This window comes from Variovorax sp. N23 (assembly GCF_025486315.1).
In the GTDB taxonomy this organism is placed as follows: Bacteria; Pseudomonadota; Gammaproteobacteria; order Burkholderiales; family Burkholderiaceae_C; genus Variovorax.
Window position 1 is genome coordinate 1 of the sequence record NZ_JAOOPY010000012.1, and the last position, 173,666, is coordinate 173,666.

Annotated in this window: 162 protein-coding genes, 4 tRNA genes and 2 pseudogenes; 80 read left to right on the forward strand and 88 right to left on the reverse strand. The window is 67.5% G+C overall.

Annotation, left to right across the window (positions count from 1 at the left end; all coding sequences use genetic code 11):
- Positions 1 to 117: 117 nt before the first annotated feature.
- Complete coding sequence (rpoH, locus tag N8A90_RS17510) at positions 118 to 1,062, reverse strand: RNA polymerase sigma factor RpoH (protein ID WP_262076261.1); 945 nt, start codon at positions 1,060 to 1,062, stop codon at positions 118 to 120.
- Positions 1,063 to 1,285: 223 nt separating this feature from the next.
- Here rpoH and N8A90_RS17515 point away from each other — a divergent pair, with 223 nt between their 5' ends.
- A complete protein-coding gene (locus tag N8A90_RS17515) occupies positions 1,286 to 1,675 on the forward strand; it encodes an FHA domain-containing protein (RefSeq protein WP_262076262.1) in 390 nt (129 codons plus the stop codon).
- Here the strand turns inward: N8A90_RS17515 and ftsY are convergent, their stop codons facing one another.
- Positions 1,676 to 2,905, reverse strand: coding sequence for a signal recognition particle-docking protein FtsY (gene ftsY / locus N8A90_RS17520; protein ID WP_262076263.1), 1,230 nt, complete (start codon positions 2,903 to 2,905; stop codon positions 1,676 to 1,678). It lies immediately after the preceding gene.
- Between the two features lie 29 nt (positions 2,906 to 2,934).
- On the opposite strand from ftsY, the gene N8A90_RS17525 reads away from it, so the two are divergent.
- From N8A90_RS17525 to N8A90_RS17560, 8 genes are all read left to right on the forward strand, one after another.
- The gene (locus N8A90_RS17525; protein ID WP_262076264.1) at positions 2,935 to 4,398 is read left to right on the forward strand and encodes a M16 family metallopeptidase; all 1,464 of its coding nucleotides are present in this window, start codon (positions 2,935 to 2,937) and stop codon (positions 4,396 to 4,398) included.
- 11 nt (positions 4,399 to 4,409) lie between these two features.
- Positions 4,410 to 5,756 (forward strand): M16 family metallopeptidase, encoded by a 1,347-nt coding sequence (locus tag N8A90_RS17530; RefSeq protein ID WP_262076266.1) that lies wholly within the window; start codon positions 4,410 to 4,412, stop codon positions 5,754 to 5,756.
- 37 nt (positions 5,757 to 5,793) lie between these two features.
- Positions 5,794 to 6,435, forward strand: coding sequence for an RsmD family RNA methyltransferase (locus tag N8A90_RS17535; RefSeq protein ID WP_262076267.1), 642 nt, complete (start codon positions 5,794 to 5,796; stop codon positions 6,433 to 6,435).
- A 39-nt stretch (positions 6,436 to 6,474) separates the two neighbouring features.
- Entirely contained in the window at positions 6,475 to 6,975 is a 501-nt protein-coding gene (coaD, locus tag N8A90_RS17540) for a pantetheine-phosphate adenylyltransferase (protein WP_262076268.1), read from the forward strand.
- Positions 6,972 to 7,625, forward strand: a complete 654-nt coding sequence (pxpB, locus tag N8A90_RS17545; RefSeq protein ID WP_262076269.1) for a 5-oxoprolinase subunit PxpB — start codon at positions 6,972 to 6,974, stop codon at positions 7,623 to 7,625. Before coaD ends, pxpB begins: the two co-directional genes overlap by 4 nt.
- Positions 7,626 to 7,769: 144 nt before the next feature.
- On the forward strand, positions 7,770 to 8,804 hold the full coding sequence (locus tag N8A90_RS17550; protein ID WP_262076270.1) for a biotin-dependent carboxyltransferase family protein: 1,035 nt from the start codon (positions 7,770 to 7,772) through the stop codon (positions 8,802 to 8,804).
- 50 nt (positions 8,805 to 8,854) lie between these two features.
- Positions 8,855 to 9,595, forward strand: coding sequence for a 5-oxoprolinase subunit PxpA (gene pxpA, locus N8A90_RS17555; RefSeq protein ID WP_262076271.1), 741 nt, complete (start codon positions 8,855 to 8,857; stop codon positions 9,593 to 9,595).
- Positions 9,596 to 9,757: 162 nt separating this feature from the next.
- Positions 9,758 to 10,003: a hypothetical protein gene (locus N8A90_RS17560; protein WP_262076272.1), complete on the forward strand. Its 246-nt coding sequence runs from the start codon at positions 9,758 to 9,760 to the stop codon at positions 10,001 to 10,003.
- 2 nt (positions 10,004 to 10,005) lie between these two features.
- Here N8A90_RS17560 and N8A90_RS17565 read toward each other — a convergent pair whose 3' ends face one another.
- A complete protein-coding gene (locus tag N8A90_RS17565; RefSeq protein ID WP_262076273.1) occupies positions 10,006 to 10,713 on the reverse strand; it encodes an alpha/beta fold hydrolase in 708 nt (235 codons plus the stop codon).
- Between the two features lie 59 nt (positions 10,714 to 10,772).
- Between N8A90_RS17565 and N8A90_RS17570 the strand changes: the two genes are divergently transcribed.
- On the forward strand, positions 10,773 to 11,462 hold the full coding sequence (locus tag N8A90_RS17570) for a histidine phosphatase family protein (RefSeq protein ID WP_262076275.1): 690 nt from the start codon (positions 10,773 to 10,775) through the stop codon (positions 11,460 to 11,462).
- Between the two features lie 20 nt (positions 11,463 to 11,482).
- On the opposite strand, the gene N8A90_RS17575 is transcribed toward N8A90_RS17570, so the two are convergent.
- The 8 genes from N8A90_RS17575 to N8A90_RS17610 form a co-directional block, all read right to left on the reverse strand.
- The gene (locus N8A90_RS17575) at positions 11,483 to 12,217 is read right to left on the reverse strand and encodes a GntR family transcriptional regulator (RefSeq protein WP_262076276.1); all 735 of its coding nucleotides are present in this window, start codon (positions 12,215 to 12,217) and stop codon (positions 11,483 to 11,485) included.
- Positions 12,189 to 13,028 carry an ABC transporter ATP-binding protein gene (locus tag N8A90_RS17580; RefSeq protein ID WP_262076277.1) on the reverse strand — a complete coding sequence of 280 codons (840 nt, stop codon included), beginning with the start codon at positions 13,026 to 13,028 and terminating at the stop codon, positions 12,189 to 12,191. Before N8A90_RS17580 ends, N8A90_RS17575 begins: the two co-directional genes overlap by 29 nt.
- A gap of 5 nt (positions 13,029 to 13,033) precedes the next feature.
- On the reverse strand, positions 13,034 to 13,798 hold the full coding sequence (locus N8A90_RS17585) for an ABC transporter permease (RefSeq protein WP_262076278.1): 765 nt from the start codon (positions 13,796 to 13,798) through the stop codon (positions 13,034 to 13,036).
- Positions 13,795 to 14,475, reverse strand: a complete 681-nt coding sequence (locus N8A90_RS17590; protein ID WP_262076279.1) for an isochorismatase family protein — start codon at positions 14,473 to 14,475, stop codon at positions 13,795 to 13,797. Before N8A90_RS17590 ends, N8A90_RS17585 begins: the two co-directional genes overlap by 4 nt.
- Positions 14,475 to 15,593, reverse strand: coding sequence for an ABC transporter substrate-binding protein (locus N8A90_RS17595; RefSeq protein ID WP_262076280.1), 1,119 nt, complete (start codon positions 15,591 to 15,593; stop codon positions 14,475 to 14,477). Before N8A90_RS17595 ends, N8A90_RS17590 begins: the two co-directional genes overlap by 1 nt.
- A 144-nt stretch (positions 15,594 to 15,737) precedes the next feature.
- Positions 15,738 to 16,433: a phosphoribosyltransferase gene (locus tag N8A90_RS17600; protein WP_262076282.1), complete on the reverse strand. Its 696-nt coding sequence runs from the start codon at positions 16,431 to 16,433 to the stop codon at positions 15,738 to 15,740.
- A 48-nt stretch (positions 16,434 to 16,481) separates the two neighbouring features.
- The gene (locus N8A90_RS17605; RefSeq protein WP_410087701.1) at positions 16,482 to 17,864 is read right to left on the reverse strand and encodes a tetratricopeptide repeat protein; all 1,383 of its coding nucleotides are present in this window, start codon (positions 17,862 to 17,864) and stop codon (positions 16,482 to 16,484) included.
- A gap of 21 nt (positions 17,865 to 17,885) precedes the next feature.
- Complete coding sequence (locus N8A90_RS17610; protein WP_262076284.1) at positions 17,886 to 18,284, reverse strand: tautomerase family protein; 399 nt, start codon at positions 18,282 to 18,284, stop codon at positions 17,886 to 17,888.
- Positions 18,285 to 18,389: 105 nt separating this feature from the next.
- Here N8A90_RS17610 and N8A90_RS17615 point away from each other — a divergent pair, with 105 nt between their 5' ends.
- Entirely contained in the window at positions 18,390 to 19,250 is an 861-nt protein-coding gene (locus N8A90_RS17615) for a LysR family transcriptional regulator (RefSeq protein ID WP_262076286.1), read from the forward strand.
- Between the two features lie 27 nt (positions 19,251 to 19,277).
- On the opposite strand, the gene N8A90_RS17620 is transcribed toward N8A90_RS17615, so the two are convergent.
- The 5 genes from N8A90_RS17620 to N8A90_RS17640 form a co-directional block, all read right to left on the reverse strand.
- A complete protein-coding gene (locus N8A90_RS17620) occupies positions 19,278 to 20,768 on the reverse strand; it encodes an ABC transporter substrate-binding protein (protein WP_262076287.1) in 1,491 nt (496 codons plus the stop codon).
- Positions 20,769 to 20,813: 45 nt separating this feature from the next.
- Complete coding sequence (locus N8A90_RS17625; protein WP_262076288.1) at positions 20,814 to 21,635, reverse strand: ATP-binding cassette domain-containing protein; 822 nt, start codon at positions 21,633 to 21,635, stop codon at positions 20,814 to 20,816.
- Complete coding sequence (locus N8A90_RS17630; protein ID WP_262076289.1) at positions 21,632 to 22,621, reverse strand: ABC transporter ATP-binding protein; 990 nt, start codon at positions 22,619 to 22,621, stop codon at positions 21,632 to 21,634. The genes N8A90_RS17625 and N8A90_RS17630 overlap by 4 nt, the downstream gene beginning before the upstream one ends.
- A gap of 149 nt (positions 22,622 to 22,770) precedes the next feature.
- On the reverse strand, positions 22,771 to 23,649 hold the full coding sequence (locus N8A90_RS17635) for an ABC transporter permease (RefSeq protein ID WP_262076290.1): 879 nt from the start codon (positions 23,647 to 23,649) through the stop codon (positions 22,771 to 22,773).
- The gene (locus N8A90_RS17640; protein ID WP_262076291.1) at positions 23,646 to 24,596 is read right to left on the reverse strand and encodes an ABC transporter permease; all 951 of its coding nucleotides are present in this window, start codon (positions 24,594 to 24,596) and stop codon (positions 23,646 to 23,648) included. The genes N8A90_RS17635 and N8A90_RS17640 overlap by 4 nt, the downstream gene beginning before the upstream one ends.
- Positions 24,597 to 24,658: 62 nt before the next feature.
- Here N8A90_RS17640 and N8A90_RS17645 point away from each other — a divergent pair, with 62 nt between their 5' ends.
- The gene (locus N8A90_RS17645) at positions 24,659 to 24,976 is read left to right on the forward strand and encodes a YfhL family 4Fe-4S dicluster ferredoxin (protein ID WP_262076292.1); all 318 of its coding nucleotides are present in this window, start codon (positions 24,659 to 24,661) and stop codon (positions 24,974 to 24,976) included.
- Here N8A90_RS17645 and N8A90_RS17650 read toward each other — a convergent pair.
- The 8 genes from N8A90_RS17650 to N8A90_RS17685 all read right to left on the reverse strand — a co-directional run bounded on the left by N8A90_RS17650 (position 24,973) and on the right by N8A90_RS17685 (position 31,429).
- Positions 24,973 to 25,410 (reverse strand): hypothetical protein, encoded by a 438-nt coding sequence (locus N8A90_RS17650; RefSeq protein WP_262076293.1) that lies wholly within the window; start codon positions 25,408 to 25,410, stop codon positions 24,973 to 24,975. The genes N8A90_RS17645 and N8A90_RS17650 overlap by 4 nt on opposite strands.
- 35 nt (positions 25,411 to 25,445) lie before the next feature.
- Positions 25,446 to 26,081, reverse strand: a complete 636-nt coding sequence (gene pth, locus N8A90_RS17655) for an aminoacyl-tRNA hydrolase (protein WP_262076295.1) — start codon at positions 26,079 to 26,081, stop codon at positions 25,446 to 25,448.
- 78 nt (positions 26,082 to 26,159) lie between these two features.
- Positions 26,160 to 26,837 (reverse strand): 50S ribosomal protein L25/general stress protein Ctc, encoded by a 678-nt coding sequence (locus N8A90_RS17660; RefSeq protein ID WP_262076296.1) that lies wholly within the window; start codon positions 26,835 to 26,837, stop codon positions 26,160 to 26,162.
- A gap of 112 nt (positions 26,838 to 26,949) precedes the next feature.
- Positions 26,950 to 27,924: a ribose-phosphate pyrophosphokinase gene (locus N8A90_RS17665; protein WP_262076298.1), complete on the reverse strand. Its 975-nt coding sequence runs from the start codon at positions 27,922 to 27,924 to the stop codon at positions 26,950 to 26,952.
- Between the two features lie 173 nt (positions 27,925 to 28,097).
- Positions 28,098 to 28,174, reverse strand: a tRNA-Gln gene (locus N8A90_RS17670).
- A gap of 74 nt (positions 28,175 to 28,248) precedes the next feature.
- The gene (ispE, locus tag N8A90_RS17675; RefSeq protein ID WP_262076300.1) at positions 28,249 to 29,097 is read right to left on the reverse strand and encodes a 4-(cytidine 5'-diphospho)-2-C-methyl-D-erythritol kinase; all 849 of its coding nucleotides are present in this window, start codon (positions 29,095 to 29,097) and stop codon (positions 28,249 to 28,251) included.
- Positions 29,094 to 29,594: a lipoprotein insertase outer membrane protein LolB gene (locus tag N8A90_RS17680; protein ID WP_262076301.1), complete on the reverse strand. Its 501-nt coding sequence runs from the start codon at positions 29,592 to 29,594 to the stop codon at positions 29,094 to 29,096. The genes ispE and N8A90_RS17680 overlap by 4 nt, the downstream gene beginning before the upstream one ends.
- Entirely contained in the window at positions 29,591 to 31,429 is a 1,839-nt protein-coding gene (locus N8A90_RS17685) for a tetratricopeptide repeat protein (protein ID WP_262076302.1), read from the reverse strand. Before N8A90_RS17685 ends, N8A90_RS17680 begins: the two co-directional genes overlap by 4 nt.
- Positions 31,430 to 31,516: 87 nt before the next feature.
- Between N8A90_RS17685 and mutM the strand changes: the two genes are divergently transcribed.
- From mutM to mutY, 3 genes are all read left to right on the forward strand, one after another.
- Positions 31,517 to 32,332 carry a bifunctional DNA-formamidopyrimidine glycosylase/DNA-(apurinic or apyrimidinic site) lyase gene (gene mutM, locus N8A90_RS17690; RefSeq protein WP_262076303.1) on the forward strand — a complete coding sequence of 272 codons (816 nt, stop codon included), beginning with the start codon at positions 31,517 to 31,519 and terminating at the stop codon, positions 32,330 to 32,332.
- Between the two features lie 78 nt (positions 32,333 to 32,410).
- Entirely contained in the window at positions 32,411 to 34,363 is a 1,953-nt protein-coding gene (locus tag N8A90_RS17695; RefSeq protein ID WP_262076305.1) for a dynamin family protein, read from the forward strand.
- Positions 34,353 to 35,453, forward strand: coding sequence for an A/G-specific adenine glycosylase (mutY, locus tag N8A90_RS17700; protein WP_262076307.1), 1,101 nt, complete (start codon positions 34,353 to 34,355; stop codon positions 35,451 to 35,453). The genes N8A90_RS17695 and mutY overlap by 11 nt, the downstream gene beginning before the upstream one ends.
- On the opposite strand, the gene rapZ is transcribed toward mutY, so the two are convergent.
- The 3 genes from rapZ to N8A90_RS17715 are packed head-to-tail and all read right to left on the reverse strand — an operon-like array spanning position 35,422 to position 38,917.
- Positions 35,422 to 36,342 (reverse strand): RNase adapter RapZ, encoded by a 921-nt coding sequence (rapZ, locus tag N8A90_RS17705; RefSeq protein WP_262076308.1) that lies wholly within the window; start codon positions 36,340 to 36,342, stop codon positions 35,422 to 35,424. The two genes, mutY and rapZ, sit on opposite strands and share 32 nt — an antisense overlap.
- The gene (gene recN / locus N8A90_RS17710) at positions 36,339 to 38,018 is read right to left on the reverse strand and encodes a DNA repair protein RecN (protein ID WP_262076309.1); all 1,680 of its coding nucleotides are present in this window, start codon (positions 38,016 to 38,018) and stop codon (positions 36,339 to 36,341) included. The genes rapZ and recN overlap by 4 nt, the downstream gene beginning before the upstream one ends.
- The gene (locus N8A90_RS17715) at positions 38,018 to 38,917 is read right to left on the reverse strand and encodes an NAD kinase (RefSeq protein ID WP_262076310.1); all 900 of its coding nucleotides are present in this window, start codon (positions 38,915 to 38,917) and stop codon (positions 38,018 to 38,020) included. Before N8A90_RS17715 ends, recN begins: the two co-directional genes overlap by 1 nt.
- Before the next feature lie 28 nt (positions 38,918 to 38,945).
- Between N8A90_RS17715 and hrcA the strand changes: the two genes are divergently transcribed.
- From hrcA to greB, 4 genes are all read left to right on the forward strand, one after another.
- Positions 38,946 to 39,953, forward strand: coding sequence for a heat-inducible transcriptional repressor HrcA (hrcA, locus tag N8A90_RS17720; RefSeq protein WP_262076311.1), 1,008 nt, complete (start codon positions 38,946 to 38,948; stop codon positions 39,951 to 39,953).
- A 40-nt stretch (positions 39,954 to 39,993) separates the two neighbouring features.
- Positions 39,994 to 40,070, forward strand: a tRNA-Ile gene (locus N8A90_RS17725).
- A 59-nt stretch (positions 40,071 to 40,129) separates the two neighbouring features.
- Positions 40,130 to 40,206 (forward strand) — tRNA-Arg (locus tag N8A90_RS17730).
- A gap of 70 nt (positions 40,207 to 40,276) precedes the next feature.
- A complete protein-coding gene (gene greB, locus N8A90_RS17735) occupies positions 40,277 to 40,843 on the forward strand; it encodes a transcription elongation factor GreB (protein WP_262076312.1) in 567 nt (188 codons plus the stop codon).
- Here greB and N8A90_RS17740 read toward each other — a convergent pair whose 3' ends face one another.
- The 4 genes from N8A90_RS17740 to N8A90_RS17755 all read right to left on the reverse strand — a co-directional run bounded on the left by N8A90_RS17740 (position 40,844) and on the right by N8A90_RS17755 (position 44,968).
- Entirely contained in the window at positions 40,844 to 43,099 is a 2,256-nt protein-coding gene (locus N8A90_RS17740) for a RelA/SpoT family protein (protein WP_262076313.1), read from the reverse strand.
- A 92-nt stretch (positions 43,100 to 43,191) separates the two neighbouring features.
- Positions 43,192 to 43,395 (reverse strand): DNA-directed RNA polymerase subunit omega, encoded by a 204-nt coding sequence (rpoZ, locus tag N8A90_RS17745; protein WP_021009011.1) that lies wholly within the window; start codon positions 43,393 to 43,395, stop codon positions 43,192 to 43,194.
- 30 nt (positions 43,396 to 43,425) lie between these two features.
- Entirely contained in the window at positions 43,426 to 44,046 is a 621-nt protein-coding gene (gene gmk, locus N8A90_RS17750) for a guanylate kinase (protein ID WP_262076314.1), read from the reverse strand.
- 7 nt (positions 44,047 to 44,053) lie between these two features.
- Positions 44,054 to 44,968 carry a YicC/YloC family endoribonuclease gene (locus N8A90_RS17755; protein WP_262076315.1) on the reverse strand — a complete coding sequence of 305 codons (915 nt, stop codon included), beginning with the start codon at positions 44,966 to 44,968 and terminating at the stop codon, positions 44,054 to 44,056.
- Positions 44,969 to 45,057: 89 nt separating this feature from the next.
- Between N8A90_RS17755 and N8A90_RS17760 the strand changes: the two genes are divergently transcribed.
- The 6 genes from N8A90_RS17760 (at position 45,058) to N8A90_RS17785 (ending at position 49,753) form a co-directional block, all read left to right on the forward strand.
- Entirely contained in the window at positions 45,058 to 46,065 is a 1,008-nt protein-coding gene (locus tag N8A90_RS17760; protein WP_262076316.1) for a serine/threonine protein kinase, read from the forward strand.
- Entirely contained in the window at positions 46,062 to 46,967 is a 906-nt protein-coding gene (locus tag N8A90_RS17765) for a PP2C family protein-serine/threonine phosphatase (RefSeq protein WP_262076317.1), read from the forward strand. The genes N8A90_RS17760 and N8A90_RS17765 overlap by 4 nt, the downstream gene beginning before the upstream one ends.
- 28 nt (positions 46,968 to 46,995) lie before the next feature.
- Positions 46,996 to 47,724: a ribonuclease PH gene (gene rph, locus N8A90_RS17770; protein ID WP_262076319.1), complete on the forward strand. Its 729-nt coding sequence runs from the start codon at positions 46,996 to 46,998 to the stop codon at positions 47,722 to 47,724.
- A gap of 20 nt (positions 47,725 to 47,744) precedes the next feature.
- Positions 47,745 to 48,344 (forward strand): RdgB/HAM1 family non-canonical purine NTP pyrophosphatase, encoded by a 600-nt coding sequence (gene rdgB, locus N8A90_RS17775; protein WP_262076320.1) that lies wholly within the window; start codon positions 47,745 to 47,747, stop codon positions 48,342 to 48,344.
- On the forward strand, positions 48,341 to 49,588 hold the full coding sequence (hemW, locus tag N8A90_RS17780) for a radical SAM family heme chaperone HemW (protein WP_410087702.1): 1,248 nt from the start codon (positions 48,341 to 48,343) through the stop codon (positions 49,586 to 49,588). The genes rdgB and hemW overlap by 4 nt, the downstream gene beginning before the upstream one ends.
- 77 nt (positions 49,589 to 49,665) lie before the next feature.
- Positions 49,666 to 49,753 (forward strand) — tRNA-Ser (locus tag N8A90_RS17785).
- Between the two features lie 173 nt (positions 49,754 to 49,926).
- Here N8A90_RS17785 and N8A90_RS17790 read toward each other — a convergent pair.
- Positions 49,927 to 50,946, reverse strand: coding sequence for a hypothetical protein (locus tag N8A90_RS17790; RefSeq protein WP_262076322.1), 1,020 nt, complete (start codon positions 50,944 to 50,946; stop codon positions 49,927 to 49,929).
- Positions 50,947 to 51,391: 445 nt separating this feature from the next.
- On the opposite strand from N8A90_RS17790, the gene N8A90_RS17795 reads away from it, so the two are divergent.
- Positions 51,392 to 51,730 carry a hypothetical protein gene (locus N8A90_RS17795; protein WP_262076323.1) on the forward strand — a complete coding sequence of 113 codons (339 nt, stop codon included), beginning with the start codon at positions 51,392 to 51,394 and terminating at the stop codon, positions 51,728 to 51,730.
- A 17-nt stretch (positions 51,731 to 51,747) separates the two neighbouring features.
- Here N8A90_RS17795 and N8A90_RS17800 read toward each other — a convergent pair whose 3' ends face one another.
- The 3 genes from N8A90_RS17800 to N8A90_RS17810 all read right to left on the reverse strand — a co-directional run bounded on the left by N8A90_RS17800 (position 51,748) and on the right by N8A90_RS17810 (position 54,254).
- Positions 51,748 to 52,164: a DUF2513 domain-containing protein gene (locus tag N8A90_RS17800; protein WP_262076325.1), complete on the reverse strand. Its 417-nt coding sequence runs from the start codon at positions 52,162 to 52,164 to the stop codon at positions 51,748 to 51,750.
- 17 nt (positions 52,165 to 52,181) lie between these two features.
- Entirely contained in the window at positions 52,182 to 52,991 is an 810-nt protein-coding gene (locus tag N8A90_RS17805; protein ID WP_262076326.1) for a hypothetical protein, read from the reverse strand.
- Positions 52,992 to 53,804: 813 nt separating this feature from the next.
- Positions 53,805 to 54,254: a hypothetical protein gene (locus N8A90_RS17810; RefSeq protein ID WP_262076327.1), complete on the reverse strand. Its 450-nt coding sequence runs from the start codon at positions 54,252 to 54,254 to the stop codon at positions 53,805 to 53,807.
- Positions 54,255 to 55,014: 760 nt separating this feature from the next.
- On the opposite strand from N8A90_RS17810, the gene N8A90_RS17815 reads away from it, so the two are divergent.
- Together N8A90_RS17815 and N8A90_RS17820 are read left to right on the forward strand one after the other, a co-directional pair.
- Positions 55,015 to 56,103 (forward strand): tartrate dehydrogenase, encoded by a 1,089-nt coding sequence (locus N8A90_RS17815; protein WP_262076328.1) that lies wholly within the window; start codon positions 55,015 to 55,017, stop codon positions 56,101 to 56,103.
- Between the two features lie 102 nt (positions 56,104 to 56,205).
- Entirely contained in the window at positions 56,206 to 57,201 is a 996-nt protein-coding gene (locus tag N8A90_RS17820; protein ID WP_262076329.1) for a Bug family tripartite tricarboxylate transporter substrate binding protein, read from the forward strand.
- 159 nt (positions 57,202 to 57,360) lie between these two features.
- Here N8A90_RS17820 and N8A90_RS17825 read toward each other — a convergent pair whose 3' ends face one another.
- Positions 57,361 to 58,290, reverse strand: a complete 930-nt coding sequence (locus N8A90_RS17825; protein ID WP_262076330.1) for a LysR substrate-binding domain-containing protein — start codon at positions 58,288 to 58,290, stop codon at positions 57,361 to 57,363.
- Between the two features lie 118 nt (positions 58,291 to 58,408).
- Here N8A90_RS17825 and N8A90_RS17830 point away from each other — a divergent pair, with 118 nt between their 5' ends.
- From N8A90_RS17830 to N8A90_RS17840, 3 genes are all read left to right on the forward strand, one after another.
- Positions 58,409 to 60,076, forward strand: coding sequence for a tannase/feruloyl esterase family alpha/beta hydrolase (locus tag N8A90_RS17830; protein WP_262076331.1), 1,668 nt, complete (start codon positions 58,409 to 58,411; stop codon positions 60,074 to 60,076).
- A gap of 147 nt (positions 60,077 to 60,223) precedes the next feature.
- Positions 60,224 to 61,135 carry a DUF3883 domain-containing protein gene (locus N8A90_RS17835; protein WP_262076332.1) on the forward strand — a complete coding sequence of 304 codons (912 nt, stop codon included), beginning with the start codon at positions 60,224 to 60,226 and terminating at the stop codon, positions 61,133 to 61,135.
- A 111-nt stretch (positions 61,136 to 61,246) separates the two neighbouring features.
- On the forward strand, positions 61,247 to 61,447 hold the full coding sequence (locus N8A90_RS17840) for a hypothetical protein (RefSeq protein WP_262076333.1): 201 nt from the start codon (positions 61,247 to 61,249) through the stop codon (positions 61,445 to 61,447).
- A gap of 27 nt (positions 61,448 to 61,474) precedes the next feature.
- Here N8A90_RS17840 and N8A90_RS17845 read toward each other — a convergent pair whose 3' ends face one another.
- The 3 genes from N8A90_RS17845 to cphA (N8A90_RS17855) form a co-directional block, all read right to left on the reverse strand.
- Complete coding sequence (locus N8A90_RS17845; protein ID WP_262076334.1) at positions 61,475 to 61,861, reverse strand: hypothetical protein; 387 nt, start codon at positions 61,859 to 61,861, stop codon at positions 61,475 to 61,477.
- Between the two features lie 217 nt (positions 61,862 to 62,078).
- Positions 62,079 to 64,646 carry a cyanophycin synthetase gene (gene cphA, locus N8A90_RS17850; RefSeq protein WP_262076335.1) on the reverse strand — a complete coding sequence of 856 codons (2,568 nt, stop codon included), beginning with the start codon at positions 64,644 to 64,646 and terminating at the stop codon, positions 62,079 to 62,081.
- A 117-nt stretch (positions 64,647 to 64,763) separates the two neighbouring features.
- Positions 64,764 to 67,019, reverse strand: a complete 2,256-nt coding sequence (cphA, locus tag N8A90_RS17855; protein WP_262076337.1) for a cyanophycin synthetase — start codon at positions 67,017 to 67,019, stop codon at positions 64,764 to 64,766.
- Positions 67,020 to 67,146: 127 nt separating this feature from the next.
- Here cphA (N8A90_RS17855) and N8A90_RS17860 point away from each other — a divergent pair, with 127 nt between their 5' ends.
- From N8A90_RS17860 to queC, 3 genes are read left to right on the forward strand one after another with little or no spacing between them, the layout of a single operon-like run.
- Entirely contained in the window at positions 67,147 to 69,420 is a 2,274-nt protein-coding gene (locus tag N8A90_RS17860) for an ABC transporter ATP-binding protein (protein WP_262076339.1), read from the forward strand.
- Positions 69,420 to 69,887, forward strand: coding sequence for a DUF1854 domain-containing protein (locus N8A90_RS17865; protein WP_262076340.1), 468 nt, complete (start codon positions 69,420 to 69,422; stop codon positions 69,885 to 69,887). The genes N8A90_RS17860 and N8A90_RS17865 overlap by 1 nt, the downstream gene beginning before the upstream one ends.
- A gap of 37 nt (positions 69,888 to 69,924) precedes the next feature.
- A complete protein-coding gene (gene queC / locus N8A90_RS17870; RefSeq protein ID WP_262076342.1) occupies positions 69,925 to 70,626 on the forward strand; it encodes a 7-cyano-7-deazaguanine synthase QueC in 702 nt (233 codons plus the stop codon).
- On the opposite strand, the gene N8A90_RS17875 is transcribed toward queC, so the two are convergent.
- From N8A90_RS17875 to gspG, 16 genes are all read right to left on the reverse strand, one after another.
- Positions 70,605 to 72,374: an ABC transporter ATP-binding protein/permease gene (locus N8A90_RS17875; protein WP_262076343.1), complete on the reverse strand. Its 1,770-nt coding sequence runs from the start codon at positions 72,372 to 72,374 to the stop codon at positions 70,605 to 70,607. The genes queC and N8A90_RS17875 overlap by 22 nt on opposite strands.
- 92 nt (positions 72,375 to 72,466) lie before the next feature.
- On the reverse strand, positions 72,467 to 74,713 hold the full coding sequence (locus N8A90_RS17880; protein WP_262076344.1) for a phosphocholine-specific phospholipase C: 2,247 nt from the start codon (positions 74,711 to 74,713) through the stop codon (positions 72,467 to 72,469).
- Between the two features lie 25 nt (positions 74,714 to 74,738).
- Entirely contained in the window at positions 74,739 to 74,876 is a 138-nt protein-coding gene (locus N8A90_RS17885) for a hypothetical protein (protein WP_262076345.1), read from the reverse strand.
- A 74-nt stretch (positions 74,877 to 74,950) separates the two neighbouring features.
- Positions 74,951 to 76,945 (reverse strand): LamG-like jellyroll fold domain-containing protein, encoded by a 1,995-nt coding sequence (locus N8A90_RS17890; protein ID WP_262076346.1) that lies wholly within the window; start codon positions 76,943 to 76,945, stop codon positions 74,951 to 74,953.
- 256 nt (positions 76,946 to 77,201) lie between these two features.
- The gene (locus tag N8A90_RS17895) at positions 77,202 to 78,098 is read right to left on the reverse strand and encodes a 5'-nucleotidase (RefSeq protein WP_262076347.1); all 897 of its coding nucleotides are present in this window, start codon (positions 78,096 to 78,098) and stop codon (positions 77,202 to 77,204) included.
- Positions 78,099 to 78,100: 2 nt separating this feature from the next.
- Entirely contained in the window at positions 78,101 to 79,333 is a 1,233-nt protein-coding gene (gspF, locus tag N8A90_RS17900; protein WP_262076349.1) for a type II secretion system inner membrane protein GspF, read from the reverse strand.
- A 1-nt stretch (position 79,334) separates the two neighbouring features.
- Positions 79,335 to 80,753 (reverse strand): type II secretion system ATPase GspE, encoded by a 1,419-nt coding sequence (gene gspE / locus N8A90_RS17905; RefSeq protein WP_262076351.1) that lies wholly within the window; start codon positions 80,751 to 80,753, stop codon positions 79,335 to 79,337.
- A gap of 26 nt (positions 80,754 to 80,779) precedes the next feature.
- Positions 80,780 to 83,041 carry a type II secretion system secretin GspD gene (gene gspD / locus N8A90_RS17910; protein ID WP_262076353.1) on the reverse strand — a complete coding sequence of 754 codons (2,262 nt, stop codon included), beginning with the start codon at positions 83,039 to 83,041 and terminating at the stop codon, positions 80,780 to 80,782.
- Between the two features lie 2 nt (positions 83,042 to 83,043).
- Entirely contained in the window at positions 83,044 to 83,841 is a 798-nt protein-coding gene (gspN, locus tag N8A90_RS17915) for a type II secretion system protein N (protein ID WP_262076354.1), read from the reverse strand.
- 7 nt (positions 83,842 to 83,848) lie between these two features.
- Complete coding sequence (locus tag N8A90_RS17920) at positions 83,849 to 84,454, reverse strand: type II secretion system protein M (RefSeq protein ID WP_262076355.1); 606 nt, start codon at positions 84,452 to 84,454, stop codon at positions 83,849 to 83,851.
- Positions 84,451 to 85,656, reverse strand: coding sequence for a type II secretion system protein GspL (gene gspL, locus N8A90_RS17925; protein WP_262076357.1), 1,206 nt, complete (start codon positions 85,654 to 85,656; stop codon positions 84,451 to 84,453). Before gspL ends, N8A90_RS17920 begins: the two co-directional genes overlap by 4 nt.
- Before the next feature lie 137 nt (positions 85,657 to 85,793).
- Entirely contained in the window at positions 85,794 to 86,801 is a 1,008-nt protein-coding gene (gene gspK / locus N8A90_RS17930; protein ID WP_262076358.1) for a type II secretion system minor pseudopilin GspK, read from the reverse strand.
- Positions 86,798 to 87,445, reverse strand: a complete 648-nt coding sequence (locus N8A90_RS17935; protein WP_262076359.1) for a type II secretion system protein J — start codon at positions 87,443 to 87,445, stop codon at positions 86,798 to 86,800. The genes gspK and N8A90_RS17935 overlap by 4 nt, the downstream gene beginning before the upstream one ends.
- A 1-nt stretch (position 87,446) precedes the next feature.
- Complete coding sequence (gene gspI / locus N8A90_RS17940) at positions 87,447 to 87,809, reverse strand: type II secretion system minor pseudopilin GspI (RefSeq protein WP_262076361.1); 363 nt, start codon at positions 87,807 to 87,809, stop codon at positions 87,447 to 87,449.
- Complete coding sequence (locus N8A90_RS17945; RefSeq protein WP_262076363.1) at positions 87,806 to 88,318, reverse strand: prepilin-type N-terminal cleavage/methylation domain-containing protein; 513 nt, start codon at positions 88,316 to 88,318, stop codon at positions 87,806 to 87,808. Before N8A90_RS17945 ends, gspI begins: the two co-directional genes overlap by 4 nt.
- Positions 88,293 to 88,745, reverse strand: a complete 453-nt coding sequence (gene gspG / locus N8A90_RS17950) for a type II secretion system major pseudopilin GspG (RefSeq protein WP_262076446.1) — start codon at positions 88,743 to 88,745, stop codon at positions 88,293 to 88,295. The genes N8A90_RS17945 and gspG overlap by 26 nt, the downstream gene beginning before the upstream one ends.
- Before the next feature lie 76 nt (positions 88,746 to 88,821).
- On the opposite strand from gspG, the gene N8A90_RS17955 reads away from it, so the two are divergent.
- Positions 88,822 to 89,313, forward strand: coding sequence for a type II secretion system protein N (locus tag N8A90_RS17955; RefSeq protein ID WP_262076364.1), 492 nt, complete (start codon positions 88,822 to 88,824; stop codon positions 89,311 to 89,313).
- A 26-nt stretch (positions 89,314 to 89,339) separates the two neighbouring features.
- Here N8A90_RS17955 and ilvA read toward each other — a convergent pair whose 3' ends face one another.
- On the reverse strand, positions 89,340 to 90,893 hold the full coding sequence (ilvA, locus tag N8A90_RS17960) for a threonine ammonia-lyase, biosynthetic (RefSeq protein WP_262076365.1): 1,554 nt from the start codon (positions 90,891 to 90,893) through the stop codon (positions 89,340 to 89,342).
- Positions 90,894 to 91,191: 298 nt separating this feature from the next.
- Between ilvA and N8A90_RS17965 the strand changes: the two genes are divergently transcribed.
- Positions 91,192 to 91,641 carry an OsmC family protein gene (locus N8A90_RS17965; protein ID WP_262076366.1) on the forward strand — a complete coding sequence of 150 codons (450 nt, stop codon included), beginning with the start codon at positions 91,192 to 91,194 and terminating at the stop codon, positions 91,639 to 91,641.
- A gap of 9 nt (positions 91,642 to 91,650) precedes the next feature.
- Here the strand turns inward: N8A90_RS17965 and coq7 are convergent, their stop codons facing one another.
- Positions 91,651 to 92,280 carry a 2-polyprenyl-3-methyl-6-methoxy-1,4-benzoquinone monooxygenase gene (coq7, locus tag N8A90_RS17970; RefSeq protein WP_262076367.1) on the reverse strand — a complete coding sequence of 210 codons (630 nt, stop codon included), beginning with the start codon at positions 92,278 to 92,280 and terminating at the stop codon, positions 91,651 to 91,653.
- A gap of 272 nt (positions 92,281 to 92,552) precedes the next feature.
- Here coq7 and N8A90_RS17975 point away from each other — a divergent pair, with 272 nt between their 5' ends.
- The 7 genes from N8A90_RS17975 to N8A90_RS18005 all read left to right on the forward strand — a co-directional run bounded on the left by N8A90_RS17975 (position 92,553) and on the right by N8A90_RS18005 (position 100,961).
- Entirely contained in the window at positions 92,553 to 93,764 is a 1,212-nt protein-coding gene (locus N8A90_RS17975) for a porin (protein WP_262076368.1), read from the forward strand.
- Between the two features lie 216 nt (positions 93,765 to 93,980).
- Positions 93,981 to 94,961 carry an ABC transporter permease gene (locus N8A90_RS17980; protein ID WP_262076369.1) on the forward strand — a complete coding sequence of 327 codons (981 nt, stop codon included), beginning with the start codon at positions 93,981 to 93,983 and terminating at the stop codon, positions 94,959 to 94,961.
- Positions 94,961 to 96,184, forward strand: coding sequence for a M20 aminoacylase family protein (locus N8A90_RS17985; protein ID WP_262076370.1), 1,224 nt, complete (start codon positions 94,961 to 94,963; stop codon positions 96,182 to 96,184). Before N8A90_RS17980 ends, N8A90_RS17985 begins: the two co-directional genes overlap by 1 nt.
- Before the next feature lie 35 nt (positions 96,185 to 96,219).
- Positions 96,220 to 97,803 (forward strand): ABC transporter substrate-binding protein, encoded by a 1,584-nt coding sequence (locus N8A90_RS17990; protein ID WP_262076371.1) that lies wholly within the window; start codon positions 96,220 to 96,222, stop codon positions 97,801 to 97,803.
- Between the two features lie 149 nt (positions 97,804 to 97,952).
- Positions 97,953 to 98,864 (forward strand): ABC transporter permease, encoded by a 912-nt coding sequence (locus N8A90_RS17995; protein ID WP_262076372.1) that lies wholly within the window; start codon positions 97,953 to 97,955, stop codon positions 98,862 to 98,864.
- Positions 98,864 to 99,871 carry an ABC transporter ATP-binding protein gene (locus tag N8A90_RS18000; protein ID WP_262076373.1) on the forward strand — a complete coding sequence of 336 codons (1,008 nt, stop codon included), beginning with the start codon at positions 98,864 to 98,866 and terminating at the stop codon, positions 99,869 to 99,871. The genes N8A90_RS17995 and N8A90_RS18000 overlap by 1 nt, the downstream gene beginning before the upstream one ends.
- 61 nt (positions 99,872 to 99,932) lie before the next feature.
- Positions 99,933 to 100,961, forward strand: a complete 1,029-nt coding sequence (locus N8A90_RS18005; protein WP_262076374.1) for an ABC transporter ATP-binding protein — start codon at positions 99,933 to 99,935, stop codon at positions 100,959 to 100,961.
- 22 nt (positions 100,962 to 100,983) lie between these two features.
- Here the strand turns inward: N8A90_RS18005 and zwf are convergent, their stop codons facing one another.
- A complete protein-coding gene (gene zwf / locus N8A90_RS18010; RefSeq protein WP_262076376.1) occupies positions 100,984 to 102,450 on the reverse strand; it encodes a glucose-6-phosphate dehydrogenase in 1,467 nt (488 codons plus the stop codon).
- Positions 102,451 to 102,575: 125 nt separating this feature from the next.
- Between zwf and N8A90_RS18015 the strand changes: the two genes are divergently transcribed.
- On the forward strand, positions 102,576 to 103,217 hold the full coding sequence (locus N8A90_RS18015; protein WP_262076377.1) for an HAD family hydrolase: 642 nt from the start codon (positions 102,576 to 102,578) through the stop codon (positions 103,215 to 103,217).
- Here N8A90_RS18015 and N8A90_RS18020 read toward each other — a convergent pair.
- On the reverse strand, positions 103,209 to 103,883 hold the full coding sequence (locus N8A90_RS18020; RefSeq protein WP_262076378.1) for a lipocalin family protein: 675 nt from the start codon (positions 103,881 to 103,883) through the stop codon (positions 103,209 to 103,211). The genes N8A90_RS18015 and N8A90_RS18020 overlap by 9 nt on opposite strands.
- 104 nt (positions 103,884 to 103,987) lie before the next feature.
- Here N8A90_RS18020 and tal point away from each other — a divergent pair, with 104 nt between their 5' ends.
- From tal to N8A90_RS18035, 3 genes are all read left to right on the forward strand, one after another.
- A complete protein-coding gene (gene tal / locus N8A90_RS18025) occupies positions 103,988 to 104,941 on the forward strand; it encodes a transaldolase (protein ID WP_262076379.1) in 954 nt (317 codons plus the stop codon).
- A gap of 58 nt (positions 104,942 to 104,999) precedes the next feature.
- Entirely contained in the window at positions 105,000 to 106,559 is a 1,560-nt protein-coding gene (pgi, locus tag N8A90_RS18030; RefSeq protein WP_262076381.1) for a glucose-6-phosphate isomerase, read from the forward strand.
- Between the two features lie 100 nt (positions 106,560 to 106,659).
- The gene (locus N8A90_RS18035; protein WP_262076382.1) at positions 106,660 to 106,992 is read left to right on the forward strand and encodes a DUF805 domain-containing protein; all 333 of its coding nucleotides are present in this window, start codon (positions 106,660 to 106,662) and stop codon (positions 106,990 to 106,992) included.
- A 141-nt stretch (positions 106,993 to 107,133) separates the two neighbouring features.
- Here the strand turns inward: N8A90_RS18035 and groL are convergent, their stop codons facing one another.
- On the reverse strand, positions 107,134 to 108,786 hold the full coding sequence (groL, locus tag N8A90_RS18040; RefSeq protein ID WP_262076383.1) for a chaperonin GroEL: 1,653 nt from the start codon (positions 108,784 to 108,786) through the stop codon (positions 107,134 to 107,136).
- A 50-nt stretch (positions 108,787 to 108,836) separates the two neighbouring features.
- Positions 108,837 to 109,127: a co-chaperone GroES gene (locus N8A90_RS18045; protein ID WP_056572926.1), complete on the reverse strand. Its 291-nt coding sequence runs from the start codon at positions 109,125 to 109,127 to the stop codon at positions 108,837 to 108,839.
- 449 nt (positions 109,128 to 109,576) lie between these two features.
- Between N8A90_RS18045 and N8A90_RS18050 the strand changes: the two genes are divergently transcribed.
- From N8A90_RS18050 to N8A90_RS18095, 10 genes are all read left to right on the forward strand, one after another.
- Positions 109,577 to 112,189 (forward strand): AAA family ATPase, encoded by a 2,613-nt coding sequence (locus N8A90_RS18050; RefSeq protein WP_262076385.1) that lies wholly within the window; start codon positions 109,577 to 109,579, stop codon positions 112,187 to 112,189.
- Between the two features lie 72 nt (positions 112,190 to 112,261).
- Entirely contained in the window at positions 112,262 to 113,665 is a 1,404-nt protein-coding gene (locus N8A90_RS18055) for an N-acetyltransferase (RefSeq protein WP_262076386.1), read from the forward strand.
- Entirely contained in the window at positions 113,625 to 114,092 is a 468-nt protein-coding gene (locus N8A90_RS18060) for an ASCH domain-containing protein (RefSeq protein ID WP_262076387.1), read from the forward strand. The genes N8A90_RS18055 and N8A90_RS18060 overlap by 41 nt, the downstream gene beginning before the upstream one ends.
- Positions 114,089 to 114,631 (forward strand): ATP-binding protein, encoded by a 543-nt coding sequence (locus N8A90_RS18065; RefSeq protein WP_262076388.1) that lies wholly within the window; start codon positions 114,089 to 114,091, stop codon positions 114,629 to 114,631. Before N8A90_RS18060 ends, N8A90_RS18065 begins: the two co-directional genes overlap by 4 nt.
- A gap of 1,905 nt (positions 114,632 to 116,536) precedes the next feature.
- Positions 116,537 to 117,211 carry a Tn7 transposase TnsA N-terminal domain-containing protein gene (locus N8A90_RS18070; protein ID WP_262076389.1) on the forward strand — a complete coding sequence of 225 codons (675 nt, stop codon included), beginning with the start codon at positions 116,537 to 116,539 and terminating at the stop codon, positions 117,209 to 117,211.
- A complete protein-coding gene (locus N8A90_RS18075; protein WP_262076390.1) occupies positions 117,171 to 119,150 on the forward strand; it encodes a transposase family protein in 1,980 nt (659 codons plus the stop codon). The genes N8A90_RS18070 and N8A90_RS18075 overlap by 41 nt, the downstream gene beginning before the upstream one ends.
- A 2-nt stretch (positions 119,151 to 119,152) precedes the next feature.
- Positions 119,153 to 120,040 (forward strand): ATP-binding protein, encoded by an 888-nt coding sequence (locus N8A90_RS18080; protein ID WP_262076391.1) that lies wholly within the window; start codon positions 119,153 to 119,155, stop codon positions 120,038 to 120,040.
- Complete coding sequence (locus tag N8A90_RS18085; RefSeq protein ID WP_262076392.1) at positions 120,037 to 121,050, forward strand: TniQ family protein; 1,014 nt, start codon at positions 120,037 to 120,039, stop codon at positions 121,048 to 121,050. Before N8A90_RS18080 ends, N8A90_RS18085 begins: the two co-directional genes overlap by 4 nt.
- Positions 121,047 to 122,066: a TniQ family protein gene (locus N8A90_RS18090; RefSeq protein WP_262076393.1), complete on the forward strand. Its 1,020-nt coding sequence runs from the start codon at positions 121,047 to 121,049 to the stop codon at positions 122,064 to 122,066. Before N8A90_RS18085 ends, N8A90_RS18090 begins: the two co-directional genes overlap by 4 nt.
- A 75-nt stretch (positions 122,067 to 122,141) precedes the next feature.
- Positions 122,142 to 122,774 (forward strand): HAD family hydrolase, encoded by a 633-nt coding sequence (locus N8A90_RS18095; protein ID WP_262076394.1) that lies wholly within the window; start codon positions 122,142 to 122,144, stop codon positions 122,772 to 122,774.
- Positions 122,775 to 122,787: 13 nt separating this feature from the next.
- Here N8A90_RS18095 and N8A90_RS18100 read toward each other — a convergent pair whose 3' ends face one another.
- From N8A90_RS18100 to N8A90_RS18140, 9 genes and pseudogenes are all read right to left on the reverse strand, one after another.
- A complete protein-coding gene (locus N8A90_RS18100; RefSeq protein WP_262076395.1) occupies positions 122,788 to 123,669 on the reverse strand; it encodes a plasmid partitioning protein RepB C-terminal domain-containing protein in 882 nt (293 codons plus the stop codon).
- A 2-nt stretch (positions 123,670 to 123,671) separates the two neighbouring features.
- Positions 123,672 to 124,076 (reverse strand): annotated as a pseudogene (locus N8A90_RS18105) (chromosome partitioning protein ParB); the annotation flags it as partial.
- A gap of 151 nt (positions 124,077 to 124,227) precedes the next feature.
- Positions 124,228 to 124,722, reverse strand: a pseudogene (locus N8A90_RS18110) (ParB/RepB/Spo0J family partition protein); the annotation flags it as partial.
- Positions 124,719 to 126,284: a recombinase family protein gene (locus N8A90_RS18115; RefSeq protein WP_262076396.1), complete on the reverse strand. Its 1,566-nt coding sequence runs from the start codon at positions 126,282 to 126,284 to the stop codon at positions 124,719 to 124,721. The gene N8A90_RS18115 and the pseudogene N8A90_RS18110, both read right to left, overlap by 4 nt.
- Before the next feature lie 694 nt (positions 126,285 to 126,978).
- Entirely contained in the window at positions 126,979 to 127,224 is a 246-nt protein-coding gene (locus N8A90_RS18120) for a hypothetical protein (RefSeq protein ID WP_262076397.1), read from the reverse strand.
- Positions 127,225 to 128,113: 889 nt separating this feature from the next.
- Positions 128,114 to 129,919 (reverse strand): SulP family inorganic anion transporter, encoded by a 1,806-nt coding sequence (locus tag N8A90_RS18125; protein WP_262076398.1) that lies wholly within the window; start codon positions 129,917 to 129,919, stop codon positions 128,114 to 128,116.
- Positions 129,919 to 131,586 carry a bifunctional protein tyrosine phosphatase family protein/NAD(P)/FAD-dependent oxidoreductase gene (locus tag N8A90_RS18130; protein WP_262076399.1) on the reverse strand — a complete coding sequence of 556 codons (1,668 nt, stop codon included), beginning with the start codon at positions 131,584 to 131,586 and terminating at the stop codon, positions 129,919 to 129,921. Before N8A90_RS18130 ends, N8A90_RS18125 begins: the two co-directional genes overlap by 1 nt.
- A gap of 79 nt (positions 131,587 to 131,665) precedes the next feature.
- Positions 131,666 to 132,550 carry an MBL fold metallo-hydrolase gene (locus N8A90_RS18135; RefSeq protein ID WP_262076400.1) on the reverse strand — a complete coding sequence of 295 codons (885 nt, stop codon included), beginning with the start codon at positions 132,548 to 132,550 and terminating at the stop codon, positions 131,666 to 131,668.
- A gap of 23 nt (positions 132,551 to 132,573) precedes the next feature.
- Complete coding sequence (locus N8A90_RS18140) at positions 132,574 to 132,765, reverse strand: DUF2892 domain-containing protein (RefSeq protein ID WP_262076401.1); 192 nt, start codon at positions 132,763 to 132,765, stop codon at positions 132,574 to 132,576.
- A gap of 326 nt (positions 132,766 to 133,091) precedes the next feature.
- Between N8A90_RS18140 and N8A90_RS18145 the strand changes: the two genes are divergently transcribed.
- Positions 133,092 to 134,402 (forward strand): sigma-54 interaction domain-containing protein, encoded by a 1,311-nt coding sequence (locus N8A90_RS18145; protein WP_262076447.1) that lies wholly within the window; start codon positions 133,092 to 133,094, stop codon positions 134,400 to 134,402.
- A 150-nt stretch (positions 134,403 to 134,552) separates the two neighbouring features.
- Positions 134,553 to 136,403 (forward strand): EAL domain-containing protein, encoded by a 1,851-nt coding sequence (locus tag N8A90_RS18150; protein ID WP_262076403.1) that lies wholly within the window; start codon positions 134,553 to 134,555, stop codon positions 136,401 to 136,403.
- Between the two features lie 83 nt (positions 136,404 to 136,486).
- Here the strand turns inward: N8A90_RS18150 and N8A90_RS18155 are convergent, their stop codons facing one another.
- Positions 136,487 to 137,386, reverse strand: coding sequence for a LysR family transcriptional regulator (locus tag N8A90_RS18155; RefSeq protein WP_262076404.1), 900 nt, complete (start codon positions 137,384 to 137,386; stop codon positions 136,487 to 136,489).
- Between the two features lie 128 nt (positions 137,387 to 137,514).
- Between N8A90_RS18155 and N8A90_RS18160 the strand changes: the two genes are divergently transcribed.
- Positions 137,515 to 138,498, forward strand: coding sequence for a zinc-dependent alcohol dehydrogenase family protein (locus N8A90_RS18160; protein ID WP_262076405.1), 984 nt, complete (start codon positions 137,515 to 137,517; stop codon positions 138,496 to 138,498).
- Positions 138,499 to 138,521: 23 nt separating this feature from the next.
- Here the strand turns inward: N8A90_RS18160 and N8A90_RS18165 are convergent, their stop codons facing one another.
- The gene (locus N8A90_RS18165) at positions 138,522 to 138,710 is read right to left on the reverse strand and encodes a hypothetical protein (protein ID WP_262076406.1); all 189 of its coding nucleotides are present in this window, start codon (positions 138,708 to 138,710) and stop codon (positions 138,522 to 138,524) included.
- Positions 138,711 to 139,221: 511 nt separating this feature from the next.
- On the opposite strand from N8A90_RS18165, the gene N8A90_RS18170 reads away from it, so the two are divergent.
- Positions 139,222 to 139,347: a hypothetical protein gene (locus N8A90_RS18170; RefSeq protein WP_262076407.1), complete on the forward strand. Its 126-nt coding sequence runs from the start codon at positions 139,222 to 139,224 to the stop codon at positions 139,345 to 139,347.
- Between the two features lie 60 nt (positions 139,348 to 139,407).
- Here the strand turns inward: N8A90_RS18170 and flhD are convergent, their stop codons facing one another.
- On the reverse strand, positions 139,408 to 139,761 hold the full coding sequence (gene flhD, locus N8A90_RS18175) for a flagellar transcriptional regulator FlhD (protein WP_262076408.1): 354 nt from the start codon (positions 139,759 to 139,761) through the stop codon (positions 139,408 to 139,410).
- A gap of 315 nt (positions 139,762 to 140,076) precedes the next feature.
- Here flhD and N8A90_RS18180 point away from each other — a divergent pair, with 315 nt between their 5' ends.
- Complete coding sequence (locus N8A90_RS18180) at positions 140,077 to 140,724, forward strand: hypothetical protein (protein ID WP_262076409.1); 648 nt, start codon at positions 140,077 to 140,079, stop codon at positions 140,722 to 140,724.
- Between the two features lie 2 nt (positions 140,725 to 140,726).
- Here N8A90_RS18180 and N8A90_RS18185 read toward each other — a convergent pair whose 3' ends face one another.
- The gene (locus N8A90_RS18185) at positions 140,727 to 141,425 is read right to left on the reverse strand and encodes a hypothetical protein (protein WP_262076410.1); all 699 of its coding nucleotides are present in this window, start codon (positions 141,423 to 141,425) and stop codon (positions 140,727 to 140,729) included.
- A 367-nt stretch (positions 141,426 to 141,792) separates the two neighbouring features.
- Here N8A90_RS18185 and N8A90_RS18190 point away from each other — a divergent pair, with 367 nt between their 5' ends.
- The 3 genes from N8A90_RS18190 (at position 141,793) to N8A90_RS18200 (ending at position 144,533) form a co-directional block, all read left to right on the forward strand.
- Positions 141,793 to 142,155, forward strand: coding sequence for an HU family DNA-binding protein (locus tag N8A90_RS18190; RefSeq protein WP_262076411.1), 363 nt, complete (start codon positions 141,793 to 141,795; stop codon positions 142,153 to 142,155).
- A 169-nt stretch (positions 142,156 to 142,324) separates the two neighbouring features.
- Positions 142,325 to 143,482 (forward strand): acyl-CoA dehydrogenase family protein, encoded by a 1,158-nt coding sequence (locus tag N8A90_RS18195; RefSeq protein WP_262076412.1) that lies wholly within the window; start codon positions 142,325 to 142,327, stop codon positions 143,480 to 143,482.
- 31 nt (positions 143,483 to 143,513) lie between these two features.
- Positions 143,514 to 144,533, forward strand: a complete 1,020-nt coding sequence (locus tag N8A90_RS18200; protein ID WP_262076413.1) for a phosphotransferase family protein — start codon at positions 143,514 to 143,516, stop codon at positions 144,531 to 144,533.
- Here N8A90_RS18200 and N8A90_RS18205 read toward each other — a convergent pair.
- Positions 144,530 to 145,294: a CDP-alcohol phosphatidyltransferase family protein gene (locus tag N8A90_RS18205; RefSeq protein ID WP_262076414.1), complete on the reverse strand. Its 765-nt coding sequence runs from the start codon at positions 145,292 to 145,294 to the stop codon at positions 144,530 to 144,532. The genes N8A90_RS18200 and N8A90_RS18205 overlap by 4 nt on opposite strands.
- 96 nt (positions 145,295 to 145,390) lie before the next feature.
- Here N8A90_RS18205 and N8A90_RS18210 point away from each other — a divergent pair, with 96 nt between their 5' ends.
- From N8A90_RS18210 to N8A90_RS18225, 4 genes are read left to right on the forward strand one after another with little or no spacing between them, the layout of a single operon-like run.
- The gene (locus tag N8A90_RS18210) at positions 145,391 to 146,365 is read left to right on the forward strand and encodes a zinc-dependent alcohol dehydrogenase (protein WP_262076415.1); all 975 of its coding nucleotides are present in this window, start codon (positions 145,391 to 145,393) and stop codon (positions 146,363 to 146,365) included.
- Between the two features lie 27 nt (positions 146,366 to 146,392).
- Positions 146,393 to 146,812, forward strand: a complete 420-nt coding sequence (locus tag N8A90_RS18215) for a 6-pyruvoyl trahydropterin synthase family protein (RefSeq protein ID WP_262076416.1) — start codon at positions 146,393 to 146,395, stop codon at positions 146,810 to 146,812.
- Positions 146,813 to 146,828: 16 nt separating this feature from the next.
- Positions 146,829 to 147,887 (forward strand): glycosyltransferase family 4 protein, encoded by a 1,059-nt coding sequence (locus N8A90_RS18220; RefSeq protein WP_262076417.1) that lies wholly within the window; start codon positions 146,829 to 146,831, stop codon positions 147,885 to 147,887.
- A complete protein-coding gene (locus tag N8A90_RS18225; RefSeq protein WP_262076418.1) occupies positions 147,884 to 148,810 on the forward strand; it encodes a class I SAM-dependent methyltransferase in 927 nt (308 codons plus the stop codon). Before N8A90_RS18220 ends, N8A90_RS18225 begins: the two co-directional genes overlap by 4 nt.
- Positions 148,811 to 148,813: 3 nt before the next feature.
- On the opposite strand, the gene N8A90_RS18230 is transcribed toward N8A90_RS18225, so the two are convergent.
- Positions 148,814 to 149,314 (reverse strand): C40 family peptidase, encoded by a 501-nt coding sequence (locus tag N8A90_RS18230; protein WP_262076419.1) that lies wholly within the window; start codon positions 149,312 to 149,314, stop codon positions 148,814 to 148,816.
- Positions 149,315 to 149,351: 37 nt separating this feature from the next.
- Positions 149,352 to 150,248 carry a transcriptional activator NhaR gene (nhaR, locus tag N8A90_RS18235; protein ID WP_262076420.1) on the reverse strand — a complete coding sequence of 299 codons (897 nt, stop codon included), beginning with the start codon at positions 150,246 to 150,248 and terminating at the stop codon, positions 149,352 to 149,354.
- 120 nt (positions 150,249 to 150,368) lie between these two features.
- Between nhaR and N8A90_RS18240 the strand changes: the two genes are divergently transcribed.
- Together N8A90_RS18240 and N8A90_RS18245 are read left to right on the forward strand one after the other, a co-directional pair.
- On the forward strand, positions 150,369 to 151,061 hold the full coding sequence (locus N8A90_RS18240) for a Bax inhibitor-1/YccA family protein (protein WP_262076421.1): 693 nt from the start codon (positions 150,369 to 150,371) through the stop codon (positions 151,059 to 151,061).
- Positions 151,062 to 151,107: 46 nt separating this feature from the next.
- The gene (locus N8A90_RS18245; RefSeq protein WP_262076423.1) at positions 151,108 to 151,650 is read left to right on the forward strand and encodes an Rrf2 family transcriptional regulator; all 543 of its coding nucleotides are present in this window, start codon (positions 151,108 to 151,110) and stop codon (positions 151,648 to 151,650) included.
- Here the strand turns inward: N8A90_RS18245 and N8A90_RS18250 are convergent.
- Positions 151,647 to 152,486, reverse strand: coding sequence for an IclR family transcriptional regulator (locus N8A90_RS18250; RefSeq protein ID WP_262076425.1), 840 nt, complete (start codon positions 152,484 to 152,486; stop codon positions 151,647 to 151,649). The two genes, N8A90_RS18245 and N8A90_RS18250, sit on opposite strands and share 4 nt — an antisense overlap.
- Positions 152,487 to 152,598: 112 nt before the next feature.
- On the opposite strand from N8A90_RS18250, the gene N8A90_RS18255 reads away from it, so the two are divergent.
- The 3 genes from N8A90_RS18255 (at position 152,599) to N8A90_RS18265 (ending at position 156,526) form a co-directional block, all read left to right on the forward strand.
- Positions 152,599 to 153,573, forward strand: coding sequence for a Bug family tripartite tricarboxylate transporter substrate binding protein (locus N8A90_RS18255; RefSeq protein ID WP_262076427.1), 975 nt, complete (start codon positions 152,599 to 152,601; stop codon positions 153,571 to 153,573).
- Between the two features lie 13 nt (positions 153,574 to 153,586).
- Positions 153,587 to 155,947 (forward strand): cytochrome P450/oxidoreductase, encoded by a 2,361-nt coding sequence (locus N8A90_RS18260; RefSeq protein ID WP_262076428.1) that lies wholly within the window; start codon positions 153,587 to 153,589, stop codon positions 155,945 to 155,947.
- A gap of 171 nt (positions 155,948 to 156,118) precedes the next feature.
- Positions 156,119 to 156,526, forward strand: a complete 408-nt coding sequence (locus tag N8A90_RS18265) for a hypothetical protein (protein ID WP_262076429.1) — start codon at positions 156,119 to 156,121, stop codon at positions 156,524 to 156,526.
- A 29-nt stretch (positions 156,527 to 156,555) separates the two neighbouring features.
- Here the strand turns inward: N8A90_RS18265 and ureG are convergent, their stop codons facing one another.
- The 8 genes from ureG to N8A90_RS18305 all read right to left on the reverse strand — a co-directional run bounded on the left by ureG (position 156,556) and on the right by N8A90_RS18305 (position 162,096).
- On the reverse strand, positions 156,556 to 157,206 hold the full coding sequence (gene ureG / locus N8A90_RS18270; RefSeq protein ID WP_262076430.1) for an urease accessory protein UreG: 651 nt from the start codon (positions 157,204 to 157,206) through the stop codon (positions 156,556 to 156,558).
- A 22-nt stretch (positions 157,207 to 157,228) separates the two neighbouring features.
- Positions 157,229 to 157,924 carry an urease accessory protein UreF gene (locus N8A90_RS18275; RefSeq protein WP_262076431.1) on the reverse strand — a complete coding sequence of 232 codons (696 nt, stop codon included), beginning with the start codon at positions 157,922 to 157,924 and terminating at the stop codon, positions 157,229 to 157,231.
- Positions 157,921 to 158,544 (reverse strand): urease accessory protein UreE, encoded by a 624-nt coding sequence (gene ureE / locus N8A90_RS18280; protein ID WP_262076432.1) that lies wholly within the window; start codon positions 158,542 to 158,544, stop codon positions 157,921 to 157,923. The genes N8A90_RS18275 and ureE overlap by 4 nt, the downstream gene beginning before the upstream one ends.
- Positions 158,545 to 158,617: 73 nt before the next feature.
- The gene (locus tag N8A90_RS18285) at positions 158,618 to 159,097 is read right to left on the reverse strand and encodes a GNAT family N-acetyltransferase (RefSeq protein ID WP_262076433.1); all 480 of its coding nucleotides are present in this window, start codon (positions 159,095 to 159,097) and stop codon (positions 158,618 to 158,620) included.
- A 4-nt stretch (positions 159,098 to 159,101) separates the two neighbouring features.
- Complete coding sequence (ureC, locus tag N8A90_RS18290; protein WP_262076434.1) at positions 159,102 to 160,820, reverse strand: urease subunit alpha; 1,719 nt, start codon at positions 160,818 to 160,820, stop codon at positions 159,102 to 159,104.
- Positions 160,820 to 161,125: an urease subunit beta gene (locus N8A90_RS18295; protein ID WP_262076435.1), complete on the reverse strand. Its 306-nt coding sequence runs from the start codon at positions 161,123 to 161,125 to the stop codon at positions 160,820 to 160,822. The genes ureC and N8A90_RS18295 overlap by 1 nt, the downstream gene beginning before the upstream one ends.
- Before the next feature lie 10 nt (positions 161,126 to 161,135).
- Positions 161,136 to 161,759, reverse strand: coding sequence for a HupE/UreJ family protein (locus N8A90_RS18300; RefSeq protein WP_262076436.1), 624 nt, complete (start codon positions 161,757 to 161,759; stop codon positions 161,136 to 161,138).
- A 34-nt stretch (positions 161,760 to 161,793) separates the two neighbouring features.
- Positions 161,794 to 162,096 (reverse strand): urease subunit gamma, encoded by a 303-nt coding sequence (locus N8A90_RS18305; protein ID WP_262076437.1) that lies wholly within the window; start codon positions 162,094 to 162,096, stop codon positions 161,794 to 161,796.
- Positions 162,097 to 162,218: 122 nt separating this feature from the next.
- Here N8A90_RS18305 and N8A90_RS18310 point away from each other — a divergent pair, with 122 nt between their 5' ends.
- The 4 genes from N8A90_RS18310 (at position 162,219) to N8A90_RS18325 (ending at position 168,626) form a co-directional block, all read left to right on the forward strand.
- Positions 162,219 to 165,860 carry an ATP-binding protein gene (locus N8A90_RS18310; protein ID WP_262076438.1) on the forward strand — a complete coding sequence of 1,214 codons (3,642 nt, stop codon included), beginning with the start codon at positions 162,219 to 162,221 and terminating at the stop codon, positions 165,858 to 165,860.
- Complete coding sequence (locus N8A90_RS18315) at positions 165,857 to 166,858, forward strand: response regulator transcription factor (protein WP_262076439.1); 1,002 nt, start codon at positions 165,857 to 165,859, stop codon at positions 166,856 to 166,858. The genes N8A90_RS18310 and N8A90_RS18315 overlap by 4 nt, the downstream gene beginning before the upstream one ends.
- Before the next feature lie 78 nt (positions 166,859 to 166,936).
- A complete protein-coding gene (locus N8A90_RS18320) occupies positions 166,937 to 167,638 on the forward strand; it encodes a hypothetical protein (protein WP_262076440.1) in 702 nt (233 codons plus the stop codon).
- Between the two features lie 103 nt (positions 167,639 to 167,741).
- The gene (locus tag N8A90_RS18325) at positions 167,742 to 168,626 is read left to right on the forward strand and encodes an NAD(P)-dependent oxidoreductase (RefSeq protein WP_262076441.1); all 885 of its coding nucleotides are present in this window, start codon (positions 167,742 to 167,744) and stop codon (positions 168,624 to 168,626) included.
- Positions 168,627 to 168,639: 13 nt separating this feature from the next.
- Here N8A90_RS18325 and recJ read toward each other — a convergent pair whose 3' ends face one another.
- Positions 168,640 to 170,364, reverse strand: coding sequence for a single-stranded-DNA-specific exonuclease RecJ (gene recJ, locus N8A90_RS18330; protein WP_262076442.1), 1,725 nt, complete (start codon positions 170,362 to 170,364; stop codon positions 168,640 to 168,642).
- Positions 170,361 to 171,329: a hypothetical protein gene (locus N8A90_RS18335; RefSeq protein ID WP_262076443.1), complete on the reverse strand. Its 969-nt coding sequence runs from the start codon at positions 171,327 to 171,329 to the stop codon at positions 170,361 to 170,363. The genes recJ and N8A90_RS18335 overlap by 4 nt, the downstream gene beginning before the upstream one ends.
- Positions 171,330 to 171,476: 147 nt before the next feature.
- On the opposite strand from N8A90_RS18335, the gene N8A90_RS18340 reads away from it, so the two are divergent.
- The gene (locus N8A90_RS18340) at positions 171,477 to 172,733 is read left to right on the forward strand and encodes a lipoprotein-releasing ABC transporter permease subunit (protein ID WP_262076444.1); all 1,257 of its coding nucleotides are present in this window, start codon (positions 171,477 to 171,479) and stop codon (positions 172,731 to 172,733) included.
- Complete coding sequence (lolD, locus tag N8A90_RS18345) at positions 172,726 to 173,418, forward strand: lipoprotein-releasing ABC transporter ATP-binding protein LolD (protein ID WP_262076445.1); 693 nt, start codon at positions 172,726 to 172,728, stop codon at positions 173,416 to 173,418. Before N8A90_RS18340 ends, lolD begins: the two co-directional genes overlap by 8 nt.
- Positions 173,419 to 173,666: the final 248 nt, after the last annotated feature.

The following is a 173,666-nucleotide window of genomic DNA, read 5'->3' on the forward strand; positions in this document are numbered from 1 at the left end:
CCATGACACCTGCCCTTTCTGCAAGGTCGAGGTGTCAACGCTGGGTAGGACGGGTCAGCGCCATGAAAAAAGCCCGGTGCGTGCACCGGGCTTTTTTCGTTGGGAGGAAGACCGGGCTCAGGCGTATTCCGCCAGCGCCTTCTTCATCTTCTTCATCGCGGCGACTTCGATCTGGCGGATGCGCTCGGCCGAGACGCCGTAGTCGGCGGCCAGTTCGTGCAGCGTCATGCCACCCGAGCCGTCGTCGTTGACCTTGAGCCAGCGCTCTTCCACGATGCGGCGGCTGCGCTCGTCCAGCGCCTCGAGCGCGGTCGAGATGCCGTCGCTCGACATCCGGTCGCGCTGGCGCGACTCCAGCTGTGCCGTCGGCTCCTGTGTGGCATCGGCCAGGTAGGCGATCGGGCCGAAGGCCTCGTCGCCGTCGTCGGACGGGCTCGGGTCGAGCAGCACGTCGCCGCCCGAGAGCCGCATTTCCATCTCGAGCACTTCCTCCCGCTTGACGTTCAGCTTCTCGGCCATCTGCGTGACCTGGCTGTCGGTCAGCGTCGCGCGGTGCGTATCGCCATCGGCGGCGGCATCGTCGGCCTTGAAACCCTGCTTCATCGAGCGCAGGTTGAAGAACAGCTTGCGCTGGGCCTTGGTCGTCGCGACCTTGACCATGCGCCAGTTCTTCAGGATGTACTCGTGGATCTCCGCCTTGATCCAGTGCATGGCGTAGCTCACCAGCCGCACGCCCTGGTCGGGGTCGAAGCGCTTCACCGCCTTCATCAGGCCGATGTTGCCCTCCTGGATCAGGTCGCCGTGCGGCAGCCCGTAGCCCAGGTACTGGCGCGAGATCGAGACGACCAGGCGCAGGTGCGACAGCACCAGCGCACCGGCGGATTCGAGGTCGTTGTGGTCGCGCAGACGGCGAGCGAAGCCCTGCTCTTCTTCGAGCGTGAGCATCGGCAGGCGGTTGGCGGCCGAAATGTAGGCATCCAGGTTGCCCAGCGGCGGCACCATCGACCAGGGGTTGGCGACGGCGAGTTGATGGGTCGTAGAGGCTCCAGACAGACTTGTCATTGGGGGAACTCCTTTGTTGATCGACATATTAGCACTCGGTTAGAGAGAGTGCTAAGCCAAGGGTTCCCGAGAAACGGCGGCCGAGGCGGGCGTCGAATTGTTCACGAAAGTATTCATTTTGAAGCCGGGAAATGGTTTGACAGGCTTTGTGGATCGATTGTTCCGGAAGAATGCGGCCAGCGCTCGCAGAGGCGTTTTCAGCAGCCAAGGGAGCCAGCGAGCCATGCCATATCTCATCATCATGACCAAGGCCGGGACCCCCCGGCAGATCAGCCTGGCCGAGGGCCGGACGACCCTCGGGCGGACCGACCGGAACACCCTGGTGTTCGACAGCCCCCTGGTCAGCCGCGCCCACGCGGCGATCGACATCGTCGGCACCTCCGTCACGGTCACCGACCTGCACAGCAGTAACGGCACGCTGGTGAACGGCCGCAAGATCGGCGTCCATCAACTGAAGAACCGCGACGTGCTGGAGATCGGCGACGTGCAACTGCGCTTCCTCTCGGTGGCGAATCCTGCGCCACGCGCCGCGCCGCTCAGCCTGGCGCCGCGGACGGATTTCTCGCCCTTCGACGAAACCGCCTACCCGCGCACCATCTTCCCGCGCCGCTGATCAGCCGAGCAGGGCCTGCGCGAATTCGCGCGCGTCGAAGGTCTCGAGGTCTTCCAGCTTCTCGCCCACGCCGATGAAGTAGACCGGGATCGGCCGCTCGCGGGCGATGGCGCACAGCACGCCGCCCTTGGCCGTGCCGTCGAGCTTGGTGACGATCAGCCCGGTCAGACCCAGCGTCTCGTCGAAGGCCTTGACCTGCGCCAGCGCGTTCTGGCCGGTGTTGCCGTCGATCACCAGCAGCACCTCGTGCGGCGCGGTGGCGTCGGCCTTGGCGACCACGCGCTTGATCTTCTTGAGCTCGTCCATCAGGTGCAGCTGCGTCGGCAGCCGGCCGGCGGTGTCGACCAGCACGACATCCTTGCCGCGCGCCTTGCCGGCGTTGACCGCGTCGAAGCTCACCGACGCCGGGTCGCCGCCTTCGTTGCTAACGATCTCGACCGTGTTGCGGTCGGCCCAGACCAGCAGTTGCTCGCGCGCCGCCGCCCGGAAGGTGTCGGCCGCGGCCAGCAACACCGATGCGCCTTCGTTCGCCAGATGCCTGGTGAGCTTGCCGATCGAGGTGGTCTTGCCGGCGCCGTTGACGCCGGCCACCATGATCACGGTCGGTGTGTACCGGCCGATCACCAGTGGCTTCTCCAGCGGCCGGAGCAGGTCGGCGATGGCTTCGGCGAGCAGGCGTCGCACCTGCTGCGCATCGGTCGCCATTTGCCGTTTGACACGGCCGCGCAGGTCATCGAGCAGGAACTCGGTCGCCTTCACGCCGGTGTCGGCCATCAGCAGGGCGGCCTCGAGTTCTTCATACAGCGCTTCGTCGATCTGCGCATTGACGAACACCGCCTGGATGCCGGTGCCGGTCTTGCGCAGGCCGGTCTTGAGCTTGTCGAGCCAGCCGGTGCGCGAGGGGGCGGCGGGGGCGATGTCGGGGGCGGGAAGCGGCGCGGGCGCCGGCACCGCCACGGGCGCAGCGACGGGTGGCGTGGGCGGCGCGACCGGCGCCGGTGGCGGCGAAGCCACGGGCACAGGCACAGGCGCCGGCGGCAGGGCGGGGGGCGGCGCAGACGGGGGCGGTGCGGGCGGCGGCGCCTCGCTCCGGAACCAGCTCGACGGCGAGAACATCGACTTGGGCAGAGGCGGCGCCACGGGCGCTTCGACGGCTGGCGCAGGCGCGCTGGGTGCTTCGACCGGTGGGGGGGCGGCCTCGGCCGGCTTTTTCTTGAAGAAACTGAACATCAGGTGGTTTTTACAATCCGACCCATTCTATGAAACACCCCTCGCCACGCCGCACAGCGTCTGGTGCGGTGCTGGCCCTGGCGCTCGTCGCGCCATGGACGCTCCCCGCCCTGGCCCAAACGCTCCAGACGCCAACCCCACCCACCACCGACGCCCGGGCGCCCGTCCCCGGCGCCACCACGCAGGCGCGCCAGTTCACGCTCTCCAACGGCATGACGCTGATCGTCCAGCCCGACCGGCGCTCGCCCACCGCGGTCCACATGCTGTGGGTGCGGGTCGGCTCGATGGACGAGGTCGACGGCACCTCCGGCGTGGCGCATGCCCTGGAACACATGATGTTCAAGGGCACGAAGCACATCAAGCCGGGCGAGTTCTCGCGCCGGGTCGCGGCCCTGGGCGGGCAGGAGAACGCCTTCACCACGCGCGACTACACGGGCTTCTATCAGCAGATCCCGAACGGCAAGCTGGAAGACGTGATGAAGCTCGAGGCCGACCGCTTCGCCGACAACCAGTGGCCCGACGTCGAGTTTCAGCGCGAGATCGAGGTGGTCAAGGAAGAGCGCCGCATGCGCACCGAAGACCAGCCGCGCGCGCTGCTGGGCGAGCAGCAGAACGCCGCCGTCTTCGTCGCGTCGCCGTATCACCGCCCGGTGGTCGGCTGGATGAGCGACCTCGACGCCATGACGGCCGACGACGTGCGCAACTTCCATCGCCAGTGGTACGTGCCGGCCAATGCGGCGATCGTGGTGGCGGGCGATGTGGACGTCGAGCGCGTGCGCGCCCTGGCCGAAAAATATTACGGCCGCATCCCGGCCCGCGCCGTTCCGACGCGCAAGCCGCGGACCGAGCCGGTGCAGCGCGGCATCCGCCGCATCGAGTTCAAGGCGCCGGCCGAGCAGTCCTATGTGTCGCTCGCCTTCCGCGCGCCGCGGCTGGAAAGCCTCGACGGTGGCAGCGACGTCTGGGCGCTGGTGGTGCTGTCGGCCCTGCTCGACGGCTACCCCGGCGCGCGGCTCGACCGTGCGCTGACGCAGGGGCCGGATCGCGTCGCCGACGAAGCGGGTTCCTACGCCGGCCTCACCGGCCGCGGGCCGCAGCTCTTCGAGCTCGATGGCGTGCCGGCCGCCGGCAAGACGCCCGAGGCGGTCGAGGCCGCGCTGCGCGCCGAAGTCGCCCGCGTGGCCCGCGACGGCGTCGGCGCGGCCGAGCTGGCCCGCGTGAAGACGCAATGGGTCGCCAGCCAGACCTACAAGCTCGACTCGGTGATGGCGCAGGGCCGCGAACTCGGCGCCAACTGGGTGCAGGGCCTGCCGCTGGACGCCAGCGCCCGCATCGTCGCGCAACTGCAGAAGGTCACGGCCGAGCAGGTGCAGGCCGTCGCCGCGAAGTACTTCGGCGACGACCAGCTCACGGTCGCGACGCTGCGTCCGCTGCCCCCCGAGAAGAACCCGCGCCCGCGCGGCTTCGCCACGCCCGCCGGACCGCTGCGCTGAAAGACCGCCCCATGCTGACACTGAAGAAGATCGCCGGCGGTGCGCTCATCGCGAGCACCGCCCTGCTGGCCGCGCTGAGCGCGCAGGCTGCCATCCCCATCCAGCACTGGACGCTCGCCAACGGCGCCAAGGTGTACCTCGCCGCCACCGACGCGCTGCCGATCGTCGACGTGCAGATCGACGTCGACGCCGGCAGCCGGCGCGACCCGGCGGCACAGGCCGGCCTGGCCAGCGCCAGCGCGGGCATGGTCGAGAAGGGCGTGCGCGCGAGCGACGCCGGCCCGGCGCTCGACGAGAACGCGCTCGGCGAAGCCTGGGCCGACCTGGGCGCGAGCTTCGGCGCGGGCGCCGGTGCCGAGCGCACCAGCTTTTCGTTGCGCACCCTGTCCGACCCGGCGCTGCTCGACCGCGCCGTGGCCCTGGCCGCGCGCGAGATCGGCGAGCCCTCGTTCCCGGCCGACGTGTGGCAGCGCGAGCGCGAGCAGATCGATGCCGCGCTGAAGGAGGCGAACACCAAGCCCGGCACCATCAGCGCCCGCACCTTCTCGCAAGCGGTCTACGGCACGCATCCCTACGGCCAGGAAACGACCGAGGAGACGCTCGCGAAGATCGACGTCGAGACGATGCGCACGCGTTATGCGCAGCTGATCCTGCCGTGCCGCGCCAAGGTCAGCATCGTCGGCGCCGTCACGCGCGCGCAGGCCGATGCCATCGCCACGCGGCTGCTGGCGCGCCTGCCCGCGCAGGACGGCCGCTGCGAGCCGCTGCCGGCCGTGCCCGCCATCGCCGCCCTCACGGCACCGAAGGAAGAGCGCGTGCCCTTCGCGTCGGCCCAGGCGCACGTCATCATCGGGCAGCCGGGCTACCTGCGCACGGACCCGGACCACTTCGCGCTCACCCTGGGCAACTACATCCTCGGCGGCGGCGGCTTCGTCTCGCGCCTGATGAACGAGGTGCGCGAGAAGCGCGGCCTGGTCTACGGCATCTACAGCGGCTTCTCGCCCGGCCTGCACGCGGGCGCCTTCCGCATCGGCTTCCAGACGCGGCCCGACCAGGCCGACGAGGCGGTCAAGGTGTCGCGCGAGGTGCTGGCCAAGTTCGTCGCCGACGGCCCGACCGAGGCCGAACTCAAGGCCGCCAAGGACAACCTGATCGGCGGCTTCCCGCTGCTGCTCGACAGCAACCGCAAGCTGCTGGGCAACGTTTCGAACATCGCCTGGAACGACCTGCCGCTGGACTACCTCGACACCTGGACCGCGCGCATGAACGCGGTCACCGTGGCCGACATCAAGGCCGCCTTCGCGCGCAAGCTGCAGCCCGAGCGCATGGTGACCGTCGTGGTCGGCGCGAAGCCTTGACGGCGACGAGGGCACGCCCGCACGCTAAGCTCGGCGCATGAAGAAGGTCCCCACCAAAGCGCCGGCCAAGACGCCGCAACACGACAAGCGCCCGCACGAAGTCCGCATCATCGGCGGCCAATGGAAGCGCACCCGCCTTCCCGTGGCCGACAAGCCGGGCCTGCGCCCCACGCCCGACCGCGTGCGCGAGACGCTGTTCAACTGGCTCGCCAGCCTGGCCGGCGCGGGCGGCGGCGAGCTGCCGGGCTGGCACTGCCTCGACGCCTTCGCCGGCACCGGCGCGCTGGGGCTCGAGGCCGCCTCGCGCGGCGCCGCCGCGGTGCTGCTCTGCGAGCAGGACGCCGACCTGATCGCGCAGCTGCAGAAGGCCAAGGCCAAGCTGTCGGCCGACGCCGTGCGCATCGAGCGCGGCAACGGCGTGACCGCACTGGAGCGCGTGCCGGCGGGCAGCCTGCACCTGGTGCTGCTCGACCCGCCCTTCGAGAACCCGGCGCTCTACGAGCCCGCGCTGCGCGCCGCGGCCCGCGCGCTGCACCCCGACGGCGCGGTCTACCTCGAGGCGCCGCGCCTCTGGACCGATGACGAACTCGCCGCCTTCGGGCTCGCCGGCTTGCGCCACCTGAAGGCCGGTGCCGTGCATGCCCACCTGCTTCGACCCCTCGTCCATGCCCCTGCATAATCCGCCGACCCCGGCCGCTGCGGCCGGAAAGGAGCTCCTATGTCCAGCGTGATCGCGGTCTATCCCGGCACATTCGATCCCATGACGCTGGGCCACGAAGACGTGGTTCGGCGCGCCACCCAGCTTTTCTCCAAGGTCGTCGTCGCGGTCGCGGCGGGCCACCACAAGAAGACACTGTTTTCGCTGCAGGAGCGCATCGACATGGCGCGCGAAGCCGTCGCGCCCTACAGCGACCAGGTGGTGGTCGAGAGCTTCTCCGGCCTGCTGCGCGACTTCGTCGTGGCGCGCGGCGGCAAGGCGATGGTGCGCGGCCTGCGCGCCGTGACCGACTTCGACTACGAGTTCCAGCTCGCCGGCATGAACCGCTCGCTGATGCCCGATGTCGAGACGGTGTTCCTCACGCCCAGCGACAAATACCAGTTCATCTCCAGCACCTTCGTCCGCGAGATCGCCATGCTCGGTGGCGAGGTCGACAAGTTCGTCTCGCCCTTCGTGCAGGAAAAGCTCGTCGCCAAGGTGCGCAGCCTCGGCCGCGAATGATTGCACCCAGACTCCATTCCCTGGGCGACGCCGCGCTGCTGTGCGAACTGCCGCCGCCCGCAACGCTCGCACAGCAGCAGCAGATCTGGGCCCTGGCCAACGAGGCCCTGCAGTGGCCCGCCGTGCAGGAAGCCCTGCCGGGCATGAACAACCTCACGCTGATGTTCGACCCGGCCCGCATCGACGCGGCCGAGCTCGAGATGCAGGTGCTCGCGGCCTGGCCGCAGCTGGCGGCCGCGGCCATCGAAGGCCGCACCATCGAGATCCCCGTGGCCTATGGCGGCGAGCATGGCCCCGACCTGGCCGATGTCGCCGCGCACACCGGCTTCACGCCCGCCGAGGTGGTGCGCCGCCACGCCGCCGGCGAATACGTCGTCTACCTGCTCGGCTTCCTGCCCGGCTTCGCCTTCATGGGCGGGCTGGCGCCTGAACTCGCGACGCCGCGCCGTGCCGAGCCGCGCGTGGCGGTGCCGGCCCGTTCGGTCGGCATCGGCGGCGCGCAGACCGGCGTCTACCCGCTGGTCTCGCCCGGCGGCTGGCAGCTGATCGGCCGGACCTCGCTCGAGATGTTCGACCCCGCCGCCGCGGAGCCGACCCTGCTGCGGCCGGGCGACCGCGTGCGCTTCGTTGTCGAAAGCGTGCACGCATGAAACCACCCCCGATGCGCCTGCGGCGCCTCCCCCTCAAGGGGGCGATACCAGCGGCCCGGCGAAGCCGGTTCCGCGGTATCTCTGGCCTCTGGCCGCGCCAGCTTCATCGGCTGCGGACGGCGCTCAGCGCTATGCATAACTGACATGATCGTCGTCCTCAAGCCTGGCATGCTCGCCTCGGTCCAGGACCTGGGCCGCCACGGCCACCGCCAGCGCGGCATCTGCCCCGGCGGCGCCCTCGACACGCTCGCGCTCACCATGGCCAACCGCCTGGTGGGCAACCCGGACGAAGCGGCCGGCCTCGAACTCACCATGGGCGGCTGCGAACTGCGTTTCGACACCGCCACGCGCATCGCGCTGGCGGGCGACGACTTCGGTGCCCAACTCGACGGCATGCCGATCTGGCCCTGCTGGAGCGTGCCGGTGCAGGCCGGCCAGACCCTGAAGCTGGTCGGCGCCAACGTGGCGGCGGGCAAGAAGGGTATGCGCACCTGGCTGGCCGTGGCAGGTGGCATCGACGTGCCGCCGGTGCTCGGCTCGCGCAGCACCGACCTGAAGGCCGGCTTCGGCGGTCTGGCCGGCCGGGCCTTGAAGAAGGGCGATCGACTGCCGCTCGGCGCGCCGGCGCTCAACAGCGCGCAATTGGCACGGCGCCGCTTCGGCGTGCGCCCGCCCGAATGGGCGATCGACGTCCGCGACTTCGGCGAGGCGATCCCGTTGCGCGTGATGCTGGGCCCCGAGTCCGGCCTCTTCACCCCGGCCTCGCTGGCCGCGATGTCGCGTGAGCCCTGGCGCATCACGCCGCAGAGCAACCGCATGGGCAGCCGGCTCGAAGGCCTGGTGCTCGAGCGCAAGCGCGCCGGCGACATGCTGTCGTCGGGCGTCATCCCGGGCACGATCCAGGTGCCGCCGTCCGGCCAGCCGATCATCCTGATGGGCGACGCGCAGACCACCGGCGGCTACCCGCGCATTGCCGTGGTGATCCGGGCCGATCTCTGGAAGCTGGCGCAGGCGCCGCTCGGCGGCATGCTGCGGCTGGTGCAGGTCGACGCGGCCGAGGCGCTGCAGGCCTGGGCCTTGCAACAGCGCCACCTGCTGCAGATGACGCAGGGCCTGGCCGTCAGCGGCTGGCCCGTGCCGCCCACGGCGGCGCCGCAGCCCGCGGTGTCGTCCGACTGAGCTTCAGACCCCTCGGCCGCATCGCAGAATCCCCACGAAGGAGTGACCCCATGCAGATCGACTTGAACGCCGACCTCGGCGAAGGCGCCGGCAGCGACGAAGAATTGCTCAGGCTGGTGAGCTCGGCCAACATCGCCTGCGGCTGGCACGCCGGCGACGCCAGCACCATGCGCCAGTGCGTGCGCTGGGCCATCGACAACCACGTCGCCATCGGCGCGCACCCGAGCTTCCCCGACCGTGCGAACTTCGGCCGCAGCACCATGCACCTGCCGCCCGAAGAGATCGTGGCCGGCGTGCTCTACCAGATCGGCGCGCTGGCCGCGATCGTCAAGGCCGAGGGCGGCACGCTGGCGCACGTCAAGCCGCACGGCGCGCTCTACAACCAGGCCGTGAAGGAACCCGAACTGGCCGCCGCCATCGTCGATGCGGTGCGCCGCTTCGATCCCGGCCTGCGCTTCTTCGGTCTGGCCGGCAGCGGCATGATCAGCGCCGCCGAACGCGCCGGCCTCAAGCCGGTCGAAGAGGTGTTCGCCGACCGCGGCTACATGCCCGACGGCAGCCTGGTGCCGCGCAGCCAGCCCGGCGCGCTGATCGAGGACGAGGCGCAGTCGCTGGCGCAGACGCTGTCGCTGGTGCGCGACCACCAGGTCACGGCCATCGACGGCAGCGTCGTCGCGGTCAACGCGCAGTCCGTGTGCCTGCACGGCGACGGCGCGCATGCGTTGGCCTTCGCAAGGCGCATCCGCTCGACGCTCGAGCGCGAAGGCATCGCCGTCATGGCAACGGCCTAAGTTCGAAGCCGCATCCGCGGTTTTCTTCTCGCCCGCGCAGCCCGCGGGCCTACCTGCTTCCGACCCTGGAAAAGCGCCGCGCGCGAGCGTGACCTTTGCCCTTGGTGGCCCCGCCCCCAGCGGCTAAAAGTGCGCCATAAAAATCGGACAGGGAGTCGTCACATGGGTCATCTCGAATTGCGAGACCTCGCGCTGAGCGTGCGCGAGCGGCCGGACCGCAGCTTCGGCTGGGTCATCCTCGAAGGCACCGGCGAGCGGAGCGTCTTCGCCAACTACACCGTGATGCAGAGCGCCGAGCGCGGCTATGCGAGCTACGCCGATGCACTGCTGGCGGGCTTCGCGGCCATGCGCGCGCTGGGCGGACGCAACGGGCCGCGCGGCGTCGGCCGGCTGCACCACGACGAGTGAATTCAGGCGGGCTGCAGCTCGCGCAGCCAGTCGACCAGGGCCGCGTTCACCGCGGCGGGCTGCTCCATCGTGAGCATGTGGCCGGCGCGTTCGATCCACAGCAGCCTGGCGTGCGGCACCAGCGCCGCGATCTCGCTGCTGCAGTCGGGCGGCGTCAGGCGGTCGGCATCGCCGCACAGCACCAGCACCGGGCAGCGGATGTCCGGCAGGTGCTTGCGTGCGTCGGGCCGCTGCATCACCGCGCGGTTCTGGCGAATGAGCTGCGCGGCGCCGCCGTGCAGCACCATCTCGACATAGCGCCGCATCAGTGCCTTGTCGGCCGCCTGTGCCGGGTGGAAGGCGAAGCCGGCGTTGAACTCGATCACGTCGCGCGCCTCGCCGCGCTCGAAGAGTTCGACGGCCGATTCGCGCAGCTGGAACATCTCGGGCGTTTCGGGACGCGCATTGGTGCCCAGCAGCGCGAGGCCGACGATGCGTTCCGGCGCCTGGCGCGTGGCCTCCATGGCGATCATCCCGCCCAGCGACGCGCCGCAGAGGATCAGCGGCCCCTCGTTCTCGGCGAGCACCGCCGCGGCCATGCTCTCGATGCGGTCGTGCCGCGCATGGACGTCGGCCACGCGGACGTCGAGGTGGGGTGGAAGGGCAGGGCGCTGGGCCTGCCAGAGGCGCTCGTCGCAGGCGAGGCCGGGCAAGAGTACGAGTCGGGGCATGGCGCCATTGTCTTGCATGGGCCGCAGAGCGGCCGATGCGGGGACAATAAGCGCCAGCCATGACCACACCCCCCTGCGCTCCCACCGAACTCATCCTGATCCGCCACGGTGAAACCGACTGGAACCGCGAGCTGCGCTTCCAGGGCCACGTCGACATCCCGCTCAACGACACCGGCCACGAGCAGGCACGTCGGCTCGGCCTGCGGCTGGCGGGCGAAGCGGTCGACCAGGTCTTCAGCAGCGACCTGATGCGCGCGCAGCAGACGGCCACGCCCGCGGCGCAGCAGCTCGCTCTGCCCATCGTCACGCAGGCGGCGCTGCGCGAGCAGCACTTCGGCGTGGTGGAGGGCATGAAGGCCGAGGAGATCCGCGAGCTGCATCCGCGCGCCTGGGAGCAGTGGCTGGAGTTCCGCGAAGACCACGCCATGCCCGAGGGCGAGTCGCCCCTGCAGTTCCACGCGCGCATCCTCGCCGCGCTCGGCGCGCTGGCCACAGCGCACGCGGGTCAGCGCCTGTTGGTGGTGACGCACGGCGGCGTGCTCGACATGGTGTGGCGCACCGCGCGCGGGCTCGGCCTCAACGGGCCGCGGCAGAGCGACATCCCCAACGCGGGCATCAATCGCATCCGCATCGCCGACGCCGCCGACCCGGCACGCATCGAGGTGATCGACTGGGCCGACGCACGGCACCTGGTCGACCTGCCGGCGCAGCCGAACTACGATCAGCGCCGGCATCTGAAGAAGGACTGACGCGCCTTCCGCCCTGCGTTTCAGCCGTGCGCGTGGTGCCGCGCGTACAGGTCGAGCACGATGTCCTTCACGCCTTCGACATGCGCTGCCACGGCCTGCGCGGCCGCCTCCGGATCGCCGCGCCGGCAGGCCGCGACGATCGCCCGGTGGTCCTCGTTCGAGCTGCGGTTGAAGCCGGCCAGCGACAGCTGCATGAAGGACATGCGCTGGATGTGGCCCTGCAGCATCGCGAGGATCTGTTTCGACAGCGGCTTGTCGGCCGCGCGGTAGAGCAGGTCGTGGAAGCGGCCGTTGAGTTCGCTGAAGGCCCAGGCGTGGCCGGCGTCGTCCATCGCGGCGATCAGCCGGTCGGCCTCGTTGAGGTCGTCGTCGGTGAGCAGTGGCGCCGCGGTGCGCATCAGGTGCGGCTCGACCATCATGCGCAGCTCGAAGGCATCGCGCAGCTGGCCCAGCGTCAGCGCCTTGACCAGCGCGCCGCGGTTGAGCAGCAGCTCGACGAAGCCGTTGGCCTCCAGCGTGCGCAGCGCTTCGCGCACCGGGATCTTGCTGACGTGGAACAGCGTCGCCAGCTCGTCCTGCCGCAGCGCCTGGCCCGGCGCGAAGAGGCCGCGCACGATGGCCTGCTGCAGCAGGTGGACGATGTCGTCGGTGGACAGCCGCCCGCCTGCCTCGCCGAGGCGCGCACGCACCATCGACTGCAGCGGCGATTCGGCCGCGGGCGGGGCTTCAGATGGCGGCGTCTTGACGGCTGCCATGGCCTTCGTGGATCTTGTCGCGCACGAACCCGCAGATCTCGTTGAACAGCGGGTCTTCCTGCATCTCGGCGCGGCGCGGTCGCGCAAAGGGCACGCGGATGTCGGCCACGATGCGCGAGGGCCGTGCGTTCATCACCAGCACCCGGTCCGACAGGTACACCGCCTCGCGGATGCTGTGCGTGATGAAGACCGCCGTCTTGTGCACTTGGTCCCACAGCTGCGCGAGCATCAGGTTCATGTCGTCGCGCGTGATCGCGTCGAGCGCGGAGAAGGGCTCGTCCATCATCAAGAGGCGAGGGTCGTTGATGAGCCCGCGGCAGATTGCCACGCGCTGGCGCATGCCGCCCGACAGCTCGGCCGGCCGCTTGTCGCGGAAGGCCCAGAGGTCGGTCAGCCTCAGCAGCCGCTCGGCCTCGCCGAGGTAGTCGGCCACCGGGCGCTTCTGCGTGCGGATGGGGAACAGCACGTTGTCGAACACCGTCTTCCACGGCAGCAGCGTCGCGTCCTGGAAGACGTAGCCGAAGTCGCGCCGCGGCGCGGTGATGGGCGTGCCGCCGACGGTGATGCGGCCGGCGGTGGGCGTTTCGAGCCCGCCGATCATCGACATCAGCGTGCTCTTGCCGCAGCCGCTCGGGCCGACCAGGCTGACGAAGTCGCCGGCGTCGATGTCGAAGTCGGCGCGCTCCACGGCGTGCACGTCGCCGTTGCGCGTGGTGTAGGTCTTGCGGGCGGCCTGCACCGAGATGTAGCTCGCGTCCCGGTCGGCGGCGATGCTCGTCGGCTGCAGCCAGCCGCGGGGTGTGTCGGTCATCGCGTTCATTCGCCGAAGGCCTTCTGCGTCCAGCGTTCGAGCAGCGCGACCGCGCCGTAGAACAGCAGCCCGAAGCCGCACAGCACCACGATGGCCGCGAGGATGAGCGAGGTGTCGGCCTGCGAAGACGCGAAGAGGATCAGGTAGCCGAGCCCGGCCTGCGAGGTGATGAACTCGCCCACGATCACGCCGATGATGGCGAAGGTGGTCGCGATCTTCATGCCGCTGAAGACGTAGGGCAGCGCATGCGGCAGCCGTACCGACGCGAACACCTGCCAGCTCGACGCGGTGAGCGCACGGCACAGGCGCAGCAGCGACTTGTCGACGTTGTCGAGGCCGGCCAGCGCGGCGATGACGACGGGGAAGAAGCTGATGAAGACCGAGAAGGTCAGCCGCGACTGGAAGCCGATGCCCAGCCACACGATGAAGAGCGGCGCCAGCGCGATCTTCGGGATGAGCTGAAACAGCACCACGTTCGGGTACAGCATCTGCCGCATCAGGCCCGAGGCGCTCAGCAGCGCGGCCAGCGCCACGCCGAGCAGCGACGCGATGGCGAAGCCGGCGACGCTTTCCCACACGGTGGGCCAGGCGTGCTGCATCAGCAGCGGAAAGGTCTCGATCAGGCGCAGGCCGATGGCGCTGGGCGTGGGCAGCAGCACCTCGCGGATGCCGAAGGCGCGCACGACCGCTTCCCACAGCGCCAAGGTGCCGAGGGCGAAGGCGAATGGAAGGCCGATGCGGCGGACGGCGCCGTCTTGCGCGAAGCTCATGGGGGCGCCAGTCCGTCGAGCAGCCCGACCATCTCGTCCGTCGTGCTGGTCCAGCCGAAGAACTTCTGGATGTTGAACACGCTCACGTCGAACACGGCCTGCGAGCCGGCCTGCAGCGTGGCGTCGGCCACCATCACGGCGAAGAACTCGTGGTGGAAGGCGTCGCGCACGGCGGTCTCGACGCACACGTTGGTGTTGACGCCCACGAACACGAGCGTCGTGATGCCGTGCGCGCGCAGCAGCATCTCGAGGTTGGTGCCGGCGAAGGCGCTGTAGCGCGGTTTGTGCACGACGGGCTCGTGCGGCAGCGGCTTCAGTTCGTCGACGATGGCGTGGTCCCAGGTGCCGCGGATGAGCAGCTGGCTGCCCGGGTTGGCGCGCATGTACTTCAGCGGGTTCGACTTGTGCCACATCGGCGAGGTCGGCGGGCCGGCCTCGGCCAGGCTCTCGCTCCAGCCGTTCTGCGCGTGCACGACGAACAGGCCGGCACGGCGCGCCGCCTGCAGCACGCGCGCGGCGCGCTCGACGACCGGCGGCGAGCCCGACACGTCGAAGCCCGCCAGGTCGAGGTAGCCGCCCTTCGACAGGTAGCCGTTCTGCATGTCGATGACCACCAGGGCGGTCTGCGCCCGCTCGGCCTTCAGGGGCTCGGGCTGCGCCGGGATCACGAAGGGCATCAGGCGATTCCGAGCATCTTGTTGTAGGGCGCGACGTTCTTGCGGATCGCGTCCCACTCGGCGGTGCTCAGCTTGATCTTGCCGACGAAGCGGTTGGTCGCCAGGTCTTCGGGGCGCAGCGGCTTGGCGTCGGCCGTCAGGGCGCCGGCCTTGGCGGCGAGCGCGATCATGCCGGCCAGCGTCGGGATGCTGCTGTAGCCCATGCCGTTCTGGATCGCTTCGGGCGCGACCATGGTGGCCTGCGCCAGGCCTTGCGAGATGGCGGCGTTTTCCTTGCCGCCCTTGGCCAGCGCGATCTCGGGCTGGGCCTTGTAGAGGATCTCGAGCGAGGCCTGCGGGTTCTTCAGCGTGTAGACCACCGATTCGAGGATGCCGTCGACCATCGCCTGGCACAGGCCGGCGTCGGCATCGATGGTCTCGCGGCGCGCGATGACCTGTGCGGCGTACAGCTGCACGCCCGCGCTGGCCCAGGGGATGAAGCGTGTCTTCACGCCCAGCGAGTCGAGCACAGGGATGCTCGACGAGCCGATGGCGGTGATCGCGTCGACCTGCTTGTCCATCAGCGCGCGTTCGATCAGGCGGGCGTCGAGCTGCTGGCGCGTGACCTTCGTCAGGTCGATGCCGGTCTTGGCGGCGTAGGCGGTCCAGTAGGGCGACTCGGCCGAGGTGGCGACGGTGCCGACGCGCTTGCCTTCGAAGTCCTTCGGGCCGCGGATCGGCGAATCGGCCAGCACCAGGTTGCCCATCAGCGCGTCGTAGCCGACGGTGGCCAGCGCCTGCAGCGGCAGGCCGCGCGCCATGTTCACCAGCGTTCCGCCGAAGAAGACCACGCCCAGGTCGAACTGCTTGTTGGCCACGGCCTGCGCCGCCGCGACCGAGCCGTTGCCGCGCGAGACAGTGAGGTCGATGCCGCGCTTCTTGAAGTAGCCCAGCTCCTTGCCCACCATCGGCCAGTAGTTGGAGCCGTTCACCACCCAGGGCAGCGTGAGGCTGATGGCGCGCGTCTGCGCGAAGGCCGGGGCGGCGATCAGGCTGCCGGCGGCGGTGGCACCGGCCGCCTGGAGCAGGCGACGGCGCGACAGCGTGGCGGGCAGGGCGGACGAACGGATGGGGTGCATGAAAACTCCAGGATGCGGCGGCCCATCGCGCGCAGGCCCCGCGATGCACCAAAAACGTATACGAAACCAGATACGCCGGCGTGATGCCCTGCCGTAAGCAGGTTGCGTACCAAGCGACGCACCGCCGGCCGTGGCGCGCGCAGGTCAGTTGCGCTCGACCCAGCCGTCGGGCACCGCCTGCAGCAGCGGGCTGTCGAACACCCCGACCAGGCGCGCGGCGCGCTCGGCACCCAGCGTCTGCTGCCAGCGCTGGCCCTGCAGCATCGCGACGCCGCAGGCCAGCACCTCGGCGCCGAGCGATTCGATCAGCGTCCACGGCGCCTTCAGCGTGCTGCCGCTGCTGACCGCGTCGTCGACCAGCACCACGCGCTTGCCCTGCACGAGCGGCAGCAGGTTCGGATCGAGGTAGACGCGCTTGCCGGCCGTGGGCGTGGTGATGGACTGCACCGCGCCCGACAGCGCCTCGTCGTACCAGAACTTGCGCGAATAGCCCATCGGCACGTAGCGCGTGTGGCCCAGGTGGCGCGCGACCACGGGCGCGAAGGTCAGGCCCAGCGTGGGGATGCCGATGACCACGTCCGGCTTCAGCGGTGCCAGCTTGTCGGCCAGCATGCGGCCCAGCGTCTCGATGACCTCGAGCGAGGCCTGGTTGCAGATCAGCGAGGCGACTGCCTGCGTCGGCTCGCTCGCGAGCTGGCGGATCGGCAGCATCAGCACGCGGCCGTCTGGCAGGCGGGCGGGGTAGCCGTGGCGCCACGGCGCCTCGGGGTGGGCGACCTGGTCGGCGTCGAGGAGTTGCTGCCAGTAGGCGGTGGTCGCTTCGGTGAAGTGCGGGGTCATGGACGTGAACGGAAAGGGCCGGGCTGGCGCGGCGTCGGATGGTACGCGTCAGCTGGCTGCCGGCAGGCGCAGGCCGGCATACACCCGGTCGAGCTGTCGCTTCAGACGCACCGATTCTGGCTGGCCGTTGACCTGCTGCTGCAGCATGCCCTGCGCCGCGCTCAGCGTTCGCTCCGTGCCACGCCGCACCAGCGCATCCAGATGGACCTGCTCGAACAGGTCGCGCTGCGCATGGCTGCCGCCGATTTCGATCAGGCGCGGCAGCGCCAGGCCGAGCCCGTCGATGGCGCCGTCCATGTCGCCGCGCGCATGCGCGAGCAGCCCGTGCGCGGCCGGGACGCAGACGCGCACCCACGCATCGTGCGTGTCGGCTGGCGCGGTGGGCGCGAAGGCCTCGATGCGTTGCCGCAGCACGTCGGCTTCGGGCCGGCCAGCACGCGCCAGGCCGTAGAGGTACTGCAGGTCGAGGAAGGGCAGCACATGGTCGTCGAGCCGGGTGACGAGGCGGTCCGCCACGTCCTGCCATCGGTCACCGACGTCGATGCCCGCCAGCTCGAAGCGCGCCAGCAGCGACACGGCGCCGATCTGGTCCTGCGTGTAGTCGGGCACCACGCCCCAGACCTCGCGGTCGTACACGGCCAGCGCCTCGGCGTCGCGGCCGAGGTCGATGAGGAACAGCGCCACGTGCCACCAGTTGTGCGTGACCATGAAGGAGTTGAGCCTGGTCCAGGTGTCGCTCACGCTGCGCATGAAGTCCAGGCCTTCGGCGAGGCGGCCTTCGGTCAGCATGACGTGGCCCATCGCATGGTGCGCCCACGGCTCCTTGCGGCACATCGCGATGGCGCGCCGCGCGCTGGCCTCGGCCTCGCGCATGCGGTGGCACTGCTCGTGGCCGAAGGCGACCATGCCGTGCAGGTAGGGCACATCGGCCGCCTGCGGCAGGGCGGCCAGCGCGAGCCGCAGCATGCCCGGTCCGTCGCCGCGGTTGAAGCAGTGGTACTGGCCGAGCTTCACCGACACCAGGTCGCGCGGATGCGCCTGCACCTGTTCTTCGTGCAAGGTGATCGCGCCAGTGATGTCGCCGTCGATCCAGGCGGCGACCGCGGCGATGAAGCGTTGCTCGCGCGCCGTCGCGCGCCCAGCGCCTGCCTGCGCGCGGGCGATGAAGGGTCGCGCATTCGGCGCGCCCTCGCGCGACTCGGCGAACATGTGCAGCGCGGCGCAGTAGGCCTGCACGAGCGGGCTCGGGTCCTCGGCTGCTTCGAGCACGTTCCCCGCGCGCGCCTCGCAGGCGATGAAGCCGCCCACGAAGTCGTCGACCGCCGCCAGGCTGGCGGGGTCGTCCAATGTCACGGGGTTGCCGAGCAGGTCGCTGAAAGGGCGGGGCGTTGCGCTCACGGAATGTCCTGGAAGGGAATGGCCTTCCGCCATGGTGCCACGCCCATGCCGTCGCTACACGCCGGCCTGCTGGTGCCGGTGCTCCTGCGTCAGTCCGCCATAGCCGTAGGCGGCGGCACGCGCGTCGATCACATGGACGTACGACACCTCGTGAAGATCGGGCATCAGCGCGGCCATGGCCGCATGCACCTCGCGCAGGTAGCGCGCCTTCTCGGCCTTGGTGTTGGTCTCGTCGGTGATGCTGATGTCGAGCTGGAAGGCGCTGCGGCCGAGCGATGCCAGCGTCTCTCCGCCGATGAACCACTGGTCGGCGGCGATGTGCTGCACCGCGACGGCGATCACCGGCAGTTTCTTGCCGAGCACCGACTGCGTGAGACGCACCACGGCGTCGACGGCTTGGCCGGTGCGGGTGGCGTCGGGCGCGCCAGAGAGGTGAAGGACGATGTGCGGCATGGTGGCTCCTGGGGTGTGAGGATGGATGGGTGATTCTTCGCCGTTTCATGCCATCTGAAAAGCGGGAAGATAAGATGGATTCCATCGAAATAACGGATGGATGAGATGGCCACCTTCGACATCGAACAGCTCCGTACCTTCGTGGCGGTCGCCGAGGCCGGCAGCCTCACGGCGGCGGCGCCCCGCGTCTTCCTCTCGCAGTCGTCGGTCAGCGAGCAGGTGCGCAAGCTGGAGGAGCGCGCCGGCCGGTCGCTGTTCACCCGGAGCAAGGCGGGCGTGGCGGTGACGGAGGCCGGCGCCCGCCTGCTGGGCCATGCGCGCGCCATCCTGGCGCTCAGCGAGACGGCCTACCGCGAGATGCGCGACGAACTGCTGCAGGGCGAGCTGCGCCTGGCCGTCACAGACTATTTCCGGCCGGCCGAACTCGCGGGCCTGCTGGCGCGGCTGGGTGAGCGCTATCCGCAGGTGCGCCTGCACGTGAGCGTCATGAAGAGCGGCGATGTCGAGGCCCGCTACGCGCGCGGCGAGGTCGATGTCGGCCTGGCGATGCGTATCGCCCACACCGGCGCTGGCACCGTGTCGCGCGGTGCGGTGCTGCGCCGCGAGGCGCTGGTCTGGATGGGCGCGCGGGGCCTGTCATGGCCCAAGAGCGCACCGCTTCGGCTGCTGGTGCTGCCCGACACCTGCGCGCTGCACCAGTTCACCGTGAAGCTGCTGCGGCAGCGGCGTGTGCCCTTCGAGGTGGCGCACATCGCGTCGGGCGTGGCCGGCCTGCAGTCGGCCCTGGCGGCGGGCCTGGGCGTGGCCTGCCTCAACGAGTCGGCGCTGTGCGACGGCGTGGTGCCGCTGCGGCTGGCCGGGCTGCCGGCGCTGCCGCGCGTGGCCTTCCATGTGCTGCCGGCCCGCCAGGGCGAAAGCGACTTCGTGGCGCGGGCGCGCGAACTGCTGGAGGCGCAGTTCGCCTGAGCGTCAACGCGCCGGCAGCGCCGCTCATCAGCCCCAGGACAGCGCGGACAGGTCGTTCGCGAAGATCGGCAGGTCCTTCCACAGGCCCTTCACGTTCTTCTTCGCGATGGTCGGCCACTGTGGCTGGAACAGGAAGCCGTTGGCCGCGTCGACGGCGAGCATCTTCTGCGCGTCGCCGAGCAGCTTGTTGCGTTCGGCGGCGTTGCCGGTGGTCTTGATCTTGTCGAACAGCGTGTTGAAGGCCTTCGACTGGTAGCCCCAGTAGTAGTCGGACTTGGCGTAGTTGCCCAGGTCGAAGGGCTCGACGTGCGAGATGACCGAGAGGTCGTAGTTCTTGTTACCGTAGGTGCCGCTGAGCCACTGCGCCCACTCGACGTTCTGCGGCTTCACCACGATGCCGATCTTGGCGAGCTGGGCCATGATCATCTCGCCGCCCTGGCGTGCGTAGGGCGTCGGCGGCAGCGTCATCGTCAGCTCGAGCGGCGTCTTCACGCCGGCTTCGGCCAGCAGCTTCTTGGCCTTCTCGATGTCGAAGGGGTTGATGCCCGTGGTGTCGACATAGCCCGGTGCGCTCGGCACGTAGTGGCTGCCGATCGGCACCCCGAGCCCGTCCACCGCACCTTCGATGATGGCCTTGCGGTCGATCGCCGCGAGGATGGCGCGGCGCACGCGCACGTCGTCGAGCGGCTTCCTGGCGTTGTTGATGGCCAGGATGGTCTTGGCGCGCGACCCGGCCAGGATCGTCTGGAACTGCGGGTTGGCCTTGAACTGCGCCACGATGCGCGTGCCGGGGCGCAGGAAGACATCGACGTCGCCCGACAGCAGCGCCGCGGCCTGCGCGGCCGGGTCGGCGATGAAGCGGAAGGTGATCTTGTTGATCTTGGCCTGCGCCGGGTTGCGGAAACCGTCCCACTTGCTCAGCACGAGCGATGCGCCCTTGTTGTACGTGTCGAGCTTGTACGGGCCGGTGCCCACGGGCTTGGTGACGTTGGTGTCGACGCTCTTGGGTTCGACGATGACCGCGGTCGCCTGGCCGAGCAGGAAGGGAAAGTCGGGGTCGATTTCCTTGTTGAGCAGCACGACGGTGTGGTCGTCGATCACCTGCACGCCGATGTTGGCGAAGGTGCGCTTGTCCTTGTTGGTGCTCTTCTCGCCGCCGGCGCGCTCGAAGGCGAACTTCACCGTCTGCGCATTGAAGGGTTCGCCGTTCTGGAATTTCACGCCCTTGCGCAGGCGGAAGGTGTAGGTCTTCAGGTCGGGCGAGATGTCCCAGCTCTCGGCCAGCAGCGGCGTCACGCTACCGTCGGCGTTGATTTTCGTCAGGGTCTCGTAGATGTTGTAGAGCGTGACTTCGGCGATGGAGGACGCTGCGGCCACCGTCGGGTCGAGGCCGGCCGGCTCCAGGATCATGCCCAGCACCATCGCGTCCTTGCGGCTCTGTGCGAATGCGAACGAGGGGAGGGCAGAGGCGACCGCGGTGGCGGCGGATGCGGTGAGAACGGTGCGGCGTTTCAACATGGTCAGGCTCCTGGAAAGGGCGTGGAAAAGACGGGAGACGTTATATCAAGCGTACTGCGCCCGCGCGGGCGGCTCCGCGCGCGGCACGGCGGCGAGCAGGGCCTGCGTGTACGGGTGCTGCGCATGCGCGAAGAGTTCCTGCGGGTCGCCGCGCTCGACCACCAGCCCGCGGTGCAGCACGCAGACCGCATCGCACAGGTGGTTCACCACGGCCAGGTCGTGGCTGATGAGCAGGTAGCTGATGCCGAACTGCTGCTGCAGGTCCTGCATCAGGTTGAGCACCTGCGCCTGCACCGACACGTCGAGCGCGCTCACCGGTTCGTCGGCCACGATCAGCTTGGGCCGCGTGATGAGCGCGCGGGCGATGGCGATGCGCTGGCGCTGGCCGCCGGAGAATTCGTGCGGGTACTTGTCGAGGTCGGTGCTGCGCAGGCCGACGGCGGCGAGCGATTCGGCGGCGCGCTCACGCTGTTCGTGGCGGCTGGTTTCGGCCAGCGCCTCCAGCGGCTCGGCCACGATGCGCGCCACCTTCTGGCGCGGGTCGAGCGATCCATACGGGTCCTGGAACACCATCTGCACGTCGCGCCGCGCCGCACGCAACTCGGCGCGCGGCAGCTGATGCAGGTCGCGGCCGAGCAGCTTCACGCTGCCGGAGGTCGGTGCATCGAGCGCCATCACCAGCCGGGCGATGGTCGACTTGCCCGAGCCCGATTCGCCGACGATGCCCAGGCTACGGCCGGCCTCGATGCAAAAGCTCACGCCGTTCAGTGCCTTGACCTGCGGCGGCGGGGCCAGCAGCTTCTCGCGCGGCAGCGCGTAGTGGCGGACCAGGTCGGTGACTTCGAGCAGCGGCGGGGTGGTCGTCATGCGCTGGCTCCTGCGGCGGCGGACACCGCATCGAGCCGGATGCATCGCACTTGGTGGCCGTGCGGCAGCGGCGTGGCCGGCGGCCGGGTGGTGTGGCAGTCGTCGATGGTGAAGGCACAGCGGCCGGCGAAGGGGCAGCCCGGCGGCAGGTCGACCAGCTCCGGCACGCTGCCGCGGATGGTCGCGAGCCGGCCGCCGCGCCGCGCGCCGAGCGCAGGCCGTGCGGCGAACAGGCCCTGCGTGTAGGGATGCGCGCGTTCGGCGAAGACGGCCGCGGTCGGGCCGCTCTCGACCACGCTGCCGCCGTACATCACCAGCATCTTCGACACGCTCTGCGCGATCACGCCGAGGTCGTGCGAGATCAGGATGAGTGCCATGCCGCGCTCGGCCACCAGGCCCTGGATCAGGTCGAGGATCTGCTTCTGGATCGTCACGTCGAGGGCGGTGGTCGGCTCGTCGGCGATCAGCAGGTCGGGCCCGCAGGCCAGCGCCATCGCGATGCCGATGCGCTGACGCTGCCCGCCCGAGAACTGGTGCGGATAGGCGTCGAGCCGCGACGCCGCATCGGGGATGCCGACGCGGTCGAGCAGCGCGAGCACTTCCTTGCGCGCGGCGGCCCCGGTCAGCCCGCGGTGCAGCCGCAGCGGTTCGCCGACCTGGCGGGCGATGGTGTGCACCGGGTTCAGTGCGGTCATCGGCTCCTGGAAGATCATGCCGATGCGGTTGCCGCGGATGTCGCACATCGCGCGTTCGTCGAGCCCGACGAGTTCGGTGCCGTCGAACCGGATGCTGCCACCCACCTTGGCACTGGCCGGCAGCAGGCCCATGAGCGACATCACGGTGATCGACTTGCCGCAACCGGATTCGCCGACGATGCCCATGGTCTCGCCGCGTTCGAGCGAAAAGCTGATGCCGCGAACGGCGTCGGCCGGGCCGCGCTGGGTCTGCAGGCGGATGTGGAGGTCGTTGACTTCGAGCAATGCCATGTCAGTTTTCCACCGCGCTGGTGCGCGATCCGCGACGCATGAAACCGGCGCGGCCCAATACCAGGGATACCGCGGAACCGGCTTTGCCGGGCCGCTGGTATCGCCCCCTCGAGGGGGAGGCGACGAAGGCGCTTCGGGGGTGTTTCATCCTAGCGGGCGCGTGCGAGACGGGGGTCGAGCAGGTCGCGAAGACCATCGCCCAGGAGATTGAGGCCGAGCACCGCCAGCGCGATCGCCATGCCGGGGAAGACCGCCAGCAGCGGTGCCTGGAACATCATCGTCTGCGCCTCGCTCAGCATGCGGCCCCACGAGGGCTGCGGCGGTTGCGTGCCGAGGCCGAGGTAGGAAAGGGCAGCCTCGGCCAGGATGGCGATGGCGAAGCGGATGGTGATCTGCACGATCAGCACGGCCGAGATGTTCGGCAGCACATGCTGCATCGTGATGGCGAAGCCGCCCTTGCCGCAGGCGCGCGCGGCGGCGATGTACTCGCGCGACCAGATCGCGTTGGCCGAGGCGCGGGTGATGCGCGCGAAGGTCGGGATGTTGTAGATGCCGATCGCGACGATCGCGTTCACGATGCCCGGGCCGAACACGGCGGTCATCATGATGGCGGAGAGGATCGCGGGGAAGGCCAGCGAGAAGTCGCTGAAACGCATGATGGCTTCTTCGACCCAGCCGCGCCGCGCGGCGGCCAGCAGGCCCAGCGCAGTGCCGACGGTCAGGCCGATACCCACCGCGATCAGCCCGACCAGGATCGACGCCCGCGCCCCCACCAGCAGCAGCGACGCCACGTCGCGCCCGAAGGGGTCGGTGCCCAGCCAGTGCGACCAGCTCGGCTTCTGCAGCTTGATCGCCATGTCCATCTCGTAGGGCGACCAGGGTGTCCACACCAGCGACACGGTGGCGGCCAGCAGCAACAGCAGGGTGAGCACCGCGCCGATGACGAAGCTGCGGTGATGCAGCGCACGGCGCCAGAAGCCCGGCACCTTCAGGGCGGCGGCGCTGGGCACCGCGACGGAAGCACTCATATGTCGGACGCCTTGATGCGCGGGTCGATCACGGCGTACAACACGTCGACCACGAAATTCACGATGACCACCATGGCCGCCAGCAGCATCACGCAGTTGCGGACGACCACCAGGTCGCGGTTGCTGATGGCTTGGAAGATCAGCCGGCCGAGGCCGGGCAGGTAGAAGACGTTCTCGACCACGATGGTGCCGGCCAGTAGCTCGGCGAACTGCATGCCCATCACGGTGATCACCGGGATCATCGCGTTGCGCAGCACGTGGGTCCAGAGCACGGCGCGCTGCGACACGCCCTTGGCGCGCGCGGTGCGCACGAAGTCCTCGCGCATCACCTCGAGCACGGCCGAGCGCGTGATGCGCGCGAGAATCGCGGCCTGCACGACGGCGAGCGACAGCGCGGGCAGCAGCAGCGACTTGATGCCGGCGAACACGCCTTCGCCCCAGCCGTCGAAGCCGCCGGCCGAGAACCACTGCAACTGCACCGAGAACACCAAAATCAGCAGGATCGCGAACCAGAAGTTGGGGATGGCGATGCCGATCTGCGTCAGGCCCATCAGCCCGACGTCGCCCAGCTTGTTGTGGCGCGCCGCCGCCGTCACGCCGACCCCCAGCGCCAGCACCGCCGTCAGCGCCATCGCCATGAGGGCGAGCGGCACGGTGAGCGCCAGGCGTTCGAGGATGAGGTCGAGCACCGGCGAGCCGTAGGCGTAGCTGTCGCCCAGGTTGCCGGTGAGCAGGCCGCCGATCCAGTGCCAGTAGCGTGTCCAGGCCGGCTGGTCGAGGCCGAGCTTGGTGGCGAGCGCAGCCACGGCGTCGGGCGACGCATCGGGGCCGAGCAGCAACTGCGCCGCGTTGCCGGGCAGGATCTCGAGAACGAGGAAGACGATGACCGAGGCGCCGATCAGGGTGCCGATCAACGTCGCGAAGCGCTTGAATAGAAACAGACTCATGGGGCGGGGCGCAGCATAACCCGATTGCCGCAACAAGCATGCCCGCGGCGGATAATCGCGCCATGGCCCTCATGATCACCGACGAATGCATCAACTGCGATGTCTGCGAGCCGGAGTGCCCCAACGACGCGATCTCCATGGGCGCCGAGATCTACGAAATCGATCCGCGCAAATGCACCGAATGCGTCGGCCACTTCGACGAACCGCAGTGCGTGCAGATCTGCCCGGTCGCCTGCATTCCGGTGAGCCCCGACCATGTCGAGACGCGCGAGACGCTGTGGCAGAAGTTCGAGCGGCTCACCGCGGCCAAGAAGGCCGCCGAGGACGGCGCCGGTCAGCCGCCCGCCGACGCGTCTGCGTCACCGGTCGGCATCGCCTAACCGCCGGCGTCGGTCTTCTCTGTCTTCTTTTTCTTCGACTTGCTGCCGGGGCCGGCCGCGGTGAAGAAGTCCGGCTCTTTGCGCCCTTTTTTCTTTTTCGCCGTGGGGTGTGCGGGCTCCACTGGCGCGGCTGCATTCGTGGACCTGGGCAAATGGATGAGCGGCGAGGGCGCCACCCTTTCCTGGCGCAACCGATCGCGCTCCATCCGGTCGGCCGCGGCCTGGGTGCGTCGCGTGTTGTGCTCCGCCTCGCGCGCCTGGTCGGCGCTCGGCGCCGCGTCGAGCGCCACGGCCTTGCCGCCCGTGCAGGGCTGGTCGGTGTAGGTGTTGCCGCAGCGCCAGGCGCCGGACGCATCCTGCGCCTGAACGGCGCCGATCCATGTGCAGAGCGCCAGGCAGACGATGGCGGTGCGTGTGACTTGTTTTCTTTTCATTCTTCGCTCCCTTCTCTTCCCGTGTGGCGCCGCGCTCAGGGCGCGGCGGGCTCGCCGCCACCCTCGCCCGGTTCCCGCCGAGGCGGTTTGGGGCGGGGTGGCTTGCTCGTGTGGATCTGCAGCGTGGCCTTCTCCATCTCGCCGGCCAGCAGCGCCGGCACGGCATGCAGCGTGCGGACGATGGCGTCGTCGATGGCCTCGCGTTGTTCCTTCAGCGGCTTCTTCAGCACCCAGTTCACCACCTCGGCCTTGACGCCCGGGTGGCCGATGCCGATGCGCAGCCGCCAGTAGTCGGCCGTGCCCAGTTGCGCGTGGATGTCGCGCAACCCGTTGTGGCCGGCGTGGCTGCCGCCGAACTTGAGCTTGACCTGGCCGGGCACCACGTCGAGTTCGTCGTGCACCACCAGGATCTCCCGCGGCTCGATCTTGAAGAAGCGCGCCAGGGCCGAGACCGACTTGCCCGACAGGTTCATGAAGGTCTGCGGTTCGAGCAGCCAGACCGGTTGGCCGTGGACGTTCGCGCGCGCCGCCAGGCCGTGGTAGCTACGCTCCGGGTTCAGCGACACCTTGAGGTCGCGCGCCAGCGCATCGATCCACCAGAAGCCCGCGTTGTGCCGCGTGGCTTCGTACTCCGGGCCCGGATTCCCCAGGCCGACGAACAACTTGATCATGTCGGGATTATCGAGGCGTCAGAAAAAGAAACGGCCCGCACGAGGCGGGCCGTTGGCCTGATGGCTGCGAGAAGTGGATTATTTCTTTGCGGCAGGCGTCTTGGCAGCCGGGGTCTTGGCGGCAGGCTTGCCACCCTTGCCCGCCGGCGCGGCGGCAACGACTTCAGCGCCTTCGACCGGTGCGTCGACTTCTTCGGCGACCGGAGCGGTGGCCGAGGCCAGCACCAGGTTCACCTTGCCGTGGCTGACCCACTTCACGCCGCGCGGCAGCTTGATGTCCTTGAGCGTGACGGTGCCGTTCTTCTTCAGGCCCGACAGATCGATCTCGATGAACTCGGGCAGTTCGGCCGGCAGGCAGTTCACTTCGAGTTCGGTGGTCACGTGGTTGACCAGGTTCAGCTCGATCTTGACGGCCTCGGACTCTTCTTCACCCTTGAAGTGCAGTGGCACCTTCATGGTCATGCGGGTCTTGGCATCGACGCGCTGGAAGTCGACGTGCTGCACCAGCGGACGGAACGGGTGGTATTGCACATCGCGCAGCAGCACCTTGCTCACGGCGCCGCCCAGTTCCATCTCGAGGACGGAGGCGTGGAACGCTTCCTTCTTGAGGGCGTGCCACAGGGCGTTGTGATCGATCTCGATCATTTGCGGGGTGGCTTCACCACCGTACACGATGCCGGGCGTCTTGCCGGTGATGCGGAGACGGCGGCTCGCACCCGTGCCCTGCTTGGCGCGCTCAAAAGCGACGAATTTCATGGGTAACTCCTTGGAGCGAAGGCGCGATGCCATTTCGCTTCTTGAGCGCCGACCGCGACCAGTGCGGCGCCGGTTTCAAAATGGCTCCCCGGGAAGGAAGCCGGCTTTTTGCTCAGAACAAGTTGTCTTGGTCCGAGAACAAACTCATCACCGACTCGCCCTTGGCAATGCGCTGGATCGTTTCGGCGATCAGCGGTGCCACGGAAAGCTGGCGGATCTTTCCGCAGCCCTTGGCGCTGTCGGAGAGGGGGATGGTGTTGGTGACGACGACCTCGTCGAGGGCCGAGCCCTGGGCGATGCGTTCGATGGCCGGCCCGGAGAAGATCGGGTGCGTGCAATACGCATAGACCTTCTTCGCGCCGCGCTCCTTCAGCACCTCGGCGGCTTTGACCAGCGTGCCGGCGGTGTCGATCATGTCGTCCATGATCACGCAGTTGCGGCCGTCGATTTCGCCGATGACGTTCATCACCTCGCTCACGTTCGCCTTCGGGCGACGCTTGTCGATGATGGCCAGGTCGGTGCCGAGCTGCTTGGCCAGTGCCCGGGCGCGAACCACGCCGCCCACGTCGGGCGACACCACGATCAGGTCGTCGTAGTTCTTGGCCCGCAGGTCGCCCAGCAGCACCGGCGACGCGTAGATGTTGTCGACCGGAATGTCGAAGAAGCCCTGGATCTGGTCGGCGTGCAGGTCCATCGTCAGGACACGCGACACGCCCACGGTCTGCAGCAGGTTGGCCACGACCTTCGCCGAGATCGGCACGCGGCTCGAGCGTGGGCGGCGGTCCTGGCGGGCATAGCCGTAGTAGGGGATGACGGCACTGATGCGCTCGGCCGATGCGCGCTTGAGCGCGTCGACCATGATGAGCAGTTCCATCAGGTTTTCGTTGGTCGGTGCGCAGGTCGACTGCACCACGAAGACGTCGCGGGCGCGGACGTTCTGGTTGATCTCGACCGTGACCTCACCGTCGGAGAAGCGGCCCACGCGTGCGGCGCCCAGGCTGGTGCGCAAGTGCTGCGCGATCTCGGCGGCAAGGCCTGGATTGGCATTGCCGGTGAAAACCATGAAGTCAGGAGGTTGAACCTGCATGAGCGCGTCCAGCAATGGGAAATGGCTCTTTCGGGAGCCGCCAGTGATCTCGTGGTGTGTGCAGCCGGTCAGCTGCAACGCTTGTGGTCGCGTGGCCGGCGGGCCGCGTGACCTGTTTTTAGGTCGGTTTTCGCAAAAACGCACGGCCCCTTCGGGCCGCGCGTCGTGTGTTTTGGCAGGGGAGAAAGGATTCGAACCTTTGCATGCTGGAATCAAAATCCAGTGCCTTAACCAGCTTGGCGACTCCCCTACACGGGTTGGTGGCTTGCGCCATCAACCGATATATGTCGCACCGAACCGCCGAACGGTCCGATTATCTTCTCTCTAGACGGCCCAGCCGACGAGCGGATGGAAAGCCAGATTGCTGCACTGCCGAAGCTGCCATCCCTCTGGGGGGGCTGGCAACACCGCTTCCTGCGGCATCACTGCAAACACGGCACTTCCGGAGCCGGTCATTCGCGCTGCGAGCCCTTGGTCGCCGAGCCAGTCGATGGCGTCGGTGACGGCAGGGCAGAGCTGCTGTGCTACCGGCTGCAGGTCGTTGTGGCCGAAGTCGAAGACTTCAGTTCCGCGATATGCAGCAAAGCCCGTGATTATAGCAGCGGGTGTGGCGCGTTGCAGATCCGGTGAGGAAAAAATACGACGCGTGTCCAAGCCCTCGGCTGGCTTGAGCACCGCGAAGCGCCCTGCAGGCAGTTCGATCGGCGTGATCTGCTCACCGATGCCCTCGACCCAGGCGTTGTGTCCGCGCAGGAAGAAGGGCACGTCGGCGCCGAGCGAAAGACCGATGGTCTCCAGCGTCGCCAGTGGCAAGTCGAGCGACCACAAACGATTGAGCGCCAGCAGGCAGGTGGCGGCATCGGACGAGCCGCCACCCATGCCGGCCTGCGCGGGGATGTGCTTCGCCACGCCGATGTGCGCGCCTTGATCCGGTGGGGCATAGGCCTGGAGCGCACGGGCGGCGCGCAGCACGAGGTCGTCGGCCGGCAGTGCCGTGGTGAGGTCTTCGCGGCTCAACTGGCCGTCGTCGCGCCGTTCGATGTGGAGCGTGTCGCACCAGTCGATCAGCATGAAGACCGACTGCAGCAGGTGATAGCCGTCCGTGCGCCGGCCGGTGATGTGCAGGAACAGGTTGAGCTTGGCCGGCGCGGGCAGGTCGTAGAGCGCCTTCATGAGCGCTCGAACACGATGCGCAGGTCGCTGCGCGGCAGGGGCGACTCGCGCACCGCCTGCAGCTTGCCGGCGGACCATTGCGTCAGGTCGGGCCGCCAGCCGGTGACGGTGTCGTCGCGCCCGCCGAGCCAGCCGAAGAGGGCATCGACCGGGATGGCTGCCCCGGTGGCCGCCTGGATCAGTGCGTCGACCGAGCCGTAGCGCCGCGTCTCGCTCCCGTTCTTCAGCAAGGCCTCGCCGGGCGACCACTGCAGCTCGGCCAGTGTGCTGCCGATGGGCGTGGTCAGTGTCAATGTGCCGCGCTCAGGCGTGCCGCGCAGGTCGAACAGGGCGGCGAAGGTCTGCACCGGTTCGCTGTCGACCCGCAGCGACAGGCGGCCGCTCCAGCTCTCGGGCGGCGCCGAGTCGGCGCCGGGGCGGACCGGTGTGGCGCAGCCGGCCAGCAGCAGCGCGCCGGAGAGGGCGGCGGCGATCAGCCGCCGCCGCGCCGCGGTCACAGCTTGACGCGCAGGCGCTTGAGCGTTTCCTGCAGCGTCTCGTTCTCGGCATCGACGAGCGAGGCCTCGCGCCAGATCGCCAGCGCGCGGTCGCGGTCGCCCGCCACCCAGAGGACCTCGCCCAGATGCGCGCCGATCTCCGCGTCGGGCCGCCGCTTATAGGCCGCCTCGAGGATCTTGACCGCCTCGGCCATGTTGCCCAGGCGGAATTCGACCCAGCCGAGGCTGTCGGCGATGAAGGGGTCCTGCGGCGCGAGGTCGACGGCTTTCCGGATCAGGGTGCGGGCCTCGTCCAACCGGATCTTGCGATCGGCGAAGGAGTACCCCAGCGCGTTGTACGCGTTCTGGCTGTCCGGTTTCAGCGCGATCTGCCGGCGCAGCAGCCGTTCCATTTCGTCGAGCCGGTTGATCTTCTCGGCCATCATGGCCTGGTCGTAGATGAGGTCCGTGTCGTCCGGGGTGGCCGCGCTGGCCTTGGCGAGCATGTCGTAGGCGAGCTGGTATTGTTTGGCGTCGCGCAGCAGCTGCACCTCGGCCTGGAACTTCTGCTTGGCATCGTCGGGCGTGCGTTCGGGCAATGCGCGCACCACCTCCCGGGCCTGCTGCACCTTGCCCTGGCGCGCCAACAGGCCGGCGCGGCGGAACTGCGCCGTCTGTGGCTCTTCGGCGCTGTCGATGCGGTTCAGCCAGCTTTCGGCCTCGGCGAAATCCTTGCGGCGCTCGGCCAGCTGCGAGAGCAGCAGGTAGGCCTGCGTCATGCCGCGCCGGCCCTCGTCGGCCGCCGGCAGCGCTTCGGCCAGTGCCAGGTAGCGCTTGACCGATGCTTCGGCGGTGGCGTCCTCCCGGTTTTGTGCCTGCAGGCTGCCGAGCAGGATCCATGGGCCGGGCAGCTCGGGCTTCTCGCGCGTCAGCGCGGAGAGTTCGGCCGTGGCCTCCGGATAGCGGCGCGCTTCCATCAATTCGCGTGCGTACGCGATGCGCAGTTCCGGCAGTGCCCCCGGGGTGGCGAGGTAGCGCTTGACCAGCGGCTCCGCGAGCGGCCGGTCGGGGCTCATCAGTTCGAGGGCGAGCAGCGGCGGGCCATCGGAGGACGGGTCGGCCAGCTGCCCCTCGATGGCGGCCTCGAGCGCGCCGGTCGGGTCGCCCGCGCCCAGGCGCAAGCGGCCGACCGTGGCCCAGGCGAAGCCGGCGGTGGCGGGGTTCTTCAGGTCGTCGACCAGTGCCTGCTCGACCACCGCTGCCGCCTGCTTCTTGTCGGCGGCGCGCCCGTAGGTTCGTGCGATGACCGTCATCAGGAAAGGCCGTTCGGGCAGCGGCGTAGCCGCGATCTCGGCGCGCAGCGGCTCGGCGGTCTCGTCGATGCGATTGAGTGCGATGAGGATCTGCAGCTCGAAGCGGCGCGCTTCCCGCGAATCGGGCAGGCTTTCTTTCCAGGTGCGTGCGGCCGCCAGCGCGGCTTCACCCGAGCGCGACTGCAGCGCGATCTCGACCGCTCGCTGGAACAGTTCGGGGTCGCGCGCGCGTTGTGCCGCATCGAGCACCAGCGCATAGCCAGCGCCCGGATCACCCGATCGGGCCGTGATCTCGCCCACGAGCACTTCGTAGAACAGTTCGGCGCTGAGCGCGGACGCCTTGGCTTCGGCCTCCACCGCCGCCTGACGGGCTGCCCGGCGGGCGGGGGCGGGCTGGATGATGGGCGCGGGGCTGGTCGGCTCGGCGGCCGGCGGTGTCGCGGGGGGGGGGGATTGGACGGTCGGCTGGGCTTGCGCGGCGGCGGCGATCAGGACAGCGGAGAGGGCCGCCGCAAGGCGGAGTCGGCGGGGCGGTGGGGTCATCGAACTCATAATAAAGCAAGGCTTTCGGTGTGAGTGTCGGCGGGTCATCCGGTTCCCTGTCGGCGCTTTCATGGCACGCTTGGCGCCATGCCAGAACTCCCCGAAGTCGAAGTCACACGCCGCGGTTTTGCCGACCGCATCGCCGGTGCCCGCATCGAAGCGGTGCGCATGGGCAAGCCCTTGCGTTGGGCGCTGGGCGTGGCGCCCGACAGCCTCGTCGGCCGTACCGTGCAGACGGTAAGGCGGCGCGGAAAGTACCTGCTGGTGGACCTCGACGCCGGCTTGCTGTTGCTTCACCTGGGCATGTCGGGCAGCCTGCGCTTCGACGCGGTGCTGCCGTCGGCCGGCTCGCACGACCACTTCGATCTGGTGACCAGCCGAGGCACCCTGCGGTTGAACGACCCGCGGCGCTTCGGTGCCGTCGTGCATGTCGAGGACGAAGCGTCGCCGCTCGCGATCAAGCTGCTGGGCGGCCTCGGCATGGAGCCGCTGGAGGACAGCTTCGACTTCGAGGCCTTCCACGCCGGACTGCGAAAGCGCCAGGCGGCGATCAAGCAGGTGCTGCTGGCCGGCGACATCGTGGTGGGCGTCGGCAATATCTATGCGTCCGAGGCGCTGTTCCTCGCCGGTATCCGGCCGACGCTCGCCGCATCGCGCATCAGCCGGCCCCGTGCGCTGCGGCTGCACACCGCCGTGCGCGAGATCCTGGCGCGGGCGGTGGAGCGTGGGGGCAGCACCCTGCGAGATTTCTCCAATGTCGATGGCCAGAGCGGCTACTTTCAGCTGGAGGCCACGGTCTACGGACGGGCCGGGGAGCCTTGCCGGGTGTGCGGCACACCCATCCGTCAGATTCGACAAGGACAACGTTCGACCTACTTTTGCCCCAACTGTCAAAAATACTGAGCAAGCGTCGTTCTTGGATGACGGCGCACCGACAGGCCCGATGCTATATTTTGTAAGCTCCACTTACAGCTTCCTCTTTTGACCCCTTCCTTCAATCAGCAGTTCGACCAGCACGGTGCCTGGCGGCGCAGTTTCGCGAAGCGCCTCAAGTGGCTGTCCGGCTGGCTCGATGAAAACGAGCTGCTGGATCAGGCCGTGGCCGAGCGGCTGAGGGAACTCGAGGCGCAGATGCGCACGAGCAAGGTGATGGTCGCCTTCGTGGCGGAGTTCTCCCGCGGCAAGTCGGAGCTGATCAACGCGATATTCTTCGCCGGCTACGGTCGCCGCATCATGCCGGCGAGCGCGGGCCGCACGACCATGTGCCCGACCGAACTGGGCTACGACGCCGAGCAGCCGCCCAGCCTGCGGCTGCTGCCGATCGAGACGCGGCTGGAACCCCATTCGCTCATGCACTGGCGCGAGGAGCCCGAGCGCTGGACCGACGTGCCGGTCGATGTCGACAACGCCGAAAGCCTGTCGGCGGCGATGGCCAAGGTGGCCGAGGTGCGCTGGGTGCCGCTCGCCGAGGCGCGTGCGCTCGGCTTCTGGAGCGACGATGCGCCGGACGACAACCCGCTGCCCGACGACCAGGGCCGGGTCGAGATCCCGCGCTGGCGCCACGCGGTGCTCAACATGCCGCATCCGCTGCTCGAGCAGGGCCTGATCATCCTCGACACGCCCGGCCTCAACGCCATCGGCGCCGAGCCCGAACTCACGGTCAGCCTGATTCCGCAGGCGCATGCCGTGGTCTTCATCCTGGGCGCAGACACCGGCGTGACCCGCTCCGACCTGTCGATCTGGCGCGAGCACCTGATCACCGAAGGCCCGGCGGGCGAGACGCGCATCGTGGTGCTCAACAAGATCGACACGATGTGGGACACGCTCAGCACGCCGGCCCAGATCGACGCGCAGATCGAACGCCAGCGCAAGGGCGCGGCCGAACTGCTCGGCGTGCCGCTGCCGCAGGTGCTGCCGGTGTCGGCGCAGAAGGGCCTGCAGGCGAAGATTCGCCGCGACGAGCCGCTGCTGCGGGCGAGCCGCCTGCCAGGGCTGGAGTCGGTGCTGGGCGAAGGCCTGCTCGGCAAGCGCGAAACCATGCTGCGGCTGGCGGTGGACGCCAGCATCGGTGCGTTGCGCGCCGAAGCCTCGCGCATCATCAACGTGCGACAGCGCGACCTGTCCGAACAGGTGCTGGAACTGCAGGGCCTGCGCGGCAAGAACGTCTCCGTGATCCGCCACATGCGCTCGCGCATCGAGCAGGAGCAGACCGAGTTCGAGACCAGCAACGTGCGCATCCTGGCGGTGCGCTCGGTGCAGGGCAAGCTGCTGCGCGAGGTGTATGCGGTGCTCGGCAGCACGGCGCTCAAGGCCGACATGGCGCGCCTGGCGGCGGCCTTGAAGCGGCCGGGCATCAAGCTGAGCGTGCGCAAGGTGTACGCCGAGACCTTCGATGCGCTGCGCAACAACCTGCGCGAGGTGCAGGCGACGACCGGCGAGATCCAGTCCATGCTGCACGCGACCTTCCGCCAACTCAACGCCGAACATGGCTTCACGCTGCAGGCGCCGGCCGAGCCCGACCTGAGCGGCTTCGAGGAGCAGCTCACGCAGATCGAGCAGAGCCACATCCACTACCTGGGGGTGGGCAACCTGCTGAAGCTGGCGCAGGCCGACTTCTGCGACAAGCTGGTACGCGCGCTGTCGAGCCGCCTGCGCGTGGTCAACGAGGCGGCCATGACCGAGGTCGAGCGCTGGAGCAAGGGCGCCGGTGCGCAGCTCGACGCCCAGCTCAAGGAGCGCCGTCGCAACTTCGGTCGCCGGCTGGAGTCGGTCGAGCGCATCCAGGGCGCGGCCGGCAACCTCGACGAGCGGCTCGCCGAGATCGCTGCGCAGGACAGCGGCCTGACCGAGCTGCAGCAGCGGCTCAACGAGCTCACATCGCTGCTGACCAGCAACGACGCGCCGGTTGCCGCGACGGCTGCCAGTGCGGTCTGAGGGCTTCGCACCGGCGGCCGCCGAGGTCGACGGTGCCGACGGGTTCGCGGCACAGATCGTCGCCTGGCAGCAGACGCACGGCCGCAGCACGCTGCCCTGGCAGAACACGCGCGATCCCTACCGCGTGTGGTTGTCCGAGGTGATGCTGCAGCAGACCCAGGTGAGCACGGTGCTGGGCTACTTCGCCCGTTTCCTCGCCCGCTTTCCCGATGTTCGCGCACTCGCCGAAGCCGGCGAGGACGAGGTCTTCGGCCTCTGGAGCGGCCTGGGCTATTACAGCCGCGCCCGCAACATGCACCGCTGCGCGCAGGACGTGGTGGCGCGCTTCGCTGGCGAGTTCCCGCGGACCGCGGTCGAGCTCACGACGCTCCCCGGCATCGGGCGCTCCACCGCCGCGGCGATCGCGGCCTTCTGCTTCGGCGAGCGCGTGGCCATCCTTGACGGCAACGTCAAGCGCGTGCTCACGCGGGTGCTCGGCTTCGGCGGCGACCTGGCGTCGAGCGCACAGGAGCGCGCGCTGTGGGACCGCGCCACCGAATTGCTGCCGCCGGACGGCCAGCGCGCCGACATCGCGCGCTACACCCAGGGCGTGATGGATCTGGGCGCGACGGTCTGCCTGTCGCGCAAGCCCAGCTGCATGCTCTGTCCGGTCAGCCCGATGTGCGTGGCGCTGCGCGACGACGAGCCCGAACGCTATCCGGTGAAGACGCGCAAGCTGCGGCGCACGGCGCAGTCGTTGTGGATGCTGGAGGCCGACGACGGCCAGGGCCGCGTGTGGCTCGAGAAGCGGCCCGCGCGCGGCATCTGGGCCGGGCTCTACTGCCTGCCGGTCTTCGACAGCCGCGAGGCCTTGCTCGACACCTTGCAGGCCGCTGAGCGCAAGACGGTGTTGGATGCGCCGGCCTTCCTGCATGTGCTCACCCACAAGGATCTGCATCTGCATCCCGTGCAGGTGAATGCGGGCGGGCGGGCGCTCGGCGAGCAGGGCGGCTGGTTTGCGCCCGACGACTGGTCGGCCCTCGGCCTGCCCGCGCCGGTGCGCAAGCTGCTGCTCGCGCTCAGCTCCCGTCCAGCTCCCGGTGCCGCTTGAGGGCGGCCCAGCGTGCGCCGAAACCGCGCGCGAGCTGCTCCACCAGGAACACCGACCGGTGCTGGCCGCCGGTGCAGCCGATGGCCACGGTGACATAGCTGCGGTGGTCCTGCGCCAGGGCGTCGAGCCAGCGCGCGAGGAACTGCTCGATGTCGCCGTACATGCGCGCCACGTCCTCGTGCTCGCGCAGCCAGTCGATCACCGGCTGGTCGCGCCCGGTCAGCGGGCGCAGCGTGGGCACGTAGTGCGGGTTGGGCAGCATGCGCACGTCGAAGACATAGTCGGCATCGAGCGGCACGCCGCGCTTGAAGGCGAAGGACTCGAAGACCAGCGTCAGCGCGCTCTGCGGCGCCGAGATCAGCGCCTTCACGTAGCTCTGCAGCTGGGCCGGCCGGATGATGCTGGTGTCGATCACGTCGGCGCCGTCGCGCAGGTCGGCCAGCAGCTCGCGCTCGAGGTCGATCGACTGGATCAGCACGCGTTGCTGCTCCGGCGCATCGGTGCGCGCCTCGCCGCGCGACAGCGGGTGACGGCGGCGCGTTTCCGAATAGCGGCGCACCAGGGCGTCGGTGGTCGAGTCGAGGAAGAGCGAACGCAGCGCCACGCCTTCGCGCCGCAGCGTCTCGAGCTGCTGCGGCACGATCGGCAGCGACACGCCGCTGCGCACGTCCATCGCGATGGCGACGTGCGTCGCACCCTGTTCACGCTGCAGGGCGATGAAGGGCATGAGCAGTTCGGGCGGCAGGTTGTCGACGCAGTAGTAGCCGGCGTCTTCGAGGGCATGCAGGGCGACCGACTTGCCCGAACCCGACATGCCGGTGATCAGCACGAGCGCGAGCCCGTCGGCCGTCGTGGGCGCTGTAACAGTGGCTGGCGGCGCTTCGCTCATCCGGCCCCCACGCGCTGCTGGTCGAGCATTTCGCGCGCATGGGCGAGCGAGGTGGCCGAGGGACGTTCGCCGCCGAGCATGCGCGCGATCTCGCGGGCGCGTGCGTCGCCGTCGAGCGCGGACACGCCGCTTTCGGTGCGCGGCGTCGCGCCGCCGTCCGCGGCGGTCTGCCGCTTGGCCACCAGCAGGTGATGGTCGGCGCAGGCCGCCACCTGCGGCAGATGGGTGACGGCCAGCACCTGGCGGTCGCGGCCCAGTTGCTGCATCAGGCGGCCGACCGTCTCGGCCACCGCGCCGCCGACGCCGGCATCGACCTCGTCGAAGATCAGCGTCTGCGCCGTGCCGAGCTCGCTCGTGGTGACGGCGATGGCCAGCGCGACGCGAGAGAGTTCGCCCCCCGAGGCCACCTTGCCGATCGGGCGCGGCGTGCTGCCCGGATGACCGCTGACCAAAAAGGCGACTTCTTCCAGACCGGCGCGGCCGGGCTGCGGCAAGGCCTGCAGCGCCACCTCGAAGCGGCCGCCCTGCATGCCGAGCCCCTGCATCGCCTGTGTGACCGACTGCGAGAGCTTCGGCGCCGCCTGCTTGCGCAGCTTGCCCACGGCCTTCGCCTCCTTCAGGTAGGCCTGCTGCGCCGCCTGCTCGCTGCGTTCGAGCGCATCGAGATCGCTCTGCGCGTCGAGCGCCTGCAGCTCGGCCTGCCAGCCGGCGAACAGCGCGGGGAGCTCGTCCGGGCTGCGCTTGTAGCGCCGCGCCAGCGACATCCACAGCCCCATGCGCTCGTCGAGCTCAGCCAGGTGCTGCGGGTCGGCATCGGCGTGGCGCAGGTAGCCATGGAGCGAGTGCGCGGCGTCGGACGCCTGCGCGATGCTGGAGGCCAGCACTTCGGCCAGCGTCTTGAATTCGGGTTCGATGTGCTCGCAGCCCTGCAGCAGGCCGAGCGCGCGGTTGAGGCCGGCGAGGGCGCCCTGGTCGTCGTCCTCGAGCGCGGTGCGGGCCCCTTCGGCCGCGTCGATGAGGGCCTGCGCATTCGAGATGCGCGTGTGGTTGGTCGACAGCTCTTCCCACTCGTTGTCGCCGGGCGCCAGCTTGGCGACTTCGGCGATCTGCCACTGCAGGCGTTCCCGTTCGCGCTGGAGCGAATCCTGCGCGGCGCGGGCGCCGTCGAGCGCGGCCTGCGCCTGGCGCCAGGCCTGCCAGGCGCTGTCGAGCGCGTCGGTGCGAACGCCGGCATAGGCGTCGAGCAGGCCACGCACCGCGTCGGGCCGCGTCAGGCTTTGCCAGGCGTGCTGGCCGTGGATGTCGAGCAGGTGGTCGCCGAGCTCGCGCAACTGGGTGGCGGTGGCCGGGCTGCCGTTGATCCAGCCGCGGCTGCGGCCCTGCAGGTCGACCGTGCGACGCAGCAGCATCGAATCGCCGGCCTCGAAGCCGCCTTCGTCGAGCCAGCCGGCGAGGGCCGGGTCGGCATCGAATTCGGCGCTCACGTCGAGCCGCTCGGCGCCTTCGCGGACCGATCCCGCATCGGCGCGGTTGCCCAGCGCGAGCTGCAGGGCGTCGATGAGGATCGACTTGCCGGCGCCGGTTTCACCGGTCAGCACGGTGAAGCCCGACGAGAGATCGATGTCGAGCGCGCGCACGATCACGAAATCGCGCAGCGCGATGCGTCGCAAGGCCATCAGGAACCTCCTTCGTTCCAGTGAAGTTTCTTGCGCAAGGTGTCGAAGTAGCTCCAGCCCCGGGGATGCAGGAAGCGCACGCGGTAGTCGGAGCGGCGCACCACCACGCGGTCGCCGATCTCGACGGACGCGAGTGACTGCATGTCGAAGTTCGCGCTGGCGTCGCGTCCCGCCACCAGCTCGATCGAGATCTCGTCGGCGTCCGGCAGAAGAATGGGGCGGTTCGACAAGGTGTGCGGCGCAATCGGCACCAGCACCCAGCCCGGGATCGACGGGTGCATCAACGGGCCGCCCGCCGACAGCGAATAGGCGGTCGAACCGGTGGGCGAGGCGATGATCAGGCCGTCGGCGCGCTGGTTCGCCACGAAGTGGCGCCCGACCGACACGCGCAACTCGACCATGCCCGAGGTCGCGCCGCGGTTGACCACCACGTCGTTCATCGCGAGCGCGTCGAACACGCAGGCGCCTTCGCGGATCACCTGCGCGTGCAGCAGGCTGCGGTGGTCTTCCTCGTACTCGCCCGCCAGCATCGGCACCAGCGTGGCCTGGTAATTGTCGAGCGGGATGTCGGTGATGAAACCCAGCCGGCCGCGGTTGATGCCGATCAGCGGCACACCATACGGCGCGAGCTGCCGCCCGATGCCGAGCATGGTGCCGTCGCCGCCCACCACCAGGCCCAGATCGCAGCGCTCGCCGATCTCCTCGACCGTCAGCGCCGCGTAACGGCTGCTGTGCAATTCGTCGGCAGTGAACCGTTCGACGGCGACCTCGCAGCCCTGCGATTCGAGAAACGCGCCGATCTCGGCCATGATGTCGTCGTCCGGTGCGCCGGACGACGCCCGTCGGCCGGACGCCTGGTACTTGCCAATGAGGGCGACATGCCGGAAGCGCGAGGTCATCTACAAATTACAACACTAAAATCGAACGATGCTGGACGACCGTGCCAAGTTGCTGCTCAAGACGCTGGTCGAGCGCTACATCGCCGAGGGGCAGCCTGTGGGGTCACGCACGCTCTCGCGCGCATCGGGGCTCGAACTCTCGCCCGCGACCATCCGCAACGTCATGTCGGACCTCGAGGCGCTGGGGCTGATCACCAGCCCGCACACCTCGGCCGGACGCATCCCGACGGCGCGCGGTTACCGGCTCTTCGTCGACACCATGCTCACGGCGCAGCGCGACCAGCTGCCCGCCCCGAGCCTTCCGCCGGACCAGCCGCAGAAGGTGATCGCCAATGCGGCGAACCTGCTGTCGAGCCTCTCGCAGTTCGTCGGCGTGGTGATGGCGCCGCGTCGTACCTCGGTGTTCCGGCAGATCGAATTTCTTCGGCTGTCGGACCGTCGCCTGCTGGTGATCATCGTCTCGCCCGACGGCGACGTGCAGAACCGCGTCATCTTCCCCGAGTCGGACTACTCGCAGTCGCAGCTGGTCGAGGCCGCCAACTACATCAACGCACACTACGCGGGCCTCACCATCGAGCAGGTGCGCGACCGGCTGCAGTCCGAGGTCGAGAAACTGCGCGGCGAGATCGCGTCGCTGATGCAGGCGGCGGTGCAGGCCAGCTCGGAGGTCATGACCGAGGCGCAGGACGACGTCGTCATCTCCGGCGAGCGCAACCTGCTGTCGGTCAGCGACTTTTCCAGCGACATGGGGCAGCTGCGACGCGCCTTCGATCTTTTCGAGCAGAAGGCGCAGCTCATGCGCTTGCTCGACGTCTCGAGCAAGGCGGACGGGGTGCGCATCTTCATCGGCGGCGAAAGTCAGGTGGTTCCCTTCGAGGAACTGTCCATCGTCAGCGCCAACTATGAAGTGGACGGCCAGGTCGTGGGCACGCTGGGCGTGATCGGCCCCACGCGGATGCCCTACGACCGCATGATCCAGATCGTCGACATCACGTCGCGGCTGGTGACCAACGCGCTGAGCCATCGCAAGCCCTGACGAGCGACCGGTGAGTGCGCCCACTAGAATCCCGGCGCGTGGGCCGTTAGCTCAGTTGGTTAGAGCAGCGGACTCATAATCCGTTGGTCGATGGTTCAAGCCCATCACGGCCTACCACGCGAAATTTGCGATGCATTCGGGATAGGTCGAAAACGCATGCTATAATCGCAAGCTGTGCGGCTGTAGCTCAGTTGGATAGAGTACTTGGCTACGAACCAAGGGGTCGTGGGTTCAATTCCTGCCAGCCGCACCACTCTCTGAAGGGTCAGCTCGTGAAAACGAGCTGACCCTTTTCTTTTTGCCTGCAGCATCGAGAATCAGGCATGAGCAAGGCTTTCACCAAAGAGACCGATGCCGACGACGACGATGCGGCCGAAGGTGTGGCGCCTGCGCTGCCGGTGGGCACCAAGAACTACATGACTCCCGGCGGTTACGCGCGTCTGCGCGATGAACTGCTGGCGTTGATGGACGTGGAGCGGCCCAAGGTCGTCGAGGCCGTGCACTGGGCCGCGAAGAACGGCGACCGCTCCGAGAACGGGGACTACCTCTACGGCAAGAAGCGTCTGCGCGAGATCGATCGGCGCATCCGGTTTCTCACGAAGCGCCTGGAAGTGGCGGAGGTCACCGACCCGTCCGTGCACCATGGCCGCGACCAGGTCTTCTTCGGAGCGACCGTGCGCTATGCCGATGCAGCGGGCAACGAGCGCGCCGTGACGATTCTGGGCATCGACGAAGCCGAAAGCGCCAAGGGGCAGGTGAGTTGGATCTCGCCGATCGCGCGCGCACTGCTCAAGGCGCGCGAGGGCGACGTGGTGAAGCTCGCCACGCCGGGCGGCCTGCAGGAACTGGAAATCCTGTCGGTCGCGTACCCGGCGCCTGCAGGGGCCTGATCAGGCGGCGGGCACGGTCCGCGTGGCGGACAGCACCGACGAGCTCCGCTTCACCGCGCGCAACACGGCATCAAGGTGCGTGCGGTCGCGCACGGAGATCACGAAGCGCAGGTCGGTCGAGTCCTGCGGTGTCTCTTCGGTCATCTCGACATGCGTGATGTCGGCCTCGGCATCGGCCAGCGTCGACGCCACCTTGGCCAGCACGCCCTTGTCGTTGCGGACCGTGACCACCACGCCCGTCTCGAAGGTACGCACCGGCTCGTCGGCCCATTCGACGGCGAAGAAGCGCTCGCTGTCCTTGTAGTGCAGCCGCTGGCCGACGCCGCAGGCTTCGGTGTGGACGACCAGCCCCTCGCCATGGCCGAGATAGCCGACGATCGGATCGCCCGGAATCGGCCGGCAACACAGCGCAAAGCGCACCGACGAGTTCTCGCTGCCATCGAGCGTCACGGCGCCCTGCGACACCGTTTCGTGGGCGGTGAAGCGCTCGCGGCTGAGCATCAGCGCGTCGGGCTTCTCACCGCGTTCGGCCAGCAGCGCCATCAGCCGCTTGGCCACGATGCTCGCGATGCGCTTGCCCAGGCCGATGTCGGTGAGGAGTTCGGCGCGGGTGCGGTTGCCGGTGAAGCGCAGCAGCTTCTCCCAGATCGACTGGTAGTCGGCGTCGTCGCCCGGCAGCTTGCCGAGGCCCTCGGCGCGCAGCGCCTGGGCCAGCAGCTTCTCGCCCAGTTCTTCGGATTCCACGTGCGCCAGCGTCTTCAGGTAGTGGCGGATCTTGGAGCGCGCGCGGCCGGTGCGCACGAAGCCCAGCCAGGCCGGGTTCGGCGTGGACACCGGGGCCGTGATCACCTCCACCACGTCGCCGTTCTTGAGCTCGGTGCGCAACGGCACCTGGTCGCCGTTGATGCGGGCGGCCGAGGTGTGGTCGCCGATGTTGCTGTGGATGGCGTAGGCGAAGTCGACCACCGTGGCGCCGCGCGGCAGCGCCATGATCTGGCTCTTGGGCGTGAACACGTAGACCGCGTCGGGGAACAGGTCCACCTTCACATGGTCCCAGAACTCGGCGGCGTCGCGGGTTTCGTCCTGGATGTCGAGCAGCGACTGCAGCCACTTGGCGCCCAGGCGCTCCCCGTTCGCGACGCTGGGGTCGGACGCCTTGTACAGCCAGTGCGCGGCCACGCCGGATTCGGCCACCACGTTCATGGCCTCGGTGCGCAACTGGAACTCGACGTTCACGCCGGCCGGGCCGACCAGCGTGGTGTGCAGCGACTGGTAGCCGTTGAGTTTGGCGATCGCGATGTGGTCCTTGAACTTGCCCGGCAGCGGCTTGTACATCTGGTGCAGGATGCCCAGCCCGGTGTAGCAGGCGATCACGTTCGGCACGATGAGCCGGAAGCCGTAGATGTCGGTCACCTGGGCGAAGCTCAGGCGCTTCTCGTCCATCTTGCGGTAGATGGAATAGAGCGTCTTCTCGCGCCCGGCGATGCGCACGTTCATGCCGGCTTCGCCGAAGGCCGTTTCGACTTCCTTCTGCACCTTCTGGATCAGGTCGCGGCGTCGGCCGCGTGCCTTGGACACGGCTTTGGACAGAATGGCATAGCGCCAGGGCCGCAGGTGCCTGAACGACAGCTCCTGCAGTTCGCGGTAGGTCTGGTTGAGCCCGAGCCGGTAGGCGATGGGCGCATAGATTTCCAGCGTCTCGCCCGCGATGCGCGCCCATTTCTCGCGCGGCGCATCGGCCAGCGTGCGCATGTTGTGGGTACGGTCGGCCAGCTTCACGAGGATGACCCGCACGTCGCGCGCCATCGCCAGGAGCATCTTGCGGAAGGACTCGGCCTGGTTTTCCTCGCGTGTGTTGAACTGCAGCTTGTCGAGCTTGGTGAGGCCGTCGACCAGTTCGGCCACCGGGGCACCGAAGCGCTCGATCAGCTCGGATTTGGTGACGCCGCAGTCCTCGATCGCGTCGTGCAGCAGGGCGGCCATCAGCGCCTGTGCATCGAGCTTCCACTCGGCGCACTGGGCCGCGACGGCGATCGGGTGGGTGATGTAGGGCTCGCCGCTGTTGCGCAACTGGCCCAGGTGGGCCTCGTCGGCGAAGCGGTAGGCGCGCCGGACCAGCTCGGTATCTTCGGCGCTCAGGTAGTCGAGCCGGGCGGTGAGGGCGGCGAAGCTGGCCGCAGCCGCATTCAAGGCAGCCGGACTCGGCCGGGGCATGCCTCGAGGTGCATTGGACTGGGGCTTGACGACCGCGCTCATGTCTGCCACTTTAGCGCGGCGCCCATGCGGGCGCGTTCAGGCATAAAAAAAGCACCGCGCGGCGGTGCTTCTTTGTTGCGGTGCAACGTCAATCAGCCGGGAACCTTCTTGAGCATCTCGATGCCGATCTTGCCTTCGGCGATCTCGCGCAGCGCGGTCACGGCCGGCTTGTTCTTGCTCTCGATCTTCGGGGCATGGCCCTGGCTCAGCATGCGCGCGCGGTAGGTCGCGGCGAGCACGAGCTGGAAACGGTTGGGGATCTGCAGCAGGCAGTCTTCGACGGTGATGCGGGCCATGAGGATCTTTCGTTGCGGGCGGTGGGCGAATCAGGGGATATTCAGAGCGGCAAAGGTGTCGGCGCGGGCGCGGCGCTGGGCGGAATACCGCAGCCGCTGGGCGTGGACGATGGCTTTCAGGTCGAAAAGCGCACGCTCAAATAACTCGTTGATTATAACGAAGTCGAATTCGCTGGCGCGGGCCATCTCGTCGGCCGCATTGCGCAGGCGCAGTTCGATGACCTCGGCGCTGTCTTCGCCGCGGCGTTCGAGCCGCGAGCGCAGCTCCTCCCAGCTCGGCGGCAGGATGAAGATCAGCACCGCGTTCCCGAAGGTCTTGCGGATCTGGATGGCGCCCTGGAAGTCGATCTCGAGGATGACATCGACACCCTGGGCCATGCGGTCCTCGACCGCCTTTTTCGACGTGCCGTAGCGCTGGCCGTGCACGTGCGCCCATTCGATGAAGGCGTCGCTTTCCACCATCGCGTCGAACTCGTTGGTCGAGGCGAAGAAGTACTCGCGGCCGTGTTTTTCCTGTCCGCGCGGCGGGCGCGTGGTGTGGGACACGGACGGCTGGACCGCCGAGTCGAGTTCCATCAGTGCCTTCACGAGGCTCGACTTGCCGGCGCCGCTGGGGGCGGCGACCACAAAGAGATTGCCGGGGTAATCCATGGTGGGTCTATTCGATGTTCTGGACCTGCTCGCGCATCTGCTCGATCAGCACTTTCATGTCGACGCCAATGCGCGTCATCTCGAGGGCCGCCGACTTGGAGCCCAGGGTGTTGGCTTCGCGGTGCAGTTCCTGGATCAGGAAGTCGAGCCGCTTGCCGATCTCACCGCCCTTCTTCAGCAGCCGCTCGATCTCGTCGAGGTGGGAGCCCAGGCGGGTGAGTTCCTCAGCCACGTCGATGCGGATGGCGAAGGCGGTCGCCTCGTTCAAGGCGCGGTCCTGCGCCGCCTCGGGCAGCGTGCCGCCGGTGAGGCCCATCGCGTCCTGCCAGCGCTCGAGAAAGCGGGTGCGTTGCTGCTCGACCAGTTGCGGCACCAGCGGCACGGCCTGGACGGTGAGCTTGCGCAGTTGGCCGAGGTGGTCCTTGAGCATCGCGGCCAGACGGGCGCCTTCGCGTTCACGCGCCTCGACCAGGCTGTCGAGCGCCTTCTGCGTCACATCGGCCAGGACGCTGCCCCAGTCGCCCGCCGAGGTCGAATCACCGGCGGCGATGCGCAGCACGTCGGCGACGCTCAGCTCGCGCGCGCTCGGCAGCCAGGCCCGGATACCGTCTTGCACCCCATTGAGCCGTTGCAGCAGCCGGGTGGAGGGCTCGGCGACGCCGGCCTGCGCGGTGCTTTCGACCGCGGCACGCAGTTCGACCTTGCCGCGCTTGAGCCGGCCGGTGAGCATTTCGCGCAACACGGGTTCATATTGCCGAAGGTCCTCCGGCAGCTTGAAAGTCAGGTCGAGGAATCGGCTGTTGACCGAGCGAATTTCGACGCCGAGACGGCCCGCCGCCAGAGGGCGCGGGTCGGTTTCTGGCGGGGTTCCGGCAGGGCCGTTCTGGCCGCTGGCATAGCCGGTCATGCTGTAAACTGACATTGCGCCTCACTGTGAAATGTTGTTCGCACGGAGGCGACGGCACAGCGTTCGCTTGCCGCCCCATTGCCTTCGGGCGAAACTCCCGGATTATGTCAAAGGTCAAACCTTCGCCCCTGCTGCCGGACACCGTCATCGGAGGCTACCGTGTCGTGCGCCGTCTGTCGGCGGGTGGTTTCGGCGTGGTGTACCTGGCGGTCGACCACAGCGGTCAGCAGGTCGCGATCAAGGAATATCTGCCCTCGTCGCTGGCTACCCGTGGCACGGGCGAACTGGCGCCGCAGGTGCCGCCCGAGAAGCTGTCGCTCTACCGGCTGGGGCTCAAGAGCTTCTTCGAGGAAGGGCGCTCGCTGGCCCAGATCTCGCACGCGTCGGTGGTCAGCGTGCTCAACTTCTTCCGCGAGAACGAAACCGTCTACATGGTGATGAACTACCTGGAGGGCGCGACCCTGCAGGATTTCATCGTCACCGCGCGCGACCTGAAAAAGCAGAAGGTCTTCCGCGAATCGACCATCCGCTCGCTCTTCGACGAAATCCTCCGCGGTCTGCGCATCGTTCACCAGCACAAGATGCTGCACCTGGACATCAAGCCGGCCAACATCTTCGTGACCGACGACGACCGCGCCGTGATGATCGACTTCGGCGCCGCCCGCGAGGTCCTGTCGAAGGAAGGCAACTTCATCCGCCCGATGTACACGCCCGGCTTCGCGGCGCCCGAGATGTACCGCCGCGACTCGTCGATGGGCCCGTGGACCGACATCTACGCCATCGGCGCCTGCATCTATGCCTGCATGCAGGGCTACCCGCCCAACGACGCGCCGCAGCGCATCGAGAAAGACCGGCTGGGCCTGTCGCTCTCGCGTTTGCGCGGCGTCTATTCCGACAACATGATCGAAGTGGTCGAGTGGTGCATGTCGCTCGACCCGCTGTCGCGCCCGCAGTCGGTGTTCGCGCTGCAGAAGGAGCTCAGCCGCGAAGGCGAGCGCCGCTACACCAAGCTCACCGTCGGAGAGAAGGTGCGCCTGTCGATCGACAACATGCGTTCCTTCGATAAGAAGGGCCTGCCCAAGGCGGCCGCGCCCACCACGCGACCGGCATGAAGTTCTCCGTTTTCCAGGTCAGCCGCAAGGGCGGTCGTCTCAAGAACGAAGACCGCATGGGCTACTGCTACACCCGGGAATCCGGCCTGTTCGTGCTGGCCGACGGAATGGGCGGGCACCCCGAAGGCGAGGTGGCGGCGCAGATGGCGCTGCAGACCATCGCCGCGCTGTACCAGCGCGAGGCCCGCCCGGTGCTCAAGGACGTCAAGGCCTTCCTCACCTCGTCCGTGATGTCGGCGCACCAGCAGATCATGCGTTATGCCGGTACCAAGGGCATGCTCGACACGCCGCGCACGACGGTCGTGGCGGCCGTGCTGCAGGGCCCGACGGCGCACTGGGTGCACTGCGGCGATTCGCGGCTGTATGTGGTGCGCGACGGCGCGCTGCTGACCCGCACGCGCGACCATTCCCACGCCGAGCGCCCGCGCCCCGGCGGCGGGCCGGAGCCGGTCAACCGCAACCTGCTGCTGACCTGCCTGGGGTCGCCCACGCCGCCCATGATCGATGTCGCCGCTCCGCTGCAACTGCAGCGGGGCGACCGCATCATGCTGTGCTCCGACGGCGTCTGGGGTGTGCTCGACGACGCGCTCATCGTGCACACGCTTTCGTCCGGCAAGCCGGTGTCCGACGCGGCGCCCGACCTCGCCGAGATGGCGCTGCGCAAGGGCGGCCCGCACAGCGACAACGTGACGCTCATCGCGCTCGAGTGGGAAACGCCCGATGCCCCCGGCGTCGGTCGGGGCATCTCGACCGACAGCATCAGCGACGGCGTGTTCGCGTCCACCATCCAGGCGGGCATGCCGTCCGAGACCGAAATCGACGACCTGGACGAAGACGCCATCGAGCGCTCCATCGCCGAAATCAACGAGGCCATCCGCCGTTCTGCGGCGCGCAAGGCCTGACCCGCTTCTCTTTTTTCTCATTCCGCTCATGACCGATTTCATCCGCAGCGGCGCCCGCGCCGCCGACCAACTGCGCCCCGTGCGCATCACCCGTGGCTTCACCATCCATGCCGAGGGCTCCGTGCTCATCGAGTTCGGCCAGACCCGCGTGCTGTGCACGGCGTCGGTCGAAGAGAAGGTGCCGCCGCACAAGAAGGGCAGCGGCGAAGGCTGGGTGACGGCCGAATACGGCATGCTGCCACGCGCCACGCACACCCGCAGCAGCCGCGAGGCGGCCAAGGGCAAGCAGACCGGCCGCACGCAGGAAATCCAGCGCCTCATCGGCCGCTCGATGCGCGCCGTGTTCGACCTGAAGGCCCTGGGCGAACGCACCATCCACCTCGACTGCGACGTGCTGCAGGCCGACGGCGGCACCCGCACCGCGGCCATCACCGGCGCCTTCGTGGCGGCGCAGGATGCGGTCGCCAAGCTGCTGGCCAGCGGGGCGCTCACGGCGTCGCCGATCCGCGGCCACGTCGCGGCGATCTCGGTGGGCATCGTGCAGGGCACGCCGCTGCTCGACCTCGAGTACATCGAGGACTCGGCCTGCGACACCGACATGAACGTCGTGATGACCGGCGCCGGCCACTTCGTCGAAGTGCAGGGCACCGCCGAGGGCGCGGCCTTCTCGCGCGAAGAGATGAACCTGCTGCTCGGCCTGGCCGAGAAGGGCATCGGCGAACTGGTGCTGATGCAGCAGCAGGCGCTGGCCGCCTGAGCGGCGGGCGAGGTAGACGCATGCGACTCGTTCTGGCATCGAACAACGCGGGCAAGCTCGCCGAGCTGCAGCAACTCTTCGCGCCGCTGGGCGTCGAGCTGGTGCGGCAGTCCGAGCTCGGCGTCGGCGAGGCGGAAGAACCCTTCCGTACCTTCGTCGAAAACGCCCTGGCGAAGGCACGCCATGCCGCCGCGGCCACCGGCCTGCCGGCCATCGCCGACGATGCAGGCCTGTGCGTCAATGCCTTCGGCGGGCTGCCGGGCGTCGACACCGCCTACTACGCCACCCAATTCGGCTACCCCAAGGGCGACGCCAACAACGTGCGCGCGCTGCTCGAGCAGATGGCGAACGTCGACGACCGCCGCGCCGCGCTCGTCAGCACCCTCGTGGCCCTGCGCAGCGCGGACGACCCCGAACCGCTGATCGCCGTCGGCCGCGCGCCGGGCGAGATCACGCGCGAGCCCATCGGCGACAACGGCTTCGGTTTCGACCCGGTGATGTTCCTGCCCAGCGTCGGCAAGACCTTCGCGCAGCTGTCGCCCGACGTGAAGAACGCGCACAGCCACCGCGGCCAGGCTGCGCGAGCCATGCTGGCGCTGATGCGCGCCAACTGGATGTGAAAGCGTTGGTGCCCATCGCCGCGGCCGTCGAGCCCGGTGCGCTGCACGCCAACGACGTGCTGCACCTGATGCGCCCCGGCCCGTTGCAACTCGCCGCGCTGCCGCCGCTGTCGCTCTACGTGCACCTGCCCTGGTGCCTGCGCAAATGCCCCTACTGCGACTTCAACTCGCACGAATGGCGCGCCGGCGGCGAGCCGCTGCCCGAGCAGCGCTACCTCGATGCGCTGGTCGCCGACCTCGATGCCGCGCTGCCGCTGATCTGGGGCCGCACCGTCCACACCATCTTCATCGGCGGCGGCACGCCCAGCCTGTTCTCGCCCGAGGCCATCGACCGGCTGATCGGCGATCTGCGTGCCCGCCTCAAGCTGGCGCCCGACTGCGAGATCTCGCTTGAAGCCAACCCCGGCACCTTCGAGCGCGACCGCTTCCGCGCCTACCGCGGCGCGGGCGTCACGCGCCTGTCGGTCGGCGTGCAGAGCTTCAACGATGCGCACCTGCAGGCGCTCGGCCGCGTGCACGACCGCGCGCAAGCCATTGCTGCGGTGGAGGAAGCCGCCAGCGCCTTCGACACTTTCAACCTCGACCTCATGTATGCGCTGCCGGGCCAGACGCCGGCGCAACTGGAGGCCGACCTCGCGCAAGCCCTGGCGCTCGCGCCGCCGCACCTGTCGGTCTACCACCTCACCATCGAACCCAACACCTACTTCGCCAAGTTCCCGCCCGTCGTGCCCGAAGACGACGATGCCTACGCGATGCTCGACCGCATCACCGAAGCGACGACCGCGCTGGGCATGACGCGCTACGAGGTGTCCGCCTATGCCCGCGAGGGGCATCGCTGCGCGCACAACCTCAACTACTGGCAATTCGGCGACTACCTGGGCATCGGCGCAGGCGCGCACAGCAAGCTGAGCTTCGCGCACCGCCTGGTGCGGCAGGTGCGCTACCGCGAGCCGCAGCGCTACATGGCCCAGGCCCTGGCCGGCGCCGCCGTCGCACAGAGCGACGAAGTCGCCATCGCCGACCTGCCCTTCGAATTCATGCTCAACGCGCTGCGCCTGCGCGAGGGCTTCACGCTGGCGCAGTTCAGCGAACGCACCGGCCTGTCGATCACCGCCATCCAGCGCGGACTCGAAGCCGCCGAGAAGAAGGGCCTGCTGCAGCGCGACCTGTGGCACGCCTGGCCGACCGAGCGTGGGCTGGATTTCCTCAGCGATCTGCAGACGCTCTTTCTGCCGGATGCGTAGATTCTTCGTGCGCCGTGCCGGCCATGTCCCGATGCCCGCATAAAATCGCGGACGTTGCGTCGCAACGACGTGGCATTGGAGAGTTGGGTGAGTGGTTTAAACCAGCAGTCTTGAAAACTGCCGACGTGAAAGCGTCCGTGAGTTCGAATCTCACACTCTCCGCCAAAAAAACGAACAAAAACAAGGGGTTACGCACCTCTCGAAGCCCATATCCGAACCCTCGAGTTCCCCTGGTAAGCCCAATGTAAGCGCAGCGCCCGCCGGCAGCTCTGGTTGAGCCAATCAAGATCAAGCTCTTCGGAGCGGGTTCACGCACGCCACTTCGTGACAGCAGTCCGCTACACCCCGACGAGTAGTTGCACGATGACTTTCGCTGCTACAGAAACAGCGAACCCGCCAAGCAGGCTGAGCGCGCCCCAAAGTAGACTTTTTCCATTTCGGCCCTTTGCGTCTGTAACCTCCTTCTTGTCTCCATCAGTAAGGCAAATATATGAGAGGTCCGACCAACGGTCGATTGAGTCTTCAGCCGCACTTCCAAGATGTTCCGCAAGTTTATAGGCCGTAAACAGGCCTACGCCTGCGGCAAGTGAAAATCTTAAAAATTCTACAGCTGTGGAAGAAGTAGAAATGAAGGATGGAACGCTGAAATAAATGAGTATGCTAACGACCAGGCCAGCAGTGTAGCGAGTGATGAGCGGCAGATAGTCTGTATGGTTGCGTAAAGATTTCCAGACTGGGTTTGTCATTGCTTTGGGCGCTGCGTTCACCCATTCGTCAACGGTATTCAGCAATGTGCGGGCCACCGCGTAGTCAACGTACTTAATGTTCACAACGGCCATGCGAGCACCGCCCATCATTCTGAAGATCTTTGGCATGTTGAACGGCATGCTGCTGTTCATCTTTCGTTGTATCGCGACGGGAGATGCGACCCTGACGGCTACGGTATAGCTCTGCGGCTGCGCCAACTTGGGCAGTACAATCAAGAAATTGTACGTTATTAAAACGCTTTCGACGGAGCTGCTGGACCCTGCATTGAATGCTTGAAAACGTTCAAATGAGCTGAAAACATCCTTGGTGTCGTTTACGTAAAAAACCGCTATGGAGCAATTTGCGGCCTGGATGTTGTATTGCTCGCAAATCTGTTGGATTCTCAGATTTAGCTGGAGAAAGTGATTTAACTCAAGTTGAAGTGGCGCATCATAAGTTTTGGATACCTCTTCAGACTTTCCCGTAAGCTCGTGGTAGATGTTTTGAAGTACCTGAATACTTATTGCGGTTCTGTTCGGCGTGCCCTCTCCAATAACGGCCATATCGCCCGTTGAGGGCACATTCTCACCATTTGAATTTTCGTTTTTCAAAGCCGCTCCGAGTGTAAAAAGACAGCGCTATTGCCGCTGCACGGATCGTTACACGACTGCGGCTGGGTGTCCACTGGTAGCTTGGCGGGCCCTGCGTCGTGCCGCCAGGTACTCGTCAGTAGCCAACAACGGGCGTGGTTCACATTGGCCGTCATCGGCCTTGCGCACCTGTGGCGGGGGCGTGATCGGAGGCGGTGCAGGGTCGGGCATGTCGCCACGCGAAGCAGAGACAAGCGCGTCCTGCATGCGCGAAGCGAATACCTCCCAGTCGTCTACGCTCGTGATGGGCGGCCAGCCGCCGACAGGTAGATCACGCTTCTCCCTGCGCTCCAGCTTGCGCACCCGGTTGCGCATGGCGACTGGCACGCGGATGCGCATGTCATTGCACTTCCCAGACCATGCCGGCCATGTCAGCAAGCTCTAAGAGCGCACGGACCCTGCCCATGTGGTCAAGGCCATGCAGTGCCGTTTGCCACAAGGCTTTCACCTGTTCGCCTTCAAGAAGCAAGAACAGGCGAAGGGGGATGCCCGATTCGACCTGGCCTTTGCCTCGGCGAAGGCGGTCAAGTCCACGCTGCGCGACCCTGACTCGCTCAAGTGGGAGTTCATCGGCGTCAACGATGACGCCACGGTCGCCTGCCTGAAGTACCGCGCCAAGAACGGCTTCGGAGGCATGAACGGCGAGTTCGCTGTCATCGCCAACGGCAAGGCCACCAGGTCGGCCGCCGATTGGAAGAAGCACTGTTCGGCGCCGCTGCACGAGGAGACGGTGGCCGGGGGGTGAAGCCCGGCCCCCCTGCGTCAGCCGCCGAGCACGGCCTTGAGGGCCATCGCGCTGAGCGTTTTAACTGCATCGAAGGAGAGTTCCACGCCCTTGGTGCTTGCAGTGGCTTTGACCCAACCCCACACCTTTGAGGAACGCATGGTGTCAAGCAGATCGTGACCGGCCATGGTCAACCTGGGGGCGCTGACGCCGTAGCTGAAATACCCGTCGGCGCCGCGGAGCACTTGGTAGCCATCGGTATAGCCGTTCTCTAGCAGCAGTTCGAGGTGACCGAAAAGGCGCTCCTGCTCCTTCTTGTAGGCGGCCATCTGTTCCGCGAACACCCTCTCCGACTGGTCGAGCCATTGCGGCGCTACAGGATCGTCGGCGAGGAAATCATTGCCCTCCTCGATGTCGATCAGCAGCTTGCGTATCAGGTCCCAGTCTCGTTTCATCTGTTGTCCCTCCAGGTTTAGGACGGATCCAATAAATTCGCGGCCACGCCGTCGAGCGGCCAGCCGGCGATCTGCAGTGCTTTCGGATCCCAAGCACTCTGTATCGCGACCACCGCATAGTCGAAGGTCTTCCTGTCGGGAGAGATCCAGAGGCCGAATAGTGGACCGCCACTCATGCCAGCGATGTCGGTGAGACCCGCCTGCATACGCATCACGGAATCGAGCTGCCCATAGAACCGTCGCTTCGTGCCCTGCTTGAGAACTTCCGAGACTTGCTCGAGCTCGAGCACATCGGCCGGAATCGCAAGCAACGCTTGCCGCGCCCGAGCGCCCGTGAAGGCGACCTTCTCCGTTGGGACGCCCGCAAGGACCAGCATGTCGAAAGGCCGGTCAGAGAGGCGTTCGAAATCGCGCGCCATATCGATGGGATCGATGCCGTTGCGGCGAAAGGTCTCCTTGTGAAAGTCGTTGATCGCTGTCCAAGCCAAATCGCTCCCGCCCTGTACGTAGGGCAGGCTGTCAACCTCATCGAGGCGAATGTCGACGACGACGCTTCGCTTGTCCGGGCCGTCCGCGAACGCGTCCGTCAGATCCCACGATTCGATGGTCTCGCCGCGAAGTGCCAGCGTTCGTAAATCCTCGATCACGTGGCCGGCCATCAGCAGGAACCACGTCTCGTTGTGCACCACGAAGAAGCCCGAAAACGAGTACGTATGCACCTGGCTGCTTGCGTCGATCGAGGTCACGGTGACCGCTACGACGTGACGGCCGAATAGCTGCGGCAGCCGTGCATCGTCCACCGAGGTCAGCATGGTGAAGTCGTGCATGTGATTGAACCTCCCGTTCCGCATCCTACCTTCGCGCCTTCGCGTTCGCCTGCGCCCTCGCCAAGGGAAACTTCATCACGGACCTCACTGGAAACTGCTACACGGACCCCACCAGGGCACGGGGAATGGTTGCCTACCTGGCCGACCAGGTTGCCACGGTCCAACACCGGGGCCACGAACCATGAAGACCGACGGGCCCGTCGCGTTCGACAGCGACACCGAGCAGCCGACCGCCAGCTGCGCTTCGCCCTGAAGGAACTGCAGCTGGCCGTGCGGAAGGCCAACGCGATCGGCTTCGGCGGCCAGTTCATCGGTGGCGGCCAGCAAGCGATCCGGATAGTTGAGCACTCGCGCGGGGAACTGAGGTAAAGCGCCGCATTGCCCCCATCGAGCGCGCCGGGCTTCTGGTGCTCCTGGCGCGCATCCAGTGCCGGCACAGTGGCGTGCAGAAGCTGCGCATGGCCTCGGACCTGACGCAACTGCGCGAGCGTGCGGCTATGGCGGGCCTACTGACAACTCGGAGCGTTCGCTAGCAAGGACTCAAGGCCGTATTGGTCGCGGATAGGCACGCCGTTCCTCGAAGAGGAAACTGTCGAGTTCGCGGTCCGTTGGCGCATCTGCAGCGTTTGTGGCGCGCATGTTAGCCACTTGTTTCCGGATCCGACGCTCAACGAAACTCCACGGCGCAGGAGGGGGTCGCCCCACATCGTTGATGTATTGTTGAAGCAGAGACTTCGCTGAGGGCTTGATTTCTTCGTCTTCGAAAGCAGACATAGGCGACGTTCTTCTTGTTCTTGTGGTCGACCGGGCTCGCTACACGCCTTCGAGTTCCTGAGCAAAATCTTCATTGAGGCGTCGAGCTTCTGCTTTCATCGCCTCAACGTCCTTCCCGTCGAGCATCTGCGGATGCCGCTGCCTGAGCAACATCACCAGACGGTTGATCAGTTCCATATCGTGCGCCTCAAGAATCTTCGTCAAGTTCATACGAGCCAACCTTTCTAAACCACCCAAAATCAGCCAAAGTGCAGCAAGGATCGCGCCTAACGCACCGCCGAAGGTGAAGGTGGTCTTTAGAGCCACCGCGGCAGCGAATCGTTTCGGCGCATCAGTCCTAATTCGCGCAAGGTCTGGATCTCCCGGCCACGTTGCACCATTCAACGTCTCGACCCATGGTCTCGCGGCGGTCAACGCGTCAGGATGTAACGACCACCACGAAAAAAGGACGAAAAACAGAACGATGCTGATGCCCGCAACAGAACTCACCTGCGGGTGCTTTCGTGCCAGCGCCCTGCATCGCCCCACCTTAGTTTTGCTCCAGCCCCACATAGCGACCGTTTGTTACATGGAACGCTGTCCCCGTCAATATCTCAAACGTGTGGCGTGTGACAAACGGCGCGTGCAAGACGCAACGCCGACCAACGGTCAGCAAGCGCCCAGGTGAAGGGCGTACCACCCTGTTAGCCAAAACCTGCAGATCGACGGTTTCTGGCCCAAGTCGTGGGCCGACATTGTTTTTGTTGGTAGGGATGATGGAAACACTAGCTAACGTCATGGAAACGCGCATGGATGCTGGAGACTGTGCGGACACACTCTCCGCCAGGGATCGATGTCCCTCGTCGACGCGGGGCAGTTCGGCATCCCTACCCATCCACGTCGACAGTGCGACCGGGTGGACCGGTGTGAGGCGCTCTGAGCCCTAGGTTGGAGCCAGGATCTCTGGGAAGAGCGGCTTGCGCGGCCGCCTGCAGGTCAGGCAGTTGGCCGCCCAGTGGGCGGCACTCGCGCTGCCCGCGAGCCTGCACTTGCCCCGTTTGCACATCACTTCCATTTCGTCGCGAGATCTGCCGGCCAGCGGGCGCAGCGCGTCGTCGAAGGCGTGGTCGAGTTCCGTTCGCTGCAGCGATCGTCCATGCAGCCGAATGGCGCCGCATCCTTAACCGAAAGTTAAGAATGATTTAACCCGGGCGCCGGAACGTGCAGACGCATGGGTTCCAGAATGAAATTTTTGGGCGACAGGTCTGTGATGAAGACATACAAGATTGCAACGATTCCCGGTGATGGCATCGGCAAGGAGGTCGTGCCAGCCGGCCGGCAACTGCTGGAAGCCCTTGCTTCGACCAGCAACAGCTTCGGCTTCGAGTTCGAGGACTTCGGCTGGGGCGGCGACTGGTTTCGCGCACACGGCGAGATGATGCCGGCCAACGGCCTCGATGCGCTGCGCGACAAGGACGCCATCCTCTTCGGCTCGGCCGGCGACCCGCACATTCCCGACCACATCACGCTCTGGGGCCTGCGGCTGAAGATCTGCCAGGGCTTCGACCAGTACGCCAATGTGCGGCCCACGCGCATCCTGCCGGGCATCGACGGTCCGCTCAAGCGCTGCGGTCCGAAGGACCTCGACTGGGTCATCGTGCGCGAGAACTCCGAAGGCGAATACGCCGGCGTCGGCGGCCGCGTGCACCAGGGCCACCCGATCGAGGCGGCGACCGACGTGAGCATGATGACCCGCGCCGGTGTCGAGCGGATCATGCGCTTCGCCTTCAAGCTGGCGCAGGCGCGCCCGCGCAAGCTGCTCACCGTCGTCACCAAGAGCAACGCGCAGCGCCATGCGATGGTGATGTGGGACGAGATCGCGGTGCAGATCAGCAAGGAATTCCCGGACGTCACCTGGGACAAGGAACTGGTCGACGCCGCCACCGCGCGCATGGTGAACCGGCCCGCCACGCTCGACACCATCGTCGCGACCAACCTGCACGCCGACATCCTGAGCGACCTGGCCGCGGCACTGGCCGGCAGCCTGGGCATTGCGCCCACCGGCAACATCGATCCCGAGCGGCGCTACCCGTCGATGTTCGAGCCGATCCACGGCTCGGCCTTCGACATCATGGGCCAGGGCCTGGCCAACCCGGTCGGCACCTTCTGGTCGGTCGTGATGCTGCTGGAGCACCTGGGCGAGGCTGAAGCGGCTCGCCGCGTGATGCGGGCGATCGAAGCCGTGACCGCCGATCCATCCCTGCACACGCGGGATCTCGGCGGCACCGCCACCACGGCGCAGGTCACGCAGGCCGTGTGCGACCAGGTGAGCGGAGCGGTGCAGCGCAAGGCTGCTTGAGTTTTTCCTGCCGAGGCCCCGGGGGCCCGGATGACTACAACGAAGTCCAGGGGTTCGGCGGCGCTGCCGCCGGGTACCCGAAGGACCTTCTCGGAGACAAGCATGAAGCATCGAATCGAACTGAAGCGCCGCCAACTCGGCCGGCTCGCCGCCGCTGCGATCGGGCTCGCCCTGGCGCCCTCGGCCTTCGCGCAGGAGCCGTGGCCGTCCAAGCCGATCAGCATCGTCGTGCCCTTTCCCTCGGGGGGGACCACCGATGTGCTGGCGCGCGCGCTGGCGGACGCGCTGTCGAAGAGCCTCGGACAGCCGGTGGTGGTCGAGAGCAAGCCCGGTGCCGGCGCAACGCTCGGCGCCGACTACGTGGCCAAGGCCAAGGGTGACGGCTACACCCTGCTGATGGGGGCGGTGCATCACACGATCGCGACGAGCGTCTACAAGAAGCTGCCCTACGACTTCCAGAAAGACCTGCAACCGGTGACGACGGTGGCCATGGTGCCCAACGTCCTGGTCGTGAATGCCGCGCTCACCCCCGCGAAGAGCGTGGCCGAACTGGTGGCGTTCGCGAAGACATCTCCCACCGAACTGGCCTACGGCTCGAACGGCAATGGGACGGCCCAGCACCTGATCGGCACGCAGTTCCAGGCGAGCACCGGCATCAAGCTGCTGCACGTTCCGTACAAGGGAAGCGGCCCGCTCACGACCGACCTGCTCGGCGGGCAGGTGGCGATGTCCTTCGACACGATCACGCCGGTTCTCCAGCACATCAAGGGCGGAAAGTTGCGCGCGCTGGCTGTCACGACCGCCAGGCGCTCGTCGGTGCTCCCGGATGTGCCGACGCTGCAGGAGGTCGGCCTGAAGGGCTTCGACATCGGCACATGGTTCGGCGTCCTGGCGCCCGCGTCCACCCCGAAGGACGTGGTCGCCAAGCTCAATGCCGAGATGGTCAAGATCATCAAGTCGCCCGATTTCGCCCAGCGCATGCAGGCCATCGGCGCGGACCCGATCGGCGACAGTTCCACGGAGATGGCCACCCGCATCCGTGACGAGACCAACAAGTTCGCCAAGCTGGTGAAGGACGGAAACGTCACCGTCGACTAGGGCGGGCGAGAGCCCGCCGGCAAGGTGACGCCACCTGCGCAAGGGGGCGAGCCTTCCGCGGAGGTGGCCGATGTCACCGCGGCCCTGGGGGCCTGGCATCGCTGCGCCAGTGCGTCGGCGCTGCCGGGGTGTGCGGTTGCCGATCGATCGCGGCCGCGCTCATGCCCTGGCGGGCGCGCTTTTCTGCGTGAACGAGAGCGCCAGGAAATCGACGAAGGCCCGGACTCTGGCGGCGAGCTGATGGCGCTGCGGGTACACGGCGTAGATGTCCGCGTCGGGCGTCGCATACTGAGGCAGCACCTGCACAAGACGTCCGCTGCGAAGGTACCGTTCGATGTCCCATTCCGCTCTCATCACGATGCCGTGCCCGGCCAGCGCCCAGTTCACGGCGATCTCGCCGTCGTTGGTGGCGAGGCTGCCGCGCGTCTTGACGGCCTCGGTGCGCGCGCTGCGCCCCCTGCCGGTGGTGAGCCGCCACACCCCGTAAGCCTCTTCGCCTTGACGGATGCCGATGCAGTTGTGCCTGGCGAGATCGTTCGGAACCTTGGGGATGCCATGTTTGGCCAGGTAGGTGGGCGCTGCGCACAGCAGGCGCTGATTGGCGGCGATGTTTCTGGCGATCACGCGGCTGTCCGGCGGCGCGCCGAAGCGCACGCAGACATCGAACAGGTCTTCCGTCGGCGCCGGTGGGTTCACGGAGAGCTGCAGCTGCACTTCGACCTCCGGGTATCTGCGGGCGAACACGGAGATCAGGGGCGCGACGTGGCTTCGTCCGAAGCCCAGGGTCGCATTCACCCGCAGAAGGCCCTTCGGCTTCTCCTTCGACAACCCGAGGACCTCCTCCATCCCCTGGATCTCGATGAGGATGCGGCGGGCATTTTCGAGATACAACTCGCCTTCGGGCGTGAGGCTCATCCGGCGGGTCGAGCGAGTGATCAACAGCACGCCGAGTCTCGACTCCATCAGAGACAGGTGCTTGCTCACGGCGGCGGTGGAGACGCCCAGCTCCCGCGCGGCGGCGCTGAGGCTGCCGGCGCTTGCCAGCGCGGAGAAGAAGCCCAGGTCGCCGGGCAGGATGAGGTTGCTCATGATGAGTGTCCGTCGCGTCCGTTGCGCGTTCCCGCAGTGGGTCGATTGCTTGTCTCTGGCGGCCGCCAATATAGCGTGATGCACACCTCACCTCGAAGACACAACCGACGGAGACGCCATGCGACATGAACTGAACTTACGCCTTCTGGCCATCATCCCCGCGACGCTGCTGGTGGCGGCCTGCGCCCACCGTGCACCGCCGCCGATCGAGGCGCTGCTGCGAGAGAGCTGTGCGGCGTTGGCCGGCCAGGTGGTGGCCGCCGGCGAACTGGCGCAGCCCAGCGGCGCGGCGGCGGTCGTTTCGGCGCGCCTGATGCCCGCGAGCGCGGGCCTGCCCGAGCATTGCCGGGTGCTGGGCGCGATCGCTCCGAGAAGCGCGAGCGCCGATCCGATCCGCTTCCAGCTCAACCTGCCGATCCCGTGGAACGGCAAGGCGCTGATGTATGGCGGCGGCGGCTTCAACGGTGTTCTTGTCACGGGTCTGGCGCCTTTGCGCGATGCGCCGGCGGGAACACCCGTTCCCCTGGCCCGTGGCTATGCGACCTTCGGGACCGATTCGGGTCACGACGGCACGTCGTATCCCACCGATCCCGCGAGGTTCGCGCTGGATGACGAGATGTTCGAGAACTTCGCTTTCGCCTCGTACAAGAAGGTGAAGGACGCGTCCACGGCCCTGATCGAACGCTACTACGGGCGCAAGCCCGCGCAGCAGTACTACTTCGGCGGGTCGGAGGGCGGACGCGAGGGTCTGCTGCTCGCGCAGCGCTTCCCGCAGGATTTCGACGGCATCGTCGCCGTGGTCCCGGTCATCCAGTGGAGTGGCCTCTTCAACGGGTTTCTGAACTTCACCAAGCCGCAGTACGACGGCGGTGTGCTCGACGCTGCCAAGAGGCGATTGATCGCCGATGCCGTGAACAACGCCTGCGACGGCCTCGACGGCTTGGCCGACGGGGTGATCCACAACTACCTGGCCTGCCCGGCCCGCGTCGACGTCCAGGCGCTGCGGTGTCCCGGCGGCAAGGACGCCGGCGATGCCTGCTTGTCCGATGCGCAGATCGCGACCTTCGACGGCGCCTACCGGCCCACGGTCCTGCCGTTTGCACTGGCGAACGGGCTGACCACCTATCCGGGGCGCCTGTTCGGTGGCGAGATCCAGCCGGGCGAGGGGATCGAGCGCTGGATCAGCGATGGGAAAGCGCCCGGCATTGACGCGCTCACGACGCAGGCCCGGGCCGTGGTGTATGGCCTCAGCTACGCGCGCAACGTCATTGCGCGCGACCCGAAGTTCGATGTCCGCCGTTTCGACCCGACGAACTTCCGCACGCGCATCGAGCAGGTGTCGGCCATGATGGACGCCACGGACCCGGATCTGAGCGCCTTCCTTCGCCGTGGCGGCAAGCTCATCATTCGCGAGAACACCGGCGACATGGCGCAGAGCCCGCTTGCCGGCATGCAGTACTACGAACGCGTCGTGGCGCGCATGGGGCCGCACGACGTCGAGCGCTTCATGCGCCTGTATGTCTCTCCGGCATCGTCGCACGGGGGCACCGCCGTGAGCTTGACGACGGGCGCGCCCGTGCCCACGAGCATCGACCTGCTGGCCGCCCCGGACCGGTGGGTCGTGAACGCGCGTGTGCCCGACGACGTGCTCGTCCAGGTGCACAACGAGCCGATGGCGCCCTATCGAACCGTTCGTTCGCGGCCCCTGTGCCGCTACCCGGCCTATCCGCACTTCGTGGCCGGGGAAGGGACGACGGCGGAGAACTTCCGGTGCGCGGGGCGGTGAGGGGCGCTTCCGGGCGCTCGACGGCATGAACTCGCCACGAAGGCGGGGAAGGGTCTGCGGGACCTGATCTGCGGTCGCGGGCGAACGGATGGGGCGATCGCGGTGTGAAACAATACCGCGGCCCTCAACTCGCCAGCAGCTCACGGAATGGAAAAGGAAGTCGACCCCCAGGTCCTCAAGGTCATCGATGAAAAGCGCCTGTCGGGGCCTCGGCTGACGCCGGTCGAGATCGTCGCGAAAATGGGGGTGTTCGACGCGCGCGACAAGCCCTTTGAATACGCCTGGCTGGCGACCGGCGACATCGTCATCGCCACCGTCTGGGCCGAGTACATCGGCGTGGGCGCCGGCGGGCGCTGGTTCATGCTCGAGTCGCTGGACACCCAGCAGCGCGCCGGTGGCGGTGCGCGTAATGCCAACCAGTCCCAGCGCGCCAAGGACCGGCTCGAACTGCTCAAGAAGACCTTCGATGCCGGCCAGGGTTTTCGTGCCGTGCTGCAGACCAACCGCATCGCGATCGCTGAGGTGGAGAGCAGCAAGAACTCCAAGGTGTCCACGCGTGTGCGCGATGACGAGGAATGGCATGTGGCCGCCTGGGAGCCCGACCGGAAACTCGCGGTGCTGGTGCGCGGCCCGCGGGGCTGGCTGCCGACCGATGCCGAGCTGGTGGCCGCCCGCGCACGGGGCAGCATGCCCGACGACGGCAACACGGCACCGTCGATGTCCGGGCAGGCCTCGCCGGACGAGGTCCACGCGGCGGCGCTCAACTACGTGATGCGGCATTTCAACGGCTATGGCTACAAGACCGAACAGGTCACCGGCCAGGGCCTCGGCTATGACCTCGAGGTGCTCGACAAGAAGGGTGCGACCTTGCTCAAGGTGGCCGTCAAGGGCACGTCCAGCAGCGTGACGAAGATTCGCCTGTCCGACGAAGAGCGTGCGGGTTCTACGCGCGAGGTGCTGTGGCGCATGCTGGTGGTGTCCGATGCGCTCACGGCGTCGCCGACGCACAAGATCTACAAGCCTACAGAAGTGACGAACGCACCGGGTTTCGAGGCCTGAGGCCGCGGCGTTACAGCTTCAAATCACAATCCGTGACAAACTGCAGGGCAGGCAGGCGTAGGCCACTTGGCGGATGTTTTTCTCGGCCAATTGCCGACTACGATTCCGTCCATGGCCTCTCCCGATCCCGATACTTCTGAATTCGCTGCGCTGCTGGATTTCGTGGCCACCGGAGGCCGTGCTCGCGATCAGCTCAAATCCACGCAGAACGCCGAGCAACTCGCGGCGCAGATGCTCGCGCCGCGCGCGCGCGCCATGACGACCGCACTGCTCACCATCGCCAAGGCGGTGCTCGGCGGACGCCCCCACTGAAATCAGGGAGCGCCCGCGCGCTGCGCATCAGCGTGCCGGTGCGGGAATCGGCGTGACGGTTTCGCGGATCACGCCGCCGCCCAGCACGCTGCCTTCCGTCGATGACATCCCCGTCCCTTTGACGCGCGCCTCGCAGGCGGCCCGGTCGGCCATCGGCTGCAATCCGCAGCGCGCCAGCGCGTTCTGCTCGTAGTCGCTCGGGGACGCGCTGGTCAGGCCGTTGCGCCGCGCCTCCTGCCTGGCCGCACCGGCCTCGCGCAGGCAGGCCGCGCGATCTTGCATGACGCCGTCGCAGGCCATGAGCATGGGTGCCGCCGGGCGGCCTGCTGTGCTCTGCGCGAAGACGGCCGGCGTGCCGGCCAGTGCGCCGGCGGCGCACGCAATGAGACCGAGGGTTCGGATCGAACGGATCATGGGAGGGCTCCTGTCGCTCGTGACGACCGTGCCGCCGGCCGGCGCCGCGAGGAGCGGCGGCATCGACCGATGGCACGAAGAGCCCACGATGGACGCAGCGGCCGTGACCGGTTGCGGGACACCAGGGCGAGATGGGCGCGCGCAGAGCGTCAATCGGTGTGGGACAGGTCTTGCACCCGCCCGGCCGGGGCGGGCGGTCGGGCGGCGTTTTCGGCGCTCAGCCGGCCGCGATGCGCTGCGCCAGGTGCGCCAGCGCTTCCTCGACCTGGTCGACCAGGATGAGCGACAGGTCGCCCGGCTGCAGTCGTTCCAGCGCCCGGTCGATGGCGACGAACTCGCCCCGGATCTCTTCGATGTGCCGCGTGCGTCCGGCGCCCTGGAGGCCCTGGCGCAGCAGGGCCATCACCTCGCCGTCGGCACGGCCGCGCTGGGCCGCGTCCTGGTAGAGGATCACGTCGTCGAAGGCTTCGCCGAGGATGGCCGTCTGGTCGCGGATGTCGCAGTCGCGCCGGTCGCCGGCCCCGCTGATCACCACCGAGCGCTTCTGTGCCGGCAGCGTGTCGACGGCGGCCACTAGCGCCTTCATGGCATCGGTGTTGTGGCCGTAGTCGGCGATCACCGTCGCGCCGCGGTACGCCATCATGTTGAAGCGGCCCGGCACGCCGGCCGCGTCGTTCTTGAAGCTGGAGAGGCCGCTGCGGATCGTGTCCCAGTCCAGGCCCACGGCCCAGGCCGCGGCGGTGGCGGCCATCACGTTCTCGACCTGGAAGGGCAGGCTGCCGTTGCGGGTGATCGGCACGTCGCGCAGCGGCACGCGCTCGCGCCACGAGCCCTCGGCGGCGATCAGCGCATCGCGGTCGATGTAGACGGTGCGCTTGCCCTGCGCGCGGTGCGTGGCCATCACCGGGTGCTGGCGGTCGGCGGCGAAGAAGATGACGTGGCCGGGGCAGGTGGCCGCCATCGCCGCGACGTTCGCGTCGGCGGCGTTGAGCACGGCGTAGCCATGGTCGGCCACGTTGCGCACGATCACGCGCTTGAGCACCGCGAGGTCTTCGACCGTGGTGATGTAGTTCAGCCCCAGGTGGTCGCCGCTGCCGATGTTGGTGACCACCGCCACCTGGCAGCGGTCGAAGCCCAGGCCCTCGCGCAGCACGCCGCCGCGCGCCACCTCGAACACCGCGGCATCGACCTCCGGGTGCAGCAGCACGTTGCGCGCGCTCTTGGGGCCGCTGCAGTCGCCGCTGTCGGTCTGGCGGCCGTCGACCCACACGCCGTCGGTGTTGGTCATGCCGGTGCGCAGGCCGCTGGAGGCCAGGAGGTGGTTGATCAGGCGCGCCGTGGTGGTCTTGCCGTTGGTGCCGGTGACGGCGACGACCGGGATGCGCCCGTCGTCGCCCGGCGCGTACAGCGTGTCCATCACCGCCTCGCCGACCGCACGGCCGCGGCCGAAGGAAGGCGAGATGTGCATGCGCAGGCCCGGCGCGGCGTTGACCTCGACCACGCCCCCGTGCTGCTCTTCCAGCGGGCGCAGCACGTTCTCGCAGACCATGTCGACGCCGCAGATGTGCAGGCCGACCATCTGCGCGGCGTCGACCGCGCGCGCCGCGACCTCGGGGTGCACGGTGTCGGTCACGTCGGTGGCCGTGCCGCCGGTCGACAGGTTTGCGTTGTTGCGCAGCACCACGCGCTGGCCGCGCGCGGGCACGCTGTCGGGCGTGAGGCCCTGCGCCTCGAGCCGGCCGATGGCGATGTCGTCGAGCCGGATCTTCGTGAGCGAGGTGGCGTGCCCTTCGCCGCGGCGCGGGTCGAGGTTGACCGTGTCGACCAGCTGGCGCACGGTGCTCGTGCCGTCGCCGATCACCTGCGGCGGGTCGCGGCGGGCCGCCGCCACCAGCCGGTCGCCCACCACGAGCAGGCGGTAGTCGAAGCCCGGCAGGAATTTCTCGACCATGACTTCACCGTAGGCCGCTGCGGAGTCGAAGGCGGCGTGGAGCTGCTCGCGCGTCACGATGTTGACCGTCACGCCCTTGCCCTGGTTGCCGTCCTGCGGCTTCACCACCACGGGCAGACCGATCTCCATCGCGGCGGCCCAGGCGTCGTCGGCGTCGCTCACCGGCCGGCCCAGCGGCACCGGCACGCCGGCGGCGTTGAGCAGTTGCTTGGTGAGCTCCTTGTCCTGCGCGATGGCCTCGGCCACGCCGCTGGTGCTGTCGACCTCGGCCGCCTGGATGCGGCGCTGGCGCGAGCCCCAGCCGAACTGCACCAGACTGCCGCGCGTGAGGCGGCGGTACGGAATGCCGCGCGCCACGGCCGCGTCGACGATCGAGCCGGTGCTCGGGCCGAGCCGCTCGGATTCGTCCAGGTCGCGCAGCTCGGCGAGCGCCGCCTGTGCGTCGAAGGCGCCGTCGTTCAAGGCGGCGCCGATCAGTTCGGTGGCCAGTGCGATCGCGCGGCGGCCGACCGCCTCTTCGCAGTACTGCACCACGACCTGGTACACGCCGTCTTCCAGCGTGCGCGTGGTGCGCCCGAAGATCACGCTGCAGCCGCTCTGCGACTGCAGCGCCAGCGCGGCGTTCTCCAGCACGTGCGCCAGCGCCAGCGGCTGGCCGAGCACCATGGGGTGCAGCTCGCCGATGGTCGGGAACAGCGCGCGCAGACGCGCCTCGAAGCCGGGCAGCTGCTCGATGGCGTTCTCGTGGCCAGGGCACGCGACGACCGCCTCGATGGCGGTGTGGCGGCTCCAGAGATTGGGCCCGCGCAGGGCGCGGATGCGGGTGACTTCCATGCTATTGGCTCCCCCCCGATGGCGTAAAGGCCCTCCCCCCCAGGGGGGCGCAGCCAGCGGCCCGGCAAAGCCGGTTCCGCGGCTGCCCACGAACGGAGGCGCCAAGGGTCAGAGAATTCATGCGTTGAGTTGGTGAGATTGAAGAGCCTGGCTCTGCGACAGCTGGAGCGACGCGAGCGCGGCCTGCAGGTCGGCCTCGAAAGCCTCCGCGCCGGCGCCGATCAGGTTCAGCGGAATGCCCAGCGCCCAGCCGGCGGCGACCGCGGCAAGCAGCACGTCGAGGCTCACGCCGACATGCGTGGCGCGCCACACGGTGAGCCGGCCGAGGCCCGGCAGGAAGGATTCGCTGCTGCCGTTGGCCAGCACCACGCGGTCCTGCCGCACCAGCACGGCCTTGCCGCCGGCGGCCTGGTGGGCCGTCAGCGCCGGCGCGCCGGCCTCCGACGCATAGAGGATGACCGCGCCGTCGCACAGCGGCGCCAGGCCGGCCACGCGCGGGTCCATGGCGTTCAGCACGGCGGTGCCCTCGGGCAGCACCACATCGACCTGCGTGCGCAGCACCTTCACCATCTGGTCGCTCTCGGCGATGTCGAATTCGGCGAGCGCCTCGAAGCCGTCGAGGTCGGTCACGATGCCGACCTGGCAGCGGTCGTAGGCCAGGCCGTCGCGCAGGATCGACGCGGCGCCGTTCTCGATGACCACGGCCTGCACGGCGCGGTTGACCAGCAGCCGATGCCCGGCGTCCCAGCTCGCGCTGGGGCGTGCATCGACGCGGCGGCGTTCGAGGAACAGGCCGTCGCCGCAGGCCAGGCCGGTGTGGCGCCCGCCCAGGCCGGTCAGCCACGCGACCAGGCGGGCCAGCACGGCGGTGTCGCGCGAACCGGCCACGCCCACGACCGGGATGCGACCGGCCGGGCCGTCGTCGTCGGCCAGTGGGAACAGGTGGTCGCAGATGGCGCGGCCCACCGGGCGTGGCGAGCCCACGGCGGGCTTCAGGTGCATCAGCAGGCCGGGGCCGGCATTGACTTCGACGATGGCGCCGCGCTGCGCTGCCAGCGGGCGGGAGATGTCTTCGGCCACCAGGTCGATGCCGGCGATGTCGAGTCCCACGATGCGCGCGGCGAGCACCGCCGCGTGCGCCACTTCGGGGTGGACCTGGTCGGTGCAGTCGACGCTCAGATTGCCGTTGCGCTGGATCGTCACGACGCGGCCCTTGGCCGGCACCGCCGCACCGTCGAGGTCCTGGCGCTTCAGCTCGAGCTGGAGCTTGGCGTCGGTCGCGAGGTCGATCACGTCGAGCGGGAATTCCTCTTCGGCGCCGCGGCGCGGGTCGCTGTTGAGCTGACTGTCGATCAGCGCCGCGACGGTCGAGGTGCCGTCGCCGGTCACGGTGATGATGTCGCCGCGCGCGGCCGCGACCACCTGGCCGCCGACCACCAGCAGGCGGTGCTCATGGCCGCGCACGAAGCGCTCGACCATCACGTCGCTGCCTTCGGGCTCGGCCACGGCGAAGGCGGCCATCACCTCATCACGCGTCGTCAGTTCGAGCGACACGCCGCGGCCGTGGTTGGCGTCCGACGGCTTCACGACCACCGGCAGGCCGATGTCCTCGGCCGCTTCCCAGGCTTCTTCGGCGCTCTCGACCACCTGGCCTTCGGGCACCGGCACGCCGCAGCTCTGCAGCAGCGACTTGGTCAGCTCCTTGTCGCTGGCGATCGATTCGCCGATGGCGCTGGTGTGGTCGGTCTCTGCGGTCCAGATGCGCTGCTGCGCCGCACCATAGCCCAGCTGCACCAGGTTGCCGCTGTTGAGCCGCATGTGCGGGATGCCGCGGTCGGCGGCGGCGCCGACGATGCAGGCGGTGCTCGGGCCGAGGTAGCAGTCCTCGACCTTGGCCTTGACCGCATCGACCGCGCGCTGCACGTCGGCGGCGTCGAAGGGCGCGTCGTTGATGGCGGCCATCAGCAGGCGGTGGCCCTCGGCCAGCGCGGCGCGCGCGACCTGCTCGTCGCGGGCGCGGAAGACCATGCGGTAGACGGCGTGCTTCGATGTGCTGCGGGTTTGCCCGAAGCCGGTCGGCATGCCGGCCAGGTTGAGCAGTTCGATCACGACATGCTCCAGCACATGGCCGGCCCAGGTGCCCTCGTTCAGCCGCTGGATGAAACCGCCACGTTCGCCGACGCCGCAGTGGTGCTCGATGAGCGCCGGCAGCAGCGCCGTCAGGCGGGCGGTGAAGCCGGGGATGAGGTTGGAGGGGAAATCCTCCAGCTGGCCCAGGTCGAGCCAGACCTCGAGCACCGGCCGGTAGGTCCAGAGGTTGGGGCCGCGCAGATAGCGCGTGCGCAGCAGGCGGATGTCGTCGAAACGGGTCATGGAAACGTTCGTGGTGCTGGGGTCGAGCACGCGGGCGCCTTCAGGCGCGCCCATGGCGATGGATCAGAATCGGCGCCCGGCGGGCGCCTTCACGCGGCCTGCGACGGGTCAGAGACACAGAAACACAATGCAACATCACGATCCAGTCAGGACCCCGGAGGGCGAAGCGGGAACGGCTCCAGACGCGCTGAAAAGCCGGCTTACAGCCGCCGAAAACGTTCTGGCCACGCTCGCGGTTGACCTCGACGCGGAACTTCGCTTTGCCGACGGCCTGCTGGCCCTGACCGACCGGCAGCTGCTCAGCCAGGGGCCGGATGGCATGTGGCGTGAGTGGGCGCTTGCAGCCGGCGACCTGGCCTTGCGTCTGAGCGACCATGCCGGCGTGGGGACGCTCGACCTGTGGGGGCCGCAGGGCCAGCTCGCGCGCTGGCGATTCACCCTGGCACAGCAACCGGCGGCGCTGCGCCTGCTCAAGCTGTTCGACCAGCGTGCCGCCGGTGCGGCCCGCCCCGTGCCGACCGAGGGGGACGAGCCGCTGGGCCCCGAGCCCGAACTGCCGCCGCCGCCTTCGACCTGGGTGCTGCTGCGGCTCGGCCGCTTCGCCAGGCCCTACCGCAAGCAGCTCATCGCCGGCTTCCTGCTCACGCTGGCCTCGACCGCCGCGACGCTGGTGCCGCCGTACCTGACGATCCCGTTGATGGACGACATCCTGATCCCGTTCCAGAACGGCCAGCAGATCCCGGTCGGCAAGGTCGTGATGTTCCTCGCCGCCTTGCTGGCCGCCGCGCTCACCGGCTGGGCGCTCGGCTGGGCGCGCACCTACCTGCTGGCGCTGGTGTCCGAGCGCATCGGCGCCGACCTGCGCACCACCACCTACGAGCACCTGCTGACGCTGCCGCTGGACTACTTCGGCGGCAAGCGCACCGGCGACCTGATGTCGCGCATCGGCTCCGAGACCGACCGCATCAACGTGTTCCTGTCGCTGCACGCGCTCGACTTCCTCACCGACGTGCTGATGATCGTGATGACCGCCGTCATCCTCGTGTCGATCAACCCGCTGCTGGCGGTCGTCACGCTGGTGCCGCTGCCCTTCATCGCGTGGATGATCCATGTCGTGCGCGACCGCCTGCGCACCGGCTTCGAGAAGATCGACCGCGTGTGGAGCGAGGTGACCAACGTGCTGGCCGACACCATCCCCGGCATCCGCGTGGTGAAGGCCTTCGCGCAGGAGAAGCGCGAGGCCGACCGCTTCCACGCCGCCAATGCCTACAACCTGCAGGTCAACGACAAGCTCAACAAGACCTGGTCGCTCTTCACGCCCAGCGTGTCGCTGCTCACCGAGATCGGCCTGCTGGTGGTGTGGGGCTTCGGCATCTGGCAGGTGGCGCGCGGCCGCATCACGGTCGGTGTGCTCACCGCCTTCATCGCCTACATCGGCCGCTTCTACACGCGGCTCGATTCGATGAGCCGCATCGTGTCGGTCACGCAGAAGGCCGCGGCCGGCGCCAAGCGCATCTTCGACATCCTCGACCATGTGAGCAACGTGCCCGAGCCCGTGAATCCGGTGAAGGTCGGCCGCGTGTCGGGCCGCATCGAGATGAAGGACGTGGGCTTCCGCTACGGATCGCGCGCCGTCATCCGCGACCTCGACCTGGCCATCGAGCCGGGCGAGATGATCGGCCTGGTCGGCCACAGCGGCTCGGGCAAGAGCACGCTGGTCAACCTGATCTGCCGCTTCTACGACGTGACCGACGGCGCCATCCTCGTCGACGGCACCGACATCCGCCGCTTCGCCGTGGCCGACTACCGGCGCCACGTCGGCCTGGTGCTGCAGGAGCCCTTCCTCTTCTTCGGCACCATCGCGCAGAACATCGCCTACGGCAAGCCGGATGCCACGCGCGAGGAGATCGTCGCCGCCGCGCGCGCCGCGCATGCGCACGACTTCATCCTGCGGCTCGCGCACGGCTACGACTCGCTCGTCGGCGAACGTGGACAGGGGCTCTCGGGCGGCGAGCGCCAGCGCATCAGCATCGCGCGCGCGCTGCTGATCGACCCGCGCATCCTGATCCTCGACGAGGCCACCTCGGCGGTCGACACCGAGACCGAGAAGGAGATCCAGAAGGCGCTCGACAACCTCGTGAAGGGCCGCACCACCATCGCCATCGCGCACCGCCTGTCGACGCTGCGCAAGGCCGATCGGCTGGTCGTGATGGACCGCGGCGAGATCGTCGAGGTCGGCCCGCACGACGCGCTGATGGCCAAGGAGGGCGCGTACTGGCGGCTCTACCAGGCGCAGCTGCGGCAGGCCGATGAAGACGCCAGCGATGGCGCCGTGGTCGAGCGCTCCGGGGTCGCGGTCGCCCTGAGCAACCATGCGGCGCATCCCGCAGGAGACGCGTGATGCAGATCGACTTCCAACTCGAACGCGATGCCTTCGGCCGCCTGGTGCTGATCGATGCAGAGGGTCAGCGCCACGAAGGCATCGTGCCGGTGCGTGCCTTTCCATTGAGCGCGCCCGGCGAGGGGCTGTCGCTGGTCGGCGCCGACGGGCGCGAGTGCGTGTGGGTCGACCGCATCGACGCACTGCCCGCGGCAACGCGCACGCTGCTCGACGCCGAACTCGCCGCACGCGACTTCGCGCCGACGCTCTTGAAGCTGCACAAGGTGTCGAGCTTCGGCGTGCCGAGCACCTGGCAGGTGAGCACCGACCGCGGCGAGACCAGCTTCGTGCTCAAGGCGGAGGAAGACATCCGGCGGCTGGACGGTGGCGCGCTGCTCATCGCGAGCGCGCATGGCGTGCAGTTCCGCATCCCCGATGTGAAGGCGCTGGACCGCGCATCGCGCAAGCTGCTGGAGCGTTTCCTGTAGCTGCGAAACTCGGGCGTCTGCTTCAAGGAACACGCCCATGCACACCACCGCCCTCGTCCTCTTCTCCGGCGGGCAGGACTCGACCACCTGCCTGGCCGATGCGCTGTCGCGCTACGAGCGCGTCGAGACGCTGGGTTTCGAGTACGGCCAGCGCCATCGCATCGAGATGGACGTTCGCCACACGGTGCGCACGCAACTGCGCGAGCGTTTTCCCGCGTGGGCGCCGCGGCTCGGCGACGACCACCTGCTGAACGTCGATTCACTCTCGCAGATCGGCGGATCGTCCCTCACCGACGAGGTCGCCTTCGCGATGCAGGCCGATGGCCTGCCCAACACCTTCGTGCCGGGGCGCAACCTGCTGTTCCTCACGCTGGCGGGCGCGCTGGCGTACCGGCGCGGGCTGCAGGTGATCGTCACCGGCGTCTGCGAGACCGACTATTCCGGCTACCCCGATTGCCGCGACGACACGATGAAGGCGATGCAGCTCGCGCTGTCGCTGGGCCTGGACCGCCGGCTCGTCATCGAGACGCCGCTGATGTGGATCGACAAGGCGCAGACCTGGGCGATGGCGCACCGACTCGGCGGCGACGCGCTCGTCGACCTCATCGTCGAAGAAACCCACACCTGCTACCAGGGCGACCGCACGCAGCGGCACGCCTGGGGCTACGGCTGCGGTGCGTGCCCGGCCTGCGAACTGCGCGCCGCGGGGTGGGCGCGCTACGTGGACGCGACCGTGTAGCGCGCCGCGGCGCCCTCGGTCGACGGCACCAGGGTCCAGCGCTTGTCGTGGAAGGCGCCGACCGAGGCGCGGTGCGCGATCGACACCATGGCGCCGCCTGCGGCCTTGGCATCCGCCGACAGTCGGCGGTAGAGCGTCTCTTCGGCTTTTGCGTCGAGCGCGCTGGTGGCCTCGTCGGCAAACAGCCAGCGCGGCTTGCGCAGCAGCACGCGTGCGATCGCCAGGCGCTGTTGCTCGCCGCCCGAGAGCTTCTGGCTCCAGGTGTCGGTATCGTCGAGCCGGTCGGCCAGCGCCGGCAGCAGCGCGTCGTCGAGGGCGGACCGCAGTTGCGCGTCGTCGTAGTCGGTGGCCGGGCGCGGGTACGCGAGCGCATCGCGCAGGCGGCCGTCCGGCACATACGGTCGCTGCGGAATGAACATCGCATCCTCGGGCAGTGCAACGTGTCCTTTGGCAAAGGGCCAGATGCCGGCGAAGGTGCGAAACAGCGTCGACTTGCCGCTGCCCGACGGGCCCTGCAGCAGCACGGTGTCCCCGGGGGCGAGCGTGAGTGCCGTGTGCTGCATCAGCAGCGTGCCGTCGGGCAGGGCGACGTCGAGATCGGCGACACGCAGGCCGTCCATTTTCCCGGTGTCGCGTGACAGCGCGGGCGACGCGTCGGCGTGGGCGCGCATCGCGGCATCGAAGGTGGTCAGCCGGTCCGCGGTGGCGCGCCAGACGGCCACGCGGTCGTAGTTGTCGACGAACCAGCTGAGCGAATCCTGCACGCGGCCGAAGGCCGAGTTCACTTGCATCAGCTGGCCCAGCTGGATGGCCCCGCTGAAGAAGCGCGGCGCCTGCACGATGAAGGCGAAGATCACCGATGCCTGGCCGAACGAGGCGGTGAAGGCGACCAGATTCTTCTGCGCCTTGATCAGCTGCAGGTAGTTCTTCAGCACGGCGCCGAAGCGCAGGTCGAGCTGCCCGTGCTCGACCTTCTCGCCGCGGTCCAGTGCGATCGCTTCACTGTATTCGCGCACCCGCACCAGGTGGTGCCGGAAGTCGGCCTCGTAGCGCTGCTGCTGAAAGTTCAGCCCGATCAGCGGCCGGCCGATCAGGTGCGTGATGGTGGTGCCGATGGCGCAGTAGATCAGTGCGATCCACACCATCGAGCCCGGTACGGTGAACGCGTGGCCGCCGAGGGTGAAGCTGGCCGTTCCGCTTTCGACCCAGAGGATGCCGATGAAGCTGACGAGCGTGACCACTGCGTTGAGCAGCCCCATCGACAGCGTCATCGTGTAGTCGGTGAACATCTGCATGTCCTCCTGGATGCGCTGGTCGGGGTTGTCCGGCGTCGGCGCAGCACCACCGGGCGTCGCGTAGCGCGCGAGTTCCAGCCGGTAGAAGGTGTGGTCGGCCATCCATCGGCCGAGGTAGTTGCGCGTCATCCACGCGCGCCAGCGCATCTGCAGGATCTGCGTGAGATAGAACTTGAGGATCGCGATGACGATGAAGCCGGCAGCGATCCAGCAGAACACGCCGATCTCGCGCCAGAAGACGGCCTGGTCCTTGTTCTGCAGCGCGTCGTAGAAGCGGCCGAACCACTGGTTGTTGAGCACCAGCATGTAGACCGCCAGGAGATTCAGCACGACGATGGTCGCGAGCAGCACTCGCGCCTTCCACTTCTCCTCGGAGCGGAAGTACGGCGCGGCGAGCTTTCCGATGCGGCGAAGGGTGTCGAGGAACGAGGCGGATCGCGCGGGGTCGGACATCGGTATGCAGTCATCGTGGGCGCCTTCGGGCGCGATGCGCAATCGTAGTCCCGACCCTCGCGGCTTCGCTTAGGGGCGGCTTAAGCCGTCGCTCAGAGGTCGCCCAGTCCGAGCGCCGGGTCGCTCACCGTGTGCTTGCCGGTTTCGACACGGCCGGCGAAACGGCGCTGGTAGCTCGTGTCGCTGTCACAGCTCACGACGAAGTCGTACCACTGGCCGCTGTCGGCGAGGTTCCAGTGCTGGTCGACCGAGCCGCCCGCAGGCACCGTGACGGTCCACGGGCCGTCGTTGCGGTAGGCCTTGGCCCGCACCGAGAAGGTCGCCGGCTTCTGGCCCGCATTCATCATCGTGAGGTAGACGTTGCCGTTGGCGATGTCGTAGCAGACGCGAACTTCCGGCGATGGCGCACCGGTGGCACGCAGCGTGGTCAGGTCGCCCTTGAAGCTGCGGTGGAAGCCGTTCGGGCCGAGCACCCACAGGTCGTAGCGGCCGGCGTCGTCGGCCATCGCGGCCCAGCTGTCGTCGAGGGTCTTGCCCGGTTCCACCATGAAGCGGCGCGGCAGGCGGTTCAGGTGCAGCTGGTCGTAGACGTGGAACACGGCGGCGGCCTTGCCGGTGTTGGCGAACAGCAGGCGCATCGTGCCGGCCACGGTGTCGCTGCGCGCGCTCACGTGCAGTTCGTAGGGGAGCGCGCGCGACGGCCGCGTGCCGGTGGCCTGGCGCGGCAGCAGCTGCGTCGCAGGCGGCGCAAGCTGTGCCAGCGCCTCCTGCTGCGTGCGCAGCGTGTCGGCCTCGGTCTTGCTCTTGCGGCCGGTCAGCACCGGCAGCTGCTCGGCGTTGGGCGTCGCGAAGTTGAAGGCACTGGTGAGGTCGCCGCAGACCGCGCGGCGGAACGGGCTGATGTTCGGCTCCTGCACGCCGAAACGGGTCTCGAGGAAGCGCAGCACGGAGGTGTGGTCGAACACCTGCGAGTTCACCCAGCCGCCGCGGCTCCAGGGCGAGATGACGAACATCGGCACGCGCGGGCCGGGGCCGTACACGCGGCCATCGGGGATCGGCTGGCTGGTGCTGCCGACCGGCGCCGGATGGTTGAAGTACTCGGCCGACAGGTCGGCGGCCTGCATCGTGGTCTTGCCCGCGTAACCGCCGCTGCCGTCCGGTGAGGGGGCGGAGGGCGAAGGCACGTGGTCGAAGTAGCCGTCGTTCTCGTCGAAGTTCACGAGCAGCACCGTCTTGCTCCACACCTCGGGCACGGCGGTCAGCGCATCGAGCACCTCCTGCAGGAACCAGGCACCTTGGACCGGCGTCGAGGGCCCGGGGTGCTCGCAGTAGATCGATGGCGCATTGAGCCATGACACGTCGGGCAGTTTGCCCTCGCGGATGTCGCGCCTGAAGGCATCCAGATATTGCTCGGGTTGCGTCCCCGGCAGGGTGTTGGCGATGCCCTTGTACAGCGGGTTCGCCGCGTTGTCCGTGGCCGGGTCGTAAGCCTTGTACGGCAAGGCCTGGCCGGTGTTCGCATAGGCGCTGTTGGGGGCGCCGCCACTCGACACCGGGAAGCCCGAGGCGATGTTGGCCTGGCGAAACGTCCGGAAGGCACCGAGCATGTTGTCGCCCCATTCGTCGGGCATGTTCTGGTAGCTGATCCAGCGCACGCCTGCTTCTTCCAGGCGCTCGGCATACGTCTTCCACGTGTAGCCCCGGTTGGCGGTGGCCGGCTGGCCGTCGATCCAGTCCCATTCGTTGTTCACGAACGCCGTGCCGGCGGGCATGGCGCCGTTGGTGCCCGTGAGGTGGAAGGAGCGGTTGGCGTCGGTGCCGGTGTGCATCGCGCAGTGGTACGCGTCGCACAGCGTGAACGCATTGGCCAGGGCGAACTGGAATGGGATCTCGGCTTCCTTGAAGTAGCCCATCGAAATCGGGTTCTTGTAGCGCGGCCACTGGTACATGCGCCCGCCGTCCCAGGCGTCCTGGCTGTCGGCCCATGCGTGCGGCGTGCCGTTGGCACGTTGCGCGTTGCCCTTGGCGCCGTCGAGGTGGAAGGGCAGGATCGGCTTGCCGTCGGCGTCGGCCTGCTGCCAGACGTTGAGACCCTTCTGCAGCGGGACGGTGAAGCGGTCGCCGAAACCACGCACGCCGCCCAGCGTGCCGAAGTAGTGGTCGAAGGCCCGGTTCTCCTGCATCAGGATCACGACGTGCTTGACGTCGTTGATCGTGCCGGTTTCGTTGTTGGCGGGGATGGCGAGCGCGCGGCGGATGGCAGGCGGGAAGGCGGCGAGCGTGGCGGCGGCGATGCCGGCCGAGGCGCCGCCGCGCAGGAAGTTGCGTCGTGAGGTCATGGGGCTTTGGAAAGGGAAACGGGTATCAGGGCGCGCAGCGCATCTCGGGCTTGACGCCCGTGTCCGGCGTCACCGGTTGGGTCGGGGGCGTCGGTGCGGGGGGCGTCGTGCCGCTGTCGCCGCCGCCGCAGGCGGCGAGCGTGCAGGTCAGGAGTGCGAGCACGAGGCAGCGCGATACGCGGACGGGAAGATGAGAGACGTGGGGCATGGCAGGGTCGAGGGTTGGCAAGGGCCGGTTCAGGGAAGGAGGGACGACAGCGGCTTGGCGGTCTTGAAGATGCTGGCGAGTTCGTCGGCGGTGAGCGCGCGGTTCCAGAGTGCGAGGTCGTTGAAGTCCATCGCGCCGCGTGGCGACGCGCTCCAGCGCTGGTAGTACAGGCCGGTGCCGTCCTCGTTGAGGCTGATGCCGTCGCCCAGGCCGCCGAGTTGGGCGGTGATGGCCGTGGTCAGCGTGGCGCTGCCCGTCTGGGTGCCCTTGACCGGGTCGAACAGGTAGCCGGTCATCTTCAGGCCGGCCTTGTCGACCACCATCGCGGCGTAGGCCCACTGGCCGGCGCTCAGGCTGTAGCCGTTGCTGTCGGCCCGCGTGCTGCCCGAGCCGGCGTTGAAGCGCATCTCGCAGCTGGCCCACAGGCTCACGACGATCCCGGCGTTGTTGCCCGAGTCGTAGTTCTTGTTGCCGAGCACCGTTGCGCCGTTGCTCACGCCCTGGCTGCAACTCGCATCGGTGCGCACCCAGAAGCCGATGGTGAAGGCTGGCACGGCCGGGTCGGCGGTGATGTCGCTGGTCTGCTGCAGGCGGTAGCCGGCGGTGCCGCTGGCGTTCTTCACGCGGCTGTCGACCCGCAGCGCTTTGGCGGCAAAGGGTGCCTTGAAGCCGTCGTCGGCCACGAGCGTGCCACCGTCGGCGTCCGCGGCGCGCGGGGCGAGCGTCGACGCAGCTTTCGCATCGAGCGCCGGCAGCGCGTCGAGCGGGTAGTAGTTCGCGAGCCCGTTGAGCAGCGTGGGCGCCAGCACCGCCGGCTTCACGTAGGCGATCTGCGCGCTCAGCGAGGCACGCGCGTCGCCGGCCACGATCGTGTAACGGTAGCTGTAGAGGCCGTCGCTCGCTGCCACGATCGCGTCGGTGTAGCCCGTCGTGCCGGCCGGCAGCGTGGCGATCAGCGTGCCGTCGCGCAGCACCTGCACCGGTGCGGATGCATCGCCGCCGAGCGTCCAGCTCAGCACGATGCTGCCCTTGTCTGCACCCGTGAGGGCCGTCAGTTGGCGCAGCGCCGTGGGGCCCTGCAGCGCGATGCCGTCGAAGTCCTGGCTGGCCGCAACGCCGAGTTGGCGCAGCACCGTCGGTGCGATGTCGGTGGCGGCCGCGAGGCTCGTCAGGCTGTCGTCGGCCGGCGCGGCGGTGCCGACACCGGGTAGTACCGAGAGCGGTTTGTTGCTGGCGATGAAGACCGTCTTGTTGGCCGGGAGTTGCAGCCCGCTGGCGCTGCCGAAGTCATCGAGCCCATAGCCGGTCGTGACGATGACCAGCCAGTCGTCGCGCGCGTCGTTCGCGCGACGTCGTGCGATGGTGGTGAGCAGCGTGTCGACCGCCGCTGCGGTCGCGGTGACGGCGGCGTCGTAAGCCTTGCCGTGCACGCCTTCGCGGGCCGCTGCGGTGGCGGGGGCGCTGTACTGCGCGAGCACCAGCGCGTCGCCGGCGAGCATGGCGCGCGTGGCCTGCTGCGTCACGCAGGCATCGTCGCCAGCGCAGTCGACGGCGTTGGCGAGCGCACCGCTCTGCACATCGGCCGCGAGCAGCGCGGGGTAGAGCGAAGCGCTGGTCACGGCCGACGCCTTGGCCGACGGAATGCCGGCGTGGGCCAGGGCGAAGAAGGTCGGCGCGGATGCATCGATGCGTTGATCGGCTGTGTCCCAACGCACGCCGTGGCGATTGGCCCAGGTGCCCGTGAGCAGGCTGGCCCAGCCCGGTCCGGCGGTGGTGCGCTGCTCGCTCAGCGTGCCGTTGCGTCCACCGGTCCATGCCGGCGCGAGCGTCAGGCCGGCCAGCCCGGGGGCGCGTCCGGCGGCGATGGCCTCGCGCAGCGCTGCATGGGTGAGGCCGTCGATCTGGATCACCAGCGCCTTGGCGCCGCTGCTGCCTTCGATGGGCGGGGTGTTGGGGGCGGGCGTCGTGCCGGAGGGCGGTGAGGCTGCGACGGTGTCGCTGCCACCGCCACCGCAGGCCGTCAAGGCCAGAGCGGTTAGTGCGCTGGCCAGGAGCGCGGCGTAGCGATGCGAAGCAACGCGAGGAAAGCGTGGGGGGAATGGGGCGAAGGGGGCGCGCATCTCAAGCCTGTTGTTGTCGTCTCGCGGCACCGCAAATGGGTGCGCGCGTGGGGACTGCGAAGGCTAGGGGCTGCGCGTGACGTGGCGGTGAAGTGCGAATGACGGCCGTGTGGCGCGGCCATGACGCGGAGGGTGTGCCGGGCGTGCCGGCGGCGTCGCGTCAGGGATTGCTGATGCCGCTCGACACATGGCCCGAGGGCACATGGCGCGCGGCCGCATCGACGTGGCCGGTCTGGTCGTCGAAGAAGAAGTCGGGCTCGAACTCGCGCAGGAACTCGCCCTTGGGCAGGCCGCCGAGGAACATCGCCTCGTCGACCCGCACGTTCCAGTTCATGAGCGTGCGGATGGCGCGTTCGTGGGCCGGTGCGCTGCGGGCGGTGACCAGCGCCGTGCGGATGCGCATCGATGCGTTGCCTGCCATCTGAAGCCGATGCAGCGCGGCGAGCAGCGGCTTGAAGGGGCCTTCAGGCAGCGGCAGCTGGGCCTTGCTCGATTCGTGCAGCTGGAAGGCGTCGAGACCCTCGGCCTGGAACACGCGCTCGGCCTCGTCGCTGAAGAGCACGGCGTCGCCGTCGAAGGCGATGCGCACCTCGTTCGGGAAAGCGTCGCTGGCCTTGACCGATTCGACCAGCACGCGCGCGGCGGGGAAGCCGGCGTGCAGCGCTTCGCGCACGTCCTCGGCGTTGGCCGAGAGAAAGAGATGCGCGCGCAGCGGCCGCAGGTAGCCGAAGGGCGCGCGGCCTTGCGTGAACACGCCGCGCTGCAGCTTGATGCCGGCCGCCGTGCTGGAGCGGAAGATGCGCATGCCCGAGACCGGATCGTTGCGCGAGAGGATGACGACCTCCACGCGTTGCACGCCGTCGTCGTTGAAGCGCAGCAGCTTCTGCACCAGTGAGTAGGCGATGCCCGGCTGGGCCGGCACGTCGAGCCGGTCGAACTGGAGCCTCATGTAGCCCTCGGGGTCACCGGATTCGAAGAGCCGGTTTTCCTCCTCGAGGTTGAACAGCGCCCGTGACGAGATCGCCACCACCAGCTTGTCGTCGAGCGTGACGGCCATGGCTACTTCACGAACTGGTTGAGCTGGATGATCGGCATCAGCACGGCGAGCACGATCAGCATCACCACGCCGCCCATGCCGACGATCAGCAGCGGCTCGAGGATGGTGGCCAGGTGCATCGCGCGGCGCTGCACTTCGGCGCCCAGCTGCGTGGCCGCGCGCTGCAGCATCAGGGGCAGCGTGCCGGTCTGCTCGCCCAGGCGCGCGAACATCGAGACGATGCCGGGAAAGCGCTTCTTCTGCGCGAGGGCCGAGGCCAGCGGCGCGCCTTCGCGCACCAGCACCAGCGCATCGAGCGCATCCGCGCGCATGGCGCGATTGCCCAGCGTTTCGGCGGCGGCCTGCAGCGCGCGCAGGATCGGCACGCCAGCGGTCGCCAGCATGGCGAGCGTGCTGGCGAAGCGCGCCGCGTTGTAGCCGCGCGCCAGCTTGCCGACCAGCGGCAGCTCGAGCCAGGCCGCATCGAACTTCTCGCGGAAGGCGGGGCGCGCGAGCGCGGTGCGCATCGCGACCACGCCGCCGACGATGGCGATGAGCATCGCCCAGCCGTAGCTGCGCACGAAGTCGCTGATGGCCAGCATCGCGACGGTGAGGAAGGGCAGCGCGCGCTTGGTGCCGGCGAACACGTTGGCCACCTGCGGCACCACGTAGCTCACCAGGAAGATCACGATGACGATCGCCACCAGGGTGACGATGGCCGGGTACAGCGCCGCGCCGACCAGCTTCTGCTGCAGCGCCTGGCGCTGTTCCAGGTCGTCGGCCAGGCGTTCGAGCACCAGGCCGAGGTTGCCGCTGTGCTCGCCGGCGCCGATCACGGCCGTGTAGATGGGCGAGAACTCGCGCGGGTGCTGCGCCAGTGCGCGCGCGAAGGGCGAGCCGGCGTTGACCTCGGCGCGCAGCGACGCGACCAGGTTGCGCTGGTTCTCGCGCTCGGCCTCGTCGGTGAGTGCGGTCAGCGCGCGCTCGAGCGGCAGGCCGGAGGACACGAGCCCGGCGATCTGCCGCGTCCACACCGCCAGCTCGGTGGTGCTGAAGACACGCCCACTGCCGAAGAAGCGGCGCCATCCGCCGCTTTCCTTGCGCTGTGCGGCGGCGTTGCCGACCACCGTGACTTCGAGCGGAATGAGCTTCTGTGCGCGCAGCATGCCGCGCGCCGTGCGCGCGGTCTCGGCCTCGAGCACGCCCCTGCGCGGGTTGCCCTGGTCGTCGATGGCCTCGAAGGAATAGGCGGGCACGTCAGTCTCGGGTCACGCGCAGCAGCTCAGCGCGCGACGTGACGCCCGCTTGCACGAGCCGCTCGCCGTCTTCGCGCATCGAGCGCAGGCCGCCGCGCTCGGCGGCCACGAAGATCTGACTCTCGGGCGCACGGCTGTGGATGAGCGACTGCACCGCATCGTCGGCCACCAGCAGCTCGAAGATGCCGGTGCGGCCCTGGTAACCGGTGTGGCCGCAGGCCTCGCAGCCCACCGGCGCGAACTCGCCGCTGTCGGTGCGCGCGGCGCACACGGGGCAGAGCTTGCGCACCAGGCGCTGCGCGAGCACGCCCAGCAGCGACGAGCTCAGCAGGAAAGGTTCGACGCCCATGTCGGTCAGCCGCGTCACGGCGCTCACCGCATCGTTGGTGTGCAGCGTGGCCAGCACCAGGTGGCCGGTGAGGGATGCCTGGATGGCGATCTGCGCGGTCTCGAAGTCGCGGATCTCGCCGATCATGATCACGTCCGGGTCCTGCCGCAGGATGGCGCGCAGGGCCTTGGCGAAGGTGAGGTCGATCTTGGCATTGACCTGGGTCTGGCCGACGCCCGCGAGTTCGTACTCGATCGGGTCCTCGACCGTCATGATGTTGCTGCGGCTGGCGTCGAGCCGGGCCAGCGCCGAGTACAGCGTCGTGGTCTTGCCCGAGCCGGTGGGGCCGGTCACCAGGATGATGCCGTGCGGCTGCGAGATCAGCGTCTCGAAGCGATCGAGCGTGTCGCCCAGCATGCCCACCGATTCGAGCGTGAGCTTGCTTTCGTTCTTGTCCAAGAGACGCAGCACCGCGCGTTCGCCGTGCGCGCTGGGCAGCGTCGACACGCGCACGTCGACCGCGCGGGTGCCGATGCGCAGCGAAATGCGGCCGTCCTGCGGCAGGCGCTTCTCGGCGATGTCGAGGTCGGCCATGATCTTCAGCCGCGAGATCAGCGCGGCATGCAGTGCGCGGTTGGGCTGCACCACTTCGCGCAGCGTGCCGTCGATGCGGAAGCGCACCGACGACGTGCGCTCGTAGGGCTCGATGTGGATGTCGCTGGCGCCGTCGCGCGCGGCCTGCGTCAGCAACGCATTGAGCATGCGGATGATGGGGGCGTCACCGGCCGATTCGAGCAAGTCCTCGACCGCGGGCAGCTCCTGCATCATGCGCGACAGGTCGGCCTCGCCCTGCACCTCGCTCACCACCGTCGCGGCGTTCGATTCGCCCTTGGCGTAGGCCGCGCTGATGCGCTGCGCCAGCTGCTCGGCCGGCAGCGGCTCGAAGGCCTTGATGGTGAAGCGGCGCGACACCTCGCCAAGCGCGCTGCGCGGCGGGGTCTTGGGCATCCACAGCGTGCAACTGCCGTCGTCGGCTTCTTCCAGAAGCAGTTGCTGGGCACGCGCAAAGGCGTAGGGCAGGGGGTAGCGCATCGCGGGTCGTCGGCTCTGTGGCGTTCTCAGGGCAGTTCGCGGCGGCTGGTCGGGTCGTCCGTGGGTGGCAGTGCGCCCTTGAGCGGCGTGTTGCCCAGTTGCGAGCTGACCGGTGCCAGGGATGGCGGCGGAACCAGGCGCGTGCCTTCGATGCGGCGGTCGCCACCGTCGTCGGTGACGAGCGGCAAGGGCGGCACGACGGCCGACTCCGGCACCGCCCGCAGGACCACGCTGTTCTCGGGCTGCACAGTCTCCTGCATCGTGCGGATCGAATCGTAGCGATCGAGCGCAAAAGCACTGGTGCTCTGGGCGTCGCGCATCACGACCGGGCGCAGGAAGATCATCAAGTTGGTCTTCTTGCGGCTGCGGGTTTCGCTCTTGAACAGGTTGCCCACCACCGGGATGTCGCCGAGCAGAGGCACCTTCTCGGTGCCACCCGAATATTCGTCCTGCAGCAGTCCGCCGAGCATCACGATGCTGCCGTTTTCCACCAGCACGCTCGACTCGATGCTGCGCTTGTTGGTGGTCGGGCCGTTGGCATCGTTGCGCGTGGCCGCGTCGACACTCGAGACCTCCTGGTAGATCTGCATCTTGATCGTGCCGTTCTCGTTGATCTGCGGCTTCACGCGCAGCGTCAAGCCCACGTCCTTGCGCTCGACGGTGGTGAACGGGTTGGCGGTCGAGCTGTTGCTGCTGGTGGCGTACTGGCCGGTGACAAAGGGCACGTTCTGGCCGATGATGATCTTCGCCTCTTCGTTGTCCAGCGTGAGCAGGTTGGGCGTCGACAGCACGTTGCCTTCGCCGTTGCTCTGCAATGCCCGCGCCACCAGGCCCAGCACGTTGCCGCCGGCGATCGTGGTGCCCAGGCCGATGTTGAAGCCACTCGACGGCTGTTGCGCCGCACCGGTGCTCGAGGTGGCCGAACTCAGGTTGAAGATGTTGGTGCCCGCCAGGCTCGAGTTGGTGCCGACCGCGCCGGTGGCGCCGATGGCGGTCTGCCACTGGATGCCGAACTCGGCCGCCTTGTTGGCGTTGACTTCGATGATCAGGCTTTCGACCATCACCTGCGCCCGCCGGCCGTCGAGCCGGTCGATCACGGCGCGCAGTTGGCGGTACTGCGGTTCCGATGCGGTGATGATCAACGAATTGGTGGTCGGGTCGGCCTGGATCTGGCCGCCGGTCGACGGCTGGTTGTTGTTGTTCAGCGGTGCGGTGGCGGCGCTGCTGAGTCCGCTGGTGGTGCCGGTCTGCTGTTGTTGCTGCTGCTGGTTGATCGCCGTGGACTGCGTCGCGGTGCTGGCGCTGCTGCTCCCGCCGCTCCCTCCGCGTGCGTCGCTCGACATGGCCGCGCGCAGCGTGGTGGCGAGCTTCACCGCATCGGCGTTCTTCAGGTAGACGACGTAGATGTTGCCGGCGTCGCCGTTGCTGCCCTGCTCGGGTGCGCGGTCGAGTTTGGCGACCAGCGTGCGCACCAGCTGCGCGCGCGCCGGGTTGGCCGCGCGAAGGATCAGCGAGTTGCTGCGCGGGTCGGCCAGCAGCGTGGTGCGGAAGGTGGCGTCGGCCGTGCCGGGCGCGCCGCCCGCCGCTCCGGTACCGCTGCCGCCTTCGATCAGCCGCGTCACCAGCGGCACCATGTCGGTGGCGATCGAGTTTTTCAGCGGGATGACCTCGATGTCCGACGCGTTCGGCACGTCGAGCGCGGCGACGATGCGCGCCAGCCGGCGCATGTTCTCGGCGTAGTCGGTGATCACCAGCGAGTTGTTGCCGGGGTTCACGTTGATGGTGTTGTTCGGCGCGATCAGCGGGCGCAGCACCGGCAGCAGGTTGTTGGCGGTTTCGTAGTTGAGCTTGAAGACCTGCGTCACGATCTGGTTGCCGCTCAGGTTGGCGGCGGCCCCGATCGAGGTGGTCACGGCGCTGCTCTGCAGCTTGGCGTCGGCTTCCGGCACGATCTTGTACAGGCCGTCGGCCTGCACCACCGCGAAGCCCTGCAGGCGCAGCGCGGCGGCGAACTGGTTGAAAGCCGCGGCCGGCGCGATGGCGCGGTCGGTCTGCAGGTTGATCGTGCCCTTGACGCGCGGGTCGACCACCACGTCGCGGCCGGTGATCACGGCCATCGTGCGCGCGACCGATTCGATCTCGGCGTTGTTGAAGTTCAGCGTGATCGGCTCGCCGCGGCGCGGTGCGCCGTCCTGCGCGAAGGCCGGCGGGATGCCGGTCGTCAGCAGCAGCTGCGCCGCCAGAGCGACGAGGCCGAGGCGCGTGCCGAAGGAGGGGAATGGCTTCATGGTCAACCCAGTGTGATGAGCGAACGCGCACCCTGGCGCCGCCCGATGATGTTCAACAAATTCGACAGGACGTCTTCGCGGCCCGGTGCCGCGCTGGCCTCGCCGTCGAAGCGCATCGCGCGGCCGTTCCAGCGTCCGCTGCCATTGAGTTGCAGGCTGCCTTCACGCGTGGTGAGCAGCAGGGTCGGCGTCGGGCCGCCGTCGACGGTGATGCGGTAACTGCCCATCGGCCGCAATGTGGAGAGACTCGACGAGATGTCGGTTGCGTCGAGCGTGGCACGGCCGGCGACGCCGAGCTGGCCGCCCTTGAATTCCATGACGAGGCCTTGTGTGGCCAGGTCGAGCGTGCCTTCGGGCTTGAGCGTGTTCCACGGTGCACCGAAGCCGCTGAGCAGGGCCGCGGGCCAGCGTGACGTGCCGTCGCGCCAGTCGAGCTGGGCGCCACCGGCGTTGGGGCGCGCCAGCAGGCGAAGCGGCTGCGGCGCGCAGCAGGGCAGGCGCAGCGTCGCGTCGAGTGCGCCCCAACGCGGGCGCACGGTCCAGTCGAGCGTGCCGGGCAGCGAGATCGATTCGGCACCACTCGCACCGCTGGAGAACACCACGCCGGCCGTGCCGGTCCAGACGGTGCCGCGTGCGTTGACGAGCTGCAGCCGGTCGCCCGTCGCGCTGGCCAGCAACGCAGCCAGCCAGCGTGCCGGCGCATAGACCGTCAATGCGATGGCGCCGCCGATCGCCAGGCCGAGCAGCGCCCAGCGCCAGCCGTGCGAGCCGGGAGATTGCGGGGCAGGGGCGGTGGCCATCGGGTGCTCAGCGCGCCGGCAGGTTCATGACCAGCGTGCCGTCCCAGCGCACCCGGGTGTCGGCGGCGGCAGGGGCTGCAGCGCCTCTGTTGGCGGCGCCGGGGCCGCTCGGGAAGGCGCCCGATGCACGGCCCGGCGCCTGGGCGCCGCCTTGCGTGCGCGTCAGGTGTACCTCGCGCGGCACGGCGCGGGCATTGCCGCGCGCCTGCGCCAGCCATTGCGCGAGGCTGTCGGCGGGCGTGGCGCGCAGCGTGACCAGCACGCCTTCGCCGGTGCCTGCACCGGCCACCTGGATCTGGGCGTTCGGCCCCAGGCCCTGACGCACCGAGGTTTCGAGCGCGCGCAGCGCGTCTTCGCGGTTGGCACGCGGCTGCGACTGCAGCGCCTTGGCCTGGATCTGCAGCGCGGCCATCTGCTGGAGCTGTGCGTCGAGTTCGGCATGGGCGGCCGGCGCGCTCGCCAGCGTGCGCAGGGCGGGCGCTAGCGCGACCCACCAGACCAGCGCCAGCAGCACCAGCGCGCCGGCGATGACGACCATGCGCTGTTCGCGCGGGGCGAGTTCGGGCCACCAGGCCTGCCAACGGGCTTGCAGGGCTTCGATCCAGGCGTTCATCGGACGGCCTCGGCCTGCACCAGCAACAGGTCGCCCTCGCTGCGCGCGTTGTAGCCGCGCGAGGCCAGCGTGGTCGACAGCGCGCTGGTGTCGGCCATGCCGAGCTCCAGGCCGCGCAGCCGCAACTGGCCGGCGCTGTAGTCGATGGCGGTGGGCAGCTTGCCGGGGGGCAGGCTGACGGCCAGCGCGGCGAGCATCGGCTCGAGGTCGGCCGGGGAGATGCCGCCCGTGGCCTGCTGGAGCGTGGCGACTTCGCGCGTCATCTGCACTTGAGGTTCATAGATCTGCACAGAGGGAAAGGTCTGGGCCAGGATGCTGCGGATGCTGCCGCGCTTGGCTTCGAGCGCGTTGCGCTCCTTCCAGGCCCAGGCGTTGACGCCGATGAGCTGCGCGAGCACCAGCACCAGCGCCCCCCAGCGCGCGGCGCGCCATTGCGGCGCGCGCCACAGGGCCTGCGCGATCGCGCTGAGCTTCTTGCCGGCACGGGCACGGCCGGTGGAGGCGAGGTCGAACTGGGCCAGGTCCCAGCCGGTGCGCGTGGTTTCGAGCCAGCGCACGGCGGGCTTCACGATCGGCACGGGCCGCCCCAGCAGGCTCTCGGCCAGCTCGGCCACCGCCGGTTCGGCCAGTGCATTCGCGCCGTCGGGCAGTGCGCCCATCGCCGTCAGGCCGGCGCTGTCGAGCGGCAACGTGAGCACGCCTTGCGCGTCGCAGACAGTGATGAAGGCGTCGTCGGCATCGCCGGTCGCGAACACCATGGGCGGCGTGCCAGGCGGCTGCGGAGCGAATTCGGGAACGATGCGCGTGACGCGCCGGCCGGCCGCTTCGAGCGACTGCACCGCGCCGCGCACCCAGGCGCGGTTGCAGGCCGCCACCCACACCGGCTTGCCGACGGCGGCGTCGGGCTCGAGCGCGAAATGCAGGCTGTCGGGTTCGTCGAGCAGGCGGTCTTCGAGCAGGCCGTTGAGCACCGCGCGCAACCGCGTCGCGCCGCTCAGGCTGCCCTGCGGCAGCGTGACCTGGTGCCAGGACAGCGCCGCGGCGGGGAGGGCCAGCGTGACTTCGTCGCTGGTCGGCAGCAGCGAGGGCAGGGCGCTGCCGCGTGAACGGTACTTGCGCCCGTCGCTGGACCACATCACCCAGCCGAACTCGCCACCGGCCGGGACCGGAGGAGGCGGGAGGGTGACGATCAGAAGCGGCATGGGGTCGGTAAGAAGAAAGGAGTCGCCATTGTAGAAGTCGGCGGCGCTGAAATGCTATGGACTTGATAGCGATCCAGGCAATCCAGACGGACCTCGGCAGGGTTTTTTAACTTAAAACTGTGTCAGTACGTTCGGGTTCACGGTTTGCCGGGGATCACTGTGGCGCCGGCACCACGCTCGCGCCAGAGGATGGTCATGTCGGTGCCGTTGCGCTGCACCAGCGAATGCTCGTCGACCCAGTGGTTCTCCATCCGCAGGCGCCCGTGGACTTCGAAGAACGCGGTCGACACGCCGAGTGCCGCCGTGTTGTAGGACTTGGTGCCGGTCGTCGGCAGTGCGGCGGCGGCCGACTTGAAGTAGCCGGTGGCGCGTTGCAGCACCAGGCGCCGTGCGCCTGCCAGGTCGAGTTCCGGCACGGCCGCGAACAGGGCCTCCGCGCTGGCGGTGTTGACGTTGAGGGTGGTCTTGACGGGCAGCACGGTGGCATAGGGTTCCAACGCGGCCGCGGTACTCGGGGAGACGCCCAGCCACACGATCTGCGAGAGCTGCTGCGGAATCAGCGGCGCCGTGCTGTCGTCCGTCGGCGTGGTGGCCGGGGCGCCTCCAGTGGTCGATGGTTCAGCGGGCGCCGGCTTGGCGCGCTGCAAGGCGCTGGTCATGACGGCGACCTCCTGCGTCGGCAAGCCCAGCAGCTCGAACAACTTGGTGAACGACGCGACCGCCGCGGACACCGGCTTGCCGGCCTCCACCAGGTTCATCACATTGAGCTTGGACTGTGCATCGACGATGCGGCCCGACAGGAAAGCGTCGGGCAGGCCCTCGAGCTGGTCGCTGGAGACGTTCTTGTCGCCTGCCAGGAAGCTCGTCAGGCGGGCCTCCTCGAGTGGCACGGCCCAGGGTTCGGCCAGGTGGTCGGCGCCGCCCGCGCGTCCGTCTTCCCGCAGGATGAGCCGCGACCAGTCGAGCGCGCCGATCAGCACCCAGGCGGCCTGCACGCGGGCGCGCTCGGCCGTCTCGATCTCGGTCGCGCGCCACTGTTGCCACAACGCGCCGGCCGCGAAGGTGGCGACCAGCGTGACCGTGAGCATGGCGGCCAGCAGCGCGGCGCCGGTCTGGCGGGCGGGGCGTGGCGTGTACGGCCTCATGTCTTGGGCACCGCGGCGGTCGGCCGCACCCAGTCGCGCGTCAGAACGCCGGTGAGGCCGGTGCCTGGCGGCAGGTTCAGCACCAGGCGGATGCCGTCGGGGATCGCGTTCGCCATGCCTTCGGCGCCGACGGCTGCGGTCCACACGCCGTTGCGGAAGTACGAGAGCTGCCAGCTCTCCAGCGGCATCAGCGTGAGTTCGGCGCCGCCGGCGACGCTGCCGCCGTCCTGCGCCCAGGCCGAGGCGCGGTCCCAGGCCTGCTGCCATTCGGCACGCGTCGTGACGCCGGGCGACTGCCAGCGTCGCCACTGCGTGCCGGTGGCCGCGTCGGTGCGCAGCGCCCACGCCACCACCACCACGGTGGGCCGGGTGCTGTCGCCGCTGCGGCGGGTGATGCGCAGCACGCTGCCGTTCCAGTCGATCGGCTGCAGCTGCGTGAGCGCGATGGTCGCGTCGAGGTCGGTCGCCCACTGCGACAGCGTGGTCTGCAGAGTGAGCACCGCGTCGCCGCGCGCCTGCGTGACGGTCTGCGCGCGCGTCATGCCCTCCAGCCCGCGCCAGCTCATCAGGGCGAGCAGCGCCATGGCCGCAATGGCGACCATGAGTTCGATGAGCGTGAAGCCGCGGTGGGTGCGAAGGCGCATGTCAGTACCGGCCGACCACGGTCGACACCTGCAGGATCGGCGCATCCGCCGCATCGCGCACGCGCACGTCGACGCGGCGGAAGTTGGGGTTGAGCGTCTGCGTGGTCGACACGGTCACCGTGAAGGCCACGTTGGCCTGCGTGCACGCCACGGTGCCGGTGCCGACCGCCGGCATCTGCCGCGCGAGCCGCGCCTTGGTCAGTTCGTTCTCGGCGCAGAGCTGCGCCAGCATCACGTCAGTCTGCCGCTGCGCATTGCGCGTGAGCGCCGACGTGGCCTGCGTGCCCGCGGCCAGCGCAATGGCGACGATGGCCAGCGCGACGAGCACCTCGATCAGCGTGAAGCCGGCAGCGCGTCGCGTCACGGGGCGACCACCGCGAAGGGGCGCAGGCCGTCGGTCGCGATGCGCAGCGTGCGCACCGGCAGGGTGTTGCTGGAAAGCAGCACCTGTTGCGCCGCGATGATGGGCTCAGGCCCGAGCTGCAGCGCCGGCAGGGGCCGGCCGTCGGCGGTCGCCGGCTGCGCGCTGATGCCCTCGGCCAGCCAGTCGCTCGGCAGCGTGCCCGGCGGCAGGCCGTCGAAGGCGAAGGCGCGCGGCCCCTGCGGCGTCGGCCGCCAAAAGACGACGGTGCCGCTGGTGCGCGACTGTGCGCGGGCCGATTCGAGCAAGGCCGAGAGACGGTCCGCCTCGCGGTCGAGCGTCACCTGGCCGGAATCGCGCAGGGCGAGGCCGACGCCAGCGGTGGCCATGGCGATGATGGCGATCACCACCAGCAGTTCGAGCAGCGTGAAGCCGGCGGCGCGGCGGCGGGGCACGCCGTCGGCAGGCCCAGGCTGGCGCGTACGGCTATTGCCAGCTGCCGATGTCGGCATTGTTGCCTTCGCCGCCTGCCTGGCCGTCGGCGCCGAGCGAGAGCACATCGATCTCGCCCTTGATGCCGGGGTTCAGGTACTGGTAGGGGCGGCCCCACGGGTCGTTCGGCAGCTTCTCGACGTAGGGCTTCCAGTTGGGGGCGGCCGGGCCGGTGGTCGGCCGCGCGAGCAGCGCCTGCAGGCCCTGCTCCGCCGTCGGGTAGCGCTGGTTGTCGAGCCGGTAGAGCTTCAGCGCCTGCATCAGGTTGTTGACGTCGGTCTTCGCGGCGGTGGCGCGCGCGTCGTCGGCGCGGCCGATCACGTTGGGCACGATCAGCGCGGCCAGCACGCCGATGATCACGAGAACCACCATCAGTTCGATGAGCGTGAAGCCGCGCTGCGAAGCGTGTGCAAGGGGGCGTGCGAGGGGTCGACGGAAGGATGGCATGGGCAAGTGGTGGCTGTCGTTCTCTGACATGGAAGCGTCGCCTTCTGTGGCGTTGGCTGCATGATAATCCTGCCTCATGACGCTTCCCTACGCCTCTCATCGCTGGCCCGTGGCCACCACCACGCTGGGCCTTTGGGCGCTGGCCGCGGCGAGCGTCGTGTTCTGGGGGCTGCGGCTGGCGGCACCGGCCGATGCGATGGTGCCGCCGCCCGTGGCGCGTGCCCCGGCAGCGTCCATCGACCCGGCCGCCGTCGCACGCATGTTCGGCGTGGTCACGGCGAAGGCCGAGGCCGAGGCTGCGCCCGAGGCCGCGAGCCGCTTCTCCTTGCTGGGCGTGGTGGCCGACACCGCGCAGCACGGGGCAGCGCTGATCGCCGTCGACGGCAAGCCGGCGCGGCCCTTCCGGGTCGGCAGCATGGTGGTGGAGGGCTTCGTGCTGCAGTCGGTCGGTCCGCGCAGCGCGGCGCTGGGGGGCAGCGCCGACGGGCCGGCGGCGCTCACCTTGCAGTTGCCGGTGCGCCCGATGGCCATTCCGGCGCCGCCGACGCCGGTCACCGCGGGCAACTGACCCTTCTGGCCTGCGGGCTCGGCCTCTCAGGCCTGCAGGAACAGGCGGTAGGCCGGGTTGCCGGTTTCTTCCACGTACGGATAGCCCAGCGTCTTCAGGAAGTCCTCGAACGCGCCGTGGTCGCCCGCGGGCACCTGCAGCCCGACGAGGATGCGGCCGTAGTCGGCGCCCTGGTTGCGGTAGTGGAACAGGCTGATGTTCCAGTTCGGCCGCATCAGGCTCAGGAACTTCAGCAAGGCGCCCGGACGCTCCGGGAAGACGAAGCGCAGCAGGCGCTCGTCGTGCGCAAGGCCCGTGCGGCCGCCGACCATGTGGCGGATGTGTTCCTTGGCGAGTTCGTCGTGCGTCAGGTCGATCGCGCCGAAGCCGTGCGCCACGAAGGTCTGCGCGATGGTGGTCGATTCGCCGCGCAGTGTCGTCGTGAGGCCGACGAACACGTGCGCCTCTTTCGTGTCGCTGATGCGGTAGTTGAATTCCGTGACGTTGCGCGACGCGCCCGGCAGCTGGCCCACCAGTTCGCAGAAGCGGCGGAAGCTGCCTCGCTCCTCGGGAATGGTGACGGCGAACAGTGCCTCGCGCTCCTCGCCGACTTCGGCGCGCTCGGCCACGAAGCGCAGGCGGTCGAAGTTCATGTTGGCGCCGCACAGGATCGCCGCGTAGGTTTCGCCCTGCGTGCCGTGCGTCTCGACGTACTGCTTGATCGCCGCCACGGCCAGGGCGCCGGCCGGCTCGACGATGCTGCGCGTGTCGATGAAGACGTCCTTGATGCCGGCGCAGACCGCGTCGGTGTCGACGGTGATGAACTCGTCCACCAGTTCGCGCGCGATGCGGAAGGTCTCTTCGCCCACGAGCTTCACGGCGGTGCCGTCGGAGAACAGGCCGACGTCGGGCAGCGTGACCCGTTCGTGCGCCGCCACCGATTGCATCATCGCGTCGGAGTCGTTCATCTGGACGCCGATCACCTTGATCTCGGGGCGCACGGCCTTGATGTAGTTGGCCACGCCCGAAATCAGCCCGCCGCCGCCGATCGCGACGAACACGGCGTCGAGCCGGCCCTGGTGCTGGCGCAGGATTTCCATCGCGATGGTGCCCTGGCCGGCGATCACGTCGGGGTCGTCGAAGGGGTGGACGAAGGTCAGGCCCTGGGCCTTCTGCAGTTCCAGCGCGTGGCCGTAGGCATCGGAGTAGCTGTCGCCGAACAGCACCACCTCGCCGCCGAGCGCGCGCACCGCGTCGACCTTCAACTGCGGCGTGGTCACCGGCATCACGACCACGGCGCGGGTGCCGAGGGTGCGCGCGCTGAGCGCCACGCCCTGCGCATGGTTGCCCGCGGAGGCGCAGATGACGCCCTTGGCCAGCTGGGCCGGCGTGAGCCGAGCCATCTTGTTGTAGGCGCCGCGCAGCTTGAAGCTGAAGACCGGCTGCTGGTCCTCGCGCTTGAGCAGCACCGTGTTGTTCAGCCGGGCGCTCAGCGCGCGCGCCGGTTCCAGGGCCGACTCGACGGCCACGTCGTAGACGCGCGCGGTCAGGATGCGCTTGAGGTAGTCGGCGGGAGTAAGGGGTGAGGGCGACGTGGGCATGGGGTGCCGATGATAGGCGTCAGGTCGGGCCCCCACGCTCCGCCGCTTCGCGGGGGGCGCCTTTCGCCTTGGGGCGGCCCGGCGCCTCAAGAAAAAAGCCCCGAGTCTTGCGACTCGGGGCTAAATCCACCAATTGAGAGGGTGGAGGAGACAACCGGTGCGCACTCCGGAAAGTGCGCGATGAAATAAAGTATATCGACTGTTTGCTGCAATGCAACAAGCGGTGATGCTTTTCCCACACAGATCGCAGCGCATCTGTGCGCGGCGCACGTTTTATCTTCTTGGAGTTCGCACAGATATGGAATGCACAGTCAGCTGGACCGGCAATGCCGGAACCGATTCGTCCATGGGCTTCGTGGCCGAGACCGGCAGCGGCCACGTCCTGGTCATGGATGGCGCACCGGACGCGGCCAAGCCGCAGAACGGCGGCCGGAATCTGGCGCCGCGGCCGATGGAAACCGTGCTGGCGGGCACCGGCGGTTGCACGGCCTACGATGTTGTGCTCATCCTCAAGCGTGGCCGCCACCAGGTCGAACGCTGCAGCGTCAAGCTGACGAGCGAGCGGGCCGAGACCGATCCGAAGGTCTTCACCAAGATCCACATGCACTTCACGGTGGCAGGCAGGGGCATCCCGCCGGCGGCCGTCGAGCGGGCGATCGCCCTGAGCCACGAAACCTACTGCTCGGCCAGCATCATGCTCGGCAAGATGGCGGACATCACCACCAGCTTCGACCTCGTCGAGGTCTGAGGTCGCCGCTCAGATGCGGTGCGCGACGGTCGTCATGACCCGCGCCGCCATGCGCATCAGCCCCTTGACGGGCGGCGGCAGCGCCCGCCCGCCGGCATCCCGGGCCTGCGCGGCATGGCGGGCTTCGTCGAGCTTCATCTGAGCGACCACCGCGCGCGATGCGGTGTCGCCTGGCGGCAGCTTCGCCAGGTGCCCGTCGAGATGGGCTTCGACCTGACGCTCGGTCTCGGCCACGAAGCCGAGGCTCACCGGGTCGCCCAGTCGCCCGGCCACCAGGCCCAGGCCGAAGGCGCCCGCGTACCAGAGCGGGTTGAGGCGGGAAGGGCGGGCGCCCAGTTCGTCCAGCCGTTGTCGGGTCCAGGCGAGATGGTCGGTTTCTTCTTCGGAGGCGGCCATGAGGTGCGCCCGCAGGGTCGGGTCCTTCGTGGCAGCGGCCTGCGCGGTGTAAAGCGCCTGGGCGCAGACCTCGCCGACGTGGTTCACGCGCATCAGGGCGCCCGCCTCTTTGCGCTCGGCATCGTTCAGTGTGGCGGGTGGGCTACCGGGCAGCGGGGTCGGCCGGTTGGCGTGCGGCTTGGCAAAAAGCGTTCGCAGGGCGGCATCGGCGGCGATCAGCATCGAATCAGGCGAGAAGGGCATGCCGTCATTTTGACCTGAGCAGGCCTTCCGCTCCGGTGCGTCGCCTTTCGCCCTCACAGGGGTGGCCGCGACGCTTGTTGCGGCCCTGCAACGAAACCGCCGACCCGTTCGACATTTCAGGTGAATTCTTTTGCTCTGCCGCTGCCGCTCTGGTGCAATAGCAACAACTTCCCAAAAGGAGGTTGGCCCGGGGTCCGGTGGGAGCACAAAAGTGTCCAGCACAGTGAGCCCTCTGCACCGGAGCCCTATGTTTAACCTTGGAGAAACTTGCAATGAAAAAATCCCTAGTTGCTCTGGCTGTCCTGGCTGCTGCCGGTGCTGCCTCGGCTCAGTCGTCGGTCACCCTGTTCGGTATCGTTGACGCTGGTATCAGCTACACCGACGCTAAGACCAACCTTGCTACTGGCGGCAGCGTCAAGCAAAGCCAATACGGCCTGTCGAACTCGGGTTACAACTCGAGCCGTCTGGGCTTCCGTGGTACCGAAGACCTCGGTGGCGGTCTGGCTGCTGGCTTCTGGCTTGAAGCTCCGCTCGGCAACGACAACGGCGCGATCTCCAACTCCAACTTCTTCAACCGCCGTTCGACGGTGAGCCTGTCGGGTGGTTTCGGTGAAATCCGTCTGGGTCGCGACTTCACCCCGACCTTCTGGAACGACACGACCTTCGATCCGTTCGGCACGAACGGCGTCGGCACCAACGTGATTTCCGCTGCTCACGGCAGCGCGAACATCCTGGGTGGCAACGGTCTGGCCGACAACGCCTACTTCCGTTCGAGCAACAGCATCGGCTACTTCCTGCCGCCGAACCTCGGTGGTTTCTATGGCCAGGTGATGTACGGTTTCGACGAAAACGTCCACACCGACAACGCCTTCAACTCGCAGCAAGGTCGTTACGCCGGTGGTCGCTTCGGCTACGCCAATGGCCCGCTGGACGTCGCGATCGCCTATGGCGAGAGCAAGACTGTGGATCGTGCGGCTGCCGCAGCAGTGGCTCCTACGGCGACTGCTCTGGGCGTCGCAGCGGTGACTGCTCTCACCGGCACGGCCAAGACGTTCAACCTGGGTGCTTCGTATGACCTCGGCGTCGTGAAGCTCTTCGGCGAACTGTCGCAAGTTCGTAACGAAAACGAACGCGCCGCTGGTTCGACGACCGATAAGGTCAACGGCTGGCTGCTCGGTGCCACGGCGCCTGTCGGCGCTGGCCTGATCCGCGCCAGCGTTGGCCAGGCCCGTGCAAGCCTGGACGGCCCTGGTGCCGACCCGCGCGCCACCAAGTTCGCGCTGGGCTACGTGCACAACCTGTCGAAGCGCACGGCACTGTACGCAACGATCGCCCATACCTCCAACAAGGATGGCTCGACTGTTGTGACCGGTACCAATCTGAATCAAGGTGTGGCTGGTGTTGGTTCGACGAGCGTTGGTTTTGCTGCAGGCGAAGCCAAGGGCTCGAACGGCTACGAATTTGGCCTGCGTCACTCGTTCTAATCCCGTGCTGGCCTCGGCCAGCATTGGTTGAAGAACCCAAAGTCGCCCGGCGAAAGTCGGGCGACTTTTTTTATGCCTGCGTGCAAGCGCCGACGTGCTCCCGGATGGTGCATTTGCACCGCAACGGCTTGCACTTGTCAATCGCGCTTGACCCGGGGGCGGGCATGGCGCTTGCTCGCTAGCATTCCTTCTCTCTCTTTCGCCGAACGCCCCTGAATGCTTGCCTTTGTTCTGCGTCGCCTGTTCCAGGCTGCGATCGTGATGGTCGCCGTGGCGTTCATCTCCTTTTTGTTGTTCCAGTACGTGGGCGATCCCGTGGTGTTCCTGCTGGGGCAGGACGCTCGGCCTGAGCAGATCAATCAGCTGCGTGCCGATCTGGGCCTCGACCGGCCTTTCTTCGTGCAGTTCTGGCACTTCCTCTCCAATGCCGTTCAGGGCGAGTTCGGCCTGAGCCTTCGTCAGGGCGCCAAGGTGTCCCGGCTGATCGGCGAACGCTTCCCGGCCACGCTCGAACTGGCGCTGGTGGCGGCCGTCCTGGCGCTGGCCATCGGCATCCCGATGGGCGTCTACACGGCGCTGCGTCGCGGCACCTTCATGAGCCAGTTCTTCATGACGATGTCGCTGTTGGGTGTTTCGCTGCCGACCTTCCTCATCGGCATCCTGCTGATCCTGGTGTTTGCGGTGCACCTGGGCTGGTTTCCTAGCTTCGGGCGTGGCGACACCGCGCAGATCGGCTGGTGGAGCAGCGGGCTCTTCACGCGAGACGGCTGGCATCACCTGGTGCTGCCGGCGGTGACGCTGGCCATCTTCCAGCTCACGCTGATCATGCGGTTGGTGCGTGCCGAGATGCTCGAGGTGCTGCGCACCGACTACATCAAGTTCGCCCGCGCACGGGGCCTGAGCAACCGCGCCATCCACTTCGGCCACGCGCTCAAGAACACGCTGGTGCCGGTGATGACCATCACCGGCCTGCAACTGGGCGGTCTGATCGCCTTTGCGATCATCACCGAGAGCGTTTTCCAGTGGCCCGGCATGGGCCTGCTGTTCATTCAGGCGGTGACCTTCGCGGACATCCCCGTGATGTCCGCCTACCTCTGCCTGATCGCGCTGATCTTCGTCGTGATCAACCTGGTGGTCGACCTGCTGTACTTCGTGGTCGACCCGCGGCTTCGCGTCGGCAAGGCCGGGGGCCACTGATGCAGGCTGCACGCCTCCGACCGGCGGGCCGCGCGTTCGCCTACATCGCCGAATTCCATTCGGAACTCACGGCTCTGCGGCGCGAGCTGCATGCGCACCCTGAACTCGGCTTCGAGGAGGTCTACACCGCCGCGCGCGTGAAGGAGGCCCTGCGGGCCTGCGGTGTGGACGAGATCCACGAGGGCATCGGCAAGACCGGTTTCGTCGCGGTGATCCGCGGCCAGCGCGATACGCGCGGCGCCATGATCGGCCTGCGTGCCGACATGGACGCGCTGCCGATGACCGAGCACAACGACTTCACCTGGAAGTCGGCCAAGCAGGGCCTGATGCACGGCTGCGGCCACGACGGCCACACCACCATGCTGGTGGGCGCCGCCCGCTACCTGGCCAAGACGCGCAACTTCGACGGCACGGCCGTGCTGATCTTCCAGCCTGGCGAAGAAGGCTTTGCCGGCGCCCGCGTGATGATCGAAGACGGGCTGTTCGACCGTTTCCCGGTGCAATCGGTCTACGGCATGCACAACTGGCCGTCGATGAAGCCGGGCACGGTCGGCATCAACATGGGCGCGATGATGGCGGCGGCCGACCGTGTCACCATCGACGTCACCGGCCGTGGCGGCCATGGCGCGCATGCGTACCAGACGGTCGACCCGGTGCTGGTGGCGGCGCACATCATCACCGCGGCGCAGAGCCTGGTGTCGCGCAACGTGCGGCCGATCGACAGCGCCGTGGTGAGCCTGGTCGCGATGCAGGCGGGCGATCTCGGCGCCTTCAGCGTGATCCCCGGCAAGGCGACCCTCGTGGGCACCGTGCGCACCTTCAACCCCGAGGTGCAGGACCTGATCGAGCGCCGCCTGAGCGAGCTGTGCAGCGGCGTGGCGCTGGGTTTTGGCGCGAGCGCCAGCGTGCACTACGACCGCATCTATCCGGCCACCATCAACACGCCGCGCGAAGCGGCCTTCGCGGCCGATGTGGCCGAGCGCCTGGTCGGCGCCGAGCATGTCGACCGCGACATGGAGCCGAGCATGGGCGCGGAAGATTTCTCGTTCATGCTGCAGGTCAAGCCGGGCGCCTACCTGCGCATCGGGCAAGGCGGCGGGGGCGGCGTCGGCAGCACCTCGCTGCACAACAGCCGATACGATTTCAACGACGAGATCCTGCCGCTCGGCGCGGCCTTGCACGCCAGCCTGGCGGAGCAGGGCATGCCGCTCGACGCGACTTGATTTTTCCTTTTTTCAACGCAGTCAGGAGTCTTTCCATGAAGTTCAAATCCACCGTGCTCGCCACAGCTGTCCTGTCTGCGCTGTGCGCGGCCAGCTTGTCGGTCGGCGCCCAGACCATCCGCATCGCCAACCAGGGCGACGCGCTGTCGCTCGACCCGCATTCGCTCAATGAATCGCTGCAGCTGAGCATCACCAACAACGTGTATGAAACGCTGGTCGGGCGCAACAAGGATCTGAGTGTGGCGCCCGTGCTGGCGACGAGTTGGAAGCAGACCTCCCCGACCGTCTGGCGCTTCGAGCTTCGCAAGAACGTGCAGTTCCACGACGGCACGCCCTTCACCGCCGACGACGTGCTCTTCAGCTTCGCCCGCGCGGCCGGCGAGGGTTCGGACATGAAGTCGAACACGACCGACATCAAGGAAGTGCGCAAGGTCGGCGACCATGTCGTGGAGATCGAGACCAAGGGTCCGTTCCCGATCCTGCCGGACGTCATCACCCAGCTCATGATCATGAGCAAAAAGTGGTGCGAGGAAAACAAGGCAACCACGCCCGTCGACCGCCGCAAGGGCATTGAGAACACGGCGTCGTTCAAGGCCAACGGCACGGGCCCGTACCGTGTGCGTGAGCGTCAGCCCAACGTGCGGACCGTGTTCGTTCGCAACGGTACCTACTGGGGCAAGATCGAGGGTAACGCACAGGAAGTTATCTTCACGCCGATCGCCAACCCGGCCACGCGTGTCGCAGCCCTGGTGTCCGGCGAGATCGACGTGATGGAGCCGGTGCCCGTGCAGGACATCGCGCGCATCAACGCGAGCCCCAATGCCCGCGTGATCGCCGGCCCCGAGCTGCGCACCATTTTCCTGGGCATGGACCAGAAGCGCGATGAGCTGCTGTACTCGAACGTGAAGGGCAAGAACCCGTTCAAGGACAAGCGCGTTCGCCAGGCCTTCTACCAGGCCATCGACATCGTCGGCATCCAGCGCACCGTGATGCGCGGTGCGTCGCGGCCCACCGCGTTGATGGTTGGCCCCGGCATCAACGGCTGGAACGAGGCGCAGGACAAGCGTCTGCCGCTGGACGTCGAAGGTGCGAAGAAGCTGATGGCCGACGCCGGCTACCCGACTGGCTTCGAAGTCACGATGAACTGCCCGAACGACCGCTACGTCAACGACGGCCAGATCTGCCAGGCCGTCGCGGCCAACCTCGCACGCATCGGCGTGAAGATCAATCTCGCTGCCGAGACCAAGGGCACCTACTTCCCCAAGGTGCTGCGACGTGACACCAGCTTCTACATGCTGGGCTGGACGCCGACCACCTACGACTCGCACAACGCGCTGACCGCGCTGATGGCCTGCCCCGACGACAAGACGGGCGCTGGCCAATTCAATCTGGGCGCCTACTGCAACCCCAAGGTCGACGAGCTGACCAAGAAGATCCAGTCGGAAACCGACAAGCCCAAGCGCGACGCGATGATCAAGGAGGCCTTCGACCTGCACACCGCAGACGTCGGCCACCTGCCGTTGCACCAGCAGACGCTGGCCTGGGGCGTGAGCAAGAAGGTGTCGCTCACACAGATGGCCGACAACTACATGCCCTTCAAGTGGATCAGTATCAAGTAACCACCCCCGATCCGGCTCACTGCGTGTAGCCGGTTCCCCCTCAAGGGGGCAACGCCAGCGGCCCGGCAGAGCCGGTTCCGCGGCGTTTCACGAACGGGCATCGCTTCGCTTGCCATCGGGCATGCGAGGCGGCCCTCTTAGCACTCACGATGATCAAAACACTCGCGCGCTGGGCCGACAGCGACGTCGGCTACAGCTTCCGGACCTCCCCCGTCGCCATCGTGGCGGCGGTGATCGCGTTCGTCTGCATCTTTTGCGCGGCCTTCGCCGGATGGGTGTCGCCGCACAACCCGTTCGACCTGGCCAAGCTCGAGCTCATGGACGCGCGCCTGCCGCCCGCCTGGTACCCCGAAGGCACGCGCAAGTACCTGCTCGGCACCGATGACCAGGGCCGCGACATCCTCTCGGCCGTCATCTACGGCGCGCGCATCTCGCTGATTGTCGGCGTGGTGTCGGTGTTTCTCTCGGTCGCGGTCGGTACCTTGCTCGGGCTGATCGCGGGCTTTCGCGGCGGCTGGGTCGACTCGGCGCTGATGCGCCTGTGCGACGTGATGCTGTCCTTCCCGCCGATCCTGGTGGCGCTGCTCATCTCGGGCGTCGGCCGGGCACTGTTCCCGAACGCCGACACCACCGTCGCCTTCGGCGTGCTGATCTTCTCCATCTCGCTGACCAAATGGGTCGACTACGCCCGCACGGTGCGCGGCTCCACCATGGTCGAGCGCAACAAGGAATACGTGCAGGCCGCGCGCGTCACCGGCGTGGCGCCGATGCGCATCATGCTGCGGCATGTGCTGCCCAACGTGACCGGCCCGGTGATGGTGCTGGCGACCATCCAGGTGGCGACGGCGATCATCACCGAGGCGACGCTGTCGTTTCTCGGCGTCGGCGTGCCGCCGACCTCGCCGTCGCTGGGTTCGCTCATCAGCGTCGGCAACCAGTACCTCTTCTCCGGCGAATGGTGGATGACGGTGTTCCCCGGCCTGATGCTGGTGCTCATCGCGCTCAGCGTGAACCTGCTGGGCGACTGGCTGCGCGACGCGCTCAACCCGAGGCTCCGCTGATGACCCACCCCTTGCTCCAAGTACAGAACCTCGTCGTCGAATTCCCCGGCCGCCGCGGCACGCTGCGTGCGCTCGACGACATTTCCTTCGACATCGCACCGGGCGAAATCCTCGGCGTGGTGGGCGAGTCCGGTGCCGGCAAGTCGCTGACCGGTGCCGCCATCATCGGCCTGCTCGAGCCGCCGGGGCGCGTCGCCGGCGGCGAGATCCGCCTCGAGGGCGAGCGCATCGACCAGCTCTCGCACGACAAGATGCGCCACATCCGCGGCCGCAAGATCGGTGCGATCTTCCAGGACCCGCTGACCTCGCTGAACCCGCTCTACACCGTGGGCCGCCAGTTGGTGGAAACCATCCAGGCGCACCTGCCGGTGAACGGCGCCGAGGCGCGACGCCGTGCGATCAGCCTGCTGCAGGACACCGGCATCCCGGCGGCCGAGCAGCGCATCGACCACTACCCGCACCAGTTCTCCGGCGGCATGCGGCAGCGTGTGGTGATCGCGCTGGCGCTGGCGGCCGAACCGAAGCTGATCGTCGCCGATGAGCCGACCACGGCGCTCGACGTGTCGATCCAGGCGCAGATCATTCAGCTGCTCAAGCGCATCTGCAAGGAGCGCGGCGCGGCGGTGATGCTCATCACCCACGACATGGGCGTGATCGCCGAAACCTGCGACCGCGTGGCCGTGCTGTACGCCGGCCGCATCGCCGAGATCGGGCCCGTGCAGGAAGTCATCCACCAGCCGGCGCACCCCTACACGATGGGCCTGATGGCCTCCATCCCCGACATCGAGGTCGACCGAGAGCGCCTCAACCAGATCGACGGTGCCATGCCTCGCCTGAACGCCATTCCGCGCGGCTGCGCCTACAACCCGCGCTGTCCGCGCGTCTTCGAGCGCTGCACGCAGGAGCGGCCCGACCTGCTCAACGCCGGTGCCACGCGCGCGGCCTGCTGGCTGCACGATGCGCACGACCCGCACACGGCGCTGCACCGCTCGGGAGCCGCAGCATGAGCGCCGCGCCGGGCCGCCCCAAGCAAGCTCGCACCGCAGTGCGCAGCACGAAGGTACTCCGATGAGCACCACGACTCCGATGAACGCCTCGCAGGCCGGCGTGCCGCTGGTCGAGGTGCGCGACCTCGCCAAGACCTTCGACGTCTCGCCGCCCTGGCTCAACCGCGTGCTCGAGCGCAAGCCCAAGCAATTGCTGAATGCGGTCGACGGCGTCAGCTTCGAGATCGAGCGCGGCAAGACGCTGGCGCTGGTCGGCGAATCGGGCTGCGGCAAGAGCACGGTCGCACGGCTCATGGTCGGCCTGTACGGCCCCACGCGCGGCGGCATGCAGTTCGATAACCAGGACGCGCACGCCGCCTTCAAGACTCCCGAAGGCCGCACGCTGCGCCGCCGCATCCAGATGATCTTCCAGGACCCGTACGCGAGCCTGAACCCGCGCTGGATCGTGGAAGACATCATCGGCGAGCCACTGCGCGAGCACGGCATCCTGAAGGCCGGCCCGGCGCTCAAGCAGCGCGTGGGCGAACTGCTGCAGTCGGTCGGCCTGAGCCCGCTCGACATGTCGAAGTACCCGCACCAGTTTTCGGGCGGCCAGCGCCAGCGCATCTCGATCGCGCGGGCGCTCGCCACGCAACCGGAATTCCTGGTGTGCGACGAGCCCACCTCGGCGCTCGACGTGAGCGTGCAGGCGCAGGTGCTCAACATCATGAAGGACCTGCAGCGCGAGCAGGGCCTGACCTACCTTTTCATCTCGCACAACCTCGCGGTGGTGCGGCACGTGGCGGACCAGGTCGGCGTGATGTACCTCGGCCGCCTGGTCGAGGTGGCCGACAAGCACATGCTGTTCGATTCGCCGCAGCATCCGTACACGCGGATGCTGCTCGACGCCATTCCGCAGATGAAGCACACCGGCCGCTCGCGCACGCCGGTGCAGGGCGAGGTGCCGAACCCGCTCAACCCGCCGACCGGCTGCACCTTCCACCCGCGCTGCCCGCACGCCAACGCGCGCTGTAAGGCCGAGCGTCCGCCGCTGCAGATGCTGCGCGGTGTGAAGGTGGCCTGCCACGCCGTCGAGGAAGGCCGGATCTAGGATTGGGGTCCGGTCGGCGAGGCTACTGCTCTTCGCTCCACGAGAAGCCGTCGCGCGCGATCATCGCGCTCGACGCGCTCGGCCCCCAGGTGCCGGCCGCGTAGGGGCGCGGCGTGCCGTCGGACGACCAGCTGTCGATCAGCGGCTCGACCCAGCGCCAGGCCTCTTCCTGCTCGTCGCTGCGCACGAACAGGTTGAGCCGGCCGTCGATCACGTCCAGCAGCAGCCGCTCGTAGGCGCCGACGCGCTCGCTGCCGAAGCGCTTGTCGAAGTCGAGATCGAGCTGCACCGGCGCCAGCGGCTGCGTCGCGTCGCCGTTGCTGCGCTTGCGGTTGTTCTGCGCCTGCGACAGCAGGTGCAGCTCGAGCCCGTCCTTGGGCTGCAGGTTGATCACCAGCCGGTTCGCGGCGCCGGCGGGCGCGCGAAAGATGGCGTGCGGCGTGGGGCGGAAGTTCACCTCGATGCGCGCGTCGCGCGAGGCCAGCCGCTTGCCGGTGCGGATGTAGAAGGGCACGCCGGCCCAGCGCCAGTTCGCGATCTCCGCGCGCAACGCGACGAAGGTCTCGGTCCGGCTCTGCGGGTCGATGCCTGCTTCCGACAGGTAGCCCGGCACCCGCTCGCCGTAGGCCGTGCCCGCCGTGTACTGGCCGCGGATCGCGTGCAGGCCCAGCGTCTCGGGCGTCCAGGGCTTGAGCGAGCGCAGCACCTTGAGTTTCTCGTCGCGCAGCGCGTCGGCATGCGCGTTGATCGGTGGCTCCATGGCGATGGCGCAGACCAGTTGCAGCGCATGGTTCTGCACCATGTCGCGCAGCGCGCCGGTCTGGTCGTAGAAGGCGCCGCGCTTTTCCACGCCCAGGTCTTCGGCGATCGTGATCTGGATGTTGGCGATGTGCTCGCGCCGCCAGATCGGCTCGAACAGCGCATTGCCGAAGCGCAGCGCGAAGAGGTTCTGCACCGATGGCTTGCCCAGGTAGTGGTCGATGCGGAAGACCTGCTTTTCGGTGAGCACCTTGCGCACTGCGTCGTTGATGGCGCGGTTCGACGCCAGGTCGTGGCCCAGCGGCTTCTCGAGCACGACGCGCGTGCGTGGCGTGTTGAGGTTGGCCGCCGCGATCTGCTCGACCACCTGGGTGAAGAGCGCCGGCGCCGTGGCCACGTACATCACCACCGTGTCGGCGTTGCGGCGCTTGAGCATGTCGGCCAGCTGGGCATAGTGCCCAGGCTTGGACAGGTCCATGCGCAGGAAGTAGAGCATCGAGGCGAACTTCTTGAACTCTTCGGGGCTGGGGCGCTTGGCCCCTTCGACCGCGGCGAAGCGCGACTCGATCAGTTCGCGGTACTGGTCGTCCGACAGGTCGTCGCGCGCCACGCCGATGATGCGCCCGCCCTCGGGCAGGCTGCCATGGCGGAAGGCCTGAAACAGGGCCGGCATCAGCTTGCGCCAGGCCAGATCGCCAGTGCCGCCGAACAGAACGAGGTCGAAGCTCATGGAAAGAGAATCCGTGGAGTTGCAGGAGAGCCCAGTGGAAAGCTGGCCATCCGAATGGTACTGTCCGCGGGCTCATCGCACGCCCGCTCGGCCCGCGTCGCCGCCGCGTGGAACAATCGCACCCCATGAACGTCGTTTTCGATCTCGGTGCGGTGGTGGTGGCGTGGGAGCCGGCCCGGCTCCTCCAGGCGCATTTCCCGGAGCGCGCGCCGACGGCCGAAGCCGCGCAGGCGCTGGCCAGGGCCTTCTTCCATCACGAGGACTGGCTCGCCTTCGACTGCGGCATCCGCAGTGTCGACGACGTGGTGGCCCGCAGCGCGAGCCGTCTGGGTCTGGCGGAGTCGGCGGTGCACGACATGATCGTGCCGCTGGGCGAACGGCTCGACCCCATCCCCGAGACCATCGAGTTGCTGGATCAGCTCCGCGCACGGCGCGACGGCGGCGAGGATGTGCGCCTGTTCTACCTGTCGAACATGCCGGTGCCGTATGCGCGGGCGCTGGAGCGTCGGCTGTCGTTCTTCCAGTGGTTCGACGGCGGGGTGTTCTCGGGCGACGTGAAGCGCATCAAGCCCAACAGCGAGATCTACGAACTGCTGGCGTGGCGCCACGGCTTCGACCCGGCGCAGACGCTCTTCATCGACGACACGGCCGCCAATGTCGAGGCGGCGCGGGCGCTCGGCTGGCGGGCCATCCACTGCACGGCGCCGAAGGCGCTGGGCGCGCAGGTGGCGCGGCATCTGGCGCCGCGCGACCAGCCCTCAGTCTGAGGCGCCGGTGCGCACCACCTTGTCGACGTCGAAGCCCAGGCTGCGCGCGTAGTCGAGGTAGGTCTCGAGCGTGGCCGCATCGAGCACCGGGTCGCGCGACAGCACCCACAGGTAGTTGCGGTCGGGCGTGCCGACCAGCGACACCTCGTAATCGCGGTCGAGCTTGAGGATCCAGTAGTCGCCCCAGACCATCGGGAGCCAGCTGAGCCATGACGGCGCGAAGCGCACCTCGAGCCGGCCGGCGCCGGGCTGACCCGCCACCGGCACCACGCGGGCGCTGCCCACCGCTTCCTCGAAGTTGCCGTCGGCCAGGATGCAGCGGTTGCGCACCTGCACCGTGCCGTCGGACAGCGGGGTGTATTCGGCCGAGACCGGGCCGACGCACTGCTTCTGGAAGCGGTTCGGAAGCCGTGCCTGTTCATGCCAGAAGCCGGCGTAGCGCTTGAGGTCGACCGGCGCGACCGCCTGCAACGGCGCCCGCATCAGCGGCGCACCGTCGGCCGGGCCGGCGAGCGTATGCGCCCGGGCGCTGCGCGCCACGCCGAAGGCGGCGAGCACGAGCACGCCACCCACGCAGAAGGCGGTGGCGAGCGTGCCGATGGAGGCACTGAAGCGGCGGTCGTCGAAGGGGACGGGAGCGGGGGGCGTGCGGCGGCGTGTGGGCATGGGCTTCTCCATAAGGCAGCAGCGAAGCTTAGGCGCCCCGGCCCGCCGCGCCCGTCAGCCATGGACCACACGGGCTGTAGTTTCCGGACGGGATAATGGCCACCATGAACCAACTCGATGCCCTCCGTCAATGGACCACCGTGGTCGCCGACACCGGTGACTTCCGCCAGCTCGCCCAGTTCAAGCCGCAGGACGCGACGACCAACCCGTCGCTCATCCTGAAGGCCGTGCAGAAGCCGGACTACCGGCCGCTGCTCGACGACGCGGTGAAGACGCACCGTGGGCTGGCCGTCGACGAGGTCATCGACCGGCTGCTGGTGCGCTTCGGCACCGAGATCCTGTCGCTCATCCCCGGCCGCGTGTCGACCGAAGTGGACGCCCGCCTGAGCTTCGACACCGCCGCCACGGTGGCGCGGGCCGACCGCATCGTGGCGCTCTACCGCGCCGCCGGCGTCGACCCGCAGAAGCGGTTGCTGATCAAGATCGCCGCCACCTGGGAAGGCATCGAGGCCGCGCGCATCCTGGAGCAGAAGGGCATCCACACCAACCTCACGCTGCTGTTCTCCTTCGCACAGGCGGTGGCCTGCGGCGCAGTGGGCGTGAAGCTCATCTCGCCCTTCGTGGGGCGCATCTACGACTGGCACAAGAAGTCGGCCGGCAGCGCGTGGGACGAGACCGCCCGCAGCGGCGCCAACGACCCGGGCGTGCAGTCGGTGCGGCAGATCTTCGACTACTACAAGCGCCACGGCATCGCGACCGAGGTGATGGGCGCGAGCTTCCGCAACACCGGGCAGATCGCCGCGCTGGCCGGCTGCGACCTGCTCACCATCAGCCCTGACCTGCTGGCCGAGCTGGCCGCCAGCGACGCGCCCCTGGCGCACGCGCTCGACGCCGAAGCGGCAAAGTCGCGCGACATCCCGAAGGTCACGCTCGACGAGGCGGCCTTCCGCTTCGCGCTGAACGAGGACGCGATGGCCACCGAGAAGCTGGCCGAGGGCATTCGCGCGTTCGCGGCCGACGCGGTCAAGCTCGAGAAGCTGATGCAGGAGGTGCAATGAGCGCCGCCCGGCCGCCCGAAGGCGCTCGCACCGCAGCCCGCAGGGCGGAGGTACACCGATGAGCGCGCGCACCGGCGTGCGCTGCGACCGCACGGCCGCCTGGAAGCAGCTGCAGGCGCACTACGCCGAGTCCGGGCGGGCTTTCGATCTGCGCACCGCGTTCGAGACCGACGGTGACGCGCGTTTTGCGGCCTTCAGCGAAGCCGCACCGCACGTCTTTGCCGACCTGTCGAAGAACCTGATCGATGCGCGTACCGACGCGCTGCTGCTGGCGCTGGCGCGCGAGTCGGGCCTGGAGGCGCACCGCGACGCGATGTTCGCCGGCCAGCCGATCAACCGCACCGAAGACCGCGCGGTGATGCACTTTCTGCTGCGCGCGCCGGCCGACGTCCCCGTGGCCGAGCACAACAAGGCCGCGCTGGCCGACGTGCACACCACCCTCGATGCGATGCTGGCCTATGCCGAAGCAGTACGTGGCGACCACACCATCACCGACGTGGTCAACATCGGCATCGGCGGTTCCGACCTCGGCCCGCAGATGGCGGTGCTGGCGCTCGACGAATACGTCGCGCCGGGCAAGCGCTTCCACTTCGTCTCGAACGTCGACGGGCACGAGCTGGCCGGCGTGCTCAAGGGCCTGGCGCCCGAACACACGCTGTTCCTGATCGCGTCGAAGACCTTCACCACGGCCGAGACCATGGCCAATGCGCAGTCGGCCAGGCGCTGGTTCGCGCAGTCCGGTGGGCTCGACGTGGCACGCCACTTCGCCGCGCTCACGACCAACGTCGAGGCTGCGCGCGCCTTCGGCATCGAGAAGACCTTCGGCTTCTGGGACTGGGTCGGCGGGCGCTATTCGCTGTGGTCGGCCATCGGTCTGCCGATCGCGCTGGCCATCGGCGCCGACGGCTTCCGTGCGCTGCTCGCTGGCGCGCATGCCATGGACGAGCACTTCCGCACCGCGCCGCTGGCGCAGAACCTGCCAGTGCGGCTCGGCCTGCTCGACGTCTGGTACCGCAACTTCCATGGCTTCACCAGCCGCAGCATCGCGCCGTACCACAGCGCGCTCAAGCGCCTGCCGGCCTACCTGCAGCAGCTCGAGATGGAAAGCAACGGCAAGCAGGTCGACGCCAGCGGCCAAGCGCTGCCTTTCGGCACCTCGCCCGTGCTGTGGGGCGAGCCGGGCACCAATGGCCAGCACGCCTACTTCCAGATGCTGCACCAGGGCACCGATGTGACGCCGCTCGAATTCGTCGCGGTGCGCGACGCGGCGCACGAGCTGGAGGGCCACCACCCCAAGCTGCTGGCCAACGCGCTCGCGCAGGCGCAGGCGCTCATGGTCGGCCAGGCCGACGCGGGCGGCCACAGGAACTTCCCCGGCAACCGGCCCAGCACCTTCTTCGTGCTGGAGAAGCTCACGCCCGAGTCGCTCGGCGCCTTCCTCGCGATGTACGAGCACCGCGTGTTCACCAGCGGCGCGCTGTGGGGCATCAACAGCTTCGACCAGTGGGGCGTGGAACTCGGCAAGGTGCTCGCCAGGGACATCGAACCGCGCCTGGCCTCGGGCGACACGCACGGGTTGGACGCTTCGACGGCCGGATTGCTCACGCGCCTGCGTTGAGCGCATGGCACTCCTTGGGGCCGCCTGTCATCGGCGACCCGATCCCCGCCGATATGATGGCCCGGGGTCTTCCCGTGGGAACGAACAAAGAGGAGTTGTCATGAATTTTCAACAGGCCGTTGCGACCTGCTTTGCCAAGTATGTGGACTTTTCGGGCCGCGCCTCGCGCGCCGAGTACTGGTGGTTCTTCCTTGCCTATCTCGTGCTCGCCATCATTGCGGGCTTCATTCACGAGTACGCCTACTTCATCGTCGTGCTCGCGTTCATCCTGCCGATGCTCTCGGCCGGCGCTCGGCGCCTGCACGACATCGGCAAGAGCGGCTGGTGGCTGCTGATCGGGATCATCCCGCTGGTGAACCTCGTGCTGCTGTACTTCGCGGTGCAGCCGAGCGCACCGGAGTCCAACGAATACGGCCCGCCGCCTGCGGCCTGAGCCGTTTTCTCACCGACGAAGGGCCGCTGATGCGGCCCTTTCTCATGCACCGACCAGAGCGCCGTTCGCGCGCATGAAAAAAGCCCTGCAGCTTTCGCTGCAGGGCTTCGGTTCGGATGCGTGATGCAGCCGCAGGGGCAATTACATCCCCATGCCACCCATGCCACCCATGCCGCCCATGTCAGGCATGCTGCCGCCGGCGCCTGCTTCGTCCTTCGGTGCTTCGGCGACCATGGCTTCGGTCGTCAGCAGCAGCGAGGACACCGAAGCGGCGTTCTGCAGTGCGGTGCGCGTGACCTTCGTCGGGTCCAGGATGCCCAGTTCGAGCATGTCGCCGTAGGTGTCGTTCGCAGCGTTGAAGCCGTAGTTGCCCTTGCCGGCCAGCACCGCGTTCACCACCACCGAGGCTTCGCCGCCGGCGTTGTTCACGATTTCGCGCAGGGGCGCTTCGATGGCCTTGAGCACCAGCTTGATGCCGGCTTCCTGGTCGGCGTTGTCGCCCTTGACCGAGGTACCGACGGCTTGCTTGGCACGCAGCAGGGCCACGCCGCCGCCAGCCACAACGCCTTCTTCCACTGCAGCACGGGTAGCGTGCAGGGCGTCTTCGACGCGAGCCTTCTTTTCCTTCATCTCGACTTCGGTGGCAGCGCCGACCTTGATCACGGCAACACCGCCGGCCAGCTTGGCCACGCGCTCTTGCAGCTTTTCACGGTCGTAGTCGCTGGTCGCTTCTTCGATCTGAACGCGCACTTGCTTGACACGGGCTTCGATGTCGCCGGCAGCGCCGGAACCGTCGATGATGATCGTGTTTTCCTTGCCCACTTCGATGCGCTTGGCTTGGCCCAGGTCGGCCAGCGTCACCTTTTCGAGCGTCAGGCCCACTTCTTCGGCGATGACCTTGCCGCCCGTCAGGATGGCGATGTCTTCCAGCATGGCCTTGCGGCGGTCGCCGAAGCCAGGGGCCTTCACAGCCACGACCTTCAGGATGCCGCGGATCGTGTTCACCACCAGCGTCGCCAGGGCTTCGCCCTCGACTTCTTCGGCAATGATCAGCAGCGGACGGCCGGCCTTGGCGACTTGTTCCAGCGTCGGGAGCAGGTCACGGATGTTGCTGATCTTCTTGTCGAAGAGCAGAACGAAGGGGTTGTCCAGAATCGCGGATTGCTTTTCGGGGTTGTTGATGAAGTAGGGCGACAGGTAGCCGCGGTCGAACTGCATGCCTTCGACGACGTCGAGTTCGCTGTCGAGCGACTTGCCGTCTTCGACGGTGATGACGCCTTCCTTGCCGACCTTGTCCATCGCGTCAGCGATGAGCTTGCCGATGGTTTCGTCGCTGTTGGCCGAGATGGAACCGACTTGCGCGATTTCCTTCGAGGTCGTGGTGGGCTTCGAAGCCTTCTTCAGCTCGGCGACCAGGGCCGTGACAGCCTTGTCGATGCCGCGCTTGAGGTCCATCGGGTTCATGCCGGCAGCCACCAGCTTGAAACCTTCGCGAACGATGGCTTGGGCCAGGACCGTGGCGGTCGTGGTGCCGTCACCGGCGTTGTCGCTGGTCTTGGAGGCCACTTCCTTCACGAGCTGGGCGCCCATGTTCTGGAGCTTGTCCTTGAGTTCGATTTCCTTGGCGACGGACACACCGTCCTTGGTCACCGTGGGGGCGCCGAACGAACGCTCGAGCACCACGTTGCGGCCCTTGGGGCCCAGGGTCACTTTGACGGCGTTGGCCAGGATGTTGACACCCTCGACCATGCGTGCGCGGGCTTCACCGCCGAAGACTACGTCTTTTGCTGCCATGTTGATTTACTCCGAATGATGGATGAAATGAGCGGGAGGAAGGAGAAGATTTACTTCTCGACGACTGCGAACAGGTCGTCTTCCTTCATGACCAGCAGCTCGTCGCCGTCGACCTTGACGGTCTGGCCCGAGTACTTGCCGAACAGCACGCGGTCACCGACCTTGACGGTCAGCGCGGCGAGTTCGCCCTTGTCGTTGCGCTTGCCCGGGCCGACGGCCAGGACTTCACCCTGATCGGGCTTTTCGGCGGCTGCGTCGGGGATGACGATGCCAGAGGCGGTCTTGGTTTCGCTGTCAACACGCTTGACGATCACGCGATCGGCCAAAGGACGAAGTTTCATTGCATCTCCTGAATATAGAAACGGGGGTGGGTTCGGGCGCAGGCCAAGGGCCGGCTGCCCATCAACCGAAAACCGGGTTGTTAGCACTCGAGTTCGGTGAGTGCTAATGATACGGGCATTTGGATGGGTTTCAAGGGGCGCGTCCGTGGTCGCTGCGCGTGCGGAACTGCGGAACGCCACTGGACTTTAGTGAACGCGCCACTGAATTTGCGATCAAGCTGAACCGCAGGTGTTTGCCCGCGGTGGGACGCCTGCCTAGGTGAATCAGTCGCCTTCGTCCCGCTCGGTACACGCTGGAAGCCAGCGTCAGCCATCGCCCGAGGTGTCCGACAAGTGTGGCTTGCCAGAGGGCACGTGCGGCCTTGCTCGATTACAGTTCGTTACGCGCAGGCCCGGAGAAAGATCGCGTCGATCCCTCCCAGGCCGCAACGCTCCAATGGAGACAGCCAGTGACGATCCTGCAGGAAATCCACGCTTGGTCCAAGGATCTTGCCGTTTGGCAGCAAGACGCCATTGCCCGGCTATACGCAAACCGGACGCTCAGCGTAGCCGACCTTGACGACCTCTATGCATTGGCCAAGGTAGAGGCCGGCATACCTGATCCAGAAGGACGTGTGCCCAGGAAACTGCAGGACGCCCAAGTTGCGCCGAAGGCCGATCCGGCTCGAGTGGTTCTTCTGACGACCGTCAAAGACCTGACTAACGTCAATGCGCTAGCGAACGGTGCTCATTTGCCCATCGCGCGAGCCGGCGTAACCGCAATTTACGGTGAGAACGGTGTTGGAAAGTCAGGGTACTCGCGCGTCTTCAAGAAGGCCTGCCGCGCGCGCGACCGGCGCGAGCCGATCCTGCCCAACGCGAACCTTGAGCCTGGGAAGAGGGTGCCGGCCCAAGCGACGTTTCAGGCAGAGGTGGATGGCCTAGCGACCGACCTGCCCTGGACAGACGGCACCGAACCTCCGGAACCACTTTCCGACATCGCCATCTTCGATACGCATTGCGCCCGTGCCTATATCGACAATCAGGGCGACTTCGCCTATGCGCCGTACGGACTGGACATCCTCGAGGGGCTCGTCGGCGCATGCAACAAGCTCAAGGCCCGTGCTACGGCTGAAAGAACTGCAGCCGCTCCAAGCAATGCCGCCTATGCGGTCCTCGCCTCGGAGCAAACAACGGTCGCTCAGAAGCTGCTTGGCATCCCGGCGAAGACAACGGCGGAGGAAATCGAGACGCTGGCCTCGCTTAGTGAGGCCGAATCTGATCAGCTTGTCCTGCTGAATAAAGCCTTGTCCGAAAGAGACCCTCGGCAGAAGGCCGTGGCGTTACGGCAAAAGGCCAGTCGCTTGAGCTCGCTGAGGGACCGTGTTGCTGCGGCGATTAACGTTGTGAATGAGGAGAAAGTCGCTTCGCTTCAAGCGCTGATCGGTAGCTCAAATGCAGCCAAGGCCGCGGCGGTACTTGCCGGGTCAGAGTTTCAGGCAACGCCTGGGCAGTTGGCCGGCACCGGCGGAGAGGAGTGGAAGGTGCTCTTCGAAGCTGCGCGTGCCTTCGCGAAGCTCAGCCATGCGGACCACGAGTTTCCGGCGCTCTCACCGGAGGCAACCTGTCCTCTCTGCCAAAGCGTACTAGGAGAGGAGGGCGTAGCGCGGCTGGTTCGATTCGACGCCTTCATTGAGGCGGCGGCGGAGAAGGCTGCGAAGGATGCGCGCTCTGCTGCTGCCGTGCCATTCAGGGTGATCCAACAAGCGAGCGTGGACCTCATGTTCCGCGACGCTTTGGTCGAGGAGGTCACCGAAGTCGGGCCGGAGGTTTCGGCTGCCTGCACGATCCTTCAAGCGGCCCTTGAGGCACGCCAGGCGGCGGTTGTTCAAGCGGCCGCTGGCAACGGAGCATGGGACGAAATCCCCAAGCTCTCCGAAGACCCTCAACCTGGCCTCACTGGGATCATCGACAGCCTTTTGGAGCAGGCCAAAGCGTTAGATGCGACCGCTGACGTAAAGCTCAAAGCGGTCATGGTCGCAGAGCAACTGGAACTCGATGCTCGTCGCAGGTTGGCCGAAGTGAAAGCCGCGGTGCTGGAGGCGATCGCCAAGCATGAACTCGGCAGCAAGCTGCAGGCCTGCGCTAATGGTATGGAAACGCGAGGCATCTCTCGGAAATCAACGGACCTCTCGCGCACAACGGCAAACCAAGAACTGGCCGATGCGCTCAACGCTGAACTCAAACTCCTCAAGGTTCATCACCTTCGAGTTGTGATGAAGCCCGAGTCGCCGGGCGGCAAGACCCAATTCAAGCTCACTCTGCAGTTACCGGGCGGTGGAACTCCTGCGGCCATCCTCAGCGAGGGTGAGCAGCGGGCCATCGCCATCGCGTCGTTTATGGCGGAAATCCGGCTCGGTAAGGGGCGGGGAGGCATAGTTCTTGACGATCCCGTTTCCTCGCTGGACCATCGGCGCCGGTGGGAGGTCGCCGAGCGTTTGGCAAGGGAGTCGCTGACACGCCAGGTCATCGTCTTCACCCACGACATCTACTTCCTTCTCATCCTTGAGCAGAAGGTGGACGAGGTGGGCTCAACGCTGACCAAGAACTACCTCCGCCGAACCGCGGATGGCTATGGTGTCCATTCAGAGGACCTGCCCTTCGACGTTCTCGGCACCAAGGAGCGTCTGGGTCGGCTGAGACAGATGCTCGTAGGTATACGCAAGGCGGCAGGGGAGGGCGACGAAGATCGTCAGCGTCAGTTAGCCGCCAGATGTTATGGACAACTCCGACTAGCATGGGAGCGATGCATTGAGGAAGTACTGCTAAATGGTGTCGTGCAGCGCTTCGGGGAGGGCGTCTCCACGCTGCGCCTCAAAGGCGTAACGGTTACCGATGGCGACTATCGAAAGATCGACGCTGGCATGGCTAAGTCTTCAAAGTTTGAACACGACGCTGCTGCGGCGGTCGGCAGGCTCCCGATACCTGATCCTGATGAAATCGGGGATGACATCGAACGCTTGGCCCAGTGGCGTGATGAGGTTGATCGGCGTGTGAAAGATGTCGCCAAGTCGCGGGGATAACCCGTGTTGCAACGACTTACCCTTCTACTTGACACAAACGTCCTGATTCCCCTGCAGGACTCGTACGCTGCTTTGAGCGACTGCCTCGCGAACTTTCATAGGCTAGCGCTTGTCGGCGGGCATCAACTCGTCTACCACCCGGCAAGCATCGCCGACTTCGAAAGAGATCCAGATCTCACTCGGCGCGCCAGAAACCTACAGCACATCCGTCGATACCCGGCTCTTCAGCAACCAGCCAAGTGTCCTTGGAACGGCCCTGCCACGACTCCGAATGATGCGTGCGACAACGAGATCCTCTATGCCCTGGAATGCGATGCTGTCCACGCGCTGGTAACGGAAGACAAAGGACTCTTGGCAAAGGCGAGAGCGCGTGGCCTCAGCACCCGCACGTACAACATCCAGACGGCCGAGGACTGGATGCGCCGGCTCCATCAGCCGCACGACGTATCGCTGCCCAGCATCGATGACGTACCGCTGCATACCCTAACGCCGGAGCTCTCAGGCCCGTTCTTTGATAGCTTGCGCAACGACTACACACCCTTCGACGACTGGTTTCGCAGGAAGGCACGGCAGAACACGAAGGCATGGGTATACCGGGATGAGGCGGGGGTCCTCGGCGCAATCTGCATCTACGACGTTCAGATCGACCAAGTGATCACCGATGACCATGAACGACTCGATGGCAAGGCACTGAAGCTCAGCACTTTCAAGGTCGGCGAGAGCGTACGAGGGCGCAAGCTCGGTGAGCTCTTCCTGAAGGCGGCCTTCCGTTACGGGACCGAAAACGCCTGCGAGCACATCTTCACCCATACAAAAGTTGGGAAGCACAGCTACCTGGTCGATCTGCTCCTCGACTTTGGTTTCGAGAATCGCGGCCCCTATGGTTCAGACCTTGTCTTCGTCAAGCAGCATCCTGCTATGGCTCCAGGGGCGGCGGCGCTATCACCGCTTGAGTACGTGCGGATGTTCTACCCACACTACCAAGCCGGCACGCATATCCGAAAATTCTTGGTCCCGATACAACAGGGATTCCATCGCATTCTCTTTCCTGATTATCAGGCAGTTCAATCCCTGTTGTTCGGTCCCGTAGGTAGCGTGGGCAACGCCATCAAGCTAGCCTATCTTTGCCACGCCGCGACCAAGGAGATCCAGGTTGGTGACGTGATGCTTTTCTACAGGAGCGAGGATGAGCAGTGCGTTACCTCGCTGGGCGTCGTAGACCAGTTTGCTGTCCTTGATGATGCCGCCAAGATTGCCGCCTTGGTCAGCCGACGCACGGTTTACAGCATCAAAGACATTGAACACATGGCAGCGCGACCGACAAAGGTCATCCTCTTCAGGCTGGTGCAGCATTTTTCCAAGCCTGTTCCGTATCAGCAGCTTCGAACCGAGAGGGTCGTCACTGGCCCCATCCAATCCATTACCAAAATTTCTGATGTCGCGTTTTCAAGAGTGCTTGCAGCCGCAGGGGCCTAGGGCCATCCTGATCTCGATCAAGCCACGGTTTGCCGAGCAAATCCTCACTGGAGCAAAGACGGTCGAATTCCGTCGTGTATGGGCGGTCGAGCCCGTTGGACTTGCTGTCATTTACTCGAGCTCTCCGGTAAAGCGCCTCGTTGGCGTGGTGGAAGTTGATGGTGCCGTTGTCGCCTCTCCCTCCACGGTCTGGATCCGATGCTCGTCCCGGGGGCCAGGGCTCCAGCGTAAAGAGCTGATGGAGTATTTCGCCGGAAAGGCCAAAGCATATGGCGTCCTACTCGGAGAAGTCGCACTCCCCAAGAAGCCCGTTGCCCCGAAGTCGCTGTTCAAGGATTTTCGACCGCCTCAGTCTTACCGCTACCTAAGCACAACTGAGCTTCGTCGGGTCGGTAAGCAGTTTGGTTTGATCGAGGAGGCAGAGTGACCATCTTCGTCGCAGGTGTCCACGGCGCAGGAAAGACTTTCGCCACCAAGCCGGCCTGCCTGAGGCTCGGGCTGGTCCATGCCACCGCCAGCCAGCTTATTCGCGAGGAGCGGGGCTTGGTCGCCTGGGACGCTACGAAGGTAGTGACCGATGTCGATCAAAACCAACTAGCGCTGATCGCTGCGGCAAGGCGGATTCGCAATGGTGGTGGGACGTTGGTTCTAGACGGGCACTTTGTGCTCCGTCGCGCTCCTGGTGAACACGAAAGGCTATCAATTGATGTATTCCGCGCGCTAGATTGCTCGTCCATCTTGTTGTTTCGCTGTGCAGTCCGGGTGCTGTTGGAGCGGCTGCAAGCAAGGCAGGATACGAGCTGGAATGCGGCGGAGCTCGCGGATTTCAGTGAGGCCGAGGAGGCTCATGGCGTTGAGGTAGCAAACGCTCTGAACATTCCACTGGTGGCTCTTGATATGCCCAACAGCGAGCAAGTGGATGCCGTGCTGGAACGGCTTTCGGGCGGTATAGGCCCTCGCGGGTGAGCCGCAACGCTATGGAAGTACGCGGGCAGTTCCACGACTTTAGCCGCTAAAGTTTTTCAGGCGCTTTGACGCGAACCCCGATGACTGAACGCAGCCAAGACCTTTGAAGCTCGTTTGGCTGATCGCCCTTCACAGTCACGGGGCTACTTCCTTTCTCCGCCAAGCGCCAACACAGCGCACGACGCCAACACACACCTTTAGCTGCAACGAGAGCGGCGTCGAGAACCCATCCGCCTGCGCCGGCTTCAGCGGCTCCCCGAGTCTTGACCGGCATTGCGGGTATGGCTAAAGCACTTTCGCGTCGTACAAAAATCGCGTCTTTAGACCCTCGCTGCCGTTGAGGATGCTGCGGATCTCAACGTCTTGGCGAATAGCGCTTAGGCTCGGAGCAGTGGCGCCCAAGCGTTTGCGAACCAGATGTCTCAGCAGGTCGAGCCTCTGTGAGATGTCGTCCCCGATGGAAAAGCAATGGGAACCATGCTGAGTCATCGGCATAACTTGACGCTCGAACAGGTTGAAAAGAGGGACCAAGAGGCCTCGATCGTCGAAGTCTAAGCTGAGGTGCCAGAGCGCCGAGACAAGCCAGCGTCCCGCGCAATGCGCTTCGCCTGTGAGACCGAAGCGATGACTTTGCCGAACTACGAACGTCAAAAGCGCCAACGCGTCCAACCCAGGCCGACAACGCAGTTGCTGGAACTCACGCTGGCGAAGCCGTGGGATCCCATACGCAAAGCCTTTTCCAACTGCGAACGCAGGGAGTCGGTCGGATATGGCGCGCACCTCGGGGGCCAATCGTTCCAACCAGTGACGGCAAACTAGCGGAGACGGCTTTTGGTCACGAAGTACGTCCCAGAGCACAGCCTCAAACTCGGCCTTCGTCCCCGCTCCGCTTATGGTCCCTCGACAGAATGCCTCCACTTTGCCAACGAGAGATCTGCGTGGCGACCGTTCTCCGCGGTCATAGGCGCGCCACTTGTTCGGCCTCGAACGCTCGCCCGTCAGATGGTTGCTCCACTGCAGGTCTGGCTCCACGAGGCGAGCCAAATCGTCCAGGCTCGTCGGCCTCAATCTTCGCTGCACGCCTGCCAGCCAGTATCGAGTGCGCAGCGAACTGACCTCGCCTTGCCATTGCAGATCGCTTTCCGACATCTCTTGATCATCCATACGGCGTGGAGGATGTCTCAATCGAGCACGCGACGCATCCAACGTTGAGCTGCTAAAGAATTCGCTAAAGTTCTTGGAAATTCCGCGACTCGGAAAATTCGCATCTATATCAACAGGTTGCGATCACATCGTTCCGATGATTGCAGAGCAGGGCGCTTCCAAGTGACCACATTGTTGAGCGGACGCGCGTGGCATAGCATGACCACCGCGAACTACAGGACGCGACAGTGGATGCACTACACATAGACGAAGAGCTGGCAAGAACGCTGGAAGAGAGTCTTACCCGCCGCTACGGGTTGGTGCTGCCGTCCGCCGCGTTGGCCAGCGCCCTCGGTTACTCGACCATGAGGGCATATCACCAAGCCGTCGCACGTCGAACCATTCCGGTACCCGTATTTCAGATTGAGCACCGCCGAGGGCGATTTGCCCTAGCGCGGGATGTTGCTCGCTGGCTTGCTGCTCAGCACACGGCTGCTGAACGGCCTCGAAGCCGCGCGACTGCGCTGCCTGCGCCGCAGGCCCTCGTTAAAGCCTGAGCGCCCGGAGGGAGAACGCATATGTAGAAAAAACAAACGCCAACCATCCTTTCAGATGATCGGCGCTGTTCGGCAGCGGTTGAGCCGCCTAGGTTTGGTATCCCTGGGAACGACTTTACTCCTGTGAAAGCGGCGACGTCAAGCCGCACCCGCGACGGGCCCGTCGCGGGGCGGACGAACTCATCCTTCACACAGGAGTTGATCCATGACACGCAAAGTTGTCACTCGTTCGCCGCATCGCGAGGTGGGTGTCGTCAACGCGGGCTGGCTGTTAGATCATGCAGTCGAGCACGAATCCCACCTCGAACGGCGCTTCGTTATGGCGGCGCTGAGTTGTCCAGTAATACAGGACATCGTCCATCAGCCTTTTACGCTCGACCTGACAAAGGAGCCCATCGATACGGCTGACAAGGTATACACGCCCGATTTCAAGGTCACTTTTCGCGACGGAACCTCGCTCTTCGTCGAGGTGAAGCCGGAGGTGTTTGTCCAAGAAAATGCCGACCGTCTACGCCTGATCGCGCGCTGTATGCGCCGCGATGGCCTTCGCTTCTTCATCGCGAACGATGTGCTCATCGACGGCAACGGGCTCAGCGCGCGAGCGATGCTGCTCATGCGCTACGGTCGCTTGCGTTTTTCAGACGCGGCGGCCCTCGACTGCCTGAACGCCATGCGCGAGGCCTGCAAAGGGAGCTCGACGATCAAGGCGTTGGTCGAGCAAGGACTTAACGATGCGCTGATATGGAATCTGGTTGCCCGACACAAGTGTCGCGTGCCCGCTGACTTTTCCATCGATGAGGACCAAGTCATCACCACCGAACCCCTGGAAGGAGACTGCCATGATTACTTTCTGTCGTGGTTTGGTGCTTCGGTGCGGTGAGCGGCAGCTGGAGTTCGAGCGCGACCTCGGTGACGGCCGCGTCCAGTTCAAGTACCTCGACAACTTTGAGGTCCGTACGTTCAGGCTCGCAAGTCTGTATGCCGACATCGTTGCTGGCCGCTACGCGCCGACAAGCGTGGCGTCGGCGACCGATGAGCAGCCATCGGTTCCCACACTGCCAGCGAAGTGGTCGGAGCGGCAGCTGCGGGAGGTTGCCTTTCGAATGCGCTTCGTACGGGCTGTACTGTGTTCACCGCTTCAGCGACGGTCTCGCGAACATTGCGAAGCGATGGCCGATCAGGTGTGGGCTCAAATGAAGCAAGCCGAGACGGCGGTCGCTGATACGGCGGGGTTTTCGTGCCCATCGGGCGCTACGGTCGAGCTGTGGATCCGCAAGTACCAGCAAGCAGACCGCAACGCGTACGTCCTTTTGGACCGCCGCGCCATAGCCGTGCGACCAAAGCGTCTGTACCCGTTCCTTGAGGTGGTCGTAGACACCAACATCTCAAAGCACTACCTCAAGCTGCGCGGGCCATCGGTGAAGGAGACACACCGTCTTATCTGCCGCCAGATTACCCGTGAAAACAAGCTGAATGGCACGGCATTGAGGCCACCATCTGAGCGAACCGTCAACCGGCGCGTTCTAAGCATCCCACCATATATCCGTGACACCAAGCGCATCGGGCCCGCTTACGCGCGCAACAAGTGGCGTTACAGCCTTGCGGGCGATCAGAGCACCCGGATCATGGAGCGTGTGGAGATCGACCACACCTTGCTGGACATTTGGGTGTTGGACCCCCGCAGCGGTGTGCCGTTGGGGCGCCCATGGATCACTGTGCTGATCGATCGGTACTCTGGATACCTGCTCGGCTTCTACATCAGCTTCTACGGGCCCTCAGCAGCCACGGTCGCTCGGGCGATGAAAGCCTCGATCATGCCCAAGGACGATTGGATCGACTCGCTGCCTTCAGGCGCCATGCGCTGGACGGCCCATGGAATCCCAGAGCTCTACGTCGTTGACAACGGCCTGGAGTTCCACTCCGACCACTTCATGCGGATCGCTTGGGAGCTGCGGAGTGACGTGATCTTTAACCCCGTCCGTCAGCCCTGGCTCAAGGCCTCGATTGAGCGGGCCATGATGGAGTTCAATCGCGCGTTGCCAGCCATGGGCAAGGTCTACCGACCCATATCAAATGCGGTTGCGCCCGACCCCAGAAAAGGAGCGTCAATCCTCTTCGACGATCTGTGTTCCTGCTTGCTTGAATGGGCTTCGCAGAAGCATCCGCTCAATATCCACTCAAAGACGCTGTGCCGCCCGTTGGATCTTTGGGAAGAGGGGCTCGCGAGCCGCCCGCCACCGATGTTGCCGACACAGCTCATAGGCATGGACCTTCTCTGCGGACTTAACGCACAGCGAAAAGTGGACGGCGACGGCGTGTTCTTCAAATACCTGCGCTTCAACTCGGTCGAGCTGCAGGACTACCGCCGAAGCCATGGGCCGGTGTTCCGCACGGAGATCCGCTACAACCCAGACGATCTGCGTCAGATGCATGTTTTGCTTCCTAAGAGCAAGTCGTGGCTGTGCGTTCCCCTGCAGCGATCCTCATTCATGGATGGGCAGTGCCTCTCCCTAGTGCAGTTGGAGATCGCACGGGCCGAAGCAGGGAAAAGGCTCACCCGCGCCAACGCCTACGAGGAACTCGAAGCGGCCATGTTTCGCCTCCAAGCCATGTGGCATGACGCCATGCGGCGCGGCGTACGCCAGCGCAAGGACTCGGCACTCATCCGGATGCAGGCGCTGACCTCGGCACCTCTCGGCTTCGAACGCCCCGTAATCGCCGCGCCAAGCGCAACGCCAACCCTCCAGTTGAGCCCTGCCATGCAACGGGCCTTGCCCGAAGTTGTTCCTTTCAAAACCTTCAACCTGGACGAGGACTGAAGATGGCTGAAACCCAGTACACCGGACTACGTACGCCCGAGGCTCTCCGTGTCGGTGAGCAGGTGCTCAATGTGGTGGTCGATCACGCGATGTTCAGGCGGATTCGGGATGCCAGCCTGGACCTCATTCACACGATGCGCTCGCTCAAGATGCCGGGAGGCATCTTGGTGCAGGCTGATCCTGGTATGGGGAAGACCTTGCTACTCGAACTCATTCGGCGCGAGCTTTCGTCCGAAAGTTTGTCGAACGGTGGCAATGCATGTTTGCACGTGGCGTTGGACAACGCAGTCGACGCTCACGGCATGGCTGCAGCCATGACACTTGCGCTGGGGTACCCCGCGCTGCCATCTAGAGCACAGCTGACGTCGATGAACCGTATGACGCAGTTGGGACTCGAGCGCGTGCGGCCTTGGGTGCTTCTGATTGACGAGATGCAACACGTCTGCGAGGGCAACAAGGACATCACGGCACGATCTGTGACCGACTGGCTGAAGGTGAGGATGGACGCCCACAACTTTCCTGTGATTTGCATGGGCACGCGCTCGCTCGAGCGCCTGGCCTTGATCAACCCGCAGTTCACCAGTCGGGCCTCGGCCAGCTTTGTGATCCCCGCTTTTCAGTTTGACGACGCGTGGCGGCAACTGCTTGCGGGCTTCGCCGGGGCGGTCAAAGGGGTCGATCTGAACGTCATCAATGGCGCGGGATGTCGACCGCTGCACCAGGCATGCGCCGGCAACATGCGGATGTTGAAGCGGATCTTGACCTATGCCTGCATGCACGCCGCTACGCAGGCGAACCGCATTGTCAATCTGGGAGCGCTGTCCAAGGGCTTTGTCGACGCTGCGGGGCAGGTCGCTGACCAGGTCAACCCGTTCAGGGCGGCGCGATGAACCATACCCCGCATTCGCCTCCCGGATTGCCCAGCCAAAGGGCAATCCGGCTTCTTGCGACACCTTTGCCGCTGGCCGACGAAAGCTTTGCCTCGTGGATACAGCGTATCGCCGGCAGCCATCAGTACTCCATGTCGCAGCTCGTCCGGATCACTGGCCATCGACCGGTGCGAAGTGACTGGGATCTTTCCATCCCGGGGGAAGACTACGGTCGCATCGTCGAAATGATCGGCTTCACTCAACCGAGGAGAGACAGCTCGGATTTTGAACTGGCGTTCCTTGGTCAGCAGATCAAGCCCGCCCGATTCTTGTTGAACGATGCAGGTCGACCGCGCTCTCGATGGTGTGTGGCATGCCTTACGGCCGACGTGGTGCCGTATCTGCGGTGGCAGTGGCGGCTTGCTGTCGTTCGCGAATGCTGGCGTCATCAAACGGCTCTTTCAGATCGCTGCCCGTGGTGCGCGGCGCCTGCCTTACTCCATACCGCACGTCTGGTACCTCATGGAAGGGGAGGGCGAGCGGGCTCCTTGGCGCATTGCGACCGTTGCAGCCTGCCCCTGTACGGCGGCGAGGCACTGGATGGTCGCTATAACCGTGCGCTACAGCAGCGGGTGCGCAGATTTCTTCAGACTGCCCTAAGTCGATTGGCGCCCACGACCGACGAACAACTTGCTGCTTCCATTTCGGGTTTTCTTGCCGCCGCACGGCTTCCAGAGGCTCAGGTGCTCGGAAAGGTGGACCGAACGGATGAGGCAACGTCAATCATGATGGCGCGAGCTCGCGCGGCGCAATGTCACGAGAAACTTGGTGCCGCACGGGCGAACCAGAAGCGCTGGATCCTTAACGGTGAGACATTTCTGAAGCCGGCAGCCAGCGCCTGCGGGGTCGGCCAGCCATACATTCGTTGGAGCTGGCGGCTAGGCCACGCGAATCGACTCAAGGTGGCCAGAGTGCTTCTGGCGATTCGAGCAGAAAAGCGCAAGGGACCTTTCCAGGATGCAGAGCGATGATCGCGGCATGGGTGGATCCCGTCGGGCCATCGTTTCCGTTTCAGGACGAGGTCCGAGAGGGGGAGTCGGGCCAGGGGTACGCGCTCAGGATGGCGCATGGGAACGGCCTGGCTGGGTTGGCAAGGGTGAAGCAACTACTCGGGAAGACGCACTCCGCCGTTCTGGATGCGAGCGATGCCGTGCCACTCGCCAAATGGTTCGGCGGCAGCGTTCAGCTCTTGGACTTTTCTCTGGAGCGGCTGAACCTCGGCCGCCGCGAGGCAGGCTCGCACTATGCGGGGCATCCGTTGGGGCGCAGCTATTTCCTCACTCGATCCTTCCCTCGCGTTTGCCCGGACTGCCTGCGTGAGCTGGGCTACTGTCGAACCGCTTGGGACCTCACGCTGTCCGTTGCGTGCGTCCGCCACCGCCGGGTGCTGCTGGATCGCTGTCCGAGCTGCTTACACACGCTATCCTGGAACCGTCCAGGCCTGGAAGTATGTTCCTGCGGGTACTCGCTATCCATGGGCGACGCTCCCGAAGCGGCGACCACCGATGAGCTGCTTGTCGCGCACGTCGTTGATCAGCGCATGGGCGACTACGCGGCCTTCGGTGAGGGTTGCCGAATGGCCGAGTCAGAGGAGGAGGCGGTAGGCATGCCAACGTTCGATTCGTTGCTGCGCAATCTGAGTTTGGACGGGGTCATGCGGATCATCTATGCGCTGTCCACGGCAGCGATGTACGACGCCGAGGTCAAGGCAGAGAAACGGGAGCGTGGGGCGCTGATGAAGGCGCGTCAGACGATCGCCCTCGCAGCAGCGTTCGGCGCCAAGGTCGCGAGATTGGAGGCGCCAGATCTTCAAACTCGACGCCCCTCCGTGCTGATCGACCTGCTTAGCGATGTCGCCAGCTCATCACGCGCGACATCGAGCGATGCGAGCCTTGCCCGCTCGATGCTTGGCTGGCTCCTGGTCAACTCGCCAACATCAACCTTGGCGTCGCGGCATGTTTCCCTTTCTCAAATGGAACTGTTCTAGCGGGCGCCAGCGATGCGACGTGAGATCTGGCTCTTCAAATCAGCGGCCGAACGCGTACTACCGAAGGAGAAGCATATGAAAAGAGAACTTTCAGGCATCAAGGCCGTGGCGTTCGATGTGTACGGGACGCTGGTCCAGATCAAGGATCCGAGGCGGCCCTACAGGAGGCTTCTGTCGACGCTGAGCGACATGGGCCGCCCGCCGCGGGTGGACGATGGTGCTCGGGTGATGTCCGCGGACGTGGGATTGGCCGAGGCCGCTGAACTGCTGGGCATGGTCTTGCCCAGTGATGTCCTCGGCGAGCTGCAGGCCGGCCTGGATGCAGAACTTGCGAGCGTGAGCCTTTTTGAGGACGTGCTTCCCACCATACGATCTTTGAAAGCCCGTGGCATCCGGGTGGGCCTTTGCTCCAATCTCGCTGGGCCATATGCTGCTCCGGTCGAAGCGCTGCTGCCAAAGCTCGATGCCTACGCGTGGAGCTTCGTGGTGGGGGCGGTCAAACCAGAGCCTCGCATGTACGCACATTTGTGTGACGCCCTAGAGGTGCGGCCCGAGCAAGTCGTGATGATCGGGGACACCCTTTCGGCAGACTATGAGGGACCACTCGCGTACGGCATGCAGGCGTGCCACCTTGCGAGATCCTGCGCTTCACCAGCGAAGATCTGGGGCTCTAATCTGATGCAGATCGAGCTATTGATCAGAATATGAAAAATTGCTCCGGCTAGATTTCGGGCGCAGTCGCCTTGGTGATGCTGACGAACTGCTCCAGCAGCGCCGCCTCGTGCTGTTCCAAGTAACGGAATACATGCTTGTTGTCGATCAGTTTGGCGATGTACCCTCGTGCAAGGACTAAATTCAGCATGTCTTCTCCGTACGTCTGTTCAGCCATTTTGTACTGGTCATGGAGGTTGCCCATCTCTTTCTCCATGCGTCCCACCTGCTCTTGGCTCAAGCCTCTTTTCTTCACGGGTTTGTTTGCATTTACCAATCGATCAGAAGCGGTAGCGGTGAGTAAGGCCCTCGCATAGACTACCGTTACGTTATTGGCGGCGATCATCAGCTCTGCGCACTCAACCTGACGTAGTGGCTTCATTCTTCGTAGGGCCGCGAAAACCTCTGATGACAGTTGGCGATCCTTTAAGAGCTCGATGGTTTCAGGACAGATGCCGTCCAGCAAGTTCATCTTCTTGGTGATCTGTGTGATATCGACGTTGAGCGCTTTTGCCAAACGCTCGGGCGATACTCCTCTGTCAATCCCTCTGCGGATCATCAGATGCTCTTGGACGGTGGAAAGCCGGTTGATCCGATTGTTGTATGTGTAGGCCTCGTCGTCCGTTGCCACCAGGCAGGGTGCCTCCGCGTGCCCAAGCTCCCGCAAAATCATCAGTCTGATGTGACCATCTAAAAGCACATGGTGCCCACTATGCCGATCCACAGGTCCGACCGATAACGGCTCGATAAGATCGATCTCCTCGATCGATGCCTTGATTTGCTTGTATTTCGTACTAAGCGCGAGTCCTGCAGGCCAGTGCCTAGAAGGCAGAATGTTTTCAACGCTGACAGTGATCGGCTTTGGAAGAAAGCCTAAGACGACGGCGCCCATGTTTAGGTCCGAAGATGGACGATGCGCTCAGCCAAATACTTTGGAACTGTGTCGAGGCCTTCGGCACGCAGCAGATTGGTAAAGTTCTCATCGGCAATAAGCCTTCGTAGCGCCCCCGCGATAAATAGCAACCGCTCCTGCGACGCTGAAGCGCGGCGAACCATGATCTGTTGCCTCTGAACCTCTTTTTGATAAGCCCTGACGAGACTCGAGGTCGTAATGTCTGCTTTTTTCCTTGGCATGGCACGCGAGACCGAGCGTCCAAGTTGCTGTCGTTTTTGGATTAGCCGTCGGGCCTCCATTAGCTGTCGACCTCGTAGAGTGCCTGCTTCGTAGGCATCCTGAAGCGCTCCCTGTATAGCTTTATCGTCGTCGCCTGCATTGAAAATATACAACGCCGCGTTTAGCAGGCTGCTGAAATACGCCCCGATGCCCCTGTGTTGAGAAATCTTCGACCGCATAGAACGAGCCACAAGCGATTTTACGAGGTGGGCAAGGGGTCAGGCACCCTCAATTCGGTCAAGTTTCCGGCGCGAAACCAGTATTTCAGCAGCCTGTTAGTGGGATCTGCTCATTCTGGACAGCTACGAGAAGCCTCTCTTCGCCATGCTCGATCAGGATCAGGATGTCGCGGATATAGGCTGCGCTTAGCCCGATCTTCGATGCGATTTCGGTCGCGCCATACCCTTTGTCTTTGAGGAGTCGTATGCCACTTAAGAGTTCCAGCGCACGGTATTTCCTCCGAGCAATGTTCTCAGTGAGGCTCATGAGGAAGGCGTCCTCGTCGCTCGCAACGACAACGAGCGCGGGAATACGTGTCTCGCCGAGGGAGCGGAATGCCTTGAGGCGACCTTCACCGCAGATGAGCAGATACCGTTCAGCGCCGTCGTCTCCCGCCCGAGCAGCCACAGTGATAGGTTTTTTCAGGCCAATCGCTTTGATGTTCTCGACGATTTCTGAGAAAATTGCCTGATTGCGCTCGCGCGGATTCAACACGTCAATGCGCTCTATTGGGATCATGCGCAGCTCACGAGGCCGAATTGCCGTTGTCATGCGGCCCTCTTCATCCGAATGTGCGCAGCCATTCCGTAGAGATAATCGAGGGTTTCGAACCTGTAGCTTTCGATCTCTACTGCGTTTCGTTCTGCCAAGCTGAGACCACCACTAGAGAAGTCAATTCGAGGCAGGAGGTAGTAGTCCATCAGTTCCGAATTTGCGGCGTCCAAGCGAATTGCAACGGTGATGTCAGGGGCCAGGCCGGTATCAAAACGGATCTTCCATCTGCATGCGTTCTCAGCGATTCTTTGGCAGCGTGACAGAACGATCGAGACGCTGAACTCATGGTTCACATTGATGAGGTCTGTCGCTGGGTCTCTGAACACCCGGCCGCCGAGTTCTGCGATGTGACCTTCGACTTCTCCGATGACCTTTGGATGTAGCCGCCGGAGGACGCGATTGATTTCCAAGTAGCGGTAGTCCCGATTTGGTGTGTAGCCGACCAGCTGATAGGCCCGAAGAAGGCTACCAAATCGGTACATGTAGGCAGACGAGGAGGGCATGTCATCTGCCTCATCAATCACGATGCCGGACAGAAAGCCCCGGTGGCGGTAAAGCCCTCGCAATCGCTCGATGAGCTCTTCATCGCTGTATCGCCGCGACCGCGCCCTGATGATTCCCTGTGCTGTGTAGAACAAGTCGCGGTCCACAAGTGGCTCGAACGCGTTGTCCTTGCGAATCCACATCTCCGGCGTGTTGACCACACGGAGCTTTTTCAGCTTGAAAGACACCCGGTTGTAAACGTTGCTTCCGATGTACTTCTCGTTCGTCAGGACTTGATGGACTGTCGCACGCGTCCAGTCACGTCCGAGTTCGGTGCGGATCGATTGGCTGTTCAGCCGCTTGGCGATCTCCGATTCAACAAGGCCCTCTTCAATGAACCACTGGTAGACCGAACGCACGATGTCCACCTCAGACTTCGGTCCCGGCCGCAGAATGACGCGATCTGTTTGAAGGCTTTTCTGCTGGCCTCGCTCAAGGTTTCCTTTTTGTTCTCCCCCTTGATCCAGCAGGACGCGCCTGAGCCCGAAGCCCGCAGGCCCACCTTGCCTGAAGCCGAGTTCAATCAACCTGCACTGACCGGCGAAGACCTTGGTGGATAGCTCTCGGCTGTACTCTCCGGCCATCGCTCGTTTGACCCCTTTGACGATCGTCGAGACCGGAGATCCATCGTTTTCGAACTGCTCGGCGCAGTAGGCCACCTGGATACCCGCGCGGCGGCATATGTACTCGTAGTACGCGCTCTCGTCAGCATCCTGAAAGCGCCCCCACCGGCTGACGTCGTAGACCAAGATGAGGGTGAAGTCTGCGACTCCGGTTTGAACGTCTCGGATCAGACTCTGGAGTGCGGGTCGACCGTCAATGCGCAATCCACTCTTGCCCTCATCGGCATATGTCTTCACGATCTCGAAGCCGCGTTGCTTTGCGTACTCCCGGATCTTGTCGTTCTGGTTCCTTGTTGAGTACTGTTGGTGCTCGGTAGACATCCGCACGTATTCGGCCGCCTTGAGCTTGTGGGGAAGCAGAGCGTCGTCTGGTTCGGTCGACTTGTGATCCATCAGAAACCTTCCCATCTGCCAGACCAGGCACCGTGCGAGGTTACGAAGGGAGATTCCCCTCGGTGGCGAGAGCAACATATCAGTTCAATGCGCGCTGATCGATCACATCCTCTCTTTGCAAACTCATTTCGTGACTCGTGGCGCGTCGTTCCGGTCGGGCAGTGCGGTGATCTGCACGATCCACACGTCCATCTTGCGGCCTGGCTCGCCATCGAGACGTCGTATTTCGTAGAGTCCTGAGGGGGGTGATTTGAGAGCTGCGGCGTCCCCGTCGACTTGGAGGGGGACAGCGCGCCCGTTGCGTTCGCGCTGCTGCTGGCGATTCCTTTGCGTGTACGTGGTGTGCTCTTCTCGATACCGCTGCCAGTAGTCGGGGTTCCGCTCAGCCCACGCCCTGTTAGCGCGCGCCTGGTTCGAGAGATAGTCAGGATCGCTGCGCCGCTTTGCTTGCTGCCAAAGCCGTCGCCTTTCTTTTTGGCATTGGGGTTCGGTGCAATAGGACTGTCGGGGTGCCTGAGGCCTGGGCGTAAAGTCCGATCCACAAGCGTTGCACCAGCGGCTTTCCATCGCTGCTCCTCCCGCGCAGGAGCGCGATTCGGGAGGGCTTAGATGTGGATCTGTGTACCGAGGCGTTGCCCTCCACAACTCGCACAGACAGGGTTCTCGTCCTTGAGTATTTATGCGGGGCCGGTACTCATTGCTGAGGGTTCACCGCACGGGTTTCGATCCAATGCGTGTTTTCACCATGCATGAAGTTCTCAGACAGCACAATCAAGCGAAGACCCTTCCAAATTTCAGGTGCATCCGCGTACCACACGCCTCCATTGCGGAAGACGCCTCGGTCGTCGTGCCGCACCTCCGAGCTCCAACGCAGTCGGACCTCACGGGTCACGCAGATATGAAATTTTGCGGACATGGAGGGTGCTTCTTCAGAATGCATGCTCCGAATCATATTGAACACGGCACCGTTGACGCTTTGTAGCCGGCGGGGTTTTCGAGGTTCTCCTCGTTGCCTCTTTCTTCGAAATCGGCACGCTTGACCGCGCCGGCCAAAGCTTGCTTTCCGCAATTTTCAGCTCACGGGGCCATTCGCCTCCACCGGGCGATCCGCCGTGGGCCAGCGCAGGAGGGCCCCGTGTGTCGAGCAGGGATTGATCTAGGACGGCTTGTGGAATACCGTACGGATGCAAGGATTCCTGGCTCAAAAAGGAGTATTTCTTCACTATTCAGAAACCGCTGCCGCCGCCCGACGGCTACAACAGTTGGCTTGACTATGCCGTCGAAGCTTTTAGTACGAGGGATCCCTGGCTCGAAAGCCACTGGAAAACCTGCATCGATGAGAATGCAGTCGAGCTCGATCGGCACGAAATCCGAGAATCGGCGCGTTTAGAACTCCAAACGCTGCGAAAGGCCGCTGGCTTGCCTGATTCGTAGTCTGCGCAGACACGCGGGTTACCGCGGGAGGACCCTCCGCCAACTGCTCAGCCGCCGTTCGCCGCAACACCGGCATTCAAGACGGAGGTTTGTCGGCCTGTTCTCCCTCGCTTGAATGGGTGGCGAGGGCGATGCACACGGCGAGGTCTAGGGTTTTCTCGTCCGCTCGTTTCTTCAAAGTCATGTTGCCGGAGTGTCCGTTTGTTGAGTGGCGCGAAAGCGGAAGAATCGAACCTCCAGTGGCGCAGTCTTCGCGAATGCATTGGCGCACTTTCGGGAAAAGTCTTCAAAATCAAGGAGTTATGCGACCGTCGTCACGTACGTTTGCTGGCGTTCCGCAGGAACGCGCCCATTGAGTCCCCGAGCGCGCCGCCGACTCGGCCAGGGCAGGGCGTTCAGTCGCATGGCCTGGATCCGGCGGGCCGCATGGCAGGTTCGCTCAGCACCTCCGGCGTCAGCGCCGCGACGGCCTGGTAGTGGGTGAGAAACACCTGACCGCCCAGCTGGCGCAGGAAGTCGGTTCGCCGCAGCCGGTCCATCACCGGCCCCTTGACCTCGGACAGGTGTAGCGTGATGCCCGCATCGCGCAGGCGGTGCTCGATCGCCTCCAGGCTTTCCAGCGCGCTGGCGTCGATGGCGTTGACGGCCGAGCACTGCAGCACCACGTGGCGCAGTGCGGGCTGTGCGGCGACGGCGTCGTTCACATGGTCTTCCAGGCTTCGGGCATTGGCGAAGTACAGGCTTTCGTCCACGCGCAGGCTCAGCAGTGCAGGGCTGGTGCGCACGGCGTGGCGCAGCACGTTGCGGAAGTGCTCGGTGCCCGGCACCAGGCCCACGGTGGCGATGTGCGGTCGGCTGGTGCGCCACAGGTACAGCGCCAGGGACACGCCCACGCCCACCAGCAGCCCCGTTTCCACGCCCAGCGCCAGGGTCGCGAGCAGGGTGGCGGCCACGGCGGCGAAGTCCGGCTTGGAATAGGCCCAGGTGCGGCGCAGGATGCCGAAGTCCACCAGCGACAGCACCGCCACGATGATGGTGGCGGCCAGCGTGGCCTGGGGCAGGAAGTACAGCGCGGGTGTCAGGAACAGCGTGGCGAGCAGGATGCCGGCAGCCGTGAAGACGCCGGCCGCCGGTGTCTGCGCGCCGGCGTCGAAGTTCACCACCGAGCGTGCGAAGCCTCCGGTCACGGGGAAGCCGCCCGTGAACGCGGCGCTCAGGTTGCTGGCGCCGAGGGCGACGAGCTCCTGGTCGGGCGCGATGCGCTGGCGCCGCTTGGCGGCCAGCGTCTGGCCCACCGAGACCGATTCCACGAAGCCCACCACGCTGATCAGCAGTGCCGGCATGGCCAGGTCGCGCCACAGCGCCAAGTCCCAGCTCGGCAGTTTGAAAGCTGGCAGGCCCTGCGGAATGGCCCCCACGATCTTCATGCCCTGGGATGGCCAGTCCAGTCCCCAGGCCAACCCGGTGGTGACGGCGATGACGGCCACGGGGCCGGCCTTGGCGAGGAAGTCGGCCAGCCGCGGCCCCAGCCCCCAGGCGATCAGCAGCGGCTTGAGGCGCTTGCGCACCCAGAACAGGAAGGCCGTGGCGAGCATGCCGACGGTCAGCGTCAGCCAGTGCGTCTGCGCCGCCTGCCGCGCCAGGGCCAGCAGCAGGTCGACGAAGTTGTGCCCCTGCGCCTGCACGCCCATGAGGGTCTTCAACTGGCTGGCCGCGATCAGCAAGCCCGAGGCCGTGATGAAGCCCGAGATCACCGGGTGGCTCAGAAAATTGGCGATGAACCCCAGCCGCAGCAGCCCCATGGCCAGCAGCATGGTGCCCGACAGGAAGGCCAGCGTGATGGCCACCGGCCAGTACGCGGCCGAACCCGGTGGCGCGTGTTCGCCCACGGCCGCCGCGGTCATCAACGACACCACCGCCACCGGCCCCACGGCCAGCACGCGGCTGCTGCCGAACACCGCGTACAGCAGCAGCGGCGCGACGCTGGCGTACAGACCCGCCTCGGGCGGCAGGCCGGCCAGCAGCGCATAGGCCAGGCTCTGCGGGATGAGCATGATGGTGACGATCAGCGCCGCCACGGCATCGCCCGCGAAGGTGGCGCGGTCGTAGCGCCGGCCCCAGTCCAGTACCGGCAAGGAGGGCAGCAGACGCCGCCAGCCGCCCCGTGCCGCACGCGCCGCGCGCACCGCCGGTGTCTGCATCAGCCCACCATTTCGGGCTGGGCCAGCCATTCGCGGCCCTTGAGCATGCCGTCCCAGTAGAGCGGCGGCAGGATGCGCTCCTTCAGCAGCCAGGCCAGGGCCGAGGGGCGGGTGCCGTCGATCAGCCACTTGGGGAAGCTCGGCGCCAGCTTGCCGCCATAGGTGAACTCGGCCAGCACGATCTTGCCGCGCTCCACTGTCAGGGGGCAGGAGCCGTAGCCGTCGTACTGCGCATCGCCCTTGACCGTGCCGCGCGTGGCGAGCAGGTTGTGCGCCACCACCGGGGCCTGTTTGCGCGCGGCGGCCGCGGTCTTGGCGTTGCTGGTATTGGCGACGTCGCCCAACGCGAAAACGTTGGCGAACTGCTTGTGGCGCAGCGTACCCGGGTCCACGTCCACCCAGCCGGCGGCGTCGGCCAGCGGGCTGACGCGGACGAAGTCCGGCGCCTTCTGCGGCGGCACGGCGTGCAGCAGGTCGAACTCGCGCGTGATCCGCTCCGTGCTGCCGTCGGGCAGGGCGCGGCTGAAGACGGCCTTGCGCACCGGCCCGTCCACGGCGACCAGGGTCTCGCCGAAGTTCAGGCCGATGCCGTAGGCCTTCACGTATTCCATCAGCGCGGGCACGTAGTCCGCCACGCCGAACAGCACCGCCCCCGCGTTGCAGAACTGGATGTCGATGGCCGGCAGCACGCCGGCGCTGCGCCAGTGGTCGGCCGAGAGGTACATGGCCTTCTGCGGCGCGCCCGCGCACTTGATGGGCATGGGGGGCTGGCTGAAGATGGCGCGCCCGCCGCGCAGCCGGCGCACCAGTTCCCAGGTGTAGGGCGCCAGGTCATAGCGGTAGTTGCTGGTCACGCCGTTGCGGCCCAGCGCGTCGACCAGGCCTTCGATGCCATGCCAGTCCAGCTTCAGGCCGGGGCAGACCACGAGCTGCTCGTACTTGACGACGCGGCAGCCGTCCAGCACCACGGCGTTGCGCTCGGGCTCGAAGGCGGCCACGGCCGACTGGAGCCAGTGCACGCCACGCGGCAGCAGGCTGGCCATGGTGCGGGCGGTGCTGGCGGCGTCGAACACGCCCGCGCCCACCATGGTCCAGCCGGGCTGGTAGTAGTGGATGGTGGCGGGGTCGATGATGGCGATGTCCAGGCCCGGGCTGCGCGCCAGCAGGCTGGCCGCCACCGCGATGCCGGCCGCGCCGGCACCGACGATGACGACGGCGTGCGAGGCGTCGGCCACCTCCACCGGCGTCCTGCCGCCGTTGACGATGCGCCGCACCACGCCTTTGAGGTCGAAGCCGGCCTTGGACGCGCGCTCGATGATCTGCGGCAGCCCTGTCCCGCCCGCCTGCGACAGGGCCCACATCGTGGTCGAGCGCATGCCGGTGCGGCAGAACGCCAGCACGGGCTTGGGCAGCTCGGCCATCAGCGCACCGAATGCGACGCCATGCGCGTCGGCCACCTTGCCCGATTCGGCCGGCAGGTAGCGGGCCTGCAGACCCGCCGCCAGCGCGGCGCGCTCGATCTCGCCGAAGTTGGGTTGGTCGGCGCCTTCGCCATCGGGACGGTTGCAGATGACGGACTTGAAGCCGGCATCTCGCACGGCCTGAAGGTCTGCGGGCGTGATCTGAGGGGAGACCGACAGTGCGTCGGTGAGGGGGCGGATGTCCATGGGTGGTGTCTCCAGGTGGGATGCAAGGGGCGCGGCCGCTCTGCGGGCGGCCTGCGCGGGGTGGCGCGTCGAACTGCGTTCAGAGCGCGTCGAGCGGAATCTTGAGGTAGCGCGTGCCGTTGCTCTCGGGCTCGGGAAGCTCGCCCGCACGCATGTTCACCTGCACCGACGGCAGGATCAGCACGGGCATGGCCAGCGTGGCGTCGCGTGCGTGGCGCATGGCCACGAACTCGTCCTCGCTGATGCCGTTGCGTACATGCACATTCGACTCGCGCTGCTCCGCCACGGTGCTGATGTACTTCACCTCGCGCCCGCCGGGCTGGTAGTCGTGGCACATGTACAACCGGGTCTCGGGTGGCAGGCCCAGCACCTTGTTGATGGAGCGATAGAGCGTGCGCGCATCGCCGCCGGGGAAGTCGCAGCGCGCCGTGCCGTAGTCGGGCATGAACAGCGTGTCGCCGACGAAGGCGGCGGTCTGCACCGCGTCGCTGACGACATAGGTCATGCAGGCCGGCGTGTGGCCTGGCGTGTGCAGCGCGCGCACACGCAGTTCGCCGATGGCGAAGGTTTCGCCGTCGGTGAACAGGTGGTCGAACTGGCGGCCATCGTGCGCGAAACCGTCGCCTGCGTTGAACAGCGTGCCGAAGACCTTCTGCACGGTGGCGATGTGCTGGCCGATGCCCAGGCGGCCACCCAGCGCCTGTCGGATGTAGGGCACGGCCGAGAGGTGGTCGGCGTGCACATGCGTCTCCAGGATCCACTGCACAGTGGCGCCGAGTTCGCGCACGCGCTGGATCAGCCGGTCGGCGCTGTCGTGCGAGGTTCGGCCGGATTTCGGGTCGTAGTCGAGCACGCTGTCGATCACGGCGCATTGCTTCGTGGCCTGGTCGAGCACGATGTAGCTGACGGTGGAGGTCGCATCGTCGAAGAAGCCTTCGACCTGCAGGGTGCGGCGGGTGTTCATGGTCCTGTCCTCCGGTGGGCGGTTCAGCGGGGTGTGCGGCAGGTGTTGAGGCCGAGCAGGGTGTAGAGCGGGCAGTTGCCGATGGCCCCCGTCAACAGTGGCACCACGCCGATGTAGCCCCACATCCCGATGACACCCGTCGCGGCCATGGCGATGAGCGCCAGCCCGACAACGATGCGCAAGCTGCGGTCCAGAGTGCCTTCATTGGTCTTCATGTTTCTGTCTCCTGAGATGAGCGGCCAGGGCTGCACGAACGGCAGCCATGCCTGACTGTTATCAAGAGCCGTGCCAAACCGCGATGCCCCATGGAGTCTCTTGTAAGTCGATGATTTATAAAGATTAATTTCTTCGCCGGCCTGGTGAGCAGCAGCGGCGCAGGCCCTTGGAGCCAGGCTGGCAGTTTCTTGTGGCAGTGAATGGCATCGATGTGGCAGAAGTGGCAGTCCTCGCGCACAATCGCGGCATGCAGTCCCGTGCCCCCCGCGAACCCGCTGCGCTGGCAGCCACCGGCGCCGCAGCCCCGAGCCAGGCCGCGCAGCCCATGCAGGCCCTGCTGTCCTACCTGGAGCACGAGTCGCAGCCCATGATCGTGCTCGACCCGGACTACAACATCCTCGCCGCCAACACCGCCTACCAGCGCCAGTTCGGCGCCGTGGGAAAGCCGTACCTGGGCGACAAGTGCTACCGCGTCTCGCACCACTACGACGTGCCGTGCGACCAGGCCGGCGAGCACTGCCCGATGAAGAAGGCGCTGGAGATGAAAGGCCCGGACCGCGTGCTGCACATCCACCACACACCGCGCGGCCCCGAGCATGTGGACGTGGAGCTGCGGCCCATCCTGGATGCGCGGCGCGAGGTGGTGGCTTACGTGGAGCGCCTGGCGACGGTGCGCAGCGCTTCGGCGCGGCCCAGCGGCGAGGGGCTGGTGGGCCAGGCGCCGGCCTTCAACGCCGCGCTGTCGGCCGTGCAGCGCGTGGCCCCCTCGATGCTGCCGGTGCTGCTGCTGGGCGAGTCGGGCACGGGCAAGGAGCTGTTCGCCCGTGCGGTGCACGAAGCCAGTCCGCGCGCCGGCGGGCCCTTCGTCGTGGTCGATTGTTCGGGCCTGACCGAGACCCTGTTCGAGAGCGAGCTGTTCGGCTACGAGAAAGGGGCGTTCACCGGTGCGCATGCGCGCAAGCCTGGGCTGGTGGAAACGGCCAAGGGAGGCACGCTCTTTCTGGATGAAATGGGCGAGGTGCCGTTGGCGATGCAGGTCAAGCTGCTGCGGCTGATCGAGTCGGGCACCTTCCGCCGCGTCGGGGGTATCGAGACGCACCAGTCCGACTTTCGCCTGGTCGCGGCCACGCACAAGCCGCTGCACCAGATGGTGGCCGACGGGCGCTTCCGGCAGGACCTGTACTACCGGATCAGCGCCTTTCCCATCGATCTGCCGCCCCTGCGCGACCGGGTGTCGGACATCCCGCTGCTGGTGCATTCGTTCCTGCAGCGCGGGGACAGCGGCCAGCCCCGGTTGGTGGTGGATCCGGCGGCCATGGCCCGGTTGCAGGCGCATGCGTGGCCCGGCAACATCCGTGAGTTGCGCAATGTGCTGGAGCGGACCCGGTTGTTCGCCGACGACGGCGTTGTCCGCGTCGAGCACCTGCCGGCAATGCTGGGCGCGGTGCCGATGCCGCCCTCGCCGGGTGCCGCGCCTCCGCTCGCGCAGGGGGTGGGCCGTCGCGGCGAGATCGAGGACGCCACCATCCGCCAGTTGCTCGCCACCACGCGCGGCACACGCAAGGAGCTGGCGCGGCAACTGGGGTTGAGTGAACGCACGCTGTACCGGCGGCTCAAGGCGCTGGGGCTCGCCTGACCGCCGGCACGCCGAGGCAGGACCACCGGTCCGAAAAATGTCCGGCGCGCGTGCAGGTTTTCTCGGGCGGCCAGACTGCCCATGGTCGATCTGACATGACTGGTTCGTACCATCCAGGCGAATGAATACTTGTGTTTCAGCGGGGGCGTCATGACGCAGCGCGTTCCGGCCCTTCCGGGCTTGCCGTCGGAAGGGCGCCCTGCGAGGCGTCAGCCGGCATCTGCGCATCGCGAACCGGATGGTCCTGCTCGCCCGCACCCATTGCCGCATGCCTTCTTCCGGTCTGTCGTCGACCTTCGCGACGGGTCAGTTTTCGCCCAGGAGGCCTCGGTCCACGATGTCGCCGTCCTCGCGACTCGTCAAACGATGTCGCCGCTGGACGCTGAAGCGACGGAGCAGACGCTTCCGCACGTCGAACGGCGCTCGACGGAGATCGTCCTGGCGCGATGGGCCGAGCTCCCGGACGCACGACGCATCCTCGTCAACATGAGCGCCGATGCGTTCGTGGACGCCATGCGCAAGGATTCACAGGGCTGGCTGATGCAGGCGCTCGCAGCGCTGGACATTGCGGCCGACAGGCTGCTGATCGAGATCACGGGGCCGGGCCGGCCGTGGGACGGCGCCGTGCTGAACGATGCGGTGAAGGTGCTCCGTGCCGCCGGTGGGCGGCTCTCCCTCGGCGACGAGGGGGCCGGACACGCCAGCTTTCGGTCCTGGTGCGAACTCGAACCCGACTACGTGCGGATTGGAAGGCAATGGATCACCGACGTTGCCATCGACCCGCGCAAACGAACGATCGTCCGCGGTATCTGCGAGGTTGCGGCAGAGTTCGGCACACAGCTCATTGCCGAAGGGATCGACGCCAACGCCGATCTGCAGGTGGTTCTGAGTCTGGGCATCCCCTATGGGCAAGGCAAGCATGTGGCGCGAAAAGCCGATAGTCGGAACATCGCATCGCCGCCAGCCGGCAGGGCCCGTGACCTCGAGGCCGGCGCGGACCTCGTACCCGTCGATTCAGGCTGGCGCCGACCTGCGGCCCTGCAGAACTTCGCGGTCATCCAGGCCCCCGCCCTGACGTGGCGCACCACCAATGACGAAGTCGCTGCGATGTTCCAGGGGCGCCCGCAACTGCATGCCTTGGCGGTCGTCGAGGACGCCCGCCCGGTCGCTTTGATCCCGCGTCAGCAGTTCATGGACCAGTACGCGCGCCTCTACTTCCGGGAAGTGCACGGTCGGAAGGCATGCCTGGATTCGGCGAACCCGGCACCCTGCGTGATCGAGCGCGACGCGTCCATCGAGGCGCTCGCCAGCGTGCTGACTTCCAGCGATCAGCGCTATCTCAGCGAGGGGTTCATCGTCACCGAAAAGGGGCGTTACGCTGGCCTCGGTACGGGCGATCAGCTGGTTCGCGTGGTCACGGAAACCCGGCTGGAGGCCGCCAGGCACGCGAACCCCCTGACTTTCCTGCCCGGCAATATCCCCGTCAGTCTTCATATCGACAGGCTTCTTGCCGGAGGGGTGGCATTCGTGGCCTGCCACGCAGACCTCGACAACTTCAAGCCGTTCAACGATCGGTATGGCTTCGCCCGGGGCGACGAGATGATCCGGCTCACCGCGAGATTGATCCTTTCGCATTGCGACTCGCACCGTGACTTTGTCGGTCACCTCGGGGGCGACGATTTCGTGATCGTCTTCCAGAGCGTGGATTGGCAGGTTCGCTGCGAAGCCATCATCCAGATCTTTCAGAAAGAGGCCTGCGCCTTGCTCGATGAAGACGCTCGCATCGCCGGGGGATTCGACGCCGAGGATCGGCATGGCGTGCGGCGGTTTTTCCCCTGCACCACCATCTCCATGGGCGCTGTCGTTGCAGCTCCCGGGGTCTACCAGCGTGCAGAAGAAGTGGCGATGGACGCTGCGACTGCGAAACACGACGCCAAGCTTTCGCCGTCGGGAATTGCGGTCTGCTTTGCGGGCACGGGGGACGTCGCTCGGGTGCGTTGAACCCGCAGGGGGTCGAGTCATGGGGCGTGCATCCCCACCGGTCTTCGACCGGCGGCCTGGTCGGTGCGTTCATGCGGTTGTCTTCACCGAGCGTCGGAACCAGAGGGCCATTCACCGGTCGCCTCGCCCAGGCTCCCGACGACCAGGTCCAGGAACGCGCGCAACCGTGCCAAGCCGCGCAGGTCACGGTGGTAGGCGAGCCATACATCCCTGCTCGGGGGCGGTGGGTGAATGTCGTGTCTCTCGATGCCGGGAAAACGGTCGCCCAGCAGCGTGGGCAGCACGGCAAAACCTGCCCGCAAGGCGCACATGCGAGCCTGCACATCGCGGTTGTTGCTGCCCACCGCGAACGTGGCCGCCGGAAAGGTATTCCTCAGCCAGTGCACATCGGGAAGGTCTTCGAGCGCCGAGTCGAGGGTGATGAGCTGGATGCCGATGCCATCGCCCACCGTGGGCGGAGGCACGCCTGCAGGGCCATACAGCGCGTAACGCATCTGCATCAGCTTTCGCTGCACCACCTCCGGACTCTCCGACGGCCGAATCCGGAATACGAGTTCGGCCTCCCGCCGGGCCAGGTCGAGAAAACGCGAATCCGTGATGAGGTCGATGCGCACACCCGGGTGCAGCGCTGTGAATCGCGCCACCACAGGCGACAGAACATGAAGACCAAACCAGTCTGAACACGACACGCGCAGAAGCCCCCGCAGTTCAGCGCCTTGACCTGCCAGTTGTCGCTCGATGGCAAGCGCCTCTTCTTCCATCCGCTCTGCGTGCAGCAGTATCGAGGCGCCTTCGTCCGTGAGTTGGAACCCTTCGCGCCCGCGCTGGAACAGCGTTTGGCCAGTCGACGCCTCCAGTGCTCGTATGCGGCGCCCCATCGTCGGCTGCGACATCCCCAGCAGATGTGCTGCGCCGCTCAGGGAGCGTGAACGAGCAACTGCCAGAAAGATGCGGATGTCGCCCCAGTCCCCGAGTGCATTCATAAATGAATGAAGAGAGTTCAATACTGTGAATTTACATTCAAATGTGAAGAGCCCAAAGTGAAGTCCTCGATTCACCCCACCGCTTCAAGAAGGACTTCCTCATGCCCCGCTCAGTCGTTCCCTCCACCATGCAAGCCGCCATTGTTCGCGAAGCGAACGGTTCTTTCGACGTCGTCCACCGTCCGGTTCCAGATGTCTCGCCGGGGCATGTTCTCGTGCGTATCGCCGCCAGCGGCGTCAACCCGCTGGACACGAAGATCCGAGCCGGGGTGGCCGCGCATGCCAGGCACCCGCTTCCCGCGGTCCTCGGCATGGATCTCGCAGGGGTGGTCGTCAAAGTCGGCGCCGGCGCGACTCGTTTCCAAGTGGGGGACGAGGTCTATGGTCTGGTCGGCGGCGTGGGCGGGCTGCAAGGCACCTTGGCCGAGTACGCTGCGGTAGACGCGGCGCTCCTCGCGCACAAGCCGAAAAGCCTGGCCTTGCGGGATGCGGCGGCCCTCCCGTTGGTCGCCATCACCGCCTGGGAAGGCTTGATCGACCGCGCTCGAACGCGTGCGGGTCATCAGGTGCTCGTTCATGGCGGCGCGGGCGGCGTCGGGAGCGCGGCCATACAGATCGCCCGTGCATTCGGCGCCGACGTGTACACGACCGTGGCACCTGCACAGTTCGATGTGGTCAGTTCGCTGGGCGCCACGCCCATCGACTACACGGCTTCGGCGCCTGCCGACTACGTTCTTGAGCACACGGCGGACGAGGGGTTCGATGTGGTGTACGACACGGTGGGCGGAGCCACGCTCGATGCGTCATTCCATTCGGTTCGCCGGTACACCGGGCACGTCGTGAGCGCACTGGGGTGGGGTACCCATGCCCTGGCTCCGTTGTCTTTCCGCGGGGCCACCTATTCAGGCGTGTTCACGCTGATGCCGATGCTCAGCGGCAAGGGCCGCGCCCACCACGGAGAAATCCTGACCGAGGTCGCCAGGCTGGTCGATGCGGGTCAGCTTCGCCCCCTCGTCGACATCCGGAGATTCACGCTCGACCAGGCGGGTGATGCGCACGCTCGCGCAACCGGCGGCCAAGCCATCGGCAAGGTCGTTGTCGACATCCCTTGAGTGAAGTGTGCGGCGCCGTGCCCTCAGCGCAGCACGAGCGCCGCGATCACGCAGGCGATCACCACCAGGGCGGCGATCGTGAGGTTGCGGCGCCAGCCGTTGCGGTACTGTTCCTGCTGCTCGAGGCGGCTGCGCAGCGTCAGCTCGCCCAGACGCGAGGGCACGGTGTCGAGTTCGTCGTCGTAGTGGCCGCCGTGGAAAAACTTGGACATGAAAATGGCTCAGCAGGCAGACCCGCGGCGTTCGGCACGCTGGGCGGGGGGCGTTGAAAAGAGGCCGCTTGCGCGGCGCCGAAGAGGATTTGGAAACGGTCGTTAACCAGCCCAAATTCTGTAACAAAGCCGCCCGTTTGTAGTACCGATGTTTTCATTTTCGTGTGCATTTCCTTGGTTTCGTGAATTTATGCACATGCGAATGGGGTCGGCGCGCCTCGCGTGCCGCGGTCGGGCCGAACCGGTGAAGACGCCGCTGCGCGTGCGGTTCGAGGGGGAGGGCGTCGGCTCGTCTGACGCGATGGGTGCGCCCCTTTGGCGCTGCCGAGGCTGCTGTCGGGGACGAGGTGCTTCGAGGAAGCGCGGGGCCCGGCCCGGAGAGTGCGTCACCGAGCGAACTGGACGGTCTTCCAGGCCCTGATGGCGCCATGCGTCCGAGCGGGTGGGTGAGATGCTTGCGGTGTCCCGGGCTCGTCCCGATCCCGAGTTCGGCCACCCTTGGAGCGACGCCATGAACACCCGCCATGCCCCACTGCAACCGCAAGACCCCTTCGCTGCCAAGCTGGGCGTGTACGTCGTGCGCGTGGGCGTCGTGATGACCCTCGTGGGGGTCGTTGCGTCGTTCTTTCGCGGCTGACCGCCGGGTCCGTCGCGGCGCCCGGCCGCGACGCCGGCCCGGGGCCGAGGCGCCTGCGCTTCAGCCGAAGCTGGCGGTGCTGCTTTCGCGCATGTGGCGCGCGGCCATCAGGATGGACATGTGAGCCTGCTGCAGGCCGCTGCTCTTGTCGTCGGCGGCCACTGTCAGCATGGGCTTGTTGTCGAGTCGAAAGCTGCACAGCAGCAGCTTCGACGCGGCGAGCTTCACGATCTGCGACAGCGACATGCTGGCCAACAGTTCGGCCAGTTCAGGGCCGATGCCCAGGCGAAACATCGCGGCTGCCTTGTCCTGCTTCACCAGCTTCTGCGCCAGGAGCATGTAGGCCAGATTGATGTCGCCGATTTCCTTGTGCACCTCGGCCGCTGCGCCGCTGTCGTTCGAATCGATATCCACTTGAAACTCCGTGTTGAACCAACTGAAGTAAGTAGACCATCGAGAGTTTTACATTTGTTAACCATCCAGTAGGCGCAGCCCCAAAGCGTGTGAAACAACACGTTTTTTGTCGGCGCGGTCCTACAAGAATCGTGCTTGAACCCGAAAAGTAGTGCATATGGATTACCTGGTGGCGCCTCGGTTCGAGCGCCTTCGGCGCGGAGCCCGAGCGGAACGCGGGGTTTTACTAGTCCCGAAGTACACATGGGTACCGCAGCGCGGCGCGTGGCACCTTGGTGCTTCGAGCCATGGCGACGGGACCGCACAATGGCGCGCATGACCGATCGCATGGAAGGTGTGTTTCGACAGGTGGCGGGGCTTTGGATTGCCCCGGAGCCCGCCGTTCCCGAGCCGTGGCGGGCCGGACCCCGGCCGTGTGTGGACCACGACACGGTGGACTACGAGGGTCTTGCCGACTTTCTGGCCAGGCACTTCTGCTGCGGGGAGAGCGTGGTGCTTCGGCTGCCGGACGACACGGTCGACCCTGTCACCGTGCATCCGCGATTGCGCGGTGGGCAGCCCGAACTCGCCCGCTGCCACGATTTCGCCGAGCGGCTGCTTCATGCCGCCGTCGATGGTGCGAACCCGATCGCGGTCCGGCATGCATGGGACGCGCTGCACCGCCACAAGGACCGTCGCTCTGCGCCGCCACCGGTCCTGCTCATGTTCCTGCTCGAAGGCTCGTTCGAGGCGGTGACGATCTGGCATGCCCAGGCCTCGATGCGGCTGGGCATTCGTGCGGCCGATCTCAGCGTGCTCCTGTCGGGCGACATGAAGGCGAGCGACCACGACGGCCAGCTCACGGACGAACTGCGCGCCGAACTCGAGCGCCATTTCGGCGTGCCTTACCAGCGCCACTGCAGGCTGTCGAAAATGGTCTCGACCCCGCCACCGGCCTGGGCGACCGGCGCGGTCCAGGCCTGACCCTAGCGCGGCGCCAGCGAATAGCCTTTCAGGAGGCTCGCGGTGGTCTCCACCGCAGCGACATGCTGTCGCACATGGTGGCTCACGGTGGTCAGCAGTTCGTATTCGCCGCACACCAGGCGCCGGGTGGACCCGGGGGCGCCGTCGGTCAGGTCCTGCGGGAAGGCGATGCTCCAGTACGGCCAGTCGGCGGGAAGCAGGTCGATGTCGTAGGCCTCCGCCAGGGCGTAAGCGGCAATGGCGGCAGCCTCGAGGAAGCTGTGGTCGGGCTGCGCCGCAGGGACGTTGATGCGTTCCACGAAGGTCAGGGCGAAGACCACGCGGGCATCGAGATCCAGCCGCTGGTCTGCGATCTCCGCCTCCAGGAAGCGCGGCGCCGAGCGGTCCGCGCCGGAGATGCGGTGCCCGCAGATCGCGTGCACCACACCGTCCTCGCGCACGACGAACAGCTTCTGCGGGTGGCGCCCGGGCGCCTTGGCATAGGCGTCCAGGACATCGCCGAGTCGACGGCGGCGGGCCGCGTCGCCATAGAGCCGTGCCGGCGCATGGCCGAAGCGAAGCAGGGCCAGGTGCGCGGCGTCGTCGATCGATGTGGGGCCCTGATGGCGCGTGAGCTTCTTCAGGTCGGTGTCGACCGTGCGCAGCACGGCCTCGACGGCGCTGAGCGGTTGCCCGGTGAGGGCCGCGAGGGCTGCGGCCACGGGGTGCGGATCGCCGGGAACGTCACGGATGATGGGGTGAAGCGAGGGTGCGTTCATCGAGGGGTGGCAAGGGTCGGCGGCAGGTCGGCCCGCGAGCGGGAAGCACAGTCTCTTCGGTTTTCTTCTGTGTACCAAGGCTACCGCGAAGACCGTCCGGTCAAACGTCCGAACAGACCCTGGATCCCCCCTGCCCACGACCGATGGTTTGTCACCATCACCGCACGCCGATACCTCGCGCTGCTGGCCTCGGCAACCGGTCCGTCAGCGGGGCCTGCCGCCGCAGCGGCTACACTCCGCGCCGCATGAGAGCCGGTCCCCGGCCCTGCCGCCATGGGCAACCTGGCGAATTCATCTCAGGAAATATTCAGTGAACCGTATCGAACTCGTCGAGAAAATCGCCTCCACCCACAACACCAGCAAGGCCGAAGCGGCCCGCATCCTGGAAACCATCACGGGCGCCATCGTCGGCGCGGTCAAGAAGGGCGACCCCGTGCAACTCGTCGGCTTCGGCACCTTCAAGCAGGTCGCACGTGCTGCACGCTCGGGCTTCAACCCGCAGGCCGGCACCAAGATCAAGATCGCCGCGCAGAAGGTGCCGAAGTTCGTTCCCGGCGCCGCGTTCAAGGCGGCCGTGGACCCGAAGGCCGCCAAGCGCAAGGCCGAGAAGGCCGCTGCAAAGCCGGTCGCCAAGAAGGCCGCTCCGGCCAAGAAGGCCGCGGCCAAGAAGTGAACGCGTGAGTGATGTCGGCGGAAGGTCCGTCGGCATTCGGAAGACGGCCCTGCGGGGCCGTTTTTCATTGGGTGCGTGCTCGCTGTCGCGTCCATGACCGGGTCTCGCGGGGGATGCCGGCACCATCGGCCGCTGCGGATGCCTGCGCATCCCGTCAAAGGAAGACCCGATGGATTTCAGCCTCACGCCTACCCAGACCGAACTGCAGGCGCGCACCCGCCGCTTCATCGCCGACGAGGTGATCCCGATGGAGCGCGATCCGCGCCAGGGTTCGCACGGGCCGAGCGAGGCGCTGCGCGACGACCTGGTGGCGCGTGCCCGCGCGCACGGCCTGCTCACGCCCCACGCCTCGAAGGAACACGGCGGCCTCGGCCTGTCGCATGTCGACAAGGCCATCGTCTTCGAGGAGGCCGGCTATTCGCCACTCGGCCCGGTCGCGCTCAACATCCACGCGCCCGACGAAGGCAACATCCACCTGATGGAGGAGGCCGCCACGCCCTCGCAGAAGAAGCGCTGGCTGCAGCCGCTGATCGACGGCCACATCCGCTCCTGCTTCTGCATGACCGAGCCGCCGCCCGGCGCCGGCTCCGACCCGTCGATGATGCAGACGCTGGCGGTGCAGGACGGCGACCACTACGTCATCACCGGCCGCAAGTGGTTCATCACCGGCGCCACCGGCGCGGGCTTCGCGATCATCATGGCGCGCATGGAAGACGGCCGGGCCACCATGTTCCTGGCCGACATGGACCAGTCGGCCATCGTGGTGGAGCGGCAGATCGACGCCATGGACAGTTGCTTCACCGGTGGCCACGGTGTGGTGCGCTTCGACGGCCTGCGCGTGCCGGCCGACGACGTGCTCGGTGCCGTCGGCGAAGGCTTCCGCTATGCGCAGGTGCGGCTTGCGCCCGCGCGTCTCACGCATTGCATGCGCTGGCTCGGCCAGGCGCGCCGCGCGCACGACGTGGCCAGCGCCTACGCCCGTCAGCGCCAGGCCTTCGGCCAGCCGCTGGTCGAGCACGAAGGCGTGGGCTTCATGCTGGCCGACAACGAGATGGACCTGCACACCGCGCGGCTGGCCATCTGGCATTGCGCCTGGGTGCTCGACCAGGGCGGCAAGGGCCGGCACGAATCGAGCATGACGAAGGTGATGTGTTCCGAGGCCGAATGGCGCGTGGTCGATCGCTCGGTGCAGATCCTCGGCGCCAGCGGCGTGTCCGACGAGAGCATCGTCGCGCGCATCTTCAAGGACATGCGCGCCTTCCGCGTCTACGACGGCCCGTCGGAAGTGCACCGCTGGAGCATGGCGAAACGGATCGCGCGCGGCTAGGCGATCCGTCGGCACGGTGACAATGCTCTCCATGAAAAAAACAGAGACACCCGCCGAATTCGACCCGGCCCGCCTGCGCGACTTTCTGCGCCGGGCCATCCCCGGCCTCGACGGCGAGATGCGTCTCGCGCGCATCGGCGGCGGCCAGTCCAACCCCACCTTCTTCGTCGACTTCGACAACCGCGCGCTGGTGCTGCGCAAGCAGCCGCCGGGCGAACTGCTGCCGTCCGCCCATGCGGTGGACCGCGAGTTCCGCATCCTGCGCGCGCTGGCGGGCACCGACGTGCCGGTGCCCGACGCAGTGCTGTACTGCGACGATCGCAGCGTCGTCGGCACCCCTTTCTACGTGATGGACAAGCTCGACGGCCGGGTGATGTCGACGTATGCGCTGCCGCAGATCGCGCCCGCCGAGCGGCGCGCCTACTACCTCGCGATGGCCGAGACGCTGGCGAAGCTGCACCGGGTCGACCTGGCCGCCGCCGGCCTCGGCGACTACGGCAAGCCGGGCAACTTCTTCCAGCGCCAGATCACGCGCTGGATCCGCCAGTGGGAAGCCTCGCGCACCCGCGAGGACGCGAACATCGACCGCCTCGTCGCCTGGCTGCCCGCGAACATTCCGCCGGGCGACCAGACCACCATCGCGCATGGCGACTTCCGCTTCGGCAACCTGATGTTCCATCCGACCGAGCCACGCGTGATCGCGGTGCTCGACTGGGAGCTGTCCACGCTGGGTCATCCGCTGGCCGACGTGGCCTACAGCTGCATGGCCTGGCACACCGGGGCCGACGAGTTCGAGGGCATGCGCGGCCTCGACCTGGCGGCCGAAGGCATCCCGACGCAGGCCGAGTACGTCGCGCACTACCAGCGCAGCGGTGGCTGCGCCGAGCCGGTGACGAACTTCCACCTGGCCTTCTCGCTGTTCCGCTTCGCCGTCATCCTCGAAGGCATCGCGGCGCGTGCGAAGCGCGGCAGCGCGGCCGCCGAAGATGCGGTGCAGGTCGGCGCGCAGGCGGCCGGCTTCGCGCGCCGCGCGGTCGCGCTGATCGACTAGGGTCTGGGCCTGCGGCGTGCCAGCCCCAGGATGTCGGCCCCGAAGGAATAGACCAGTGCCGCCAGCCCGGCCCCGGCGATCACGCTGGCCCACCCCCGCGTGACGATGGGTCCGAGGCAGACGATGAGCGTGACGATCTGCACCACGCACACCGTCTTGCGCCGCGCGTTCGGCGGCAGGGGCGCCGCGAGCCAGGGCCACGCGCTGGCCGCGAGCACGAAGGCATAGCGCATCGCGCCGGCCGCCAGGATCCAGGCACCGGTCTTGTCGAGGGCCAGCACCAGCACGCTCAGCACGGCGATCAGCAGCGCATCGGTCTCCATGTCGAAGCGTGCGCCGAAGTCACTGGCCTGACTGCGTCGGCGGGCGATGGGGCCGTCGGCGGCGTCGAGCAGCGCGGTGACAGTGGCCAGCGCGACGGCGCACCAGGCCAGCATCGGCGTCTGCAGCGCCGGCTCGCCGACACCCGCGGCCAACAGGGCGACGAACGCGAGGCGCAAGAGCGTGATGCCGTTGGCGGCGCCGAAGCGCCACTGCGGCGCGTGCGCCGGCAGGGCGTGCCACACGAAGGCCGACGCGGCACCGAACACGGCGATCGCCTTCGGCACGAACCAGGCGCCCAGCCCGGCCCATGCCGTGATGCCGGCCGCGATGGCGACGAGCCCGAGGCCGGTGCATGCCAGCGCGAACGCCGCATCGCGCTGAAGCGGGTCGTATGCGCCGGTGCGGCGCGGTCGCGGTGGGGCTGCGTGGGTGCGCATCGTCTTCACTAAGATCGGTCATCGCCGAATCGGCCAGCGTCCGGGCGCCGCCCTCGCGGCCACGAAAAGAGCATGCCAGCAATTCATCCTCCTGTGGTGTCCGATGATTTCCGCGCCTGCTGGACCGAGGCGCCCGGCCGCGCCGCGGTTCGCAGCGGCACGCTCGCGCCGGCCGCCGAGGGCGACGTGCGGGTGCGCACCCTGCACAGCGCCGTGAGTCGCGGCACCGAGCTGCTGGTGTTCAACGGCGAGGTGCCCGAGAGCGAACACGCGCGCATGCGTGCGCCGTTTCAGGAGGGCGATTTTCCCGCACCGGTGAAGTACGGCTATGCCAGCGTCGGCGTCGTCGAAGCGGGGCCGCCCGCCTTGCAGGGCTGTGCCGTCTTCTGCCTCTACCCGCACCAGACGCGCTACGTCGTGCCGCAGAGCGCCGTGCATCCCTTGCCCGACGGGCTGCCGCCTGCGCGGGCCGTGCTCGCGGCCAACATGGAGACGGCGGTCAACGCGCTGTGGGACGCCGCGCCGCGTGTCGGCGACCGCGTCGCGGTGGTCGGCGGCGGCGTGGTGGGCCTGCTGGTCGCGTGGCTGGCGTCGCGCATGCCGGGCGTGCGGGTCGAGCTCGTCGATGTCCGTGCCGAGCGGGCAGCGGTCGCGGCGCACCTGGGCCTGGCCTTCTCCACACCCGACGCTGCAACGCCCGAGGCCGACCTCGTCGTGCATGCCAGCGGCCAGCCTGACGGGCTGGTGACCGCGCTGGGTCTCGCGGGATTCGAGGCCACCGTCCTGGAGCTGAGCTGGTACGGCCGCCGCGCCGTGGCGCTGCCGCTGGGCGAGGCCTTCCATGCCCGGCGCCTGACGCTGCGCAGTTCGCAGGTCGGGCACGTGGCGACCGCGCAGCGCAGCCGCTGGACGCACGCGCGGCGCATGGCGCTCGCGCTGTCGCTGCTGCGCGACCCGGCGCTCGACGCCCTGGTCACCGACGTCGCGCCCTTCGACGATCTGCCGCAGGTGCTCGCGCGCCTGGCCGCCGGTGCGCCCGACACGCTGTGCCAGCGCATCGACTATTCCTGAACCCTCCTTCTCCGAAAGACTGCCGCCATGTACAGCGTCAACGTCCGCGACCACTTCATGATCGCCCACAGCTTCCATGGCGACGCCTTCGGGCCGGCCCAGCGGCTGCACGGTGCTACCTACGTGGTCGACGCCGAATTCCGCCGCCGTGCGCTCGATGCCGACGGCATGGTGGTCGACATCGCCCTGGCCACCGAGGTGCTGCGCCGGGTGCTGGGCGAACTGAACCTGCACAACCTCGACGACGACCCGGCCTTCGCGGGCCAGAACACCACGACCGAGTTCCTGGCGCGCGTGGTCTTCGAGCGCATTGCCGCCGCGATGGCGGCCGGCGAACTCGGTGCGCATGCCGGTGGGCTCGAATCGCTGCGCGTGCGGCTCAACGAATCGCACGTCGCCTGGGCTGCCTACGAAGGCCCGTTGTCGGCGACGGACCCCGCACCCTGACCGGCGCTGCACCCGCATGCCGCGCGACTGCATCTTCCTCGTGCCCGGCGACTGGGACAGCCGCACCGGCGGCTACCTGTACGACCGCCGCATCGTCGACGGCCTGCGGGCCGCGGGGTGGCGCGTCACGCGGTGCTCGCCGGGCGATCGCTTCCCGCTGCCCGACGCTGCCACGCACGAACAGGCGCAGCGCGTGATCGACGCATTGCCCGACGGTGCGCTGGTGGTGGCCGATGGGCTCGGCTTCTCGGCCTTGCCCGACCTGGTCGAGCAGCATGCGCAGCGCTTGCGGTGGGTGGCGCTGGTGCACCACCCGCTGGCCTTCGAGTCGGGGCTGTCGTCGGCCGAGCAGTCACGGCTCTTCGACAGCGAGCGGCGTGCCCTGGCCTGCGCGCGCCAGGTGGTCGTGACCAGCCCAGCGACCGCGCAGGCGCTCGCCGCCTTCGACGTGCCGGCCGAGCGCATCACGGTGGTTGAGCCCGGGACCGATCGCGCGCCCCAGGCGACCGGCGGTGGTGCGGGCGCCGGTGCCCTGTCGCTGCTGTGCGTGGCGACCGTCACGGCGCGCAAGGGCCACACGGTGCTCCTCGAGGCGCTGGCCGGCCTGCAGGACCGGGCGTGGCAGTTGCACTGCGCCGGCAGCCTGGCGCGCGACGACGCGACGGTCGCTGCGGTGCGCGCTGGCGTCGCGCGCCACGGCCTGGCCGAGCGCGTCACCTGGCACGGCGAAGTCGATTCGCGGGCGCTCGAGGCGCTCTACGCGCAGGCCGACCTGTTCGTGCTGCCGTCCTTTCACGAGGGCTACGGCATGGCGCTGGCGGAGGCGCTGGCGCGCGGCCTGCCGATCGTCAGCTGCACGGCCGGTGCCATTCCCGACACCGTGCCGGCCACCGCCGGCGTGCTGGTCCCGCCCGGCGATGCGCAGGCGCTGCGCGGTGCCCTGCAGCGCCTGATGGACGACGCGGCGGAGCGCGCCGCGCTGGCGGCCGGTGCGCATGCAGCGGCGCAGCGCCTGCCGAACTGGGACGACGCCGGCGCGCGCTTCGCGGCCGTGCTCGATGCGGTGGCGCCATGAGCGGCTTCAGCGCCGATTGGCTGGCGCGGCGCGAGCCCTTCGACCACGCGGCGCGCGCATCGGCCGCCGCCGCGTTCGACTGGAAGGCCCTCGCCACGCAGCTGCGTGGCGAAGGCACCGGCGATGCCGCCATCACCGTGCTCGACCTGGGTTGCGGCACCGGCGCCAGTCTGCGCGAGGTCGCGCCGCGTCTTGGCGGCACGCAGCGCTGGCGGCTCGTCGACCACGATGCGGCCCTGCTGGCTGCGGTGCCCGGGACGTTGACGCGCTGGGCGCATGCGCAAGGCTGGCAGGTTCGGCCGCAGGGAGAGGCAGCGGTGCTGCGCATCGACGGCGGCGGTCTTCGCCTTGACGTCGAATGGCTCCATGCGGATATCTCCGCGGGCTTCGGCGCCTTGCCTGTCGATGGCACGCAGCTCGTCACCTGCTCCGCCTTGCTCGATCTCGTGTCGCAGCCCTGGCTCGAGGCGCTGGTGGCGCGCTGCGCGGGCGGCGGCGCCGCCGTGTGCTGGGCGCTCAGTGTCGACGGCCGTCTCGCGTGGGCCGATGCGGATGCCGACGACGCGCTGGTGCACGAGGCCTTCCGCGCGCACCAGCGCCGCGACAAGGGCTTCGGCACGGCGCTCGGGGACGCTGCGGTGGAGGCGGCCACGCAAGTCCTCACGGCCGCGGGCTATTGCCTCCACGCAGCCGAGAGCGACTGGGTCGTCGATGGCAGGTGCGGCGCGGCCGATCGCGCGATGCTGCAGGCCCTGATCGAGGGCTTCGTGAGTGCCGCGATCGAGCAATGCCCGATGCACACGACGCGCTGCGACGCCTGGTGCGCGCGTCGTCTCGCCACGCTGGGCGCGACGCGCCTGCGCGTGGGCCATGTCGACCTGATCGGTTGGCTTTCGCCGAACGCAGGGCGCGGCGAGGGCTGAGCCTCAGGGCCGCCGCACCGCGAGCGCCTGCCGCGACCAGTACGGCCCGTTCAGCCTGTCGAGCCGCACGTCGCCGCCGCTCGACGGCGCATGCACGAACTGTCCGTTGCCCACGTAGATGCCCGCATGCGTGGGGCGGCCGCCGCCGAAGAGCACCAGGTCGCCGGTCTGCAGGTCGCTGGCGCCCACGGGCTGGCCGAAGTCGGCGAGCTGCGCCACGGTGCGCGGCGGGGCCACGCCGGCGCTGCTGCGGTAGACGTAGTTGATGAGGCCGCTGCAGTCGAAGCCGCCGTCGATCGTGTTGCCGCCGTAGCGGTAGGGCGTGCCGACCAGGCCGAGCGCATGGATGGCGATGTCCTGTGCCTGCGTCGGCGTGAGGGCGCTGTAGACGACGGGTGTGCGGCCCTTCGGTGCGGGGGCGCTCGCACAGCCCGCCAGGACGAGGCCGGCGCTGACGAGGGCGGCACGCAGAAGGGCGTCGGTCAGGGCGTGCTTGACGATCATGCTCGGATGGTAAGCGCGAGCCCGCGCATTCGTCGGCTCACTTGCGCGGGAACTGCACGCGCGCCGCGCGCGTGATGGCCGCCACGCAGGGATGCGTGATGCGCCGCTCCGCCGAGATGCCGAAGAACTCCTCGACGAGTTCCGAGGCACGCCCCATCACTTCCACGCCGTACTGCGCGCAGGTCTCGTCCTCGAGCGCGGTGGGTGACATGAACACGCCGCGGCCCTCGCCGCCGAAGGCCTTGAGCAACGCGGCATCGTCGAATTCGCCGATCAACCGGGGGCGCAGGGCATGCTCGGCCAGCCAGAGGTCGAGCCGCTGCCGCATGGCGGAGCCCGAGCCCTGGATGAGCATCGGCGCGCCGTCGAGGCACTGCGGGAAGGGCTGTGTCAGTGTGCGGCGCAGGGCCGGTGCGGCGAAGAAGCTCATGGCGGTGGTGCCCAGCGTGTGGTTGAAGGCCTTCACGCTGGTCTGCTTGCCCATGGGCTCGTTGGCGATCACCAGATCGAGCCGCTGCACCGACAGTTGCCCGAGCAGGTCGCGGAAATGGCCTTCGTGGCAGATGAGCCGCACGGGCTCCGAGACGGAGAGCGCCGGTTCCAGCAGACGGTACGCCATCGCCTTGGGCACGGCGTCCGCGATGCCGACGCGGAAGTGCAGGGTGCGCCCGCCGCCGCGCTTGTTGCCGACAGCGGCTTCGAGCTCCGCGCCCAGCGTGAAGATCTGTTCGGCATAGCTCAGCGCGGTGCGGCCTTCGGCTGTCAGTTCGACGCCGCGCCCGTGCTTCTGGAACAGGTGGCAACCCATCGACTCTTCCAGCAGCTTGATCTGCGTCGACAGCGTCTGTGGCGTGATGTGCAACTGTTCGCCGGCGCGCACGATGCCGCCCGCCTTGGCAGCCGCCCAGAAGTAGTAGAGGTGCTTGAAATTCATGGTTTCGACCCAATGCTAAGCTTTAAGCGAAGTAATGATGCCGAAAATTCTACTTTTATCGAAACCTTGATAGGCCTACAGTCCACTTCGACGCTTTCCCTTTTCCATCAAGGACATCACATGAACGAGACCCTCTCCAGCTACGGCGCCCAGGGCGCCCTGGCCACCCCGGCGCAGCGCAACCAGGTGCTGCGCAACACCTACTGGCTGCTCGCGCTGTCCATGGTGCCCACGGTGCTGGGCGCCTGGGTCGGCGTCGCCACCGGCATCACCCGCGCCATGTCGCCGGGCATCGGCATGATCGTCTTCCTGGTCGGCGCCTTCGGCTTCATGTTCGCGATCGAGAAGACGAAGAACTCGGCCGCCGGCGTGCCGGTGCTGCTGGCCTTCACCTTCTTCATGGGCCTGATGCTCTCGCGTCTGGTCGGCACGGTGCTCGGGTTGACCAACGGCGCCGGGCTGGTGATGACGGCCTTCGCCGGCACCGGTGCGGTGTTCCTCGGCATGGCCACGCTGTCGTCGGTGATCAAGCGCGACCTCTCGTCCATGGGCAAGTGGCTCTTCATCGGCGTCATCCTGCTGCTGGTCGCGGGCATCGCGAACTTCTTCATCCAGTCGAGCGCGCTGATGATCACGCTGTCGGTGCTCGCCATCGGCATCTTCTCGGCCTTCATCCTGCATGACCTCAAGCGGGTGAAGGATGGCTATGAAACCAACTACATCAGTGCCACGCTGGGCGTGTACCTGAGCCTCTACAACGTCTTCCAGTCGCTGCTGATGCTGCTGGGCATCGGCGGCAGCCGCGACGAGTGACCTGCGTTTTCCGTTCATCGACCCTGCGCCAGAAAGGACCAACACCATGCGCCTGAGTACCAAGGGCCGCCTCGCGGTCGTTGCCATGATCGACGTCGCCCTGCATCGCAAGACGGGGCCGATCTCCCTGGCGGTCTTGAGCCGTCGTCAGCGCATCTCGCTGTCGTACCTCGAGCAGATGTTCGCCGACCTGCGGCGCCATGGCCTGGTCGCGTCGACCCGCGGTCCGGGCGGCGGCTACGGCCTGGGCCGCGACGCGGCTTCGATCACCGTGGCCGACATCCTGTTCGCGGTCGATGGCCCGGCCGACGAGGCCGGCGCCAAGAGCCGCCCGAAGGCGGCGGACGACGCCCAGCGTTGCGCCACGCCCGAACTGTGGGATTCGCTCAGCCGCAAGGTCGTCGAGTTCCTCGATTCGGTGAACCTGCAGAAGCTGGTCGAGGACCAGATCGCGCTCGGCGTGCAGCTGCATTCGCAGGAAGAGCCCGCGGCCAAGCGCCCCGAGCCGCTGCGTGCGGCCGTCAAGCCGTCGCGCCCCAACGCGCCCAATTCGGTGTTCGAACTGGCGCGATTCGGTATCGCTGGCTAAGCGCCTTCGTCTGGCGCCAGGGCGCCATGCCCGAGCAGGGCGCTGGCGGCCGCAGCTTCGCGCCGCACCGCCAGGGCGATGGGCCCGTCGACGGACGGGTCGAAACCGCCGCTGGCCCCCAGCGCGGTCAGCACGGCGCAGACACGGCCCGTGTGGTCGTAGACCGGCGCGGCCACCGCGCTGATGCCGCGCAGGTAGGTGTCCTGCACGGGGGCGCACCATGCGGCCAGGATGTCGCGCCGCAGCACGCCCAGCGGGTCCTTCCGGTCGAGTTGGCGGCGCAGTTCGGCGGGTGCCGCCATCAGTTCCTCTTCTGCCATCGCGCGCACGCGCGATTCGTCCAGGAAGCCCAGGAACGCCCGGCCCGTCGCCGACCACAGCATCGACAGTACCGACCCCACCCGCACGTTGACCGTCACCGGCAGGCCGGGCTCCTCGAAGCGCACGATGGTCGGGCCCTTGTTGCCCATCACCGCCACGAAGCAGGTCACCTCCAGCGCTTCGCGCAGGCGGATCAGCGCCGGCTCGGCCACGCGGATCGGGTCGGCCTGCCGCATGGCGGCCAGGCCGATCTGGATCGCCTCGGTGCCCAGGTGGTAATGCTGCGAGCCGCTGTCCTGCACGACCAGCGCCTCTTCCACCAGGCTCGCCAGGTAGCGGTGGACCTTGGCGGGGCTCTCGCCCACATGGGCCGACAGCGCCGTGAGGCTGGCACGGCCGCCGAGGCGCGCCAGGCCCTTGAGCACCGTCATGCCCATCTGGGCGGACTGAACGCGCTGGCGTCGTTCGCGCTCGCGTGCTGCTGGGAGGGGCGCGGGTTTCTTCGAGGTCGGCATGGGGCGGTGAAGCGGCATCAGGGTTGGCACGGAGTTGTGAATTACGCACTGCGTACTACGATTACGCAAGAGTTCTTCCCCCGACACCGCTACCCACCCATCGAAAGACACGATGAAGAAATACCTCACCTGCGCCCTGCTCGCCCTGCCACTGTGGGCCGCGACGAATGCCACCGCCCAATCCGCTGCCTACCCCGCCAAGCCGATCCGCTGGATCGTGCCGTACGCGGCCGGCGGCGGTTCCGACTTCCTCGCGCGCACCATCGGCCAGACGCTGTCGACGCAGGTCGGCCAGCCGGTGCTGGTGGACAACAAGCCGGGCGGCAACACGGCGCTGGCCGCGGCCGAGACGGCGCGCGCGCCGGCCGATGGCTACACGGTGCTGTCGGCCGACAACGGCACGATGGTGTTCAACCCCGCGCTCTACAAGTCGCTCAGCTACAGCCCGACGAAGGACCTGGCGCCGGTCACGTTGATGGGCCGCTTCCCGATGATCCTGGTGGTGGGCGCCAACAGCGGCATCGCCAGCGCGCAGGATTTCATCGCGCAGGCGCGCGCCAAGCCCGGCAGCATGAACTACGCGTCGGCCGGCGCGGGCAGCCCGCACCACCTGGCGATGGAACTGCTCAAGGTCCAGTCGAAGGTGTTCATGGTCCACGTGCCGTACCGCGGTGCCGCACCTGCGCTGGCCGACGTGGCCGGCGGGCAGGTGCCGGCCATGATGGTCGACATGGCTGCGGGCGCCGGCTTCATCAAGGGCGGCAAGGTCAAGGCCCTCGCCGTGGCCAACGCAACGCGCCTGCCGCAGCTGCCCGACGTGCCGACCTTCGCCGAACTCGGCATCAAGAATGTCGAAGCGGCCGCGCTGGTCGGCATGGTCGTGCCGGCCGCGACGCCGCCGGACGTGATCAACGCGCTGAACAAGTCGGTGGTCGCCGCCATCAACGAGCCGGGCGTGCGCAAGCGCCTGATCGATTTCGGCGTCGAGCCCGTGGGCAACACGCCGGCCCAGTTCGCCGAGCTGCTGCGCAATGAGACGACCCGCTGGCACAAGCTGATCACCGACCTCAAGATCACCCTGGATTGACGGAGCAAGCGGCATGACGACGGCCACCGACCCTCGCGCCCCGGCGGCCACGGGCTGCCCCGTGGACCACCGCGCGCTGTCCGCGCAAACAGCGCCCAACGGTTGCCCCGTCAGCCATCGCGCCGCCGCCTTCGACCCCTTCGAGGACGGCTACCAGCAGGACCCGCCCGACTACGTGCGCTGGGCGCGCGAGCAGGAGCCGACCTTCTACGCCCCGAAGCTCGGCTACTGGGTCGTCACGCGCTACGAGAGCATCAAGGCGATCTTCCGCGACCACCACACCTTCAGCCCCTCGATCGCGCTGGAGAAGATCACGCCGACCGGTGACGAAGCGAATGCGGTGCTCGCGTCGTACGGCTTTGCACTCAACCGCACGCTGGTCAACGAAGACGAGCCGGCCCACATGCCGCGCCGCCGCGCGCTGATGGACCCGTTCACGCCCGAAGAACTCAAGCATCACGAGCCGATGGTGCGGGCGCTGGCGCGCGAGTATGTCGACCGCTTCATCGACGACGGCCGCGCCGATCTGGTCGACCAGATGCTGTGGGAAGTGCCGCTCACGGTCGCGCTGCATTTCCTCGGCGTGCCCGAAGAGGACATGGACACGCTGCGCCAGTATTCGATCGCGCACACCGTCAACACCTGGGGCCGGCCCAAGCCGGAAGAGCAGGTCGCGGTGGCCCATGCCGTCGGCAACTTCTGGCAGTTCGCCGGGAAGGTGCTCGACAAGATGCGGCAGAACCCCGAGGCGCCGGGCTGGATGCAGTACGGCATCCGCAAGCAGCGCGAGCAGCCCGAGGTCGTGACCGACTCGTACCTGCATTCGATGATGATGGCCGGCATCGTGGCCGCGCACGAGACCACCGCCAACGCCACGGCCAATGCGATGAAGCTGCTGCTGCAGCACCCGAACGTGTGGCGCGAGATCTGCGACGACCCGAGCCTGATCCCCAACGCGGTGGAAGAGTGCCTGCGCCACAACGGCTCGGTCGCGGCCTGGCGGCGACTGGCGACCAAGGACGTGCAGATCGACGGCATCGACATCCCGGCCGGCTCGAAGCTGCTGATCGTCACCTCGTCGGCCAACCACGACGACCGCCATTTCGCGGATGCCGACCTGTTCGACATCCGCCGCGACAACGCGAGCGACCACCTGACCTTCGGTTACGGCGCGCACCAGTGCATGGGCAAGAACCTGGCGCGCATGGAGATGCAGATCTTTCTGGAGGAGTTCACCCGCCGGCTGCCGCACCTGCGGCTGGCCGAGCAGCAGTTCAGCTATTTGCCGAACACCTCGTTCCGAGGGCCCGAGCATCTGTGGGTCGAGTGGGATCCGCAGCACAACCCCGAGCGCACGCGCCCCGGACTGCGCAACGTGGACGTGCCGATGCCCGTGCGCATCGGCGAACCTTCGCGCCATGCGATCACGCGGCCGGTGGTGGTGGAGCGCATCACGCCGGTGGCCGACGGCATCGTCCAATTGCGGCTGGTCGCGCCCGACGGCCACGCGTTGCCGCGCTGGACACCGGGCTCGCACATCGACATCGAATGCGGCTCACCCGAGCGCTCGCGCCAGTACTCGCTGTGCGGCGACCCGGCCGATGCGAGCGCCTTCGAGATCGCCGTGCTGCGCGAGCCCGACGGCCGCGGCGGCTCGGCATGGATCCACGCCGACGTGCGCGTCGGCGACCGGCTCAAGATCCGTGGTCCACGCAACCACTTCCGCCTCGACGAAGCGCGTCGCAAGGTGATCTTGATCGCGGGCGGCATCGGCATTACGCCGGTCAGCGCGATGGCGCGCCGCGCCCAGGCGCTGGGCATGGACTACGAACTGCACTACAGCGGCCGCCGGCGCTCGGCGATGCCTTTCCTCGATGCGTTGCGCGCGCTGCATGGCGATCGGCTGCACGTCTATATCGGCGAGGAGGGCGGCCGCAATGACCTCGCGGCGCTGCTCGCGACACCGGAAGCGGGCACGCAGGTCTATGCCTGCGGCCCGGTGCGCATGCTGGAGGCGCTCGAAGCCTGCTGTGCCCACTGGCCCGAGGACGCGCTGCGCGTCGAGCATTTCGAGTCCACCCTCGGTGCGCTCGACCCGTCGAAGGAGCACGCCTTCGAGGTCGAGCTGAAGGATTCCGGCATCGTCCTCACGGTGCCGGCCGACCAGACCCTGCTGACCGCCCTGCGTGCCGCCAACATCGACGTGCAGAGCGATTGCGAGGAGGGCCTGTGCGGCTCGTGCGAGGTGCGGGTGCTGGCCGGCGAGGTCGACCATCGCGACGTCGTGCTCACGCGCGCAGAGCGCGATGCGAACCAGAAGATGATGACCTGCTGCTCCCGCGCCTGCGGCCAGCGGATCGTGCTCGAACTGTGAGGCCTGCCAGCGGCGGTTGAACTTCGGGCCGTCGCAGCGGTCACAGCCGGCTTCGCGTTACGCTTGCGGCCCATGTTCCCGTTCCGACTTTCTTTCGCTCTCGGCGCTGCGGCGCTTGCCATGGCCGGCGCCGCCTCCGCCCAATCCTTGCCGCCAGGCGTGCAATTGGGCATGAGCCCCGCCGAACTGCAGGCCGCGCTGCCCGATGCGCAACGCGTGGCACGGCCGCAGCGCCTGGCCGGCGGGTTGGCCGGCATCTGGCGCGGCACGCGGACGGCCATCGCCGGCCTGAGCTTCCAGCCGACCTTCTACTTCGCCGGCGCCGAACTGCGCCGCGTCGAGTGGCTCGCCGCCGCCGACGCACTGCCCGACCATGGCGCGGGCGCCTTCGATGCGCTGCTGGGCTGGGGCCGCGGCCGCTTCGGCAGCGAACTGGCATCGAACGACCCCGGCAGCCGCTACGCCGCGTGGGTCGCCGGCGACACCGATGTCTATGCGCAGTTGGTGGATGGTGAACGCGGGGCCAGCGTGCGCCTGGTCTACAAGGTGCGCCAACTCAAGGATGCGAGCGAACTCTGAGGCGACGCGCAGGCGACGCGCCGACGGGATCAGTCTTCCTTCAGCATCCCGCGTTCTTCGATGAAGGCCACGACCTCGGCCAGGCCGGTGTTGGTCTTCAGGTTGGTCATGACGTAGGGGCGCTGCTTGCGCATGCGCTGCGTGTCGGCTTCCATCACGCCCAGGTCGGCGCCGACGTAGGGCGCGAGGTCGGTCTTGTTGATGACGAAGAGGTCGCTCTTGGTGATGCCGGGGCCGCCCTTGCGCGGGATCTTCTCGCCGGCCGCCACGTCGATCACGTAGATCGTCAGGTCGCTCAGCTCGGGGCTGAAAGTCGCGGCCAGGTTGTCGCCGCCGCTTTCGACGAACACGATGTCGGCGTCGGGATGTTCGACCAGCATGCGGTCGATGGCTTCGAGGTTGATCGAGCAGTCTTCGCGGATGGCGGTGTGCGGGCAACCGCCCGTTTCCACACCCATGATGCGCTCGGCCGGCAACGCACCCGAGACGGTCAGGAGGCGCTGGTCTTCCTTCGTGTAGATGTCGTTGGTGATGGCGATCAGGTCGTACTGGTCGCGCATCGCCTTGCAGAGCATCTCCAGCAGCGTGGTCTTGCCGGAGCCGACCGGCCCGCCGATGCCCACGCGCAGGGGCGGCAGCTTCTTGGTGCGGTTGGCGATGTGGTGCAGGGCGGAGGCCATGGTGCGTCTCGTTTGAAAAAGGTCAGCTTCTGAAAAGGCGGGAGTATTGCGTCTCGTGCCGCGCCGAATGGATGGCGAGCATCGGGGCGAAGGCCTGGCGGTCGTCATCGTTGAGCGCGATGGCGCGGTCGACGGCGGCCGGGATCTCGGCGGACAGGCGGCCCAGCATGCGCTGGCCGGCGCTCTGGCCGAGCGGCACGGACTTCACCGCGGCGCCGATCATGTTCTCGGCCCAGCCGAAGGCGAAGGCCAGGCAGCCGTCGCGCACGCTGGCCTGCGTGCGGCTGACCGCGAAGGCGAAGGCGACCGGGTAGGTGATGGTGATGGACAGCCCCTCGAACTGTGCGGCGACGTCGTCATGGTGCAGCTTCAGCCACTCGACGAAGGAGCGGCCCATCTGCTCGGTCTGCAGGAGGAATTCGGTCGATTCGCGCGTCTGCAGCACCCAGGCGTTGAGCGCCGCGATTCGCGCGGCGTCGGTGCTGCGCCAGGCGGCGATCGCTTGCGCCACCACCGGCAGGTCGCCGCGCGCAATCCCGAGGTGGAGCTGGTCGACGATCCAGTCGGAGGCGCGCGCCTCGCTGTCGATCCCGCCCCACTCGACGCCGGCTTCGAAGCCTTCGGAATAGGAGAAGCCGCCGATCGGCAGGGCCGGCGAGGCCAGCCAGATCAGCTGCAGGAGGCTGGCGGCGGACATCGCGCCTGCGGTGTCGGTCATCCGTGCGAGTGGTCGTGGGCGCGGTCGTGACCATGCCCATGATCGTGCGAGTGGTCGTGCCCATGATCACGCGTAATGCCGTAGGCATCCGGGTGCAGCACCGGCCCGACCGGTGCGGCGCCATGCGAATGGCCATGGCCGTGATCATGTCCATGCCCGCCGCCGTGCGCGCCATAGGCGCCGCCTTCGGGTTCGAAGGCTTCGTCGGCTTCACGGACGATCAGATGCATCGACCGCAGCATGGCGGCCAGCACGTGGTCAGGTTCGATCTTCAGGTGGTCGGGTTTCAGCTCGATCGGCACATGCCGGTTGCCCAGGTGGTAGGCCGCGCGGGTCAGGTCGAAGGGCGTGCCGTGCTGCGTGCAGTGCGTGATGACCAGCACCGGCTGCGGCGCCGCGATCACCTTGATGAGCGAACCGTCTTCCGCCACCAGCACGTCGCCGCCGCGCACGGCCGTGCCGCGCGGCAGGAACACGCCGATGCGGCGGCCTTGCGAATCGATGGTGTCGAAGCGGCTCTTCTGGCGCACGTCCCAGTCGAGTTCGACCGTGGCGGCGCGCTTGAGCAGCACGGCGGCGAGACCGCCGCCCTGGGGCATGAGTTTATTGGCGTTGAGCATGGAAGACTTCAGATGGCGGCGATGTTCACCGGTGGAGCGCCGCGGTGCAGAGAGGACGTATTGTCGAGCGCGATCAAAGCATACGCGTCATGAAGCGGCTGTGCGGATCGTCAATGTAGGTGCCGAAAGGCGCGCACGCCTCGAAGCCATGTTTTTCATACAGCGCATGCGCCGGCGCGAAGAAGGGCTGGCTGCCGGTCTCCAGGCTCAGCCGCGTGTGGCCCCGTGCCCGCGCCTCGGCGATCACGTGCGCCAGCATCCGGCCCGCGATGCCCTGGCCGCGCACCGAGGCCGCCGTGCGCATCGACTTGAGTTCGGCATGCCGGTCGCCAAGGCGCTTCAGGGCCGCCGTCGCCACCAGCGCCTCGCCGGTCGGCAGGTCGATCCATGCGGTCCAGAAGCGGATGTCCGGGTGGCGCAAACCGTTCAGATCCAGCGCATGCACGCTCTCGGGTGGCGAGACACGACGCATGTCCGCCAGGTGTTCCTCGAGAAATGCGGCGATGCGTGGGTCTTGCAGGTCGTCCAGACGAATGCGCAGGTCTGCCGCCATCGGGTCAGAACAGGAAATACCGCTGCGCCATCGGCAGCGAGGTCGCCGGCTCGCACACCAGCAGATGCCCGTCCGCGCGCACCGCGTAGGTCTGCGCGTCGATCTCCATCTTCGGCGTGTAGCCGTTGTGCACCATGTGCTGCTTGCGCACGCCGCGGATGTTCTTCACCGCGGCCAGCGTCTTGTGCAGTCCGTAGCGTTCGCCGATGCCCGCGTTCAGGCCGGCCTGCGAGACGAAGGTGAGCGAGCTGCGGTGCAGCGAGCCGCCGTACGAACCGAACATCGGCCGGTAGTGCACCGGCTGCGGCGTGGGGATGGAGGCGTTCGGGTCGCCCATGGCGGCCATCGCGATGCTGCCGCCCTTGATGATGGTGAAGGGCTTCACGCCGAAGAAGGCCGGCTTCCACACCACCAGGTCGGCCCACTTGCCGACCTCGATGCTGCCCACCTCGTGCGCGATGCCGTGAGAGAGGGCCGGGTTGATCGTGTACTTGGCCACGTAGCGCTTGGCGCGGAAGTTGTCGTTGCGCGCACTGTCTTCCGGCAGCGTGCCGCGCTGGCCCTTCATCTTGTGCGCCGTTTGCCAGGTGCGGATGATCACTTCGCCCACGCGGCCCATGGCCTGCGAGTCGGAACTGAACATGCTGATCGCGCCGAGGTCGTGCAGGATGTCTTCGGCCGCGATGGTTTCCTTGCGGATGCGCGACTCGGCGAAGGCCAGGTCTTCGGCGATGCCCGCATCGAGGTGGTGGCACACCATCAGCATGTCGACGTGCTCGTCGAGCGTGTTCACCGTGTAGGGCATCGTCGGGTTGGTCGACGAGGGCAGGAAGTTGTCCTCGCCCACCACGCGCAGGATGTCGGGCGCATGCCCGCCGCCCGCGCCCTCGGTGTGGAAGGCGCAGATGCCGCGGCCCTTCACGGCCGCGATGGTGTTCTCGACGAAGCCCGATTCGTTGAGCGTGTCGGAGTGGATCGCCACCTGCGTGTCGGTGGCGTCGGCCACGTCCAGGCAGTTGCTGATGGCCGCGGGCGTGGTGCCCCAGTCCTCGTGCAGCTTGAGGCCGATCACGCCGGCGTCGATCTGCTCGTGCAGCGCGGCCGGCAGGCTGGCATTGCCCTTGCCGAGAAAGCCCAGGTTCATCGGGAAGGCGTCGGCCGCCTGCAGCATGCGTTCGATGTGCCAGGGGCCGGGCGTGCAAGTCGTGGCGAAAGTGCCGGTGGCCGGACCGGTGCCGCCGCCGAGCATGGTCGTGATGCCGGACGCGAGCGCTTCCTCGATCTGCTGCGGCGCGATGAAGTGGATGTGGCTGTCGATGCCGCCGGCCGTGACGATGTTGCCTTCGCAGCTGATGACCTCGGTGCCCGGCCCGATGACGATGTCGACGCCCGGCTGCACGTCGGGGTTGCCGGCCTTGCCGATGGCGACGATGCGCCCGTCCTTCAGGCCGATGTCGGCCTTCACGATGCCCCAGTGGTCGAGGATCAGCGCGTTGGTCATCACCGTGTCGACAGCGCCTTCGCTGCGCATCCGCTGCGACTGCGCCATGCCGTCGCGAATCGTCTTGCCGCCGCCGAACTTGACTTCTTCACCGTAGCCGCCGGCGCGCAGTGTGTAGTCGGCCTCGACCTCGATCACGAGGTCGGTGTCGGCCAGGCGCACGCGGTCGCCCACGGTGGGGCCGAAGATTTCCGCGTAGGCGCGGCGTCCAATCGTTGCCATCAGAGTTTTCCTTGCACCAGGCCGCGAAAGCCGTAGACCACGCGGTCGCCGGCGAAGTCGCAGAGTTCGACCGTGCGCTGCTGTCCCGGCTCGAAGCGCACCGCCGTGCCCGATGCGATGTTCAGCCGCATGCCGCGCGCCGCTTCGCGGTCGAAGCCGAGCGCGCCGTTGGTCTCGGCGAAGTGGTAGTGCGAGCCGACCTGGATCGGCCGGTCGGCGGTGTTCTGCACGACCATCGTGAGCGTGCGGCGGCCGGGGTTGAGGGTGTGCTCGCCCTCGTCGGTGAAGAGTTCGCCGGGGATCATGGCGACGGCCTCAGGCCAGTGGCGTGAGCAGGGCCGCGCCGAACAGTGCGACGGCGGCACCGGCGACGCGAGGCAGCCAGGCGGTGCGCCGGCGCAGCGCCCAGCCGATCGCGATGCCGCCGGCGTGCAGCAGCGCGGTGGCGAGCACCATGCCGCCGATCGCCAGACCCGCCCCGTGGTCGCCCGACAGTTCGTAGCCGTGGGCCACGCCATGGAAGACGGCGAAGGCACCGACCACTGCTGCGGCGACCGGGCCGGGCAGGCGCAGCCGTGTGACGACCAGCAGACCGATCGCCAGCAGCGACGCGGCGATCATCGGTTCGACCACCGGCACCTGCACGCCCGCCAGGCCGACCAGCGCGCCGACCAGCAGCATCACCGCGAAGCCCAAGGGCGCCCACAGCACGTCGCGGGCGCCGCGCGCGATCAATGCGCTCCACAGGCCGACGGCGACCATCGCAGCGAAATGGTCCATGCCGGTGAACGGGTGCAGGAAGCCCTGCGCGAAGCCGATGTCGTGGTGCGCCGCGCCGTCCGCGCCGACGTGGGCCGAGGCCAGCAGCGGCAGGGCGCCGAGGGCCGCCGCGGCCAGGGAGGGCAGCAGGGCTGCGAAAGAGGAACGCGTCAGGCGCATGGGAGTCTCCGCTCGGGAAAAATGAAGAAGGGAATCAGACGATCGGCTGGTGCACCGTGACCAGCTTGGTGCCGTCGGGGAAGGTGGCCTCGACCTGGATGTCCGGGATCATCTCGGGCACGCCGTCCATCACGTCGGCGCGGGTCAGCACGCTGCGGCCGTCGCTCATCAGCGCGGCCACGCTCTTGCCGTCGCGGGCGCCTTCCATCACGGCGGCGGAAATCAACGCGACGGCTTCGGGGTAGTTGAGCTTCAGCCCACGGGCCTGGCGGCGTTCGGCCAGCAGCGCTGCCGTGAAGATCAGCAGCTTGTCTTTTTCGCGCGGTGTGAGTTCCATGGGCGGTCTGGGGGTGCAGGCGGGATGGCAAGGAGAGGCCCGATTATGGGCAGCCGTCCCGCCGATGCAACACTCGTGCCGTGGCACAGAACCTGCACCGAAACGGTGTGAACGACGCCGCCATGCCACCACCGACCGACGACGCCCCGCAGCGCATCGTCAAGGTCCGGCGCGACTACAACAGCTGGGTGGCGCGCGAGACGCTGGAAGACTACGCCCTGCGCTACACGCCGCAGCGCTTCCGCAAGATGTCGGAATGGCGGGTCGCCAACACGGCCTTCGGCGGTGCCGCGTCCTTTCTCATCCTCGAGGCGGTGGGCGCCACGCTGCTGGTGCAGTACGGCTTCATCAACGCCTTCTGGGCGGTGCTGGTCACCGGCCTGATCATCTTCCTGGCCGGCCTGCCCATCAGCAGCTACGCCGCGCGCTACGGCGTCGACATGGACCTGCTCACCCGTGGCGCGGGCTTCGGCTACATCGGCTCCACGCTCACCTCGCTGATCTACGCCTCCTTCACCTTCATCTTCTTCGCGCTCGAGGCGGCCGTGATGGCCTATGCGCTCGAACTGGCGCTGGGCATTCCGCCGGCCTGGGGCTACCTGGTCTGCGCGCTGGTCGTGATCCCGCTGGTGACGCACGGTGTGTCGGCCATCAGCCGGCTCCAGATGTGGACGCAGCCCATCTGGCTGCTGATGCTGGTCGTGCCCTTCGGCTATGTGCTGGTGCGCGACCCTGGTGCATTCGCCGGTCTGACGCACTACGACGGCGCTGCGGCGCGGTCGACCGGCTTCGATCTGCACCTGTTCGGTGCTGCGCTGACCGTCGGTATCGCGCTCGTCACGCAGTTGGGCGAGCAGGCCGACTACCTGCGCTTCATGCCCGCGCGCACCCCGGCCAACCGCAAGCGCTGGTGGGGCGGGGTGCTGATGGGCGGCCCGGGCTGGGTCGTGATGGGCGTGCTGAAGATGCTCGGCGGGATGATGCTGGCCTACCTCGCCATCACCCACATGGTGCCGCCGGAACGGGCGGTCGACCCGAACCAGATGTACCTGGCCGCCTTCGAGTACGTCTTCCCCGACTACGGCTGGGCGGTCGCGGCCACGGCGGTCTTCGTCGTCATCTCGCAGCTGAAGATCAACGTCACCAACGCCTACGCCGGCTCGCTGGCCTGGAGCAACTTCTTCTCGCGCGTCACGCACAGCCACCCGGGCCGCGTGGTGTGGGTCGTGTTCAACGCGCTCATCGCCTTCATGCTGATGGAGATGAACGTGTTCGAGGCGCTGGGCGACGTGCTCGGCCTCTACGCCAATATCGCTATCGCCTGGATGATGGCCGTGGTGGCCGACCTGGTCATCAACAAGCCGCTGGGCCTGTCGCCGCCGGGCATCGAGTTCAAGCGTGCGCACCTGTGGGACATCAACCCGGTCGGCGTCGGCGCGATGGCGCTGGCCTCGGTGCTGTCGATCACGGCGCACCTGGGCGTCTTCGGCGCGCTGCCGCAGGCTTTCTCCGCGCTCATCGCCATGGGCACCGCGCTGGTGGCCGCACCGATCATCGCCTGGGCCACGCGCGGCAAGTACTACCTGGCGCGCGGCCCGGTGCAGCGCACCGCCGACGCCGGCGTGAAGGGCATCCACTGGATCCAGTTCGAGCCCGATGCCGGCCCCTACCAGCGGCTGCGCGTGCAGCGCTGCGTGATCTGCGAGCGCGAGTACGAAGGCCCGGACATGGCGTACTGCCCCGCCTACCAGGGCGCGATCTGCTCGCTGTGCTGCACGCTCGACGCGCGCTGCGGCGACCTGTGCAAGCCGCACGCGAGCCTGTCGGTGCAGTGGTCGGGGGCGTTGCGCTGGCTGCTGCCGCGGCGCGTGTGGCCCTACCTCGACACGGGGCTCGGCCACTTCCTGCTGCTCACGCTCGTCATCGTTCCCTTGCTGGCCACGGTCTTCGGCGTGCTCTACCAGCAGGAGCTGCGCGCCCTGGGCGAAAGCGCGCTGGGCCTGATGCCCCCTGGCGATGCGGCCACGGCCGTGATGAAGGCGCAGCACGCCTCGCTCAAGTCGGGCTTCCTCAAGAGCTACATGGCGCTGCTGCTCATCGCCGGCATCGTGGCCTGGTGGCTGGTGCTGGCGCACCAGAGCCGCAAGGTGGCGCAGGAAGAATCCAACCGCCAGACGCGCCTGCTCATGCGCGAGATCGAGCTGCACAAGGAAACCGACCGCGCGCTGCAGGCCGCCAAGCACAGCGCCGACATCGCGCGCGAGCAGGCCGACCATGCCAACCAGGCCAAGAGCCGCTACATCAGCGCCATCAGCCACGAGCTGCGCACGCCGCTCAATTCCATCCTCGGCTACGCACAGCTGATGGGCGAAGACGCCACCGTGCCGCCGCACCGCCAGCAGGCCGTGGCCGTGATCAAGCGCGGCGGCGAGCACCTGCTGTCGCTGATCGAAGGCACGCTCGACATCGCCCACATCGAGGCCGGCAAGCTCACGCTGCATGCGCGGCCGATGCACTTCGCCGAGGCCATGCGCGAGCTGGCCGACATGTTCGAGCTGCAGGCGGCCGAGAAGGGGCTGGCCTTCCGCTTCGACGCGACGGGCAAGGTGCCCGAGGTGGTGCGCGCCGACGAGAAGCGGGTGCGGCAGATTCTCATCAACCTGCTGGGCAACGCCATCAAGTTCACCCGCGACGGCGAGGTCACGCTGCGGCTGCGCTACGCGCGCGAGTTCGCCACGCTCGAGGTCGAGGACACCGGCCCCGGCATGTCGGCCGACGAGATCGACCGCATCTTCGAGCCCTTCGCGCGCGGCGATGCCGCGGGCGTGAGCGCGCGTGCCGCCGCACCCGGTGCCGGCCTGGGCCTGACCATCGCCAAGATGCTGACCGACCTGATGGGCGGCGAGATGTCGGTGCAGAGCACGCCCGGCGAGGGCTCGGTGTTCCGCGTGCGGCTCTTCCTGCCACGCGTGCACGAGGCCGCGCCCGCGGGACGTGCAGCGCCAGCGGTGCCGACGGTCGCGGCACGCCCGCGTCGCGGCTACCAGGGGCCGCGCCTGCGCGTGTTGGTGGTCGACAACGAGGAGGCCGACCGCGACCTGCTGGTCGATGTGCTGGCACCGCTCGGCTTCGAGCTGCGCACGGCGGCCAGCGGCCACGATGCGCTGGACCTCGTCGCCGCCGGCTTCCGGCCCGACGCGATGTTCGTCGACCTCGCCATGCCCGGCATCGACGGCTGGGAAACCATTCGCCGCGCACGCAAGCTCGGGCTGGCACGCGACCGGCCGGCGCCGGGCCGCCCCAAGCTGGCCGAGGACCCCTCGGGGGGCAGCGAGGACACGCAGTGCCGAGCGTGGGGGCCAGTTGCTGTGGCCATCGTCTCGGCCAATGCCTTCGACAAGCGCCTGGAGAACGACGTGGGCATCGCGCCGGAGGATTTCTTCGTCAAGCCGGTGCGCCACAGCGAACTGCTCGACTGGCTGGAGCGCCAGCTGGCCATCCGCTGGACCGACACCGCCGCTGTGCCGGCCGAAGCACCGGCGGCGCCCGCCACGCTCGTGCGCCCGTCGCCCATGCATCTGCGCGCGCTGGAGGAAGCCGTCGGACTGGGTTACTTTCGCGGCATCATGAATCAGCTCGACGCCATCGACGCCGCCCAACCCGAATGCGCCGCCTGGACCGCCGCCCAGCGTACGCTGGCCCGCCAGTTCCGCTTCGAGGCGATGGATTGCGGCACGGCCGCCTCGCCGGAGGGCTCGGCATGAACGCTGCCATGCCGCGGCCGACCCGCGAATTCGCCCGCAACGCCGACCTGGTGCTGATCGTCGACGACGTGCCCGACAACCTGGCGGTGCTGCACGACGCGCTCGACGAATCCGGCTACACCGTGCTGGTCGCCACCAGCGGCGAGGCCGCGCTGGCCCGCGCCGCGCAGGCCCGGCCCGACATCGTGCTGCTCGACGCCATGATGCCGGGCATGGACGGCTTCGAGGTGGCGCGCCGCCTGAAGGCCGACGCCGCCACCGCGCACATCCCGATCGTCTTCATGACCGGCCTGACCGAGACCGAGCACCTGGTCGCCGCGCTGGAAGCCGGCGGTGTCGACTACGTCACCAAGCCGATCAAGCCGAAGGAAGTGCTCGCCCGCATGAACGTGCACCTGCAGGGCGCCCGCCGCGCGCGGCAGGAGGCGCAGCAGGCCGGCCAGGCGCGCAACGCGCTCGACGCCTTCGGCTACGCCAGCATCACCGTGCGCCTGCCCGAGGGCCGCATCATCTGGCAGACCGCGCTCGCGCGCGAGATGCTGCAGCGCTACTGCGACACGGTCGCGCCCGCCACCCCGCCGGCCGTGCTCGACTGGCTGCGGCGCCATCTGCCCGATGTGCAGCGCGCGCAGACCGAGCCGCCCGCGCTCTCGATCGTGCGGGGCGCGCGCACCCTCACGCTGCGGCTGCATCAGCAGACCGGCCACGACGATGCGGGGGACGACTGGCTGATCATCATGCGCGAGGTGTCCGACACCTCCGTCATCGAGGCCATGAGCCTGAGCCTGAAGCTCACCGCCCGCGAGGCCGAAGTGCTGTACTGGGTGGTCAAGGGCAAGACCAACCGCGACATCGGCGAAATCCTCGGCAGCAGCCCGGCCACCGTGAAGAAGCACCTCGAGCGCGTCTACGTGAAGCTCGGCGTCGAGACCCGCACCGCCGCCGCCGGCGTGGCGACCAAGCGCATCCGCGAATTGCAGCCGCAGTTCGAGATCTGAGCGCGTCGGGGCGCCGGGCTTTGTCGGCCCGCCAGGCGGCCTCCTTAAAATCGCTGCGACCACGACCGATAACCCTGCATGAAACTCCACGCCCCGGCCCCCCGATGGTCCGCCTTCGCCTGCGGGCTGCTCCTTGTTGCGGAGGCCGGCGCCAGCGGTCATTTCGACGTCGACGATGCCGGCACGCTCGATGTGGACCAGTGCCTCGTCGAGGCGTGGGCCGGGCGGGTGCGAAGCCCGGCGACCCAGGGCTTTCAGCATCTGGGCGGCGCGTGCGCCGTGGGCCGGGTGGAGGTCGGTCTCAACCTCGACCGCGCCGCGTCGCCGGACGCGGCCACCGTCGCCTCGGGCGGGCCGCAGGTCAAATGGACCTTCCTCGGCCGCGAGCCCGACGCGGCATGGAGCGCCGCGGCGACCCTGGCCGCCACTGTCGACCTGCGTCACGGCGGCCGGCCCGGCGGGCAGTTCGTCCTGCCGCTGAGCTGGCGTGTCAGCGAGCCGTTGTCCATCCATGTCAATGTCGGGACCGACTGGGCCACCCGCAGCGGCGTCGCCACCGCGCGGCGCGGTGCGGCGCTGGAGTGGGCCTGCACCGAAGGGCTGACGCTGATCGCCGAGCGCCACCGCGCTGTCGATCTGTGGACGTCGCGTCTGGGTGCGCGCATCACGATCGCGCCGCTGACGAGCATCGATGTGAGCGTCTCGCGCAGCGGACCGGTCGACGGCGGCCGGCAGCGTAGCGTGGTGATCGGATTCAACCGGGAGTTTTCCCGCGACTGAGCCGGCGCGTTCGGGCGCGGGCGCTGGTATCGTCTGCATCGAAGACGATGCGGACTGATTGCGCGGTGCGATCGGTTCGACGTCTTCTCGATCGGAGACATCATTGGAAAACATCGGATTGGTCGGTGTCGGCCTCATGGGCCATGGCATCGCAAGCAACATCGTCAAGCACGGCCACCCGCTGTCGGTGCTCGAGCACCCGGGCAATCAGCCGCTCGATACCCTGAAGGCGGCGGGCGTCAAGACCTTCGCCACCGCCAGCGAACTCGCCGCGGCCGTGGACGTGGTGATCCTGTGCGTCACCGGCACGCCGCAGGTCGAGGCGGTGCTGCTCGGCGACACCGGTGTGTTGAAGGGCATGCGGCCCGGTAGCGTCATCATCGACTGCTCGACCGCGCTGCCCGATTCGACCGAGCGCCTCGCCAGGATCGTCGCCGACGCCGGCGGCCGCTTCATGGATGCCGCCATGACGCGCACGCCCAAGGAAGCGGCCGAAGGGCGGCTGAACCTGCTGGTCGGGGGCGACGCCGAACTGTTCCGCGACTGCCGGCCGCTCCTGGCCTGCTTCGCCGAGAACATCACGCACGCCGGCCCGGTCGGTGCCGGCCACCGCATGAAGCTACTGCACAACTACGTGTCGCTCGGCTCCGTCGCGCTGATCGCCGAGGCCGCGGCCTGCGCCGAGCGCGCCGGTGTCGACCCCGAAGTCTTCCTCGACGTGCTGGGCAAGGGCGGTGGTGGCGGCACCGCGCTGGAACGGCTGCGGCCCTTCCTGATGAACAAGGACCCGAGCGGCCTGCGCTTCGCGATGTCGAACGCGCTGAAGGACCTGGGCTACTACACGGCCATGGCCGAGGCCGGCCATTCGGCGCGCAGCATTGCCGAAGGTGTGCGCCAGACGCTCGAAGGCGCCGTGCAGGACAGCGACCCGCAGGCGCTGATGCCGGAACTGGTGGCGGTGCTGGCCAAGCGCGGCGACGGCGTGTAAGCGCAGCGGCGCTCTACGCGCCTTCCGCCCCTTCGATCAGAAAGCGCACCCGCCGCACGCCCTGCCACTCGTCGGCGTCGAGCCGGAAGGCCAGCACCACCTTCGGCGGCAGCGGCTCGGTGTGGCCGAACCAGATGCCGTCGACCGGCTTGCCCTGGTGCTTGAGTCGCAGCGCCAGGTGCTTTTCGCCGACCAGGCGCTGCGAGATCACCTCCACCTCCTCGCTGAAGGTCGGCGGCGCGAAGCCCTGGCCCCACACCTCGCGGTGCAGCGTGTCGACCAGGTCGACGCGCATGTACTCGGCGGCGATAGGGCCGTCGGTGTCGATGCGGCGCGTGAGTGATGCGGCGTCGAGCCATTCGGTCGCGACCTGCGCGAGCGCGCGCTCGAAGGTCGGGAACTGCTCGCGCGCCACGGTGCAGCCCGCCGCCATCGCGTGGCCGCCGAAGCGCAACAGCACGCCGGGGTGCCGCTTGGCAACGAGGTCGAGCGCGTCGCGCAAGTGGAAACCCGGGATGGAGCGGCCCGAGCCCTTCAGCTCGTTTTCCTTGCCCGGCGCGCCGCTGGCGGCGAAGACGAAGGTGGGGCGGTGGAAGCGGTCCTTCAGGCGCGAGGCGACGATGCCGACCACGCCTTCGTGGAAGGCCGCGTCGAACACGCTGATGGCCGCGGGCACGGATTCGCCGCCGTTGCCATCGACATCGAACAGCGACTCGGCCAGCAGCAGCGCCTGGTCGCGCATGCCGCCCTCGATGTCGCGCCGCTCGCGGTTGATGCCGTCGAGCAGGCGCGCCAGTTCGTCGGCGCGGCCGGCGTCGTCGGTCAGCAGGCACTCGATGCCCAGCGTCATGTCGGCCAGGCGGCCGGCCGCGTTGATGCGCGGACCGAGCGCGAAGCCGAAGTCGAAGGTGGTGGCGACCGGCGCCTTGCGGCCGGCTGCACTGAACAGCGCGGCGATGCCGGCGGGCAGCGCGCCGGCACGGATGCGGCGCAGGCCTTGCGCAACCAGGCGGCGGTTGTTGGCGTCGAGCTTCACGACGTCGGCCACGGTGCCCAATGCGACTAGCGGCAGCAGCACGTCCAACTTGGGCTGCGTGGCCGCATCGAACACGCCCCGCGTGCGCAGTTCGGAGCGCAGCGCCAGCAGCACGTAGAACATCACGCCGACACCGGCGATGCTCTTGCTCTGGAAGTCGCAGCCGGGCTGGTTCGGGTTGACCAACACGTCGGCGTCGGGCAGTTGCGGGCCGGGCAGGTGATGGTCGGTGACCAGCACCTGCAGGCCGCGCGCCTTGGCGGCAGCCACGCCGTCGACGCTGGCGATGCCGTTGTCGACGGTGATGAGCATGTCGGCGCCGCCGTCGGCCACGCGCTCGGCGATTGGCGGCGTCAGGCCGTAGCCGTCGACCACGCGGTCGGGCACCAGGTACGCGACGTGTTTCGCGCCGAGCAGCTTCAGGCCGCGCACGGCCACCGCGCAGGCGGTGGCGCCGTCGCAGTCGTAGTCGGCGACGATGCACAGGCGCTTGTCGTCGCGGATCGCATCGGCCAGCAGCACGGCGGCTTCGCGCGCGCCCTTGAGCGTGTCGGGCGGCAGCAGGCGGGCCAGGCCGTCGTCCAGTTCGTCCTTGCCGAGCACACCGCGCGCCGCGTAGAGCCGCGCCAGCAGCGGGTGCACGCCGGCCTGTTCCAGCGCCCAGACGCTGCGCGGCGGGATCTCGCGGGCGACGATCTTCACAGCGCGGCCAGCACGGTGGTGGCTTGCGTGCGGGTGAAGAGGTTCTTCACCCAGCCCAGCGCGCCGCGCGGTTGCGGCGCGAAGCGGCGCGCGGCGCGGTCGCCGCAGAGCGTGAGCTGCACCGCCTCGCCGCGGCGGTAGGCCGCGAGCAGGTCGGCGATCGGGCCGGCGTCGAGCGCCTGCCAGGCGGCGGTCCAGGCGGCGGCGTCGTCGCGCAGGGCCGGGGCGCGCAGCGTGTCGAGCACCGTGGGCGCATCGGTGGGCGCCGTCGCCGCGCTCGAGAGCACGCCGGTGCCGCTCAGCCAGAACGAGTTGATCGGCTGCAGGCCGCGCGCGATGCGCTCGTCGTTCACGCGCTGCGTGTAGAGCAGCATCTGCATTTCGTTCTGCAGCTTGCGCACCGGCTTGAGGGCATCGGTCAGCGGCGCCCAGGCCGAGATCGGCCCGCCGGCCGCGCGGTCGAGCGACGCGGTGGCGAGGCTGCGGAACAGCTCGCCGCGCGCCAGCCAGCGGCCGGGCGCGGTCGACCGGCGCAGCACGATGCCGTCTTCCTGGAAGAAGGGGCGGGCGGCTTCGAGCAGCGCCTGCGATTCGGTGGCGTCGATCGCCATGCCGCTCGGGTCGTCGAGCACGACCTCGTCGATGGCCACTTCCCAGTGGCACAGCGTGAGCACGGCCCAGGGCTCGTCGGACCCGGCACGCGACAGGCCGGTCTGCTGCGCCTCGCGCGCGCCCCAGGCGATGCAGCCGTCGGCCGCGTCGATGCCCAGGGCGCGGGCCAGCGCGCGCTCGTGCGGCGGCGTGAGCGTGGTGTCGGCCTGCGTGTCGTCGTGGGCCACCACCAGGCGGGTGAGCAGGGCGTCGAGATTCGGGAGTTGCAGCGCGGCCAGCGCGGCGGAACAAGCGGAAGACCCGCGGCCGGCAAAGGGGATCAGCAGATGTGTCGAGGAAGAGGGAAGGGGCATGGGGCCTATTGTCGGGCCGCCCCCTGGCCGGTCAGGCGGGATGCCACAATTCCGCCATGTCACACCCCCATGCTCAGCACTCCGTGTCTTCGCTGCCCCCCGAAGGGGCGCAGGCGGCCCTTGGGGCGGCCCGGCGGGACGCCTGATATGCCCCTTCCCTACGAACTGCAACTCGGCTGGCGCTACACGCGTGCGGGCCGGGCGACGCGGCGCAACGGCTTCATCTCCTTCATCTCCGGTGTCTCGATGCTCGGCATCGCGCTGGGCGTGGCGGCGTTGATCATCGTGCTGTCGGTCATGAACGGCTTCCAGAAAGAGGTGCGCGACCGCATGCTCGGCGTGGTCTCGCACATCGAGATCTTCTCGCGCGACGGCCAGGCGCTGCAGGACATCGGCCCGATCATGGACGCGGCGCGCAAGAACCCGGAAGTCATCGGCGTGGCCCCGTTCATCGCCACCCAGGCGCTCATCGCGCGCGGCGAGGACATGAAGGGCGCGCTGGTGCGCGGCATCGAGCCCAAGCTCGAACCCCAGGTGACCGACTTCGCCAGCACCGCGCAGAAGGGCGCGCTCGACAAGCTGGTGCCGGGCGAATTCGGCATCGTGCTCGGCGGCGAGCTGGCGCGCTCGCTCTTCGTGCGAGTCGGCGACCAGGTCACGCTGGTGGCGCCGGGCGGCCAGGTGACGCCGGCCGGCGTGGTGCCGCGGCTCAAGCAGTTCACCGTGGTCGGCACCTTCGATTCGGGGCACTACGAATACGACTCGGCGCTGGCCATGATCCACGAGCAGGACGCCGCCCGCGTGTTCCGCCTCGAAGGGCCGAGCGGCGTGCGACTGAAGCTCAAGGACCTGAACCGCGCCCGCGAGGTGGCCGACGAGCTGGCGGTCACGCTGCCGGGCTCCTTCCTCATCCGCGACTGGACCCGGCAGAACAAGACCTGGTTCGCCGCGGTGCAGGTCGAGAAACGCATGATGTTCATCATCCTCACGCTGATCGTCGCGGTGGCGGCCTTCAACCTGGTGTCGACGCTGGTCATGACCGTGACCGACAAGCGCGCCGACATCGCCATCCTGCGCACGCTGGGCGCGAGCCCGAAAAGCATCATGGGCATCTTCGTCGTGCAGGGCGCCATGGTCGGCGTGATCGGCACGCTCGGCGGGCTGCTGTTGGGCCTGGGCATCGCCTACAACATCGACGTGATCGTGCCGGCGCTGGAGAGGCTCTTCCACGCCAGCTTCCTGCCCAAGGACATCTACCTCATCAGCCGGATGCCGAGCGATCCGCAGCGGTCGGACATCATGCCCATCACCTTGATCTCGCTGGCCCTCTCCTTCGTGGCCACGCTGTATCCGAGCTGGCGCGCCAGTCGCGTGAATCCTGCCGAAGCGCTCCGTTATGAGTGAAGTCAATCCCCGCAAGGTCGTCCTCAAGGTCCGCGGCCTCACCAAGCGCTTCCACGAAGGCCGCATCGACCTCACCGTGCTGCACGGCGTCGACCTCGACGTGCATGCCGGCGAGACGCTCGCCATCGTCGGCGCCTCGGGCTCGGGCAAGAGCACGATGCTGCACCTGATGGGCGGGCTCGATGCGCCGACCGCCGGCAGCGTCGAGCTGCACGGCAAGAACATCGCGCACGCCGATGCGGCCGAGCAGGGCCGGCTGCGCAACCGGCACCTCGGTTTTGTCTACCAGTTCCATCACCTGCTGCCGGAATTCAGCGCGCTCGACAACGTCGCGATGCCGCTGAAGATCCGGCGCGCGCCGCCGGCCGAGCAGACGCAGGCCGCCACGCAGATGCTGACGGCTGTCGGCCTGGGCGAGCGGCTGCAGCATCGCCCGGCCGAACTCTCGGGCGGCGAGCGCCAGCGCGTGGCCATCGCGCGCGCGCTGGTGACGCAACCCGACTGCGTGCTGGCCGACGAGCCCACCGGCAACCTCGACCGCAGCACGGCCGACGGCGTGTTCGCGCTGATGCTCGAGCTTGCCCGCAAGCGCGGTACGGCCTTCGTCATGGTGACCCACGACGAGACCCTGGCCAGCCGCTGCGACCGCGTGCTGCGGCTGGTGGCGGGGCGGCTGGCCGATTGAGCGCGTGTGGATGAACGCCTGCGCGTCGGCCGCGTGCCGCTCGCGGGGCTGGCGCCGGGGGAGTGGCGCTACCTGCTGCCGCACGAAAAGTTCTAAGCGGCCTTTTTCGCGCGGGCCGGCCCCGCGATTCGGTCACACAACCGAGGTGAATTTCCCGGCCTTGCGCCCGTTCCACATTCATTGACATTCTGGGCGCAGCCTCGCCCTCAGAATCCGCGCCTTTCCAACGGGTACAGGGCGGGCAATGT

Excerpts from the sequence above, each read along its gene's own strand:
- pgi (WP_262076381.1), top strand. The coding sequence starts at position 105,000 with ATGAGCGCGCGCACCGGCGTGCGCTGCGACCGCACGGCCGCCTGGAAG.
- N8A90_RS17880 (WP_262076344.1), bottom strand. The coding sequence starts at position 74,713 with ATGACCTCACGACGCAACTTCCTGCGCGGCGGCGCCTCGGCCGGCATC.
- N8A90_RS18095 (WP_262076394.1), top strand. The coding sequence starts at position 122,142 with ATGAAAAGAGAACTTTCAGGCATCAAGGCCGTGGCGTTCGATGTGTAC.
- N8A90_RS18195 (WP_262076412.1), top strand. The coding sequence starts at position 142,325 with ATGGATTTCAGCCTCACGCCTACCCAGACCGAACTGCAGGCGCGCACC.
- gspK (WP_262076358.1), bottom strand. The coding sequence starts at position 86,801 with ATGAGGCCGTACACGCCACGCCCCGCCCGCCAGACCGGCGCCGCGCTG.
- N8A90_RS17845 (WP_262076334.1), bottom strand. The coding sequence starts at position 61,861 with ATGATCCGTTCGATCCGAACCCTCGGTCTCATTGCGTGCGCCGCCGGC.
- N8A90_RS17550 (WP_262076270.1), top strand. The coding sequence starts at position 7,770 with ATGATCGTCGTCCTCAAGCCTGGCATGCTCGCCTCGGTCCAGGACCTG.
- N8A90_RS18230 (WP_262076419.1), bottom strand. The coding sequence starts at position 149,314 with ATGATCGTCAAGCACGCCCTGACCGACGCCCTTCTGCGTGCCGCCCTC.
- N8A90_RS18265 (WP_262076429.1), top strand. The coding sequence starts at position 156,119 with ATGAGCCCCGCCGAACTGCAGGCCGCGCTGCCCGATGCGCAACGCGTG.
- N8A90_RS18225 (WP_262076418.1), top strand. The coding sequence starts at position 147,884 with ATGAGCGGCTTCAGCGCCGATTGGCTGGCGCGGCGCGAGCCCTTCGAC.
- N8A90_RS17605 (WP_410087701.1), bottom strand. The coding sequence starts at position 17,864 with ATGGCGGAAGGCCATTCCCTTCCAGGACATTCCGTGAGCGCAACGCCC.
- N8A90_RS17620 (WP_262076287.1), bottom strand. The coding sequence starts at position 20,768 with ATGTTGAAACGCCGCACCGTTCTCACCGCATCCGCCGCCACCGCGGTC.
- N8A90_RS18250 (WP_262076425.1), bottom strand. The coding sequence starts at position 152,486 with ATGCCGACCTCGAAGAAACCCGCGCCCCTCCCAGCAGCACGCGAGCGC.
- N8A90_RS17830 (WP_262076331.1), top strand. The coding sequence starts at position 58,409 with ATGCGACATGAACTGAACTTACGCCTTCTGGCCATCATCCCCGCGACG.
- N8A90_RS18205 (WP_262076414.1), bottom strand. The coding sequence starts at position 145,294 with ATGCGCACCCACGCAGCCCCACCGCGACCGCGCCGCACCGGCGCATAC.
- N8A90_RS18000 (WP_262076373.1), top strand. The coding sequence starts at position 98,864 with ATGACCCACCCCTTGCTCCAAGTACAGAACCTCGTCGTCGAATTCCCC.
- N8A90_RS17955 (WP_262076364.1), top strand. The coding sequence starts at position 88,822 with ATGACGCTTCCCTACGCCTCTCATCGCTGGCCCGTGGCCACCACCACG.
- N8A90_RS17990 (WP_262076371.1), top strand. The coding sequence starts at position 96,220 with ATGAAGTTCAAATCCACCGTGCTCGCCACAGCTGTCCTGTCTGCGCTG.
- pxpA (WP_262076271.1), top strand. The coding sequence starts at position 8,855 with ATGCAGATCGACTTGAACGCCGACCTCGGCGAAGGCGCCGGCAGCGAC.
- N8A90_RS17935 (WP_262076359.1), bottom strand. The coding sequence starts at position 87,445 with ATGCGCCTTCGCACCCACCGCGGCTTCACGCTCATCGAACTCATGGTC.
- gspN (WP_262076354.1), bottom strand. The coding sequence starts at position 83,841 with ATGGCCACCGCCCCTGCCCCGCAATCTCCCGGCTCGCACGGCTGGCGC.
- N8A90_RS17560 (WP_262076272.1), top strand. The coding sequence starts at position 9,758 with ATGGGTCATCTCGAATTGCGAGACCTCGCGCTGAGCGTGCGCGAGCGG.
- ftsY (WP_262076263.1), bottom strand. The coding sequence starts at position 2,905 with ATGTTCAGTTTCTTCAAGAAAAAGCCGGCCGAGGCCGCCCCCCCACCG.
- N8A90_RS17565 (WP_262076273.1), bottom strand. The coding sequence starts at position 10,713 with ATGCCCCGACTCGTACTCTTGCCCGGCCTCGCCTGCGACGAGCGCCTC.
- N8A90_RS18335 (WP_262076443.1), bottom strand. The coding sequence starts at position 171,329 with ATGCCCCTTCCCTCTTCCTCGACACATCTGCTGATCCCCTTTGCCGGC.
- N8A90_RS17590 (WP_262076279.1), bottom strand. The coding sequence starts at position 14,475 with ATGCCCTTCGTGATCCCGGCGCAGCCCGAGCCCCTGAAGGCCGAGCGG.
- N8A90_RS18215 (WP_262076416.1), top strand. The coding sequence starts at position 146,393 with ATGTACAGCGTCAACGTCCGCGACCACTTCATGATCGCCCACAGCTTC.
- N8A90_RS17825 (WP_262076330.1), bottom strand. The coding sequence starts at position 58,290 with ATGAGCAACCTCATCCTGCCCGGCGACCTGGGCTTCTTCTCCGCGCTG.
- N8A90_RS18165 (WP_262076406.1), bottom strand. The coding sequence starts at position 138,710 with ATGTCCAAGTTTTTCCACGGCGGCCACTACGACGACGAACTCGACACC.
- rph (WP_262076319.1), top strand. The coding sequence starts at position 46,996 with ATGACCGATTTCATCCGCAGCGGCGCCCGCGCCGCCGACCAACTGCGC.
- N8A90_RS18045 (WP_056572926.1), bottom strand. The coding sequence starts at position 109,127 with ATGAAACTTCGTCCTTTGGCCGATCGCGTGATCGTCAAGCGTGTTGAC.
- N8A90_RS17920 (WP_262076355.1), bottom strand. The coding sequence starts at position 84,454 with ATGAACGCCTGGATCGAAGCCCTGCAAGCCCGTTGGCAGGCCTGGTGG.
- gspD (WP_262076353.1), bottom strand. The coding sequence starts at position 83,041 with ATGAAGCCATTCCCCTCCTTCGGCACGCGCCTCGGCCTCGTCGCTCTG.
- N8A90_RS17820 (WP_262076329.1), top strand. The coding sequence starts at position 56,206 with ATGAAGCATCGAATCGAACTGAAGCGCCGCCAACTCGGCCGGCTCGCC.
- hrcA (WP_262076311.1), top strand. The coding sequence starts at position 38,946 with ATGCTGGACGACCGTGCCAAGTTGCTGCTCAAGACGCTGGTCGAGCGC.
- N8A90_RS17805 (WP_262076326.1), bottom strand. The coding sequence starts at position 52,991 with ATGCACGACTTCACCATGCTGACCTCGGTGGACGATGCACGGCTGCCG.
- N8A90_RS17515 (WP_262076262.1), top strand. The coding sequence starts at position 1,286 with ATGCCATATCTCATCATCATGACCAAGGCCGGGACCCCCCGGCAGATC.
- mutM (WP_262076303.1), top strand. The coding sequence starts at position 31,517 with ATGCCAGAACTCCCCGAAGTCGAAGTCACACGCCGCGGTTTTGCCGAC.
- tal (WP_262076379.1), top strand. The coding sequence starts at position 103,988 with ATGAACCAACTCGATGCCCTCCGTCAATGGACCACCGTGGTCGCCGAC.
- N8A90_RS17840 (WP_262076333.1), top strand. The coding sequence starts at position 61,247 with ATGGCCTCTCCCGATCCCGATACTTCTGAATTCGCTGCGCTGCTGGAT.
- N8A90_RS18125 (WP_262076398.1), bottom strand. The coding sequence starts at position 129,919 with ATGCAGACACCGGCGGTGCGCGCGGCGCGTGCGGCACGGGGCGGCTGG.
- N8A90_RS17985 (WP_262076370.1), top strand. The coding sequence starts at position 94,961 with ATGCAGGCTGCACGCCTCCGACCGGCGGGCCGCGCGTTCGCCTACATC.
- rapZ (WP_262076308.1), bottom strand. The coding sequence starts at position 36,342 with ATGAGCGAAGCGCCGCCAGCCACTGTTACAGCGCCCACGACGGCCGAC.
- N8A90_RS18020 (WP_262076378.1), bottom strand. The coding sequence starts at position 103,883 with ATGCCCACACGCCGCCGCACGCCCCCCGCTCCCGTCCCCTTCGACGAC.
- N8A90_RS17715 (WP_262076310.1), bottom strand. The coding sequence starts at position 38,917 with ATGACCTCGCGCTTCCGGCATGTCGCCCTCATTGGCAAGTACCAGGCG.
- N8A90_RS18300 (WP_262076436.1), bottom strand. The coding sequence starts at position 161,759 with ATGCGCCTGACGCGTTCCTCTTTCGCAGCCCTGCTGCCCTCCCTGGCC.
- N8A90_RS17625 (WP_262076288.1), bottom strand. The coding sequence starts at position 21,635 with ATGACGACCACCCCGCCGCTGCTCGAAGTCACCGACCTGGTCCGCCAC.
- N8A90_RS17965 (WP_262076366.1), top strand. The coding sequence starts at position 91,192 with ATGGAATGCACAGTCAGCTGGACCGGCAATGCCGGAACCGATTCGTCC.
- N8A90_RS17860 (WP_262076339.1), top strand. The coding sequence starts at position 67,147 with ATGCAACATCACGATCCAGTCAGGACCCCGGAGGGCGAAGCGGGAACG.
- N8A90_RS18245 (WP_262076423.1), top strand. The coding sequence starts at position 151,108 with ATGCGCCTGAGTACCAAGGGCCGCCTCGCGGTCGTTGCCATGATCGAC.
- N8A90_RS18135 (WP_262076400.1), bottom strand. The coding sequence starts at position 132,550 with ATGAACACCCGCCGCACCCTGCAGGTCGAAGGCTTCTTCGACGATGCG.
- N8A90_RS17815 (WP_262076328.1), top strand. The coding sequence starts at position 55,015 with ATGAAGACATACAAGATTGCAACGATTCCCGGTGATGGCATCGGCAAG.
- zwf (WP_262076376.1), bottom strand. The coding sequence starts at position 102,450 with ATGAGCTTCGACCTCGTTCTGTTCGGCGGCACTGGCGATCTGGCCTGG.
- N8A90_RS17575 (WP_262076276.1), bottom strand. The coding sequence starts at position 12,217 with ATGGCAGCCGTCAAGACGCCGCCATCTGAAGCCCCGCCCGCGGCCGAA.
- N8A90_RS18035 (WP_262076382.1), top strand. The coding sequence starts at position 106,660 with ATGAATTTTCAACAGGCCGTTGCGACCTGCTTTGCCAAGTATGTGGAC.
- ispE (WP_262076300.1), bottom strand. The coding sequence starts at position 29,097 with ATGAAGGCGCTCTACGACCTGCCCGCGCCGGCCAAGCTCAACCTGTTC.
- N8A90_RS18285 (WP_262076433.1), bottom strand. The coding sequence starts at position 159,097 with ATGGCGGCAGACCTGCGCATTCGTCTGGACGACCTGCAAGACCCACGC.
- cphA (WP_262076337.1), bottom strand. The coding sequence starts at position 67,019 with ATGACCCGTTTCGACGACATCCGCCTGCTGCGCACGCGCTATCTGCGC.
- N8A90_RS17595 (WP_262076280.1), bottom strand. The coding sequence starts at position 15,593 with ATGCACCCCATCCGTTCGTCCGCCCTGCCCGCCACGCTGTCGCGCCGT.
- N8A90_RS17580 (WP_262076277.1), bottom strand. The coding sequence starts at position 13,028 with ATGACCGACACACCCCGCGGCTGGCTGCAGCCGACGAGCATCGCCGCC.
- coq7 (WP_262076367.1), bottom strand. The coding sequence starts at position 92,280 with ATGCCCTTCTCGCCTGATTCGATGCTGATCGCCGCCGATGCCGCCCTG.
- N8A90_RS18080 (WP_262076391.1), top strand. The coding sequence starts at position 119,153 with ATGGCTGAAACCCAGTACACCGGACTACGTACGCCCGAGGCTCTCCGT.
- N8A90_RS17755 (WP_262076315.1), bottom strand. The coding sequence starts at position 44,968 with ATGTCAGTTTACAGCATGACCGGCTATGCCAGCGGCCAGAACGGCCCT.
- N8A90_RS18240 (WP_262076421.1), top strand. The coding sequence starts at position 150,369 with ATGAACGAGACCCTCTCCAGCTACGGCGCCCAGGGCGCCCTGGCCACC.
- N8A90_RS17875 (WP_262076343.1), bottom strand. The coding sequence starts at position 72,374 with ATGTCCGACCCCGCGCGATCCGCCTCGTTCCTCGACACCCTTCGCCGC.
- N8A90_RS17535 (WP_262076267.1), top strand. The coding sequence starts at position 5,794 with ATGAAGAAGGTCCCCACCAAAGCGCCGGCCAAGACGCCGCAACACGAC.
- N8A90_RS17760 (WP_262076316.1), top strand. The coding sequence starts at position 45,058 with ATGTCAAAGGTCAAACCTTCGCCCCTGCTGCCGGACACCGTCATCGGA.
- N8A90_RS18200 (WP_262076413.1), top strand. The coding sequence starts at position 143,514 with ATGAAAAAAACAGAGACACCCGCCGAATTCGACCCGGCCCGCCTGCGC.
- rdgB (WP_262076320.1), top strand. The coding sequence starts at position 47,745 with ATGCGACTCGTTCTGGCATCGAACAACGCGGGCAAGCTCGCCGAGCTG.
- N8A90_RS18140 (WP_262076401.1), bottom strand. The coding sequence starts at position 132,765 with ATGAAGACCAATGAAGGCACTCTGGACCGCAGCTTGCGCATCGTTGTC.
- N8A90_RS17615 (WP_262076286.1), top strand. The coding sequence starts at position 18,390 with ATGGCCACCTTCGACATCGAACAGCTCCGTACCTTCGTGGCGGTCGCC.
- N8A90_RS18320 (WP_262076440.1), top strand. The coding sequence starts at position 166,937 with ATGAAACTCCACGCCCCGGCCCCCCGATGGTCCGCCTTCGCCTGCGGG.
- nhaR (WP_262076420.1), bottom strand. The coding sequence starts at position 150,248 with ATGAATTTCAAGCACCTCTACTACTTCTGGGCGGCTGCCAAGGCGGGC.
- coaD (WP_262076268.1), top strand. The coding sequence starts at position 6,475 with ATGTCCAGCGTGATCGCGGTCTATCCCGGCACATTCGATCCCATGACG.
- N8A90_RS17995 (WP_262076372.1), top strand. The coding sequence starts at position 97,953 with ATGATCAAAACACTCGCGCGCTGGGCCGACAGCGACGTCGGCTACAGC.
- pth (WP_262076295.1), bottom strand. The coding sequence starts at position 26,081 with ATGATCAAGTTGTTCGTCGGCCTGGGGAATCCGGGCCCGGAGTACGAA.
- N8A90_RS18220 (WP_262076417.1), top strand. The coding sequence starts at position 146,829 with ATGCCGCGCGACTGCATCTTCCTCGTGCCCGGCGACTGGGACAGCCGC.
- N8A90_RS18155 (WP_262076404.1), bottom strand. The coding sequence starts at position 137,386 with ATGAATGCACTCGGGGACTGGGGCGACATCCGCATCTTTCTGGCAGTT.
- ureC (WP_262076434.1), bottom strand. The coding sequence starts at position 160,820 with ATGGCAACGATTGGACGCCGCGCCTACGCGGAAATCTTCGGCCCCACC.
- N8A90_RS17630 (WP_262076289.1), bottom strand. The coding sequence starts at position 22,621 with ATGGCATTGCTCGAAGTCAACGACCTCCACATCCGCCTGCAGACCCAG.
- N8A90_RS17740 (WP_262076313.1), bottom strand. The coding sequence starts at position 43,099 with ATGAGCGCGGTCGTCAAGCCCCAGTCCAATGCACCTCGAGGCATGCCC.
- N8A90_RS18015 (WP_262076377.1), top strand. The coding sequence starts at position 102,576 with ATGAACGTCGTTTTCGATCTCGGTGCGGTGGTGGTGGCGTGGGAGCCG.
- lolD (WP_262076445.1), top strand. The coding sequence starts at position 172,726 with ATGAGTGAAGTCAATCCCCGCAAGGTCGTCCTCAAGGTCCGCGGCCTC.
- N8A90_RS18305 (WP_262076437.1), bottom strand. The coding sequence starts at position 162,096 with ATGGAACTCACACCGCGCGAAAAAGACAAGCTGCTGATCTTCACGGCA.
- N8A90_RS18340 (WP_262076444.1), top strand. The coding sequence starts at position 171,477 with ATGCCCCTTCCCTACGAACTGCAACTCGGCTGGCGCTACACGCGTGCG.
- N8A90_RS18170 (WP_262076407.1), top strand. The coding sequence starts at position 139,222 with ATGAACACCCGCCATGCCCCACTGCAACCGCAAGACCCCTTCGCTGCC.
- gspE (WP_262076351.1), bottom strand. The coding sequence starts at position 80,753 with ATGCGCTACCCCCTGCCCTACGCCTTTGCGCGTGCCCAGCAACTGCTT.
- N8A90_RS17765 (WP_262076317.1), top strand. The coding sequence starts at position 46,062 with ATGAAGTTCTCCGTTTTCCAGGTCAGCCGCAAGGGCGGTCGTCTCAAG.
- N8A90_RS18130 (WP_262076399.1), bottom strand. The coding sequence starts at position 131,586 with ATGGACATCCGCCCCCTCACCGACGCACTGTCGGTCTCCCCTCAGATC.
- N8A90_RS18075 (WP_262076390.1), top strand. The coding sequence starts at position 117,171 with ATGATTACTTTCTGTCGTGGTTTGGTGCTTCGGTGCGGTGAGCGGCAG.
- N8A90_RS17650 (WP_262076293.1), bottom strand. The coding sequence starts at position 25,410 with ATGAAAAGAAAACAAGTCACACGCACCGCCATCGTCTGCCTGGCGCTC.
- N8A90_RS17945 (WP_262076363.1), bottom strand. The coding sequence starts at position 88,318 with ATGCCGACATCGGCAGCTGGCAATAGCCGTACGCGCCAGCCTGGGCCT.
- N8A90_RS18260 (WP_262076428.1), top strand. The coding sequence starts at position 153,587 with ATGACGACGGCCACCGACCCTCGCGCCCCGGCGGCCACGGGCTGCCCC.
- N8A90_RS18060 (WP_262076387.1), top strand. The coding sequence starts at position 113,625 with ATGTCGCGTTTTCAAGAGTGCTTGCAGCCGCAGGGGCCTAGGGCCATC.
- N8A90_RS17975 (WP_262076368.1), top strand. The coding sequence starts at position 92,553 with ATGAAAAAATCCCTAGTTGCTCTGGCTGTCCTGGCTGCTGCCGGTGCT.
- N8A90_RS17525 (WP_262076264.1), top strand. The coding sequence starts at position 2,935 with ATGAAACACCCCTCGCCACGCCGCACAGCGTCTGGTGCGGTGCTGGCC.
- N8A90_RS17635 (WP_262076290.1), bottom strand. The coding sequence starts at position 23,649 with ATGAGTGCTTCCGTCGCGGTGCCCAGCGCCGCCGCCCTGAAGGTGCCG.
- greB (WP_262076312.1), top strand. The coding sequence starts at position 40,277 with ATGAGCAAGGCTTTCACCAAAGAGACCGATGCCGACGACGACGATGCG.
- rpoH (WP_262076261.1), bottom strand. The coding sequence starts at position 1,062 with ATGACAAGTCTGTCTGGAGCCTCTACGACCCATCAACTCGCCGTCGCC.
- queC (WP_262076342.1), top strand. The coding sequence starts at position 69,925 with ATGCACACCACCGCCCTCGTCCTCTTCTCCGGCGGGCAGGACTCGACC.
- N8A90_RS18005 (WP_262076374.1), top strand. The coding sequence starts at position 99,933 with ATGAGCACCACGACTCCGATGAACGCCTCGCAGGCCGGCGTGCCGCTG.
- N8A90_RS17800 (WP_262076325.1), bottom strand. The coding sequence starts at position 52,164 with ATGAAACGAGACTGGGACCTGATACGCAAGCTGCTGATCGACATCGAG.
- ureE (WP_262076432.1), bottom strand. The coding sequence starts at position 158,544 with ATGCTCAACGCCAATAAACTCATGCCCCAGGGCGGCGGTCTCGCCGCC.
- N8A90_RS17530 (WP_262076266.1), top strand. The coding sequence starts at position 4,410 with ATGCTGACACTGAAGAAGATCGCCGGCGGTGCGCTCATCGCGAGCACC.
- N8A90_RS17980 (WP_262076369.1), top strand. The coding sequence starts at position 93,981 with ATGCTTGCCTTTGTTCTGCGTCGCCTGTTCCAGGCTGCGATCGTGATG.
- cphA (WP_262076335.1), bottom strand. The coding sequence starts at position 64,646 with ATGGAAGTCACCCGCATCCGCGCCCTGCGCGGGCCCAATCTCTGGAGC.
- N8A90_RS17660 (WP_262076296.1), bottom strand. The coding sequence starts at position 26,837 with ATGAAATTCGTCGCTTTTGAGCGCGCCAAGCAGGGCACGGGTGCGAGC.
- ureG (WP_262076430.1), bottom strand. The coding sequence starts at position 157,206 with ATGGCCTCCGCCCTGCACCACATCGCCAACCGCACCAAGAAGCTGCCG.
- pxpB (WP_262076269.1), top strand. The coding sequence starts at position 6,972 with ATGATTGCACCCAGACTCCATTCCCTGGGCGACGCCGCGCTGCTGTGC.
- N8A90_RS18160 (WP_262076405.1), top strand. The coding sequence starts at position 137,515 with ATGCAAGCCGCCATTGTTCGCGAAGCGAACGGTTCTTTCGACGTCGTC.
- N8A90_RS18115 (WP_262076396.1), bottom strand. The coding sequence starts at position 126,284 with ATGGATCACAAGTCGACCGAACCAGACGACGCTCTGCTTCCCCACAAG.
- N8A90_RS18090 (WP_262076393.1), top strand. The coding sequence starts at position 121,047 with ATGATCGCGGCATGGGTGGATCCCGTCGGGCCATCGTTTCCGTTTCAG.
- N8A90_RS18275 (WP_262076431.1), bottom strand. The coding sequence starts at position 157,924 with ATGACCGACACCGCAGGCGCGATGTCCGCCGCCAGCCTCCTGCAGCTG.
- N8A90_RS17600 (WP_262076282.1), bottom strand. The coding sequence starts at position 16,433 with ATGACCCCGCACTTCACCGAAGCGACCACCGCCTACTGGCAGCAACTC.
- ilvA (WP_262076365.1), bottom strand. The coding sequence starts at position 90,893 with ATGCCCACGTCGCCCTCACCCCTTACTCCCGCCGACTACCTCAAGCGC.
- gspL (WP_262076357.1), bottom strand. The coding sequence starts at position 85,656 with ATGCCGCTTCTGATCGTCACCCTCCCGCCTCCTCCGGTCCCGGCCGGT.
- N8A90_RS18150 (WP_262076403.1), top strand. The coding sequence starts at position 134,553 with ATGACGCAGCGCGTTCCGGCCCTTCCGGGCTTGCCGTCGGAAGGGCGC.
- groL (WP_262076383.1), bottom strand. The coding sequence starts at position 108,786 with ATGGCAGCAAAAGACGTAGTCTTCGGCGGTGAAGCCCGCGCACGCATG.
- N8A90_RS18180 (WP_262076409.1), top strand. The coding sequence starts at position 140,077 with ATGACCGATCGCATGGAAGGTGTGTTTCGACAGGTGGCGGGGCTTTGG.
- N8A90_RS18310 (WP_262076438.1), top strand. The coding sequence starts at position 162,219 with ATGCCACCACCGACCGACGACGCCCCGCAGCGCATCGTCAAGGTCCGG.
- N8A90_RS18085 (WP_262076392.1), top strand. The coding sequence starts at position 120,037 with ATGAACCATACCCCGCATTCGCCTCCCGGATTGCCCAGCCAAAGGGCA.
- N8A90_RS17585 (WP_262076278.1), bottom strand. The coding sequence starts at position 13,798 with ATGAGCTTCGCGCAAGACGGCGCCGTCCGCCGCATCGGCCTTCCATTC.
- N8A90_RS17685 (WP_262076302.1), bottom strand. The coding sequence starts at position 31,429 with ATGACCCCACCGCCCCGCCGACTCCGCCTTGCGGCGGCCCTCTCCGCT.
- N8A90_RS18295 (WP_262076435.1), bottom strand. The coding sequence starts at position 161,125 with ATGATCCCCGGCGAACTCTTCACCGACGAGGGCGAGCACACCCTCAAC.
- gspG (WP_262076446.1), bottom strand. The coding sequence starts at position 88,745 with ATGCCATCCTTCCGTCGACCCCTCGCACGCCCCCTTGCACACGCTTCG.
- recN (WP_262076309.1), bottom strand. The coding sequence starts at position 38,018 with ATGGCCTTGCGACGCATCGCGCTGCGCGATTTCGTGATCGTGCGCGCG.
- N8A90_RS18145 (WP_262076447.1), top strand. The coding sequence starts at position 133,092 with ATGCAGGCCCTGCTGTCCTACCTGGAGCACGAGTCGCAGCCCATGATC.
- N8A90_RS18255 (WP_262076427.1), top strand. The coding sequence starts at position 152,599 with ATGAAGAAATACCTCACCTGCGCCCTGCTCGCCCTGCCACTGTGGGCC.
- N8A90_RS18100 (WP_262076395.1), bottom strand. The coding sequence starts at position 123,669 with ATGGGCGCCGTCGTCTTAGGCTTTCTTCCAAAGCCGATCACTGTCAGC.
- N8A90_RS17665 (WP_262076298.1), bottom strand. The coding sequence starts at position 27,924 with ATGCAGGTTCAACCTCCTGACTTCATGGTTTTCACCGGCAATGCCAAT.
- N8A90_RS18070 (WP_262076389.1), top strand. The coding sequence starts at position 116,537 with ATGACACGCAAAGTTGTCACTCGTTCGCCGCATCGCGAGGTGGGTGTC.
- N8A90_RS18315 (WP_262076439.1), top strand. The coding sequence starts at position 165,857 with ATGAACGCTGCCATGCCGCGGCCGACCCGCGAATTCGCCCGCAACGCC.
- N8A90_RS17640 (WP_262076291.1), bottom strand. The coding sequence starts at position 24,596 with ATGAGTCTGTTTCTATTCAAGCGCTTCGCGACGTTGATCGGCACCCTG.
- rpoZ (WP_021009011.1), bottom strand. The coding sequence starts at position 43,395 with ATGGCCCGCATCACCGTCGAAGACTGCCTGCTGCAGATCCCCAACCGT.
- N8A90_RS18120 (WP_262076397.1), bottom strand. The coding sequence starts at position 127,224 with ATGCATTCTGAAGAAGCACCCTCCATGTCCGCAAAATTTCATATCTGC.
- gmk (WP_262076314.1), bottom strand. The coding sequence starts at position 44,046 with ATGGATTACCCCGGCAATCTCTTTGTGGTCGCCGCCCCCAGCGGCGCC.
- N8A90_RS17610 (WP_262076284.1), bottom strand. The coding sequence starts at position 18,284 with ATGCCGCACATCGTCCTTCACCTCTCTGGCGCGCCCGACGCCACCCGC.
- N8A90_RS17570 (WP_262076275.1), top strand. The coding sequence starts at position 10,773 with ATGACCACACCCCCCTGCGCTCCCACCGAACTCATCCTGATCCGCCAC.
- N8A90_RS17895 (WP_262076347.1), bottom strand. The coding sequence starts at position 78,098 with ATGGCCGTCACGCTCGACGACAAGCTGGTGGTGGCGATCTCGTCACGG.
- N8A90_RS17865 (WP_262076340.1), top strand. The coding sequence starts at position 69,420 with ATGCAGATCGACTTCCAACTCGAACGCGATGCCTTCGGCCGCCTGGTG.
- N8A90_RS17645 (WP_262076292.1), top strand. The coding sequence starts at position 24,659 with ATGGCCCTCATGATCACCGACGAATGCATCAACTGCGATGTCTGCGAG.
- N8A90_RS17835 (WP_262076332.1), top strand. The coding sequence starts at position 60,224 with ATGGAAAAGGAAGTCGACCCCCAGGTCCTCAAGGTCATCGATGAAAAG.